Here is a 188,850-nt window from a genome sequence, read left to right on the forward strand (position 1 = left end):
ATCTTATAATACTGAAGATTTATTAAAAGTGTTACATGATATAGCAGAAACCAATCCATTTATTGATTTAAAATATACTAATGCAAATACAACTACTTTAGATTGGGTGCAAGATCCGTCTCAAGATAGTTTAGTAGAATATTTAATTAAGCAAATTCAGCTTTCAGCTTGGTCGAATAATGATAAAAAATTAGTTACCTTTTTGATTTATAAGCTGGATAATAATGGTTATTTACGTTTTACATGTAAGCAATTAGCAAATGAGATAGAGTATAGTGAAGCCGATATTCAAAATGCTAAGAATTTATTACATGAACTGAGTCCATTAGGCGTAGGAGCTTATGATTTAAATGAATGCTTATTGATTCAGGCTAAAAAATTATTGCATTTTAATCCAATTGCATTAGCTATTTTAGAAAAACATCTATTAGAACGTCTTGCAGATACCAGTAGCTGGAATTCATTGCCTTGGAAAAAAGAAAAAATTTTAGAAGCATTAAAAGAGCTACGAAAATTAGAGCCCACGCCTGGTGCTAAATTTGATAATTTCACTAATATTCAATACCTTATTCCAGATTTGATTTTTGAAATAGATAATGGTCATGTTTTAGTTAAAGATTCTAAGTTTAATTTACCAGAGGTTGTTTTTAATGAAGTAGAATATACCAACTTAAAAGGATCTTGTGCTACAAATGAGGTAGAGTATTTTAATGCACAGAAAAAGCAATTTATGGATTTACAATTATCTTTAGAGAGACGACAAAAAACTTTAATTAGATTAGGTGAATATTTAGCTAAATATCAACTTGCATATTTAAAAACTATGGATAAGAAACAATTGAAAGCTTTAAATATGAACAATGTTGCTCAATCTTTAGGACTTTCAGTTAGCACGATTAGTCGAGCAGTTAAAGATAAATATTTTGAATGTAATAATAGGATTATCAGTCTCAAAATTATGTTTATGAAGTCGTTTAAAAATAATATTACTGCCATGAAGGTGACAGATACCATTGAACGATTAATAAATGAAGAAGATAAATCACATCCATTAAGTGATCAAGATATTTGCGATCAACTATTATTACAAGGAATCAATATTAGTAGAAGAGCAGTTACTAAATATCGAACGAAAATGAATATTCAAAATAGTTATTGGCGTAAGCTAAATGATTGTAATAAATAGTATGTTATATAAAAATGGCTTAATTTGATTTTTGATCAAATTAAACCATTTTTTGTTTACCTAATATATAGATTTATTTTTGTTGAAATGAAATTGAACACTTAGTTAAATCAATTTTGTATTCTTCGCTTTCCAATGGACGTTTAGTCATAGCTTGATCAGTTGAATAAATAATTAATGCTAGTTGACTGCCAGCTGGTATACGATAATAAGTCGGTTGCAGTTGAAATTCAAAATCATACATTGTATTTTCTTTTATTTGAGAAGCTTTTTTCAAGTCTGCATAATTTTGCATATTTATGTGAGCTTTAGTGATTAACTTAGCTGGTGTAGCTTTTGTTAAGGTAAACTCTTGTAACATTTGTGAGCCAAAACGATAACCAAATTCTTGATTTTGATCTCTAAAGAAGGATGGCGTATCAGTTAAACGTTTTCTAGTTCCTATTTCTACCAAGGCAACGGAAAGTTGGCCAGTGGTCTTGGAACATGAAGCACTAAGTTTAATTGTTGGTCGACCTGTGATAGTCGTTGTATGAATAAATTCATCAGTTGTGAACCTTAGTTGCTGATCTAGCCAGCGTTCGTTACCAGCAATAAATTCATTTTGCCATTGTTGTTCTGAAATTTTTGCTTGTTTAAAAATTTTTCCGCCTTGGTCGGTGAATTTTTGCTCTTTTGCTTGAGTATCAGGTGCTTTTTGTAATTCTCCATCTTGATGTAAGAAATATGTGCTTGTTTGACCATCTACATTATTCCAGTCTTTTTCCTGATGCCATAAATCAGCTTGTAAATTATCTTGAATCATTACTGTTGGCCATTGATTGTATGCATTGTTTTGCAAATTCAATAATTCATGACAGAACCATAAATTCATTAAATCTGTAAAGTCAATAGAAACTAAATTGTTCATATTGTAATGTGGCCCTTGGTGTAAGAAGAGGTGATGTTGGATTGGTAAATTTTTAACTTTTTGCCAAATCTTATATACATTCTTGGGCTTAACATTCCAGTCATTTAAACCATGTACGCTGATCCATGAACATTTAATATTATCTGCACGATGTCTGTAGTTACGAGCATCCCAAAAATCAGAATATTGACCAGTATTACGTTCAGATTTTTTCAGAAGATCTTGTTGCATTGCTTCATATTTATCTTTTATTTTTAAATAATTGCCAGCATCCCATAGGTTAGATTGACACGTCTCAGCCAATAAGTCTAAATCTTCACCTTGGCAGGCTTCAGGTGCTACAACAAGACCATGTTCGCGATAATAATCATACCAAGAAGAAATTGCCGCTTCGCTGACTACAGTCTTTAAACCAGCAACACCTGTGGTGGCAATTGCAATTTGTAAAGTTCCTAAATATGAACGTCCTGTCATACCAATTTTATGGTTACACCAATCAGCTTTTACTTCTGAAGTTCGATTGCGATCAGTGTAGGCAATTCGATCACCATGTAGCCATTCGATAATTGCTTTGGCACTTTCTGTTTCTTCAGGAGCACCAGTAATTCGTAATCCATCACTTCCACGAGTACCAATTGCACCAGCAAAGACACTAGCAAAGCCTCTTGCTAATAAATATTCATTTAATGCATAAGAAGATTTATGGATTGCTTCTTCAGTGGCTTGATTATTATCTGAACTTGGCTTGTTGGCAAAAACATGTGGTTTTGCAACATATTTTGGATAGTTGGATAATGTTGCATCTTCTAAGTTTTCGTCGACATTATGATTTTTAGCTTCGTTGGCAATAATTCCACCAAAATAGGGGCTGGCTGTATATAAGGCTGGAACTGGGATTATATTACTTTCGTCTGGTCGAAAGATTGTTGTCTGTAATAAATCAGGTTGACCATCTTCATCAGTATCCAGATCACTTTCAACATAGACAACCTCACGGATAACTTTTGAAGTATCAAAAACTGGTAGTGATTTGCCATTAAAGAATAAAAATTCATTTTTACCCCAAAATTGTGTAAAGTAACCCTTTGCGGCCATCACATCGATTAAGATTTGACCATTTGCTGAGCGAGTATTCAATAAACGATAGAATACCTCAGGTAATTCATTAAGAGTGAATTCTTTTTTATCAATATAAGGCAAAGCATGCTTATTCAAACAATCAATCGGGTTATTTAAATCGTAATCGTAAATAACATGATAACCTAATAATTGTAACGCTACGTTATAAAATTCATTTTTAGTTATTGCTTGCGGATTTTGGGCTAAGAAAGTAGTTAGCGTTTCATTTTCGTTAATAGCAAATTCTGAAAGTTTAGCTGTTTTTGCTTCCGGTGTTTTTGCTTCTGCTAATAAATTTTTAAATAAAGTACCTAATAAATCAGAAAAATTATATTTTTCAAAGTTTACTGGTAAAAAATTGATATTTTTTAATTCTTCTATTTGTTTTTTTGGATCGATTTCAACATAAGCGTATTGATTGAACTTCATCTTATTTCTCCTTAGGTTTATTTAATATTGATTTTACTAGTTTTAGACGTTAATTAGCAATAATATCAAAAATAAGATTACAATACAGTAGCAAAATTCTGTATGAATACTTATAATTTATAACTATAACAGATAAAATACGGAGGATAAATGTATATGGGGAAAAATAAGCGACTTTTTGATGTTTTTGTTCCAGAACATTATGATATTTTTTTGGATGTAAATAGAGAACATAAAACAATATCAGGTGTATCTACTATTACAGGAGAAGCTAAAGCTAATCAAATTCAGTTAAATCAAAAATATTTAACTGTTGAAGATGTAACTGTTGACGGTAAAAAAGTAGAGTTTAATTATAATGATAAAGATGAATTAATAACAATTTCATCTGATAAAATCGGTAAAATTAAGTTAGTAGTTACTTACAATGCCAAATTAACAGATACGATGATGGGGATATATCCGTCATATTATGAAGTTGATGGTGTAAAGAAACAATTAGTAGGTACTCAATTTGAAACTACTTTTGCTAGACAAGCATTCCCATGTGTAGATGAACCAGAAGCTAAAGCAACTTTTAATTTGGCTGTTAAATATGATGAAAAAGATGGCGAAACTATAATTTCTAATGAGCCAGAATTTAAATGTGAAAATGGTATACATTATTTTAAAGAAACTGTTCGCATGTCTACTTATTTAGTTGCATTTGTATTTGGTGATATGCAGAAAAAATTAACTAAGACTAAATCAGGTGTTGAAATAGGTGTTTTTGCCACCAAAGCACATAAAGCTAACGAATTAGATTTTGCTTTAGATATTGCTAAACGTTCAATCGAATTTTATGAAGATTTCTATGGAACACCATATCCTTTAGAACATTCATATCAAGTGGCTTTACCTGATTTTTCAGCGGGAGCAATGGAAAATTGGGGATGTGTAACTTATCGTGAAGCTTATTTATTAGTTGATCCTGATAATACATCGTTAGATATTAAACAATTGGTTGCTACTGTGATAGCACATGAGTTAGCCCATCAATGGTTTGGTGATTTGGTTACTATGAAGTGGTGGGATAACTTATGGCTTAACGAAAGTTTTGCCAATATGATGGAATATGTCGCTGTTGATGCATTAGAGCCTAGTTGGAAAATATGGGAAACATTTCAGACTATGGAAACAGCTGCTGCATTGAGAAGGGATGCAACTGACGGTGTACAATCTGTACATATTATGGTTAATGATCCAGCAGAAATCGATTCTATTTTCGATAGTGCAATTGTTTATGCAAAAGGTGCCCGCTTGTTGGTAATGGTGAGAGCCTTGTTAGGTGATGATGCATTAAGACAAGGTTTAAAGAATTATTTTGCAGAATATAAGTATGGTAATGCTCAAGGCCAAGATCTATGGGAATATTTAGGTCAAGCAAGTGGATTAAATATTGGCGATATTATGGATTCATGGTTAGAACAACCTGGATATCCTGTTGTTAGAGCTGGTATTGAAGATGGTAATTTAGTTTTAAGTCAAAAACAATTCTTTATTGGTACAGGTGAAGATCAAGGCAGATTATGGCAAATACCATTAAATAGTAATTATCTGCAAGTTCCAAAAATAATGAAAGACGAAAAGATGATTATTGGCAATTATGAAGAATTGCGTGCTAAAAATGGTGTTGCATTTAGGCTTAATGTTGGAAATAATTCTCACTTTATCGTTAAGTATGATCAACAATTATTGGATGATATTTTGTCTGAAATGGATCATTTGAACAATATTGATAAATTACAATTGCTCCAAGACTTAGGATTATTGGCTGAAAGTCAAGAGATTTCATACGCTGATGTTTTACCACTATTAGTCAAAGAGGCAGAGTCTACTTCAAATATTGTAAATAGCAAATTATATGGAACATTAGCCAAGATTAAAATTTTTGCAACACCTGATAGTGCAGAAGAAACTTCAATCAAACAATTTAGTAAGCAGTTGTCTGAAAGCAATTCTGAACGCTTAGGCGTAGAGCCACATGCAGAAGAGAGTATAGATGATAATTTAACTAGACCTTTAATTTTAAGTGCATCCCTTTATGGAGATAATCCGGTAATTATAGCTAAATTACATGAATTATATCTTGCCAATAAAGATAAATTAGCAGACTTAAATTCTGATATTCGCTATTTTGTCCTCTTAAATGAAATTAAAAATTTGGAAAATGAGGATCTATTTAAGATGCTATTTGACAAATATGCTAAAGAGGTTGATCAAAATTATAAGAGAGACATATGTTTAGCATTAACTTCAGTGAAAAATCCTGATTTATTGCAATTATTGATTGATAAATTTAAGGATGCATCTGTAATTAAACCTCAGGATTTATTGAGGTGGGTTGCAGGCATTTTGCGTAATAATCATGGACAGCAAAAAGCATGGGATTGGATGCGTCAAGAATGGCAATGGCTTGATAAAACAGTTGGTGGTGATATGTCATTTACAGCGTACATTTCAGTAGTTGCATCGACATTTGATACGCCAGAGAGGTTAGCGGAATTTAAAGAATTTTTTGATCCAAAAATCAATGTATCTGGATTAACTCGTGAAATTAAGATGGATACTTTAGTAATTGAAAATAAAGTAGCATTAATTGCTAAAGATAAAGTAGCAGTAAATAAGGCTATTAAGGCTTTGTTAGGCTAATTTATCAAAAAAACCAAATTATTTATAAAAAAGCTTTGACAAAATCATCTAGTTTTTTATATAATATTATTTGGTTCGGTTCGGTAGCTCAGCTGGATAGAGCAACGGTCTTCTAAACCGTGGGTCGTGAGTTCGAATCTCACCCGAATCATTGTTAGGACACTTATCGTAGGGTGTCCTTTTTTGTTGCTTTAAATAAAAATATCATGATTATATTGATTGGATAAAAAACATAATTGTACTTTTTTGAATATTTGATTTGTAAAATTAGTTAATAAATGGTATAGTAAAACAGTTAAATAAATATTATAGGTGGTGGAACAAATGGCAGAGCATATTATCCTTGAATGCACCGAATGTGGCGATAGAAGTTACTTGTCAGAAAAGAATAAGCGTAAGCATCCTGAACGTTTATCTTTGAAGAAGTATTGCCCGGTTGAAAGAAAAACAACACTTCATCGTGAGACTAAGTAATTCGTAACAACAGGTTCGCCTGTTGTTTTTTTATGTAAATTTTTATTATTTATAAAATGTTAATAAATAAAAATGAATTTCGCAAACAACAGTTAGCAAAATTGCGTGATTTTTCGCAATCTTATCAAAAATTGCAGGAGGATCAATTTTTACAAGAAAAATTGATAGCAACGTCAGATTTTAAAAATTCTGTATCTATAGGTATTACTATTTCAATAATGGATGAAATTGATACCAAGTTAATTATTAATACTGCTTGGCAATTTAATAAGCAGGTTTTTATACCTCGTTGTCTGCCTGGACGTAGGATGGAATTTACGCAAATAACTGATTATAACCGGCTTACTAAAAATAAATTCGGTATATTAGAAAATTGGCAATCACAGTCTACCATTAATAATGAACCAGATATAATAATTGTTCCAGGGTTGGCATTTAAGTCAGATGGATATCGATTAGGCTTTGGAGGTGGTTATTATGATCGTTTCTTAGCTGAACACGATTTAATGTCTATCAGTATGGTAGGATCTTTAAGATTAATTGAACAATCATGTTGGTCAATAAATGATTATGATATACCAGTAAAAAAATTAATTACTATCGAATAGGAGTTTGGCATAATTGATACATATTGGTATAAAACGAAAATATAGAAAATATACTAGTAGAATATTTACCTGGTCTATTATTGCAATTTTAATTATTGTATATGCAATAGAACTTTTTTTTGATGTCAATAATGATATCAATAAATTATTAGATTTTGGGTGTATGAATAATATTGCTGTAGTTACAAAGTTGCAATTCTGGCGTTTATTTACGGCACAGTTTATTCATGCAGGATTCTTTCACATCATATGTAATATAGTTATGATCTACTTTTTTGGAATGTTTCTAGAACAATTTTTAGGTCATATTCGTTATTTGACAATATATTTACTTTCAGGAGTCGGTGGAAATTTACTTTCTTTTGCTCTTGGTCAAGATAATGTAATTTCCTGCGGTGCTTCTACTGCAGTATTTGGACTAATGGGTTCAGTTCTTGCACTATATTTTTTAAATAATGATAATATCATAGCGATTATAATAGGCAGACAGGCATTTTTATTGCTAATTTGTAATATCGTTGTAGACTTTTTCATGCCTAGTGTTGATATAATAGGTCATATAGGTGGTACTATTACAGGATTTTTGTTGACAATTATTCTGGGTAGCATTTTTTTCAAAGATGCACCTTCTAAAATTAGAGTACTTTTCTGTGCAATTTTTATTATTTATTTGGTATATTGTTTACGTCAGGGAATGGTGATCAACCTTTAATGAAGAATTTGTACGATGTGCAACAACTATTGAAAAAATTCAATATTCTGGTTTATGTTGGTAAAAGAAAATGGGATATTGAATTGATGGCTCTAGAATTAGATAATTTACATAAAGCAGGTGTCATTAGTAATAAAAATTATATGACTGCTAAGCTGATATTAAATCATGAACATGAAATTGAAGTTGCTAAAGAGTCTGGTCAGTGTAAAGATTGATTTGGTTAAATAAGTAAATGGAGGGATATTAAAGATGGACAAAGTTTTGATAATTCTCAATGTGTTATTGACTGTTATTATTCTAGCTCTAGCTGTTAATTGGTTATGGTTAAGGTGGCAAGCAAAAAGACTTGGTGGTAAATTAACACAAAAACAATTTGAAGAAGGAAAAAGAAAAGCACAAATTATTGATTTGCGAACTAAGGATGCCTTTAAAAATAAACATATTTTAGGTGCTCGTAGTTTACCTTTTTCGATGATTAAATATCAATATAGTGAAATTAGATCTGATTTGCCCGTTTATTTATATTCAGATTCATTAATGATCAATATTAGGGTTGCTAAATTTCTCAATAAGAAAGGTTATCATAAAGTATATTGGTTGGAAGATGCGTTTGCAAAATGGGAAGGTCAAACTAAAACTTCTAAATATTAAAAAATAGAGGATTAAGATAATCCTCTATTTTTTGTAAAATAAGCAATTAACCAATTATGACTGATGTGCAGAAAAACTTTTTCTATTAGCTTTGCGGCGGTTATCAGCAATTCTTGAATCTTCTTTATCTTCAGGATCTAATACTTTCTTTTTATAAGTAAATAGACCGACAGCTAATGCACCTAAAGTTGTTAAAATACCAGTTGCTACACCAGTCCCAAATTTTTTGGACATCTTAAATTCCTCCTTAATTGTTTCTTATACTTAAATTTTATCAAGTTTATTCTTTTTTTAAAAGGAGAATGATTATGCAAAAAATAATAGTTATTGTTGGCCCCACAGGTATTGGTAAAACTGAATTAGCAATCAAGTTGGCTCAAAAGTTAAATGCGGAAATTATATCTGGTGATTCGATGCAAATATATCAGGAAGTTAATATTGGCACGGCTAAGCCGACTTCGGCAGAGCGTGCAGCAGTTAAACACTATCTTGTTGACCAACAATCAATTTTTACGGAATATTCTGTTAAAGAGTTTGTATCCCAAGCAAGTAAAGCGATAGATGAGATTACGGCTAAGGGCAAAATTCCTTTAGTTGTCGGTGGAACAGGTTTTTATATTAATGCATTAATAAATAAATTACAATTAGGCGAACGGGAAAGCTATAACGATAGTGTAGATTCAAGATGGCTTGAATTACTTAAATCTGAGGGTGAACATGCATTATGGCAAAAATTAAATGAAAAAGATCCTATCACTGCTGCTAAAATACCGTATCAAAATCATAGACGTGTGCTTAGAGCGTTGAGTGTTATTAGTAGAACTGGCAAACTTTTTTCTGATCAGCAAGTAGATATTGAACCTAGATACGATGCTTTAATCATCGGATTAAATAGTGATCGTCAGCAAGTATATGAGCGTATCAATAATCGGATTGATAAGATGATGGCTAGTGGATTATTGACAGAAGCTGAGATGATATATCACAATCTTGATAAATGTCATCAAGTTGTACAAGCAATAGGTTATAAAGAATTTTTTCCTTACTTTAAGCATGAGGCAGATTTAAGTTATTGTGTAGATAAGTTAAAGCAGGCTTCTCGTAAATATGCCAAGAGACAAATAACGTATTTTAGACATCAATTATGCGTTAAATGGTTGGATCCTCTAAAAGATGATCATATTCTTGATTATATGTTGATATTATCAAATAATTTTATTCATAAAAAATCAAAAAAATATTGACGATACCAATTAACACTGTTATTATTTTCGTTGAGTAAACAAACGGGTTTATATGCATTTCAAGGACTATACCAATTTTTGCTTTACTCTAGATTGGATGGATTATGAAGAGAATATTGACGGCTGATGATATTAAAATGAGTGTGAAGGATAACGATGTTTGCTTTTTGCGGTTAGCATTTACGGATATTAATGGAACAATGAAGAATGTTGAAGTTCCGACAAGTCAATTGGATAAAGTGCTAGCTAATGAAATTCGTTTTGATGGTTCTTCAATTGATGGATTTGTGCGTATCGAAGAAAGTGACATGGTTTTATATCCTGATTTATCTACATGGATGGTTTTGCCATGGCAGGATGGCACTTCAGGTCGGATCGGTCGTTTGACATGTAGTGTACATAAAGTAGATGGAACACCATTTGAAGGAGATCCTCGAAACAATTTAAAACGCATTTTGAATGAAATGAAGTCAATGGGATATACTGACTTTGAAATTGGATTTGAAGCTGAATTCCATTTGTTCAAATTAGATGAGAATGGTGGCTGGACTACTAATGTTTGTGATCATGCATCATATTTTGATATGACTGACAGTGATGAAGGTGCTAAATGCCGTCGTGAAATTGTTGAAACTTTAGAAGGCATGGATTTTGAAGTTGAAGCTGCTCACCACGAAGTTGGTAATGGACAACAAGAGATTGATTTTAAATTTGATGATGCATTAACAACTGCTGATCGTGTTCAAACTTTCAAAATGGTAGTTAGGACAGTTGCTAAAAAGCATGGACTTTGTGCTACTTTCATGGCTAAACCATTAGAAGGTGAAGCAGGTAATGGTATGCATACTAACATGTCTATATTTAAAGATAAGCGTAATATCTTTTATGATGCTAATGGTAAATATGGCTTGTCCAATGAAGCTTTATATTTCTTAAATGGTATTTTAGAACATGCTCGTGCAATTACAGCAATTGGTAATCCAACAGTTAACTCATACAAGCGACTAATTCCAGGATATGAAGCACCTGTTTATATTGCTTGGGCTAACAAAAATAGATCACCACTGGTTAGAATACCTGCAGCTGAAGAAGTTACTACTCGTTTGGAATTGCGTTCTGCAGATCCAACAGCTAATCCATATCTTTTATTAGCAGCAACATTGAAGGCAGGTTTAAATGGTATTAAAGAAGCTAAAATGCCTATGGAACCTGTAACAAGTAATGTATTTGAAATGTCTGAAGAAAAGAGAAAAGAACTCGGTATTAAGCCTTTGCCGTCTACACTTCATAATGCTATTAAGGCATTTAAGGCTGATAAATTAATTCAAGAAGCATTAGGAGAACATTTGACCAAGAGTTTCATTGATTCCAAGGAATTGGAATGGGCACGATATACTCAAAGTGTTTCTGAATGGGAGCGTCAAAGGTACATTAATTACTAAATTATTATTATCTTTACTAAGGTTTGCATATAAGCGTGTGCAAGCCTTATTTTATTGATATAATTAAATTGCATTCATTGTATCAATAGTAGGAGTAGTTAATTGAAAAAAACAAAGTCAATTTATACCATGGATGTTATCTTGGTAATGGCAGCATCCTTTTTATTTATGTTTTCTGTTATGTTTGTTACGCCTTTAATTAATGGTTATGCATTAAGCTTAGGTGCAGATTCGATTTTGGCAGGCATCATAACGGGTTCTATGAGCATTGTTTCAATATTTTTGCGTCCAATTGCTGGCAATTTAGTCGACCTTTATTCCAAATATTGTCTTTCATTAATTGGTGGAATATTAATATTGATTGGCGTATCTGGTTACTGGTTAGTTAATACTAGTGGATTATTAATTTTATTTCGTTTAATAAATGGTACAGGATTTGTCTTAGCAACGATATGTATGACAACGTGGCTAGCATTTTTAGTACCACGAAGGTTTGTAGGGGAAGCAATGGGTTTTTATGGATTAATGAATGCCTTAGCTATGGCTGTTGCACCACTGATTGCCATTAATTCATATAAGGTAATCGGATATCGCTATTCGATGATGATTGCTAGTTTAGCAGCAGTAATTATGTTAATTATGATTAAGTTTGTTAAAAATCATGCTATACCACAAAATAAGTTAAGCCTTAAAAATATTAAGCACATTAGGATAATACAAAAAGATACAATCCCCGTAGCCTTATTAATGCTTTTCTTTTCGATACCATATTTTGCAACACAAGCTGATTTAGTTGAATATGTTGCTATGAGAAAGCTATCTGTTAGTGTAGGATATTTTTTCTTGATATATGCACTGTCGTTGTTAATTATTAGAATATGGCTTAAACGTTTCTTTGATACAATTGCATTTGGTTTTTGGTTTTGGCTAAGTTTAATTGCTATGATTATTTTTCTAATTTCAATGGCTTTCATGAAAAATAATTTCATCATGTTAATTGCAGCAGTGGCACTATCCATTGGCTATGGTGTAATCTATTCAATTAATCAGACTACCGCATTATTGCTTTCTCCTTTAGATCAGCAAGGCTTAGCAAGTTCAACAGTTTATTTAGGATTAGATTTAGGAATGGCTAGTGCACCGATTTTAGGTGGTATTATTGCTTCTACAATACCTCATTTTTACTTTTACCCTATTATGTTGATAATGGTTCCTTTTGTTTTAGTTATATATTTTATTTATCGTAAAAAACTAAATGGTGCTATTCAAAATCATTAATATGTTTTATTTAATATAAAATTTTGTGTGGAGAATTATATGATAGAATATCAAAATGTTTCAAAAAAAATTAATAGAAAAACATCTTTGAAAAATGGATCTTTAAATATCAATAATGGAGATTTGCTGGTTATTGTCGGTTCTAATGATAGTTGTAAAAAAATAATTATTAGACTTTTGAATCGCCTAATCGAAGCTGATGAGGGTGATATATGGTTTAATCATAAAAAAATTACCGATTACACTATTAAGGATTTGAGATCCAAAATTAGTTACGTTAGTACACAAGCTAATTTGTTTAATAATTTAAATATTTACCAAAATTTGACTATTAGTTTAGATAAAAATATTTCTGGTCAAGATAAGCAAACCATAGCCAATACATTGTTAGAATTGATTGATATGGATAACCAATGTTTGAATATGAAACCGCACGAATTGACATATTTTGAACAAAAAAAGATTAGTTTAGCACGTGCTTTTGCAATTAATCCGCAAGTAGTTTTATTAGATGATAGTTTTGATGAAATGGATAAAATCAGTCAAATCAAACTTCACGAATTGTTGGTTAGGTTAAAGAAACATTTTCATACTACTATTTTGATGACAACTGATGATATTGCTGATGCATTAAAATTGGGTAGTTCAATTGTTATTGTTAATGATTCAAAAATTGAACAAGTAGGTACTGCACGAGATATCTCACAACATCCAGCAAATCTATTTGTTAAGCAATTATTAGAGAACAATCATATTGGTGTATCATTTGATTTGGAAACATTGCTAAAGAGTGAATTAGGTGTTAATCCACGTTATTATCCTAAAACTGATATGCTAGTTAGGTATCATGTATATAATTTTAAAGATCTAGTTAAAGATTGTTCAAATCATCCAGATTCTTTATTTATTGCTGAGACGGATTTTGGTGAATTCTTAATTGAACCAAAGCGTGTTTGGAATTTTCTATTAAAGAGGTTGTCTACCAATGATTGATAATATATTAAATTTAAAACAAACATCTATAGTTTTGAACTTTTTGATGGATGAGATGACTATATTGTTTGTTTCTTTTGTTGTTTCTAGTTTATTGGCATTATTACTGCATAAATGTGCTCGCTTGACTAAGGTTATTAATTGGTTATTTAAGTTAATTTTAGTTGTACCAATCTTTTTGCTTATAGCTTGGATCTTTATCAAACATAATATAGTTTTAACTATATATCTATATTGGATTATAGGATCGGCATTTGCGACCTGTGTGTTATTTCCAGTTATAAACAATGCTTTTACCAAAATAAATCCCGAATTAAAGACCACGGCGGTTGCTTTGGGGCTTAGCAAAAAGAAAATTTTCTTTAAAATAGAGTTGCCATTAGTTATTGCTGATATTATTGGCGGTTTAAAGAAAATAGTGTTTTATTCATCCATTTGGTTGCTGATAATCAATTTGATTAGTATTAGAAATTGTAGTCAAATTAGTTTAATTCATTTTTCCAAAATTCAATGTAATATAGCTATAGTTTTGACATTATCGGTTTTATTACTAAATTTCATTTTTTGCTTAGTTAAGCTTTTTAATGCAAAATTTCAGTGGATGTTTTTAATCATAGTTCTTCTTTTCGGTATAGTAAGTTTAGGAGCATATTCATTAAATAATATTAAAACTGTTGCAAATAGTGCAAAAAGTGAGCAAATAATCATTGCTAGTAAAGATGATAGTCAATTTGATATTATTGCTAATATGTACAAGATATTGCTGGAAAAAAATAAAAAGTATCATGTTACTTTTAGTAGAAGAAAAGATGATCGTCAGATTTTAAAAGAATTAAGAAATGGAAACATTGATATTTATCCTGAAGAAACTAGAAAGGTTTTTTCATTAATTGATAATAGCGACAAAAAATTTGCTAACATTGATGAATTATATCGTTATACAAGAGATATTTTGTATAAGCAAGATTTGATATATATGACACCGATGGCTTACCATAACAATTATGTTTTAATTGCAGATAAAGAATTTGCCAAGCAAAATAAGATTACAAAAATTAGTGATTTACAGAAATATAAATCTAAATTGGTAGTAGGGATGTTTAAAGATTTTGCTTATTCTTCTAATGGATATGAGGGATTGAAAGATGTTTATAAATTGGATTTTCCAAAAATGAGCGTGACAACAGCTGATCAATGTTATGAGAAACTAAGAAAGCGTCAAGTCAATTTAATTGCTGCAACGTCTAATGATCCAGAGATTAAGAAAAATAACTTATTGATTTTAAATGATGATAAATATTATTTTGTACCTTATCAAGTAGCACCGATTATTACTAAAAGATTTGCAAAAAAACATCATCAAGTCGTTAAAATAATTGAAAAATTAGCAGGAAAAATTACAGATGATGAGATGATACAATTAGAAACCCAAGTTAAACTTGAGCATAAAAATGCTGCTAAAGTAGCTAAAGCATTTTTGCAAAGAAATAAATTAATCTAGAGTGATGACTATTTATTAAAGAGCTGAGGCTCTTTTTTTTATTATAATTAATATATTGCATGGTGTATGCATGTGTATATAATTAAAGTAAGCGTTTTAAAAACTGAAGAAGGGTTTTTGGAAAAGGTTATGGAAAAGCATGTATTGAAAAAATTTTACGGATTAACTTCTCCTGAATTTGATAGAGAAAATTACTACGGTGGGTCTGATTTAGGACTTAGTTTTGAAAAAGACAAAGTTATCTTTAAAATATGGTCGCCAATAGCTGATACAGTTACTGTTAGACTTTATCATGATTTAAATAATAATAGTATAAGTGATCGTGAAATTACCCTGGATAAGGAAAATGCTGGAGTTTGGACTTGTATGATAAGCTCAAAATACATTGGTTGGGCATATGATTATAAATTCACATTTTGTGATGGCACTGTAACCTATGCTAATGATCCATATGCAGTTGCAGCTACGATCAATGGGGTTAGAAGTGTAATTATAGATATTGCTAAGATTGAAGTAAATGATCTAGTTAAGTTGCCGTCATTTACTAATCCTACTGATGCCATAATTTATGAAACCAGTGTACGTGATATTACTGCAGATAAAAATGGTGGTTTTAAATATCCAGGATTATTTTTAGGCCTTAGTGAAAAAAATACACATACGGCACAAGGTTATGCTACAGGTTTATCATATTTAAAATCATTAGGTATAACTCATGTTCAATTACTGCCTATGTTTGATTTTGGTAGTTTAGATGAAGCTGATCCTAATCATAGTTATAATTGGGGCTATGATCCAATTAATTATAATGTACCTGAAGGAACTTATTCGACTGATCCAGCTGATCCTGTATGTAGAATTAAAGAAATGAAATATATGGTTAATGAATTGCATCGGGCAGGAATAAGAGTTGTCATGGATGTAGTTTATAATCATGTTTTTGATATACATAAACAAGCCTTTGAACAGGTTGTACCAGGATATTATTTTAAGCATGATGAAAAAGGAAATATGATTGATGATATCGGAATGGGTAATGCTATTGCCAGCCAGCGATTAATGGTAAGAAAGTATATTGTCGATTCAATTATATTTTGGATAAAGAATTATCATATAGATGGTTTTAGATTTGATACAATGGGAGTTTTAGATGTTGACACTATGAATTTAGTAGTAGAAGAGGCACATAAAATTGATCCTGGTATTTTAATTTATGGCGAAGGATGGAATATTAAGCCAATTGAACGTCCATTAGAATCAGGACATGATCATGCAAGTTTGATGCCTAACGTCGGTTTTTTTGGTGAAAATCTTCGAAATGCTGTGATTGGTGAAAGTGGGGAATATGCTGACTATCGCCCCGGCTTAGTTCAAGGTAATTTAGCTGAAGTTGGTGCAAGTGGTAAAAAATATTATGAGCAAGATGTATGCGAATTTGTTAAGGGCTTTATGGGTAGTAATGGTTTTCATACTTACATAGCACCTCACCAACTCATTAATTATTCAACATGTCATGACAATTTTACATTATACGATGCTTTAATTGCTCATTTGCCTAATGCCAGTCGTCCAGAGATTATTAAGCGAGCCGAAATGTCTTTGGCTATGATTCTGCTTGCAGAAGGTGTCCCATTAATACATTCTGGTCAAGAATGTTTACGTACCAAAAATGGCAACGTAAATTCATATAATGCACCCATCGAGGAAAATAAAATAGATTGGTTAAGAGTTGAACAAAATCAAGATCTAATCAAGTTTTTTAAGAAATTAGTTAATATACGTAAAAAATATTCGATTTTCAGAATTGATGATTACCAAGAAATAAGTCGCATTGTACGACCATATGTTCTAAAACAAAATGGAATTTTTGCGTTTGAATATACTATGCCTACATGCAAATTGTACGTTTTGTTTAATATTAAAAATGAAACTCAGCTATTTAATCAAATTGATTTGAGTGGTGCAAAAGTCATATTGAGTAATGATAATGATTTGATCTTATCTCAACATTCTTCTCTTGGTGCATTAAGTACTTCCATTGTCATTGTGAAATAATAGTTTTAGTTTTTGACAGTTATTTTTTTGTAAATTACGTCAATAATTATTGCAGCTAATAAGCTAAAAAGAATTGCTAATCCAATTTCTGATAATGCTAATTGTTGAATGCCTAGACCCATTGCTGTTATTGTTAATGTAATGACTATATTGATTAATTGTGTAATATATACATATTTTGAAGGCAAGCTTTTCCAGAAATATGTTTTGGATCTAGTAATTAAAACTAGTAGCATAGCACTAAAAACTAAATATATATATATAATAGCTCCTATTTTGGCAGGGGCTATTTGTTTTTGAGTGCAAAAGTACAATAAAGCTAGACCTGACAACATAAAACCACTAGCTAGAGAGAATGCTCGTTTAGCTAATTTTAATATATCCCAATTTTCTGGATGATAACTTACATAGGTATTATCAGTTCCAATCATCATTGTGACCATATTATTCATGATTGTATATATTACCATTGCATTTAGTGCCATCGGAATATAATTTAAGCAAATAAAACCTATGGTTAAAAGCATTGTTAATTCTGCTGTTCTTGATAATTTGGTAAGTGACCAAGTAGTCATGCGATGATAAACTCGATGACCAGCATCTAAAATTTTAATAATCGGTGATAAACCGTCTTGCAATAAAACCATTTTGCTACTTTTCTTGGCAATATCGGTTGCATTATGCATAGCAATGCCAACTTCGGCTTGTTTTAATGCAGGAGCATCATTAACGCCATCACCAGTCATCCCAACTATAAAGCCTTTTTGTTGTAACAATTTTACTATAAATAGTTTATCTTCTGGTAATACATCAGCAATCCCGGCTAGTTCATGAATATTTAGATTTTCAGTGAAATTATTAATTGAGATTACTTTCCCTTGTAATCCAACTTGAGTAGCTATACTTTGTGCAGTTTTTTGATTATCGCCAGTTAGCATAATGGCTTTGATACCACGATTTTTAATTTCTTGTAATGTTGTGATAGCATCAGGGCGAATTGTATCTTTTAGGATGAAAATCCCAGCTAATTTATTATTGATTAAGAAAGCTACGCTACGTCCATTTTCAAAACTTATTTGACCAATTTTTTCAATTGACGTTGTATCCAATTGGGAAAGTTGTTTAAAAGAACCTAATTTTAAGTCTAAATTACCAACTTGAGCCTGTGAATAGCCTTTATCAGATGTAAATGAAATATACTTATCTGCTTTAATTAATTTAATATTTTTTTGCTTGAGAAAAGTAAATATAGCATCGTCAATAATCCCACTATTTTTTTCGTCTAAGGTAGCACTAACATATGATAGAACTTCTTTGTCAGCTTTTTGGCATAAGTTGTACCATTTAAAAACAGATGTTTTATTTTCAGTAATTGTACCTGTCTTATCCAATAAAAGTAGATTTAGATTAGCTGCATCTTGAATGCCAGTTAAGTCAGCTGTTAAAACACCTTCTTGACTTAATTTAGTAGCTTCAAAAGAGTTAGAGAGTGCAAATGTTGATGGCATAGCGACAGGAATAGAAGCTATAAACATCATCGCTAAGAAAGGAAGCATATCTAAAATATTTTTACCATGAATAATTGCAAAAAAGATTAAAATTAAAGTTAAAATCCCATCTAATAGGCAAAGATAATATATTATTGTGGTTAACAGTTTTTGTAAATGACCAGGAGCTGCGGAAGTGTTGATTAAGTTGATAGTTTTACCGTTTCGTGAATTTTTTCCTGTAGCAATAATAGTTGCTAAAGCTTCGCCTTTGATAACTATACTTCCACCAAAAATGGTTTCTGTTTCTTTTTTGGCAATTAGGTTGCTTTCACCACTTATGGCACTTTGGTCTACTTGAAGATTTCCTTGTACAAGTTTGGCATCTGCACCTAATATATCACCCTTTTTTAAACTAATTAAATCGCCAATAACTAAAAACTTTGCATCAATTTGTTTCCAAATATTATCTCTCTTAACGATAACTAGGGGATTTAATTTGTGAGCAATCATATTAAGTACTTTACGTGATTTCTTTTTCTGTGTAGCTCCGTTAAATGCTGCAAATAATAGCATTAAGAGTACAAAAAATGATTGGATCCATTTACCTAAAAAACATTCTAGTATTAAAGCAGCTTCTAATATCCAAGCAGATATATTCCATAATTTAGAAGCAAATGCTTGCCAAAAATTGTATTTTGGATCTGGTACATCATTTAGACCATCAATTTTCAAACGCTTATCTGCTTCTTTTTGTGTTAAACCTTTAATTTCCATAAAAACCTCAAACTTTTTCAAATGCATGACTATTAGATAAGTTTAACGCAGATTTTAATTTTTAACAAAAATCTTTTATTGCCATTTAAATGAAAATTGATATAATTGGTAGTGTCACACGTGGTGAGTTGGCAGAGTGGTAATGCACCGGACTCGAAATCCGGCGAACCGATTTTATCGGCGCGCAGGTTCAAATCCTGTACTCACCTTAAGATTTGAGGAGGTTATCATTTTGGTGTTAACCTCTTTTAGTTTTTTTTGCTAACTTTACATAAAAAAGATTATGTGTATATGGAATTTTATCATGGAATTATTTATATTGATTTTAGTATTTTTGCATCTTGTAATGTTGAATAAGATGCAAAATATGGATGATGTAACCAAAATGACAAAAGATGTAACTGTAAAATTCAAGTTGCTATGGAAAATTATAACTTATGTATTTTCGCCTATTGATATTATGTTATTTTGTATATTTGTCAGTACGATTTTATGGATAAATGGAAATTCGAAGTTAGCATGTTGGTTTTTATTATCGCTGATTTTGACTGATGTAGTAGGGATAGCATTAAAAATTGCAATCAAGCAAAAAAGACCGACCAATAGCATATGTCATAGGAAAGGTTATAGTTTTCCTAGTGGTCATGTTTTATCAGCTATGACTTTAATATATTTGCTGATTTTTACTTTTAATCTTGAAAAAAATATAATTTGGCTTTGCATATTTAATTTGCTGTTACTGGGTATTATTTCGTCGCGAATTTTTTTAAGGCAACATCATTTACTAGACGTTATAGCTTCTTTAGTTTTAAGCAGAATTTGTTTTTTGATAGCTATTTTTATATGGCGAATTTTGTAATTAATTATTTTAGCATTTACATATTGACAATCTAGGACTAAAATATTGACTGTAAGTTAAGTGGGTGTTAATCCCAAGTGACGATAGAATAGGTTGAACTTTGTATATTTTAATCTTTTCTTCGCCTCGATTATAAGGAGGACTTTTTAAATAATGTTAAAATCAGTAATTGAAAATGTTCATGGTAGAGAAATTTTTGATTCACGTGGTAACCCAACTGTGGAAGCACAAGTTACACTTTCAAATGGTGTTGTAGCTATTGCTGAAGTTCCATCAGGTGCTTCAACTGGTGAAAATGAAGCTGTTGAATTGCGTGATGGTGATTCACGTCTTGGTGGTAAAGGTGTTATGAAGGCTGTTAATAACATTAACACTGAAATTAATGCTGCATTAAAAGGTATGGATCCATATAACCAAGCATTAATTGATCAAACTATGATTGACTTGGACGGTACTCCAAACAAGGGTCGCTTAGGTGCTAATGCTATTTTGGGCGTTTCTATGGCTGTTGCACGTGCTGCTGCTTTAGATTGTCACCAACCATTATATAGATATCTTGGTGGAACTGATCTTGAAATGCCACAAACTTTCCACAATGTTATTAATGGTGGTGAGCATGCTGATAATGGTATCGATATTCAAGAGTTTATGATTACTCCTGTTAAGAAGACATCATTCCGCGATGGTTTTGAAAAGATTGTTAATACATACCACACTTTGAAGAAAGTGCTTGAAGAAATGGGTTATGAAACTGGTTTAGGTGATGAAGGTGGTTTTGCACCTAACATGAAGAACTCTGAAGAAGCATTAAAAGCATTGCACGAAGCTATTATTAGAGCAGGTTACAAGCCTGGTGAAGATATTGCAATTGCATGTGACTGTGCTGCATCATACTTCTACAACAAGGAAGATGGTAAGTATCACTTGGAAGGTAAAGTATTAGATGATGAGGAATTAGCAGAATACTACGATAAGTTGTTAGCAGAATTCCCAGAATTAATCTCTATGGAAGATCCTTATGATGAAAATGATGTTGAAGGTATGGTTAAATTTACTCAAACTCATAAAGATCGTTTACAAATTGTTTTGGATGACTTCATTTGTACTAACCCTAAGCTTTTAAACAAAGCTATTCATGAAGGTGCTGGTAATGCATCATTAATTAAATTGAATCAAATTGGTTCTGTTACTGAAACATTGGAAACTGTTCGTCTTTCACGTAAGAATGGTTACAACACTATGATTTCTCACCGTTCAGGTGAAACTGGTGATACATTCATTGCTGACTTTGCTGTTGCAGTTAATGGTGGTCAATTAAAGACTGGTGCTCCAGCTCGTTCAGAACGTGTTGAGAAGTACAACCAATTATTAAGAATTGAAGAAGAACTTGGTGCTGGTGAAAGATTAGCATTCTTCCCTGATAATGTGGATTTGGATTAATTTATAGCTTAATTAGTAAAAAAACTTCCTACTTTTAGTGGGAAGTTTTTTTTGCAATATTATTTTTATACCAGTATAATGTTAATACGTATATTGATGTTAATTACCATTTTTAGCAAAAAGGAGCTTTAATTATATGTTATCTATAGATGAAATACAATCTCCTGAGTTTGATATGAAATATTTTTATGATTTGGATGATTTGGGAGCTACATTTTACGATGATAAAATAAAATTACGCTTATGGGCCCCAACAGCTGAGAAAGTTTGTGTTAATTTATTTGCTAATTATCAAAGTGATGCACCTAAATTAGCTTCATTGGAAATGGCAAAGTCAGAAAAGGGCACGTGGCTTATTTTTTTAGATAAAAAATATTATGGAAAAGCTTATACATATTGTTTGACATTTGACAATTTTACCACTGAAACAGTAGATCCATATATTCAAATGGTCACAATTAATGGCAAATATGGTGTCTTATCTGATGCCAATAAGATAAAACCTGAAAACTTTGATAGGATGTCACCTTTTTCTAAGGCTACAGATGCTATTATTTACGAAACTAGTGTGCGAGATTTTACAATCGATGTTAATTCGGGAGTTAAAAATAAGGGTAAATTTTTGGGGATGATAGAGTCTGACACTGAAACACCATTAGGTTTATCAAGTGGGTTAGATTATTTAAAAAAATTAGGTATCACTCATGTCCAATTTATGCCGATATATGACTTTGGAAGTATCGATGAGTCTGTTCCTGATGCATATAATTGGGGCTATGATCCTGCAAATTATAATGTCCCTGAAGGTAGCTTTGCTTCAGATCCGGCAAATCCAGCTAGTCGTATTATGGAAATGAAACAGATGATTAAGGGATTGCACGATGCTGGCTTACGAGTAAGTATGGATGTCGTATATAATCATGTTTACATTCGGAGAATGCATGCCTTAGAAAAAACTGTTCCAGGTTATTTCTTTCAATATCGTGACGGAAAACCCACTAATGGTTCAGCATGTAGAAATGATGTTGCCAGTGAGCGGTTAATGTGTAGAAAATACATATATGATTCTGTTATGTATTGGGCTAAGGAATACAAATTAGACGGCTTTCGTTTTGATTTGATGGGTATATTAGATGTAGATACTATGAATCAAATTAAGCGTGGGCTTAATGAGATAGATCCAAGCATTCTTGTTTATGGTGAAGGATGGGATATGCGTCAGACTAATCATGAAATTGGTGCAGGACAATATAATGCAAATAAATTGCCAGGAATTAGTTTCTTTAGTGATGATTTCAGAGATAGTATACGTGGTTCTGAATTTGCTGGTGTAGAGCCTGGTTTAGTATTTGATATGGATCATTATGGATATTATCGAGCTTCTAGAATGTTTATTGCTGGTTTCTTAGGTGGAAAATTTTATAGTTCTTTATCAAACCATCCTTATCAGTCACCTATGCAGACCATTAATTATGTAGAATGTCATGATAATTATACATTATTTGATAAATTGAAATTATTGATGCCTAATATTGATGAAAAGGAAATTCATCGTCGAGCAAAGTTAGCTTTAGCTATGGCGATTTTGGCTGAAGGTATTCCTTTTATTAATAGTGGTCAAGAAGCTTTTAGAACTAAACAAGGAGATCCTAATAGTTATAGTAGTGGCGATCAGATTAATAAAATTGACTGGAATAGGATGTCAAAAAATAAAGATGATGTTTTATATCTCAGTGAATTATTAAAAATACGCAAGAAATATGATGTTTTTAGGTTAGATGATTATAGTGAAATTGAAAAGCGAATCAAGTTATTAATTGCTGGGCAAAATGGCCTATTTGCATTTAGCTATGATCAGAATATTATCGTTATTTTTAATGTGTTTAATGATCAGAAAACAAATTTAGGTCTTGATATGACAGGATTTAAGAAGATATTTTCAAGTGATGCAGATCAAGATTGTCACACAGTTGCACCGTTGTCTGTAAATGTATTTGTTCGTAAGTAGTAGAAGGAGAATAATATTTGATTACAGTTAATAATTTAAGCCTTAATATGGCAGGTCATACACTATATGAAGACGTTAATTTGAAATTCACTCCTGGTAATTGTTATGGAATTATCGGAGCTAATGGTGCAGGTAAATCAACTTTTTTGAAATTACTTGAAGGAAAAATTGAGCCAACTACAGGTAGTATAACAATTGGAGCAAATGAACGTATTTCTAGTTTAAATCAGGATCACTTTGCATTTGAAGAATTTACTGTTATGGAAACAGTTATTCAAGGTCATAAGCAATTGTACGATGTTATGAAGCAAAAAGATGCATTATATGCAAAAGCTGATTTTAGTGATGCTGATGGGGTTTTGGCTGCTGAATTGGAGACTAAATTTGCAGAACTCGATGGATGGAATGCTGAAGCAGATAGTGCTAAATTGTTGCAATCATTAGGCGTTGCTGAAGAGTTGCATCAAACTATGATGTCAGAGTTACCAGAATCTGTTAAAGTTAAAGTTTTATTAGCACAGGCATTATTTGGTAATCCTGATATATTATTGCTAGATGAGCCTACTAATGGTTTGGATGTTCACACTATTGAATGGCTGGAGAATTTTTTAGCTAACTATGAAAATATTGTTATGGTAGTATCACATGATAGACACTTTCTTAATCAAGTGTGTACACAAATGTGTGATGTTGATCGAGGAAAAATCCAATTATATGTTGGAAACTATGATTTTTGGTATGAATCAAGTAAATTAGCTACTGAATTAGCAAATAATCAGAATGCTAAAAAAGAAGAGAAAATCAAAGAATTACAAACTTTTATAGCAAGATTTTCTGCCAATGCATCTAAATCAAAGCAGGCAACATCACGCAAAAAGCAATTAGAAAAGATCACTCTTGATGATATTAAACCTTCTTCACGTAAATATCCATATATCAAATTTGATATGCATAGAGAATTGGGCAATGATTTGGTTAAAGTTGAAAATGTATCGTATAGTGTAGATGGTCGTAAGATTTTGGATAATGTTACATTTTCTGTACGTCCAGGTGATAAAGTCGCATTTATATCACGTAATACAGTTGCTATTTCGATATTATTGCAGATTATTGCTGGTAAATTAGAGCCAGATACAGGTAGTGTTACTTGGGGTCAAACTACAGCTTTTAATTATTTATCTCGAGATTTAAATGCTAATTTTAATGATAGTGAATTGACTATTTTAGATTGGTTACGTCAATATGCAAGTAAGGAACAAGAAGATAATACATTTTTACGTGGATTTTTAGGTAGAATGTTATTTTCTGGTGATGAAATAGATAAAAAGATCAAAGTTTTATCTGGTGGTGAAAAAGTTAGGTGTCAATTATCTAGGTTGATGTTGCAACCATCTAATGTCCTAATTTTAGATGATCCTACCAATCATTTAGATTTGGAATCTATTACTGCTTTGAACGAGGCCTTAAAGGCTTATTCTGGTTCGATTTTATTTACATCACATGACCATGAGTTTATTCAGACGATAGCTAACCATATTGTGGAAGTTGGATCTAAAGGCATTGTATCTAGACAAGATATTACTTACGATGAATTTATAGACCATGAAATTGTTCAACAACAGATCAAAGACATTTATTAATTTATATGCTTGACAGTATATTTTAAAACATGTAAAATAAATACAATAATTATTTTTAAACATTATGTTAGCAGAGTAGAAGTGATATTTGTTCTCAGAGAGCTTACGACTGGTGAAAGTAAGTAACGATTAGCTTCGAACATGGGCTAATAGAAAGTGGCAATAACGAATTTTTAGTTATTGACGGGGTTGTTTTCGTTAATCAAACAAGGTAATTCTCATATTATTGGGAGCTACTTGCTGAGATTGATTATGTGAGTAATCAGTAAATAAAGGTGGTAACGCGAGCATTCGTCCTTTTGGATGAGTGCTCTTTTTGTTTACTCAAATAAATACGAAATAATGGATAAAAATAAGGATTGATATTAAGGGGGATTATTATGGCAAAGCAAATTTCGTTAAAAGATATATCTGTAATTTTTGATGGAAATGTTGCAGTAGATAAAGTTAGTTTACAAGTTGAAAAAGGTGATATTTATGGTGTTATCGGATTTTCTGGTGCAGGTAAATCAACTTTAGTCCGTACTATTAATTTATTGCAAAAACCTACTAGTGGTTCGATTACTGTAACAAATGACATTTTGTTTGAAGATGGAAAACAGAAGATTGATGCTAAACAATTACAGGAGAAACGTAGAAAAATTGGTATGATCTTCCAGCACTTTAATTTGCTTAATGAAGCTAAAGTAATTGATAATGTAGCCTTTGCATTAAAGCATTCGCAATTATCTGAAAAAGAAATTCATACTAAGTGTTTACATTTATTAGAATTAGTTGGATTGCAGGATAAGGCAAATTTTTATCCTGCTCAACTATCTGGCGGTCAACAACAGCGTGTTGCAATTGCAAGAGCATTAGCTAATGATCCAGATATATTGATATCTGATGAAGCAACTAGTGCTTTAGATCCTAAGACAACCAATCAGATTTTAGATTTGCTATATGAATTGAATCAAAAATTACAATTAACGATAGTTTTAATTACACATGAGATGGATGCTGTAAAAAGAATAGCTAATAAAGTTGCTGTAATGGAAGATGGTAAATTAATAGAAAATGGTAACCTGCTTGATGTATTTTTACATCCTAAACAGAAATTAACTAAACAATTTGTAGGTGGTGCGTTAGAAGTTCAACATATTTTGAATACCTATAGCTTAAATGAAATTGCACCAAATGATCAATTATACCAATTAGTTTATGGTATCGATGATGTTACAAAGTCTGTAGTAGCTGATTTAGATGAAAAAGTAGGTACTAAAGCAAGCATCTTGTATGGAAATGTTGAAGTATTAGGCGGAAAATTAATTGGTACTTTGGCAATTTTGCTCAAATTAGATGCTAATAAAGAGCAAGAAGCTTTGCAATTTTTGAGAGATAGAAATGTAATTGTAACTAAATTGGATAAGGATGTGTTAAGAAATGTTTAATATACTTGAAAAATATTTACCTAATGTTGTAGCTCAAGGATGGAGCGGCGATGCCGGTTGGCAAACAGCCATTTTACAAACCTTATATATGACTTTTTGGTCAGCATTATTTGGCGGATTACTCGGTTTAGTCTTTGGTCTTGGTTTGGTGTTAACCAGACAAAAAGGTATCTTGGAAAATAAATTGCTTTTTAGCATTATTGATAAAACTGTTTCAGTATTTAGAGCAGTCCCATTTATTATTTTATTGGCCTTTGTTGCTCCATTTACTAAGGCGTTGGTTCATACTCAAATCGGCGAAACAGCTGCATTAGTACCATTAACTTTGGGTGTTTTTCCATTTTTTGCACGTCAAGTGCAAGTTGCATTAGAAAGTGTTGATCTTGGTAAAATTGAAGCTGCTCAAGCATTAGGTGCTACGACGCTCGATTTGATATTTGATGTATATTTAAAAGAAAGTCGCAGTGAACTAATTAGAGTATCAACTGTTACTTTGATTAGTCTAGTTGGATTAACTGCTATGGCAGGTGCAGTAGGAGCTGGCGGTTTGGGAAATACTGCAATTTCCTACGGTTATAATAGATTTAATAATGATGTAACTTTTGTAGCAACTATATTGGTATTACTATTAGTATTAATTATTCAATTAGTTGGAGATTATTTAGCTGTTAAATTTAATCATCAAGAACGGTAACGAGGTCAAGCTATTTTACGTAAAATAGCTTGGCTTTTTTATGTTTTATATAATAAAGTGTTAAGTCATTTCATTAATTTTATGTTAAAATTTTAAATGTAATAATTTATGTGAGGTGGCTAATGAGTAAGAAAAATAATAATATGAAACACGAAAATTGCTCCAGTAATAAATGTCATACCTTATCACATCATCATCATATGCGTATTAGATGGCATGAGTTTTTTACCAGTAAAAGTTCAACTTTAGCTAAAGAAGCAACATTATCTGAAAGGTCTGTTATTGTTGGTCATGTAGGTATGATGTTGCTATCGTTTGGAACTGGTGCATGGAGAGTAAGATCTGCTATGAATACCATGGCTCGTAACTTAAATATGACTTGTAGTGCTGATATAGGGCTAGTATCATTAGAGTACACTTGTGTTGATGAATTTGGTCACAGTTATACGCAAGCCTTGAGTTTACCATCTACGGGAGTTAATACTGCTAAACTTAATAAAATGGAAGCATTTGTCAGTCAATTTGAAAAAGATCATGGTAATTGGACAATAGAAAAAATTCATAATACATTAGAAGAAATTACTAAACAAAAAGCTTCATATCAACCATGGCAAGTGGCACTTGCTTCTGGAATTGCTTGTGGTGGATTCACATTCTTGCTGGGTGGTGGAATTTTTGAAGTTATTTATGCTTTTTTCGGTGCTATGGCGGGAAATTATGCCCGACGTAAGATGATTGATAAGCGTATGACTGTTTTAGCAAATGTAATAGTTGGAGTTTTAGTAGCATGTTGTGTCTATGCTTTAGCTTTTTATATAAGTAATCTTTTCATGCATGTCAGTGCTAGACATTTAGATGGCTATATCGGTGCTATGTTGTTTGTGATACCAGGTTTTCCTTTCATTACTTCTGGATTAGATATCTCTAAAGTTGATATGCGTTCTGGTTTGGAAAGAATGGCATTTGCATCTATGATTATTGTAGTTGCTACAGCAGTAGGATGTATAATTGCTCTTGTCTTACATTTGCATCCACAAGATTTCTTACCTTTAAACTTAGAACCAGTTATTTTAACTATCTTACGTTTATTTGCTAGTTTTTGTGGTGTGTTTGGTTTCTCGATCATGTTTAATACTGAAGTTAAGATGGCTATGCTAGCTGCTGTATTTGGTGCTATTGCGAATACTATGCGACTAAGTTTGGTTGATTTTGTAAATTGGCCACCTGCTTTGGCAGCCTTTTTAGGAGCATTTTTAGCAGGTATCTTGGCATCGATAGTTCGAAAGAAAATTGGTTATCCTAGAATAGCGTTGACAGTTCCAGCGATTGTTATTATGGTTCCAGGATTATATATGTATCGAGCAATGTTTAATTTGACTTTAGCATCGTTTGTGCAGGGTGAAATTTGGTCTATTAAGGCATTGTTGATTGTGATCAGTTTACCTTTAGGATTAATTACTGCACGTATTTTAACAGATCCTAAGTGGCGTCATGCAGGATAAATAAATCATACTTACTAAAAAAGCCTTTTTGTGCCTTAACACAAAATAGGCTTTTTATTTATCTAATAAATCACAAAAAGTTGCATTCGTGAGTGTTGCCAAATCGGTAGGGTTTAATTTAACGCTTCTACCAACTTCACCGCTTGAAACAGCAACTAATGGTTCATTTTTCATACTATTGTCCAAAAAAATCGGATAATGAAATTTTTCATAAATTCCTATAGGAGTATTGGCACCGTGAACGTATCCTGTAGTTGATAAAAGTTTCTTTAGAGGTAATAGTTCACATTTTTTATTATTTGAGATAGTTGCCAATTTTTTCATACTTAAATGTTCAGTAACGGGAACTACTGCTATAATAGGTGAATTTTGGTTACCTTCACAAACAAGAGTTTTGTAGACCAAATGTTCATCTTCAGCTAAAATAGTAGTATCAATCTGTTTAACATCACCATGTTGAGTAACATTGAATTGAAGTTGGCTATAAGGTATTTTATGTTGATCTAAGATTTTTTCGACCAAAGTTTTCTTTAAATTTTGTTTTTTATTTTTTTTCGACATTTTTATCACCACTAGCTATAATAAAACATAAATTAAAAAAAAGTCAAAAGGAAGTATAAAATTGCAATTAAATGGTGTTCAAATTATGTGTTCTAGTGAGTTGGAAGAGCCACTCACTTATTTTTTGCAAAGCGATTTAGCAGCAAAAGGAATTGAAGTGCGTCGTAGAAGTGATTTTGATGACGTATTAACTGCTAATATCTTAGCTCAAGATGCTAATGAAATTCCTGATGATATGGAATTGACAGCTTATTTTGCAATTGGAATTGAAATAAGTGACATAATTTCTCAAATAAAAGCAAAGTTATTAGAGCTAAAAAACTATGGGTTCAAAACTGATAACGTTGAATTTAAAGTCATTCAAGTTTGTGATAAAATGTGGCAAAATCAGTGGGAAAAATTTTATCATAGAGTTGATTTCTCACGTAGTTTAGCCATAGTACCTGAATGGGAATGTCCTAAACCATTAAATCCTCATCAAATTGTTATTAAAATGAATCCTAAGCAAGCTTTTGGTACAGGTACACATATTACTACCCAATTGATGTTGATGGTTATGGAACGTGTATTACTTAGTGAGATGTCTGTGTTAGATGTAGGAACTGGATCGGGTATTTTATCTATAGTTGCGTCCAAATTTGGTGCATCTAATGTTTGTGCTACAGATATCTCTGATGATGCAATAGCTTCAGCTAAAAAAAATCTGGCTTTGAATGATATTGACAATGTTGAATTAAAACAAGCCAATTTATTAACGGGCGTAAAGGGGAAATATGATTTAATTTTGGCTAATATGTTAGCAGAGATTTTGTATCAGCTAATTCCTCATTTATCTGATCACTTGGCTCGCAATGGTAGTGTAATTATGTCTGGGATTGATTGTGAGCAGCTATCTAGAATAGAAAAGTTACTATCTGAAAATGGATTTACTGTTAATTTGAAAATACAAGAAAAAAGATGGTTTTGTATCTTAGTAAGTCAAAAATCAAATTAAGTGATAAAATTATAAAAAAGAAAAAAGGTTGAGTGTATGAAAAAAGTTTTACATAAAATATCAGAAATTATATCTGTTGAATTTTGGCACAAATTAAATCAGAAAAGTTATATGTCTATTGTATTTTTGGCAATGTTTTGTATCATTTTAAGTCTTTTGTGTTCATTGGCACATTTAAGAAAAGTATGGTTAGTAGCACTTATTTTTCTTATTTTTAATAGTTATATATCATTTCAAATAGGGTGCTTGATTGACTTTCATAAACTTAGCAAAAAATGGTTATTATTTTTTCCAATTATTTTTGCCTTAATGGTTACTATTCATTTTGCAAAATATAATTATTTCTTTTGTTTAATTTATTTATGTTTTGAACTTTTTGGTTTATGGCATAACGATCTGTATCAGGTTAGAAAATAGGGTGATAAAATGTCTAAATATGTGGAAATGACACACGATGAGGTTCTGGCAGCGTGTAAAAAATATATGAATGAAGAACATGTAGCATTTGTCGAAAAAGCATATGCTTTTGCCAAAGATGCACATGAGGGTCAATTTAGAGAATCAGGGCAACCATATATAATTCATCCAACTCAAGTTGCTGGTACTTTAGCTAGTTTGGGTTTAGATCCGGATACAGTTGCTGCGGGGTATTTGCATGATACCGTGGAAGATACACCCGTAACTAATGAAGATATCAAAAAAGAATTTGGTAAAGATGTTGCTTTTATTGTCGAAGGCGTTACTAAATTAAAAAAAATAAAATATAAATCGAAAACTCATGAAGAGTATTTAGCAGACAATCATCGAAAAATGTTAATTGCAATGGCTAAAGACTTACGTGTAATTATGGTTAAATTAGCAGATCGTTTGCACAACATGCATACTTTGGATCATTTGCGACCTGATAAACAACGACGCATTGCTGATGAAACATTAGATATTTATGCCCCACTAGCTGATAGATTAGGTATTGGAACAATTAAGTGGGAATTAGAAGATATGAGCTTGCACTATTTAAATCCCCAACAATATTATCGGATTGTTAATCTCATGCAGTCTAAACGTAGTGAACGTGAAAGATATATTTCTAGTGCTATTTCTACCTTAAAGGCTAATTTAGATGATTTAGGTATAAAGTATGAAATTTTTGGTCGACCTAAACATATATATTCAATTTATAAAAAGATGGTCAACAAACATAAAGAATTTAGTGAGATCTATGATTTGTTGGCAGTTAGAGTTATTGTAAAAACCGTTCGTGATTGTTATGCGGTTTTGGGAGCTGTGCATACCAAATGGACACCAATGCCAGGAAGATTTAAGGATTATATTGCAGTGCCTAAAGCTAATGGATATCAATCCTTGCATACTACGATTATTGGACCTGGTGGTAAACCGCTAGAAATACAAATTAGAACGGAAAAAATGCATCAGATTGCAGAATATGGTGTTGCTGCACATTGGGCATATAAAGAAGGTGTACAAACTGCAGTAGCTGAAACGCCATCAAGTAAGAAAATTGATATGTTCCGTGAGATTCTTGAATTGCAAGATGAAACTAAGGATTCTCATGAATTTATGAATAGTGTTAAGACTGATATTTTTTCTGATAGAGTTTATGTTTTTACTCCTAAAGGTGATGTTTATGAACTTCCTAAGGGATCTGTACCATTAGACTTTGGTTATATGATTCATTCGGAAGTAGGTGCCCATTCTGTAGGAGCTAAAGTTAATGACAAAATAGTTCCTTTGGATTACCAATTAAAAAATGGTGATGTAGTAGAAATGCTGACGCAAAGTAGTGCCACACCATCTAGAGATTGGATAAAATTAGTAAAAACTTCTAGTGCTCGTAATAAGATAAAACGATTTTTCAAGTCTGAAGATCGTGAGAAAAATATCGAAAAAGGTATTGAATTGGTTGAACAAGAGTTACAAACACGTGGTTTATCATCCAAAACTTATATGGATAAGTCGCACGTCAATACTGTAATTGAGCATTTTAATTATCATAATGAAGAAGAATTATTTGCAGCAGCTGGATTTGGTGAGATATCACCTGCAAGTATCGTTAATCGGTTGACACAAGATTTACGTAAACGTGAAGAAAATGAGCGTAAACGTCAATTAGAAGCAGAAATTATGAATGCCGGACAGCAGAAAATTAATCCGGTTTCTGAAAAGCACGAATCTTCTAATGGAGTTATGTATATTAAGCATAATAATGGTGTAATGATTCAAGGCGTTTCAGATTTAATGTTGCGGTTAGCAAAATGCTGCAATCCTGTTCCAGGCGATGAAATTGTCGGTTATGTTACTAAGGGGCGTGGTGTTACTGTCCATCGAGCTGATTGTCGCAATATTAATGGAGTTGCTAAATCACAAGGGCGATTAATTGAAGTTGCTTGGGAGAATATCGGTGAAAATAATACAGCAGAAAACTTTAATGCTGATATTGAAATCTACGGCTTTTCTAGATCTAAATTTTTAAGCGATGTGATTAATGCTCTAAACTCTAAGACCAAAAATATTATCAATATTTCAGGTAAAACAGATAATAATAATATGGCACATATTTATGCGACTGTTTCAGTAAGGGATACCGCACATTTAGAGGAAATCATGGGACGATTACGTGATATCGCAAATGTATACGAAGTAAAAAGGTCTGTTAATTAATGAGAGTAGTAGTTCAAAGAGTTTTACAAGCAAAAGTAGAAATTGATAAAGAAGAAATAAGTTCAATTGATAAGGGGATGTTACTTCTCGTAGGAATTGGCATGGATGATACGAGAGATATTGTTAAAAAAATGGCGGCTAAGATCTCAAAAATTCGTATTTTTGAAGATAATTGTGGTAAAACTAATTTAAACATCCACGAAGTTAATGGGAAAATCTTAAGTGTTAGCCAGTTTACTTTGTTAGCAGATACCAAGAAGGGCAATAGACCCAGCTTTGTTAATGCTATGAAGCCTCCAATGTCCTTAGATTTGTTTAATTATTTCAATGAATGTTTAGTTAATGACGGTAATGTTGTTGAAAGAGGGCAATTTGGTGCGGATATGCAAGTAAGTCTAATTAATGATGGTCCTATGACGATAGTTTTAGATTTATAAAAAATGTCTTGATGTTTGACATTAGTACATAAAAAAAGTAAGATAATTAATAATTATTAATGACGAAGAATGAGACTAGCGGTATTGCAGAGAGTACTTGTTTGGTGAAAAAGTACATAGCATGAGTCGTGACCCTTCAACAGATAATGTCGTATGGCGAGCGTTAATCGTAGCATTTTTAGAGGTGGTACCGTGCATGAAAGCACCCTTGTCTTGTAAGGGGTGCTTTTTAGTTTGGAGGTAATAATGCGAGTTCAAAAACCAAAAGGAACAGTTGATATTCTACCTGATACATCATATCAATGGGATAAAGTAGAAAATATAGCTAAAAATTTTTTTAGAAAAGCTAATTATCAAGAAATAAGAACACCTATGTTTGAAAATTATGAGATATTTTCACGTTCCAGTGGGGAATCATCTGATGTAGTAGAAAAAGAAATGTATGATTTTATGGATAAAGGTGATAGACATATTGCTTTACGACCTGAAGGTACAGCAGGTGTAGTAAGAGCGTATGTTGAAAATAAACTTTACGGACCTGAATATCCTAAACCATATAATGTTTTTTATATTGCTTCAATGTTTAGATACGAACGACCACAGGCAGGTAGGCAACGTGAATTTCATCAGATTGGTGTAGAAAGTTTTGGCTCTGATAATGCCTTAGCAGATGTTGAAACGATAGTTTTAGCACATGATTTGCTTTCTACTTTAGGTATAAAAAAGTATGAGTTACATATTAACTCTTTAGGTAATGAAGCTGTCAGAACGGCTTATCGTCAAGCCTTAGTAGATTATTTTACTCCTATTAAAGATAAGTTATCTGATGATTCACAGCGTAGATTAAAAACTAATCCATTGAGAATATTAGATTCTAAAGATGAAGAAGATATAGAATTTGTAAGTAATGCACCGCGAATTAGAGATTACTTGGATGATGAATCTAAGAAAAATTTTGAATTTATCATTAGGACATTATCTGAACTAAAAATTGATTATGTGTTGGATGATGATTTGGTGCGTGGATTAGATTATTATACAGGTGTCATTTTTGAGTTTATGGTTGAAGACACTTCATTATGGCAGTCTAAGACTACCATTTTGGGTGGTGGTAGATATAACCATTTAGTTGAGGAATTTGATGGACCTAAAACACCAGCAGTTGGTTTTGGTATTGGTGAAGAAAGGTTAATGCTTGTATTAAAGGCTCAAAATCCTGAGCTATTAACTGATAGCAATATTGATTTTTATATTACCAATATTGGTGAAGAAACAATTACTAAAACTGTTGAAATAGCTAGAGAATTGAGAAAGCAAGGTCTCAAGGTTCAATATGATGTTGAACAAAAGAAGTTAAAAGCTCAATTTAAAAAAGCAGACAAAGCTAAAGCTAAGTATGTTATTACCTTAGGCGTTCAAGAAATTGAGGAGAATACATTAAATATTAAACGTCTTAGTGATGGTAAGAGTTATGCATTTAACATGGATGAGATTGCAAATGTGAATGATCTTTTGCAAAAATTGGAGAGATAATTATGGAAATGAGAACGGATTATTGTGGTAATATTACCAGCAAGTATGAAAATCAAAATGTGACTATCTATGGATGGGTACAACGTGTTAGAAAATTAGGTAAATTAATTTTTATTGATTTGCGTGATCGAGAAGGTATTGTTCAGGTTGTTGTTAATCAAGATTCTGGTGATGCTTTAATGGATGTTGCTCAAAAGTTGGGCAATGAATATGTAGTCGAAGTACAAGGTAAAGTAGTTAAAAGATCGAATGTTAATAAGGAAATCAAAACTGGTGAAGTAGAAATTAATGCTACTAACATAGTTGTTTTGAATGAATCTAAGAATCCACCATTTGAAATTAAAGATGATGTAACAGCTGCTGAACAAACTCGTTTGAAGTATCGTTATTTAGATTTGCGTCGTCCATCTTTACAACATTCAATTATATTACGTTCAAAAATTTTGCACGCAATTCATGATTACTTTGATCAAGAGGGATTTGTTTATATTGAAACTCCTACATTAGGTAAATCAACACCTGAAGGTGCTAGGGACTATTTAGTGCCCTCTCGTGTTTATCCTGGCAGTTTCTATGCTTTACCACAGTCACCACAATTATTTAAGCAGTTATTAATGGGTGCAGGCTTTGATAAATATTATCAAATTGCTCGTTGCTATCGTGATGAAGATTTACGTGGTGATCGACAACCAGAATTTACGCAAGTAGACTTAGAAACATCATTTTTGGATGAAAAAGGTGTTCAAACATATACTGAGGGATTACTTAAAAAAGTAATGAAAGATGTAATGGGGATTGATATAGTCACTCCAATTAAACGTATTACTTGGGATGAAGCCATGAATAAATATGGTTCTGATAAGCCAGATATTCGTTACGATATGCATTTACATGATTTAAGTGACATATTTAAAGATAGTGAATTTAAAGTATTTGCTGATACATTATCAAATGGCGGTGTCATAAAAGGAATTGCTGTAAAAGGTGGAGCTGAGGCATATTCACGCAAGAAAATAGAAGAAAAGCAAGAATATATTAAACGATACCACGCTAAAGGTATAGCATGGGTTAAATATGAAAATGGAGAATTCACTGGACCTATCGTAAGATTTTTAACTGAAAATCAAAAACGTGATTTGATATCTGAATTTGAACTGACTGGTGGAGAATTGATCACTATCATAGCAGACATTTGGAAAGTAGTTACAGATTCTCTAGATTATTTACGTAGAACATTTGCAAAAGAAACAGGCATCATACCTCAACATGAGTTTAAATTTGCTTGGGTTGTAGATTGGCCACTTTTTGAATATGATGAGGGTGATCAAAGATGGATTGCTGCACACCATCCATTTACTATGCCTGATGATAAAGGAATTGAATTGTTAGAGACCGAACCACATAAGGCACATGCTCGTTCATATGATATTGTATTAAATGGTTACGAATTAGGTGGAGGTTCGATTCGTATACATAAACGAGAAATTCAAGAAAAGATGTTTAAGGCTCTAGGATTTACTAAAGAACGTGCATATGAACAATTTGGATTTTTACTAGAAGCATTAGATATGGGATTTCCACCACATGCTGGTCTTGCTATAGGTTTGGATCGGTTTGCCATGTTATTAGCAGAAAAAGATAATATTCGTGATGTTATTGCCTTTCCAAAGAATGCTTCTGCCTCTGAACCAATGATGCATTCGCCTGCACCAGTTGCTGATAAGCAATTAGCTGATTTAGGAATAAATGTTATGTCAGAGCATGTTGAAGCTAATGCTGAAATTGAAGCAAGATTGAAGAAAGAAGCTAATGATTTAGCCGACAAAAATCGTACTTGGTAAATTATCAAGCAAATCATTTGCATTTTTTAATTAAATCATTCAAAGTAAAAGTATTAGAAGAGAAGGATGGTTAATATTTAATGAAAAAAGATGTTGTTGTGTTAGTTGGTAGTTTGCGTGAACAATCTTATGCTCGAAAAATTGCTAAAAATGCTATTGATATGTTTAGCGATGAATTTTATGCAGAAATTGTTGAAATTCGTGACTTACCTTTGTATGATGCAGATTATGATGATATAAATAATATAAATAAGCCATTACCTGAGTCATATGTACAATTTAGAAAAAAGATTAAAGATGCTGCTGGAGTATTATTTGTTACTTCTGAAAATAATAGAACTATACCAGCCTGCTTAAAGAATGCAGTAGATGTTGCATCAAAACCTAAAGGCGATGTTGCGTGGACCAATACACCTGTAGCTGTAATTAGTCATTCTGTAGGTGCTATGGGAGGTTATAGTGCAAATAAAAATTTACGTTTAGCTCTTTCATATTTTACGATGCCTACAGTACAACAGCCAGAAGTATTTTTAGGACATTCTCCTGAGCTTTTAGATGAATCAGGCAAATTTAACAATGAAGCTACATTCAATTTTGTTAAAAAATATATTGAACAATTTGAAAAATTAATCAAGGATAATCCTAAGGATTAGAAAAATAAGTACTCATGTTGAGTACTTATTTTTTATGTCATCAAATTCTTTTTTAGTTAAAACTTGTTATTATAGCGTAATATCTTTAAACTAGTATTAAAAACAAAAAAGGGGTTATTTTGATATGGATCATTTCGAGCGCTTATCGAGAAGACACAATTTTATTTCCAAACTATCTGCAGCATTTTTTTATGCATTGGCTGTAGCAGTAGCCTTAAATTTCTTTTGGCATCCCGGTAAAATATACGCATCAGGAGTTACTGGATTTTCGCAAGTATTGGAATCTCTGTCTAGTCGGTATCTGCCATTTACACTAACTACATCGTCTATGTATTTTGTATTAAATATTCCACTATTTATTTTAGGTTGGTTGAAAATAGGGAAAAAATTTACTTTATTTACTATCATTGCAGTTATTTTGGCATCAATTATGATGAAATTAATTGCACCAATAAAGCTTAGTTATGATCCTATCATTTGTGCTATTTTTGGTGGTGTAGTTAATGGTGTTGGTACAGGTATTGCATTAAAATCTGGCATATCTACAGGTGGTATTGATGTTTTAGGCATAATTTTGAGAAGAAAGACTGGAAAAAGTTTTGGCCAAATAAATATCTTTTTCAATTTAATTATTGTAATATGTGCTGGATTTGTTTTTGGTTGGACACGTGCTTTATACACTGCTTTAAATATTTTTATCAATGGTCGTGTCATTGATGCAGTCTATACACAACATCAAAAAATGCAGGTAATTATTGTAACTGAGCATCCAACAGAGATTGTTGAACAGATTCAGGAAAAAATGCATAGGGGAATTACAATTCTACATGATGCAGAAGGTGCATATAGTCATAATGAAAAGACAGTGTTAATAACAATCATTGATAGGTATGATATGTATGATATTTATAATATTGTTTCCAAAAACGATCCATATGCATTTATGAGCATGAGTGAAGTATCTAAGATTTATGGTAGATTTATTGAGCAAAAACCAGTGTAAATAAAAACGGTGTATTCATTGAATATACCGTTTTTGTTATATAGATATTAACTATTTTGAAAAATTGTCAATTCCCAAATGCGACATGATTAATGCAGCTGTTTCTTCTATAGATCTATGTGCAACATTAATAACATAACATCCCAACTTATCATATAATTGTTTAGCTGAATTAAGTTCTGCATTAATAGAATCCATATTAGAATAAGTAGTATCTGGATTTAAACCATATGAAATCATTCTTTGACGTCTGATTTCATTTAAAACTTCTGGATCGTTAGTTAAACCAATAATTTTTTTAGGATCAACTTTATAAATTTCATCTGGAATATGTGTTTGTGGTACAAGTGGCAAGTTAGCAACTTTGATATTTCTATTTGCCAAGAATAGGGAAAGTGGTGTTTTAGAAGTTCTTGAAACACCAAGCAAAACAACATCAGCTTCCAAGAAACCTTTAGGATCTTTACCATCATCATACATTACAGCAAATTCCATTGCAGAAATACGATCGAAATAACGTTGTCCCATATGGTGTACAGCACCAATAACATGTTTAGGGTCTTCCTTAGTTATTTCATGTATCTTATCAATAATGCCTGATAATAAGTCAACATGTTTCATATTATGTTCACGAGCAAATTTAATTATCATTAATTGCATTTCTTCATTCAGAAGAGTGAACGCAATCAGAACATTTTTATATTGCACTATTTCATTGAGAACATTTTCTAATTTTTTAGTATCAGTTATAAAAGGATAGCGACGATAATTAAAAGTTGCATTAGGATATTGAACAGCACCAGCTTGTACCATATTAAACGCTGTATCTCCAACTGCATCAGAAATGATAATTAAATTGACTTCGACTTTATCTTTATTGCACATAATTTTCACCTCAAGTTAATTTTAGCATAGAAAAACCATAAGAAAAAATCTTTATTTACAATAATGTTAAGGCTTACATAAAAAGGCCAAAAAATGATAAAAAATAATTATTTCTATTGACCACCATAAGTGTCTTAGATATAATATATACTATATTGTTAGGCACAGTGTGTGCTAAGAAATGGAAGGAGGGATCTCACTATGGCAAAGACTATCGTTCATGAAAACGAGTCTATTGATGATGCTCTTCGTCGTTTCAAACGTTCCGTTTCTAGAAGTGGTACTTTACAAGAATACCGTAAACGTGAATTTTACGAGAAACCTAGTGTTCGTAGAAAATTGAAGTCCGAAGCTGCTCGTAAGCGTAGACATTATTAATATGATTGCTCTGGTAGGAATTTTTTCTATTCAGAGCTTTTTTTATCTAAAAAGTTTACAATGTGATTAGAATATATAAAGTTAGGAGATATAAAGATGACTTTAATTGAAAGTTTAATGAAAGATATGAAAGCTGCTATGAAAGCACAAGATAAGGAGACACTTACTACTATTAGATCTTTAAAAGCAGCTGTTATGTATTACAAGATTAAGCAAGGACATGAATTAACTCCAGAAGATGAATTAACGGTTTTGGCTAGTGCTATTAAAATGCGCAAAGAATCTTTAGAAGAATTCAAAAAAGGAGGTAGAGAAGATTTAGTTGAACAAACTGAACACGAATTAGCTATTATTGCAAAATATATGCCAAAACAATTAAGTGAAACTGAATTAGAACAGGTAATTATAGAAACTATTTCAGAAGTTGGTGCGTCTGGTAAACAAGACTTTGGTAAAGTAATGAAAGTATTGATGCCTAAAATAAAGGGTAAAGCCGATGGTAAATTAGCTTCTGAAATTTTAAAGAAGAAATTAAGTTAGAATATGAGGAAATTTTGTGGTGATATCTAACAATGTAGTTACCTTTACTCCTAGCGATCCAAAAAATATTGTTAATTTGGTAGGAATTAATGATGCAAATCTTAAATTGCTTGAAGAAACTTATGATATTAGTATCGTTGAAAATGGCAATACAATTCAATTATCAGGTGATGAATCTACAGTTGCTAGTGCAGTAGCAGTATTAAATGCTCTAGATAAAGTTATTACAGATGGTATTATGATTTCAGCTACTGATGTAATTAGTGCTAGTAAAATGGCTGAAAAAGGTACTTTAGAATATTTTGGAGAGCTATATAATCAGGTATTAATAAGAGATTCTAAAAAACGACCAATCAGAGTCAAAAATATGGGGCAAAAACGCTATATTGATGCTATTAGACAATACGATGTAGTTTTTGGAATGGGACCTGCAGGAACAGGCAAGACGTTTTTAGCGGTTGTCATGGCTATATCTGCTTTTAAAAAAGGTGAAGTATCTCGTATCATTGTTACTCGTCCTGCTGTAGAGGCAGGTGAATCATTAGGATTTTTGCCAGGAGATTTAAAAGAAAAGGTAGATCCATATTTACGCCCTATTTATGATTCGCTTTTTACGATTCTAGGCGTTGAAACAACTAGTCGCTTAATGGATCGTGGATTAATTGAAGTTGCTCCATTAGCATATATGCGAGGTAGAACATTAGATGATGCTTTTGTAATTTTGGATGAAGCACAGAATACAACACATGCACAAATGAAGATGTTTTTAACTAGATTAGGATTTAATTCTAAGATGGTTGTTAACGGTGATCAGACGCAAATTGATCTACCTGGTCGTGCTAGGAGTGGACTTTTAGAATCTGAAAAGATTTTAGCTAATGTTGATCAAGTTAAATTTATTAAATTTAGTTTTAATGATGTGGTAAGACACCCTGTTGTTGCTAAAATTGTAAAAGCATATGAAGAAGAGGAAAATCGATGACCGAGATAGATATATCTTTTAATGATGAAGTTGATTTCTTAAGTGATACTCGAAAAAATTGGAAAACTTGGATCGAGGAATTGATTTTAAGTGCCAAAAAGAATATCAAAAAAACTAATCGGCAAGAAATGAGTATAAATTTTGTTGATATTAACAAAATTCATGAGATAAATAAAAATTATCGTGGTAAAGATAGACCAACTGATGTAATTTCATTTGCCATTGAAGATGGAACAGATAATGACTTGTTTGCACAATTTATAGAAACACCAGACTTCGTTGAGGATATTGGTGATTTATTTATTTGCCCAGAAGTTGTTGAGAAGCATGCTACAGAATATGAGACGGGATTTTATAGAGAATTTGGTTATACTTTAGTTCATGGCTATTTACATTTAAATGGTTATGATCATATTAAAGATGATGAAGCTGAAGTGATGTTTGGGATTCAAAGTAAAGTGCTTGAAGAATATGGTCTGCCATTACATCCTGATCAGGAAACACATGGTAAACAAATACACTAATTAAGGGAAAATGATATGCAAAATAAAGAATATAAGTCAGGTTTCGTAGCTTTAGTTGGACGTCCAAATGTAGGAAAATCTACATTGTTGAATTATTTGGTTGGTGAGAAAGTTGCCATTATGTCTAATCAACCACAAACAACTCGTAATAAGATCTCAGGAATTTATACTAATGATAATGAGCAAATAATTTTTATAGATACTCCTGGTATCCATAAGCCGAAGAATAATTTGGATGATTTTATGGATAAATCATCTTATTCTGCATTGAATGATGTCGAAGCTGTATTATTTATGGTTGATCCTGAACCAGCAGGTAAGGGAGATATGTTTATTATTGATCTATTAAAGAATGTAGCTTGCCCCGTATTCTTAATAATTAATAAAATAGATACTGTTCACCCTGATAAATTATTACCTATAATCGATTCTTATAATAAATTAGTTAAGTTTGCGGAAATAATTCCAATATCAGCTCGTCAAGGTAATAATATCGATGATTTAATTAAAACATTAGTTAAATATTTACCACAGGGTCCTCATTATTATGATAGTGAGCAATTAACAGATAAGCCAGAATATTTTATAGTAGCTGAACTAATTAGGGAGCAGATTTTACAACTAACCCATGCAGAGGTACCTCATTCTGCGGCAGTATTAGTAGATAAGATGTCTGATTTTGATAAGGGAAAGCTACAAATATTTGCTACCATTTTTGTTGAAAAAGAAGGGCAAAAGGGCATTATTATTGGTAAAAATGGACAAATGCTCAAAAATATTGGTATGCATAGTAGAGTAGAGATTGAAAAATTATTAGGTGATAAAGTTAATTTACATCTTTGGATTAAAGTGCATAAAAATTGGCGATCTGATCCAGTATTTTTAAAGAAAATTGGTTATAATGTAAAGGATCTATAATTTGTGAGTAAAGAACTGATTGAAGTTTCAGGTTTAGTTTTTAAACAAAAAAAATATAAAGACTTTGATGTTTTATCCAAAATTATGACAGCGGAGAATGGCATCTTTACTTTATTGATAAAAGGCGGATTAAAACCAAAGTCACGTCTTTTACCTGCCACAATTAATTTTTCTTACGGAAATTATTTAATTAATACAAATTATTGCGGCTTAAGTGTTTTGAGAAATTACAAAGTTGTCCATCAATTAGAACATATCTATTTCGATTTTAAAGGAAATGCTTATGCAAATTATTTGTTGGATTTAGTGGATCATGCCTATGCGGATTATCAACCATTAGGAAAAAATTATTATTTAGTTTTTAATGCACTAATGAAGATAAATGAAGGTATAGATAATGAAATTATATGTCAAATGGTAGAATTGAAATTGCTATCTGCCTTTGGTACAATGCCAGAGTTTAGGCATTGTGTTTTTTGTGATGCTAGCCAAGGTATATTCGATTTTTCTTTACAGTTGGGTGGCATTGTTTGTAAGAATCATTTTGGGAGTGCAAACACGAGGATGTGTTTAGATGCTAAAACCATGGGTCTTATTAGGACATTAGCCTTGATTGATATTCAGCAGCTTGGTCAAATAAATATTAGTGATAACTTGAAGCAGCAGAGTAGAAAATTTATAGATATTCTTTATGGACAATATTTAGATTTACACTTAAAGACCAAAAAGTATTTAAAAGAAGTTCTTTGAGTGGATTATATCTATTTTTTTAATGATATTAGTGTTAAAATATAGCATGTATTGGCAAGTGAAGGAATAGAAAAGTACTAATTAAGCGAATGTGGTTTGGTGTGAGCACATTTAGGAAAAGGCCCTTCAAAGCCATTAATTAAGTGCAGGAATTTTTTTGTCCTGAATTAGGGTGGAACCGCGAGATCTATCGTCCCTATGCAATTTTTTTTGCATAGGCTTTTTTTATAGCCTATGTTTGAGGAGATAATGTTATGGAAGAAAAATTGAATGTTCAAAATATGATTTTTAAGCTGGAACAGTTCTGGGCTTCTAAGGGCTGTATGATAATGCCTTCTTATGATGAGCAAAAAGGTGCTGGAACTATGAGCCCTTATACATTTTTAAGAGCCGTTGGCCCTGAGCCATGGGCAGCTTGTTATGTAGAACCTTCAAGAAGGCCTGCTGATGGAAGATATGGTAATAATCCTAATCGTTTATATCAACACCATCAATTTCAGGTTGTTATTAAGCCATCTCCTAAAGAAATTCAGCAATATTATTTGGATAGTTTGCGTATTTTAGGTATTGAACCTTTAGAGCATGATATTAGATTTGTTGAAGATAACTGGGCTAATCCTTCTATGGGATGTGCTGGTGTTGGTTGGGAAGTTTGGTTAGATGGCATGGAAGTATCGCAATTTACATATTTCCAAGTTGTAGGTGAATTAGACGTAAAACCTACCATGAGTGAAATAACATATGGTGTTGAAAGATTAGCATCATATATTCAAGATGTAAATTCTGTTTTTGATTTGGAATGGGCTGATGGTGTTATATATCGTGATATTTTTAAACAACCTGAATATGAACATTCTAAATATGCTTTTGAAGCCAGCAATCAGGCTGAGTTATTAAAATTCTTTGACACATTTGAAGCTACAGCTAAGGAGTTATTAAACCAACATTTGATACATCCAGCTTATGATTATATTCTCAAATGTAGTCATACATTCAACTTATTGGATGCTAGGGGAGCTGTTTCAGTAACAGAGCGTGCAGGGTACTTAGCAAGAATTCGAACTTTAGCACATATGGCAGCTAAAGGTTTTGTGGAAGAAAGAGAAAAGCGTGGTTTTCCTCTTTTAAAACATCAAGAAGAAAGTAAGAAGGAAGATTAATATGACTAAAGATTACTTATTCGAAATTGGTACCGAAGAAATGCCTGCACATGTTGTTGCTAAAAGTGTTAAGCAATTAGCAGATCGTACAGGAAATTTTTTAAAGGACAATGGCTTATCCTTTAAAAATATCAAAACATTTTCTACTCCTAGAAGATTAACAATTTTAGTTCAAGAATTAGCAGAAAAACAAGCTGATATTGATGAAATCAAAAAAGGCCCTTCTAAAAAAATTGCATTAGATAAAGATGGTAATTGGTCCAAGGCAGCTGAAGGCTTTGTTAGAGGCCAAAATATGTCTGTAGATGATATCTATTTTCAAAAAATAAAAGATGTCGAGTATGCATATATTCATGTTAAAAAAGAGGGCAAAAAAGCTACCGAAATTTTACTAGGTATGGATCAAATAGTAAAAGAATTAGCTTTTCCTACAAAAATGCGTTGGGGAAACTATGATTTAGAATTTATTCGTCCAATTCACTGGATAGTATCATTATTTGGTAGTGAAATAATTCCAGTAAAAATTCTTGATATAGTAGCAGGTCGTAAAACATATGGACATCGCTTTTTGGGTGAAAGTCTCGTTTTAGCAACTAGTGATGATTATGAATCAGCTCTGAAAAGTCAATTTGTGATTGCGGATGCTAATCAACGTAAAAATATGATTTTATCGCAAATCAATTCGTTATGCGAAAAGAATAATTGGCAAGTTAAAATTGACAGTGGCTTATTAGAAGAAGTTACCAATTTAGTTGAATATCCAACTATTTTTTCGGGTTCATTTAATGAAAAATATTTAAATATTCCCAAAGAAGTATTAATTACATCTATGAAGGATAATCAAAGATATTTTGAAGTTTATGATCATGAGGGCACTTTAATTAATCATTTTATTGCCATCAGAAATGGAAATAGTGATTATTTAGATAATGTTATTGCTGGTAATGAAAAAGTTTTAGTAGCTAGATTAGATGATGCTCAATTTTTCTATGACGAAGATAAGAAATATCCGTTGTCACACTTTGTAGAAAAATTATCAAGCGTTTCATTCCATGATAAAATAGGTTCAATGGCTGAAAAAATGCTTCGTGTTAAGCTGATTGGTGAATATATAGGTAAAAAAATAAATCTATCCTCCAGTGAGCTAGCTGATTTTGATCGTGCAGCAGATATCTATAAATTTGACTTAGTTACTAATATGGTTGGTGAATTTGCTGAGTTGCAAGGTATTATGGGAACTCATTATGCAGAGTTAGCAGGAGAAAGAAAAGCTGTATCACAAGCTATTAAAGAAAGCTATTTACCTTCAAGTGCTGATGGTGATTTACCAACTACCAAGATTGGTTCATTACTTTCTATAGCTGATAAGTTAGATACTATCATTGCCTTTTTCGGTGCTGGCATGATACCAAATTCTTCAAATGATCCGTATGCCTTAAGAAGAAGTGCGTATGGTATTGTTCGAATTTTAATTAATCAATCATGGAATATTTCTATTGAAGATGCTTTGAAGGATATCATTGCTTTATTAAAAGGAAAGACAGTTGCAAAATTGCCTAATGATGAAGCAACGCAAGCTGAAATCTCAGACTTTATCATTAATCGTGTTAAACAATTATTACAAGTTAAAAAATATTCATATGATGTTATCGATACAGTTTTAGCATCTAATCAACAAAATGTTGCAAATATTTTGTCGATTGCCGATATTTTGCAGGAAAACCACGATGATAGCAAATTTAAGAAAGTAGTAGAAAGTTTAACAAGAATTGCAAATATCTTGAAGAAAGCTGATTTTTCAGAAGCCGAGCAAATTAATCCCGATTTATTTGAAAACAATAGCGAAAAAGCATTGTACGATAAAATTAATTTGTTGTTAGATAAATCATTAGATGTCAAAACTTTATATAGTGAATTTGTGCAGCTACAACCTGTGATTGATGAGTATTTTGACAGCAATATGATCTTAGACAAGAATGAAGCTGTCAAAATAAATCGTTTATCGCAATTAAAACTTATTGATAAGCTAGCTTTGGAATTTGGTGATTTATCTAAATTAGTTATTAAATAGTTATAAAGAAGGTTAATTATGGCAGGGCATATACCTAGTAATTTAATTGATGAAGTACGTAGTGCTGTCAATATCGTTGATATAATTAGTCAATATGTTTCTTTAACCAAAAAAGGTAAGGATTACGTTGGATTGTGCCCTTTTCATCAAGAAAAAACACCTTCATTCACCGTCAGTGAATCTAAGCAATTCTTTAAGTGCTTTGGATGTGGCAAGGGCGGTAACGTATTTAAATTTTTGATGGATAAAGAGAATATATCTTTTCCCGAAAGTGTAATATCTGTTGCCAAGATTGCACATATTACAATTCCTGGTGAATATAATAATGATGCGATCTATAAAAAAAATCCTATTAAACAAATTTATTCTGATGCAACAGAATTTTACCAACATATTTTGTTAACAACTAAATTAGGTGAAGTTGCATTAAAATATGTTCAAGAGAGGGAATTAACTAGTGAGATAATCTCTCATTTTAAGATAGGGTATGCACCAAAAGCAGATAACATTTTGTATATTTTTTTGAAACAAAAAAATTATTCTCAGGATCTATTGGAACAAAGCGGATTATTTATAAAGAATGAAAAAGGGAAATTATTGGATCGCTTTCGTGACAGATTGATGTTTCCATTGTGTGATGAATTAGGTGATCCGATTGCTTTTTCAGGTAGAAGAATTTCAAATGATAGTCAAATCGCCAAGTATGTGAATAGTCCAGAAACTCCATTATTTACCAAGTCTAAATTGCTTTATCACTTTTCAGAAGCCAAGCATGCGGTAAATGCTGAAAATCATTTGATTTTATATGAAGGATATATGGACGTAATAGCAGCATATAAGTGTGGAATCAAAACTGGTGTCGCCTCAATGGGAACTAGTTTAACTTCACAACAAGTTTATATGTTGCGACGAGTAACACCGAATATAATAATTAATTATGATGGTGATGATCCAGGTCAACATGCTATGGAACGTGCGATTAAATTATTTAACTACCCTAATATAAATCTTGGCATCGTATCTTTACCAGAACATTTAGATCCAGATGAATATGTAAAAAAATATGGTCCTGAAAAATATGTTAATGAAGTTAAAGCAGCAATTACTTCAACGGAATTTTTGTTACAAAGGATGTCCAAAAAGTATAATTTGTTTAATGATAGGGATAAACTTGATTTTATTAATGAAAGCATCGCTTTAATCGCTAAAAATGATGACCCTATAGAAATTGATATTTATATCCAAAAATTGGCACAAAAGTTACAAGTATCTGTAGAGTCATTGAAAGCTCGCCTATTACGTGAACAAAGAAAAATCCGAACTGCAATCAATCATCAAAAACAAATACAAGCCCTTTATCCAACTGATGAAGTTACACCTAAACAATTAGATAATGTTCATAGTTCTTCAGTTAGTTTTACTGAGCAAAAGCGATTATTGTTTTTATTTATACATAATGATAATGCTAGGCTTTATTTGTTGACAAAAAAATTTATTTTTCCTAATGAAAGTTATCAGCAATTAGCTGATTTATGGTTAAGTTATTTAGAAAAAAATCCGAATCCTAATATTTCCGGTTTTGCAGATTTTATTCCTAAAGACTTACAGAGTATAATTGTTAATATGGAATTAACTGATATGCCTTATACTTTTTCAGAAGGAGAAATTGATGACCAAATTGCGTCATTAATTAAACAAAAAACTATCTTGGAAATGCAACGACTATATGATCAAATCAAGGTCGCACAGCAGAAGAATGATAGTCAATTAATAATTCAATTGACACAAAAGATTATAGAATTGAAAAGAAAGATTATTTGAGGAGGCTTATCATGGCAGAAAACAATACTACCAATAATGGAAATCAGAATTTACAAGCTTCAAAGGCTTCCACCACTACCCTTAGCCAGGTAGTTAAGAATATTATAAAAGAAGTTAAAACTAGCAAAGAAATAAAAGAGGATGATTTCGTAGCAAGAATGGTTAAGCCATATCAACTGGAAGGAAAAGCCATTGATCAATTAGTTCAAGAATTTGAAGATAATGGTATCTCTATTGTTGATAATGATGGTAACCCTTCTAATTTATCTTTGAAAAAGCAAAAAGATGTTGAAAAAGCCGAATTAAACGACATGACTGCACCTTCTAGCGTCCGCATGAATGATCCCGTGAGGATGTATCTAAAAGAAATTGGTCGTGTTCCATTACTTAATGCTGATCAAGAAATCGATTTAGCTAAAAGAATCGAGAACAATGATGATGAGGCTAAGCAGGAATTAGCTGAAGCAAATCTTAGATTAGTTGTTTCTATTGCAAAACGTTATGTAGGACGTGGCATGTCATTTCTAGATTTAATCCAAGAAGGTAATATGGGTTTAATGAAGGCAGTAGATAAATTCGATTATCGTTTAGGGTTTAAATTTTCAACATATGCTACATGGTGGATAAGACAGGCAATAACTCGTGCAATTGCTGATCAAGCTAGAACCATTAGAATTCCAGTCCATATGGTTGAAACTATTAATAAATTGATCAGAATTCAAAGACAGTTATTACAAGACTTAGGTAGAGAACCTACACCAGAAGAAATTGGTGCGGAAATGGATATGTCTACAGATAAGGTTAGGGAAATACTAAAGATAGCCCAAGAACCAGTATCTTTGGAAACTCCAATTGGTGAAGAAGATGATTCTCACTTAGGTGATTTCATTGAAGATAAAGATGCAACTTCACCAGAACAACATGCTTCTTATGAATTATTAAAGGAACAACTAGAGGAAGTTCTGGACACTTTGACTGATCGGGAAGAAAATGTTTTAAGATTGCGCTTTGGATTAAATGATGGTCGTACACGGACGTTAGAAGAAGTGGGACGTGTATTTGGTGTTACTCGGGAACGTATTCGTCAAATTGAGGCTAAAGCATTACGAAAATTGCGTCATCCAAGTAGATCTAATCAGTTAAAAGACTTTTTAGATTAAACAAAAAGAACTTACTTTTATGTAAGCTCTTTTTTGGTATTTTACATTCAGGAGTTAGTAATGGAAGAACGATTAAAACAGATAGCTTCATTAGTTGATGATCAGGCAAGAATAGCCGATATTGGTACCGATCATGCATATTTACCAATAGAATTAGTAAAAGATGCCAAAATATCTTTTGCTATAGCAAGCGATATTGCACAAGGTCCGCTAAATAATGCCAAAAAAGATATCTTAGCTGCAGGTTTAGTTAATCAAATCGAGACTAGATTAGGTTCTGGTTTATTAACGATACATCCTGAAGACAAGATTGATACAATTGTAATGGCAGGGATGGGTGGCACCTTAATGGTTAACCTACTAAATGCTTCGCCAACGCAATATCCGACATTGATTTTAGAACCCAATGTAGGGGAAGCAAATGTCCGTTTATGGTTGATGAATAATAATTATCGGATTTTAGCAGAAAAAATAATTGAAACGGCTGGCCATATTTATGAAATTATAAAAGCTGTAAAGAGTACTACAGCAGTTCCATTGACAGAAATTGAGATTAATTTTGGTCCAGTTTTGATGCAAAATAAAAACAAGATTTTTTATAAAAAATGGTCAAATCAATTATTATTCCAACAAAAATTATTACATAATTTGAAAAAAGCTAAAGTTATTGATGATTTAAAAGTTAAGCAAGTTACAAAGTTAATTATGATGATTGAGGAAATGATTAAAGATGATGAAAGTTAAAGATATTATTACTATATTAAATAAAGCTTTTCCTGAAGATATTGCTAGTAAAAATGATCCTGTAGGACTACAATTAGGCTCAATTAATAATACTGTTAGTAAAATAATGACTACTCTTGATGTTAGACCTGAAGTAGTAGATGAAGCTGTCAAAAACAAAGTGGATTTAATAATCAGTCATCATCCATTAATGTTTTTCCCTGCAAAAAATTTGGATTTTGCTAATCCTCAAAATGCGATGTACGCTAAGCTAATTGCAAATGGCATAACTGTATATTCGATTCATACAAATTCAGATAAGGCTCTGCATGGCTCTAGTGAGTGGCAAGCAGATCAATTAGAATTACACGACATTCAGCCTTTTTGCTTGGATGACGATTCGATTGCTATCGGGAGAAAAGGTAAATTGCCTGAGCCGATGACTGCCTACAAATTTGCCTATTATGTAAAGCAAAAAATGAATATCAAAATGGTGAGATTAATTACAGCTAATAATGAAAAGCTAATTAATAGTGTGGCTTTCATTTGTGGAGATGGTGGTAAATATTGGAGACAAGCCTTAATTGAAGGTGTAGATGCCTTTATTACAAGCGATATTTATTATCATGTTGGTCATGATATTATTTCATCAGGATTAACCGTAGTAGATCCAGGTCATTATACTGAAGAACTATTTAAATATAAAATAGCTGAGCAATTAAAAACTTGGTTAGCAAATGCAGATAGTTCTATTTCTATTATGGTTTCAAAAACTAATACTAATCCTTTTCAGGACTTATTTTAAAAAAGTGGGGGTTTATATTATGGAATATCCAACGTTATTACCAAGATTCTTAAAATATGTGAAAATTAATTCACGTTCAGACGAAAATAGTCAACGTTTTCCATCTACTGAAATTGAAGAAAAGTTTCAAAAGATTATTTTAAATGATTTGAAAGAATTGGGGCTACAATGTTATTACAATCAAAAGAGTGGTTGTGTAATCGCAACAATTGATAGCAATGTAGATTATGATGTACCTACCTTTGGATTACTGGCACACTGTGACACTGCCGATTTTGAATCAAATAATATTAATCCGCAAATAACTCATAAATATGATGGTGTATCTAAAATTAAATTAGGTGATACTGATTTTTATTTAGATCCTGCAATTTTTCCTCATTTAAAAAAATATAAAGGGCAGACAATTATTTCAACGTCAGGTGATACACTTTTAGGCGGCGATGATAAATGTGGCGTCTCAGAATTATTAACTTTTGCAGAGTATTTAGTAAATCATCCTGAAGAAAAACATGGTGAAATAAAACTTGCATTCACTCCTGATGAAGAGATTGGAACAGGAGCTAGTCATTTTGATGTAGAAGATTTTGGTGCTAAATTTGCTTATACGGTAGATGGTGAGGGACCTGGCAAATTAGATTGGGGTACTTTCTCAGCTGCTCAATTTTCACTTGATATCCAAGGAATTGATGTTCATCCTGCTCAAGCAAAAGATAAGATGATCAATGCTATTAAACTAGCAATTGATTTTCAAAATCAGTTGCCACAAAATGAAGTGCCGGAAAAAACAGCAGGTGAAGAAGGATTTTATCACTTATTAAAGTTTGAAGGAACAGTTGATCATGCACATTTAGAGTATATCATTCGTGATTTTAAGCGTGATAATTTGGAAAAACGTAAGGAATTGGTACAAAATATTGTCAACAAAATTAATGACCAATTTGACCAAAAACGTGTAGTCCTTAAGATGGCAGACCAATATTATAATATGGCTGATGAATTAAAGAAGAATATGGAAGTCGTAGATTTAGCAAGAAATGCCTATAAAGCATTAGGATTAACTATCAATGAAGATCCTGTTAGAGGTGGTACAGATGGTTCACAATTAACGTATATGGGATTACCTTGTCCTAACTTATTCGCAGGAGAAGAAAATATGCATGGTAGATATGAATATACTGTTCTGGAATCAATGTGGTTGGCTGTGGATGTCTTAAGAAAAATAAATGAATTACATTTAAAAAAATACCAAAAATTAATTTAGTGAAACTTTTTTACCGATTTTAGGCAAACAAAAAATATTAAATTTAAATTTTGAATGAATAGAAGTACTGATATAACAATACTTCTATTTTTTTAAAATTAAAAATATTATAAATATAGTTTTGCACTAAGGTAATCAAATTACATATGATGCGTGCTTTTTACTTTTATATCAACGATTGTACATTTTTTTCTGATAGACGTAACAAATATATTTATATGTGAAACAAAAAATGATATTGACAATAGATAGTATTGTACTATACTATCAATATAGTACAAGGTAATAATAGGAGCGTGGTATATTTAATATAAAATTTGAAGATAATCTACCAATTTATTATCAAATAGAGCAACAGCTTTATTATGATATAGTTTTAGGAAAGCTACAGCCAGGTGAAAAGATGCCATCGGTGAGACAACTTGCACTAGATTTTACAGTTAATATCAATACTGCACAACATGTATTATCTAATATGCAAGATAAGGGAATTATTTATTCTAAACGTGGCTTAGGTTCATTTGTAACTGATGACGTTAATTTGATTTTAGTTTTAAAAGACGAAATTATCTCAAAAATGTTCTCTGATTTTTTGTCAAAAACTAAGAAAATAGGTTTATCAAATCAAGATACGATAGATAAATTACAGACTTTTGTTTTGAAAGAAGGTCCAAAAAATGAGTGAGATACTGAAAATCAGTAATTTGAATTATAAAAAAAACAACAAGATTCTAATCAAAAATATCAACCTTACAGTAAATAAACCCGAAATAATTGGTTTATTGGGAGAAAATGGTGCAGGTAAGACAACGCTTTTCCGACTGATTGCAGGTCTAGGAAAAGGGTACACTGGCAGCATAGCAGTAGCCGGAGAAACTTCAATTGATAAAATCAAGGAAAATATATCTTTTAATGATAAATTAGATGCTTTTAATTTATACACCAAATTAAAAGAAATCAAAGATTTTTATGCTAAGTTTTATAAAGATTTCGAACTCGAAAAGTTTGACAACATAATTTCGCTCTTGGACATAGATATGTCTAAAAGGTTAGGAGAATTATCTAAAGGTAAAAAAGAAGGCTTTATAGTAGCGTTATCCATTGCACGAACAGTCAAAATATACTTATTAGATGAACCTTTTTCTGGCATTGATCTAATGTCTCGAAAAAAAATACTACAATCTATTATCAAATGGTTGCCACAAGATGCAACAGTTTTCCTTTCTGATCATAATATAGAAGAAGTACATCAAATTATAGACAGAATTGTCCTAATTAAGGATAAAACGATTGTCGCTGATGAAACTGCAGAAAAAATCAGATCAAATGGTGAATCCATTGAAGAATTTTATCTAAAATTTTATTAATATAGGAGCTGATTATTATGTTTAACAAATTATTCTTTTACCTATTTAAGCAGAAAGCTAAAACCGTTTTATATTGCCTTTTATTGAATATCATATGTACAGTTGTTATTGCATTAACTGCAACTCATAAGATTGACTATTTAATTATTGTTTTTATCTTAACATCTTTCTTTATGAACTTAGGATTTTTAGTAAATTGTTCAGTGACTGCAAGTAAATTCCTTAAAAAACAAACTTACAGGTTGTTGCCTATGAAAGATGGTTATTTATATCTAGCTAATACAGCATCTGACTTTTTAAATGGACTATTATTAATAGCAATAGAATCAATAATTGGTATATTAATAGTACATTTTATTAGTTTTAACTTCTCAAAAGTGTTAATTGGCTCATTTAAATTATCAGTAAATACAATGTCTATTGTACTTACTACTATCTCTATTTTGTTATTAAGCTCATTTATGTTATATTGCATGCTTATCACTTGTTTATTACTAACCAAAATATGTATGGACTTTTTACCTATCGTTTTGCAAAATATCCGCAAATTTATTAGTGTAATCATTTATATAATTATGTTATTAGTGTTTAGCCGCATCATAGAGTACTTTAAATCGTTATTATATAATGAGAGTAATCAATCTACGTTAGTATTTTTTTACATCATAGGCATAATTATTATTATTGGTATTAACTACTTCATCTTTAACAAATATCATGAAGCTGATGTAAATAATTAAACAAGACCCCGAAATTCGAACAAGGATTTCGAGGTTTTTATTATGTTCAGAAATAATTTACAGCTGGTATAATGTGATTAACTATTTAATTTTTGGGGTGTAACTATGAAAAATAGTAAAAATTTCAACCTTTTTTTAATGGATGGAGAAGTTACAGGCAGAATAAAATGTACCTTATCGAATTGGACAGGTTTAGCATATAAAGTTCCAAGATCATATCTTGAAAAATGTAAGGATAGGCAAGATTTAAAGCAAAGTGGAGTATATTTTTTATTTGGCAAGAATGATGACGGAGATAATGAAGTATATATTGGCCAAGCAGGGATACGAAAAAATGGTGAGGGAGTTTTATTTAGAGTAACAGAACACCTCAAAGATGAAATTTATTTTTCAGATGCAGTTATGTTAACTACTCAAAACAATTCATTTGGCCCTACAGAAATTTCATATTTAGAGAATAAATTTACCAATATGGCAATTGAAATAGATAGGTATCAAGTAAGAAATGAAAATGATCCAAACCCTGGAAATGTAACAGAAGAAAAAGAATCGGAGTTAGAAGATTTTATAGAGTATTCTAAAATGGTTCTTGGAGTCTTAGGATACAAGATTTTCGTTCCTATAGTAAACAAAGAATGGAAAAAAGAAGATAAAACAGATGATAACGAAATACTATATCTAAGTACTAAAACAAAAAAATCAGAAAAAAAGATAAATGCCAAATGCCAAAGAACAAGTGAAGGATTTGTTGTATTAAAAGATAGTATGATAGAGCTCATAGACTCAAAAAGCTTACCAAAGAGTATAAAAGAAATGCGAGATAAGTGTAAGGCTAACAATGAAATAATCGATGGAAAAATAACAAAAAACTATTTATTCAATAGTCCATCATATGCCGCAATGTTTGTACTTGGGATGAGTAGAAATGGAAAAACTGATTGGAAAACTAAAGGTGGAACTACATTAAAAGCACTAGAAGAAAATAAAATTCAATAAAATTTTGGTCTTAAGATGATAATCTTAAATATTATTAATTCTTATCTAAAATCAGCAAATATTATAAATACGAAGCCTTGAAATAGTAATCTTATTTGTTTGTAAACTCTGTCATTCAACGATGCACGCTAAGCGTGGCTTCCCGCACAGAGTTTGTTAAGAACTTCTTTAAGCAAATAGATATCAAGACCTCGCTTTTTGATGCGTTTGTAGTCCTTACGAAACTTGGATGTCGTTTTAAGTGGAAGCATATAACCTAATCCTCTGCATTGAGTGCTTTAATGAGCTCATCTGTAGTTTTATAGGATTTTGCTTGAATCTTACCGGACATGATGTCACGTGCTTCTTGCATTGCTAATGTTTCAGCATTAAATCTTGGTTTCCTGATCTGGAAAGGGAAACCACCTTCCATAATAGATGTATGCAAGAAAATATTGATGGCATCTGTTACAGAGATACCAAAGCTACCAAAAAGATATTCAGCTTGTTGTTTAACTTCAGGTTCAATACGAATGTTAATGTTTGCAGTTTTAGCCATAATTTTGCACCTCCTACTACTTATATGGTACTTCAAAAGTGAAACAAATGAAGTCAAAATGATATATTGCACCCTGAAAAAGCAATTATCCTGATGAAATACGAGCAAGCGAAACAGTCTCTTTATGATTACTTGGAATTATACGTTGCAAAAGCAATAGAAAATAAAACTTGCTATATACAACAATTTCTTGCAATATGGGTATGACGAAGATAAGATTTATAAAGAAGTAGAAGACATCTTTAACATTATGGAAAGGCAACAGGAATATGATCAGTAGAACGGCGGTGATTGGTGGTATTGAGGTGAAGATAACTAAAAAATCAACTCTAAAAAATCTCTATATTAGGATAAATCCGCCAAAAGGAAATGTTACGATAAGTGCACCGCTGCATTATCCTGATGATGATATCAGCTTATTTGTACTGAAAAAACTACCTGAAATCAATGCAGTCCGAGCAAGAATGCGTTCACAGTTAATACAAACCAAACGAGAATTTATTTCAGGCGAGAGCCATTATTTATGGGGCAAGCCATATCGCCTTGATGTGGCAGTTGGCACTAAAAAATACAGTATTGAAAAAATGCCGAATAAGATATTATTTTCAGTTCCTAAAGGAGCAAGTACTGAGAACAAAGAAAAAGTATTCAATGAGTGGTATCGTAGCGAGTTAAAAAGAGTCATGCAAAGTTTGATTCCAATCGTCGAAAAACGCATGAATCTTAGTGCCAATGAGTATCGCATCAAGAACATGAGAACAAGGTGGGGTACGTGCAACATTGATAAAAAACGCATATGGATCAATCTGCAGCTTGCCAAAAAGCCAATTGAATGTCTTGAATATGTCTTGGTGCATGAAATGGTTCATTTGCTGGAAGCAAATCATACGCATAAGTTTCACGCTCTTGTTGGCAAATATTATCCTACATGGAAAGAAGCCAAGAAGACATTAGAAAAGATGCCTCTGGATTACTTAAAATAATAACAACCGCATACAAAAGATCCTACCTTTTTGGGTCACATCAATTTACCGATTTGACATTTCTAAAAATATCTGTTATAGTTTCAGAAAATAAATGAGGTGTCCCACTACCATTAAAGGTGGAGCATTAAAGTTAACAGAGAGGATAAAACCTCTCTGTTTTTTTAGGAGAAGGCAATGGCAGAATTCTGGAATAATTGAAACTAAAGGTGGAACTACATTAAAAGAAATAGAAGAAAAAGAAATTCAATAAAATTTTAGCCGTAAGATAATAACTCTAAATAGTATTCATTCTTATCTAAAATCAGCAAAAATTATAAATACGAAGCCTTGGAATATTAATCTTATTTGCTTGTAAACTCTGTCATTCAACTATTTACGCTAAGCGTGGAGATTTTTAACATAACAAAAATGGCCAGCTCAAGTGAGATGGTCATTTACATGTTAAATAGGTCAGCGTGGCTCCCCGCACATAGTTTGTCAAGAACTTCTTTAAGCAAATAGATATCAAGACCTCGCTTTTTGATGCGTTTATAGTCCTTACGAAACTTGGATGTCGTTTTAAGTTGAAGCATATAACCTAATCCTCTGCATTGAGTGCTTGAAGAAGCTCATTTGTAGTTTTATAGGATTTGGCTTGAATCTTACCGGACATGATGTCACATGCTTCTTGCATTGCAGCTATCGTTTCAGCATTAAATCTTGGTTGCCTGATCGTGAAAGGGAAACCACCTTCCATAATAGACGTATGCAAGAAAATATTGATGGCATCTGTTACAGAGATACCAAAGCTACTAAAAAGATCTTCCGCTTGTTGTTTAACTTCAGGTTCAATACGAACGTTAATGTTTGCAGTTTTAGCCATAATTTTGCATCTCCTACTACTTATATTGTAGTTCAAAAGTTAAACAAATGAAGCCAAAATGATGTATTGTAACCTAAAAAAGGTGGGGTACGTGCAACATAGATAACAACCGCATACAAAAAATCCTACCTATGCATGTGCATCTGGTAGGATTTTTATTTTTTAATTCTTTTCGATATATTGTAAAATACGATTCATATCATCGTCTGATATGTTATTATTGCCAGTAGTTTTCAATTGATGGATTTTTTCAACTGATATGTGACTTTTAAAGGCTAAAGTATTATCTGTTAAATTATGTTGCAACTCATAATTGATAATAAGATCTGCTATATTTTGGTTAAGCATTAATATCCACCTCACTTATTTGAATATTTGTATTCTGTTGATAGGGAAATAACGTAATTTAACTTCACCAACGATATCCTTTTTCTTAATAAATCCGATAATTCTAGAATCTTTAGATATATTTCTATGATCTCCCATAACAAAATATGAATTTTTAGGTACTCGTGAGACATTAAAAAGTTTCTTAAGGCTAAAATTGTTAGTATACAACTGACCTTTAGGTAATGAATTTTTATATTCATCTAAATATTTTTCACGTAATGGTTTACCATTGATATAAGTGATATCATTTTTGGATGATACAGTATCACCAGGCATTCCAATAATTCTTTTAATATAAAATGCTCCAGGATTATCTGGTGCTTTCAAAATAACTACATCACCACGTTGTAAATTAGTATGTCTTACAGCGATTAATCTATCATTATTTTCAAAAGTTGGTTGCATAGAAAGACCAGATACTGATTCATTTGCTAATACAAATGTAAATAATAGGTAATAGCATCCTAAAAAAATAGCTGACAAAAATATGACTTGTAAACAACTTTTGTAAAAAGGAACTGCCTTTGGCTCATCTTTTTGATTATTTGAGGCATGCTTTGCTTGATAATTATTCATTAAATGACTCCTAACTAAGTTAATATATATATTATAACTTTTTTTTAGGCAATTGAATGTTAAAATCTAACTATGGAGAAAATAAAAATGACTAGCTATTTAAATAAAATTATATCTTTAGTTGAAGAACTACATTTACCGATTGTTGATGAACAGGTGATAGAAATAAAATTTATTATTAAGTGTCTTGATGCTAAAATACCTCTACCTAGTGCACCTAATATGTTGGGAATTGAACCTGATGTGATGGATTTTTATAAGGAAAAACTTAGTGCAATAGATTATCAAAAATTAGAACTAGTTAATCAATTATTAAATAACTTTCGGAGCTATATTTCCAGAAAATATGGTGTCTGGTCATTAGCAAATTTAAATACAGCCAAAGAAATTGTCGATAAATATAATGTTCATAGTATTTTAGAGATTATGGCAGGTAATGCTTATTGGTCGGCTGCATTTAGTAAATTGGGAGTAAAAGCAATTGCTACGGATAATTTGGAGTGGGCTAAGGGATCATGTACTGGTGATTTATTATTCTTTCCAGTAAAAAAATTATCTGCTGTTGATGCTATACATAAATATAGGGATGTTGATATAATAATTGGTTGCTGGGCTCCTAATTTTGGCTCGGCTGATATGGATATTATAGAGGCTTATAATGCCATTCAGGGTAAAAAACCTAAGTTGTTATTTTTAGGGGAAAAGAATGGTGCTACCAATACAGCTAGATTTTGGAAATCTGCTAAATTTAAGAAAAGCTGCGAATTAAATAGTATCAATCATACTATTTCGTCATTTGACTTTATTGATGAGAGGTTTTTTGAAATTAAATAACATGAAAAAATTTTTATTAATCGTAACAATATTTTTAGCATTCGTAGGACTTGCATTTACTATATCGATCAAGCAATCACAAAATGCCGACATAATTTTAACTAATAATGGTCTTAGTTCATCTTATTGTGTCTATCAGCCAAATTTAAAATTAAAAATCCGCAAGCTTTTGCAATATTTGGACAAAAATTGTAAGTCGAGTAAACTCCAAGTACAATTAAAATCAAAATATGATACCGATGAAATCTTGGTTTGGGCAAACTATAATATCAAAGGACAACCTGTAATAGGTGATAATGCTAGATATTTTAATAAAGCAGAATTTCAAGGTAATGTAACATTTGCAGTTATTTCGGCACATACACCAGTGGCAAATATTGTGACGTCGCAGAATAATCGTTACTTAAAATATGAAGGGCAATACATTTCAATTATTGGACAATTAAAAGCCAATGATCAAAGTGAGATACAACAATCTGCATATTATTTAACTACTGGTATTCAGCAACAAACTGGTAATAATACCTTAAATAATTACAAAATTATTGTTGATGGCTTGAATAAAAAGCAGGCCAAAAAAGTAGGACACTTTTTGAAAGCGAAAGCAATATGGGTAAATTTTGCTCAAACATATAACTTAAAACATAGAATAAATCCTACAAAAAAATTAGTGTTTGGAATTATTTGTATACTATTTATATGGGGAATAAGTGCTATGATTGCCTATAACTGTCATTTTAATAGACGAGATCTAGCAATAACAAAAGGTAAGCATTCAATGATAGTGAATATCTTACAATTTAATATAATCAATTTTATCATGATATGTATAATCTACTTCATCGTTCCTATGGTTTGGTTTTATAGTAATTCAAGTGCAGTATTAAAATTATTTATATTCATATTTATTATTCAATCTGCTATATACGACGGTATAATATTTTTTCGCCCAAAAAGGAGACAATAATGTATAAAATTCCAACAGAATTTATTGATAAATTTACCCACCTTTTAGGTGAAAAACATGCTTCAGAATTAATGTCGGCTTATCAAGAAAATCCTAAAAAAGGGTTCAGACTAAATCCGCTAAAGTATGATTATACTAATGTTAAATACAATTTAGATCATAAAATTCCCTATATAGATAATGGCTATTATGGCGAAATAAGCGGAAATGATAGTGAATGGATTGGTGGTTATGTGTATTCACAAGATCCATCTGCGATGTATCCTGCTACCATAGCTGATATTAAGCCCGGAGAATATGTTTTAGATTTATGTGCAGCACCTGGAGGCAAATCTACAATTATTGCTAGCAAGCTAAAAAATGAAGGTGTACTTGTAGCAAATGAAATATCAAGCAAGCGGGCAAAAGAGTTGAGAGAAAATTTGGAAAAGTGGGGAACAAGTAATGTCATTATTACTAATGAATCACCCGAAAGACTAGTAAAGAAGTTCAAAAATTTATTTGATACTATCATTGTCGATGCCCCATGTTCAGGTGAGGGGATGTTTAGAAAAAGTGATGATGCTATTAAATATTGGTCACAAGAATATGTCTTAACTTGTCAAGCTCGTCAACAAAATATTCTTAATTGTGCAGTAGATATGCTTAAAAATAATGGTAAATTGGTATATTCAACTTGTACATATTCACCTGAAGAAGATGAACAAATTGTATCCTGGCTGATGAAGGAAAAAAATCTAAAAATACAAACTATACCTAAGAGCCAAGGGATTTCTGATGGTCATCCAGAATGGACAATTGAAAAATTTAATGACATAAAAAAAGCAGCTCGGTTTTGGTTACAGGATAAAATCGGTGAAGGTCAATTTGCTGCTCTTTTAAAAAAAGAGACAGCTCAATGTATTAATTCCAATTTAGATATGATAACATCACCAAGCAAAAAGATACGGTCTAATATCAAAAATCGGATCCAAGTAATTAGTAAAGATGATTTTAAACTGATTAATGATATTTTGCATCAATTTAATTTGCCACTTTATTTAAGTAAACAGTTAGATAGAGCAATCAACAAAAATAATCATATAGTGATACCAGCACTTTCTGATGAGAAATTAAAGTCACTTCACGTTATCAGCAATGGGATTGAATTGGGTATATTGAAGAAAAATAGATTTGAGCCGTCTCATCAATTAGTTTATATTTTAGCTCAAGTTAAGCAAAATAACGTATATAATATCACGAATGAATCTGATTTTAAAAAGTATTTGCATGGTGAAACTTTGCAAGTTGAGCATCACATTACGTATGGTTACGTATTAGTTGCATTTGAACACCATATTTTTAGTTTTGGCAAAATTGGAAAAGATAGTATTTTAAAGAATTATTATCCGAAAGGGCTACGCAGATAAAAAAAAGTTTGTACTTTTATATAAGTACAAACTTTTTATATTTGATTTAAAAAATTAGTTAGTTCCAGTGATAAATAATATTTAACTTTTTTTACATCGTCTAATTTATTTATCCCAAATAATGCCATTAAGATAATTAATTGGTATTTTAACTTTTGGATTTCGCTAATAAGTGCGGTACCATTTTTATCTTGCATAGATAAATGTAGAAAATGGTTAGCAATTCCAACATACTTGGCACCTAAAACCAAACTCTTGAAAATATTAATGCTACTATTGATACCACCCGAAGCAATAAAATTTACATGAGATATTTCCTGAAGGTTACTCAACAGGGATTTTACTGTCGATAAGCCTAGATCATCTAAAAACAAATTATCTTTATTAGCAGTCCGTTGATTTTCTATATGTACAAAATTTGTACCACCCATACCACCAACATCAAAATAATTGATTCCTAGTTTGGCTAATTTTTTGACACTAAAGGGATCTAAACCCATACCAACTTCCTTAATGATTAGTGGCACATTAATAAGCTGCTGGATTTCTAGAATATTATCTAGCCAGTAAAAATCACGATCTCCTTCGGTCATAGCTGCTTCTTGAACTGCATTCAAATGAATTTGCAATGCATCAGCTTGTAATTCTTTGATTATCTGTTCGGCCACTTTTGGTTTAGTTAAAGGATTAATATTAGCTAAAAGAATCCCAGTTGGATTTATCTCTCTAGCTATCACAAAACTTTTTAATTGCTCAGGTTCTTTTTCTAAAATGCTAGCAGAACCTAAAGCCATCGCAATATTTTCCTCTTTAGCACAGAACGCTAGCCGACGATTGATTTCATAACTTTCATCACTGCCGCCAGTCATGGCTTCAATAAAGAATGGTGCACTAGCAATCTTATGGAAAAAAGTAGTTTTAATCGAATCAGAAGATATTTTGCTTTCTGGTAGGGCAGGGCGTATAAGATTAATACCAGAAAAATCGGCATCAGGATGGGGTAGATAATATTTATTTGCTAAATCAATATGATCTTTCTTTCTTTGTGAACGCTGTGACATATAGTTATTACCTCACTTGATAGAATGAATTACAAAATCTAAGGGCTTAATATCATTAAGAATCCACATTTCTTTTAATTTGCTGATATTCGTAGAGCTATCTGCAATAACAATACCGCAGTCGCCATTACCAGCTCCTGACGTTTTAGCTGCTCCATTATATTTTTCTGCAATTTCAATTAAAGTTGTTAGTTTAGGGATTTCAATTGAAATATTATTCATCCTAGCAAAGTTAGCTAAAATCTTACGATTTTCTCTGATATGTTCTTGAATAGTTTTAATATCGCCTGCATTAAAGGCAGCAATCATCTCAGAAACACAAATCCTTGAATCATTAAGAAATTGGTTATATTTTTCCTTAATAAATTTTTTCTTGGCATTAGTTTGATCAACTAATTGAGCTGTAGAAGCTGGCTGTTTACTCCAACCGATTAAAAGTTTCAATTCTTTAGGTGGAGTTAAGAGCTTGATATCCAAACCAGGCCATTGTTCTTTAACTATCTTGCTAAGCTTATTATTTTTTAGTTCGTCTTTAAGCCACTGCTTATCAAATGTTTGATATGCTAACCAACCACCATAAACACTGGCAGCAATATCTCCAGCAGATCCATTTCCTTGAACAGTATAATGTGCAATAGCAGAAAGTTTAAATATCAGAGATTTATCTAACTCTATCCCATAAAAGTGCAAAATTGCCTTTACAGTTGCTACGGTTACTGCTGCAGAAGAACCCAATCCAAATTTTTTTCCGTCAGGAGAATCTAATTCAGAATTGATGTGCAAATCATAAATAGCTAATGTAATACCTTTTTCTAAACAATACATTTCAGTAAATTTAATAGCAGATAAAATGTATTCGAAAGGATTATCTCGATTATTGATAATCATCTTATTACCACGACGAGACCAATAAATGCAATTTTGAGAATACTGTTTTGAGTGGATCACTCCCGTCGAACCCTGGCTTTTATTAATAGAAACTGTTACAAATTCATTTAATGCAACTAAAATAGCGGGACAATGTTGCTCTAATACTGCATATTCACCTGCAATATACAATTTTCCAGGAGCTTTTTCTGTAATCAATAATAATTCCTCTAATCATCACAATTAATTATTTGAACACCTGGTCCAAATTTTGACTTTATTATTTTAACACTATCTAAGGTATTATGAATAGCTTTACAAATATCTTCTACACTTTTATCTTGACATAATATTTTTACATTAGGTCCAGCATCTATAGTGTAGTAGCATTCTATGCCATTCTTTCTTAAATTGCGAACTAAATTCATGATAGTAATAGTTGTAGGTTGAAAATATGAAAAACTTTGCATAGCGGTTAAATTTAAGCTATGCATTTCGTTTGCAGATAACTCACTAAGTTCACCTAAACGTGTAAAATTATTATTTTTGATAGCTGATTCCATTTCAGAAATTTCTTGTTTATTGCGATTTAGCCAAGTCTGATAAAAAGGGGAAGTCTGGGCTATTTTCATCCCACAAGTAGAAGAAATATCTTTTTGACTTACATCTAATTCGACTGCTAACATCGTAAGATCCATTTGAGGATGTTCATTTATTGGAAAAGCAAATGAAGTTTGATCATCATAACCTTTTTGCCATTCAACAAAACCACCAAAAATAGATCTAGTAGCAGAACCGGACCCAAGTCTTGCAATACGTGATAATTCCTGCCGATTCAGATTCAAGTTATAGCTAGCAGCAAAACTAGTTGCTAATGCAGCAAAACCAGATGCTGAAGATGCTAATCCAGCGGCAGTAGGAACATGATTTTCAGTTTTTATACAAAAATGATCGTTGAAACCATATATATCCTGTAATTTTTTAACATAATTAATAATTCTGTAACTGGCTTGGTCATTAACTGCTTTTCCATTCATAATGACCATATCGTTTGCTAAATCAACATTATGTGTAAATTCAGTTTCTGTATAAAAAGCATCTAGTGTCATAGATATACTTGACATCAAAGGGATCTTTAATGAACTATCAGCTTTGCCCCAGTACTTAATTAAGGCAATATTAGTATGAGCACGTGCAATTATTTTCATATAAAATATCCTAACTAAATTTCTTCAATCCAATAATTTTCATAATTATTTATAGCAAGTTGAGCAATACTAGATGCAACTTCTTGATTCGGACATAAAGCTATCACAATACCTCCTAAACCGCCACCTGATAATTTACAACCATATGCACCATTTTGGTTAGCGATGTTACATAAATTATTGATACGAGTCGTAGATAGGCCAAAGTTTGCAAGAATATGTTGAGCTTCATTAAAGATAGTTCCTACCATTGGTGCATCTTTTTTAAACCAATAATCTTTTGTTTGATCTGCTAAATAACCTAATTTATCAATAGCTTCTTTTTTAGCAATATCGTGTTCTATTTGATATTTAACAGATGATACAGCTTCTTTAGTATTACCTAATTCACCAGTATCCATAATTAAAAGGGTAGCACCTAATTTTTCAGATAAAACTTTTGGTCCCATATTTTTGTTGAAAAACACTAAATAATCAGACTGTACTGTAGCTGCATCCAGACCCGAAGCCTTACCATGATTAATAGTTTCAGCTTCATTAGTGATATCAGTAATTTCTTTAGATGTCATCTTTAGTGCAAAATATTCATTTAAAGCTCTAGCAGTACCCAATGCTACAACAGCACTTGATCCCAATCCTCTCTCCATCGGTATTTCTCCAGTATATGTAATTTTGATCGAGCAGGGCGTAGGTATTTTGGATAGTATTTTTTTGACGACATGTTTTAAGCCATTATACTCTGCAGGTGCAGTTAAATATGGTCCTTGATATCTTAATGTATCCATCCAAATTCCATCATGATAAGCTTCCACGCTAGTATCAATATTTAATGCATGAATAGGCAAAGCCATCGCATCTTTTCCATAAACTACAGAATGTTCACCAATTAAAATTACTTTTCCATGAGTTTTTACTACTACTTTTCTTTTATTCATAATTTTTATATATTCACCTTTCTATAAGCAAAGTATATGCTAAAATACCGAATGAGGAGATTAAATATATGATAAATATAATAACTAGTACACAGGCATATGATTTACAAAATGAAATTTTAAATATGGCTGTAAAGACATATCTAAATAATAAAACCAAAAAGACATTTGTTATTGTACCAAATCATGTTAAGTTTACAACAGAAATAGATACTTTGAAAAAAATAGCTAACATCAATAAGCAAGATAGCGTATCAGTAACAAATTTACAAGTATTATCCTTTTCACGACTTGCTTGGTATTTTTTGCGTAATCAAAAAATAGCTTTACCAGAAATCATTGATGATGCTACTAGCTTAATGATTTTAGAAAAGATAGTCAAAAATAAAAAAGATGAATTACTACTCTTCAATAATTCTAATAATGGTAGTTTGAAGCAAATTTATGAGTCAATTATTTTAATTCATCAAGGAAATGTAGATTTGAATTCTATTAGTCATGAAGCAGTCACTGAAGAGACGAGTAGGAAATTACATGACTTACAAATAATATATGACGAATTTATCCAGATGCTTGGTGATCATTTTACTACCAAAGATGGTATTCAATTAATATTAAAGACAGTAATGAACAAAAAGTTGTCAATTGATAATATGAATTTCTTTTTCTGCGGTTTTTCATATTTTTCATTATCAGAATTAAATATTGTCAAAATAATAGCTAAAAAAGCCCACTTGAGTGTATTTGCTTTCAAAACAAAGGATGCTCAAATTAATGATAAAGTGATGGAAGGCGATTATGATTACATCGTTCAAAGTACTATTGCTAAGTTAATTAATTTTTTTAACGTAAACTCATTAAAATTTTCTACTAAAGAATATGGTTATAATATCAATTTAAATAATAAGGAAAAACTCAATGCTATTTGGACTGGAAATATTCCGCAACAAGGATTGGATTTAACAAACTATGTGCATTTAATTAAAGCTGATTCACGTTATGCAGAAATTAATTTTGTAGCTCAGACTATTTATCAGCAAGTTGTCTTTAATCATTACCGATATAAAGACTTTTTGGTTTTAGCACCTAATTTAAGTGAATATGAAACATATTTAACGCCAATTTTTAGCCAAAACAATATTTCAATGTTTAATGACTTACAAAAGCAAATGAAATTTCATCCCTTAGTGGTTATGATTGAAAATATTGCTGATATTAATGATATGGGATTTAAAACACAAGATATAATAACTATATTGAAGACAAGGCTGTTAATTCCAGAATGGTATACAGATGATATAAAATTTATAGCTGATGTTGATTTATTAGAAAATTTTGTTTTAGCTCATAATATCAACCATCAATTATGGAAAAAGAGTTTTTATGACTTTGTTGACAATAATATCAGTCATTTAGACCAAATCAATGAAAAAGTTGAAAAGTTAGATAAATTAAGACAATTCATCATTGAAAATATAGATAATTTGATTACTCAATTACATAAACTTACCAATGTACAAGAAGCTGTGACATTATTTTGGAACTTTTTATTAAAGAACAAAATAAATAAAAAACTCGAAAAATGGCGTAATACTGCTATTAACAACGGAGATTTGCAACTTGCTCAACAGCCTGAACAAATCTGGGCACTTTTGAACAAGCTACTGAAAGACTACGTTTTGATTGCCGAAGAATTTAATACTGAGAATTTTTTTGATATTCTTATTTCAGGATTTAGTGAAGCTAACTTTTCTCAAATACCATCAGTTTTGGATGCAGTAACAGTTTCAGAAATTGGAATGGTGCAAAATAATTCATTCAAACAGGTATTTATTATTGGAGCTGTAAATAATTCATTACCTAAAATTCAAAATAAACCTGGATTTTTAAATATCGAGAATATTAATGAACTTAATAATTCAATAGCTGATGAGCAACAGTATATTGAGAATAATCAAGAAGTAAACAATTTGGATCAAACTTATCAATTTGGTGATGTATTAAGTTTAGCTAGTGATGGTGTATATATATCGTACCCAATTATCAATGTATCCAATGAAAAAATGGAAGCTTCGATTTTTTACCAAGATATTAAAAATACACTTAATCTGACAGAATATGTACAACATGATTTGCCTGAAAATCAACAACAGTTATTATCATTCATTACTACACCTCAAGCTAGTTTAGGATATATAGTTTATTTAAAAAATAAAACTAATGATGATATTAGTAACTTGCTAGCTTTGACACCATCTAATCAAGCTCTTTTATTTGACAATGTCATTCAAGCAAGTTCATTTAAAAATAAGCCTGTTAACTTAACTCCAGCGTTAGCACAAGAACTATATGGCAATAATATCAATATTTCCATTTCTCAATTAGAGACATTTTATGCTAATTCATATGAATATTTTTTAACTTACGGTCTACATTTACATAAACGTTTTGAAAATGAATTAACAAATATCCAATCAGGTAACTATTACCATGAAACCATGGATAGATTAGTTAAATATCTAAAGCAGCATAAGTTGGATTTTGCAGAGCTCACTAAAGAAAAAATATCTGTCATTTTAGCTAATATTCAGGATGAATTAAAAACAAAAGGATCTTATAGAGAATTATTAGGTGATCCCTTTAATGAATTTTTATTTAAGTGCTTAGATAGGACAACAAAAAAAGTTGTCAATTATTGGCATCAAAATATGTGTCAAACTAAATTTTCCCCATTATATTCTGAATTAAGTTTTGGAAATAAGGAGTATATTGCAGGATTATCATACCAATTTATAGACAAACAACAGAAAACACATCATATAAGCCTCAGAGGAAAAATAGATCGAGTAGATCTTTTAAAAGATTGTGATAATGAAATCTTACAATTGATTGACTATAAATCATCTGCTAAGAAATTCGATTTTAATTTATTTAAGAACGGAATTTCGATGCAAATGTTGTCATATTTATCAGTTTTGCAGGATAATAGTCATATTTTCTCAACTAATCCAGTTAATATATTTGGTGCATTTTATCAAACGATGACACAAAAAGTTGAACATCTAAATAATAAAGCAAATATTTCCAGCTCATTTGTTACAAAACGGACACCTGATGAATCAGTTAATAAGCTCAAATATAATGGTTTATTTATTTTGGATGATGATCTTAATATTAGTCAAATTGATGCTAATTTAGATACACCATCCACATATTCCAAATTATATTCGAATTTAAGAATCAATAAAGACAATAATCTAATTTCTGCGAATGGTATCAGTCGAAATGATTTCAGTTTACTAGAACGATACAATAAATTATTAATTATTAATGCTGCCAAATCTATTTTAAATGGTGATATCAAATTAAATCCGTACAAATATGCTGATACAACTCCTCTAACTTTTTCTGACTATAATGATATTTACTTTTTTGATGATATGTTACCAGAAAATAATTACCATCATATTTTAAAGGCGGATAAAAAAACAATTATCAGTGAGATCGTTGATGAGATAGAAAGGAATAAAACTAATGACTAGTTTTACAAAAGAACAAGAAAAAGCCATTTATGACAGTAATATCGATATTTTGGTATCAGCATCAGCAGGATCAGGTAAGACTACAGTTCTAGTTGAACGAGTAATTGAAAAAATATTACACCATCAATCTATAGAAAACTTATTAATCATTACATTTACTAAAGCTGCGGCTAGTGAAATGAAATTGAGAATAAAAAATGCTATCAAAAATAAAATTAAAGAACAACCAGATAATTTGTTCTTAAAACAACAATTAGCCAAAGTAGATATTGCAAATATTTCGACTATAGATTCTTTTTGCCTAGAAGTAATACGTAAATTTTATTATGTAATTAATTTAGATCCTAATTTTTCAATAATGACCGATGATACGCAATTATCCTTACTAAAAGAAAAGGCTTTATTGAATACAGAAAAATATTTTTTTGAAAATAAGGATCAAGAATTCATAGATTTTTATAATAACTTTGCAGGAGATAGAGAAGTTGAGGCGGCAAGATCAATGCTCTTAGAACTATATTATGTCACCTTAGCTCAACCAAACTATGAAGCATTTTTAAAGAGATTAGATTTTTTCTATCAAATAGATATCAATAAAAATGACATTATTTCTTCCAACTTGTGGCAAGAAAAAATTAAGCCATTGCTTTTGACAAATTTGCAAAATATTATCAATAAAATTAGCCAGTACATAACTGAGGCGGAACATAATTTTAGTGATTTGAATAAGTTAATCGAGCAATTAAATCTGTTCATGAAATCACTTAACTATTTGCTTGCAGGTATTGAGCAAAATTTAAATTATGATGAAATTAGATCAAGGTTTAGTAATTGTAATTTCGTAGGTCGTTTAAGACGAAGCTCTAACTGGGATGAATCATCTACAAATTTATATCAAGAAATTTCTGAATTCAAAGCTAAGTGTCAAGATCAATTAAAAAAACTCTTTGCTAGTTTTTTTATAACGGATGAAAAAGAACAACTAGAACTTTTAGCAAAAGCTCAAAAATTAGTTAAGACCATTTCTAAAGTAGAACTTACATTTATTAATGAATTTGGCAAATTAAAGCGAAAAAATAATATCATTGATTTCAATGATATGGAACAATTCGCGTATAAAATTTTAACTTCTAATTCAAATAATTCAGATTTAGCACGAAGTTATTACCAAAATAAATTTTCAGAAATTCTCGTTGATGAATACCAGGATGTTAACGAATTACAAGAGCAAATTATTCAAGTTATCAAAGAAAAAGGTAAAAACAATTTATTTATGGTAGGGGATGTAAAGCAATCTATTTATGGATTTAGACAAGCTCAACCTCATTTGTTTTTGCAAAAATATCATCAATTTAGCAATGAAGTACAAAGTGAACGTATCATTTTGTCTGACAATTTTCGCTCAAGTAAAAATGTTACACAAATAGTTAATAATATTTTTGATGCATTACTGACTGAGAACTTTGGTGGAATCAATTACCAAAAAGAAGGTCGCCTACAATATGGTGCTACATATTATCCTGATGATTTGGGAACATCTACAGAATTTATTTTTTCAACTTCAAATGATGATAAACCATCAATTGCTGATGAGGAGGAAGAAGTTAATGATCTTGATGAAATAAATTTAGTAATTACTAGAATCAAAAAATTATTTAAAGATGATTATCAAGTATATGATGTCCATTCCAAATTAAAGCGATCAATCAAATTTTCTGATATAGCTATATTAACAAGGACTAAGAGTGAAAATTTGAAGCTCTTTCAAGCTTTTGCCAATGCTAAATTACCACTGTTTGTTAGTGATATTCAGAATTATTTTAAAGCGTTTGAATTGGTTATAATTACTAACTATCTAAAAATAATTGATAACCCTCAGCAAGATATACCATTAGTTTCTGTGATGCGATCACCACTATATGGTTTTACAGAGCCTGAATTTGCAAAAATCAGAATTGCCTCACGATCAACTTCTTTTTATGATGCTATTATTAATTATATTCAAACCTCTGATGATGAATTAAGCATTAAGTGCAACAATTTTATCAATGAACTATCACACTTTAGAAATTTTTCGATTGATCATAGAATTTCTGAATTAATATGCGATATTTTTCAAAATACACATATTATCGAACTAGTTTCTGGGATGGTAAATGGGCCACAACGTCGGGTTAATTTGGAATCACTTTATGAAAGGGCACAAGCCTTTGAAACATCAGGCTTTAAAGGTTTATACCAATTTATTAATTTCATTAAAAGAATGCAAAAAAATAAATACGATTTTTCGCAACCTTTATCAAGCAAAGATGCTCAAGATGCCATTAAATTGATGACGATACATGGATCAAAAGGTTTGGAATTTCCAATTGTATTTTTAATAGGTCTCAATCATAAATATCAACAAGCAGATACCACTAATAATTACGTAATTACAACTAAAAGTGGCTTAGGATTAACTATAACTACAGCAGATTATAGAATTGATTCCTTAGTTAAGAGCTACTGTAATTTTGAAAAAAAATTGCAGAATTTAGAAGAAGAAATTCGAATTTTATACGTCGGATTGACCCGTGCTAAACAAAAGTTAATTATGGTATCTACAATGGCTAATGAAAATATAATACCTGATTTTCAAAATAAATTAGATGCTCATAACCAGCTACCTTTTATTGATAAAAGTAATGCTATATCACCTATGTCATTTTTAGGACCTGAATTATTTGCTAATCAAGTTAATACTTTATGCTTAAGCGATATTGATAGGGAACTTGATAAAGAAGATAAAGTACACTATATCCAAGTTATGCAATTAAAGTCACAAGCAAGTGTTAAGATATCAAATCAGTCTCGTTCTGATCTTAGTGATAAATTATTGGCTACTGTAAAAACACTTTATAATTTTAATTATCCTTTTCAAGCTGCTACTACAACTACATCATATCAAGCAGTTTCTGAAATCAAAAAAGCCTTTGAATATCCTAATGATAAAGAATCGGATAATTCCAAATTGATTAATTCTGCAAATAAATATTTAATGCCAATAAGTGATCAGCCTGCGTTTTTAAAGAAAGCCAATTTTACAGGAGCTGAAATTGGAACAGCTATGCATTTGTTATTACAGTATTATGATTATACAATAGAGTATAGCCCCACAAATGTAGATGACTTAATTGAAAATTTAGTCTTACAAAATAAATTAAATCCTGATATCATCCCTCATCTTTCTAAACATGATATTAATTGGTTCGTAACTTCAAATTTTGCTAAAGCATTTTGGGAAAAAAGCGATAATTTATATCGAGAAATAGAATTTTCTAGTTTGATATCTGCTAATAATTTATTTCATAATTTTAATGACGTTAATGATAAAATACTGGTTCATGGTACGATTGATGGATATTTTATAGATGATGATGGTATTATTTTATTCGACTATAAAACAGATTTTGTAGATAGATCCAATTTGGAACTAGCTATTAATAATCTTAAGAAAAAATATGCTGGTCAATTAAGTTTATATGCCTCAGCATTAAACAATTTATCAGATAAAAAAGTTAAAGCGAAATATTTGATTTTATTAAGTATAAACAAAATAGTGAAAGTTGATTAAGTCTTTAGGGAGGAATGGATATAATGGTGAGTAGAGCATTCGAACATGATGTTTTTGCTGTAGTGGATCTTGAAACTACTGGCACTCAAATTAAACAACACGATCGAATTATTCAATTTGGGTGTGCGATTATTAAAGATAGAAAAATAACAAAAACATATTCTTTTTTAATAAATCCTGAAAAGACCATTCCTCGAGCTGTAGAAAATTTAACTGGTATTAGTAACCAAGAAGCATCTAAAGCACAGACATTTTCTTTTTATGCAAAAAAAATTCAAGAAATATTGGAAAATACAATCTTTGTAGCTCACAATATTAACTTTGACTTACCTTTTCTAAATTATGAACTAATAAACGCAGGCTTATCACCATTTGCTGGAAAAGCTATTGATACAGTTGAATTAGCACAAATTGCTTTTCCAACAATACCATCCTATAAGTTGCAAGATATAACTAATACTTTACATATTAAACATGCTAATCCACATAGAGCTGATTCTGATGCACTAGTAACAGCCAAAATGCTATTAAAGATAATTGAGAAAATAGAAATGTTGCCCACTGCAACTTTGAATTCATTGACTTCTATGTCAAGAGGATTATTGAGAAACACATATTATATATTTTCACAAGTTAGTACTTATGCTCGTCAAGAAAAGCGACCATTAAATAATGACCTTATCCAAATAAAAAATATCGTAATTAAAAAACAAGATAAGATTTTAGGAAAAGAAAAAGTTAAAAATATAGCATTTCCTAAAAGTGATCTTGAAAAAAGAAAACTATTTAAACATTTCATCAAATTTAGGAGAGGTCAAGTGTCTCTAATTAATCGAATACATGAATTCGTTATCAATGATAGTGAAAATAACTTGATAGTAGAAGCTCCTAGTGGTAGTGGAAAAACTTTTGCGTATTTAATGGCCTTTGCATATAATCTATATTCAAGTCGAAAGTTAGTAATTGCTGTTCCAACTAAAATCTTACAAAGACAACTGATTTCGCAAGAAATTAAGCAACTACTAAAGATCACAAATTTAGATTTGAACGCTGAAGAAGTGAAGTCTAGTAGACACTATTTAGATTTAGATGGTTTTTTCAATTCTATTTATCAAACAAGTAGTGATAGACAGACATTAATATTACAAATGTCAATATTAGTTTGGCTAACTAGCACTGAAACTGGTGATTTAGATGAATTACAATTAACTAATTATGATGCTCAAATCTTTAATCAAATTACACACCCTGGGGATGCAAGAGTAGGTACCACTTTTTCTGATTACGATTTTTGGAATCTGGTACGTTCTAAACAAGAACAAGCTGATATTTTAGTGACTAATCATGCATATTTGGCCAATAATTACAGTGATTCAATCTGGGGACAAAATCCTTTTTTGGTAATTGATGAAGCACACAGATTTATTGATAATTTTAACAATTCTCGTAGCAATAGCCTCCAATTCGAATCTTTTTGGGGTGCATGTACCCATCTGCAAAATATTTTATTTTATGATAAAAATTGTATTGATAATCGTTTTAGCAATGATTCACGATATAACATTTATTTAGAAAATCTTAAATATGCAATTGTTGATTTAATCCATCAAATCAATCAAATACAGACCGAATTATTTGCTAGGATAGCTTACAGCCAATCTAGAGTAGATAAAGGTAATAATCGGGTAGATGTGATATTTAATGGTAGTGAGTTATTTTCAGATGTAGCAACATTTAAACGGTTATTTAATTTATTGCAAAACAAAATAGAAGTGGTTAGAAAAAATACTAATGAAATATTATTTTTGTTATATGAACAAGAAAATAATATTGTAAATACTGATGAAGCAAATATTTTAGAATTACAAGAATCAATTGACCGCTTTGACTATTATTCTGAACAAATATATATATTACTTGATCAATTAAATACGAAACTATCTTTGGAAGAAGAAGGCTATGTTTTACAAATTAGCAATATAAATGATCCATTAACTACTAATATCAACTGGTTAATGGTTAATTCAGTATCTGAAATCAGCTTATTGTATTCTTATTTTACAAAGAAGCTATTTATATCTGCTACGATGTCTCAAAATAATAATTTTGATTACATTAAACAAGACCTATTTTTAGCAAATGATACTAATTCTTATTTAGCAAAGAATACCTTTGATTTTAGCAAAAGGTTAAATATTATCGGATTAAAAGATTCGCAAGTAGCTAGTGATCCAAATTCAGCGGAATTTACTGATTTTATCGCTAAATTTATTGCACACTCAGTTCAAAAAATGGATCATATCCTTGTATTATTTACTAATTTAGATACAATCAAAGAAGTATTTCTGCAAATCCAAACAGCAAATGAACTTAAAGATTTTGAAATTTTAGCACAAGGATTAACAGGATCTAATGAAAGACTAGCAAAACGATTTTCTATTGCCAAACGTTCCATTCTTTTGGGTGCTAATAGTTTTTGGGAAGGGATAGATTTCAAAAATTGTAATATCAATCTAGTGGTTGTTACTAAATTGCCTTTCGAATCTCCTGATCAGGCCGATATAAAATTACGTGAGCAAAAATTAAGAAATATCATGACACCTTCTCAGATTTTCGAAAATAGTACTTTACCACGAGCTATTATCAGATTTAAACAGGGGTGTGGCAGATTAATCAGAAATGAGTATGACAAAGGCACTTTAGTTATATTGGATCAACGTTTATGGTTAAAAAATTATGGAATAAAATTTGTAGAAAACGTACCAGTTACTGTAGAATACAAGACATTTAAAGATTTACAGAAGGCTTTGAGCAAAGATAAATGATAAATAAAATCGATATTAAATTTAAAATTAAAAAAGCAATTATTATATGCATCAGTACATTGTTATTAATTAGTTTAATAACATGCTTATTCTTTTTTATTAGTGGACATTCTAAGCGAAAAGCTGCCCAAAATGCTATTAAAATAGCATTAAATAAAACACCGATTACTAAAATAGATGAAGTTTATCATTTAAGTAGAGATATTACTAGCGATAGCGTATCGGGTAGAGATAAACATAATCATCGCTATTATTTTGTATATATTCCATCGAAAAAGAAAGCATATTATTATTCAGCAAAAGAGGGGATGAATAAAGCAAAAATATCCTCATTATTTGAGTATTTACATCCTAATCAAAATACGTATAAAATAAACTTTGGCTGGTATAAGGACTTACCAGTTTGGGAAATATCATATAAAAAAAATAATGGTAATTATGGCTATGCAATATATAGCTTTAAGACTGGTAAGGAAATTTTTTTCGTTGACAATATATAAACGATATTTTTCTTAACTTTAATTAATATTTTAAGTATAATAGTTATAGTATATTCAAAAAGGTTGGTTAATGATGACAAAATTAATTTCGATTAAAGATGCACCCAAATATGTAGATCAAGAAGTTAAGATGCATGTTTGGCTTACAGATAAAAGATCAAGTGGTAAGATAATGTTCTTACAATTTAGAGATGGTACAGCATTTTTTCAAGCAGTATTGTTAAAGAAAAATGTTTCAGAAGAATTATTTGAACAAGCTAAAAACTTACGTCAAGAAGCAAGTTTATATGTAACAGGAACAATCAATAAAGATGAGCGATCACATTTTGGTTATGAATTGCAAATTTCAGATTTTCAAGTTGTAACCAATAATGATGGTTATCCAATAGGCAATAAGGAACACGGTATTGATTTCTTATTAGATCATAGACATCTATGGTTAAGATCTAAGAGACCTTTTGCTATTATGAAAATTAGAAATGTTGCATTCAAGGCAATTGTAGATTACTTTGAAGATAATGGTTTCATTAAGTTTGATGCACCTATTTTAATGCATTCAGCTCCTGAAGGAACTACCGAATTATTCCACATCGAATATTTCAATTCAGATGCTTATTTATCACAATCTGGTCAATTATATGGCGAAGTTGGTGCCCATGCATTTAGTAAAATTTTTACATTTGGTCCTACATTCAGAGCAGAAGAATCTAAAACACGTAGACATTTAACAGAATTTTGGATGATGGAACCAGAAATGGCTTGGATGCATCAGGATGAATCTTTGGAAATTCAAGAAGGTTTGTTAAAATTTGTTACTAAGAGAATTTTAGATAATTGTGAATATGAATTAAGTATTTTAGGTAGAGATCCTGAGAAATTACGTCCAACTACTGAAGGTAATTTTGCAAGATTGTCATATGATGAAGCTGTAAAAATGTTACAAGATGCTGGTCGTGACTTTAAATGGGGTGATGATTTTGGAGCACCTGATGAAGCATTTATTTCCGAACAATATGATCGTCCTGTCTTTATCTTAAATTATCCTACAGCTATTAAGCCATTTTATATGAAGAAAAATCCTGAAAATCCTTTAGAATACTTATGTGCTGATGTTTTAGCACCAGAAGGATATGGAGAAATTATTGGTGGTAGTGAACGTGAAGAAGATTACGATACTTTAAAAGCTCAGATTGAAGAAGCTGGCTTAGATCTTAAGGATTATGAATGGTACTTAGATTTACGTAAGTATGGATCTGTGCCACATTCTGGATTTGGTATTGGTTTTGAAAGATTCTTAGGTTGGATTTGTAAGTTAGATCACATTCGTGAAGCTATACCATTCCCTCGTTTGATTAATCGATTAGAACCTTAATAGTAATATTAATTAAAAGTTGAACTCACATGAGTTCAACTTTTTTAAGGAGAAAATAAATTGGTCTCATTTGCAAAATATCAAAAATTGGGCTTTACTACGGTATCAAATGCCTTACTACTTTATTATCATAAGCTTAATATTAATGAAGTAGAATTAGCTTTATTATTACACTTGGAGTCTTTTAATCAAAAAAATAATCGCTTTCCCAGTGATGAAATGATAGCTAATAGAATGAATTTTAATGCTATTCAAGTATCACAATTAATTCAGCAATTAATAGATAAAAAATTAATAGAGTTAAAGCAACAAAGAGATGAAAATAAGCGTATTACTAACTATTACGATTTATCTATGTTATACGAAAAATTAGATACAATAGTTGATAAAGCAACATATGATCAAACTATAGATTCTGTGCAATTAGATTACCAAACAACTGATAGTCCACTACAAAATATTATCAGACAGTTTGAAATTGAATTTGGAAGGTTACTTAGTCCAATAGAAAAACAGCAAATATCATCTTGGCTAGTTATTGATCATTATAAGCCTGAAATTATCAATTTAGCTTTAAGAGAATCAGTTTTATCACAGGTTTATAATTTTAAATACATTGATCGTATTTTATTAAATTGGCAACGCCATAATTTAACGGATATTAAGCAGGTAAAGGCTTTTTTAACTAGATATTAAGATAGAAAAGAGCTACATTTAAAAAATGACTTCAAATAATCTAGTAAGCATTTCAGAAGCTAGGCAAATTTTATATAAAATTATTAGTTTGTTCCCTGATGCTAAAGGAGAACTACGATGGGGTACACCTTTTCAATTACTTTGTGCAGTTTTAATGAGTGCCCAAACGACAGATAAAATGGTTAATAAAGTTACACCAATTTTATTTAAAAAATTTCCAGATTCTAAGTCATTAGCAGCTGCTAATATTTCTGATGTCGAAGCTTGTATCAAAAATATAGGTCTATATCGCACAAAAGCCAAGCATCTTAAAACTACAGCTACCTTAATTGAAAATAAATATCAGGGGATAGTTCCAAAAAATAAAAAAGCACTATTAACTCTGCCGGGTGTAGGTATTAAAACTGCTAATGTTGTACTAGCAGAAGCTTTTGGTGTACCATCTATCGCTGTAGATACACATGTTATGCGAATAGCTAAACAGTTTAAGATTGTGCCAAATAATGCAGATCCATCTCAAATAGAGACAATACTTGAAAATATAATGCCACAAAAAGATTGGATAAAACTACACCATGCTATGATTGCTTTTGGAAGATATAAAATGCCTGCTAAATATCGAAATGAAAATCCATATAATTTTTTAAAGTAAAAAAATCCTACTTGTTTTATTACAAGTAGGATTTTTACATGCAATTATTTTAATGATTTACTGATGAACTAGTAGAAGTAGAGTCGGAATGAGTGTCAGTAGTAGTACTGCTACTATCCGTTGCATTAGAATTATTTTTGTCACTATTACTGCTACTACTACTATTTTTACCTTGGTCACCATCACCTTTATTACCATCTGTTTGATTGTCATCATCTTTAACATCATTATCTTTATCTGCATCTTCATCAGCAGTATTAACTTTGTCATCAGAATCGTCTATATTATCAACATCCTCATCATTATCATCTGGTGCTGGAGCATGACCCTTCACAAATAATTGCCAAGTATAATTTTTGCTATGCTTAGGTGCAACTTTGCGTTCTGTTCCATTAACAATCCGACATCTAACCACAGTAGATGGTTTTTTCCAATTGCTATTAGCTTTATTTTTCATAAGGTAGGTCATCATTTTTTTATAAAATAGTTGAGCTGAATTTTCACCAATGCCTGAAATAGTTCCATCTTTCAAATTATCATAACCTGTCCAAATTCCTATAGAATAAGCCTTAGTATATCCAATAAACCATGAATCCTTAGGAGTATGTGCATAAGATGGGAATTTAACTAAATCTTCATCGGAATATTTAACGGTTCCTGTTTTACCAGCTTCATAAATATTATCACACTTAGCCATTGTACCTAAGCCCCGAGTCAATACTCCTTTTAACATATCAGTAATCATATAGGCAGTTGATTCTTTCATGACTTTTGTACTTGAGCTATCATAATTTCTCGTGATACCATCAGGAGTTTCTATTTTTGATACAAACTGAGGCTTGTAATAACGACCATTATTAGCAAAAGCTGCATACGCACTAGCCATCTGTAAGGTTGATGCGTTAGCACCAATACCTACAGAAAGACCAGAATCGGAAGGAATATTGATGCCCATTTTTCTAACAAAAAGTGACGCACGAGCTAAACCAACTTTTTTGAGTGTTTTAACAGCTGGAACATTACGTGATTGCTCTAATGCACGACGAATACTCATTTTTCCTTGATATACATTATCCCAATCATATAACTGTATTTTTGTACCTGGATATATATATTTACTATCATTAATAATATGTGATGTTGACCATTTCAAATATTCAATAGCTGGAGCATAGTCCAAGACTGGCTTTATAGTTGATCCTGTTGATCTAGCAGTTTGTACAGCTCGATTTAGTCCTAATTGAACTGCAGGTAATTTTCTACCACCCAAAATAGCAACTACATGACCATTATTTGGATCGATTATTGTAGCACCAATTTGCATTTTATCATTGGTAAAAGGTACCTCTCCATTATTAGCAAGATCATACAATTTCTGTTGAATATGTTGATTGATATTAATAGTAATTTTTAAATTATCATTGTAAGGATTAAATCCTTTTTCCTTAACCTCATTGATTACTTCTTTGATGTATGGATCATCAACTTTACGCAAATTAGAGTTAACTTTATCTTTTTTCGAAAGCAAGCCCTCAGTAATTGGTACTTTTACTGCAGCATTATATTGAGCAGAACTAATCTTTTTATTTTTTAGCATGGAATATAAGACAATATCACGACGATATTTTGCTTTTTTCGGATAAACATATGGATCATAGCTAATAGGAGCATTAGGCATACCAGCAATTAATGCCGTTTGAGCTAAATTCAAGTCTTTTAATGGTTTGCCATAATAAAAGTCTGCAGCCGTACCCATGCCATAATTTCCATAGTTCATATAGACTTTGTTAATATAAAATTCTAATATTTGCTTTTTGGAAAATTCTCGCTCAACTTTCATAGAGAGCCAAGCTTCTTGTGCTTTACGCTTCAAAGTTCTTTGCGACATTGCAGTAGAAAAAACACTTAGTTTAACTAATTGTTGAGTAATAGTAGAACCACCAGCTGCAACACCTTTAGCTCTAGCATTAACTAAGACTGAACCAACTATTCTAACTGGATCAAGACCAAAACCTTCACTATAAAATCTTTTATCTTCTACAGAAATAACAGCATCTTTAAGTTTTTGGGGTATATGTTTATCATCCACATATATTCTTTTTTCTGATCCGAGAGATAATAGAAACTTACCATCAGTCGTATATAAACTGGAAGTACCACCACTTTGCAGCTGTGCTTTAGAGATACTTGGAGCATCTTTTGCATAATAAGCAAAAAGTCCAACTCCTGATACAATGATTACCACTACAAATAATAAAATTAGTTTTAAAACTAACCAACCAAGATGTTTCTCCTTTTTATTTTTATGATATTTACTTGATCTAGTATTGCGTTCTGATGAATTTTTATTTTCAGACATAAAATCAAATCCTATCTATAATAAATTTATCTACACCGTCCAAATAAGAAAGGGTAGGATTATATCCACTTTTTATTTCATATGAATTATTTATAATATCTATCAAACTAAGTGACTTCTTACTATTACTGTACCACATTCTAATAAGGTAGCTAGCAGGAGTAATAAAATATCGATTTAAAGTGACAAAACGGATGATCGCAAAACAGATACCTTTTTGTTCTAAACACTTTTGTAAATGAATTATTTGATGTTCATGAAAATTTTTTAACGGAAAAGATTTTCTATTTTTTGTTTCCTTAGCTTCAAAATCTAAATAATAACCACGATATACACCATTATAATCTGTCGTAGATGCTTGTCTAAAATACGCTTCCTTGATAACTGCACGAGATCTTCTGGGATAATCAACCTTAACAATTTGGATAGGGGTTGGTTTTTTATGAATCACAGCAATATTATGATTTAAATAATATTCATTTGATTCGTTAATTTGCTGTTCCAAAGTCATTCCACGATCAGAAAAAATAATCTTATTTTGATGTGATATACTATGTTCAATTGATGAAAAAATACCTCGAGGATAATTTACCATATTTATTTAACCTCCTTGTGCACATTATACCAATAATTGTCAAAAAAATATATTATAGAAAGAAAGCTAAAAATGCACTGTATATGGATTTCTGGATATCGAAATTATGAATTAAATGTTTTTAATAATAATGATCCCAAAATAAAAGTAATCAAAATTGCAATTAAAAACTATTTACAACAGAAATTGGAAGATTGCTGTTTAGATTGGGTAATAGCTGGACCTAATCTGGGTGTAGAACAGTGGTCGCTGGAGGTTGCTAATGATTTGCGTAATTTTTATTCTGATCTACACACTGCTTTAATTTTTCCATATACTAATTTTGGAAATAATTGGACTCCATCTAAGCAAGAACATTTATCAAATTTGCGTTCAGATGTAGATTTTTATACAGAACTCTCATCGCAGAATTACCAAAATCCTAAACAATTTATCCAGTTTCAAGAATTTATGTTAAAACATACTGAAGGTGCATTATTAATTTATGATTTAGAACATAAAGGTAAAACTTCCTATGATTATCAAGCAATTCAATTTTATCAGACACAAAAAAATTATTTTTTAGATATCATTGATTTTTATGATTTACAAGATATTGCATCTGAATCTTAGTAAGATTTTAAATACTTTATATTTATTTGTAGCAATTATTTTGATAGTATATACAAGTAAAGAGAGGAAATTTTTATGACTAGCAAGCAAAATATACAATTATCAGCAGAAGACATTTTAAAAAAAGAATTTAGTACAAAATTAAAAGGGTATGATCAAGAAGAAGTTAATTCATACTTAGATATTATTATTTCCGATTATGAGCATTTTAACCAAATAATTGACGATCAACAAAAACAAATATCAGAATTACAAGAAGAAATTAAGAATTCTGAATTAAGAGACCGCCAAAATCCTTACGAAAACTTAATCAAGACTGAAACGACTAATGTATCGATGATTCAGCGAATTTCAACTTTAGAGAGAAAAGTCTATGCCCTCGAACAACGTCTTAATATGAATAATCAAACATATTAGCTTTAAAATTTTTTATAAAGTATGTTATAATAGGACACGCAAGTTTTGAGCAATCGCGATTAACTGATGTTAGTTGAGGAAAGTCCACGCCCGCACAAACTGAGATGTTTGTAGTGATTGTACTCAGCCCAATAAGCTGGGGGATTTGTTTAAATTACGGCGGAAAAAATGCTAAATTCTCTATGAACATGCATTAGTATCCTGAAAGTGCCACAGTGACGAAGCATTAGAGGAAACTCAAATGGTGGAACGAGGTAAACCCTGCAAGCGGGCAACCCAAATTTGGTAGGGGCGTTTCGTCTAAGAAAATGAACTAAAGACGAAATCATTAATATGAAGATAGATGATTGCTAATTGTTAAAAATACCATTTTAACATGAACAGAACGTGGCTTATAGAAACTTGTTGGTAGAGTTGAGCACAATTGGGCTCAACTTTTTTATTTGATGATTAGTGAGTAAAATTTAAGTTATGAAAAATTATGATTTATATGCAACAATGGGCACTGGTTTTGAAGCCGTAGTTGCCAAAGAATTACAAAATTTAGGTTATAATACTACTACCGAAAATGGACGGGTGTTTTTTAAAGGCAATATAGGGGATATTATCAAGACCAATATTAATTTAAGAACAGCAGATAGAATTAAAATTTTGCTAAAAGAATTCAAGGCCTTGGATTTTGAAACCTTATATGACCAAATATTCAATTACGATTGGGCTCAATTGCTTCCTGTAGATGCCAAATTTCCTGTTTCTGGACGCAGTGTCAAAAGTAAACTACATTCAGAACCCGACATTCAGTCTATTGTCAAAAAAGCTATAGTTGACAAGATGACACAACAGTATCATCGACGTGGTTTTTTGCCAGAGACTGGTAATTTATATCATTTGGATATTTATATAAATAAAGATATAGCTAGAATAAGTTTGGATACAACAGGAGAAAGTTTGTTCAAAAGAGGCTATCGCGTAGAACATGGTGGTGCTCCTTTAAAAGAAAATTTTGCAGCAGGGTTACTAAAATTGACCCCTTACAATGGAACGCATCCACTAATTGATCCATTTACTGGTTCTGGTACATTGGCTATTGAAGCTGCATTGATTGCACGCAACATTGCTCCTGGATTATGGCGTAATTTTGCCTTTAATAATTTCGATTGGGTAGACAATAATTTATACAAACAAGAAATAGAAAATGCGAAATCAAAGATAAGCAAAAATCACGCACCAATTATTGCTAGTGACATAGATCAATCTATTTTAGAAATTGCTAAAGTTAATGCAAATAATGCTGGAGTATTAGACGATATTCGCTTCAAACAAGTTGCAATTAAAGATTTTGCTACAGATTTAACTAATGGAATAATAATTGCTAATCCTCCTTATGGTCAAAGACTAAAAGATAAAACTTCTGCTAGAAAAATATATCAAGAGATGGGCAATGTATTAGGTAATTTATCAAGTTTCAATCAGTACTACTTGACTTCTGATGTTGAATTTGAAAAATATTTTGGTAAAGTAGCTAACAAAAAAAGAAAACTATTCAACGGAAATATTAGAACTGACTTTTATCAATATTGGCACACTAAAAAATGATAAGCAAAAATGATCTAAGCTTATAAATAGCTTTTATCATTTTTTTTGTTATAATCTAATATAGTTATTTTAATTGATAAGGATAATGATCTATGAAAAAACATTTTATTTTTTTGGGAACTAATGGATTAATATACTATTCATGGTTATTTATTATCTTGTTTATGTCGATCATATTTCAACAAGAAACCAGTAAAAATATTAGTTTAGCTTGTATTGTTTTAGGGTCAATTTTTATAATTTCTCTAATCTATACATTGCTTTTTTCATACATTGAATGTAAGAATCAGACTTATTTTTTGAAATTACCATATCTTAAAAAAAAGCGGGTGTTTAAACCAGAATTTATAAATCGGTATTTAGGTTTATCATTCTATAAAGTAAATGTTGCAAATAGTAATTATTTTATAGTGATTGTTGAAAAAAGGAGTAATGCTTAATGTATTCAGATATTGAAATTTCACAAAAAAACAAACCAATTAAAATTACAGATATTGCACATAAGTTAGGATTATCTGGTAATGATTTAGATTTATATGGAAATTATAAAGCTAAAATTCATTGGGATGCTATAAAAAAAGCTAAGCATAATTCCAAATTAGGTAAACTTATCCTCGTAACATCTATTTCTCCTACACCAGCAGGAGAAGGGAAGACAACGATTTCGATCGGATTAGGTGATGCGATAAATAATCAATTACATAAAAAGACTATCATTGCTCTTAGGGAACCATCATTAGGCCCAGTTTTTGGATTAAAAGGTGGAGCTACTGGTGGAGGATATGCACAAGTGGTTCCAATGGAAGATATTAATCTTCATTTTACTGGTGACATGCATGCACTAACATGTGCAATAGATACTCTAGCTGCATTAGTTGATAATTATATATATCAAAATAATGAATGTAATCTTGATCCTAATAGCATCCTACTAAAACGGGGAATAGATGTTAATGATAGAACTTTGCGTAAAATTATAATCGGCCAAGGTTCCAAGTTTAATGGTATCGAACGACCTGCAAGTTTTGCTATCACTGTAGCTAATGAGTTAATGGCTATTTTATGTTTATCAAAAGATATTAACGATTTGAAATACAGAATTGGTAACATCTTAGTCGGCTTTTCAACAACAAATAAACCAATATATGTACACGATCTAGGATTTGAAGGATCAATTGCAGCCTTATTAGGTGATGCTTTAAAACCTAATTTGGTACAAACTCTTGAAAAAACTCCTACCCTTATACATGGTGGACCATTTGCTAATATTGCACATGGAGCAAATTCTATAATTGCAACTAATTTGGCACTACACTTAAGTGATTACGTTTTAACTGAAGCAGGGTTTGGAGCTGATTTAGGCGGACAAAAATTTATGGATTTTGTTTCGGATCATCTAGAAAAAACTCCAGATGCAGTAGTCATTGTAGCAACTGTGCGTGCTTTAAAATATCAGCATGAAAAATCTACAACCAACTTGGCTAATGAAAATATAGAAAGTTTGACAGCAGGATTTGTTAATTTAAAGCGTCACATGCATAATATGAAGCGATATAATATTCCTGTCATTGTTTTAATAAATAAATTTGATACTGACACTGATGCCGAATTAAGAACTTTACAAGAATTAATTAGAGCAGAAGGATTTGAAAGTGAAATTGTTAATTACCATGATTTAGGCTCAAAAGGTGGAATAGTAGCTGCACAAAAAGTAATTGATCTAGCAGATAATAATACCAAGGAAATTATTAAAACTTATGATCCAACAGACAATATTAAAGCAAAAATTGAAAAAATAGCTAAAAATATTTATCATGCAACAAATGTTGTCTATTCAGAAAAAGCTGAAAAGCATCTAGAAAATATCAAAAAATTAGGAAAAGATGATCTCCCACCTATAATGGCTAAAACACAAATATCATTTACAGATGATAAAAAGCAATTGGGAGCACCCGATAATTTTACACTACATGTCAAAAATCTTTCATTAAAAAATGGAGCAGGATTTATTGTAGTATATACTGGAAATATTGTTGATATGCCAGGTTTACCTAAGAAACCAGCAGCCTTAAATATCGACATCGACAATGATGGAAAGATCTCAGGATTATTTTAAATGAAAAAATACCATATTATTGATAATTGTAAATATCTTATTATTAGCATATTAATAATTGTTTGCGATCAAATTTTAAAAAGATATATAATTGATAATTTCAAATTAGGACAAAGTCGAGAAATCATTCCTGGTTTATTATCATTTACTTATTTAAGAAATACTGGTGCAGCATGGAATTTGTTAGCAGGTAAAATGAATTTATTTTACCTAATCAGTATTTTGGCGTTAATAGTAGTAATATATTATTTATTCAGTTTGAAATACTCGCACCGAATTTTTAAATTTGGTCTCGCCATGGTATTAGGTGGCATAGTGGGTAATTTTATTGATAGATTAATATTCAAATATGTTATTGATATGTTTGACTTAGATTTTATCAATTTCAATATTTTTAATTTGGCAGATTGTGCTATTACTTTTGGAGTTATTTTTATTTTTTATTATTTTGTCTTTTTAGTAGAAAAGGAAAATTAATTAGTAGATGAATGATAATATATCATACAATTTAGTTGTCAAGTCTGAAGAAAGTGGGGTTAGACTTGATAAATATATTGCAACACATATTTCCACTATCAGTCGAACACGTGTGCAAGAATTAATTAAGCAAAAACTTATTACGACAAATGGTTTACAGACCAAATTGTCTTATAAAGTTAACACTAACGATAAAATAAATATTGAAATTCCTTCTCCGCAACCTTTATCATTAGATCCAGAAAATTTAAATTTGGATATTATCTATGAAGATGACGATGTTATTGTAGTAAATAAACCGCAAGGAATGGTAGTTCATCCATCTGCAGGTCATCCAGACCACACATTAGTTAATGGCTTGATATATCACACGAAAAATTTAGCTGAGTGTGACGAAATATTCAGACCGGGTATTGTACATAGAATTGATAAAGATACATCAGGTTTGCTGATGATTGCAAAAAATGCAACTGCTAGGATATCATTAGAAAAACAATTAGCTAATAAAATAAATAAAAGGGAATACATAGCCATAGTACATGCTAATTTTAAACATAGTAGTGGGGTAATTGATGCCCCGATTGGTAGGAATCCATATCAAAGACAACAAATGGCAGTAGTAGCATCTGGAAAGAAGGCTATTACGCATTTTACTGTATTGGAGCAATTTCCTGGTTATAGTTTAGTTAAATGCATTTTGGAAACGGGCAGAACTCATCAAATTCGCGTTCATATGTCATATATTGGTCATCCCATTGCAGGTGATCCTCTTTATGGTCCAAAGAAAACATTAAATGGAAATGGTCAATTCTTACATGCAAAAACTCTAGGTTTCTATCATCCAAAAACCAATCAATGGTTGGAATTTTCTATCTCAGAACCTCAAATTTTTGCAAAACAGTTATATTTATTGAGAAAAAAGTTAACAAATAACTTGGTATAAAAAAATGGCAAGATATTTAATTTTAGAAGATGGTACAGCATATAAAGGAACAGGTTTTGGATCATTAACAATATCTACAGGTGAGTTAGCTATCCAAACTGCTAATTTCGGTTATCAAGAGGCAATATCTGATCCTGCAAATTTTGGAAAAATACTAGCTTTCACTACTCCTATGATCGGTGGCAGTGGAATTAATGCGATTGATTACGAATCTATTGTTCCAAGTATTAAAGGCATCGTTGTTAATGACCTAGCTCCTCAAAGTTATTTTGAAGGAATTGATACTTATCAATCATTAGATAATTTCCTAAGTGAGAAAAAAATACCTGGTATTTATGGCATCGATGTAAGATCATTAGTCCATAAAATAAAAGAGCATAAAACGATTAAAGCATCTATTATGGATACTGATGATAACCATGCATTTGATCAAATTAAAGCTTTAGTATTACCTAAAAATAAAACTGCTCAAATTTCAACCAGCAATGCTTATGCAGCACCAAATGTTGGAAAAACTGTAGCAGTTATTGATTTAGGTATCAAGCATTCTTTGTTGCGTGCTTTGTCACTGAGAAAAATAAATTGTGTTGTATTACCATATAATGCATCTATTAATGATATTAATAATATCAGACCTGACGGAATTATTATTTCTAATGGCCCTGGTAAAGTTGAAGAATTAATTAACTACATTAATCCTATTTTCGATTACTTTTATAAGAAATTACCAATTCTAACAATAGGATTGGGCTATTTGCTGTTGAGTAATTATTTGGGCTTGGAATTATTTGATATCTTTCCACCTTATAATGGATCTAATTTCCCAGTTATTGATCAAAATACTCATAAAATCTGGCAAACATCCATTAATTTAAATAGTTTAGTTATGCCAGTTGATACCAAACTTTCTTTTTCCAATATATATTATGATTTAAACTCCGATTTAATCGCAGGATATTCTTTATTACAAGATAAAGCTATCGGTGTAGCGTTTAATCCTGAAGGATCTCCTGGAACCTTTGACGCTAAAAAGATTTTTGATGATTTTACAATGATGATGGAGTAGAATGACATGCCTTTATCTAGAGAAATAAATAAGATTTTAATTTTAGGTGCAGGAGCAAATATAGTCAACAAAGTTTCCGATTTTGATATTTTGTGTCATCAAGCAATTCAAGCATTATGTGAAGATAATGTACAAATTATTTTGATTAATCCTAACCCCGCCACAATTCAAACGGATACTTGCAAAAATATACATGTGTTCTTAGAACCACTTACTACAGATTTCGTTAAAAGAATTATCCGCATGGAAAAGCCTGATGCAATTTTAACAGCATTTGGAGGAACACCAGCAATCGAATTAGTAAAAAAACTACAAAAAGATGGCATCATTCAAGATATGAATATTAAGTTATTAACTATTAATGATCTCTGCTTAAAGATAAAAGATGCTCAATTTCTGTATGATTTTTTATCAGAAAACCAAATTCCAGTTGCAGATCAATGGCTATTACATAGCGTTTCTGATTTAAGTAATGTTTTAAAAAATGCTCAGTATCCACTTCTAATAACGAAATCAGTAAAGTATCGAACAGATAAAGTTTGTTCTGTTAACAATTTTGGAATGGTTAAAGACTACTTTCAGCAAGAAGCTGAATCAACTAGGTTTTACCTAAAAAATTATAGAATTAATGAAGACCTATCTTCATGGGAAGAATTGATTTTTGATGTAATAAGAGATAACACTGGAAATTGTTGCTTTATTAATTCTATGAGTAGTCTTGAGCCAGTAAGCGTGAACTCTCATGATTCTATTTTAATTGCACCAATTTTAACTCACAATAATAATCAGATACAGGAGCTAAGACATTGTTGCAATAAAATAGCTAATCTCTTAAATATCAATGGCATATTAACTATTCATTTTGCAGTCAAAAAAGAGGGAGATAGCTTTGTTTATAAAGTGCTAAGTGTCAAACCTCGATTAACACACACTAGCTTAATTTCATATAGAATTAATATTTATAGTGTAGGCTATGTAATTGCAAAAATTGCTATTGGATATAACTTAAATGAAATAATTGATCCACAATCCGGATTAAATAGTGCTATTGAGCCTATCAATGATGCATTCGCAATTAAAATGCCTTATTGGTCATTCACTGAATTGAGTAGCAATTATTATGAACTAGGAAACAAATCTACATCAAGTGGATTAGCACTAGGCATCGGTAGAAATTTTGAAACTGCACTTATGAAGGCTATTCAATCGACTACCAACATAATGCAGAACAAAAGAATTTATTTTAATACTTTAAATAATGCTTCCGATGATGAAATTATTAATAAATTACAACATGTTGATAATCATCATTTACTAATGCTAATTGTAGCTATTTCTAAAGGGATATCCTTATCAGATATTCAATTACACACTGGTATTAATTGTATTTTTCTACAAAAAATTGCACATATAGTTAATGTTGGCAAAAAGTTCAAACAAAATCCTGAACAAGTCAATAATTTAATAGCAGCTAAAAAATGCGGATTCTCAAATAAATTACTATCGATGATAGCTAATATAGATGAAAATCTTATCGATGAACTGTTAGATAAGCATAATATTAAACCATCTTATATTGGAATAGATGGTACAGCTGGATTACATGCACCTAAAATTAACGCTTATTATTCTGGATATGAGGTAGAAAATGAGATTATACCTTTATCCCAACAAGACAAATGTCTGATTATCGGCTTAAAATCATTTCAAATATCACAAACAGGTGAATTTGATTATATGATTTATCATGTCGCCCAAACATTGAAGAAACATAAGATGCAAACAGTAATTATTTCAAATAATCCAGAAAGCATAAGTAATTCTTATGATCTATGCGACAGGGTATATTTTGAACCAATTACCTTAGAAAATATTTTATATATTTGCAAAAAAGAAAATATTAAATATTTAATTACTCAATTTTCTGGCAAACAAATTAATCAGTATAGACAGCGATTATTAGCACATGGCTTAAAACTACTAGGACAAGATAATTTAAGTGACGTTTTACAACAAGATAGGAAACAACAAATAATTAATGCTAACGTTAACCCAGTACCAGCACTGATTACAACTAATCGTAATGAAGTTTTATCATTTATCGAAACATACAAATTTCCAGTATTAATAGGTGGATTTAAAAATGATAAAAAGCAAAAATCCGCTGTAGTATTTGATAAACCAGCATTAAATCGTTATATCGACGAAAATGATTTAGATAAAATTTCAATCTCGCAATTTATTGAGGGTAACAAATACGAAATTACTACCATATCTGATGGGAAAAATGTCACTATCCCAGGTATTATTGAACACTTTGAACAAACTGGCTCTCATGCATCTGATTCCATAGCTGTATTCAGACCTCAAAATCTGACCAGTAATAAGCAACGCTTGATTCGTGACGCTGTAGTTAATATTGCTCAACAAATACATTTAAGAGGTCCTATTAATTTACACATTTTACTAGCTAATGAACAAATATATGTTTTACAAATTAAAACGTATGCTGGTCATAACGTCGCATTTCTTAGCAAATCATTACAACAAGATATTTCTGCAATTTCTACTGAAGTCTTGCTAGGCAAAAATTTAGATGAACTAGGATTAGCTAATGATGTTTGGCCTTCCAACAATTTAATTTATATCAAAATGCCTGTATTTTCTCATCTAAGTTATAATAGCGTTAATACATTTGATTCAAAAATGAAAACATCAGGATCTGTAATGGGGCGTGCTAATCGCTTACCATTTGCACTATATAAAGGATATGAGGCAAGTAATTTAACGATTCCAAGTTATGGCACGGTGTTTATATCTGTTAAGGATTCCGATAAGAAATCTGCTATTTCTGTAGCTGCACGCTTTCATAAGTTAGGTTTTCAATTATTAGCGACTGAAGGTACGGCAAATATACTAGCAGAAGAGGGTATAACCACTAGTATTGTTGAGAAGTTGCAAACTGGTAATAATAGTTTATTAGAAAAAATTGCTCAACATAAAATCAATTTGGTTATTAATGTCACAAATTTATCGGACTCTGCAAGTCATGATGCCATAATGATCAAAGATCAAGCATTAAATACCCATATCCCAGTATTTTCAAGTATACAATCAGCTGAAAATATTTTAAATGTTTTAGAAACAATGGCAATGTGTACACAACCATTATAAAAGGCACATAACCATAGAAACGAAAAGTATTTCTATAGTTAAATGCCTTTTTTCTTTATTAAAATTTTTAATTATCTCGTTTACAAAGGATATTTTCTTTAATAGGAGTAACCGATATAGATTTTTGGCCAGTATAAATAACAAATCCTGGTTTAGCTCCCTTAGGTTTTTTTATTTTTTTAACGGTAATATAATCAACTACAACATTAGCAGAATACCTTGCCTTAGAAAAATATGCAGCAATTTCAGCGGCCTCTTTAATGTCTGCCATCGTAGGTTCAATATCTTGTAAAATTACATGCGATCCTGGTATGTTTTTAACATGTAACCATAAAAATCTTTTATCTGCCTTTTTGAGAGTTAACCAATCATTTTGATAATTATTTTTGCCGACCCATACTTTCTTGCCACTAGTTAATGTGAAACAAGCAATATTATCTGCTGTAATTTTCTTCTTTCTTAAGTTATTATTTTTATTATGCTGTCTAATATATCCTTGATTAATTAATTCTTCGCGAATCAAAGCAATATCCTGTGGCTCTGCATTATTAATGGCTGTTTGTATGGTATCAAAATAAGCTAAATTATCTTGCGTTAATTTGATCTGTTCTTTAATAAACTTTATGGAATTACGTAATTTTTGATATTTTACAAAATATTTTTGAGCATTTTTAGCAGGGGACAAAGCTGGATCTAATTTAATATTAATTGGTTTATTTTCATCATAATAATTTGGTAATGAGATGGTTGTTATTCCAGGCTTAACGCTAGATAAATACACATTTAAAATTTCACCTTTAATTCTAAATTCAGTTGAATTTTCGGCAGAATCTAGCTGCTTCTGCAATTTAATCAATTTTCTAGATAATTTCTTATTCTCATTATTAACGACATTTTCAACTGCTTTGGCTTTTTGGCGAACCCATTCTTTATTTGCCATATCTTGATAAAAATCATCTAGTGCCTTATTGATATCTTCGCTTTGCAATACAACATATAAATTCAAATAACGGGGACGATAGCAAAAAAATTTATTTTGATGATTTACTGTTTGTAATACATAACCTTGTGGCTTATCAAAATTACTCATAAATAGTTTTAAAGCATCGAAAGAAAAATCATTATTGAAATAACCTAATAACTCTTTCTTATCATCACTGTCTAAACCGTTAAATTTATTAACCATATCTAAAGGGGTAGTATATTTTGCCAATAATCTGCCAAATTCACTTTGTGTAATTGTTGATCCATCAATACCAGTAATAAGGGGAGGTAATTGATAATCTGCATGTGGCAAAAGTAGTCTAACACGGTTATCTTCAGGATTAATTCTTTTTAATAAATCAATTATTTTATTTGTCGCTTTGTTATACAAAATAACGTTACTATGTCTTCCCATTAATTCCACTGATAACACAAAATTAGTTTCATCACCAAATTCATTACGATTGGAAAAATATAAATTAATAATTCGTTCCATTCCAACTTGTTTTATTTCATTTAAAATAGCACCTTCAAGATATTTTCTTAATACCATAACAAAAGTTGAAGCAGTATCTGGATTAATAATATTTTTAGTGGTGATATGCATTCTAGGATGTTGGGCATTAATGGAAATTAAGAGTTTATAATTGATACCTTGATTTCTAAAAATAAGAATCAAATCATTGTCAAAGGGCTGATAAATTTTGCTTAATCTTGCCTTTTTTAAATTTGTAGTTAATGTTTTTAATAAGCTATGAATAAATAATCCGTCAAAAGGCATAAGTTATATCTCCTTTAAATTAAAAAAGCTTTTATACAAATTAGGAACATAAATAAGCATATCACATTAATTTTTATTAGTATAATATAAAATGATATTTAAGCTCTTGCAAATTAGTTTTTGTGGTATAATTTTTACATATATAAAAATCTATGCACATAGAAAAATAAGATCAATAAAGGAGTTCCTTGTAGTGAAAATTGCAATAGTTACTGATAGTACTAGTGATATCACGGTGCAAGAAGCAAGTGATAACAACATATCAATTCTACCTATTCCAGTTATAATCGATAATCATACATATTTAGATAATATAGATATATCTACCAAGCAATTATTTGATATGCAAAGAAATGGCTCGGGATTTCCTCAAACATCTCAACCTGTTTTAGGAGATACTATGGCATTGTTTGATAAATTACATAATAGTGGATATGATGCGATAATTGTGATTACTTTAGCTTCTACTATTTCTGGTTTTTTTCAAACAGTTAACACTATTTCAAGTGAGCATCCAGAATATAATATTATCCCATATGATTCAGGTATAACTGTCAGATTAATGGGATACTTAGCTCTAACTGCTGCACGGTTAGCAAAAAAGGGAAGCACTCCAAAAGAAATTATAGATCATCTAGATGCACTTTCATCAACTATTGATGAAATATTTGTAGTAGATGATCTCAAGAATTTAGTGCGTGGTGGTAGATTAAGCAATGCTAGTGCATTTGTAGGATCTATGCTACAAATTAAGCCCTTACTAACATTTGATGATCAATCACATAAAATAGTAAGTTTCGATAAAGTTAGATCCATGAAACGAGCTCTAAAGAAAACTATCTCGCTATCAGAAGATAAAATTAATCAGGTAAACAATAATCAAGATTTAAGGATAATGATTTATCATTCTAATGATATCCAAGGTGCTGAGTATTTGTTTGAATACTTTAAAGAAGCTTATCCTCAAAATAATATTGAAATCCAAGAATTTGATCCAGTTATTGCTACTCATTTAGGTGAAAAAGCTCTAGGAGTTACTTGGATAAAAGATATTGATAAAATGTAATGCAAATAAAAAATGCAATATTTTCCAATGTTGCATTTTTTATTTTAATATAACTTTACATAATATATATTATACGAAGTAATACTTTTAATTCTGTTCTTCTACTATGTTGATTATTTTGATATCTTCAAGAGGCTTATCATTAGCACGATCTCGCGGAGCCTTAGCAATTTGATCAACAACATCCATCCCTTTGATTACTTGACCAAAAACTGTATGACGATGATCTAGCCACGGAGTTCCGCCATTTTTATATGCATTAATAATTTCATTAGGATATCCAGCGGATTCCATATCCTTTAAATAACGTTTAGGCATTGTCTTATTTTGAACAATAAAGAATTGACTGCCATTAGTGTTAGGACCAGAATTAGCCATCGATAATGCACCTCGGATATTAAAAAGAACATCTGAGAATTCATCTTCAAATGAATGACCCCATATACTGGTTCCACCAGTTCCATTTCCTTTGGGATCACCACCTTGAATCATAAAGTCTGATATAACACGATGAAAAATTGTATTATTATAATAGTCTTTTTTGGCTAATTGTAAAAAATTGTCAACAGTCATAGGGGCTTCTTTTTCAAATAACTTAATTGTAATATCACCATAGCTAGTTGTAATACGAACAACAGGACCTACTTCTTGTTCTGGTGCAATTTGTGGAAATACGTTTTCTTTTGACATAAATATAAAAACCTTTCAAAAAAACACTTTGCTTATTTGCTACATAAATAATATATAAACATCAAAAGAAAAGTGTTTTTTACTTAAATTAATTTAATTCAATACTTTAACTCAAAACTTTTAATTTGCAAAAGCCTGCGTTAAAGGTGGAACAACTTGTTTTTTACGAGAAACTACTCCTGGTAAAGCTACAGAGGAATCAACCAATTTTTTATCAAAAGCCTTTTCAAATAAAAGCTTGCATTCATCTGTACCGACAACAATTGCTTCAGAATTAGAATCTAAAATATTAGTGATAACAAGCATAAACATTTCATAATTATCTGATGCACTAGCATTTTGCATTTCTTTCATAAATGCTGCTTTTCTTTCCATAGCTTCAGGTAAATCTACAGTATTAATTTGTGCAATTCTAACAATATGACCATTTAATTCAAAACTTTTAGCATCTAAATTAATTAATTCTTTTTCAGTCTTAGATGCAATATTGGTACCAGCCTTTAGTAAGCTCAAACCATACTCTTGATAATCAACACCAGCTACTTTAGCTAAAAACTCGACAGCATTTTTATCATCTTGGGTAGTTGTAGGTGATTTTAATAATAATGTATCAGAAATAATAGCAGATAACATTATACCAGCTATATTAGCAGGAATTTCTACACCATTTTCCTTATACATTTTCCATACAACTGTACTTGTACAACCTACTGGCTCAGCACGATAGTATAATGGGTTAGCAGTATTGAAATTCATAATCCTATGATGATCAACGACCCAACTAACGTTAACTTGATCAATATCAGCTACACTTTGTTGTGGTTCATTATGATCAACTAGCATAACAGAATCCACTTCATTTTTAACTGTTTTTACTACCCTAGGTGCTTTAAAGCCAAACTTATCTAAGGCACATTGCGTCTCATCATTTGGATTACCTAATGCTACAGCTTCAGTATCATAACCTAATTTATTTTGTAAATATGAAAATGCAATGGCAGTACCAATCGCATCAGTATCTGGATTTTGGTGTCCAAAAATCAATTCTTTTGTCATATTGAAATTACTCCTTTTTTTAACGATACACTATTATTTTAAAATAACATTCAACTAACGTCTAGTAGAGATAATCAGCTAATCAAATAAATCACTAACATCATGCCCAAGTTCTTCGGCTAATGGCATACCTAATTTTAGAGCAACAGGTACACCATCAGAAGTAGTATCAACTACAAATGAGCCATTAGAATACCTATCTCCTACTGGATAATCGTTAGTTCTGATCTTAATCGTACGATCACTAGATGTTTTTATATTAATATCATGATTTTGAGTATATATAAGTGCAGCTACTATTCTATGTGGTTTAGTTTTGAGTTCACGCAATATCATACTACCACGTTTAGCACGCGTAAATTTATTTACCAAATCAACTTGCAATTGCTTAAAAGCTCCTCTTTGAGTAACAATTCCTAATTTGAGTGAATTCAAACATTTGGGATCAAAAGTTATAGCACTAACAACATAATCATCATCGTTTTTTAAATTAATTGATTTTACACCAGCTGCTCTAGGACCAACTAATGGAACTTCATTAACATCAAATCTTAATGCATATGCATTGTTGGTTACTAGCAATATTTCATTATCACTATCAGATTTTAATTGCTCTACCATTAATACATTGCTATGATCATCTTTTAATTTAATCACCATAATAGCTCTTGATTTATAAGTTCTAGTAGGTTGTAAATCGCTTAAAGCAACTTGCTTAATATAGCCATCATTAGTAGTAATTAAAAATGTCAAATCACTATTTAAATTATTAATATCAAATACACTGATGATTCTCTCATCATTAGTTAAAACTATTTCTTGAGATAAATGTTGTCCTGTCTCTCGCCATTTTGTATCAACTAATTCGTATACAGGCCTATAAATTAAATTGCCTTTATTGGTAAATATGTATAAATTACTCAAAGTTGATACAGTTTTATCAAAAATAACCTCATCACCACTAGGTAACCCATTATCAGCACTATCTGTCGATTGATAAGAACGCAATGATGAGCGTTTCAAGTAACCATTGGCACTAACTAATACACGAACATCTTCTTCACTAAGCAATGCTTTTTCATCAATCTCTATTTTTGTGTATTGCTCAACTATTTGTGTTCTACGTGCTGATCCAAACTCTTTTTTTACATCTTCAAATTCTTTAACTATTACTGCTTCCAGTCGATTTTTATTATTAATAATATCTAAATAATCTAAAATATTATCTTCTAATTGCTTTTTTTCAGATAGCAATTGATTAACATCTGTATTGGTCAATCTATATAATTGTAAAGATACAATTGCTTCTGCTTGTTTTTCTGTAAAGCTATAGTTATTCATCAAATTAACTTTTGCATCTTTTTTATCTTTAGATGCTCGAATAGTTTTGATGACTTGATCTAAAATGTTTAACGCATAGATTAACCCTTCAACTATTTCTAATCGTTGTTTAGATTTTACTAAATCAAAATGTGTCCGTTTTAATACAACGCTTTTTTTATGTTCCAGATATGAAGATAAAATGCGTTTCAATCCTAATTGAACAGGTGCCATGTGATCAATAGCCACCATATTAAAATTATAAGAAATTTGTAAATCTGTAGATTTAAATAAATAATTAAGAATATTTTCGCTATCTACTTCCTTTTTCAATTCAATAACTATTGATAAACCATGACGATCAGTTTCATCTCTAACTTCAGTAATACCATCAACATCTTTATTTAAACGAATTTCATCTATTTTTTTGACTAACATAGCCTTATTAACGCCAAAAGGTATTTCGGTAATTACAATTTGTGGTTTTTGTCCTTTAGTTACTTTAATCTTAGTTTTTGCACGAACTTGTATTCTGCCTCTACCAGTTTCATAAGCATCTTTAATGCCTTGATTACCAATGATTAACCCACCTGTAGGAAAATCTGGTCCTTTTATATAAGTCATTAATTCATCAATTTTAGCATCAGGATGTTTTATCAAATAAATTAATGCATCAAGAACTTCAGATAAATTATGAGGCGGAATTTCAGTCGCATAACCAGCTGAAATTCCAGTAGATCCATTTACCAGTAAATTAGGAAAATGGGCAGGTAAAACTGTCGGTTCATACTCTGTATCATCAAAGTTTAAAACCATTTGAACAGTATCTTTATCAATATCCTTCAGTAATAAGTTAGATATTTTGCTTAAGCGTGACTCTGTATAACGCATAGCTGCCGGTCCATCACCATCCATAGAACCGTTATTTCCATGCATTTCAATTAATGTTTGTCGCATTTTCCAATCTTGAGACAAATGTACCAATGCACCATAAATTGAACTATCTCCATGCGGGTGAAAATTACCCATAACATTTCCCACTGCTTTAGCAGCTTTCTTATATGCTTTGTCAAAAGTATTGCCATCTTTGTACATAGCATATAAAATTCTCCTCTGTACCGGCTTAAGTCCATCCCTAATATCAGGAAGTGCACGCTCTTGAATAATATATTTTGAATAGCGACCAAAGCGTTCACCCATAACTTCTTCTAAAGGCATTTCTTTAATTCGTTCATTAATTTTAGTATTAGTCATTAAAAATATTTATCCTCTTAAAATATTATTGATTTTCTAAAATAGATGCATCTTCACCTAATTTAAACTTGACATTTTCATCTATCCATTTTCTTCTTGCAGCTACTTTATCACCCATTAATGTAGTAACTCTACGCTCTGCTAATGCAGCATCATCTATCTTAACTCTAATTAAAGTACGAGTATTAGGATTCATCGTTGTTTCCCATAGCTGGTCAGCATTCATTTCACCTAATCCTTTAAATCTCTGTAAAGAATAACCTTTACCAAATTCTTTAACATCCTTTTGCAACTCTTCATCTGTCCAAGAATACTTAATCTCTACATTCTTTCCTTGGCCTTTTTCTAATTTGTATAAAGGTGGCAATGCAATATATACACGTCCCGCCTCTATCATTGGTTTCATATAGCGATAAAAGAAAGTTAATAAAAGAATTTGAATATGAGCACCATCAGTATCTGCGTCAGTCATGATAATAATTTTATTGTAATTCGCATCAGCTATTTCAAAATCAGGTCCTACACCAGCACCTATGGTATGAATCATGGTGTTTATTTCTTCATTTTTAAAGATATCTTGTAACCTAGCTTTTTGCGTATTCAATACTTTTCCACGCAACGGTAAAATAGCTTGGAATTTTCGATCACGACCTTGTTTAGCCGAACCTCCAGCTGAATCCCCTTCGACCAAGAATAATTCATTTTTTTCAGGATTTCTAGATTGAGCGGGAGTCAACTTACCAGATAAAACTTCTTTCTTTTTTCTTTTCTTACCGGATCTACTCTCATCTCTAGCTTTTTTGGCTGCTTCACGTGCCTCCCGTGCTCTTTGAGCTTTTTGAACTAATTTTTGAGCAAATTCACCATTTTCCATCAAATAATATGACAGTTGCTCATAAATAATATTATCAACTACACTTCTAGCTTGAGGTGTACCTAATTTTCCTTTAGTTTGACCTTCAAATTCCAATAATTCTTCAGGTATTTTAACAGATAAAACAGCACTAAGACCTTCTCTATAATCTGATCCTTCCAAGCCCTTATCTTTTGTCTTTAACAATCCTTGCTTCTTAGCATAATCATTAAATGCTCGTGTAAAGCCACTACGTGCTCCTGCTTCATGACTGCCACCATCAATTGTTCTAACATTATTAACAAAAGATACAACATTCTCAGAATAACCATCATTATATTGACCAGAAAATTCAACTTTAATATTGTCGATCTCGCCCTCAAAATAAAAAATATCACCTATAGTATCTTTATCTTCATTTAAATAAGATACAAATGATTTGATTCCATCATCATAATAAAACTCATCTTTACGTTGAGGATCACGTTCATCAGTCAAAGTGAAACGAACACCTTTTAAAAGGAATGCAGCTTCTCTTAATCTCTCCTGAATAGTTTCATATTTATAAATTGTAGTCGAAAATATCTTGGAATCAGGTTTAAAAGTAATCAATGTACCTGTTTTATCAGAAGTTGCTCCTAATTTTTTTAATGTTCCTACAGGCTTACCACCATCAACAAATTCTTCTTCAAAAGCTTGACCATCACGAACTACTCTAACTTTTAACCATTCTGATAGAGCATTAACTACAGAAGAACCTACACCGTGTAATCCTCCTGATGTTTGATAATTCTTTTCAGTAAATTTACCACCTGCATGTAACACTGTTAAAATAACTTCAATAGTAGGTAACCCTGATGCATGCATTCCTGTAGGCATTCCACGGCCGAAATCCTGTACCGATACTGAATTATCTGGATGAATAGTCACATTTATTTCCTTGCCATAACCTGCCATAGCTTCATCAACAGAATTATCTAATATTTCATATACTAAATGATTAAGACCTTGTCGATCAGTCGAACCTATGTACATACCTGGTCTTTTTCTAACTGCTTCCAATCCATGAAGTATTTGAATTGAAGAATCATCATACGTATTATTTAAATTAGTCAAACAATTTTTCCTCCATTTCAAATCAAACTCAATTAATTCTACACAATTTGGATAATTTTATAAATTTTGATAAAATAGTTTTATGTTTAATTGAGGTTGATGATAACATTATGTCTGTATTTAATTCTAATATTATATTATTTATTTTAGCATATTTATTAGGTTCATTTCCTAGTGGACTAATCGTTGGCCTAATATTCTTTAAAAAGGATATTAGAAACTTCGGATCAGGAAATATTGGTACAACAAATACATTTCGAATCTTAGGTCCTAAAGCAGGAATAGCTGTATTATTCGCAGATGTCTTTAAGGGATGGTTAGCAGTAAATCTGTTTAAACTATGCCATATCCATGTTGTAAATTTGGTTTTACTGATAACAGGTTTATTAGCAATTTTAGGTCACACATTCTCCATATTTTTAAAATTTAAAGGTGGAAAAGCTGTAGCAACAATAGCTGGTGTTTTGTTTGCATATAACTTTAATTTTGCTTTAGTATGTGCAACTATTTTTTTACCTATGATTTTTATCACTAGTTGCATTAGCTTATCTGCTCTAATATCTATTGTAATTATTTTTATTTTATCCTTTTTATTTCATGACATTTATTTATCTATATTATTAGGATTTCTGGTTTTACTAGTCTATATTAGACATAGATCTAATATTATCAGGTTAATAAATGGAAAAGAAAATATTATCCCCTTTGGATTATTTTATTGGTATAGAAAAATAAAATAAAAAATTCTACTGTTCATCAGTAGAATTTTTTATTATTTTGTTTCATCATGAAATGCCATTGAAAATCCATTACTCCACGTTTGACCGGCAGCAACTCTATTCATACCTATTTTATCTTCTAATTTACCATTAGTATCTTTGGTATCTGCAATTCCCCACCATGGCTCTATACAAATATAATCGGCTGTAACAGGATATTGTGACCATAACCCAACATAAGGTGCATTATCGATGTGAACATTAATATGGTAATTACTTTTATCTGTCTTAATTGACACTTTTGTAGGATGATTATCTAACTGAAAAATCCAAGCGTCCTTTTCAAAAAGTTGATCATTAATTTCAAATAAAGAATTAGTAGAAACAAGTGATCTGTTCTCCCAATCTAGTAAAGGAGCTTCCAAAGGAATTCTTACATGATCAATTGAAGGATCAAATTTAAAATAATAGTCTTCCTTTTTCAAACCTTGGTTAGTTGGTAAATTAAATCCAGGATGACCACCAACACCGAAAATCATTTCTTCACTACCTGTATTAGTGACGATAAAATCTTCCTTAATCAAATTGTTAACTAAACTGTATTTAACCCTAAATTCAAAATCAAAAGGGTACTGTTTTTTAGTCTCTTCATCAGACTTTAATAACAAAGTTATTGATGTATCGTCTTGTTGATCAAGCTCAAATTCCTTTTTATGAGCGAAACCATGTTGTCCCAAATGATATGTTTTATTCTTATAGGTATATTGATCATTCTTTAATCTACCTACTATCGGGAATAAAACAGGTGCGTGCTGTGGCCAAACTTCTTTTTTAGCAGTCCAAATATATTCACATTTGCTATTATTGTCAACAACACTCTGTATCTCAGCCCCTAAAGTTGATACAGTTAAAGTTAAAAAACTGTTTTTTAATTGATATTCCATTACATTAACACCCTCTTTATAATATGAATTTCGTTAAATCCTTATTAGTAATAATATCGCCCAGTTTTTTATCAACATACTGTTCTGTAACGGTGATTTCACCCTCTGACATATCAGGACCATCAAATAAAATATCTTCAAGTAGTTTTTCTAAAATTGTAGCTAATCTACGTGCACCAACATTGTCTGTTCCTTGGTTAACATCATAAGCTATTTTAGCTAGTTTACAAATGGCTTCTTGCGTGAAAATAAGATTTATACCATCAGTCTTCAATAATGATTCATATTGCTTCAACAAAGAGTTCTTTGAATCTTTTAAAATCCTAACAAAATCAGATTCTCTTAAAGGATTTAGTTCAACTCTGATAGGGAAACGTCCTTGTAATTCAGGAATTAAATCACTTGGTTTGCTTTCAGCAAAAGCTCCAGCAGCAATAAATAATATATGTTCAGTATTAACAGGTCCATACTTTGTTGAAACTATTGAACCCTCAACAATAGGCAAAATATCTCTTTGAACACCTTCACGAGAAACTTGACCAGTAGTATTTTTATCACCTGCCACTGTTTTATCTATTTCATCTATGAAAATAATACCATTTTGCTGAGCTTGTACAACAGCCTTTTGATATAAACTATCATAATTAATAAGTTTTTTTGCTTCCTCTTGAATTAAAAGTTCGCGTGCATCTTTAACAGATAGTGTCCTTCTAACGCGTTTTTTAGGCATCAAACCACCCATTAAACTAGACATATCCATTCCCATTTGCCCTATCATGTCGTTCATTTGATTAGCTTTAGTAGCGGATTCAACATAAAGTGTAACTTCATGATTTTCCAACAAACCTTTTTTAAGCTTATCTGCAACAGATGCTCTTTTATCTATAATTTGATCATCTAATTCTTCATCGTCTTCATCGTCATCTTCATCATCCAAAGTGTCGGAAAAAAAGTCAACCCATCTCTCTGAAGGATCATCCTCTTCCTCTTCATCTCCGAAACCTGGCACTAATAATTTTATCAATCGATCATTGGCATGTTCAGTTGCTTCAATTTTAACTCGATCAAACTCTGCTTGTTCTGATATTCGGACGGATTCTTCTACCAAATCACGTACCATTGATTCAACATTACGTCCAACATATCCAACTTCTGTAAATTTTGTTGCTTCTACTTTTACAAAAGGTGCATTAACAATCTTAGCTAACCTACGAGCAATTTCTGTTTTACCAACTCCTGTGGGTCCCGCCATTAAAATATTTTTAGGTGTAATTTCTTGTTGCAAATCTTTTGGCAATTGCAATCTACGATAACGATTATATAATGCAACTGCTACAGCTTTCTTGGCAGAATCTTGTCCAATTATATAATTATCTAATAACTCTACTATTTGTTTTGGGGTTTTTACCATATAATCTCTCCTAAATTTCATCACTAGTTATTTTATCGTCTGTAAATACATCTATTCCTGCTGCAATCAAAACTGCTTCTTTAGCTATGTCACAAGCATCCATATCAGAACTATGTCTAATCATTGCTAATGCTGCAGCTTGTGCATAATTGCCACCTGAGCCTATAGCTACTACATCTTCATCTGGTTCCAATACTTCACCATTACCAGAAATTAATAGTAGATCCTTATCATTAAATGCTATCATCATAGCTTGTAATTTAGCTAAGGTAGGATCTTTTCTCCAGCCTTGAGCCATCTCAACAGTAGACCTACGTAAATCTCCAGAATAAGTCTCTAGCTTACCCTCTAGCATATCTTGTAAACTTACTGCATCAGCAACACCGCCAGCAAAACCAACTACAACTTGGTTATGATATATACGGCGTACTTTTTTAGCAGTTGATTTCGCTATAACCTTTTCACCTAAAGTTACTTGACCATCTCCAGCAATTGCTATTTTTCCTTTATGTCTAACTGCACATATAGTTGTCATTTTTTATTTCGCCTCATTTTCTTTATTATCTCTAGGAAAATACTTATGATAAATATCACATAAATGTTGTTTAGTTACATGAGTATAAATCTGTGTTGTAGAAATAGATTCATGTCCTAATAATTCTTGAACAGTTCTCAAATCTGCACCATTATTCAGCATCTGCGTAGCAAATGTATGCCTCAACATATGTGGATGAACACTAGCAGATACACCAGCATTTAAAAAGATATTTTTAATAATATATTCTAGTCCTCGACTGGTTATCCTATTGCCATTAGAATTCAAAAAAACATATCCATAATCTGTTTTATGTAATAAAAGTTTTTTTCGAGCTTCCACAAGGTAGTTATTTAGAGCAGTCTTTGCTTCTTCTCCAAATGCAACATATCGATCCTTATTTCCTTTACCATGTACCAATATTAAATTCAATTCAAAATCAATTTGATCTAGTTTCAGGTTTGAAATTTCACTAACACGCATACCAGTTGCATAAAATAACTCTAACAAAGCCATATTACGCAAACCCAATGGCGTAGTCGTCGAAATAGATTTTAAAACCTTGACCATTTCGTCACTATACAAGAATTCAGGTAATTTTTTATGCTCTCCCCTTAAACTAATTAATTCTACAGGATTAACGGGAATTATATTTCTCTTATTAAGAAATCTGTAAAACGAACGTAAAGTTGAAATTTTTCGACTTTGGGTGCTACGCTTATCTTTTTTTTGTGCTAAATATTGTATAAAAATTTCAATATCTCTTGATGATAATTTTAGCCAATCAATAAAACCACCATTTTCAACAAAAAAGGTTCGTGCCTCTGACAAATCGTCCATATACGCCTTACAAGTATTAATACTATAATTTCGCTCATTTTTCAAATAATTATAATATAATTTCAAAAAATCATCTGCTTGTTTCAACTTTATAGCCCAACTTTATTTTTAAACTCGTTTAATTCATCTAATGCTATCTTAGATTGCATTAAATGTCTTTCTTGTTTGTTACGAATCTTTTTTTCCAACTGTGGCATCAGCGAATAAGATGCATTCATTGGTTGGAAATTTTTAGCTGATGTAGATGTAATATAATTTGCCATTGATCCTATTGCTGTATTTTTTGGAAAAACAATAGGTGATTCACCGATAGCACGCAACGAAGCATTAATTCCAGCTACTAATCCAGAACCTGCACTTTCAACATATCCTTCTACACCTGTCATCTGACCCGCAAAAAATAAATTCTTACACAATTTTGTTTCATAAGTAGAATTTAAAACTTCCGGACTAGAAATATATGTATTACGATGCATCTTTCCATATCGAACAAATACTGCATTGGCTAACCCAGGTATCAATGAAAATACTCTTTTCTGCTCACCAAATTTCAAATGCGTTTGAAAACCAACAATATTATACATTGAAGCAGAAGCATTATCTTGACGTAACTGTACCACAGCATAAGGTAATTTGCCTGTTTTTGGATCTTCTAACCCTACTGGTTTCAATGGGCCAAATAACATCGTTTTTTCTCCACGCTTTGCCATTACTTCAATAGGCATGCATCCTTCAAAAACATTATTTTTTTCAAACTCATGTAATTCAGCAGTCTCTGCAGTAATTAAATTGTTATAAAAATTAACAAACTGTTCTTTATCCATTGGACAGTTTAAATATGCAGCTTCGCCTTTATCATAGCGAGATTTTTTATAAACAATGTTATAATCTATCGATTCTGCAGTAATAATAGGAGCAGCAGCATCAAAGAAATGCAATGACTCACTACCACAAAATTCTTTTATTTTCGCTGCTAGCGAATCAGATGTTAGCGGACCTGTAGCAATAATATTAATTCCTTCTTTAGGAATATCCTTAATTTCCTCATTATGCACATGTACATTAGGCAATTCATTAATTATTTGCGTAATCTTTTTACTAAAACTATCTCGATCTACTGCCAAAGCACCACCGGCTGGAACAGCAGTTTCATCTGCTACTCTCATGATCAAAGAATCTAATTGTCGCATTTCTTCTTTTAATAAACCTACCGCATTAGACAACTGATTTGATCGCATAGAATTTGTACAAACTAACTCGGATAAATTGCCAGTTTCATGAGCAGGTGTCATTTTAACAGGTCTCATTTCATATAAGTCAACTTCAATTCCACGCTTAGCCAATTGCCAGGTTGCCTCACTACCAGCTAATCCGCCTCCAATAACCGTAACCTTTTCAGGCATAAACAAATCCTTTCTACCACTAATACCATATCAATCAAAAATCTGGCAACTAGTTACTTTCTTCTTGATCTTCCCTATAATCACCATTAGGACATAAAACAAGCAAGCCTTTTTTAGTTTTCTTTTGAACGAGAAAATGACCATCATTTGGGCAAGTTCTAGCAATAGGCTGATCCCATGAAACAAAATCACAATCAGGATAATTGGAACATCCGTAAAACTTGCGATTTTTTTTGGATTTTTTCTCAATAATATCGCCCTTACCACACTTGGGACAAACAACCCCAACTTTTTTAGTAATAGCTTGTGTATTCCTACAATCAGGGAATCTTGAACAAGCATAAAATTTACCATACCTACCTAATTTGATAACCATAGGTGCACCGCAAACTTCACAATCAAACTTAGCATCTTCATCTTTTATTTGAATTTTTTCCATTTGATCATCAGCTTTAGCTAATTCTTCGGAAAAAGGTTGATAATATGCATCAACAATCTTCACCCAATCTTTTTTTCCAACTTCCACACTATCAAGATCATTTTCCAGTTGTGCCGTAAAATCGACATTAACAATATCTGGGAAAAATTTCTCAATTAATTTATTAACTATCTCTCCCAATTCTGTAGGAACAATAGATCTTCCTTCTAATTTTACATAATACCGTTTTTGAATAGTATCTATAGTTGGTGCATACGTAGATGGTCGGCCAACACCATTCTCCTCTAACGTATGAACCAAACTAGCTTCAGTATACCTTGCAGGAGGTTGCGTAAAATGCTGATCTGTTGACATTTTAACTAAATCTACTAACTCTCCTTCTACTAATTCAGGCAAATCTTTGTTTTTTTCGGAATTGGAGTCATAAACTTTAGTAAAACCTGAAAATTTCAATTTAGAACCAGTAGTTCTAAATGTAACATCATTTTGAACTATATCAGCTCTTACGGTATCATAAATTGCTGCATTCATCTGGCTAGCAATAAATCTAGACCATATCAAATTATACAAACGATACTCTTCTGGTGTAAGATAATCTTTTATAGATTCAGGTGTTCTAAAAGCAGAAGTTGGTCTAATAGCTTCATGTGCATCCTGTGCATCCCCATCATTTTTGAAATTTTTAGGATTATGTGCAGCAAAAGCATCCCCAAATTCACTTTTAATAAAATCAGCTGCTTCCTGTTTAGCAACGTTAGCAATACGTTTTGAATCAGTTCTCATATAGGTAATTAATCCTACACTACCTTTACCCAAATTAATTCCTTCATAAAGTGATTGAGCAATTCGCATAGTTCTATGTGTTCGATAACCCAATCTTTTATTTGCTTCTTGTTGCATTGTTGAAGTAGTAAATGGTGCGGCTGCTTGCCTCTTGCGTTCTTTTTTGATCACTTGAGTAACTTCAAAAGGCTGTTTTTTGTCAATTTTAGCTAAAATTTTTTTAACATCATCATTATTGTTCAAATCAATTTTTTTACCAGCTAATCCATAAAAATCACCATTGAACGTTGATTTTTGCTCAGCTTTTTTGAAAGTTGAAGAAATAGTCCAATACTCTTGAGGAACAAAATTAAGAATTTCCTTTTCTCTATCAATTACCAATTTTAATGCAATGGATTGAACTCGTCCTGCTGATAAGCCTTTTTTAACTTTTGACCATAAAATAGGAGATATAGAATACCCTACAAGTCTGTCTAAAACACGTCTAGCTTGCTGGGCATCTACAATATTCATATCAATAGCCCTGGGTTCTTTAAAAGCAGCTTTAACAGCATCTTTAGTAATTTCATTAAATGCTACACGATTCATATCCTTGGGATCTAACCCTAAAATATGTGAAATATGCCAAGCAATCGCTTCACCTTCACGATCGGGGTCAGAAGCCAGATATACATTTTTAGCTTTTTTGGCTTCAGCTTTTAATTCCTTAATTGTAGAACCTTTTCCTCTGATAGAAATATATTTGGGTTCATAATCATTATCAATATCAACGCCCATTTGAGACTTAGGTAAATCACGTACATGACCCTTAGAGGCAATAACATGATAATTACGTCCTAAATATTTTTCAATTGTCTTAGCTTTGTGCGGTGATTCAACTATCACCAAATTCTTCTTTACTTTAGCAGTAGGCATACTCCTAATTGACCTTCCCTTAATTATATTCTATAAACTATAAATTACCAGAAAACTATTTCTTGTCAACTATATAGTATCATCCAAAAAATAATCAATAACTGGTACAGCACCAGCAGCAATTAATTCGTTTGGTCCTTCAGATAAATTACTATTTATAGGTCCTGGAACAGCAAAAATATTACGATTAGCTTCTAAACCTAAATTAGCAGTTATCAAAGAGCCGGATTTCTTTCGTGCCTCTGTTACTAAAATATTTTCACTCAAACCAGCTAATATCCTATTTCTTTCTGGAAATCTAAATGGTAAAGGCGGTGTATCTGGCAAATATTCACTTAATACTAGTCCCTTTCGAAAAATTTCTTGTTGGAGACCTTCATTTTGATGAGGGTAAAAATAATTAAGTCCATTACCTATTACAGCAATAGTATCTCCGTGATTAGCTAAAGTTAATCGATGAGCTAATTCATCAACTCCTTTGGCCAATCCACTAGCAATTACCCAACCATCTTGTATTATATTTGGTATTAATCTCTGCAATACCTGATCACTATACTTAGTAGGTGTCCGAGAGCCTACTATAACAGTAATTCTCCTCTGCAATAAATCTAAATTACCTCTAGCAAATAAAACTAAAGGTGGATTATATATTTCTTTTAAGCATTCAGGATATATATCATCAAATATAGTTATAACATCACATTGACTACAAATTTTATCTATTAATTTAGAATAATTTTCATTATCAAACGCAGATAAAACAAGACCTCTTAATTCAAAATCAATATTTAATTCATTAATTAGTTGATATGTTATTTCCTTTTCTGAACTAAGTTGAAAAAGAATCTTATACATATTTTTATAGCCAATCTTTTTTTGCAACTTTAGTCGTAAACACAATTCTTTAATATTCATAAAAACCCCTTAAAATATTTACGCTAAAAAGTGGAGTTTTCATTTATATTATCTATAAGAACTAACTGGTTCAAAACTGAAACGATGGATAGGTGTAGGACCATATTGTTTTAATGCAGACAAATGTTTGGCAGTACCATAACCAGCATTATGAGCAAAATCGTATTCCGGATAAAGCTCACCATACGCATCCATCAAACGATCACGAAAAACTTTAGCTACAATACTTGCTGCTGCAATAGAATTTGACTTACTGTCTCCTCTAATCAATTTTAGTTGTGGTAAATCTATAGGGACATCCATAGCATCTACCAATAAAGCATCAGGTTTTACCTTCAATCCTTTAACTGCACGTGCCATAGCTACCCTATCCGCTTCGTATATATTGATTTTATCAATTAAATCGTTATTAGCTAGACCAACGCTCACACACACTGCCTTGTCTAAAATCATTGGAAATAATTCATTACGTTTTTTAGGTGTTAATTTTTTAGAATCATTAACATCTATCAAATCGAAATTTTTATCCAAAATAACAGCAGCTGTCACAACTGGACCAGCTAAAGGTCCTCTACCAACTTCGTCTACACCAGCAACTAATTTTTTTTGACACCAAAATTCTTTTTCATAAGAAAATCTTGTTTCAAATTCTAAAAATGCCTTTTCTTTTTTAGCCTTTTGCATTTTGTAACTTTTAACTAAACGTTGGACGCCTTTTCTGGAATCATTCTCTAATTTTATTAAAAGATCAGTAGACACATCACCAGAAGACAACAATGTTTTTATTTCATCAATTGTCATGGTAAATCAAAAGTTATCCTCCCTATTTTGCCTTTACGTAGACGTTGCAAAAAGAAAATTGAAAAACGTTCATAATCATCACGCATCCCAAATAGCTGTGTCATAGCTAGCAACAAATCAATATCATTTATTTTTTCTATTTTTTCGGCACTAGTTTTACAAAAATCAACTAATAAATTTAAATATTGTTCTCTTAAGTATTTTAAAACAAAAATTGATACATCATCAGCATGAAATACACTATCTTTAATAGCACCACAAGCAGCTAATTTTAACCCTATATTTCTATCATCAAATTTTGGCCATAAAATACCAGGAGTATCTAATATTTGAATATTTGTATCTGTCTTTAACCAATTTTGCCCCCTAGTAACACCAGGTTTATCACCTACAATAGTTGCATTTCTACCAACCAATCGATTAATAATAGTTGATTTACCGCAGTTTGGAATTCCAGCTATAGCAACTTTAATCACAGGTTCTTTAGCTCCCTTGGCTATAATTTTATCTACCTTATCTTTTGTAGCAATTTTAATCAATTTAATCAAACCAGACATATTATTACTATGCTGTGCATCCATAGGTAAAACAAGTATTCCTTGTTTCTGAAAAAACTTCACCCATGCTTTGGTCTTAATTGCATCAGCTAAATCTGCTTTATTCAAAATTATTATGTGAGCCTTATTAGCAATCAATTTGCTAATCATGGGATTTTTGGAAGACATCGGCAATCTTGCATCTAAGACTTCAATTATGACGTCAATTAAATCTAATTTATCTTCTAATTGATTTTTTGCCTTATTCATATGACCTGGATACCACTGAATATTAGCCATTATCATTCTCCTTTCATAATAAGTATAAAACTAATTTATTACACAAGATTTTATTTTATTTAAATTAAATCAAAAAATAAATGACTACCATAAAAAATAGTCGAACATTGGATATTATATCATTTATTTTTTACTTTGTCTTTTATTAAGCATTATAGCTAACGCAACTTAATTATATTATAAAAGAATCTCAAGTAAGCCCTTTACTTTAATGGAAATTAAAAATCAATTGATAACGCTTTGGATACAGTCACATCATCATTATAAAATTTATTATATGCTGCTACATAAAGAGCATATCTAATATCTTTATTCACTATTCCAGTAACTTTAAGATTATTGTCTTTTTGAAACATTTTAACTGAATTCAAGGTAGCATTGTCATACACACCAGTTAAATTATTAGATAAGTAACCTAATGCCATTAAATATTTTTGCAAAATTGCAATATCCAACCCCATCATATTGTATTTTAGCAAGGTATTAGTTTGAAATTTAGGTAGATTTTCAATATCAGAAACAGGTGTCTCATAAGTAGGCTTAATACCACGCTTATTAATCCATTTTCCTCTAGGTGTCAGCCATTTGGCGATAGTAAACTTATACTCAACATTATCATCGACTCCAACTTGTTGTACTGTACCCTTACCAAAACTATGTTGACCAACAGTAACAGCACATTGATTATCCACTAAAGCTGCAGTAAAAATCTCACTAGCACTGGCTGTATGCTGGTTAATTATAATTATCGGTTTTAATTTTGTTCTAAAGTTATTCGATAATTTTTTATTTGAACGAATAATTTGGTGCTCATTTCTACCTTCATATTTCATTATAATTTTTCCATATGGTACAAAATATGCCGCACAAGTCATAGCCTGCTCCATAATACCACCTGGATTATTACGCAAATCAATAATTAGTTTTTTTGAATGTAATACTTTTGCATTCTTAAGTGCTTCCCTTAGATCTTTAGCTGTATTAACATCAAATTGTGATATAGCAATGATTGTAGCTGAACCTTTTTGTCTAACTGATACTGTAGATTGCTTGATATTGGCTCTAACTACAGTTACATCAATTTTTTTATTATTACGTATCAAAGTTAGAGTAACTTTAGTTCCTATTTTGCCTCTAATCATTTTGGATAATTCCATGAAATTTCTAGCATCTACACTTTTACCATTGACGCCAATAAGTTCATCATTGACCTTAATATGAGCCTTAAAAGCAGGTGTATCACGTAACACTGAGCAAATAACTATTTTATTATGAAAAACTTGCATCTCTACTCCAATGCCACCAAAGCTATTACCAGTCAAAACACCATTAATTTGCTTTAAATGATTGCCTTCTAATTTTTGTGAATATGGATCACTTAAACTATTAAGCATTCCGTCAATTGCACCAGATATCAATCTTTTATCGGAGATATCACAATAGTATGTTTTCTTTAATTTTTGATAAAAATTATTTATTTTACCCAAAGGCGATTTTTGCTGATAAATAGTCATTGCACTGTATGTAGATATACATCCCAGAAAAATTCCTATTAATCCTACAATAAACAAATACTTATATTCAGATAGCTTTTTTTTCATAAAATTACATCATCTTTTCCTGATACATTTGATAAGCCCGATCAAAAATAGTCATACTAACCAGATAGGTTGCATTAAATTCCAAATATTCCGATAATTTTTCATAATCCTGCTCTTGTCTAGGAAAACTACTGTCAAATTCCGCATTATTGGCAAATTGCACTACTTCATCAGTAGAATTATGATCTCGCAAGGTCATTAAAAACCTATAAAAACTTTCCCGATATGGCATACACATACCTACTCAGTATAATAAATAATTGCAATAGCACCACTACCAGCATGCGAACTTATTATCGGACTAGTAATATTACTTAAAACATTAATATCTGAATTAATTAAATGTATCCTCTCAGCAATTTCTGCTGCAATATCAGGAGTATCAACGTAAGATATACCCACTTCAGAAATTTGATTTTTATTTGCCTCGATATCTGCTAATACCCTTTCTTCAAAATCTTTAAAGAATTTTTTTCCACGACCTTTTTTATATACAGATAATTTTCCATCTGTCATCTGCAAAACTAATTTAATATTTAACAATGTTGCAATCTTACCGGAAATAGAGCCCAATCTTCCACCCTTGATTAAATTATCTAAATTAGACACCATCATTTCCAAATGCTGATTTTTCTTAATAGTTTCAATATGCAATTTTATTTCTTGTAAATTCTTACCTGCTATAAGATCTTTAGCAGCAGCTAACACTTGTAGCCCTAATGCACGGTCAGTCAAGCCTGAATCAATAATAGTAATATTATCACCAAGATTCAGCAAATCAGCTGCTTGTTTAGCAGCGGAAATAGTGCCACTTAAACTTTGAGTTAAAAAAATACCAAGTATATGACTACCATCAGATGCTAAGTCCTTAAAGACATCTTCAAATAATCCAATAGAAGGTTGACTTGTTTTAGGTAGTTCATCCGCAGATAACATTTTCTTTACAAAGTCTTCTCTACTGATGTCAACACCATCAGTGTACGTCTTATCAGAAAAAGTTATTGATAGTGGAACTATATGGATATCATATTTATTAATTTCATCTATTGTCAATTGAGCAGAGGAATCTGTAACTATTTTTATTTTTTTCATCTAAGGTCCTTCATTTCGTAACATAAAATGTATTTATGTCAATATATTATGTTAAAATTTATCTATCGATATAACTATTAGTATATCAAAAAAAAAGATTTTAAGTGAGAAAGGTGGAATAATTTTATGACCTTCAAAAAACTATGGGAGGAACCTAAAAACGTATCAACAAAATACTTTATTTTAAATAATGTTTTTAGTGCAATAACTCACTGTATAGGTTTTGGATTAGCAATTGCAGGATTAGTCATTTTAATAATACGATCAGCAAGTACAGGTAATGCGATAAGAGTTGTCTCATTTACTATTTTTGGTACTAGTTTAGTCATCTTATATTTATTTTCTACTTTATATCACAGTCTAGTATTTACTAAAGCAAAAAGAATTTTTCAAATATTTGATCACTCTTCAATTTTCATTTTAATTGCTGGTTCTTATACACCATATGCATTAGTAATGATCGGTGGCTTTAAAGGCTGGCTTTTATTTGGAATTATCTATACGCTAGCAGTAATCGGAATTTTATTTTGTATATTTAACAAGGGTAAGCGACCATTAGGCGAGATAATTTTATATATCGCTATGGGATGGACAGCATTGACATTTGGTAATACGATTTTCCCTCTACTTGGAAAAAGTGGATTTTTACTTCTATTGTCAGGCGGTCTTGCTTATACTATAGGTGCTTTATTGTACACAATGAAAAGAATTCCATATATTCATGTCATATGGCACTTATTCGTCATATTAGGTTCGGCATTAATATATTTTTCAATCCTATTATATGTTTGATTTAAGCTATAAATGAAAAAAACTTGATCAGCTATGAGTGACTCTCCTTATAATCATAAGGTTGAGATAACATCACTACATGCTTTTCAAGCTTTTTTTATTTATTATTCAAGAAAACATCTATTGCAGAAATATTATTTTCTAATTTTCTTTCTAAAATTGCTTTCTTTATTTCAATTAATAACTCTCCTATCCTAGGTCCAGCAGGTATTCCTTTTTTCAATAAGTAATTACCATCTATTACTAATTCTGATTCATTTTTCAATGGTAATGCTTCATATCTATCTATTATAGCTTGACTATTAACGGGTTGACCTAAGATATTAGACAAATCAAGCGTTTGCATAATAGTATCTAAATTAGTACTAAATAATTCATAATTTGACGGAATACGATAACTAAGTAAATCAAAGAAAGTCACTATATCATAAACGCAGTGCTCCATGGCATTAGAATTTTTCCAAGCACGCATAAATTTAGCTATTTCATTATTAGGTAGCTTTAATAAAATAATTATAGTTGCCCAAAATGTTTCCTCCGTAACAGGAGAAAAATTCAATTTAGAAAAAACACTTAGCTGTTCTTTCTTATGTTCTAAATATGGTACTTCATTATACAATTCTGTATCTAAAAAGACTTCAAAAGCACGCTTACTAGACTTACCGACACCCATTTTAACAAATTCATCACGAATGCGTTCAATGGAAATTTTACTCAGCAATTCATGATTATCAAAAATTGCTTTTTTGGTATCCAAATCTAATTCAAAACCTAATTGGCTCATGAATCTAACAGCCCGCATCATTCTCAGTGCATCTTCATGAAATCTATTTTCGGCTTTACCTACAGCTTTAATATTATGAACAACTAAGTCATTCAAGCCATAAAAATGATCTATGATTTTGCCTTCTGCATCCATAGCTAATGCGTTAATAGTAAAGTCTCTACGCTTTAAATCTTCAGATAAATTTTGGACAAAAGTAACCTTATCAGGTCTACGATAATCTTGATAACCAGATTCAGTCCTAAAAGTAGTTATTTCATAGCTTTGACCTTCATATAAAACTGTAACTGTACCATGTTTAATACCAGTATCTATTGTTTTCTCAAAAATTTGTTTAATTTCTTCAGGATATGCACTTGTTGCTATATCAATATCATGAATATGCCGATTAAGCAAAAGATCGCGAACACATCCACCAACAAAATATGCTTCATAACCCACCTTATTTATTTTATTTAAAATAGGTAAGGCTGCTTTAAAAACATTAGGTAATTCAGTAATATTCATTATTGACTTCCTTTCATAATCACTATTAAATTTTACCAGATTTAAGGCTAAATTTGGTAAAATAAGATAATAACTATTAGTTTTAGAAAGGAAATGATATATATTCATGAATTTTTTGCAAAATAATTCAAAAACAAATTTTTCAAAATCCATTATTAAATCTATTTTAAATACTAAAACCATAAAAGATTTATTCTTCATTGCACTTGGTGCTTCTATCTATGCATTTAGCCTTGATGCGATAAATATCAAAAATCAATTAGCAGACGGTGGTATAAGTGGTGTAACATTATTACTACGATATTGGTTTAAAATCAATCCTGGCATTTCTACCCTTGTTCTCAACATTCCATTAATCATTATTGGTTATAAGTATATGGGACGAAGAATGTTGATATTAACTATCTGGGGAACATCCTGCCTATCTTTTTTCCTAAATTTTTGGCTACATACGCCTTTTATTCATCAAATAAACTTAGATCATGATCTTTTTTTAGCTGGATTATTAACAGGATTGTTATCTGGTCTAGGTATTGGAATTGTATTTAAATTTGGTGGTACTACTGGTGGAACGGATATTATTGCCAGAATATTAGAACTAAAATTAGGTATTCCAATTGGTAAAACATTATTAGGACTAGACGTTTTAGTACTTGGTATTTCATTATCATACTTAGATACCAAACATATGCTATATACATTAGTAGGTAGCTACTTCTTAGCTAAAATCGCTGATTATGTTCAAGAAGGCTCTTATGCAGCTAAAGGTGTAATCATTATTTCAGATAAATATTTAAATATAGCTAAAATGATAAATTTAAACCTAGACAGAGGTTATACATATTTATTAGCTGAAGGTGGATATCAAAATGACACCAAAAAAATTATATATTGCGTTGTCTCACCACGTGAACTTTCTAATTTAAAGTCTATAGTTCTTAATGAGGATAAAAAAGCCTTTGTTTCAATTATTGATGTTCATGAAACATTGGGAGAAGGTTTCACTTACTTACGGAAGAAAAATAATATATTTCAACAATTCAAATAAAATAAAGTAAAAAATACTAACCATGTAGGTTAGTATTTTTTTGCAATTAATGCCTTCTTATACCTTTTTATCACAATGAAACTATGTGCGTTTTTAATAATCCATGTTCTTCAAAATCTTTAGCTACTTGCAACAAACGATATTCATTACCTTTTAAAGATGAAATTTGTACTCCTATAGGTAGACCATTAATCGTTTCATAAACTGGTAAACTTATTGCAGGATCTCCAGTCAAATTCATTAATTGTGTAAAAGGCGTCCACCTATAAGTATTATCAAAAGCTTGTATAGCCACATCACGTTGTTCCCTAATAGACATGCTTTGAAGATTTGATAATAAATTTTTAAGTGTCTGAGGCAAAGCACACTCTGTTTGTTTTGGAGCAACACTTATTGTAGTAGGTGTCAAAAATAGGTCATAATTTTGATAAAATTTAGCATTTTGCTCTATCAATATATCTTGATCTTTAAGCATACCGCTATATTCATAAGCAGAAATTTGTGGTCCTATCTTATAAGATAGCCAAGCAAGATCACCTAAATCTTTGCATAATACCCTATCACTCTGATCTTTAAAATTAGCTAAGTTTCGTCCTGTTTCTACTAAACACGTTATATAGTAAAAATGAAATAGTTTTACTATATCAATAGCTGGAGCATCCTCTATTACTTCATGCCCCATCACTTTCAAATAAGAGACTATACTTTTGATGGCTTTAATAGCATCGCTTGACGTAGGCTCATCAGACAAACTTTGAACACTATAAGCAATCTTTAAAGGTTTAGTTAACGATTGGATTTTTTCTTCTTTTATAGTCGGTAAACTACACATTGCATAAGGACTATAAACTGATGCATTTTTTAACATGGTAAATACATCTCTCACAGACTTAGCTAAGGCAAACTGTGTAGATAAACTATTAAAGCCCCGATAAATACCGGGGCCTGAAGCAATGCGTCCCCTTGAAGGTTTTAAACCAATAAGGCCAGTGTATCCTGCTGGAACACGAATGGATCCTCCAGCATCACTACCCATTGCAATAGGTACTATACCTGCTTTAACTGCAGCTGCTGCCCCTCCACTTGAACCACCAGGATTACGAGTTATATCTTGAGGCAAGCAAACTGCACCAAAAGCATTAGAATCAGCAACAGTCTTTAATCCAAATTCTGAAACATTGCTACGTCCTATTGGTATAAAACCCATCTCTAAAACTTTTTGTACATAAGCATCTGTGCGTGAGCTCACTTTATCACGCATCAAGGCACAGCCATTAGACGTTACTGTCCCTTCCCAAAATTCTGTCAAATCTTTTAATAAAGTAGGAACGCCATAAAAAGGTGGCAACTTTTGTCGCTCATCCTCTGTTAAATACTGTAATTGCCGATCCATCTTTTTTGCTTGACATAAGGCCTTATCAAACCAAGTAATTGTCATACAATTTAATATAGGTTGAAGTTTAATGGCATTGTCGATAGCATATTCCACTAATTTTAAACAACTTATTTTTTTATTTTTAACAAGGTCTGCATAATATGTCGCATCTTCTGTAAATAACATATAGCCTCCCTTTAATTAATAACTCTCTTTTTTAGATTTGATATTATAATTCAGTTAACAAATCTTGCATTTCAATATCTTCAGGCACCATCTCAATATATTTTTTCAAAACTAATTTAAAGTCATGAGTATCTCCTATTTCATGGAAGAATAAAGCCAATTGACGCAAAAAGTCAGCATTATTTTTAAAATTTGGATAAGCTAACAAAAATTGCTCTTTGGCCTTTTGATAATTTTCAGTCCTTTGATATGATATAGCTAAATTCCAAATCAATTGTGGATCGTGTTGATTATCATTATCATTATCATGAGACAATAATAATATATTGTTCTTATCTTGATTGGTTATGATATATAGATTGGATAAATCTAATTTTAAATCATCATTATTAGGTAATATATCAACACCTTTTTCTAAAATTTGCTGTGCCTGATCATAATCCTTCAAAGATAAAGCTGCTTTAGACCCAATTCTATATAAAGAAATATCATATTCGTTATAACTAATGCCTGCATTAGCAACGTCAAGTGCCTTATTTAATTCACCAATATTAAAATATGCCTTTGCTAAATTTGGATATACATTAACATAATCGGGTTGACTATCAATAACTGCCTGAAACAATTTTATAGCCTGCTTCCAATTGCTAGTAGCCATCATAATTAATCCAGCATCATATTGGCTATCAATATTTAGTAAACTATCCATATTATTTTGTATGACTTCAGCTGCTTCTTCATATTTCCCCATCTTAGCTAAACATGACATAATTCTTTGAGAAATTGCAACCTCACCAAAGGTTTTGTTACCTTGATCTAATAATTCCTGATAATATTGCATAGCACTATCATATGAACCTTTTAAGTAATTAATTTCAGCACAGCCAAAAATAATAGCTGGTTCATCTTTTCGCAATGCTAATGCCTGCTTTAATTTGTCTTCAGCCACATCAAAACATCCATTTGTTTGATAATAATCTGCCTGAGCTAATAAGCTTTCAATATAACCACTACTATTAGGTTTAATATCATATAGTAATTGTAATCCTTGGTCCTCATCACCATCATTTAATAATATTTCTGCTAAATAAACCTTAAATACACCTTCATCTGGGAATGTTTTAATTAAATGCATATATACTGTTTTAGCTAAATCTGTAAAGCCAAAACCTAATAAATTTTCCGCCAAATCTATTAATACATTATTATCATCATTCTGCAAAGCTTTTTTCAATAGAATATTATTATTTGAAAAATTATGTTTCTGTATCTCATCTAATAATTTTTCTGAATATGACATATAAATTCACCCGTTTAATATATTTAAAATTAATAACAAAAACATCAGACCATAAAAGATCTGATGTTTTAAATTGAAGGAAAATCCAATTATTTAACTGCTTCCTTAAGAGCCTTACCAGGCTTAAATGCAGGAACTTTAGAAGCTGGAATTTCAATTTCAGCTCCTGTTTGAGGATTACGTCCTTTACGTGCAGCACGCTCACGTACTTCAAAAGTACCGAACCCAATCAATTGAACTTTTTCATCTTTAGATAAAGTCTCTTTTACAAAGTTAAAAACTAAATCTACAGCATCAGCTGCTTCTTTTTTACTTAACTTAGTATTTGATGCTACCAAAGAAACCAAGTCAGCTTTATTTGCCATTTGCTTTCACCTCCTGAAATTGAACTTCATTTAAAAGTTCAAAAATTCATCTCCAAACGGGATAAATGAAGAATGACGAAAAATAAACATCATGCCCCTGCATTTAAAAATAGCATATAAAGAGCATAACGACAAGCTTTTTTTCCTATTTTCTTTTTCTAGCCAATATTTTAATGGGAGTTCCTTCAAAATTAAAATTCTGTCTCATTTGATTAATCAAAAAACGTTTATATGAAAAGTGTAATAGTTCAGGATCATTAACAAAAACAACAAATGTAGGTGGAACAACAGCTACTTGCGTCATATAATATATTCTTAATCGTTTACCATTTACTAATGGCGTAGGCGTAATTCTAGTTGCATCTAATAATAAATCATTTAAAACACTGGATTGAATTCTTCTTTGTTGATTTTCTTTAACATTTTTAACTAAAGAAACAATATCTTCAATTCTTTGTCCCGTTTTAGCTGAAACAAATACAATTGGAGCATAATCTAAATATTGAAATTCTTGTCTAATAACCTTAACAAAATCTTGCATGCTTGTGGTGGTCTTAGAAGGCACATCCCATTTATTAACAGCAATAATTACGCCTTTTCCAGCATCATGTGCATATCCAGCAATATGTTTATCTTGTTCTATAATACCTACACTAGCATCTATAACGATAATTGCAACATCACTTTGTTCTATAGCAGATATAGACCTCATAACTGAATATTTTTCAACTTTTTCATATACCTTACCTTTACGTCTTATTCCGGCTGTATCAACAATGGTATACTTTTGACCATCTTTTTCAAAAATAGTATCAATAGCATCTCTCGTTGTACCTTCCATGTCAGCCACAATAACCCGATTTTCACCTAAAATAGAATTAACTATAGAAGATTTACCCACATTAGGTCGTCCAATGATGCTAAAACGTATATTATTATCATCATCAGTCGTATTATTTCCATTGAATTTTGAAACAATAGCATCCAAAAGATCACCTAATCCCGTACCATGACTACCCGATACTGGAATCGGATCGCCTAATCCTAAAGAATAAAAGTCATATATATCATTTCTTTGTTCTGGATTATCAGCTTTATTAATAGCTAGTATTATCGGTTTCTTAGCTTTATATAAAATTTTAGCAATGGTTTCATCCAAATTAGTCACATGTCCAGTAACATCACTTAACATGACAATTACATCAGCTTCATTGATCGCAATCTCTGCTTGAGTCTTAATTTGCTCTTCAATTACATTATCTTCAAAAGTAATACCACCAGTATCTACTAAGACAAATTGCTTACCCATCCATTGAGCATTAGCATAAATTCTATCTCTAGTAACACCTGGTTGATCCTCTACAATAGCTACACGTGAATTTATAATTCGATTAAAAATCGTTGATTTTCCTACATTAGGTCTACCAACCAAAGCTACTACAGGTAAAGACATATTATCTCCTCCTTTTAACAAAAAAAAGAACTGAAATACATCAGCTCTATTTTAATGGTAAATAAGACCTAATCCTTCAATTGATCTCCAATAAGATCTCCTAAAGCAAATCCATTATCACCATCACTCATATACTTTTTAGCAACATTATCCTCATGACGTGGACGAGATTCATTACTCTTATTATCTGATTCAGTTTGCTTAATTGAAAGAGAAATTCTCTTATCACTAGGATCGATACCTAATACTTTAACCTTAACAGTTTGACCAACCTTCAAGAAATCACTAGGCTTTTCAACACGCTTATTGGAAATTTCTGAAACATGTACCAATCCTTGAATTCCACTAGCAACTTCTATAAAAGCACCGAAAGAAGTCAAAGATTTAACTTCTCCATCAATAACATCGCCTTCATGTAACTCAGAAGTTGCTTCTTCAAACGGAGATGGTAAAGTTTGCTTAATTGAAAGGGAGATTCGACGTCTATCATCATCAATGCCAATAACTTTTACTTTAACTTCTTGGCCAACTTTCAAAACATCACTTGGCTTATCAATATGCTTGTATGAAATTTCTGAAATATGAACCAAACCATCTACACCACCAACATTGATGAATGCACCAAACCCTGTTAAACGTGATACTTTACCTTCTATAGTATCACCTACTACTAATTGATTAGCAACAGATTCAAAAGCCTCTTCACGTTCTTCTTCAATTAAATCTTTTCTAGAAAGAATCAATCGGTTCTTATTAGGATCAATTTCTGTAATCTTTAAGTTCATCTTCTTACCGATATATGGCTTAAGATCAGAAACATAACGATTAGAAATAAGGGATGCAGGTAAAAATCCACGAGTTCCAACATCTACCAACAAACCGCCACGTACGGCACCTGTTACAACACCTTCTACAGTGTTACCCTCAGCATAAACTTTCTCAAGTTCAGAATATGCTTCTCTTTCTTTCAATCGTGTAACAGAGAAGAAGAACTCACCATTTTCTTTATCACCGCCAGCTTTTCTAAGAACTAAAGCTTTAAACTTATCACCTGGCTTAACCAAGCTTTGCAAATTGGCATTACGATCTGCAGTGAATTCACGCTTGATGATAATACCTTCTACACCTTCATTAACAACACCAACAGTAAGTTGACCGTCTTCCACATTTAGAACTTCCACTTCTACAATGCTTCCAACTTCAACTCCTTGCATTTGCTTCAACGCATCTAAGAATTGATTACTATTATCTGACATATTTACCTCCCAATATCATCTTCCATTTTATAGGAAAACGAATGTTTTTTCTACACTTTTATTTATTTTTTTTATTTTTTTTAATTATTTGGGTCAACTTGTTAACAACTTGATCAATAGACATATCTGTCGTGTCAACCTGATATGCATCTTCAGCCTTTCTTAAAGGAGATATTTGCCTATGCATATCCTTATAATCTCTATCTGCAATATCTTTCTCAATATCAGTTAGATTTTGATTAATGCCCTTTTCTTTAAAATCCAAATATCTTCTTTTAGCTCTAGAAGCTACACTGGCAATCAAAAATATCTTAACATCAGCATTAGGCAAGACTGTAGTTCCAATATCTCTACCATCCATAATTATATTATTCTCACCAGCAATTTTTCGTTGAATTTCTACCATTTTCTTTCTAATTTCTGATAATGCTGAAACTTGCGATACATTTGCAGTTATCTCCGGAGTTCTAATATCAAAAGAGACATCTTTATCATTGATATAAACTCTTTGATCATCATTTATATTTTTAAAAGATATAATATTATTATTTAAAGCTTTCAAAATTCCACTTTGATCATCATATGCTAAGTGATTTTGTTTAGCGACTAAAGTACATGCACGATACATTGCACCTGTGTCTAAATAAATATATCCCATATTCTTAGCTATTATTTTAGCTACTGTACTTTTTCCTGCAGATGCAGGTCCATCAATTGCTACTTGCATTAACTAAAACACCTCATGTTATTATCTAGTTACTGATTTTAACATAAATATATGGAAAAATATTACAATTTTAAAAACAAGTTATCATTAACAATTTTTTTCTATAAACTTTTGCAAAGTAGGTATTATTTTGTTGGATAATATCAAAAATAATATACCATTAATAATTCCCTTTATAAGATTAAATGGAGCTATTAAAAATAATATGTAAGCCATTAAATCATTTATTCTAAAATTAACCAGTTGCATATACAAAGGAAGCAAAACATAGTAATTAATTATTGACATTGATATTGTCAACCCACATGTACCTAAAAGAATACCTATGATTTTATGCTTTAACATGTACATTTTATTTTTAGACCAACAATATATGGGAAAAATATAGCATAAACTCGCTACTAAAGCTGCTATTTGACCTAATAATGCTATTAAATTAAATCCCCCTATTATTAAACATAATATCCCCCTAACAATAGCTACTGTAGATCCTACAATAGGATTAAATACGAAAAATGAAACCATAATAATAATGTCTGAACAATCAAGTTTCAAAAATGATGCCCCAGGAATGATCGGAATAGATATTTGCATAACTATAAAGGAAAAAACTCCTAACATCATCGACAATAATAGTATTTTCAATTCATTAATATTATTAACTTTTTGATATCGCTTCATAAAAAAAACCTCCTAAATAATAAAAAGTCCGTCGTCCAAAGAACAACAGACTTTAATTACATATACTAAGTAGGTAAAAAAATGTCTGTCTTCTTTCATCTAGACTATACTATCGGTATCCTTGTGGATTCTGCTAAAAAGCTCGCGGACTGATTTACCGCCGGTCAGGAATTTCACCTTGCCCTGAAGACAACATACTTTTTTTATTATAATAATATATATTTCAACAAATGTAAATTAAAAGTGTGCAGATGTACTGCACACTTTCGATTATTTCTTATTTTCAGAAGACTTTTCTTTCGACTCTTTTTCCGTATTAGATGATTTAGCACTATCTGACTTTTTATCATTTGCATTGGATTTCTTATCATCTTTTGCTTTGTCATCTTTTTTACTACCATTATCTTTGCCTTTTTCAGATCCTTTGTCGGCTTTTTCATTAGATTTTGGTTTTTCATCCTTTTTACTACCATTATCTTTGCCTTTTTCAGATCCCTTGTCGACTTTATGCTCGACCTTGGCCTTAGAAGTTGCAGCCTTACTATGACTAGCCTTAGCACTCACACCTTTATGTTGATTTACATGAGTAGTTTTAGTAGATGCAGCTGAACTATTACTGTTATGACTACTATCTTGGGTATTATTAGATGCTGTAGTGGTTGAACTGTCATTACTTTTTTCATTAGATGAATCGTCACTAGACGAATCATCCTTATCTGCATCATCATCATCATCAGACTTTTTCTCGTGTTTTTTCTTTTTATGACTGTCTTTTGAGTCACGGTTATGCACCAATTCCGACTTTTGACTATCATTATCAGAACGTGATGTAAAATGTGCTATAACTAAAGGAACACACACCAAAAATAATAAAACTAATGTAGCTAAGACCAATATACTGCGTCTTTTACTTTTTCTCTTAGCAACTGTAGATGAAGGAACAGATCGTATTCTGCGTTTAGTATTTCCTGCCGATGAAGTTTTCTGCACACTACCTCGAGGAGTACTTGGTCTTTCATAATGTTTAATAGGTTCTTCTGAGTCTTTATTCATAATAATATCTCCTATATAGACTTAATCTCCCTTATATTTTAACACATACAAAAAATATATATGAAATTAATTTTCACTATGTTTTAATTTGTTAATTTCTTCATGTGTCAACTCTCTATATTCACCCGAAATCAATGATTTCAAAGTTAGAAAAGCATAACGTTCACGTGATAATTTATCAACCAAATGATTAACTGCTTTAAACATATTTTTTACTTGATGATAATGACCTTCATGAATAGTCAACTGAACCAACTGAATATTGCGATTCTTATCTGTTTTAATGATTTTGACTTTAGCTGGTGCTGTCTTCCTACCATCAATTGTTACACCATGTTTTAAATCATATATCTCACTAGCAGTTAAAAAGCCGCTAATTTTAGCTACATAAACTTTTTCAATTTCATTTTTAGGATGCATCAAACGGTTAGCAAGTTCACCATCATTAGTCATTAATAACAAGCCAGATGTATCATAATCCAACCGCCCTACTGGATATAATCTATAAGGTAAATCTTTAAAAAAATCGGTTACTGTTTTTCGACCCTTATTATCACTTACAGTTGATACAACATTACGTGGTTTATACAAAAGATACGTATGTAACTGTTCTTTATGGATAGGAACTCCATTAACTTCAATTTTATCGTTATCGTCCACTTTAGTTCCCAATGTCGTAACAAGATTTCCATTTACTGTAACTTGGCCCGAGGTAATAAGTATTTCAGCCTTTCTTCTTGATGCTATTCCTGCTTCAGCAATAACTTTTTGCAATCTTAATTTCATATTTACTCCTCTTATTAATTAAATATCGTCACTATTATTAAATAGTTCTACTTGTTGACTATCTATAACTGAATCTGAAAAACTTTCTATCAAAGGCAGATCGTCTAAAGATTGATAACCAAAATATTGCAAAAAATATTCAGTAGTAACATACAAATTTGGATGCCCTGCTACTTCTTTCTTGCCACTGATTTCGACTAATCCTCGCCATATTAATGTTTGAATTGCACCTGCAGAATTAACACCACGAATATCATCAATCTCAATTCTTGTGATTGGTTGTCTATATGCAACAATAGATAAAACTTCTAAAGCCGATTGACTAAGGTTTTTATTTAAATCTTTTTGGAAATATCTACCTACAATGTCTGAACACGAATTTTTTGTTACTAATTTTATAACATCATTAACCCTTAAGATACTCAACCCACAATCGTGATCATCTTCTAATTTATCTTTGGTCTTTTTTATTATCTCATGTAATTGCAAAGCAGGAATATCTAATAATTGCGATAACTGATCTTCTGTAATACCTTCATCTCCTGCTAAATACAATATTGCTTCTAATTGTGCCTCTTTACTCATTTTATGCAACTAAACTTTCTATCACTAAATCTTCAAAATCACTTTCTTGATACACTTTAATCTTTTGATTTCTACATAACTCCAAAATTGCCAAAAATAATGATATTAATTCATCAACTGTGGTTAGTTCTGCACTTAATTCAAAAAAACTTAAGTTATGTGCAGAATGTAATTTAGAAGAAAGCCATAGAACCATATCTTCAATCGATACTTCTTTAATATTAACTTCACCAACATTATTTTTGTGTTGAAACCGTTGCAAAACAACAAAAAAAGCACGAGCTAATTGCTTACTGGAAATTTCTCCAAATGGCAATAAACTAACTTTCTTTTGCGAAGCAACAGATGGCTCTTTAGCTACAGTAATAGGTGCACTTTTCTGTCTTTCATCTAAAAATTCTGATATTTTCTTAAATATCGAATATTGTACTAACTGTTCTACTAACTCTTCTCTAGGATCGTCATCTTCTATTATTTCATTATCAAAATCATTTTTAGGCAACAAATATTGCGATTTAATTTTAAGCAATGAAGAAGCCATCACAAAATACTCACCAGCAATTTTTAAATCCAAAGTTTGCCACTTACTTAAGTAAGCTAAATATTGACTTGTAATCTTAGCTATCGGAATATCATAAATATCAATCTTCTGTGATTTAATTAAATGTAGTAACAAATCTAACGGACCTGAAAAATTAGGCAGTTCAAGATTCAAATTAGTATCATCTATCATGTATCAGATTCCTCTATATATTTCATTAAATATGCATAATCAGGCATCGTACATAATAATCTATTTTGATATAATTCATGCAATTCCTTCATAATCATTTCTATTATCTTTTCACGATCATAGCTAGGATTAATAGATACATATCTAATGACAACAAACTCAGCTTCCACTTGCACACAAACTACGCCTTGAAAATCAACTGTGGGATTACTACGATATAAATAAACAGTATATATATCACTTTCATTATACAATTTTATTTCTGCAAGCAAATTTTTTAAAATCTTAAACTCATCAAAATAGGACAAATATCCCATAACTATTTTTTCATAATTGTTTTTATATTTATATAACATAGCAACTACCTTAAATACGAGGATGTGTACGTTTATAAACATCCATAATATGTTTTTGAGTTAAATTAGTATAAATCTGTGTGGTAGAAATATCACTATGGCCCAAAATTTCTTGAACAATACGCAAATCTGCACCATTTTCTAATAAATGTGTTGCAAATGTATGGCGTAATGTATGTGGAGTAACATTTTTATTGATCCCTGCTAATTGGCAATAACGTTTTATCATTTGCCAAACGGCCTGTCTAGTAATTTTTCCTCCCCTACTATTTAAAAATATTGCTTTTTCAAATTTGCCAGATTCTAAGAGCGTTTTATTTCTCACTGTAATCTGATACTTTTTTATCCATGACATGGCAACATTACTGATAGGTATGAGTCTTTGCTTTGATCCCTTACCAAATACTTTAATTAAATGCAATTCTTCATGAATACTATCCTCATTTAGATTAATAACTTCACTTACTCGCATACCAGTAGCATACAAAGTCTCTAAAATTGCACGATCTCTAATTCCTAAATCTGTTGTAGTATCAGGCATATTAATCAATTTAGTCACCTCTGTAGTACTCATAGCAGTAGGTAACCTTTTTTCTTTTTTCGGAGAATCAATTCTCAAAAGAGGATCTTGTTTAATCAAATTTTGTCTAAACAACCATTGATAAAATTTTCTCAAACTTGATAACATACGACTAATACTTGCAATAGCTTTTCCTTTATCACGCTCTTGTGCAAAAAACGAATCGATAATTAAAGCGTCTACTTCCCATGTAGTAATACCCAATGATTTTAAAAATGAGAAATACTCCAATAAATCTTGCCGATAGGATAATAAAGTATTATTACTCAATCCACGTTCAATTTGGGCAAAACGCAAATAATCTTCAAGACTATCATTCATCATTTTCAACCTTATCAAATAAACTAATAACGCCAGCGTCATTATCAACAGTAATTAATTTTGCTTTCAGCAAATGACCTAAAGCACGCTTAAAGGCTGATTTAGAAATGCCAAAATGTTGTTTAATTAAGTTAGCATCTGATCTATCACAAAATGGTAAGGACTTTGTGCTTTCACGATTTAAACTAACCAAAATCATCTGTGCATCATCATCTATTTCTTCATAATTACGTGGTAACACACTCATATTTAACCTACCATACTGACTATTACCAATTACCCGTCCAGTAACTTGTTCTCCTAGACGTAACGGTCTATATGATTGTGATTCATGAATAAACGCTAAATAAAAATCGGTTGTTATTAAAAAGGCACCAATTTCATATGTCAAATACACTGTACCAGTTAATTCTTTATTCATCAAATTATTGGGATAATTAGCAGCTAGTTGAGTAAATACATCACCATCAGCTAATTTTGCCCATATTCTATCTTTATGGTCTGTCTCTAACCTGACTAATAAACGGTCACCTTTCTTAGGCCATCTACTTTTATCTAATGGCAAATCATCTAACGAAAGTGCAACATCCTTATCTTTCAATCCTATATCTAAAAACACACCCAAATCTTTTCTAACTTCTGTAACAGTTGACCATCCATATTGATCTTCTTGAGCAAAAGGATAAAATTGCGTCATCACATGCTTATGATTTTTATTTTCATAAACAAATCCTTTAACTATGTCACCGAGTTTTAATGGTTCTTCTTGTGTAAGTTCAACATTATTCAACTCAAAGGTCACACCTGAAACCTGAACAAAAAATGCATTAGTATTTTTATCAATTACTTTACCAGAAACAATTTTTCCAAGCATATTACTCCTCATCTTTACATAATCATTATTATGATAAGTATAAATTAAAATCAAGAAAAATAAAAGAATCTAGACAACATATCTAGATTCTTTATTATTTTAAATTACTCTAAATTTAAATATTTGAGGCTTCGCCTAAGTATACTGCTCCACGACGTGCATCAACAGTGATCTTAGAACCATCTTTAACCTTGCTTACAGCATCAGTAGCACCAACAACAACAGGAATTCCCAATGAAAGTCCTACAACTGCTGCATGACTAGTTAAACCAGATGCTTCAACTACTAAAGCAGATGCTTTCTTAATAGCAGGTAAATAATCTTTGTTAGTAGTCTTAGCAACTAAAATATCGCCTTCTTGTACTTTGTTATTTGCATCTTCTGCAGAATCAACAACAACAGCACTACCTATAACTGATTGTTCACCTACACCTAAACCTTTAACAAGTTGTGTACCGATTAATTGTAATTTCATCAAGTTTGTAGTACCAGTTTGACCCAAAGGCACACCTGCTACGATGATTACTAAATCACCATCTTTAGCAAGTCCAGATTCCTTAGCCAATTCTGCAGCTTTATCAAACATTTCTTCAGTAGTCTTTGGCTTTTCAACCAACATTGGTTTAACACCCCAAACAACTCCCAATGAATGTTGTGTCTTTTCGTCAAATGTCATAGCAATAATATCTGCATTTGGACGATACTTAGAAATCATACGTGCAGTATAACCTGATTCAGTAGCAGCGATAATAGTCTTAACGCCCAATTCTTCTGCAGTTCTAACAACGGATTCACCAATTGCTTCAGTAACATTAGAACCTTGGTATTCTTCAAATCTTTGAAGAGCCAAGCTATTACGCTCTGCAAGTTGCTTTTCAGTACGCATATCAATATCAGCCATAGCTTTAACTGAGTTAACAGGGTAAAGACCATTAGCAGATTCACCTGAAAGCATAGTAGCATCAGTACCATCCAAAACAGCATTAGCAACGTCAGTAACTTCAGCACGAGTTGGACGTGGATGTTCTTGCATAGAGTCAAGCATTTGAGTAGCAGTTATAACTGGCTTACCTAATCTGTTACACTTCTTGATCAATTCTTTTTGTACAAATGGCACATTGATAAATGGAATTTCAACACCCATGTCACCACGAGCAATCATCAAACCATCTGATACTTTCAAAATTTCATCAATATTGTCAATACCTTCTTGAGATTCAATCTTAGGGAAGATCTTTACATATTCACAATGACCTTCTTCAAGTAATTGTCTGATATCCAAAACATCTTGTGCTTTACGAACAAATGAAGCAGCAATAAAGTTAATACCTTGTGTTAAACCAAATTTGATATCATCAGTATCTTTTTCAGTAATACCTGGGAGGCGGATTTCAACACCTGGTGCATTAACACCTTTCTTAGAACCAATTTTACCTGTGTTTTGAGCTTCACAAACAAGTTCTTGATTAGCTTCATCTTTTTCTAAGATAAGCAAGTCTACTAAACCGTCATCGATTAAAACATGACCGCCAACCTTAGTATCACTATATAATCCTGGATAAGTAACATGAATCTTGTCTTTGTTACCTACTTTGGTAGCATCCATTGAGATTCTAATCTTATCACCAGTATTGATAATAAACTTACCGCCTTCTTGATCAGTAGTTCTAATTTCAGCACCTTTGGTATCAAGAAGAACTCCTAATAATAAGCCTGTTTTCTTCTCAATTTCACGAACCATTCTCATACGTTCAGCATGTTCAGGGTGATCACCGTGTGAAAAATTGAAACGGAAAATGTTTGCACCAGCTTCTGCCAATTTGGTAATTGTTTCAATATCATTTGAGGCTGGTCCTAAAGTACTAACAATCTTAGTTTTCTTCATCTATAAAATCTCCTATAAAATATTTATTAATGCAAAATTACTTAGCCATATCTTTATTTAAAGAATATAACGAATAATCTCCTTGATGCTTAGCATCAAACAAGTCTAGTATACTATGTGCAATTAACTTGTTATTTTCGATACCGACAGCTAAACCGCCTTTACCATCGAGCAATAACTTAACTGCATAAGCACCCATCTTGCTTGACAATACACGATCACGAACAGTTGGATTTCCACCTCTTTGCATATGTGCTAATACATTAGCACGAGCATCGAAATCACCATACTTCAAAAGTTCATTTTTGAAGTCTTCTGCATTCATGACACCTTCTGCAACAACAACAAGACCATGTTTCTTGCCATTAGCAAAACCTTGTTTCAAAGTTTCAGCAATTTCTTTAATGTCATATTCTTCTTCTGGAACTACAATAGCATCTGCACCAGTAGCAACACCTACATGAAGTGCAATATCCCCACAATCACGACCCATAACATTTACAACAAATACACGTTGGTGACTTGTAGCAGTATCACGAATCTTATCAATAGCTTCCATTGCAGTATTACATGCAGTGTCAAAGCCAATTGTATAATCAGTGTAAGGAATATCATTATCAATTGATCCAGGAAGACCTATGGCATTATAACCATGTTCTGTTAATCTTAATGCACCATGGTATGAACCATCGCCACCGATAACAACAAGTGCTTCAATACCATGTTTCTTTAACTGCTCAATTCCCTTTAATTGCACTTCTTTTTGTGCAAATTCTGGGAAACGTGCAGAATAAAGAAAGGTACCACCACGCTCAATTTTATCTGCGACAGTTGCAGAAGTCATTTGAAATATATCACCAGCTACTAATCCTGCATAACCATAACGTATTCCAAATACCTCTACTCCATTAGCTAAAGCTGTTCTAGTAACTGCTCTAACTGCAGCATTCATACCAGGAGCATCACCACCACTAGTTAAAATACCAATTCTTTTCATGAATTCACCTCTACGATAATTCTGAATTTTACTCACATCATCTTTATATTACCATTTTTTTTGATAGTTGTCTTATACTATCTAAAAGTTGAATTTTTATGTTATCGGTATCATTATTACATTATTAAATAAATCATACTATTTAAGATCAATTTGTTTAACTGATAGCAATATAAACTTGAATTTATTAGCATTAAACTTATCAGTTTGCGTTTCAATTTTCAACAAATAAACTTTTCCAACAGACAAAATAGACTTAATAGATTCATAAACTGCTGGAAAAATAACAAAATCAACAGTTTCATGCAAATCGTTAAATTTTGCAAAAGCCATTTTCTTATTATTTTTGGTAGTAATTACTTTAATATCCATCATCTTTCCAACACTAACACCTTCATCATAAAAAGTGAAGTCTGAGAAAGGCTTAAAACCATACTTTTTAGCATATATCTGTGCAGCTAAAATAGGATCGATTTGCGGACTAAACCCCAAAACAGATGTCTCCCACTCTTCTTTTTGAGCATTAGAAGGCATTTTTATATCTAATTCCTTAGGTTCTAAAGCTTGAAATAAAACATTATTACCACCTGACATTTTAATGCAAATAAGTAAATCCTCGTAACTAGCTAACAAGGCCGAGCGATTTTTATGTAACTTATCAAAAGCACCAGATTTAATCAAATTGCCAATCATATCAGGCGATAAATATTTAGTATCAATTTTCCATAAAAAATCAGTTAAGGATTTAATAGGTCGTTGCAAGTTCATAATTTGCTCTACAAAATCCATTCGCAAGCCTATAATAGAATCCAATCCCGTAACAATTTCACCTTTATCTGATATATAGAAATTTCTTTTTGAATAATTAATATCAGGCAGGGTAATTTTAATATTATCCATTTTCAGATCCATAATATATTTTGTGACCTTCTGTTTATCATAAATATTACTATTCAGCAATGCCACATAAAATTGCTTTGGATAATGTACTTTTAAATAAGCAAGCAAATAGGACATTTTACTATAAGCAACAGAGTGCGACTTATTAAATCCATAATTTGAAAATTTCAAAATATATTCAAATATTGATGACGCTGCAGAAGCTGAATGCCCCTGCTGTACAGCTCTATTCACAAAGTCAACACCGATTTTCTTCATTTCCATAGAATCTTTACTGGAAATAGCTCTTCTTAATAAATCAGCTTCACCTAATGAAAATCCTGCATAAATTTGTGCAGTTTTCATAACTTGCTCTTGATAAATAATAATGCCATAAGTTGGCTTTAGTAAATTAATAAGTATGGGATCTGGATATACCACCTTTTCTTCCTTATTTTTTCTTCTAATGTAACTATCTATATTTTTAATAGGACCAGGTCTATATAAAGCATTCATAGCGACAATATCATCAAAACTATTAGGCTGCATCTTTTTCAAGGCATTTCTAATGCCTTGAGATTCAAATTGAAAAATATCATCTGTCTTACCTTTTTGAAAAAGTTTGATAGTGGCTGGATCGTCTAAGGGTATCTTATCCATATCTAATTTTATACCCGACATTTTTACTTCATTGAATGCATTATCCAAAATAGTTAAATTACATAATCCTAAAAAATCTATTTTTAAAAGTCCTAAGGCTTCAACATATTTTTTGGTTTGCTGCGTAACCGGAATGCCTAACGACCCATTTTGCAATCCAACCGTTTTAGCAATAGACATATCACTAATAACAAGTCCAGCTGCATGAATAGAATAATGTCGAGGCAGACCTTCAATTTTCTTTGCAACTTCAAAAAATAATTTATTACTTTCTGTAGCATTAACCAACATCCGAAAATCTTTAGATAATTTGTATGCATCAGATAAAGTGATTTTCGACTTACTTTTAGGTATAGCCTTTTGCCAGCTATTAATAGTAATTTTATTAAAAGAAAATGCATTGCCAACATCGTGTAAAACTTGTTTTGCTGCAAAAGTACTAAATGATAAAATCTGTGCAACATGATCCATACCATACTTATGGAACATATATAAAACAACTTCATTTCGCCTATTATCTGGAATATCTAAATCTATATCTGGCATTTGATGACGTGCAGGATTAAGAAATCGTTCAAAGAGCAAATCGTACCTCAAAGGATCAACTCGCGTAATATTCAAACAATATGCAACCAAACTACCAGCAGCTGATCCTCTTCCTGGACCAGTTAATATACCTATACTGTGGCAGTAATTAATAACATCCCATACAATCAAAAAATAATCATTAAATCCCATTTCATCAATAATTTTCAACTCATATTTTAATCTATTCAGATATTTGGCTGGGATATCATGCTTATTAAATTTAGCTTGTAGTCCTGTCATAGCTAGATGATGCAAGAACTCATAAGACGTATCAAATTTATGCTGAATAAACTTAGGTAATTGAGGCATAGTAAATTTAATCTCAACATTTGAATCATCAAAAACTTGTTTAGTATTTCTTAAGGCCTCTAAAATACCTAAAGAATTATAAGACTCACATAATTTATCTTTGGTTTTTAAATAATGGTTGCCCACATGTTTTAACGTCAATTCATAGCCATCTCTAATAGACTGATTATCATCTATAGACTGCAAAACTTCTTGTAAAAAAACATCATGTGGATCAATATATTGAACGTCTTCCACAGCCACTAACTTAAGATTAAACTGCTCACTCAATGACTTAACTGAATTAATATAATTTGATTCACTTTTATCAGCAAAAACACCTAGATAAAGATTACTTGATTGGGGCAATATTTTTGCTAACTTCCTGATATAATCGGGCATCAAATCAAAGTTATGGTAGAACAAATCACGCAACTCACTATGTTGGTTGGCAGTAGTGATAATATGTAAATTACCTAAATATTTTTGAAGCTTATTTAAGGTAACATCTATTTCTTTTTTTCCATTTTCTGTAATTAAATTCACCGCACTAGATAATCGCATTATATTTTGATAACCGACATTATTTTTAGCTATAACAATTAAATCAAAATTTTGGTTTTCATTAATTAAACCATTAATCCGCAATTGCATACCTAATAATGGTTTAATACCCTCAGATTTCGCTATTTTATAAAAATCTATTAAACCATAAGTAAAGTTGATATCCGTCAACGCTATAGCCTTATAGCCTCTTTTTTTAGCTGAATCTATAAGCTGTTCGATACTTATTGGACTTTTTAATAATGTGAAACTTGAAATATTTTGTAACCCAGCAATTTCCATCTGTCAGTATCTCCTTTCACATTCAATATGAATAATTCATATTACAATTATAATACACGATTTTAATTAATAATATCTGCAGATAATGAGATCTTTAAAGCGAAATAGTCCCCCACATGTATAAATTTCGAAGATATTGTTAACTTATTCTTGATAAAAAACATTATTTTTGTTAAGATACGAACGGAAGAAGGTATTTTTATGCGTTATATTATCACCACGGTATGGGCCGTAATTTTCGTCGAAATAATTGGATTTATTGGATCAAAATTAACACAAATGGCATTTAATCCCTGCGAATCAGCTTTAATAGGTGCTGCATTTGGACTATTATTTACAGCAATTATTCCTACAGTTGCAATTATCAAAAAAAATGATAGTAAAAACGCATCTAATATAGTTAAGTAAAATTTATAATATTAATAAAAACTTCGAATTAGTAGAATTTCGGAGTTTTTTTGTATACTTAAAAAAAGAAAAAAAAAAAAAAAGCACCTTAGTAAGGTGCTTTGAAAATTACTCGTTATCTTCTTTTTTTGTTTCGTTAAGAACTTGCTTACCTTTGTAGAAGCCCTTAGGTGAAACACGGTGACCCAAACGGTATTCACCAGTAGTTGCATCATAATGCATTGCAGGCACACTCAATTTAATGTGACCACGACGTGAACGTTTCTTTTGCTTAGAAGTTTTTCTTGCAGGAACTGCCATTGAATAGATCTCCTTTATTATAGAATTGAGATTTACGGACCTATGTTAAAGGTCACTTATACTCACATAATTAATATAATACATATATATACCCGATAAATCAAGCATAATATTCTATTAGTGCTATTTTTTACTTGCAAATTTAATGCTAGCCCAATCACCTAAGGTTGGACACAGCTGATATAATTTAGCTAATGCTGCTAAACTAAAGGGAAGATTTAATTCTCTAACAGAACAACCGAATAATTTTACAACACGTTTAGCAACATAATCAGAATTCAACATAAATCTATCAACGTTGCTTAAATAATTACCACTTTTATCAGCAATATTGAAAAAATTAGTTTTCACTGGACCACAATTTACTGTCAAAACTTTAACATTAAATGGCTTCAATTCTAAACGCAATACGTTAGAAAATTGAATAACGGCTGCCTTAGTTGCACTATAAACTGCTGATTTAACAGTCGGGACTTTACCTGCTAACGAGCCAAAATTTATAACTTGACCATTTCTTTGATCAATCATCATTCCCGCCAGCAAACGAGTTAAATACATCAAGCCAATTACATTAGTTCGAAACATATCTTCACACGTATTAATGTCCATATGCATAAAATCTTCAAATATGCCAAAACCTGCTGCATTAACCAAATAATCAACTCTACCAACTACATGCTTAATACGATCAACCGTCATATCTATCTGATCAACTTTACTAACATCCGTAGCATATACATATACTGGTGCCTGAGATAAGGATTGTACAGCTTTTGCTACGCTATTTAATTTTTCTACACTTCTAGACATAAGAATTAAAGTTGCTCCATTTTTCGCACATTCTAATGCAATTGATTTACCTATACCACTAGAAGCCCCAGTAATAGCAACCACCTTATTATCTAAAGTCTTTTCCATTTAATCAATCCCTCGCTTTAATTTCATAAGAATCAAAATCATTAGCCAATTTAGTATTAGAAAAAATCTTCTGTGCTTCTTTTTCAAGAATTCTTGAATTTTTACCTATGTAACGAGCTGATATATGAGTTAAAAATAATCTTCTGACATTATGTTGAAGTGCCACTGTAGCAGCATCTACACAAGTAGAGTGATAATATCGATGTGCCATCTTACTATCTATTCCACTAAATGTTGATTCATGAATTAAAACATCAGCATCTTCTGCTAATTGACCTATTACATTTGTAGGCCTAGTATCATAAATTATGGATACTATACGTCCTAACCTAGGTTTTCCTAAAAAGTCTTTGCCATTTAACACGTGACCATTATATTCGACTGTTTCACCTGCTTTAAGCCTGCCCAAAATGGGGCCATTAGGTAAATTATACTGCTTTAATTTATCCATTTGTAGCTCTCCAGGTCTAGGCTTTTCTACAACCCTAAAGCCATAACTTTCAATTCTATGATCTAACTTAGCTGTAAAAACGGCAAATTGTTTATCTTCAAAAATAATACCATCATCCTTCAAAATCACATATTTAATTGGATACGTAATTTTAGTTTTAGAAACTTTTAGCGATATTTGCACAAATTGTTCAATACCAGCTGGACCATAAATAGTAAGACTACCACTATCTCCCTGAAAAGATCTTGATGATAATAATCCTGGCAAGCCAAAAATATGATCTCCATGATTATGAGAAATAAATATCTTAGTAATCTTTCTAGGCTTAATATTTGTTTCTAAAATTTGATGTTGCGTGGCTTCACCAACGTCAAAGAGCCATATTTCATTTAATTCGTCTAAAAGCTTTAATGCTGTACTTGAAACATTTCTACCCTTAGATGGTTGTCCAGCACCTGTACCTAAAAATTGTATTTCCATAATTTATTAAAACTTTCCATGTTCAACAAGATATTTAGTAATCATTACCGAATAATACTTAGAGCCTTCCACATTCGGATGTGTATGATCAGCATATAACAATTTACTATGATTTTTTGCAAAGCCATTCCAATTAATTATATAAAGATTTTTATATTTTTTCTCTGCTTGAGATAACAACTGATTGACTGGTTGTTGCCATGAACGAGAAGGAACATACACATTAACCCAAAATACTCTGCGTTTATCACCCAAAATCCTCATCAAATTATCTACATCACTCATCTTAAATGGACCGTTGGTGCCTAAGCCGATCAATACATTTGGATATAATGCTCCATTTTGTTTATATTTTTCAAATAAATTAATAGTAGGAACTAATTGTCTAGAAACTGTAGCATCAACAAGAGAACTAGGAATCATTTTTTTGAGATTTTGGCTGGAGCCTGCCATCACTGAATCACCAATTGCAGTTACACATAATTTTTGAGCTAATTGCAAATCCAATTGTGATATACCATAACGCTCAAAATCCTTGTTAACAATATTGGCTTTCATTCTCCTTTTCGCCCAATTAACAATTTTTTCTTTACCAGCTAGTTTCACCTTATTTGCTTTCGCTTTGGCTATTATTTTTTTATTATCTTCCAATTGCTTACGTCTATTTTTCTTAATTTGTCTAGCAAGTGGTGAATTATCTGCATTTTTAGCTTTTACAGTCGGAGCGGTAAAAATTGCTATTGTGCCCAATATAAAAATAATTAAACCCACCATAGCTACTAATTTTTGGCATAAGTATCTTTTATTAATTGTCAAAATTTTTCTCGTAAAATCATGCACTTGATTCCACTTCAGACTGCCAAATGGTTTTTCAATCAAACGATATGAGAGCTCTGAGATAAGCAAAATTAATATAATTTCTGAAACTCTGTAAAAGAAAACATTATACGCTAAATTTTTGGCTTGGCTTTCAAAAAAAATCATAATAGGAAATTGATATAAATATATTCCATATGAACGCGAGCCAATCCAATTAAAAATGGGGTTAGTTAATACTAAATTCCAATGACTATGAGGGTTAGCTATAATTGCAACCATTATTGCTGTCAATATTGAAAATATAAACATACCACCCATGTATGGAAATGCCTGCATTGGGTTCATACATTGATTTGTAGCTAGGATAAACATTCCTATAAAACTAACTGCACCTAAAGAATCTAACAAAATGGTATTATTTTTCTTAATACCTATTCTTAGTCTATTTGTAGGACAAACAATTGCTAACAACGCTCCTATACCTAGAGCAAAAAATCTAGTATCTGTTCCATAATAAATTCTACTGGTATCTACGCCTGGCTTATATAATAGTGCCATTTCAATAGCAGACAATATAGTTAACACAGAAATCGTAATAAAGAGCTCTTTTTTTGTTCTCAATTTATAAACTAAAATGTACATTATAATCGGCCACAATAAATAAAACTGACCTAGAATTGACATTGTCCAAAGATGTATGAATGGCGATTCGTTAGATGCAAAACGCTCAAAGTAACTTTGACCATTAAATATCTGCCAAATATTATATACATTAAATAAATTAGCTAAAACAATCTCATTAAATTTGGATAGAATATCACGCTGAAAAATTAAAATATAGGCACCAGATATCCACAAAACTGAGATTAATTGCGGATATAATTTTTTTATTCTTTTTAAATAAAACAGTCGATTCGAATATTTACCATATGTTTGATAGGAAAATAACATATGATCAGTAACCAAATAACCAGATAAAACGAAAAAAATCAAAACACCAAGGTATCCACCAATGAATACATTAGGATTTAAATGATACAATATCACACCAATAACAGCTAAACTTCTCAATCCAGAATAACCAGTAATAAAACGATTTTTATTTTTCAAAGTAATACTCCAATATTTATTCTACAAACTCAAAAGTAAAGTTACCAATTGTAACCTCATCACCATTCTGAGCACCTTTTTCTCTTAATGCATCATCGATACCCATTCTTTTAAGTTTGCGAGCAAGCATCATAACACCATCTGTATGATCAAGATTAATTCTCTGAACAAGTCTTTCTAATTTATCTCCACTTATCACAAAATAATGTTCATCAACTTTTTCCACTACAAAACTATCATCCAATTTCTTATAAACATATTCTTGTTCACCTTTATCAGCTACAACTGGAGCAGTTTCAACTTGATCATTTGCAGCATATACAATGTCTGCTGCTTTGATCATTAAATCTCTTACGCCCTTATGAGTTATGCTAGAAATAGGGTATATAATTTTGTCATTTAATTTTTTCTTTAATTCTTGTAATTTTTCTTCACTACCTGGAATATCCATCTGACTAGCTACAACTATTTCAGTTTTCTTAGTTAAATCGTTAGTATATCCAGCCAACTCTTGACGAATAGTCAAATAATCTTCATAAGCATCCCTGCCATTATTAGGATCCATAGAAATTAGATGTAGGATAACTTTTGTTCTTTCTACATGACGCAAAAATTGAATTCCTAATCCAACACCCTGACTTGCTCCCTTAATTAGACCAGGTAAATCAGCCATAGAAAAATCTCGACCATCCTCTAAAACAACCATACCTAAGTTAGGTGTAAGTGTCGTAAATTCATATGCAGCAATTTTAGGTTTAGCTTTAGTTACAACTGATAGCAGTGTAGACTTACCAACAGAAGGAAAACCAACTAATCCAACATCAGCCAAAACCTTAAGCTCTAAACGTAATGTTCTAAATTCTCCTGGTTCACCATTTTCTGCAATCTCAGGTGCAGTCCTAGTAGAGGTAGCAAAGTGAATATTACCACGACCACCTCGACCACCACATGCTACTCTTAACTTTTGACCATTGCCAACCAAGTCACCCAACAATTCATTAGTATAAAAGTCATATACTGCAGTTCCCATAGGCACTTTTAAGAAAACATCTTTAGCTCCCCGACCATATTGTGATTTAATACGACCATTTTCACCATTGTCAGCCTTGAATTTACGTCTAAATCTAAAATCCATCAACGTACGTAATCCAGAATCTGCAACTAAATAAATACTGCCTCCGCGGCCACCATCTCCACCAGCAGGGCCACCTAGTGGGGCATATTTTTCATGACGAAATGCTACAGCACCGTCTCCACCATTTCCTGCTTGAACTTCAATCTTAGTCTGATCAACAAACATATATTACCTCCTTCATCAATAGATTTTTTTGCATAAGATACTTTACTATAATAACATATGACTATTTATATTAAATATAAATTTATCTTAGTTTTGACTATTTTCTAATACCAATTTTACGGACTGTGCTTGCGTTAAAGTTAATCCTACACCCTTCAGGTCTTCAATACTTGCTTCTCGTATTTTTTTTAATGAGCCAAAATTCTTTAACAATTTATTTCTACTTTTTGGACCAATACCTTTAATTTCATCTAATTTGCTAGCTAGAGAATTTTTATTATGAAGATTTCTATGAAATGTTATAGCAAAACGATGCACCTCATCTTGGATACGTGTAATCAAATAAAATGCTTGCGACTTGGAATCTAATGATATAGTACGCAATTCTTCACCTACAGTAGGATCACCAAAAATCAAATGATTAGTCCGATGGCAATTATCCTTAACCATACCTGCAACTGGAATATTAACATTTAATTCGTTTCTTAATACATCTAAGCATGCATCCACCTGTATTTTTCCGCCATCCATCAAAATTAAATTGGGTAGCACAAGATGCTCTTTTAACATCCGACTATACCTACGCCTTACTACCTCTCTAGTATTTTTAACTTCATCTGCACCATTTTGATGTTCTATTTCACCTTTTAATTTAAACTTACGATACTCATGTTTAGCAGGCATACCATCAATAAATACTACTAATGCAGAAACAGGATCCGTCCCTTGAATATGTGAATGATCAAAGCTCTCAATTCGGGATCCATAAGGTAACCCTAAAGCGTTAAAAATTTCTTCTTGTGCTCCCTTAGTTTTAAGATTATTCAACTCTAACAATCTTATTTTTTCATCCAACTTAATTTTGGAATTTTCATATGCCATATCTAATAAAGCCTTTTTCTGCCCTCTGCTAGGTATTTTAACTCTAACCTTTAATACAGCTGCAAGTGAACTAGCATTTACTCCCTTAGGAACTAAAATTTCATTGGGAAATAATCTATTTTTTGCATTATAAAATTGTACAATAAATGATTCAAACTCATCTTTTGCCTTATCAATATCAGTCAAATTAAAAATCTTCGTCTCACGTCGCATTAATTTAGATTGTCTAATAAAAAGAATCTGAATAGATATCCATCCTTGGCTTACATAAAAATTAAAAATATCACGTTGTAGTTTATCATTTAGCATTATTTTTTGTTTTTCTACAGTCTGTTCAATGTAAGATAATTGATCTCTATATTCACTTGCTCGTTCAAACTCCAAATTATCAGAAGCAATTTGCATTTTTTTTATTAATTCAGTTTTAGCCTTAGTAATATCACCATTCAAAAAACACTTAATCTGCTTAATTTGATGATCATACCTATCAGATGATACTTCCTTAAAACAAGATCCTAAACACTGACCCATACTATAATATAAGCATGGTCGTCCCAATTTACCACTACACCTTCTCAAAGGCCACATTTTTTGAATAAATTTCAATGTTGCTTGAGCTGCATAGACATTAGGATATGGGCCAAAATAGTATCCCTTATCTTTTTTTATTATTGATGTTAATTTGACTTCAGGGTCTCTTTCATTAGTAATTTCAATAAATGGATACCCCCCACCATTTTTTAATTGCACATTATAATATGGCTGATATTTCTTTATTAAAGTAATTTCTAAAAGAAAAGCTTCTTTATCAGATGAAACTACTATAATTTCAAAATCATTAATGTCTCTAACAAGCTCTGCTCGTCGTCCAACTTGTTTGCTTTTGAAATAAGAACGAACTCTATTTTTTAAATTTTTAGATTTACCAACGTAAATAACTTTACCATTTAAATCTTTCATCAAATAGCAACCAGGACAGTCTGGCAATAACTTTAACTTATTTTCAATATTTTGATTAGCCATTTGAAATCACCTTTCTCATCTGTTACTCAACATTATAATATTCATATAGACTTTTGTATTTTTTTATTTTACTTTTAGCTCAATTACCTTAAAATAATACTTAGATATAGAGAAGGGATAATGCATATGAAAAATATATACTTTAACCATGATGGAAATATAGACGATTTAGTATCATTACTAATTTTATTACAAGCACCCGATATTAAATTAATAGGTGTTTCAGCTATAGATGCTGACGGCTACATTGAGCCAAGTGTTGATGCATGTAGAAAAATGATTGATCTTTTCAATCTACGCAATGATAATTTAGAGGTTGCCAAATCAACATCTCGAGCTGTTCATCAATTTCCAAATGAATGGCGTATGGCTACATATTCATTTAATTATTTTCCAATGCTTAATGAATCTGGAACAATTAAAACTCCAATTGCCAAATTACCTGCACATTTAGACATGGTAGATAAAATTAAAAAAGCTGATGATATGGTAGATTTAATCATGACAGGTCCTATCACCGATTTGGCACGTGCATTAAAAGCCGATCCTTCAATACAAGAAAAAATCAATAAAGTATATTGGATGGGAGGTTCATTAAATGGGCACGGAAATGTAATGTCAGTAGATGCTGATGGCACACAAGAGTGGAATGCTTTTTGGGATTCTCAATCTGTAGCAACAGTTTTAGAGTCCGATTTAAAAATTCAGATGGTTGGACTAGAAAGCACTGAAGAATTACCTTTAACAGATGAATTAAGAATGCATTGGGCTAAAATGCGTCAATTTCCCGCTATTGATTTAATAGGTTTGGGCTATAGTTTGATTGTTTCTATACCTGGTGCAGAGTTATACCTTTGGGATGTTTTAACTACCATGTCAGCTTTATACCCTGAAGTAGTAACTTCATCAATTGAAGCAAAAGCCAAAATCATCACCTCTGGCTTAGCTGATGGACGTATGTACAAAGCTGATGACGGAAAAAAGTTAACATTAGTTACTAGTGCAAATAAAGAATTATTCTTCCAAAAAATGGATGAAATATTGAAACGTAGTTAGGAGTAATAATCATGGGATTAACTATGAAAAGCAACAATGAATTAGAAAAGTTATTTAATAAATTTGCTATCCTGCCAGATGACAAAGACAAGAAAAAAAATAGCAAAAATAAAGATAATAAGAAATAATTGTTACCATAATCTTAGTAAAAAAGGATGCTCACTCTGTTGGCATCCTTTTTTTATACTTACTTCAAATATGATAAAGCTACTTGCAATTGTGCTAATTGATTAAGTGCCAAGGGAAGTTCATCTATACTTACTTCCATAAAAAATTCCCCAGTTTCCTCATCAATTTCAAATCCAGTACCGATTATAATATCCACTGCTTGATTATAAAAATCCGAATCACTCATATCAGGATCAAGTTTAAACAAAAACCAGCCGCCGTCACTTATTAAATAGTATTCATCCTTTTTAATAATAAAACAATATATATTCTGACCGAATGAATCTATTAATGGTGTTTCAACTTCTATTGTTTGACTGTCCATTCGATAAAAATTAAGATTATTTTTTAACCAAGCTACACTTTGAGCTTTCATTTCATTTAGTTCATTATCCATAGTTTACCACTTTACATAATTTAATTTATGTTTGTACTAATGTACACCTAATATCATTTTTGCTTCTCTACTTAATCTATCTGGTGTCCATGCAGGCTCCCATATAAATCTAACGTCAACATTTTTTATTTCCGGTATATTTTTTAATTGCTTAATAACCATCTTTGCTAATACATCTGCTAGTGGGCAACCCATTGTAGTGAGCATCATTTGCACTAAGCAGATACCATCTTCATCCAAATCAATAGCATAAACTAATCCTAAATTAACAATATCTATATTCAATTCAGGATCTATTACTTTTGCTAGTTGAGCAACAATTTCATCTTTAATAATATTAATATCCCGCATTTTATACATCTTTTCCAAAAATTTTTGCCTTTATAGCTTGTCCAGTAGCAGTACTTGCTAACCCACCAAGGCCTGTCTCTCGCAATTCTTCGGGCATTAATTTACCTACATTTGACATCGCTTGAATACATTCGTCAGGTGGTATTAAACTCGTACAGCCAGCCAAGGCTAAATCTGCAGAAATTAATGCATTAGTGGTACCAATTGCATTTCTTTTAACACATGGAACTTCAACCAAACCAGCAATCGGATCGCATACCAGACCTAACAAATTAGAAATCGCTATAGCAAGTGCTTGAGCAGATTGTTCAGCACTTCCTCCTGCAACTTCTACTGCTGCTGCAGCACCCATGGCAGATGCACTGCCAACTTCGGCTTGGCATCCTCCAGTAGCCCCTGCTATACCTGAATGGTTAGCTATAACTAACCCTAATCCACCAGCTGTAAATAAAAATCTTAACATTTGTTCTTGATTTAAATTAAGTTTTTTCTTTAACAAATATAAAACACCTGGCAATGTTCCAGAAGATCCGGCTGTTGGCGTCGCACAAACAACACCCATTGCTGCATTAACTTCATTGGTTGCCATAGCTGCTTCTACTGCAATCATCATATCATCACCAGATAATGACTTATTCAATTTTCTATATTTTTTGACTTTAACAGCCTCCCCTCCCGTTAATCCTGTTTTAGAAAATACGCCCTGACCTTGAATACCACGTTCAACACTAGCCAGCATAACTTCTAAATTACACTTCATTTTTTCAAAAACTGCATCACGTGTTAATCCAGAAAGGGTACACTCTTGTTCAATTATTAATTCAGAAATTGGTTTTTTAGTGGACAAACTATTCGCTACAATTTCGCTAATACTATCATACATATTTTGTTCACCTCTATTTTTAAAGACAGATAATGCCTGGATATTTTTTATGTAATGAATTTACTATTTTAGGCGATATGTAATTAATAATATCAAACTCATACAAAACAAAACCTGTACCATTAAATGATTGTTGTTTATTATAAGGTGCAACTTTATTTAAATAATTCATTAATTCCGTCGCACAATATAACTTATTGGACGGAATTTTATAAATAATGATGGGCAAAGGACCAGCAATATCTATTTTAATTCCAGATATCTCTATACCCCTAATTTCAATTGTACCTCCACCTATAGAACAACCAATCAATTTCACCCGGTGATCATCTGTTTTAAGATCTAACAACGCTGTGTTAGGATGTCCAATTGGACTATTACCGTCTTCTTCAACAAACCTGATATCTATACCTCGTTTACGAGCTAAATTGATAGCATTAGGAACACGATAATCATCAGCAGCTAATCCCATAATTCCCGCAGCTATAGCATAATCTGTACCATGACCTCTATGTGTTTGTGCAAAAGAGCCATAATAATAAACAGTTACTTTTTTAGGAATACCACCAAAAAGTTTATTACCTGCCTGCCCTATAGCTACTGCACCAGCAGTATGCGAACTCGACGGACCAATCATAATCGGCCCAATAATATCAAATACACTACGATATTTTTGATTCACAGAATCATTCACTCCAATTTAAATTTAATTATTAATCAAACACCAATATAAGTATTATACTAAAAAATCATCTATAATCATTACAATTGATTATTATGTTTTTTCAACAAAATGACAGCAATCCAGGCAGAAATAAATGATGGTAAGATCATCACTACAAAAACGTCTGGATTTAACAAATTACCAACCTTAATGTATACGTCAATATCTTTGACTTTTTTCAAATTCTCAAAAATAACCTGATAAATAGTCACATAAATTAATGTCCATTGAATATAATATTCAATTATTGATAAAATAGTTGAATTAAGTGGAAATATCCAATTAAGCAATAGTAAATATAAATATAAAATTAGGCCAGACATGATTATCATTAATCCGAGTAAAATAAATAAATTACCAGCCTTCAATCCGTTATCAATATTGAGAAAATTATATTCTAAAAGCAAAAAAACAATAAAATTAATGGTACTACCAATTATTAAAGCTAAAAATAAAAATAGAGCCTTTAAAAAAATAAAATGATTTTTATTTCTAAATAAGGATACTAGAAATATAATAATTAAAATAGCTCCTAAAATTATATTAAATATTTTCATAAAATAAATACATCCTTTTACAATATAATAAAACGCTATCATCTGTATTATAGCAGCTGTAGCGTTTTTTACTATTTTATACTGTTTTCAATCCATTTCCAAAACTTATCAATATTAATTTTAGTTTCACTAGAAAAAGGTAGAAAAGTAACTTGACTTTGTGTTAAATCTAAAGACAAACCAATTTTTGACTCCAATTGCCCAATTGCAGACTTTTTCAATTTATCAATTTTAGTAGCAACTACCAAGATTGGAATATTTAAGCATAAAGCATAATTAAACATATTAATATCATCTACTGTTGGATCATGTCTTGCATCAACTAATAAAACCAATCCTTTTAAATCTGCTCTAGTTTCTAAATAATCTTGAATCATCTCACCAAATTTTTGCCGTTGTTCTTTAGATACCTTGGCATATCCATATCCTGGCACATCGACAAAATATAAATCCGTATTTACTAAATAGAAATTTAATGTTTGTGTTTTACCTGGTTGTTGTGAGGTTCTGGCCAAATTTCTCCTATTTAAAACAGCATTGATCAAACTTGATTTTCCAACATTAGAACGTCCAGAAAGTGCAATTTCAGGCAAATCATCTTGAGGATATTGCTTATCAGATACTGCACTAATTACAAACTTACTATTATTAACCTTCATCAATAAGTTCTCCCTCATCAGTTTCTAAATCGTTATTAGTTTGTCTATCTTCAAACACTATAATAGGATCACTAGCTTTAGTTATAACTGATTCTGTGACAATAACTTTGGATATGTTCTTCTCACTAGGGATGCCATACATAATATCCATCATTGCATTTTCCATGATTGATCTTAAGCCACGTGCTCCCATATTTTTATTTAAAGCCATTGTAGCAATTGCATTAAGAGCATCTGTAGAAAATTCTAACTCTACTCCATCAAGATTCAATAATTTCTTATATTGCTTAACAAGAGCATTTTTAGGCTCTGTTAAAATTCTAACTAGATCATCTTCAGTTAACTTATCCAAAGTTGTAATAATAGGCACACGACCAATAAATTCAGGAATAAGACCATATTTTACTAGATCATCAGTAGTAAGATGCTTTTGCCAGTTCTCAATATCAGCAATACTATTATTCTTTGAACCAAAACCTATAGTTTTCTTTCCTAGACGATCATTAACAATATTTTGAATTCCATCGAATGCTCCGCCAACAATAAAAAGTATGTTGGTAGTATCAATTTTTATCATTTCTGCTTGAGGATGTTTTCTACCACCCTGTGGTGGCACAGAAGCAACTGTTCCTTCCAATATTTTAAGTAAAGACTGTTGCACACCCTCTCCTGATACGTCACGAGTAATCGACAAGTTTTCTGATTTTTTAGATATTTTATCTATCTCATCGATATAAATTATTCCTCGTTGGGCTCTATTAATGTCATAATCTGCATTTTGAATCAATTTCAATAAAATATTCTCAACGTCTTCTCCGACATAACCAGCTTCAGTCAAGGTAGTAGCATCTGCTATAGCAAAAGGTACATTCAAAATACGAGCTAAAGATTGTGCCAAATATGTTTTTCCTGAACCAGTTGGACCAATCAATGCAATATTAGATTTTTGTAACTCAGTATCAGAATAAGCATCTGTGTCTATTTGACTAATTCTCTTATAATGATTATATACAGCTACAGACAATACTTTTTTAGCACTATCCTGACCAACCACATAATCGTCTAAATGCTTTTTAATATCAATTGGCTTAGGTATATCTTTAATTTCATTAACTGAATCGAGTTTTAACTCTTCATCAACCAATTTTTTCGAAATATCAATACATTCGTTACAAATGTACACATCCTGGCCGGCTATTATTTTACTAACTTGAGATTGTAATTTACCACAAAAAGAGCATCTAATCTCCTCGTTATCTCCTCGTCTATTAGTCGACATTTTTCCCTCCATTACAATAATGCATACGTCTTACCTAAATATGATTATATCAAACCATGCAAACAAAAAAGACGACTAAAGAGCCGTCTCTGTATCTATAAGATTTATTACTTATCAGAATCTTCTGAAGTGGCTGTCTTAGTTGAACTCTTCTTAGCAACTTCCTTAGCGTTATCAACTACTAAATTTATTGCTTTTCTAATAGAAATATCGTGCTTGAGCATATCATCAGATAGAGTACGACGAACTACTTTTTCATCCATATTATAATCTGTTGCTAAATTCTTAATCTCTTGATTAATTTCTTCTGCTGTAACTTCAATGTTTTCTGCAGATACTATTGCTTCAAGAACTAAATTAGTCTTAACACGCTCTGGTGCATCAGTTGCTAATTGTTGACGTAATTGTTCTTCAGTAGTTCCTGTTAATTTGAAATAAGTCTTAGGATCTATACCTTGACGTTGCATACCACCTAAATATTGTTTAAGTTGATTATCAACATCTTCATTAATCATTGCTTCAGGAATCTCATCTACAGAAGCATTATTAACTGCTTCTTTTACTGCAGCCTCTTGAATAGCATCTTCAGCTGCTTCTTCCTTTTGCTTCTTTAAATCGGCTTTAATCTTTTCTTTTAATTCGTCCAAAGATTCTACAGAATCATCTATATCCTTAGCAAATTCATCGTCAATCTTAGGCAAATGCTTAGATTTAACTTCATGAATTTTAGTAGCAAAGTGTGCTTCCTTACCAGCTAAATCCTTAGCACTGTAATCTTCTGGGAAGGTAACAACTACATCAACTTCATCACCAGCAGTATGATTCAATAATTGATCTTCAAATCCTGGAATAAATGTCTTAGAACCCAATTCCAATGAATAGTTCTTAGCAGATCCACCTTCGAATTTGGTACCATCAACAGTTCCTTCGTAATCAATAGTAACTGTATCACCTTCAGCTGATTTGCCATCTTTCAATACTAATTCAGCATTTTGTTCTTGACGCTTCTTAAGTTCAGCATCAACATCCTTTACCAAAACACGCTTATTTTGTTTTGGAACTTCAACACCTTTGTAATCACCAAGCTTAACTTCTGGCTTAGTAGAAACAATTGCTTTAAAAGTCCATGCCTTACCTTTTTCCATGGATACAGGCATAATTTTAGGTTGTCCAACAACTTCAGCTTTAGATTCTGCTATAGCATTAGCATAAGCTACTGGCAAAACTGCGTTAACAGCATCTTCATATAAAGCTTCTTCACCATAAAATTGATCAAAAACAACACGAGAAACATGTCCCTTACGAAAACCAGGTACACGTAAATTCTTTTTAACACGCTTAAAAGCAATGTCTAATCCCTTACTTATCTCTTCTGTTGAAATTTCAAAAGTTAATTCACCGGTAGTTTTTCCGGTTTTTTCCCATTTTGCAGACATTAATTACTACCTCCGATGTCAAATTTGGGTTTGTCTTGCACACTCAATTATCTTACCTTAAATTGACAAAAAAAACAAATTTTAAATAAAAAAAAAGCATGTCACAAAGACATACTCCTTTTTATATTAATCAACAATGTCAGTAACCTGACCAGCACCAACAGTTCTACCACCTTCACGGATAGTGAACTTAGTACCTTTTTCAATGGCAACTGGCTTGATCAACTCTACAGTAAACTCTACGTTGTCTCCAGGCATAACCATTTCGGTTCCTTCTGGTAATTCAATCTTACCAGTAACATCAGTTGTGTGGAAATAAAATTGTGGACGATAATCTGAGAAGAATGGAGTATGACGTCCACCTTCATCCTTGTTCAAGATATAAACTTGACCCTTGAATTGTTTATGGGTTTGAATTGAACCTGGTTTAGCTAAAACTTGACCACGTTCGATTTGATCACGGTCAATACCACGAAGCAATACACCAACGTTATCTCCGGCTTCACCTAAATCAAGTGTCTTACGGAACATTTCCAATCCAGTTACAGTTGATTTTTCAACTTTATCAGTCAAACCAACAATTTCAACTTCGTCACCAATCTTAACAGTACCACGATCGATACGACCAGAAGCAACAGTACCACGACCAGTAATTGTAAATACGTCTTCTACTGGCATCAAGAATGGCTTATCAGTATCACGTACAGGTGTTGGAATGTATTCATCAACAGTATCCATCAATTTCTTGATAACTGCTTCTTGTTCTGGATCGCCTTGAAGTGCCTTCAATGCTGAACCACGAATTACAGGTACATCGTCACCAGGGTAACCGTACTCTGATAACAAGTCACGTACTTCCATTTCAACCAAGTCAATCAATTCTGGATCGTCAACAAGATCTACTTTGTTCAAGAATACAACTATATAGTTAACACCAACCTGACGTGCAAGCAAGATGTGTTCACGAGTTTGTGGCATAGGACCATCAGTTGCAGCAACAACCAAAATAGCTCCATCCATTTGTGCAGCACCAGTAATCATGTTCTTAATGTAGTCTGCGTGACCTGGAGCATCCATATGTGCATAGTGACGCTTTTCAGTTTCATACTCAACGTGAGCGGTATTGATAGTAATACCACGTTCCTTTTCTTCTGGTGCAGCATCAATACCTGCATAATCCTTAGCTTCTGCTAAACCTTCTTTTGCTAAAACAGTAGTGATAGCTGCTGTTAAAGTCGTTTTACCATGGTCAACGTGGCCGATGGTACCAATGTTTACGTGCGGCTTAGTTCTAACGTAATGTTCTTTTTCTGCCATTAAAATGACCCTCCTGTATATTTGCAAGAAGTCCGTCTACAAGTAACGGATATTTCTTTCTTTTATTATTATACTACTTTCAAAGATAAAAGCATAGCAATTACCGCTTTGAAAATATCCTTAACTGATATTATCACACAGAATTTAATTGGGCAATAGTTATATCTTATTAATTATTTTTTATTTTGTAATTGTAATTAAACCGATATAATTCTGCATAAACATCATTTAATAATTTAGTATATTCATTGATATTATCAGATTCTCCATTTATATAATCTATAAAACACCTAGCAAATTTATCTGCATCGGTAATATAGAGTTCTATACACGGAAAAATAACTTCACAAAAAATTGTAATTTCATTGACTAATAAATTCAATTTACTTGGATTATTTTCATAGTGATGCTTCAAGAATGAAATTAAATATCTATAAATAGAATTTTGATAAAAAATACTAGTATCGGCAGGCACAAAAAACCGCATTTGACCCAAAATTCTAATATTAATTTTTTTGCTTACTCCAAGCTTGATAAAATCATTACACAAAGTTGCTTTAACTATAAAGTCAGTAGTGGGATCTAACAATAAACTTTTTGAAAATTCAATAAATGTTTCTTCATCTAGACTATACAATTTAATATAATCTTCTTGCGTAATTATATTAAGCTTATGAAAATCCGACATTATTTTATCTGCATCAAATCCTACAATAGGCACTATTTCAATAGCTAGAGGTTTACCCAGCAAATAGGATACCTGTTTAGCTTCAATATAAAAATGTCGTTCTTGAAGAACTTTCAAATAAAATTTAAATAGCATATCATCAGAAAAAAGATCAGATTCATCTTTTAAAAGTTTATAAGCTTCATCTGGTCTTTTTTCTTGTAAAAATATATTTCCCAATGCAATAACGCACTTTATATCATGTTGTACACTCAAGTATTGTAAATAACAATTCTTTGCACGTTCTAAATCACCTATAGTTAACGCTTTTTGTGCCAACTCAATTAATTTTTTTAGGTCTGAAACGGACATTTTTTATATCCCTTTTTATCTTAATTTTTCTATTATTAAATTTATATTTGGAAACTGCAGCTGAATTACTATATGTGCCTTTTTTAACAATCTGACTAATAACGTTTAAATTAGAATTAGCTTTAACAGCTTCAATATCATCATGATCAGCAGATACATTTGCTTGACGTCTTACCATAGCACGATGTCTATTTTGATTTACTTCCATCACTATGGGTAAAACAACGGGTCTACGTCCAGTTTCCTTATATAAAAATTTCTCTAAATTAGTATGTAAATCTTGTTTTAACTCTGTCCAATCAAATTTCTTATGATTGAAATTATTACTTATAGTCGTTTTAATTACATCCGATGCTCCATCCATCACATCATGACTTTCCTTAATATAAATGAATCCTCTGGTAGAAACTAATGGTTCAGCAACGATTTTTTTCTTTTTTCTGTCAATTGTAACAGCTGCAATAAAAATACCGTCATCAGACAATATTTCTCTATCTCTCAAAACAATATTTCCAACATCACCAACACCCGAACCATCTATCATGGTATCTTCTGCAGGTACAGGATCTGTCAAATAAAACTTATCATCATCAAGTAATAAACAATCCCCATTTTTTGTAATATATATATTTTCAGGATCCATGCCAGCCTCTACAGCTAAGTTTTTATGTATTTCCAATAAGCGATACTCACCTATTACTGGAATTAGATACTTAGGTTTTAACGTATCAATAAGCATCTGTAAATCTCTACCCGTAGCATGACCACTAGTATGCTTATCATACCCTAATTGCTTAACAATACCACCCGATCTATAAATAATATCACTAGTTTGAGCAACCATAGTTTCTACAGAATGTGATGGTGTAGTAGCTATAAAAACTAGGTCTCCATTTTTTATTTTGATCATTCGATGCCTATTAGTTGCCATTTTTTGCAATGACTTCAACGGCTCGCCCATCCTACCTGTTTCTAAAATTAATATATTTTTGTCAGGTATATTTTTTAGATCTTTACCATGAATTAAGATATCTTTTGGAACATTTAAATATCCCATTTGCATGGCAGTATAAACGATTCTACCAATATCTCTACCTGTCAAAAATACCTTTCTTTCAGTAGCTGCTGCTGCTTGAAAAATCTCTTGTACACGTACAATATTAGAGGCCTTAGATGCAACGATAATCCTACCATCATGGTTTTTAAATACATTCAAAATATATTTTTCAATATCTGGTTGTTGATCATTCTGCAGAACAGATTCAGAATTGGTTGAATCACTTAATAAGGCTAATACTCCCTTACGTGAAATATCAGCTAATCGAACAAAATCCATTCTGTAGTCTTTTTTAGCAGACGGATCAAATTTAAAATCACCAGTATAAACTATTTCACCTTTTTCAGTAGAAACGTCAATTCCTAAAGAATCTGGCAATGAATGCGTTGTTTTGAAAAATGAAATAGTAACATTATTGAAATCAATCTCAGTATCTTCATCGATAACATGAAATAAATCATCATTACATTGTTTGTTTTCATGTTGTACTGCAATCTTAGCTAATTCAATTGTTAATTTAGATCCAAAAACTGGAATATCATAATCACGCAAAATATATGGCAATGCTCCAATAGCATCTGCATGACCATGCGTAAGAAAAATACCAGCTACTCTATCTCCATAATCTGCAAAAAATTGCAAATCTGGTATAACAATATCTATCCCGAGCAAAGAACTATCTGGATACTTAAGACCTGCATCAAGTACAAAAATTTCATCATCAACTTGTACACCATACATGTTCTTACCATTTTCGCGTACTCCGCCCAGCATCATTATTTTTATTTGTTGTGTCATATAATTTTCTTCCTTTTCAGATTGATAATATATTTGGATCTAATAGATCAAATTGATTATGTTCACGACCATTTTAACATATTACACAACTATTTTAAAAGATTAATGATTTTTGATTATTTATCGCAAACAAAAAAGTCCAATAACATCAATGACGATGATTATTAGACTTATATTATTCATGTATTAACGACGTAAACCTAACTTAGTAATCAAATCACGGTAACGTTGAATATCCTTACCCTTCAAATAACGAAGTAAGTTACGACGGTGACCAATCTTCTTCAACAAACCAACATATGAATGGTGATCTTGCTTGTTCAATTTTAAATGATCATTAAGATTGTTGATATCTTCAGTCAACAATGCGATTTGCACTTCTGCTGAACCTGTATCGCCTTCATGACGTGCAAATTCTTTAACTAACTGATCTTTCTTTTCCTTTGTAATTGCCATAATAAATACCTCTCAATTATAAAATGCCATTAACAACGTTGAGCGATGGCACCGCTTAACAGCGCTAATGGTTCTAACAAATATTTATGTTACTAAATTTTTTTTAGAAATGCAAGTATATTTTTTCTTGCACCATACTTAACTATTTAGTACAATTAACAAGTAAACCTATATTTAATCGAGGTGATTTTGATGCCACAAATTAAATCAGCAATTAAACGTGTAATTACTAGTGATAAGGCTAATAAGCGTAATGCATCTGACTTAAGTAAGTTAAGAACACAAGTTAGAAAGTTTAAAGAAGCTGTTGCAGCTAATGCAGATAACGTAAATGATTTGCATATTGAAGCAGCTAGAGCTCTTGATAAAGCAGCTTCTAAAGGTCTTATTTCTAAGAATAAGGCTAATCGTGATAAGTCACGTTTAACTAAGAAAGTAGCTAAATAATTTAGATGGTACTAAAAAAACAGATAATATATTGATATTATCTGTTTTTTATATGTTTAATAGATATACTTTTAAAAAGGATTCACCTGTATAAGTACCATTTTTATATCCATAATCTAATTTTATCGCATACTTAATACTCTGCTTTAGACGAGTAATATCTAACCTGTTGTTTAAAGCATAATATATTCTATAAGGATTGGCGTCTAATTCATCAACAATTTGATCTTTAATCCATCCTCTTTTTTGTAAAATCTTAACACACAATAAAAATTCCAACTGGCTCTCAAAAATTGCTAATAATGCAATCGGTGTCAGTCCATTATTGATTTGGTCGTCTAATCTACGATTAGCTTCAACATAATTTTTATTAAAGATAGCAGTCATAATCTCAAAAACATTTTCAGATAAAGACTGATCGATATTACTTTTAACAACTTCAGGTAATATTTCTTTACCTTCAACAATATTTTTTAATTTTAAATAATTATTTAAAGCTAGCGAAAAAACATTGTCACTTCGCTTAATTAATTCCGTAAATGCATCCCCAATAAATTTTATTTTTTCTGCAGCAGCAATAGATTTCAAAATTTTAGCCACTTCTTGAGCTTTAAAATTGGTTTCGACAACATTTACATTTTTAATTAACAACTTAACAATAGCTTTACGTTTATCAATTTTTTCATAATTAGCCACAAAAACTATCAAATCATCTAAAATAGATAAATTATCAATTAACTGCTTTAATTTTTCTAATTGTTTAGAATCCTTAACTACAAATTTAGTACTCAAAAATATTGGATTTTTAACAATAATTAGCCTTTGCAAACTAAATAATGAGGACTCACTAATTGTGGCAATTAATCCATCTATCCCAGATTCTAAAACATCAACATATATAAGATCGTAATTGCTAAATTGTTTTTGTTTAACAAAATCTGTCATTATGTAATTATTAAGTAAATCATTGGTACCATAAATTAAAAGATGGTTTTTATCTTTATTAGATTGTTTAAATAATGATATTAATGTCATAACCTACCCTTGTTGAAACATGTCTTAATTGTTTTCTTATTCCATAAATAATGCCTAAATATGATTGTACCATTATCTTGCGTATTCAAATATGGAATTTTACATTCATTTAATGTTTTCAGCGTTTCCGCATGAGGATGACCAAAACGGTTATTTCTACCAGAAGAAATAATTGCTAACTTTGGTCTTATTTGCCGTAAATACTTAGGATCAGTCGCTGTTCTACTGCCATGATGGCCTAATTTAATATAATCAGCTTTAATATTAAAGTTATTAATAATTTTGACCTCACCTGCACGATCAAGATCACCAGTAAAAATCCAATTATCACCTGATAGGTTAAACATCAAACTTAAAGAATCTTCATTCTTACCAACCGATTTTTCAAAAGGGTAAAGAATATGAAATTTAATATTTGCTTCTTGAACTAAATTACCTACTAACAAATTAATTAACTTAGTATGTGCTACTTTTCCAGCTATCCTTCTTTTAAAAGAATTATTATCCAATAACCCATCACCAAAATATATTTTTTTAACTCTTATATAACTTAAAAGATCTCGCAAATTTCCAACATGGTCAGCATCTTGGTGAGACAAAAAAATACCATCTATTTTATTAATTCCTTGAGAATACAAAAATGGTAATAATATTTTTTCAGTTTGCGATATTCCGCTATTACCTTTCTTACCGAAATTAACTTTTCCTCCTACATCTATTAAATAACATTTGCGATTGAGAGGTGTAGTAATTAAAATGCTATCACCCTGCCCAACATCAATGAAAGCAACTTGCGAATAGAGCGGAAAATGTATCAAAATGAAAAATAGCAGATACCCTAAAGATAGCCAATAGTAGATACGTAATTTAAATAAAATCATTTTAGGTTTAATGATTAATATAAACGTTAATATCAACAAAAGTATAGTTTGCCACCAATTTATTTGTCCAAATATAATTATTCCAATTTTAGCACGTGCTACCGTTTCTATAACCTTAGTTATTATTTGCATTATCATTTCAAATAAAAAAGATAACTTAGGGATAATAGCAAACGTAACTAAATTTATAAAAGTTATCGGCAATAAAACAAAATTAAAAATTGGTACAATAAGGAAGTTAAATATAATCGTTAGAATATTCATCTGGAAAAAATAATGCAACAAAATTGGCAAAATAGCTAGATTAACAAAAATATTTTGCATTATCATTGAATATTTTTTGGTCGCTATTATTGCAACTACCAATAAATAAGATAAAATAGCACCGACATTTAATAACAATGAAGGTTTCAAAAACAAATGAAATATAAAAACTAATGATAATATATCTAACAAACTTAAAGGTATTTTTTTACTTTTAAAAAATGAACTTAATAAAAAAGTTAAAGTCGCTCTAAAAAAGCCTGGTTGAAAAGCAGATAAAAAAAGTTCCACGAATAATATTACTGTACATAAGATAAAGCACTCTCTTTCAGTTCGTTTTATTATAGAACAAAACTTACTAATAATCATAGTATATAGACTAACATGCAGACCTGAAATACTTAATAAATGAATAACTCCTAAATTGCGATAACTATTCAAAATATCTTTATTATTAACTTTATCTGGATTTTCAGCCAAAATTAACTCATGTGAGAAAAAAGATAGTAAACGTGACATTTTACTAAGATATTCTTTTATTTTATAACGTATCAAATAAAACAAATCATATATACTTGGTTTTCTATTTACAATTGTGAAGTGTTTTATCTGAATTTGTTGTTTTATCTCTCTACATAAGCCCCACTTTTTAAAATTAAACTGTCCTGGAACTGTATTAGGCATTAAGCTATTAATTTTACTATCATCAACTTTTATCCAAAAAGGAATACCTTTTTTAAATTTCTCAATGAATTGCTGATTAGAATTTATACTTATATATAAATTACTATTTTTATATTTTGCACAACCAAAATATAGATTTTCACTATGAGATAATTTATCTGGATACACTTTAATTGGACTATCTATCTTCTTATATTCACTTATATTTTTTCTATAAGAGCCCCATAAAAAGAAAACCAATAATATGCAAAGTATGGTTAAAAAAGCTTCTTTAAATTTAAAATAAAATACAAATAACAAATATGCTATAAAAAAAATCGAAACTAAAACTTGCCAAATATTTGTTGCCAAAAATAGTGCTATAGATTCTATAGCCAAAATCAGTGCTAATAAGAATAATTGCCCATTTTTTAAATTATAAAACGAGATGTGGTTTAAGCTTTTCAATAGTTTTTACACCTATTCCTGACACTTGTTTTAAATCATCAATAGACTTAAATCCTCCTATACGCTCACGACATTCAATAATTTGTTCAGCTCTTTTTTGACCAATACCAGATAATTTTTGTAATTCCTGTGCAGTAGCAGTATTTATATTTATTTTATCTTGCTTATCATCAGAGTTAACATTATTTGCTTCGGCAGCTGTATCAGCTACCTTCTCTGTTTTATCTGGAATATAAATCTGATCCTGATCTTTTAAAATACGTGCTCTATTAATTGCACGTAGTTGTGCATCTGATCTTAATCCACCCGCTTTTTTAATCAAGTCATTTAACCTAGAACCAGATTTCAAAGTATATACACCGCTTTTATTAATTGCACCTGAAATATCACAAGTTATAAATTTCGAACTGTGTGACGAATGCTGTTTATTATCAGAATTAGTTTTCTTTTGGTTTGCATTTTGTTGCACCAAAGGTTCATTTTCAATCATATTGTCATCTCTTACTTGAAAATAAAGAAAAATACCAAATAATATTAATCCCCCAATAACACATATCGTCTTTTTTTCATCAAAAAATTTCTTAATTTTATCAAAAAACACAATTTTCACCTCGTAACTTATATACGAAAAATTGTGTCTTTTTTATTTATTATTTTTTAAATAATTGATAGCATCCCTAAAATTATATACTGGAACAATTTTCATCTTCGTCTTTAACTTTTTAGCTGTTTTCAATGCTATTTGATAATTAGTTTGTGATTTTTTCTCACCTTGCAGGCATTCAGCTGGTACTAAGAAAATATCTGCATTTGCACGTGCAGCAGCTATCGTTTTCTGCTTAATACACCCTATTGTACCAACATGACCATCTGCTTCGATTGTACCAGTACCGACGATTTTTTTATGCATACTTAATCTTTTATGTGTAAATACTTGATAACATGCTAATGTAAACATAAGACCTGCTGAAGGTCCACCAATGTCAGGCGTACAAATTTTTAAGGGAGCCTTCGTTATAATCTCAGTATTATCGAGCAAAGTTATCCCTATACCATGTTTTTTAAGACGAGGTATATTAATTAATTTACCATCAACCTGCTTTTCTTTTTTGTTACGCAAAATGGTTAATTTTAGTTTTTTATGTAATGGATATTTTTTCAAATATTCAATCAAAGCTGCACTCGATCGGATATTCTTTTTATTGGCTTTAATAATCATGTCGCCAATTTTTAACTTAGAATAAAATCGTGACTGAGGCAAAACTTCCAAAACCTTAACACCTTGATAACGAATTTTAAACTTTATTCCTGCGGATTTAGCTGCAACATAGATAGCATTGTTTTGACTAGATTTCATATAACATTTTTGCATTTGATCATATTGATTATCATTTGTATCGCCCATGATCTCTTTAGAATAAAATCGTGATTCATCACTACGCAATAAAGATAGCAAATAATCAATCATATTAGCTTTGCGTCCATAAACAGTTACTAAATATAAATTATGGCTTACTTTATTTTCTTTTGTAACTAAATAATCACTTACTCTATCAACTTCTCCAGGTGATTCAATGTAATAATTGGTTGGCCAAATAAAAAATATCAATAAAATTACTAAACAAAACCCGATAATAAGAAATTTTACCTTTATATTAATTTTCTTTTTAAACATATTATTTATTCAATTTCTTCTTTAACGCTTCAGACACTATATCGGGTACAAGTTTGGTTATATCGCCACCAAAAGTTGCTGTCTCCTTAATCATAGTAGAAGAAATGAAACTATTTTCCGGTCCTGTTAACAATAATATTGTATTCAATTGTGGTGCTAAAGTTTTATTAATTGCTGCTATTTCCCTTTCATAATTAAAATCTGCATCATTACGTAAACCTCTTACAATCGTATTGGCACCCAATTTCATAGCGACATCGACAGCTAATTCTTGAGGTCTAGCTATAACTTCAACTTTTGAATTATCTTTAAAAACAGTTTTAGCTATTTCCAAACGTTCCTCTTCAGTAAATAAATATTTTTTATTAGTGTTGGTCATAATAACAAAAAACACTTTATCAAATATCGTTGTAGCAATATTAACTGTCTCTACATGACCATTTGTCAGTGGATCAAAGCTACCAGGAAATATCGCTTTTCTCATATTATTTTCTTTCATAAATTTTAAACTTAGTTCTTCCTAAATGATGTCTATTTATTAAACTATAACCCTCTACATCAGGTAACTCTACATTTTCATCAGTTTCTGCTACTATCAATGCCTTTTCATTCAAAATATTTGCATCAAGCATAATTTTCATTACCTTGATTATTTTTTCTTTAGCATAGGGGGGATCTAAAAACACCAAATCAAAATGATAATTTCGAGATGCAAGAATACTGATAGCTCTTAAATCACTATTTTTAAAGATTTCAAATCTTTCCTTTTCCTTAGTCAACAAAATATTTTTTTTAATGATTTCACATGCAGCATAATTTATATCTACAAAAACTGCACTATCATATCCCCTAGAAACGGCTTCTAATCCTAAAGCACCACTACCAGCATATAAATCTAGCACACGACCTCCACTAAAAAATTGACCCATTGCGTTAAATAAAGATTCTTTTACCTTATCACTCGTGGGACGCGTTGAATTGCTTTTTAATGTAAATAGGTTTCTCCTAGCATATTTTCCAGAAATAATTCGCAAAATTAAAATTCCTCACCATTCTTTAACTTGTTTTCTGCTGTTGTTTTTAAATTCTTCATTAGCTCAGTTGTATGCTCAGAAGAAAAATCTAAATCATTATATTTAGAAATTTCAACCGATTTAACAAATTTATTTTCAGTCAGCATTGTTATAATTTTTTTTGCTTTAGATTCACTTATATACATGATAGCATAATCATTTTTGGGGGAAGCGTAGATTAGATTCCCGAATTTATATAAAAAACTTTTTTCATAGTTTTTATTAAGATACACTACAATAGCAACTCGATCACTTATTTGCTCAACTTTATTTTTATCTTGAAAAACTAACCCCATTCAGTATATCCTTTCTTGCACGCATGATTTTTTCATTTGCTTCAATATTTAAAACTACAGCTACTGCAGCAGTTAATGCCATGATAGATGATCCACCATATGATATAAAAGGTAAAGTAACTCCTGTTATTGGTAACATTCCTAATACAGCACCCACATTAAAGAATGTTTCTGTAAATATAATTGTTGCAATACCAAAACATAATAATGAATTAAACTGATTTTGAGTATGTAATCCTACTTCCGTTATACGCCAAACCAAAAAGAATAAAATAGCGACAACGGCAATTCCACCAATTGATCCTAATTCCTCTGAAATAATAGACAAAATGAAGTCAGTATACGGTTCTGGCAAATATCCTCTTTTTTGCATAGAATTACCTATTCCTACGCCAAATAAACCACCATTATGAATTGCATAATAAGAATTAACTAATTGTCCTCCTGAAGTTTTCTCTAACTCAAAAGGATGTGCAAAAGCCAATAAACGTTGAAATTGATAATACTTTGTAATAAAAGCAGGTTGAAAATGTAACAAAAGAAACACAATAGCTAATACAGAGAAAAATAAAATCAATAACCCACCTACAGCATATTTAATAGGCATCCCTGAAACTGAGTACATTATACAAACAATTAAAAACAAAATAGAAGTACCACCAAAATCAGGTTCCAATATTGTTAAAAACAACATTAACCCAACTAACATAGTCGGTTTCTTTAAATTTTCAATAATTTTACCTGGTATTAAATATCCATCTTTCCTAGATAAAACAAAAGCCAAATAAAATATTAATGCTAATTTTGCAAATTCAACTGGCTGCACATTAATCGGCCCTACTTTAATCCAACCAACAGCACCATTAATTTCCGCTTGACCATGAGATATTATTTTTAAAACAATTAGAAAAAATAACATTGCTATGGAAATAACAAGAAAAAAGAATACAAAATTTAGTCGTTTTAAAAGTTCTAATTTTATAGTAAAAAATGGTACACCCAAAGCCAAAAATGCAAGTATAAAATTAATTATTTGTTTACGCATATATACCATTGGAGAAAATCCATTAACTAACAAAATATCCGAACTGGCCGAATATATCATAACAATACCAAATAAGGATAAAAGCAAATATGGTATTAGAATGCTATAATCTAAATATTTCAGTTTCTGTCTCATGCTAAATTCTCCCTAACTCATATTTATTGTATTATATCACTTAAACATAGATCATTTATATTGTAACGAATATCTTAACTCAAAAAAACACCACACAGTCAATCATTATCATGTGTGGTGTTTAATTTGTATAATATCAGATATTAATCTTTGTCACGTTTTTTATCTGCTTTTTTACGTTCATTAGTATTCAAGATTTTCTTACGTAATCTAATACTCTGAGGTGTTACTTCACAATACTCGTCATCATTTAAGAACTCAATAGCTTCTTCCAAGGTTAATGTTTTCGGTGTCTTAATTGCTGCAGCATGATCCTTACCAGCTGCACGTGTATTTGTTAGGTTTTTACCCTTAGTTACATTAACTGCTATATCACGTTCCCTTGAGGATTGACCAACAATCATTCCTTCATAAACTTCAACTCCCGCACCAATAAATAATTGGCCACGTTCTTCAACTGATTGTAGAGAATATGTAGTTGAAGGACCTTGGTTAATAGAAACTAAAGCTCCATTTCTACGACCTGGTGCCCAATTCTTAATTACAGGACCATATTTTTCAAAAGTATGGTTAAGAATACCATATCCAGCAGTTTGTGACATAAACTCGTTGTTATATCCTATTAATCCACGAGATGGTACTAAAAATTCCAATCTGGTTTGACCATTACCAGTTGATTCCATATTTTTCATTTCTCCTTTTCTTTGAGAAATTGAATCAATTACAGAACCAACATATTGGTCAGGCGTATCAACTTGCACAGCTTCAAAAGGCTCACACATCTGTCCATCAATTTCACGATAAATAACTTTTGGACGAGACAATTGCATTTCAAACCCTTCACGACGTAATTCTTCGACAAGAATAGACAAGTGTAATTCTCCACGACCAGAAACTGTCCAAGAATTAATTTGATCGGTTGATTCAACTTTCAAAGAAACATCGGTTCTTGTCTGTTTAATCAATCTATCTTCCAACTTCTTTGGAGTAACTTGTGTACCTTCCTTGCCTGCAAATGGTGAATCATTTGCTACAAAATTCATTTGCAATGTAGGTGGATCAATATGTAATGGTGGTAAAGCTTCAGCATCCTCAGCAGACGCAATTGTTTCACCAACAAAAATATCATTAATACCAGATATCGCAATAATATCCCCTGCTTTGGCCTCTTGGATTTCATTTCTATTTAACCCGAAGTAACCAAATAATTTGGTAACACGGAAATTTTGCTTAGTACCGTCAATTTTCATAACGGTAATATTATCTCCGACTTTTACTTTTCCTCGGTAAATTCTACCAACTCCAATTCTTCCTACATAATCATCCCAATCTAACATAGTAATCTGGAATTGTAATGATTCATCAGAATTATCAACTGGTGCTGGTATATTTTTACATATAGTTTCAAAAACAGGAGCCATAGTTTGTTCCTGCTTAGCTGGATCATCTTCATATGAAGATGTACCATTAAGAGCACTAGCATATACAACTGGAAATTCTAGTTGATCATCAGATGCACCTAACTCGATAAACAACTCTAATACTTCATCTAGCACTTCAGCTGGACGTGCACCAGGTCTATCAATCTTGTTAATAACAACAATAGGTTTTACGCCGGCTTCCAAAGCTTTTTTCAAAACAAAACGCGTTTGTGGCATAGTTCCTTCATAAGCATCAACTAATAGCAATGCACCATCAACCATATGCATAATACGTTCAACTTCTCCACCAAAGTCAGCGTGTCCAGGTGTGTCTAAAATATTAATTGTTGTATTTTTATACTTAACAGCTGTATTCTTGGACAAAATAGTTATACCACGTTCACGCTCTATAGCATTGGAATCCATGGCTCTATCTGCTATTTGAATATGCTCTGGTAAAGTATCTGATTGCTTTAATAATTGATTAACCAATGTCGTCTTACCATGGTCAACATGGGCTATAATAGCAATATTTCTAATGTCGTCTCTTCTTTGCAAAAGATATTCCTCCCTAAAACTAACGAAAAAGCCGTGACTCCAGTCACAGCTAATAAAAATCATGCATTTCGATGAAGCTTTACATTAACTATAGTTACGTTATGGTATTTTAAACAAAAATTTAGCAAACGTCAATATAAAATGAGCATTTACCACATAAAAATATTTTATTTATATTGCAACAGGGTTGTTGTATAATAATCATCTGATATACATATTTATTAAAATTTTTAAAAGGAGATTTTTTCATTGATACTCATGCACGATATTGTACGTGATGGCAATCATGTACTTAGACAAGTTGGTAAAGAGCTAACCTTTCCATTAAATGATAAGTATAAAAAACTAGCTGAAGATATGATGCAATATCTAATAAATTCTCAAGATCCCAAAATTGCTGAAAAGCATCAATTGAGAGCTGGTGTAGGATTAGCTGCACCACAAGTAGGTGAAAGTGTCCAAATGGCTGCCCTACTAGTTCCCGATGACCAAGGCAATATTATCTTCAAAGAAACTTTTGTTAATCCAAAAATTATTTCAGAATCAGTTAGACGTACCTGCCTATCTGAAGGAGAAGGTTGCTTAAGCGTAGATAAAGATATTCAAGGCTATGTACCTCGAGCATACAAATTAAAAATAAAATATCAGACAGTAGATGGCGAGCAAAAGCAAATATCTCTCAAAGGATATCCTGCAATCGTTGCTTCCCATGAAATTGATCATTTAAATGGTCATTTGTTCTACGATCGTATTGACAAGAAAAATCCGTTTTCATTAGATGAAGATACTGTTGTAATTTCTTAAACAAAGAGCTGCTTGAGGCAGCTCTTTGTTTAAGCTTAATTTGTATACTTATTTGTACATTTATGATAAAATTTTGTTAGCTGTTGGTTTTATCCAACATTTAGACGTTTATTAAAATTAAAAAGGAGATTACATAATGATCTACAAAGTTTTATATCAAAAAGACCAGATTGTTAATCCAAGAAGAGAAACAACACAAACTTTATATTTAAAAGCAGATAATTTAGTTGAAGCTCGCAAATTGGTTGAAGACAACACCCCCTACAACATTGAGTTTATCCAAGAATTAACGGGCAATTCCCTTGCTTATGAAAAGCAAAGTCCGGATTTTAAGCTTTCAACTTTTCCATCAAATAATTAATTAAAATCTTGAAATTAAAAAATGATGAAGTAGGCATTTTCGCCATAGGGGGATTAGGCGAAATTGGTCGAAACATGTATTGTGTACAATACCAAGATGAAATTATCATAATGGATTGCGGAATCAAATTCCCTGAAGATGGTGAAATGGGAATTAACTATATCATTTCTGACTATTCATATTTGATTAAAAATAGAGAAAAAATAAAAGCCTTAGTGGTTACACATGGACACGAAGATCATATTGGTGGGATTCCATTTTTACTCAAAAAAATACCAGAAATACCTGTATATGCCACTCCTTTCGCACTTGCATTAATAAGGGGTAAATTGGATGAACATGGTATTTTAAAAAATAGTGTGCTACATGAAGAATACGAAGATACAGTTCTACAATTTTCAAAATTGTCTGTAACCTTTTTCAGAACAACACACTCTATTCCTGATACATTAGGAATTGCTGTTCATACACCACAAGGTACTGTTATCTTCACTGGCGATTTTAAATTTGACCTTACACCAGTAATGGATCAACCAGCACCGGATTTTCAAAAAATGGCTAAACTAGGAGAAGAAGGCGTACTTGCCTTACTTTCTGATTCAACCAATGCAGAAGTAGCTACATTCACAAAATCTGAACGATTTGTTGCAAAATCCCTGCATAATATTATAACGGGTATTAAAGGACGTATTATTTTCGCTACTTTTGCTTCAAATCTGTATCGTGTATCTACTGCGATTAAAGCTGCTGTAGCTACCGGACGCAAAGTGGCTATATTTGGTCGTTCTATGGAGAATGGTATTCAAAATGGTATAGATTTGGGTTATCTTGATATACCTGAAGGTACAATTGTTGAAGCATCTGAAATTAATAAATTACCTCCTGAGAAGGCTATGATATTATGTACAGGTTCGCAAGGTGAACCCTTAGCAGCACTTTCTAGAATTGCCGACGGTTCACATAGACAGATTAGTATTAAACCAGGCGATACTGTTATCTTTTCTTCAAATCCAATACCAGGAAATACCACTAGTGTTAACCATTTGATTAACAAATTATATGAAGCTGGTGCCGATGTTGTGCACGGAAAAATACACAATGTTCATACTTCTGGACACGGTGGTCAAGAAGAACAAAAAATGATGATCGAGCTAACTAAGCCTGAGTACTTCATCCCTGTACATGGTGAATATCGTATGCAAGTAATACATACAGAAACTGCCCAAGCTACAGGAATGGCTAAGGATCATACTTTTGTACTTGAAAATGGTGATGTACTAGCGTTAACAAAGACTAGTTCTAGAATAGCTGGCAAAATACAAATACCAGATGTTTTCGTTGATACTTCTAGCACATCTGAAGTTGGTGACATAGTAGTTCATGACCGTAAAATACTTGCAGAAGAAGGCTTAGTGGTAGTGGTCGCTACGATTGATTATCAGCATCAACGAGTTCTTGCAGGTCCTGATATTTTAAGTCGTGGTTTCGTTTATATGCGTGAATCAACTGACTTAATTACCGCTGCACAAAAGCATATATATCACCTACTAAGAGTAGAAATGGCCAAAGAAACTAAATCTGATGAGCGTGAGTTAAAAAAGAATATTATTGAAACTTTACAAGATTTTCTATATTCCAGAACAGAACGTCGTCCTATGATTTTACCTATGATTATTGAAAAGAAGTAATAAAAAAGCAATTGCGAAATAACTCGCAGTTGCTTTTTTTATATATCACTCAATCGAACATCTTCCATACCAATCATTGGATCAATTTTATTAGAATATATCAAATCAGGCGTTAAAATATAATTTTCAGAATGATTATCAGCATTATCAATCTCATTTTCTTGTAACTCAATATCATTTTTATTGAATATACACTGAATTTTACTACACAAATCAGTTTGTCGATCATTGCCTTCAGTTTTTAATGCCATTTGATATGCTTGTTCTTCACCAATCATAACCAAATTTTGTTGAGCACGGGTAATCCCAGTATACAATAAATTCTTCTTTAGCATAATATAATTTTGCATCGTTAATGCTAAGATAACCAGTGGAAACTCAGAACCTTGTGATTTATGAATAGTAATAGCATATGCTCTTGTTAAATCTGATAAATCATTAGATGTAAGCATTACTTCGCGATCATCGAATCGAACAATCAATTTGGCTGATTTTTGTGAATCATCAATACCAACCACTTTACCGATTTGCCCATTATAAATTTCTTTTTCAGGATTATTTTGTAATTGTAAGACACGATCACCTATTCTAAAAAATTCATTATGCACTTCTACTTTTTTGGAATCAATCTTAGCAGGATTCATTATATTCTGTAACAAATCATTTAAGCTATTTATACCACTTACACCATTATACATAGCTGTCAAAACTTGAATATCATCAGCACAAAAGCCCTTTTCTAATGCGATATCAACTATTTTTTCTATAGCATCAGCAATACTATTAGGCTTGCAAGATATAAAGGAATAATTAGGCGTTTTAGTAAATATATTTGCTTGAGCATTATTCTGATTAATCTTATGTGCAAGATCGACAATAGATGAATCATCACTCTGTCGATGTATCATACTCAATTTTGTTGTAGGAAAAGCACTAGAAGCTATCAGATCACTAAAAATATTTCCAGGCCCTACTGAAGGTAATTGATCTTTATCACCAACAAATACAATATGTTTTAGTTGAAAAATAGAACTAACTAAATTCTTAAATAAAAACATATCAACCATAGACATTTCATCTATAATTAAAATTTCTCCATTTAGTTCATTCATATTTTCTTGATTTAAATCAGATATGCCTAATCCTAATAAGCGATGTATCGTTTTAGCATCTATACCTGTTAATTCGGACATTCTTTTTGCAGCTCGACCAGTTGGAGCTGCCAATAAAAAAGGAGGATCATCAGTATAAAGGACATCATTTGGAATCTTTTCAATTTCCTGCAAAGTAGCTAAAATACCTCTAATAATAGTTGTTTTGCCTGTACCAGGTCCACCAGTCAGAATAGAAATTGAATTATTCAATGCAGTTTTTATAGCCTTTTTCTGCGTATCATCGTAACTTATATCAAACTTTTGTTCAACGTGCTTAATAGCAGAATTTAAGTCGTCATCTAGATATGGGATATCCTTTTTATTGCTATCACTAATTCTTTTTAAATCATTAGCAATATCTTTTTCTATCGTATACATATTTGTTAAAGATACTTTATCATCAAATATGACTACTTTGTTATCTTTTTTTAAATTATTGACTTCATTAGCTAGCAGATCGAAATCATCTATATAAAGCAATTCACTAGTATTTTCTAGCCACTTATCCATCAAAAGATATGTATTTCCATCTTTTAGAGCCGAATCTAATAATACCTGCATAAGTGCACCCTTTAGACGCCTGCTATCATCCGCTTTAAAGCCTAATTTATTTGCAATACTGTCTGCAATTTTAAAACCATAGCCACGTGTTTCAGCAATTAAAGCATATGGATCTTCTTCTATCTTGGATAATGTCTCACCTTTATATTTATTATACAAATCAGTAATAATACTTTTATTAATCCCATATTGCACCGCTTGAGTTAATATCTCACCCAATTGATCCATATGCAAAATTCCATTTAACAAGCTTTGACGTTGCTTATCTGTTAATTTTAGATCTTCTACAACCTTGTTATTATCTTTAATTTTGGTAAAAAGATCTTCCCCCAATTGTGAAACTATTTTTTCAGCTGTTTTTTTTCCTATTCCTGCAAATTTATCTGAAGCTAAATAATCTACAATCGCATTATATTCCGCAGGCATTATGGCTTGATAACTTTTAGCCTTAAATTGCATACCAAATTTTGAATGCTCAATTATTTCACCTACAAACTTATATCGAATTGACAGATCCATCTCTCCGAAATTACCCATAACTCTAATAGAATCATGATCATATCCAGCTATTTTTCGAATTATATGAACATCCAATATTTTAAACAATTCTTCATTGTTTTCATAAATAATTCCCTCTACCATTCCTATTAACTGTAATTCTGCCATATTAACTCCTAAGAAATATATTAAATCTTATTTTTTAATCATATTAACAATCGAATTATATTGTTTCTTAGCTGAATAAAAATATTTTTCATCCTGCTTTTTCGAACGTTCAAAATATTTTTCTGCTTCAGCTCTATCTTCAGGAAAGTAGGTAACACCCAATAAAAAATTAATCTTAGCCGATCGTATCGAGGCCTCTATCTTTTTATACTCTAATCTTGCTTCGACTAACTTACCCTGACTTAACCAGCAATCTCCTATTAATTCATATGTACGCATACTAGGTTTTTTAATAGTAATAGCATACGCCAAAGCTTTAGCATACTGACCACTTTTTATTGCAACTAGGGCTTTTTGATAAAGAGTCGCATCATTATTAGGCATGCTATCTAAAATTTTACCAGCAGCTTGATAATCCCCTAGCATATAAAAGCAAATGGCAATATTGTAGTCCAGCGACGAGGTATCATCATTAGTACATGCTTTAGCCTTTTGCAACAATTCCAAAGCCTGTTCTGGAGAATTATTTTCTATCAAATATGCAGATAATTCTAAATAATTATTTACATCACTCGGAGCTGCATCTATTTTACAAATCAACGAATGAATGTACGCTTCTTGCTTATTTGATGGTAATACTTTTCTTATTTTCTTATTCATTATATTGAATCTCTACTAGTAATTTTTCTTCCTAAATAAGATGTCTCATTCCATCTTAATTCATTAAAATTAATACTATCTTTAGTTTCTAAAATAGTTAAACTAGTATTAATTAAACCTCCACGCTTACGCAAATCAGCTAATCGATAACCTTCCAAACTTCTAATCAATGCACATAAAGCAGCACCATGACTTACTAAAAGAACCTTATCATTATTGCCACTATACTTAGAAGTTATTTCGTCAATCAAAAGTTTTCCTCGCTTAATCATATGACTAAAACTCTCACCATGAAATTTACGAGGATCATACAAGTCAGGTTCATATCTAAATGCCTTAATTTGATCAGGATATAATCTCTCAGCTTCGGAAAATTTCATTCCCTCCAATTCTCCCAAATCAAATTCACGCAATCGATTATCTGCAATCACAGGAACATCTATATTCATATTTTCTTTAATCTTTAATGCGGTTTGCAATGCACGCTCCAAAGGACTAGCATAAAAAGCTACAAATTTCGTATCCTTTAAAAAAAGAGATAACCGTTTAATATCTTCATAACTTTCGGGTAACAAAGGAGAATTACCATGGCATCCCTGATACCTACCCTCTAAATTCCATTCTGTTTTACCATGTCTGACAAAATATAATTGCATACCTATTCCTCGATAACTAAAAATAACCTTATATTAATTGCAATTGATGATTACCTCTATATGCCTTATCAATGATAGCACCACCTAAACATTCTTCGCCATCATAAAAGACTATTGCTTGACCAGGAGTCACTGCTCTGGCCAATTCATCAAATTCAACATGAACAGTATTATTAGCCTTATTATAATTCATTGTAACTGCAACATCTGGTTGTCTATATCTGAATTTTGCAGTGCAATGAATCGTAGTATCATTAGAAGGCAACCCAGTAAAAAATGAGACTTCACTGGCATCTAAACTAGATGCATATAATAAGTCACTATCATATCCTTGTTCTACAATCAATTCGTTTTTTTGTAAATTCTTGCCCACAACAAACCATGGTGCACATGAACTTTGATTCCCGCCTAATCCTAAGCCAGAACGTTGCCCAATAGTATAATACATAAGACCACTATGTTTACCAACAATACGACCGTCTGAAGTTACAATATTACCGCCCATAGCTGGTAAAAATTCACTGAGGAAGTTTTTGAAATTTCTTTCGCCAATAAAACAAATACCTGTAGAATCTTTCTTTTTGGCTGTAGCTAAGCCAGCTTGTTCCGCTATCATTCTAACTTGCGGTTTACTTAAATCAGCTAAAGGGAAAATTGCCTTTTTCAATTGCTCTTGAGTTACCTGACTTAAAAAATATGTTTGATCTTTATTACCATCTTTTGGTCTCATCATATGGACTACACCATTTTCATCAGTAACAGTTTTCGCATAATGACCCATAGCAATATAATCAGCATCTAATTTCATTGCAAAATCTAAAAAAGATTTAAATTTTATCTCCTTATTGCACATAATATCTGGATTAGGGGTACGTCCTCTTTTATATTCACTTAAAAAATATTCAAATACCTTATTCCAATATTCCTTTTCAAAATTAATAGAATAATATGGTATCCCTATCTTATCCGCAACTCGTTTAACATCTTCAAAATCCTCTGTAGCAGTACAAACACCAGAATCATCGGTATCGTCCCAATTTTTCATGAAGACACCTACTACATCATACCCTTGTTCTTTTAATAAAAGTGCAGATACTGATGAATCAACTCCACCACTCATACCAACAACGACTCTAATATGACTGTTATCTGTCATTATGTTCCCCTTAATTTTCTACTATAATTTCTTTTTCTTCCAAATCTTTCAAAACAAATTGTAGTAATTCGACCATAGATACCAACTGCTTGTTTTTAAAAATATTTACTTTAGTTAACCCATTTATATCTGTTACTACCATAGTTAAATGATTTAACTCTTTATTAATAGTCATTTTCAATTTAGCAGTAGCATTATATGGAGAATCTTTATATAAAGGGTGCTCATAGGTATAATTACCATTCACTGTTTTTTTAAATCCTGCATCAATTAATGCATATATCTTGATATTTGAACTTAATGTATATTCTTTATTGCTACCATTAATTTTTACTGTATTAGACATAGTATCTCCTTACTTATCAAAAATACTAACTTACAACTTAACATACGTTAAAAAACTATAGTTATATTTATTTTTTGTATCTTTACAAAAATCTTCTCTATTTATTAACTTATACCTATTATAATCAATAATTGCCATTTTAGTATCAGCTTTAAACCTATTTTGAATAATCGTTTGTTCTAATCGATCTGGTATGTCTTTTAAAGCATCAAATAAAGAAAAGCCACCAATTATATATATAGTTTTTTGCTCATTTAAAAGCCATTTACGCAAATCAGTTAAACTATTAAAAATAGTTATTTGATCATTATCTTTATAATAATTAGTAAATTCTGCGTCTGTTGTTAAAATCACATGGTGTCGATTCTTAAGTAAGCCCGGAAAACTATCAAAAGTTTTTCGACCCATCACTATAGTATGATTTTCCGTCAATTTTTTAAAATGTTTTAGATCAGCTGGCAAATGCCATGGTAATTTTCCCTTATTACCAATATTGCCAGCTAAATCCTCTGCCCAAATAAAAACAATCACTAATATACTTACCTCTCACAATTAAACTGCAACTGGTGCTTTAATAGTCCCATGATGATTATAATCTATTAACTTTATATCTTTCATTTCAAAATCTAAAACTCTGTGTTTCAATGGATTAAGCCATAATGTAGGAGAATCATATGCATTCCGTGATAATTGCTTGTTAACCTGATCAAAATGATTCTTATAAATATGTGCATCACCCAAAGTATGCACAAATTCACCTAATTCCAGTCCAGTTTCTCTAGCAACCAAATTCAATAATAAAGAATAACTTGCAATATTAAATGGAACACCTAAAAACATGTCACCGGATCTCTGATACAACTGCAAACTCAATTTATTATCATTAACATAAAATTGAAATAAAACATGGCATGGTGGCAATGCAACATTAGGAATATCTTCAGGATTCCATGCACTAACTATTAAGCGACGTGAATCTGGATTAGTCTTAATTTGTTCAATAACATTACCTAACTGATCAATAGTATCACCCCTACTAGTTTGCCAACGCCTCCATTGAGCACCATAAACATTACCCAAATCACCATATTTTTTGGAAAATGTTGCATCACTTAATATTTTCTCGGTAAATATATTCATTTGTTCTTGATATTTTATATTAAACAATTCATCGGTTTGTTGTCGCAAGCCAAAATTTGTCATGTCGGGGCCATTATATTCAGTAGAACTTACCCAATTCTTAAAAGCCCACTCATCCCAAATATGATTTTTGTGTTCCAACAAAAATTTTATATTAGTATCGCCCCTTAAAAACCATAACAATTCACTTTTTATTAAACCAAAAGGAACATGTTTTGTGGTAATTATAGGAAATCCCTCGGACAGATCAAAATGCATTTGTGCACCAAAGATGCTGCGTGTGCCAACACCTGTGCGATCAGACTTATCATGCCCTTCCAACATTATTTTTTGTAATAAATCTAAATATGGCTGTTCAAGCTTAGTCAATTCAATAATCCTCCTAAAAAAAAATCTAAGCATTTATTAAACTTAGATTCTTAGAAATAATATTTATTCGCCGTGATATTTAACTAAAGAATATATATCAATATCACTAAATTTTTCTACGCCTTTTAAATCAACAAGTTCAACATAAAATGCTGCACCTACTACTTCACCACCAAGTTCTTTTACTAATTTGACAGTTGCATGCAATGTTCCCGCAGTTGCCATCAAATCATCACAAATCACAACTTTTTGACCCGGTTTAATTGCATCTATATGCATTTCCAAAGAATTAGAACCATACTCTAAGTCATATGAAGCTTTTTTAACTGCACGAGGTAATTTATGTGGTTTACGTGCTGGAACAAAGCCAATACCTAATTCATTTGCTACAGGACATCCTACAATAAAACCTCTAGCTTCAGGACCTACAATAACTTCTGCACCCTTGCTCTTAGCAAATTCTGCCAATTCATGTGTTGCAGCTCGATAAGCCGTACCATTTTGTAAAATAGGTGTTATATCTCTAAAAATTATTCCTTCATTGGGAAAATCCTTAATACTAGCTATATATTTTTTAAAATCAATTGCCATAAAATCACAAACCAACTTCCTATATGCAATAACATTTACTCACACTATATGTAAAAGTATTATAACATTCTACTTTTTGTTTTAACAAATTCATATTATAAATTACTATTATGATCCTTAATATATTTTAACAAACTATCTGAAGACATGTTTTTTAACATATCTGTAAATGTCAATCGTTGACTAATCGCCTGGAAATACTTAGAATCAGTAATTTTAGTAACTTTAGGACTAGTTATAGCCTTAATTAGCTCATTTTTAACATCATAATCAATCCAATTCAATTCCCAAAATACACGCAAAACAAATTTGATACAATCATAATTTATACCTAAGTATGTAGCAACTAGCTTATAATCAGACAATGATAAATTTGGATGATTAACAATATAGTTGAATATACTTTCAAATAATTCTCTATCTGGTAATTTTGATATTGGATATGGATCAATCAAAAAACGTAAATATATTTTGTTAAAATCATTGTTAAGCACCCTATCGAATTGTTCTTTACTTGTAGGAGTATCTAAAAAAACAACACTCTCATTATTTTGCATATAATCAGCTGCCAAAATAATTTTATCAGATGATATATTATCAATATTATTAGCTATTTCTATACTATTTTTGTCAAAAAGCAGATATCTATCTGCAAAGCCCATAATATAATTTTCATTACGTAAATCGACAATTCTAACACTCGTCAACGATGGCGGAGCAGCAAAAATAAAATCGCTGATAATTCCCTGTAATTTAGCTTTATTATTCCACTTATTTATGCCTAAAGTTACCATAATCATATGAACATATGGCAATATATTTGTATCTAAGTAGCTCCTATCAAATCCTATTAAATCAAGCTCATTGGAAAAGTTGCTCACACACATTTTAATATGATTTTTATTCTGGCCTATTTTAATTAATTTAGATATATGTGGATTAGTTATAGAAAAAACAGGCTCTGGATTATCCGTTCCAAAAGGACCTACTTTAACCATTTGACGGTAAGTATCCAATGTCAAATCGTTAAGATTTAACTCATCATCATACATTTTTACGAGTTCACTAGTAGCAACAGGCTGAAAAGAACTCTCAAAACAATTACGCAATTTTACTAAAGAATCTTTTTTTAATGAAAGACCACATGCAAACTCATGACCACCAAATTTTGTTAAAACTGTACCTTTAAGTTTTATAAGTGCATTGAATAGATTGAATCCTACAACAGACCGACCTGATCCTTTTAATTCACCATTATCGGCTTCAGTTAGAATAATAGTCGGTTTATGATATTTTTCCGCTATTTTATTAGTTACTAAGCCCAATACTCCTTCGTGAAAATTATGATCGTATAAAACTAATGTCTTTTTAGATTGCCATCCATATTGCTGAATTTGCTTTTCACATATCTCAAATATTTCCTGAGTTAATTGTTTACGTTTATCATTCAATTTTTCAACTATTGATGCCAATTTTTCAGCTTCTTCTTCGTCATCACACAGCAAAAGATTTACCGCTAAATTTGCATCTGCTAACCTACCTACAGCATTAATTCTAGGACAAATAGCAAATCCAACATCACTAGCATCAATAGATCCCAACTCTAATCCTGCATTTTTGATCAATGCACGTAATCCTGGCCTTTGAGTATTATTTAAAATTTCAAGCCCTCGCTTAACTATTATATGACCTTCACCAGATACTTTAACCATATCACCTATGGTACCTATCATAGCTAAATCCAATAACTCAGACATATTATCAGTCATTAGTGCACGACAAATAGTATATGCTACACCAGCACCACAATAATCATCAAATGGGTAATCTTGATTAGGATAATTACAATGAACTATTGCATATGCATCAGGAATTTCATCTTGAAAAATATGGTGATCAGTCACAATAGTATCTACCCCACATTTTTTGGCATAATTCACTTCTTCAATTCCTGTTACACCATTATCTACTGTAATTATCAACTTAGTACCATTATTTACCAATTCCTGATAACGTTCCAAACTAGGTCCATATCCATCATCAAACCTATTTGGAATAAAAAAATCAACATCAGCTCCTAAGATACTCAAAGTTTCGACCATAATACTTGTCGCAGTAATACCATCAGCATCATAATCGCCATATACTGTAATTTTTTCACCCTTATCGATAGCCTGATTAATTCTATTGACTGTCTTTTTCATATCATGCATTAAAAATGGATCAGCTAATTTACTTTCATCGTCATTTAACCAAAAATCTAATTGTTGATCAGTATTGATGCCTCTAATCGCAAATAATTTAGCTTGTATAGGACTTAATTTATACTTTGCAATTAAATCTTTATCTAAAGATTCTGCTTGTTTTTTCTTCCATATCATTGTCGTAACTTAAATATCCTCAATTTTTCATCAGTAGCTTTAACTGTTTTTATTAAAGACCCTCTGATAGCCCATCGATTAGCTCCCCAATCAGCACACGTTATTAATGTAACTATATTTTTTCTAGTATCATCCACTAACCATACAGCAGTAGGTGGAACTTTTTTCTTCATATATATTTTATAAATATAAACTTTTTTTAAATCTGTTAAATATATTAATTTGCCCTTTTTTACTGATTCTAATGGTGAAAAGAGGCTACCATTAGCAGTCATGTAATGACCAGCTAATGGATAATTACCATGACCCATTTTTTGATCTGGACGCATAGTGCCACCACCTGTAGATAATGAATCATTACTTAATCCTTTTAGAATTGGTAAATACATATGGACACTTGGAATTGCAATAGCACCCACTGCTTTAGCATTATTTTTGATCCGAGATTTAGTAACCTGGGCAAAATCAATACTTTTAACCTTGGAAAAATCAAATTGACCTTTAGATTTCTCATTCTCTCTAATCTTATCTTTATTAAGATTATGCAATACTTCATTTTGGGACTGTTTGGCAATAAATGATGTTATTTGTGGACTAAAAATTAAAGCTAGACCTACAATAAAACAAATAAATGCTAAAATATAACGTAAATTTATATTTCTACGTGTTTTTTTATCTGCCATCTTATTTTCCTTTTATATCGTCATCATCCATTTTCAATACAGCCATAAATGCATCTTGGGGAACTTCTACTCGTCCAATAGCTTTCATTCTTTTTTTACCTTTGCGTTGTTTTTCTAACAACTTGGCTCTTCGATCTGGATCTCCAGTATGAATCTTCCATGTAACATCTTTACGATAAGGTTTAATAGTTGCTCTGGAAATAATCTTAGCACCGATAGCACCTTGAACATCAACTTCAAAATTTTGACGAGGAATAAGTTTCTTTAACATACTCGTCATTTGTCGTGCTCTGGTTTGTGCTTCATCATTATGTGCAATAAAACTCAATGCATCTACTGGCTCATGATTTAATAACATGTCTATTTTTACTAAATTTGTAGATCGATAGCCTATAATTTCATAATCTAAGGACGCATAACCTTTTGTGAAAGATTTCAAATCATCAAAGAAATCATAAATTATATCAGCTAATGGCATTTTATAAATAACATTAACCCTAAACTTATCTAGATAATCCATAGTCTGAAACTCGCCATGTTTTTTTTGACATAATTCCATAACCGCACCTACAAAATCATTTGGAACCATAATTTCAGCTTTCACAAATGGTTCTTGAACATCTTGATATTCACCCGCATCAGGTAAATCTGAAGGATTATCTATCAACTTTACAGATCCATCATTCATAATCGCATGATAATCTACACTAGGTGCCGTCATAATCAATTGCATCCCGAATTCCTGCTCTAATCTCTCTTGAACAACATCCATATGCAATAATCCCAAAAAGCCACATCTAAAACCAAATCCCAGTGCTTGAGAAGTTTCAGGCTCAAATTCTAATGCAGCATCATTCAATTGCAATTTTTGCAATGCTTCCTTCAAATCATCATATTTTTGATTATCAACTGGATACATACCTGAATATACCATAGGTGGAATTTGTCTATAACCTGGTAATGGTGTAGCCGTAGGATTGCAACTACTAGTAATAGTATCACCTACTCGCGTTTCACGTACTGATTTAATATTGGCAGTAATATAGCCTACATCCCCAGCAACCAACATTTCCTTTTTTACAGGATATGGACTAGAAACACCGACTTCAGTAACTTCAAAATCCTTGCCAGTATTCATAATCCTAATCTTATCACCTGGCTTTACAATTCCATCTTCTATTCTTACAGATAATACAACTCCACGATAATCATCATATTTTGAATCAAAAATAAGTGCCTTTAATGGTGCCTTTAAATCACCTGAAGGAGCTGGTATATCTTGAACAATTCTTTCCAACAAATCAGGGATTCCTTTACCGGTTTTACCTGAAACTTCAACAGCTTCAGTGGCATCCAACCCCAACATTTCTTCTATTTCATCCTTACACATATCTGGATCAGCTGAGGGTAAATCAATTTTATTTATAACTGGCAAGATTTCCAAATCACTATCCATTGCTAAATATGTATTAGCTAAAGTTTGAGCCTGTACACCTTGTGATGCATCAACAATTAATAATGCACCTTCACATGCTACAAGTGATCGCGAAACTTCATATGAAAAATCTACATGTCCTGGGGTATCAATTAAATGAAAAAAATAAGTTTCTCCATCCTTAGCACAATATTTAACTTCAACAGAATTTAGCTTAATGGTAATACCACGTTGTCGCTCTAATGGCATATCGTCTAACAATTGATTTTTCATTTGGCGTTCACTAACAGTATCTGTTAGTTCTAAAATTCTATCAGCAATGGTCGATTTTCCATGATCAATATGTGCCACAATGGAAAAATTTCTAATATGCTTTTGATATTCTTTCAATTTATCAAGATCCATGTATTCACCCGTTTAATTCTTTCTATCACTAGGAAATTATTATAGCAAATAAAAACATTAATTAAAATAAATAATAGTCTTAGATAACAAACTTCACCTTTAACTACAAAAGGTCTGATTCTGATTATTTAATATCAAAATCAAACCTTAAAATCTAATACTGTATCTCAGTTACTATCTTTAAAAACTTTATGATAACTTATCTTTCAATCTTTCAAAGAAATTTTTTTCCTGAGGTGTAATACTTCCACCACCAGCTTTAACAAAATCAACAAGGGCTTCTTTTTGTTTATCATTAATTTCTTTTGGTATCACAATATTAATCAGAACTTCCTGATCACCATTACCCTTACCATTCAAGCGAGGAACACCTTCACCACGCAATTTAAATCTTGTATTTGGTTGTGTACCTGCAGGTATTTTTAAAGAAACCTTACCATGAACGGTATCAACTTGAATATAATCACCCAAAGTAGCTTGTGCAAAGGAAATCTTAGCTTCAGAATAAATTGTGGTACCTCTACGTGTAAATTCAGCACTTGGTTTTACTTTAAACACAATATATAAATCACCATACGTGCCACCATTTTTACCTGCTTCACCTTGTCCACTTAGCCTAATTTGTTGCCCATTATCAATACCAGCTGGAATATCAACCTGCAAAGTTTGTTCTTTATCTATGCATCCCTTGCCATGACAGGTATTACATGGATGTTTAATAATTAATCCTTTTCCTCCACATTGATCACAACTAGCTTGCTGGCTAATAATGCCAAATGGTGTTTGACGAGTAATATTTATAACACCCATTCCTTTACATTTTGAACAAGTAATTGGATGAGTACCTTTTTCTGCTCCATTACCGTGACAAGATGAACATATTTCACTTCTAGTATATGTAATATTTGTTTTCTTACCTTTAATAGCATCCATAAAGTCAATTGTAAGCGTATAATCCAAATCTTGACCACGTTGCGGTGCAGTAGGATCTACATGTCGTCTACCTGTACCACCAAAGAGATCACCAAAGATATCGCCAAAACCATCAAAGCCACTAAAATCACTATACTGAGTGCCACCGCCGAAACCGCTGAAACCACTTTGTCCATTAACACCAGCATGTCCAAATTGATCATATTGAGCTCTCTTTTGCTTATCATGCAAAACTTCATATGCTTCGTTAACTTCTTTATATTTTTCTTCCGCACCCTGTTCATGGTTTATATCAGGATGATATTTTTTAGCTAATTTTCGATACGCTTTATTAATTTCAGCATCACTAGCAGTTTTATCAACCCCTAAAATATCATAATAATCACGTTGTGACATTTAATTACTCCTTAACTATCAAAAGAAAAGAACTACAACATGGCAGTTCTTTTCTTTATAATCGACAACTATTTATCAGGATCAACCTTGTGGAAGTCACCATCTACCGTTGAATTACCATTACCATCCGTACCTTTATCATTACCATTACCATTTTCTTTAGTACCAGATTGACCTTGGGTATTTTGTTTTTGATACAACTTAACTGCTAAATCTTGTGCAACCTTTGACAAAGCATCTTTCTTTTCCTTCATTGCTACAAGGTCATTATCTTTTTGAGCTTTTTTCAAAGCTTCTAATGCATCTTCAACCGGTTTAATATCATTGTCACTAAGTTTACCTTTTACTTCTTCCAATGTCTTATTAGTACTAAAGATAACTTGATCTACTTCATTACGTAAATCTGCTTCTTCCTTTTTCTTTTTATCTTCTTCTGCATGTTCTTCTGCTTCTTTTTGCATGCGTTTAATTTCTTCATCAGATAATCCAGTAGAACTCTTAATAGTTATCTTTTGCTCTTTACCAGTACCCATATCTTTAGCAGACACATTAACGATACCATTCTTATCAATATCAAACGTTACTTGAATTTGTGGAACACCACGTGGTGCAGCAGGAATATCAGTTAATTGGAATCTTCCTAAAGTCTTATTATCTGCTGCCATAGGACGTTCACCTTGTAGAACATGAACATCAACGGCAGGTTGATTATCTGCAGCTGTGGAGAAGATTTGACTCTTTGAAGTTGGAATAGTAGTGTTTTTATCAATTAACTTAGTAAATACACCACCCATAGTTTCTATACCAAGAGACAAAGGCGTAACATCAAGCAACACAATATCTTTAACATCACCAGTTATTACACCACCTTGAACAGCAGCACCCAAAGCAACAGCTTCATCAGGATTAATAGAATGATCAGGATCCTTCCCAGCCCATTGCTTAACAGCTTCTTGAACTGCTGGAATACGAGTTGAACCACCATTTAAAATTACTTTATCGATATCCGAAACTGATAAGCCTGCATCCTTCAATGCATTGTCAAATGGTATCTTAGTTCTAGCAACCAAGTCATGTGTCAATTCATCAAACTTAGCTCTACTTAAATCAGCTTCTAAATGCAATGGGCCTGATTCTCCAGCTGAAATAAATGGCAATGAAATATGTGTAGATGAAATACCTGATAAATCTTTTTTAGCCTTTTCTGCAGCATCTTTCAAACGTTGTAAAGCCATCTTATCGGATGATAAATCAACACCATTTTCCTTCTTAAAGTTTTCAATTAACCAATCGATAATGGCATTATCAAAGTCATCACCACCAAGATTAGTATCACCATTTGTAGACAAAACTTGGAAAACGCCGTCGCCTAACTCTAACACAGATACGTCAAATGTACCACCACCAAGGTCATATACTAAGATCTTTTCATCTTTTTCATCTTTATCTAATCCATATGCTAATGAACTTGCAGTTGGTTCATTAATAATTCTTTGAACATTTAATCCAGCAATTTTTCCAGCATCTTTAGTAGCTTGTCTTTGAGCATCGTTAAAGTAAGCAGGAACAGTAATTACAGCATCCTTTACTGGTTCACCTAGATAATCTTCAGCAAACTTTTTGATATATTGCAAAATCATTGCTGATATTTCTTGTGGAGTATATTCCTTACCATCTACCTTAACTTTATATCCTTCTTCACCCATATGACGCTTAATTGAAGAAATAGTATTTGGATTAGTTATTGCTTGTCTTTTAGCTACTTCACCAACTTGAATTTCACCATTCTTAAAAGCAACAACTGATGGTGTAGTACGATTACCTTCAGGATTAGTAATAATCTTAGGTTCTTTTCCTTCCAACACAGCTACAGCTGAATTAGTAGTTCCTAAATCTATTCCGATAACTTTTGACATAAATTAACTTCCTCTCTTATTTTGTTACAACTACCATAGCAGGTCTTAAAGTTCTATCTTTGTACAAGTATCCTTTTTGCAATACTTGTACAACATGATCAGGTTCCTGATCTTTCACTGCATCAACAGTTTGAACAGCTTGATGTAATTTTGGATCAAATTTTTCACCATCAGCTTTAATTTCAGATATTCCATGATCATTCAACGCTTTAATCAGTGCATCTAATGTCATTTGAACTCCCTTTTTTAACTGAACAGTCACATCGCTATCACTTTTGACCATTAATGCACGTTCAAGATTATCCAATGCAGGAAGAATATCTTTAGCTATACTTTGTGACTCATACTTTATCAACTGTGCACGCTCCTTGGAATAGCGATTTTGTGCATTTTGAATTTCTGCTTCACTACGTAGATATTTATCTTCCAATTCCTGATTTTTTAACTCCAGCTCTTGGATCTTTTTAGTGTATTTGCTTACATCTTCTTTGTTAGAAGACGTTTTTGGTTTGGTATTATTTTTTTCTTTTTTACTATCCACTGAATTATCTTTATGTTCTTTCACAACTTACCTCCTCACTTAAAATCACCATAATACTCCAATAACTTATTAGCTAACTCGTTTCTAAAATATTCAAGTAAGCCTATCATCTGCGAATATGGCATATTACTTGGACCTAACAATGCTATAGTCCCTGTACCATGTTTGCCAACACTATAATCTACAGTCAATAAACTGCAATCTTCTAATAACTTTGATGGCATCTCAGAACCTAAATGGACTCTAACATTAGTATGTGAATTATGATTTATAATCTGATTAGTATCAAATCCAATAAAATCTGACATTAATTGTTTTTGATCTATCAACTGATAAAGCGATCGTAATTTATTAAGATCATTAATCCCAGAATTATTTAACAAATTTATTTGACCATTTACATACATTTGCTCACTAGCTGCATCTTTTATAACGTCTTGAAGCAGATCTAAAAATATTGTAGCAGAGCCACGAGAAACTAACTCTTTAGCAATTTGATTTAAACAGCCACTATTGACATCAGTTAATGTTTTACCAATTAACTGCTTATTAATTAAAGCAACAGCTTTTTCAACTTCGTCACCCGAAGTATGATGTGGCAAAGTATATATTTGATTTTGAACATTTCCATCATCAGTAACTAAAATGGCCATCACCCTGTTGGCAGACAATGGAACAATCCTAAACCCAGTAATATAAATATCAATATTTTCAGGACCCGCAGCAAATGCTGTATAATTAGTCAAATCAGATAAAATTTTTGTCGCCTCTTCAATAATTTCATTTACTTGATGAAAAGGTTGATCCAATTGATTAATAATTTGGTGATATACAGAATCTGAAATTTCTATAGGATCTACCAAATAATCTAAATAATATCTATATCCGGAAGCAGACGGTACCCTACCGCTAGAAGAATGTGTTTTTTCCAAAAATCCAAAATCTTCCAATACAACCATTTCATTTCTAATTGTTGCACTAGAAACCTTGATAGGTAATTGTAACATCACCGTTTTTGATCCTACTGGTTCATGCGTCTGCGTAAAATCATTAATGATAGTCTCTAAAATTAATTCTTGGCGTTCGGTTAACATCTGATCCCCCCTTTTAATTAGCACTCAAGATGTTATTGTGCTAACAATTAATATAATACTAGATTTTAGCATTTTTTCAAGTAAAGTATTCAATTTTTTCAAAAATTATTTAACAAGGATTACTAATTGCTGTTAAACTAAGTCAACATCCAAATAGTGTGTCATAAATATCAAAAGTTTTGCAATATAAAAAACTGACCGCTCAAAAAATGGCTGAAGGTCAGTTTTATTACATATATAAATAATACATAAATTATAATTATTTATTATTTTTAGTTTTACTTAAATTCATAAACAAAGCAACAATTGAAATAATGGTCAATATCAAAACGATAAATAAAAATACTCCCAACATTTTTCCACTATTTACAGCATCTGCAGCATCAGTAAAAGTAGACATTAAACTACTAAAAGAATACTTTCCACCTAATATGCTGAAATATTTATGACAAACTACGTGCATAAGTACTGTAACTACAACTGTAACTGCTGGAAAAACAAATGCTGCTTTTTTCCACTTGTTTCCATCTTTTAACTCCAAAAATTTAATTACAAGTGCAGCAATAGCACAAAATACTACAAAATTTTGAAATGCAAATGCACTACTAAGATTTGATAAACAACTTAACGCAGAACCTATACTTGCTTCGCATTGTGAACTAATATATAAAATATAAATAATATTTAAGCCCAACACTGAAAATATAGCGAGCAATATCTTGTCAAATAAATTATTGACATCGTATTTAACTATATTATCTATAAATCCTTGCACCCCTTCATCACTTGAAATTTTGTTAGTAAAGTCACTAACTTTATCTGATAAATTAGAAGTTTTAGGTGCTTTTTTAGAAAATATCTTCTTATCGCCCATTTCATACATTTCAAATTCATCACCAACATGAACAGAGCAATCAAAATCCGCAATAGGAACTTCTTTGGCTGTTCCATCAGGAAATCCTAAAATTACACTCTTCTCCGTTACTTTTATTGCTTTAATCATAATTTAACCCCTCATATTATTATAATTAATTAATATTATACGACATATTCTTTAAAAGCAAAATATAAAATAAAGATATTATATATATTTTTAAAAAAACATATATTTTGACTAAAGATACTTCTAGCCATCTTTTTTGGGTAAAAAAACTAAAAAGTAAACCCCCCTTATATAATTATTTTACCTAATATTTATGTTTAGTGAAACTATATATTCATGTACACAGTAGAATGTTTGAAAAACCATTTTTTAATTTTATATAATGTCTAACTACTTAATTTTGTGCAAAATAAAACCACCTTATTTAGGTTGGTGGTTAGTTATCTTGCTCTTGTAATATTTTAAGAACTTCTTTTAATTTTCTTCTTCGTTCTTCTGCTAGCTTTCGTTGTTCTTCGGTTTCTGGTTGCCGCATTTCAGAATCATATCTTGCCTGAATAATAGCACCAACCTCTTTGGCTGTGAGTTTATTAACATCTTCTGCCATCTCTATCTCTTCCTTCTTACAATATACAAACTATCATCTTCTAATTTTGCTAACTCTAGCCCTGTATTCATCATGAATTCTCGCTGGCTTTTAAACTTCCCGTGACTTAACAATTCAACGTGAGCTCCTAATGTGCCTTTAGGAACAATAATTGCAATATTATGGTTACTACCAAACACTCCCTTAGTAGTAACTGAGGTACTAAGAAATTTATCAATAGCCTTTCTAGG

The 188,850-nt window shown here is 31.3% G+C and carries 170 protein-coding genes, 2 tRNA genes, 1 other RNA gene, 1 pseudogene and 1 riboswitch (1 of these 175 cut by a window edge); of the genes and pseudogenes, 79 read left to right on the forward strand and 95 right to left on the reverse strand.

All coding sequences use genetic code 11. The features are described from left to right. Nucleotides 1-1,186, forward strand: partial view of an RNA polymerase factor sigma-54 gene (rpoN, locus tag HMPREF0520_RS05295; protein ID WP_006729875.1) — the 3' portion only. Its footprint begins 95 nt before the window's first position; 1,186 of the gene's 1,281 nt are visible here — the last part of the coding sequence; its start codon lies off the left edge, out of view; it ends in the stop codon at nt 1,184-1,186. Nucleotides 1,187-1,259: 73 nt separating this feature from the next. Here rpoN and HMPREF0520_RS05300 read toward each other — a convergent pair whose 3' ends face one another. Then, nucleotides 1,260-3,644: a Xaa-Pro dipeptidyl-peptidase gene (locus HMPREF0520_RS05300; RefSeq protein WP_006729876.1), complete on the reverse strand. Its 2,385-nt coding sequence runs from the start codon at nt 3,642-3,644 to the stop codon at nt 1,260-1,262. A 156-nt stretch (nt 3,645-3,800) separates the two neighbouring features. On the opposite strand from HMPREF0520_RS05300, the gene HMPREF0520_RS05305 reads away from it, so the two are divergent. The 7 genes from HMPREF0520_RS05305 to HMPREF0520_RS05335 all read left to right on the forward strand — a co-directional run bounded on the left by HMPREF0520_RS05305 (nt 3,801) and on the right by HMPREF0520_RS05335 (nt 8,783). Then, entirely contained in the window at nt 3,801-6,335 is a 2,535-nt protein-coding gene (locus HMPREF0520_RS05305) for a M1 family metallopeptidase (RefSeq protein ID WP_009310321.1), read from the forward strand. A gap of 77 nt (nt 6,336-6,412) precedes the next feature. Then, nucleotides 6,413-6,486, forward strand: a tRNA-Arg gene (locus HMPREF0520_RS05310). Between the two features lie 173 nt (nt 6,487-6,659). Beyond that, nucleotides 6,660-6,809 (forward strand): 50S ribosomal protein L33, encoded by a 150-nt coding sequence (rpmG, locus tag HMPREF0520_RS05315; protein ID WP_006729878.1) that lies wholly within the window; start codon nt 6,660-6,662, stop codon nt 6,807-6,809. A 56-nt stretch (nt 6,810-6,865) separates the two neighbouring features. Beyond that, nucleotides 6,866-7,417 (forward strand): 5-formyltetrahydrofolate cyclo-ligase, encoded by a 552-nt coding sequence (locus HMPREF0520_RS05320; protein WP_006729879.1) that lies wholly within the window; start codon nt 6,866-6,868, stop codon nt 7,415-7,417. Nucleotides 7,418-7,430: 13 nt separating this feature from the next. Further along, on the forward strand, nt 7,431-8,129 hold the full coding sequence (locus HMPREF0520_RS05325; protein WP_006729880.1) for a rhomboid family intramembrane serine protease: 699 nt from the start codon (nt 7,431-7,433) through the stop codon (nt 8,127-8,129). After that, nucleotides 8,129-8,347, forward strand: a complete 219-nt coding sequence (locus tag HMPREF0520_RS05330; protein WP_006729881.1) for a YqgQ family protein — start codon at nt 8,129-8,131, stop codon at nt 8,345-8,347. Before HMPREF0520_RS05325 ends, HMPREF0520_RS05330 begins: the two co-directional genes overlap by 1 nt. 34 nt (nt 8,348-8,381) lie before the next feature. Further along, the gene (locus HMPREF0520_RS05335; protein WP_006729882.1) at nt 8,382-8,783 is read left to right on the forward strand and encodes a rhodanese-like domain-containing protein; all 402 of its coding nucleotides are present in this window, start codon (nt 8,382-8,384) and stop codon (nt 8,781-8,783) included. 54 nt (nt 8,784-8,837) lie between these two features. On the opposite strand, the gene HMPREF0520_RS05340 is transcribed toward HMPREF0520_RS05335, so the two are convergent. Further along, entirely contained in the window at nt 8,838-9,017 is a 180-nt protein-coding gene (locus HMPREF0520_RS05340) for a DUF3042 family protein (RefSeq protein WP_006729883.1), read from the reverse strand. Nucleotides 9,018-9,091: 74 nt separating this feature from the next. Here HMPREF0520_RS05340 and miaA point away from each other — a divergent pair, with 74 nt between their 5' ends. From miaA to pulA (HMPREF0520_RS05370), 6 genes are all read left to right on the forward strand, one after another. Further along, nucleotides 9,092-10,027: a tRNA (adenosine(37)-N6)-dimethylallyltransferase MiaA gene (gene miaA / locus HMPREF0520_RS05345; RefSeq protein WP_010222474.1), complete on the forward strand. Its 936-nt coding sequence runs from the start codon at nt 9,092-9,094 to the stop codon at nt 10,025-10,027. A 104-nt stretch (nt 10,028-10,131) separates the two neighbouring features. Further along, nucleotides 10,132-11,469, forward strand: a complete 1,338-nt coding sequence (gene glnA, locus HMPREF0520_RS05350) for a type I glutamate--ammonia ligase (RefSeq protein WP_006729885.1) — start codon at nt 10,132-10,134, stop codon at nt 11,467-11,469. A 102-nt stretch (nt 11,470-11,571) separates the two neighbouring features. Beyond that, nucleotides 11,572-12,747 (forward strand): MFS transporter, encoded by a 1,176-nt coding sequence (locus HMPREF0520_RS05355; RefSeq protein ID WP_006731629.1) that lies wholly within the window; start codon nt 11,572-11,574, stop codon nt 12,745-12,747. Nucleotides 12,748-12,786: 39 nt separating this feature from the next. Then, nucleotides 12,787-13,740 carry an ATP-binding cassette domain-containing protein gene (locus tag HMPREF0520_RS05360; RefSeq protein WP_006729887.1) on the forward strand — a complete coding sequence of 318 codons (954 nt, stop codon included), beginning with the start codon at nt 12,787-12,789 and terminating at the stop codon, nt 13,738-13,740. Next, entirely contained in the window at nt 13,733-15,241 is a 1,509-nt protein-coding gene (locus HMPREF0520_RS05365) for a glycine betaine ABC transporter substrate-binding protein (protein WP_006729888.1), read from the forward strand. The genes HMPREF0520_RS05360 and HMPREF0520_RS05365 overlap by 8 nt, the downstream gene beginning before the upstream one ends. A 66-nt stretch (nt 15,242-15,307) precedes the next feature. Then, nucleotides 15,308-17,296 (forward strand): type I pullulanase, encoded by a 1,989-nt coding sequence (pulA, locus tag HMPREF0520_RS05370; RefSeq protein ID WP_006729889.1) that lies wholly within the window; start codon nt 15,308-15,310, stop codon nt 17,294-17,296. A 5-nt stretch (nt 17,297-17,301) separates the two neighbouring features. Here the strand turns inward: pulA (HMPREF0520_RS05370) and HMPREF0520_RS05375 are convergent, their stop codons facing one another. Further along, nucleotides 17,302-19,560 carry an HAD-IC family P-type ATPase gene (locus tag HMPREF0520_RS05375; protein WP_035514909.1) on the reverse strand — a complete coding sequence of 753 codons (2,259 nt, stop codon included), beginning with the start codon at nt 19,558-19,560 and terminating at the stop codon, nt 17,302-17,304. Between the two features lie 122 nt (nt 19,561-19,682). Here HMPREF0520_RS05375 and HMPREF0520_RS05380 point away from each other — a divergent pair. The 8 genes from HMPREF0520_RS05380 to HMPREF0520_RS05415 all read left to right on the forward strand — a co-directional run bounded on the left by HMPREF0520_RS05380 (nt 19,683) and on the right by HMPREF0520_RS05415 (nt 29,133). Beyond that, nucleotides 19,683-19,769: transfer RNA gene (locus HMPREF0520_RS05380), tRNA-Ser, on the forward strand. A gap of 95 nt (nt 19,770-19,864) precedes the next feature. Next, the gene (locus HMPREF0520_RS05385) at nt 19,865-20,419 is read left to right on the forward strand and encodes a phosphatase PAP2 family protein (protein ID WP_006735685.1); all 555 of its coding nucleotides are present in this window, start codon (nt 19,865-19,867) and stop codon (nt 20,417-20,419) included. A 153-nt stretch (nt 20,420-20,572) separates the two neighbouring features. After that, complete coding sequence (gene eno, locus HMPREF0520_RS05390; RefSeq protein ID WP_006729892.1) at nt 20,573-21,859, forward strand: phosphopyruvate hydratase; 1,287 nt, start codon at nt 20,573-20,575, stop codon at nt 21,857-21,859. A gap of 136 nt (nt 21,860-21,995) precedes the next feature. Beyond that, nucleotides 21,996-23,867, forward strand: a complete 1,872-nt coding sequence (gene pulA, locus HMPREF0520_RS05395) for a type I pullulanase (protein ID WP_006729893.1) — start codon at nt 21,996-21,998, stop codon at nt 23,865-23,867. A 17-nt stretch (nt 23,868-23,884) separates the two neighbouring features. Further along, nucleotides 23,885-25,507 carry an ABC-F family ATP-binding cassette domain-containing protein gene (locus HMPREF0520_RS05400; protein WP_006730225.1) on the forward strand — a complete coding sequence of 541 codons (1,623 nt, stop codon included), beginning with the start codon at nt 23,885-23,887 and terminating at the stop codon, nt 25,505-25,507. Nucleotides 25,508-25,887: 380 nt separating this feature from the next. Beyond that, on the forward strand, nt 25,888-26,937 hold the full coding sequence (locus HMPREF0520_RS05405; RefSeq protein WP_006729895.1) for a methionine ABC transporter ATP-binding protein: 1,050 nt from the start codon (nt 25,888-25,890) through the stop codon (nt 26,935-26,937). After that, nucleotides 26,930-27,631, forward strand: coding sequence for a methionine ABC transporter permease (locus tag HMPREF0520_RS05410; RefSeq protein ID WP_006729896.1), 702 nt, complete (start codon nt 26,930-26,932; stop codon nt 27,629-27,631). Before HMPREF0520_RS05405 ends, HMPREF0520_RS05410 begins: the two co-directional genes overlap by 8 nt. Nucleotides 27,632-27,753: 122 nt before the next feature. Continuing rightward, nucleotides 27,754-29,133: a threonine/serine exporter family protein gene (locus tag HMPREF0520_RS05415; protein WP_010222488.1), complete on the forward strand. Its 1,380-nt coding sequence runs from the start codon at nt 27,754-27,756 to the stop codon at nt 29,131-29,133. A gap of 54 nt (nt 29,134-29,187) precedes the next feature. Here HMPREF0520_RS05415 and HMPREF0520_RS05420 read toward each other — a convergent pair whose 3' ends face one another. After that, nucleotides 29,188-29,694, reverse strand: coding sequence for an aminoacyl-tRNA deacylase (locus tag HMPREF0520_RS05420; protein WP_006729898.1), 507 nt, complete (start codon nt 29,692-29,694; stop codon nt 29,188-29,190). Between the two features lie 61 nt (nt 29,695-29,755). On the opposite strand from HMPREF0520_RS05420, the gene HMPREF0520_RS05425 reads away from it, so the two are divergent. The 8 genes from HMPREF0520_RS05425 to HMPREF0520_RS05460 all read left to right on the forward strand — a co-directional run bounded on the left by HMPREF0520_RS05425 (nt 29,756) and on the right by HMPREF0520_RS05460 (nt 38,834). Continuing rightward, nucleotides 29,756-30,688: a 50S ribosomal protein L11 methyltransferase gene (locus HMPREF0520_RS05425; RefSeq protein WP_006730184.1), complete on the forward strand. Its 933-nt coding sequence runs from the start codon at nt 29,756-29,758 to the stop codon at nt 30,686-30,688. A gap of 36 nt (nt 30,689-30,724) precedes the next feature. Next, entirely contained in the window at nt 30,725-31,105 is a 381-nt protein-coding gene (locus tag HMPREF0520_RS05430; protein WP_006729900.1) for a hypothetical protein, read from the forward strand. A gap of 9 nt (nt 31,106-31,114) precedes the next feature. Then, nucleotides 31,115-33,367, forward strand: a complete 2,253-nt coding sequence (locus HMPREF0520_RS05435; protein ID WP_006729901.1) for a RelA/SpoT family protein — start codon at nt 31,115-31,117, stop codon at nt 33,365-33,367. Continuing rightward, the gene (gene dtd, locus HMPREF0520_RS05440) at nt 33,367-33,804 is read left to right on the forward strand and encodes a D-aminoacyl-tRNA deacylase (protein WP_006729902.1); all 438 of its coding nucleotides are present in this window, start codon (nt 33,367-33,369) and stop codon (nt 33,802-33,804) included. Before HMPREF0520_RS05435 ends, dtd begins: the two co-directional genes overlap by 1 nt. Before the next feature lie 246 nt (nt 33,805-34,050). After that, nucleotides 34,051-35,337, forward strand: a complete 1,287-nt coding sequence (hisS, locus tag HMPREF0520_RS05445) for a histidine--tRNA ligase (protein WP_006729903.1) — start codon at nt 34,051-34,053, stop codon at nt 35,335-35,337. 2 nt (nt 35,338-35,339) lie between these two features. Next, complete coding sequence (gene aspS, locus HMPREF0520_RS05450; protein ID WP_006729904.1) at nt 35,340-37,178, forward strand: aspartate--tRNA ligase; 1,839 nt, start codon at nt 35,340-35,342, stop codon at nt 37,176-37,178. 80 nt (nt 37,179-37,258) lie between these two features. Continuing rightward, nucleotides 37,259-37,831 (forward strand): NADPH-dependent FMN reductase, encoded by a 573-nt coding sequence (locus HMPREF0520_RS05455; RefSeq protein WP_006729905.1) that lies wholly within the window; start codon nt 37,259-37,261, stop codon nt 37,829-37,831. Between the two features lie 124 nt (nt 37,832-37,955). Then, nucleotides 37,956-38,834 (forward strand): YitT family protein, encoded by an 879-nt coding sequence (locus tag HMPREF0520_RS05460; protein ID WP_006729906.1) that lies wholly within the window; start codon nt 37,956-37,958, stop codon nt 38,832-38,834. A gap of 51 nt (nt 38,835-38,885) precedes the next feature. On the opposite strand, the gene HMPREF0520_RS05465 is transcribed toward HMPREF0520_RS05460, so the two are convergent. After that, the gene (locus tag HMPREF0520_RS05465) at nt 38,886-39,719 is read right to left on the reverse strand and encodes a pyruvate, water dikinase regulatory protein (RefSeq protein WP_006729907.1); all 834 of its coding nucleotides are present in this window, start codon (nt 39,717-39,719) and stop codon (nt 38,886-38,888) included. A 201-nt stretch (nt 39,720-39,920) separates the two neighbouring features. Between HMPREF0520_RS05465 and rpsU the strand changes: the two genes are divergently transcribed. The 17 genes from rpsU to HMPREF0520_RS05550 all read left to right on the forward strand — a co-directional run bounded on the left by rpsU (nt 39,921) and on the right by HMPREF0520_RS05550 (nt 55,918). Then, nucleotides 39,921-40,097 (forward strand): 30S ribosomal protein S21, encoded by a 177-nt coding sequence (gene rpsU / locus HMPREF0520_RS05470; RefSeq protein WP_002880182.1) that lies wholly within the window; start codon nt 39,921-39,923, stop codon nt 40,095-40,097. 96 nt (nt 40,098-40,193) lie between these two features. Beyond that, nucleotides 40,194-40,637, forward strand: a complete 444-nt coding sequence (locus HMPREF0520_RS05475; RefSeq protein WP_006729908.1) for a GatB/YqeY domain-containing protein — start codon at nt 40,194-40,196, stop codon at nt 40,635-40,637. 19 nt (nt 40,638-40,656) lie between these two features. Then, nucleotides 40,657-41,619 carry a PhoH family protein gene (locus tag HMPREF0520_RS05480; protein WP_029327261.1) on the forward strand — a complete coding sequence of 321 codons (963 nt, stop codon included), beginning with the start codon at nt 40,657-40,659 and terminating at the stop codon, nt 41,617-41,619. Beyond that, on the forward strand, nt 41,616-42,143 hold the full coding sequence (gene ybeY / locus HMPREF0520_RS05485; RefSeq protein ID WP_006729910.1) for an rRNA maturation RNase YbeY: 528 nt from the start codon (nt 41,616-41,618) through the stop codon (nt 42,141-42,143). The genes HMPREF0520_RS05480 and ybeY overlap by 4 nt, the downstream gene beginning before the upstream one ends. A gap of 15 nt (nt 42,144-42,158) precedes the next feature. Then, nucleotides 42,159-43,061, forward strand: a complete 903-nt coding sequence (gene era / locus HMPREF0520_RS05490) for a GTPase Era (RefSeq protein ID WP_006729911.1) — start codon at nt 42,159-42,161, stop codon at nt 43,059-43,061. Nucleotides 43,062-43,064: 3 nt separating this feature from the next. Further along, nucleotides 43,065-43,811 (forward strand): DNA repair protein RecO, encoded by a 747-nt coding sequence (recO, locus tag HMPREF0520_RS05495; protein ID WP_006729912.1) that lies wholly within the window; start codon nt 43,065-43,067, stop codon nt 43,809-43,811. A gap of 254 nt (nt 43,812-44,065) precedes the next feature. Further along, a complete protein-coding gene (gene glyQ / locus HMPREF0520_RS05500; RefSeq protein ID WP_006729913.1) occupies nt 44,066-44,971 on the forward strand; it encodes a glycine--tRNA ligase subunit alpha in 906 nt (301 codons plus the stop codon). Between the two features lies 1 nt (nt 44,972). Continuing rightward, on the forward strand, nt 44,973-47,042 hold the full coding sequence (gene glyS / locus HMPREF0520_RS05505; protein ID WP_006729914.1) for a glycine--tRNA ligase subunit beta: 2,070 nt from the start codon (nt 44,973-44,975) through the stop codon (nt 47,040-47,042). Nucleotides 47,043-47,060: 18 nt separating this feature from the next. Further along, entirely contained in the window at nt 47,061-48,863 is a 1,803-nt protein-coding gene (dnaG, locus tag HMPREF0520_RS05510) for a DNA primase (RefSeq protein ID WP_006729915.1), read from the forward strand. Between the two features lie 11 nt (nt 48,864-48,874). Next, nucleotides 48,875-50,023, forward strand: coding sequence for an RNA polymerase sigma factor RpoD (rpoD, locus tag HMPREF0520_RS05515; RefSeq protein WP_006729916.1), 1,149 nt, complete (start codon nt 48,875-48,877; stop codon nt 50,021-50,023). A gap of 60 nt (nt 50,024-50,083) precedes the next feature. Next, the gene (locus tag HMPREF0520_RS05520) at nt 50,084-50,767 is read left to right on the forward strand and encodes a tRNA (adenine(22)-N(1))-methyltransferase (protein WP_006729917.1); all 684 of its coding nucleotides are present in this window, start codon (nt 50,084-50,086) and stop codon (nt 50,765-50,767) included. Continuing rightward, nucleotides 50,754-51,551: a Nif3-like dinuclear metal center hexameric protein gene (locus HMPREF0520_RS05525; protein WP_006729918.1), complete on the forward strand. Its 798-nt coding sequence runs from the start codon at nt 50,754-50,756 to the stop codon at nt 51,549-51,551. Before HMPREF0520_RS05520 ends, HMPREF0520_RS05525 begins: the two co-directional genes overlap by 14 nt. A 19-nt stretch (nt 51,552-51,570) precedes the next feature. Then, on the forward strand, nt 51,571-52,815 hold the full coding sequence (gene pepT, locus HMPREF0520_RS05530) for a peptidase T (RefSeq protein WP_010222577.1): 1,245 nt from the start codon (nt 51,571-51,573) through the stop codon (nt 52,813-52,815). A 310-nt stretch (nt 52,816-53,125) separates the two neighbouring features. Further along, on the forward strand, nt 53,126-53,500 hold the full coding sequence (locus HMPREF0520_RS05535; RefSeq protein ID WP_006731653.1) for a GntR family transcriptional regulator: 375 nt from the start codon (nt 53,126-53,128) through the stop codon (nt 53,498-53,500). Then, nucleotides 53,493-54,182: an ATP-binding cassette domain-containing protein gene (locus HMPREF0520_RS05540; RefSeq protein ID WP_006729921.1), complete on the forward strand. Its 690-nt coding sequence runs from the start codon at nt 53,493-53,495 to the stop codon at nt 54,180-54,182. Before HMPREF0520_RS05535 ends, HMPREF0520_RS05540 begins: the two co-directional genes overlap by 8 nt. A gap of 17 nt (nt 54,183-54,199) precedes the next feature. After that, entirely contained in the window at nt 54,200-54,922 is a 723-nt protein-coding gene (locus HMPREF0520_RS05545; protein WP_006729922.1) for a hypothetical protein, read from the forward strand. 105 nt (nt 54,923-55,027) lie between these two features. Beyond that, nucleotides 55,028-55,918 carry a GIY-YIG nuclease family protein gene (locus tag HMPREF0520_RS05550; protein ID WP_006729923.1) on the forward strand — a complete coding sequence of 297 codons (891 nt, stop codon included), beginning with the start codon at nt 55,028-55,030 and terminating at the stop codon, nt 55,916-55,918. 256 nt (nt 55,919-56,174) lie between these two features. Here HMPREF0520_RS05550 and HMPREF0520_RS05555 read toward each other — a convergent pair whose 3' ends face one another. Beyond that, the gene (locus HMPREF0520_RS05555) at nt 56,175-56,456 is read right to left on the reverse strand and encodes a type II toxin-antitoxin system RelB/DinJ family antitoxin (RefSeq protein ID WP_006729924.1); all 282 of its coding nucleotides are present in this window, start codon (nt 56,454-56,456) and stop codon (nt 56,175-56,177) included. A 269-nt stretch (nt 56,457-56,725) separates the two neighbouring features. Between HMPREF0520_RS05555 and HMPREF0520_RS05560 the strand changes: the two genes are divergently transcribed. Then, nucleotides 56,726-57,439 carry a M48 family metallopeptidase gene (locus HMPREF0520_RS05560; RefSeq protein WP_006729926.1) on the forward strand — a complete coding sequence of 238 codons (714 nt, stop codon included), beginning with the start codon at nt 56,726-56,728 and terminating at the stop codon, nt 57,437-57,439. 580 nt (nt 57,440-58,019) lie between these two features. Here HMPREF0520_RS05560 and HMPREF0520_RS05565 read toward each other — a convergent pair. The 3 genes from HMPREF0520_RS05565 to lepB all read right to left on the reverse strand — a co-directional run bounded on the left by HMPREF0520_RS05565 (nt 58,020) and on the right by lepB (nt 59,270). Continuing rightward, complete coding sequence (locus HMPREF0520_RS05565) at nt 58,020-58,304, reverse strand: type II toxin-antitoxin system RelB/DinJ family antitoxin (RefSeq protein WP_006729928.1); 285 nt, start codon at nt 58,302-58,304, stop codon at nt 58,020-58,022. 162 nt (nt 58,305-58,466) lie between these two features. After that, nucleotides 58,467-58,652: an LBP_cg2779 family protein gene (locus tag HMPREF0520_RS05570; RefSeq protein ID WP_006732263.1), complete on the reverse strand. Its 186-nt coding sequence runs from the start codon at nt 58,650-58,652 to the stop codon at nt 58,467-58,469. 15 nt (nt 58,653-58,667) lie between these two features. Next, nucleotides 58,668-59,270 carry a signal peptidase I gene (gene lepB / locus HMPREF0520_RS05575; protein ID WP_006729930.1) on the reverse strand — a complete coding sequence of 201 codons (603 nt, stop codon included), beginning with the start codon at nt 59,268-59,270 and terminating at the stop codon, nt 58,668-58,670. An 87-nt stretch (nt 59,271-59,357) separates the two neighbouring features. On the opposite strand from lepB, the gene HMPREF0520_RS05580 reads away from it, so the two are divergent. From HMPREF0520_RS05580 to HMPREF0520_RS05590, 3 genes are read left to right on the forward strand one after another with little or no spacing between them, the layout of a single operon-like run. Beyond that, nucleotides 59,358-60,104 (forward strand): hypothetical protein, encoded by a 747-nt coding sequence (locus HMPREF0520_RS05580; protein ID WP_010222579.1) that lies wholly within the window; start codon nt 59,358-59,360, stop codon nt 60,102-60,104. Further along, nucleotides 60,091-61,071, forward strand: coding sequence for a hypothetical protein (locus tag HMPREF0520_RS05585; RefSeq protein WP_010222581.1), 981 nt, complete (start codon nt 60,091-60,093; stop codon nt 61,069-61,071). Before HMPREF0520_RS05580 ends, HMPREF0520_RS05585 begins: the two co-directional genes overlap by 14 nt. After that, nucleotides 61,071-62,480 (forward strand): RsmB/NOP family class I SAM-dependent RNA methyltransferase, encoded by a 1,410-nt coding sequence (locus HMPREF0520_RS05590; protein ID WP_006729933.1) that lies wholly within the window; start codon nt 61,071-61,073, stop codon nt 62,478-62,480. The genes HMPREF0520_RS05585 and HMPREF0520_RS05590 overlap by 1 nt, the downstream gene beginning before the upstream one ends. Nucleotides 62,481-62,515: 35 nt before the next feature. On the opposite strand, the gene fni is transcribed toward HMPREF0520_RS05590, so the two are convergent. The 4 genes from fni to mvk are packed head-to-tail and all read right to left on the reverse strand — an operon-like array spanning nt 62,516 to nt 66,551. Further along, nucleotides 62,516-63,541 (reverse strand): type 2 isopentenyl-diphosphate Delta-isomerase, encoded by a 1,026-nt coding sequence (gene fni / locus HMPREF0520_RS05595; protein WP_006729934.1) that lies wholly within the window; start codon nt 63,539-63,541, stop codon nt 62,516-62,518. 12 nt (nt 63,542-63,553) lie between these two features. Beyond that, nucleotides 63,554-64,627, reverse strand: coding sequence for a phosphomevalonate kinase (locus HMPREF0520_RS05600; protein ID WP_006729935.1), 1,074 nt, complete (start codon nt 64,625-64,627; stop codon nt 63,554-63,556). A gap of 11 nt (nt 64,628-64,638) precedes the next feature. Next, the gene (mvaD, locus tag HMPREF0520_RS05605; protein ID WP_006729936.1) at nt 64,639-65,616 is read right to left on the reverse strand and encodes a diphosphomevalonate decarboxylase; all 978 of its coding nucleotides are present in this window, start codon (nt 65,614-65,616) and stop codon (nt 64,639-64,641) included. Nucleotides 65,617-65,630: 14 nt separating this feature from the next. Beyond that, complete coding sequence (mvk, locus tag HMPREF0520_RS05610) at nt 65,631-66,551, reverse strand: mevalonate kinase (protein ID WP_006729937.1); 921 nt, start codon at nt 66,549-66,551, stop codon at nt 65,631-65,633. 68 nt (nt 66,552-66,619) lie between these two features. On the opposite strand from mvk, the gene HMPREF0520_RS05615 reads away from it, so the two are divergent. The 7 genes from HMPREF0520_RS05615 to nth all read left to right on the forward strand — a co-directional run bounded on the left by HMPREF0520_RS05615 (nt 66,620) and on the right by nth (nt 79,751). Then, nucleotides 66,620-70,093 carry a PD-(D/E)XK nuclease family protein gene (locus tag HMPREF0520_RS05615; RefSeq protein WP_006729938.1) on the forward strand — a complete coding sequence of 1,158 codons (3,474 nt, stop codon included), beginning with the start codon at nt 66,620-66,622 and terminating at the stop codon, nt 70,091-70,093. After that, on the forward strand, nt 70,086-73,706 hold the full coding sequence (addA, locus tag HMPREF0520_RS05620; protein ID WP_006729939.1) for a helicase-exonuclease AddAB subunit AddA: 3,621 nt from the start codon (nt 70,086-70,088) through the stop codon (nt 73,704-73,706). Before HMPREF0520_RS05615 ends, addA begins: the two co-directional genes overlap by 8 nt. 23 nt (nt 73,707-73,729) lie before the next feature. Then, nucleotides 73,730-76,531, forward strand: a complete 2,802-nt coding sequence (locus tag HMPREF0520_RS05625; protein WP_010222586.1) for a helicase C-terminal domain-containing protein — start codon at nt 73,730-73,732, stop codon at nt 76,529-76,531. Next, nucleotides 76,528-77,031, forward strand: coding sequence for a DUF5590 domain-containing protein (locus HMPREF0520_RS05630; RefSeq protein ID WP_006729941.1), 504 nt, complete (start codon nt 76,528-76,530; stop codon nt 77,029-77,031). The genes HMPREF0520_RS05625 and HMPREF0520_RS05630 overlap by 4 nt, the downstream gene beginning before the upstream one ends. Nucleotides 77,032-77,104: 73 nt before the next feature. Further along, the gene (asnS, locus tag HMPREF0520_RS05635; RefSeq protein ID WP_010222589.1) at nt 77,105-78,403 is read left to right on the forward strand and encodes an asparagine--tRNA ligase; all 1,299 of its coding nucleotides are present in this window, start codon (nt 77,105-77,107) and stop codon (nt 78,401-78,403) included. Nucleotides 78,404-78,463: 60 nt separating this feature from the next. After that, complete coding sequence (locus HMPREF0520_RS05640; RefSeq protein WP_006729943.1) at nt 78,464-79,099, forward strand: DnaD domain protein; 636 nt, start codon at nt 78,464-78,466, stop codon at nt 79,097-79,099. Between the two features lie 25 nt (nt 79,100-79,124). Continuing rightward, entirely contained in the window at nt 79,125-79,751 is a 627-nt protein-coding gene (gene nth / locus HMPREF0520_RS05645; RefSeq protein WP_006729944.1) for an endonuclease III, read from the forward strand. Nucleotides 79,752-79,800: 49 nt separating this feature from the next. Here the strand turns inward: nth and HMPREF0520_RS05650 are convergent, their stop codons facing one another. Then, nucleotides 79,801-82,110, reverse strand: coding sequence for a PBP1A family penicillin-binding protein (locus tag HMPREF0520_RS05650; RefSeq protein ID WP_006729945.1), 2,310 nt, complete (start codon nt 82,108-82,110; stop codon nt 79,801-79,803). A gap of 4 nt (nt 82,111-82,114) precedes the next feature. Continuing rightward, nucleotides 82,115-82,705, reverse strand: coding sequence for a Holliday junction resolvase RecU (gene recU / locus HMPREF0520_RS05655; RefSeq protein ID WP_006729946.1), 591 nt, complete (start codon nt 82,703-82,705; stop codon nt 82,115-82,117). 72 nt (nt 82,706-82,777) lie between these two features. Between recU and HMPREF0520_RS05660 the strand changes: the two genes are divergently transcribed. From HMPREF0520_RS05660 to carB, 10 genes are all read left to right on the forward strand, one after another. Beyond that, a complete protein-coding gene (locus HMPREF0520_RS05660; RefSeq protein ID WP_006729947.1) occupies nt 82,778-83,317 on the forward strand; it encodes an SLOG family protein in 540 nt (179 codons plus the stop codon). Between the two features lie 75 nt (nt 83,318-83,392). Next, nucleotides 83,393-83,734 (forward strand): DivIVA domain-containing protein, encoded by a 342-nt coding sequence (locus tag HMPREF0520_RS05665; protein WP_006729948.1) that lies wholly within the window; start codon nt 83,393-83,395, stop codon nt 83,732-83,734. Nucleotides 83,735-83,775: 41 nt separating this feature from the next. Further along, an RNA gene (gene rnpB, locus HMPREF0520_RS06300) (RNase P RNA component class B) lies at nt 83,776-84,134 on the forward strand. A 71-nt stretch (nt 84,135-84,205) separates the two neighbouring features. Further along, complete coding sequence (locus HMPREF0520_RS05670; RefSeq protein WP_006729949.1) at nt 84,206-85,330, forward strand: THUMP domain-containing class I SAM-dependent RNA methyltransferase; 1,125 nt, start codon at nt 84,206-84,208, stop codon at nt 85,328-85,330. A 92-nt stretch (nt 85,331-85,422) separates the two neighbouring features. Further along, nucleotides 85,423-85,770: a hypothetical protein gene (locus HMPREF0520_RS06550; RefSeq protein ID WP_006729950.1), complete on the forward strand. Its 348-nt coding sequence runs from the start codon at nt 85,423-85,425 to the stop codon at nt 85,768-85,770. Beyond that, nucleotides 85,770-87,446, forward strand: coding sequence for a formate--tetrahydrofolate ligase (locus tag HMPREF0520_RS05680; RefSeq protein ID WP_006729951.1), 1,677 nt, complete (start codon nt 85,770-85,772; stop codon nt 87,444-87,446). Before HMPREF0520_RS06550 ends, HMPREF0520_RS05680 begins: the two co-directional genes overlap by 1 nt. After that, nucleotides 87,447-87,923: a signal peptidase II gene (lspA, locus tag HMPREF0520_RS05685; protein ID WP_006729952.1), complete on the forward strand. Its 477-nt coding sequence runs from the start codon at nt 87,447-87,449 to the stop codon at nt 87,921-87,923. It begins immediately after the preceding gene. A gap of 7 nt (nt 87,924-87,930) precedes the next feature. Then, complete coding sequence (locus tag HMPREF0520_RS05690; protein ID WP_006729953.1) at nt 87,931-88,866, forward strand: RluA family pseudouridine synthase; 936 nt, start codon at nt 87,931-87,933, stop codon at nt 88,864-88,866. Between the two features lie 4 nt (nt 88,867-88,870). Then, on the forward strand, nt 88,871-89,932 hold the full coding sequence (locus HMPREF0520_RS05695) for a carbamoyl phosphate synthase small subunit (RefSeq protein ID WP_006729954.1): 1,062 nt from the start codon (nt 88,871-88,873) through the stop codon (nt 89,930-89,932). A gap of 6 nt (nt 89,933-89,938) precedes the next feature. Further along, the gene (gene carB / locus HMPREF0520_RS05700) at nt 89,939-93,106 is read left to right on the forward strand and encodes a carbamoyl-phosphate synthase large subunit (protein ID WP_006729955.1); all 3,168 of its coding nucleotides are present in this window, start codon (nt 89,939-89,941) and stop codon (nt 93,104-93,106) included. Between the two features lie 67 nt (nt 93,107-93,173). On the opposite strand, the gene HMPREF0520_RS05705 is transcribed toward carB, so the two are convergent. After that, a complete protein-coding gene (locus tag HMPREF0520_RS05705; protein ID WP_006729956.1) occupies nt 93,174-94,871 on the reverse strand; it encodes an Rqc2 family fibronectin-binding protein in 1,698 nt (565 codons plus the stop codon). Between the two features lie 193 nt (nt 94,872-95,064). On the opposite strand from HMPREF0520_RS05705, the gene HMPREF0520_RS05710 reads away from it, so the two are divergent. Then, nucleotides 95,065-95,937 carry a DegV family protein gene (locus tag HMPREF0520_RS05710; RefSeq protein WP_010222599.1) on the forward strand — a complete coding sequence of 291 codons (873 nt, stop codon included), beginning with the start codon at nt 95,065-95,067 and terminating at the stop codon, nt 95,935-95,937. A gap of 87 nt (nt 95,938-96,024) precedes the next feature. On the opposite strand, the gene HMPREF0520_RS05715 is transcribed toward HMPREF0520_RS05710, so the two are convergent. The 4 genes from HMPREF0520_RS05715 to parE form a co-directional block, all read right to left on the reverse strand. Beyond that, nucleotides 96,025-96,627 (reverse strand): peptidylprolyl isomerase, encoded by a 603-nt coding sequence (locus tag HMPREF0520_RS05715; protein WP_006729958.1) that lies wholly within the window; start codon nt 96,625-96,627, stop codon nt 96,025-96,027. A gap of 120 nt (nt 96,628-96,747) precedes the next feature. Further along, nucleotides 96,748-97,683, reverse strand: coding sequence for a manganese-dependent inorganic pyrophosphatase (locus HMPREF0520_RS05720; RefSeq protein WP_006729959.1), 936 nt, complete (start codon nt 97,681-97,683; stop codon nt 96,748-96,750). Nucleotides 97,684-97,761: 78 nt separating this feature from the next. Continuing rightward, nucleotides 97,762-100,257, reverse strand: a complete 2,496-nt coding sequence (gene parC, locus HMPREF0520_RS05725; RefSeq protein WP_006729960.1) for a DNA topoisomerase IV subunit A — start codon at nt 100,255-100,257, stop codon at nt 97,762-97,764. Nucleotides 100,258-100,282: 25 nt separating this feature from the next. Continuing rightward, nucleotides 100,283-102,226 carry a DNA topoisomerase IV subunit B gene (parE, locus tag HMPREF0520_RS05730; RefSeq protein ID WP_006735129.1) on the reverse strand — a complete coding sequence of 648 codons (1,944 nt, stop codon included), beginning with the start codon at nt 102,224-102,226 and terminating at the stop codon, nt 100,283-100,285. 110 nt (nt 102,227-102,336) lie between these two features. Between parE and plsY the strand changes: the two genes are divergently transcribed. Beyond that, nucleotides 102,337-102,966, forward strand: a complete 630-nt coding sequence (gene plsY, locus HMPREF0520_RS05735) for a glycerol-3-phosphate 1-O-acyltransferase PlsY (protein ID WP_010222604.1) — start codon at nt 102,337-102,339, stop codon at nt 102,964-102,966. Between the two features lie 32 nt (nt 102,967-102,998). Here the strand turns inward: plsY and HMPREF0520_RS05740 are convergent, their stop codons facing one another. The 12 genes from HMPREF0520_RS05740 to HMPREF0520_RS05795 all read right to left on the reverse strand — a co-directional run bounded on the left by HMPREF0520_RS05740 (nt 102,999) and on the right by HMPREF0520_RS05795 (nt 115,460). Next, nucleotides 102,999-103,889, reverse strand: a complete 891-nt coding sequence (locus tag HMPREF0520_RS05740) for an aldose 1-epimerase family protein (protein ID WP_006729963.1) — start codon at nt 103,887-103,889, stop codon at nt 102,999-103,001. Nucleotides 103,890-103,905: 16 nt separating this feature from the next. Next, nucleotides 103,906-105,321, reverse strand: coding sequence for an ATP-dependent protease ATPase subunit HslU (hslU, locus tag HMPREF0520_RS05745; protein ID WP_006729964.1), 1,416 nt, complete (start codon nt 105,319-105,321; stop codon nt 103,906-103,908). Continuing rightward, nucleotides 105,311-105,835, reverse strand: coding sequence for an HslVU peptidase proteolytic subunit (hslV, locus tag HMPREF0520_RS05750; protein ID WP_006729965.1), 525 nt, complete (start codon nt 105,833-105,835; stop codon nt 105,311-105,313). Before hslV ends, hslU begins: the two co-directional genes overlap by 11 nt. A gap of 3 nt (nt 105,836-105,838) precedes the next feature. Then, the gene (gene xerC, locus HMPREF0520_RS05755) at nt 105,839-106,762 is read right to left on the reverse strand and encodes a tyrosine recombinase XerC (RefSeq protein ID WP_006729966.1); all 924 of its coding nucleotides are present in this window, start codon (nt 106,760-106,762) and stop codon (nt 105,839-105,841) included. A 2-nt stretch (nt 106,763-106,764) separates the two neighbouring features. Further along, nucleotides 106,765-108,078, reverse strand: a complete 1,314-nt coding sequence (trmFO, locus tag HMPREF0520_RS05760) for a methylenetetrahydrofolate--tRNA-(uracil(54)-C(5))-methyltransferase (FADH(2)-oxidizing) TrmFO (RefSeq protein WP_006729967.1) — start codon at nt 108,076-108,078, stop codon at nt 106,765-106,767. A 49-nt stretch (nt 108,079-108,127) separates the two neighbouring features. Then, nucleotides 108,128-110,215, reverse strand: a complete 2,088-nt coding sequence (topA, locus tag HMPREF0520_RS05765; RefSeq protein ID WP_006729968.1) for a type I DNA topoisomerase — start codon at nt 110,213-110,215, stop codon at nt 108,128-108,130. 69 nt (nt 110,216-110,284) lie between these two features. After that, nucleotides 110,285-111,130, reverse strand: coding sequence for a DNA-processing protein DprA (dprA, locus tag HMPREF0520_RS05770; protein WP_006729969.1), 846 nt, complete (start codon nt 111,128-111,130; stop codon nt 110,285-110,287). A gap of 48 nt (nt 111,131-111,178) precedes the next feature. Beyond that, entirely contained in the window at nt 111,179-111,931 is a 753-nt protein-coding gene (locus HMPREF0520_RS05775) for a ribonuclease HII (protein WP_006729970.1), read from the reverse strand. Continuing rightward, on the reverse strand, nt 111,928-112,767 hold the full coding sequence (gene ylqF, locus HMPREF0520_RS05780) for a ribosome biogenesis GTPase YlqF (RefSeq protein ID WP_006730880.1): 840 nt from the start codon (nt 112,765-112,767) through the stop codon (nt 111,928-111,930). Before ylqF ends, HMPREF0520_RS05775 begins: the two co-directional genes overlap by 4 nt. A 218-nt stretch (nt 112,768-112,985) precedes the next feature. Further along, nucleotides 112,986-114,368, reverse strand: coding sequence for a S41 family peptidase (locus HMPREF0520_RS05785; protein WP_006729972.1), 1,383 nt, complete (start codon nt 114,366-114,368; stop codon nt 112,986-112,988). A gap of 4 nt (nt 114,369-114,372) precedes the next feature. Next, nucleotides 114,373-114,600, reverse strand: coding sequence for a YozE family protein (locus HMPREF0520_RS05790; RefSeq protein WP_006730873.1), 228 nt, complete (start codon nt 114,598-114,600; stop codon nt 114,373-114,375). Between the two features lie 8 nt (nt 114,601-114,608). Further along, the gene (locus tag HMPREF0520_RS05795) at nt 114,609-115,460 is read right to left on the reverse strand and encodes a DegV family protein (protein WP_006729974.1); all 852 of its coding nucleotides are present in this window, start codon (nt 115,458-115,460) and stop codon (nt 114,609-114,611) included. A 126-nt stretch (nt 115,461-115,586) separates the two neighbouring features. Between HMPREF0520_RS05795 and trhA the strand changes: the two genes are divergently transcribed. Continuing rightward, entirely contained in the window at nt 115,587-116,252 is a 666-nt protein-coding gene (trhA, locus tag HMPREF0520_RS05800; RefSeq protein WP_006729975.1) for a PAQR family membrane homeostasis protein TrhA, read from the forward strand. Nucleotides 116,253-116,349: 97 nt separating this feature from the next. Here trhA and HMPREF0520_RS05805 read toward each other — a convergent pair whose 3' ends face one another. Continuing rightward, entirely contained in the window at nt 116,350-117,543 is a 1,194-nt protein-coding gene (locus HMPREF0520_RS05805) for a CCA tRNA nucleotidyltransferase (RefSeq protein WP_006734094.1), read from the reverse strand. A 106-nt stretch (nt 117,544-117,649) separates the two neighbouring features. On the opposite strand from HMPREF0520_RS05805, the gene HMPREF0520_RS05810 reads away from it, so the two are divergent. Then, nucleotides 117,650-118,591 (forward strand): YitT family protein, encoded by a 942-nt coding sequence (locus tag HMPREF0520_RS05810; protein WP_006729977.1) that lies wholly within the window; start codon nt 117,650-117,652, stop codon nt 118,589-118,591. 70 nt (nt 118,592-118,661) lie between these two features. Here HMPREF0520_RS05810 and HMPREF0520_RS05815 read toward each other — a convergent pair whose 3' ends face one another. The 17 genes from HMPREF0520_RS05815 to HMPREF0520_RS05895 form a co-directional block, all read right to left on the reverse strand. Further along, nucleotides 118,662-120,152 carry an amidase family protein gene (locus HMPREF0520_RS05815; RefSeq protein ID WP_006729978.1) on the reverse strand — a complete coding sequence of 497 codons (1,491 nt, stop codon included), beginning with the start codon at nt 120,150-120,152 and terminating at the stop codon, nt 118,662-118,664. A 43-nt stretch (nt 120,153-120,195) separates the two neighbouring features. Then, nucleotides 120,196-121,452: a tetratricopeptide repeat protein gene (locus tag HMPREF0520_RS05820; protein ID WP_006729979.1), complete on the reverse strand. Its 1,257-nt coding sequence runs from the start codon at nt 121,450-121,452 to the stop codon at nt 120,196-120,198. Between the two features lie 89 nt (nt 121,453-121,541). Then, nucleotides 121,542-121,817 (reverse strand): HU family DNA-binding protein, encoded by a 276-nt coding sequence (locus HMPREF0520_RS05825; protein ID WP_006729980.1) that lies wholly within the window; start codon nt 121,815-121,817, stop codon nt 121,542-121,544. A gap of 145 nt (nt 121,818-121,962) precedes the next feature. Beyond that, nucleotides 121,963-123,270 carry a ribosome biogenesis GTPase Der gene (gene der, locus HMPREF0520_RS05830; protein WP_006730871.1) on the reverse strand — a complete coding sequence of 436 codons (1,308 nt, stop codon included), beginning with the start codon at nt 123,268-123,270 and terminating at the stop codon, nt 121,963-121,965. 68 nt (nt 123,271-123,338) lie between these two features. Then, nucleotides 123,339-124,526: a 30S ribosomal protein S1 gene (rpsA, locus tag HMPREF0520_RS05835; RefSeq protein ID WP_006729982.1), complete on the reverse strand. Its 1,188-nt coding sequence runs from the start codon at nt 124,524-124,526 to the stop codon at nt 123,339-123,341. A 58-nt stretch (nt 124,527-124,584) separates the two neighbouring features. Then, on the reverse strand, nt 124,585-125,253 hold the full coding sequence (gene cmk, locus HMPREF0520_RS05840) for a (d)CMP kinase (protein WP_006729983.1): 669 nt from the start codon (nt 125,251-125,253) through the stop codon (nt 124,585-124,587). Between the two features lie 87 nt (nt 125,254-125,340). Then, nucleotides 125,341-125,934, reverse strand: coding sequence for an ECF transporter S component (locus HMPREF0520_RS05845; protein WP_006729984.1), 594 nt, complete (start codon nt 125,932-125,934; stop codon nt 125,341-125,343). Between the two features lie 83 nt (nt 125,935-126,017). Beyond that, a riboswitch (FMN riboswitch) is annotated at nt 126,018-126,129 on the reverse strand. 75 nt (nt 126,130-126,204) lie between these two features. Then, entirely contained in the window at nt 126,205-126,987 is a 783-nt protein-coding gene (locus HMPREF0520_RS05850; protein ID WP_006729985.1) for a hypothetical protein, read from the reverse strand. Nucleotides 126,988-127,053: 66 nt separating this feature from the next. Then, complete coding sequence (locus HMPREF0520_RS05855; protein ID WP_006729986.1) at nt 127,054-127,773, reverse strand: pseudouridine synthase; 720 nt, start codon at nt 127,771-127,773, stop codon at nt 127,054-127,056. Between the two features lie 18 nt (nt 127,774-127,791). Continuing rightward, complete coding sequence (gene scpB / locus HMPREF0520_RS05860) at nt 127,792-128,358, reverse strand: SMC-Scp complex subunit ScpB (protein WP_006729987.1); 567 nt, start codon at nt 128,356-128,358, stop codon at nt 127,792-127,794. Between the two features lies 1 nt (nt 128,359). Next, complete coding sequence (locus HMPREF0520_RS05865) at nt 128,360-129,091, reverse strand: segregation and condensation protein A (protein WP_006729988.1); 732 nt, start codon at nt 129,089-129,091, stop codon at nt 128,360-128,362. Beyond that, a complete protein-coding gene (locus HMPREF0520_RS05870; protein ID WP_006733169.1) occupies nt 129,088-129,447 on the reverse strand; it encodes a hypothetical protein in 360 nt (119 codons plus the stop codon). Before HMPREF0520_RS05870 ends, HMPREF0520_RS05865 begins: the two co-directional genes overlap by 4 nt. A 10-nt stretch (nt 129,448-129,457) precedes the next feature. Next, nucleotides 129,458-130,348 (reverse strand): site-specific tyrosine recombinase XerD, encoded by an 891-nt coding sequence (xerD, locus tag HMPREF0520_RS05875; RefSeq protein ID WP_006736512.1) that lies wholly within the window; start codon nt 130,346-130,348, stop codon nt 129,458-129,460. Then, nucleotides 130,341-131,222, reverse strand: a complete 882-nt coding sequence (locus HMPREF0520_RS05880; protein WP_006732799.1) for a CvfB family protein — start codon at nt 131,220-131,222, stop codon at nt 130,341-130,343. The genes xerD and HMPREF0520_RS05880 overlap by 8 nt, the downstream gene beginning before the upstream one ends. Nucleotides 131,223-131,337: 115 nt before the next feature. After that, entirely contained in the window at nt 131,338-133,107 is a 1,770-nt protein-coding gene (gene pyk, locus HMPREF0520_RS05885; RefSeq protein ID WP_006729992.1) for a pyruvate kinase, read from the reverse strand. 37 nt (nt 133,108-133,144) lie between these two features. Next, nucleotides 133,145-134,104 (reverse strand): 6-phosphofructokinase, encoded by a 960-nt coding sequence (gene pfkA, locus HMPREF0520_RS05890; protein ID WP_006730888.1) that lies wholly within the window; start codon nt 134,102-134,104, stop codon nt 133,145-133,147. 138 nt (nt 134,105-134,242) lie between these two features. Further along, complete coding sequence (locus HMPREF0520_RS05895) at nt 134,243-137,365, reverse strand: DNA polymerase III subunit alpha (RefSeq protein ID WP_006729994.1); 3,123 nt, start codon at nt 137,363-137,365, stop codon at nt 134,243-134,245. 201 nt (nt 137,366-137,566) lie between these two features. On the opposite strand from HMPREF0520_RS05895, the gene HMPREF0520_RS05900 reads away from it, so the two are divergent. Then, nucleotides 137,567-137,773, forward strand: a complete 207-nt coding sequence (locus HMPREF0520_RS05900) for a YjzD family protein (RefSeq protein WP_006736006.1) — start codon at nt 137,567-137,569, stop codon at nt 137,771-137,773. 108 nt (nt 137,774-137,881) lie between these two features. On the opposite strand, the gene rpmF is transcribed toward HMPREF0520_RS05900, so the two are convergent. From rpmF to uvrC, 6 genes are all read right to left on the reverse strand, one after another. Next, entirely contained in the window at nt 137,882-138,073 is a 192-nt protein-coding gene (rpmF, locus tag HMPREF0520_RS05905) for a 50S ribosomal protein L32 (RefSeq protein WP_006729996.1), read from the reverse strand. Between the two features lie 123 nt (nt 138,074-138,196). Next, nucleotides 138,197-138,991 (reverse strand): SDR family NAD(P)-dependent oxidoreductase, encoded by a 795-nt coding sequence (locus HMPREF0520_RS05910; RefSeq protein WP_006729997.1) that lies wholly within the window; start codon nt 138,989-138,991, stop codon nt 138,197-138,199. 4 nt (nt 138,992-138,995) lie between these two features. Beyond that, nucleotides 138,996-139,922, reverse strand: coding sequence for a ribonuclease Z (gene rnz, locus HMPREF0520_RS05915; RefSeq protein WP_006729998.1), 927 nt, complete (start codon nt 139,920-139,922; stop codon nt 138,996-138,998). Nucleotides 139,923-139,928: 6 nt separating this feature from the next. Then, entirely contained in the window at nt 139,929-141,851 is a 1,923-nt protein-coding gene (locus HMPREF0520_RS05920) for an acyltransferase family protein (protein WP_006729999.1), read from the reverse strand. A gap of 16 nt (nt 141,852-141,867) precedes the next feature. Then, nucleotides 141,868-143,151, reverse strand: coding sequence for a GTPase ObgE (gene obgE, locus HMPREF0520_RS05925; protein WP_006730000.1), 1,284 nt, complete (start codon nt 143,149-143,151; stop codon nt 141,868-141,870). Nucleotides 143,152-143,238: 87 nt separating this feature from the next. Further along, entirely contained in the window at nt 143,239-145,056 is a 1,818-nt protein-coding gene (gene uvrC, locus HMPREF0520_RS05930; RefSeq protein WP_006730001.1) for an excinuclease ABC subunit UvrC, read from the reverse strand. A 126-nt stretch (nt 145,057-145,182) separates the two neighbouring features. Between uvrC and HMPREF0520_RS05935 the strand changes: the two genes are divergently transcribed. After that, nucleotides 145,183-146,112, forward strand: a complete 930-nt coding sequence (locus tag HMPREF0520_RS05935; protein WP_010222640.1) for a nucleoside hydrolase — start codon at nt 145,183-145,185, stop codon at nt 146,110-146,112. Between the two features lie 11 nt (nt 146,113-146,123). Next, nucleotides 146,124-146,240, forward strand: a complete 117-nt coding sequence (locus HMPREF0520_RS06525; RefSeq protein WP_006730860.1) for an SPJ_0845 family protein — start codon at nt 146,124-146,126, stop codon at nt 146,238-146,240. 59 nt (nt 146,241-146,299) lie between these two features. On the opposite strand, the gene HMPREF0520_RS05940 is transcribed toward HMPREF0520_RS06525, so the two are convergent. The 12 genes from HMPREF0520_RS05940 to rpsO form a co-directional block, all read right to left on the reverse strand. Continuing rightward, nucleotides 146,300-146,677, reverse strand: a complete 378-nt coding sequence (locus HMPREF0520_RS05940) for a DUF1828 domain-containing protein (protein ID WP_006730003.1) — start codon at nt 146,675-146,677, stop codon at nt 146,300-146,302. A gap of 36 nt (nt 146,678-146,713) precedes the next feature. Beyond that, nucleotides 146,714-147,028 carry a metal-sulfur cluster assembly factor gene (locus HMPREF0520_RS05945; protein ID WP_006735016.1) on the reverse strand — a complete coding sequence of 105 codons (315 nt, stop codon included), beginning with the start codon at nt 147,026-147,028 and terminating at the stop codon, nt 146,714-146,716. Between the two features lies 1 nt (nt 147,029). Then, on the reverse strand, nt 147,030-147,911 hold the full coding sequence (gene sdaAA / locus HMPREF0520_RS05950) for an L-serine ammonia-lyase, iron-sulfur-dependent, subunit alpha (RefSeq protein ID WP_006730005.1): 882 nt from the start codon (nt 147,909-147,911) through the stop codon (nt 147,030-147,032). A 19-nt stretch (nt 147,912-147,930) separates the two neighbouring features. After that, on the reverse strand, nt 147,931-148,593 hold the full coding sequence (locus HMPREF0520_RS05955) for a serine dehydratase beta chain (protein WP_010222646.1): 663 nt from the start codon (nt 148,591-148,593) through the stop codon (nt 147,931-147,933). An 80-nt stretch (nt 148,594-148,673) separates the two neighbouring features. Continuing rightward, nucleotides 148,674-149,192, reverse strand: a complete 519-nt coding sequence (locus tag HMPREF0520_RS05960; protein WP_010222648.1) for an SA1002 family membrane protein — start codon at nt 149,190-149,192, stop codon at nt 148,674-148,676. Between the two features lie 71 nt (nt 149,193-149,263). Then, nucleotides 149,264-149,851, reverse strand: coding sequence for a ribosome biogenesis GTP-binding protein YihA/YsxC (yihA, locus tag HMPREF0520_RS05965; RefSeq protein WP_006730008.1), 588 nt, complete (start codon nt 149,849-149,851; stop codon nt 149,264-149,266). Next, nucleotides 149,841-151,130, reverse strand: coding sequence for an ATP-dependent Clp protease ATP-binding subunit ClpX (gene clpX, locus HMPREF0520_RS05970; RefSeq protein ID WP_010222651.1), 1,290 nt, complete (start codon nt 151,128-151,130; stop codon nt 149,841-149,843). The genes yihA and clpX overlap by 11 nt, the downstream gene beginning before the upstream one ends. 107 nt (nt 151,131-151,237) lie before the next feature. Beyond that, complete coding sequence (gene tig, locus HMPREF0520_RS05975) at nt 151,238-152,566, reverse strand: trigger factor (protein ID WP_006730010.1); 1,329 nt, start codon at nt 152,564-152,566, stop codon at nt 151,238-151,240. A 126-nt stretch (nt 152,567-152,692) separates the two neighbouring features. Then, nucleotides 152,693-153,883: an elongation factor Tu gene (gene tuf, locus HMPREF0520_RS05980; RefSeq protein ID WP_006730011.1), complete on the reverse strand. Its 1,191-nt coding sequence runs from the start codon at nt 153,881-153,883 to the stop codon at nt 152,693-152,695. Between the two features lie 169 nt (nt 153,884-154,052). Beyond that, nucleotides 154,053-154,922: a tetratricopeptide repeat protein gene (locus HMPREF0520_RS05985; RefSeq protein WP_006730012.1), complete on the reverse strand. Its 870-nt coding sequence runs from the start codon at nt 154,920-154,922 to the stop codon at nt 154,053-154,055. Further along, nucleotides 154,891-156,777 carry a ribonuclease J gene (locus HMPREF0520_RS05990; protein WP_006730013.1) on the reverse strand — a complete coding sequence of 629 codons (1,887 nt, stop codon included), beginning with the start codon at nt 156,775-156,777 and terminating at the stop codon, nt 154,891-154,893. The genes HMPREF0520_RS05985 and HMPREF0520_RS05990 overlap by 32 nt, the downstream gene beginning before the upstream one ends. A gap of 186 nt (nt 156,778-156,963) precedes the next feature. Beyond that, nucleotides 156,964-157,233 (reverse strand): 30S ribosomal protein S15, encoded by a 270-nt coding sequence (gene rpsO / locus HMPREF0520_RS05995; protein WP_006730014.1) that lies wholly within the window; start codon nt 157,231-157,233, stop codon nt 156,964-156,966. Between the two features lie 192 nt (nt 157,234-157,425). Here rpsO and rpsT point away from each other — a divergent pair, with 192 nt between their 5' ends. Further along, a complete protein-coding gene (gene rpsT, locus HMPREF0520_RS06000; RefSeq protein WP_006730015.1) occupies nt 157,426-157,680 on the forward strand; it encodes a 30S ribosomal protein S20 in 255 nt (84 codons plus the stop codon). 48 nt (nt 157,681-157,728) lie between these two features. Here rpsT and holA read toward each other — a convergent pair whose 3' ends face one another. From holA to typA, 9 genes are all read right to left on the reverse strand, one after another. Next, on the reverse strand, nt 157,729-158,715 hold the full coding sequence (holA, locus tag HMPREF0520_RS06005) for a DNA polymerase III subunit delta (RefSeq protein ID WP_006730016.1): 987 nt from the start codon (nt 158,713-158,715) through the stop codon (nt 157,729-157,731). Further along, entirely contained in the window at nt 158,712-160,991 is a 2,280-nt protein-coding gene (locus tag HMPREF0520_RS06010; RefSeq protein WP_006730017.1) for a DNA internalization-related competence protein ComEC/Rec2, read from the reverse strand. The genes holA and HMPREF0520_RS06010 overlap by 4 nt, the downstream gene beginning before the upstream one ends. Further along, complete coding sequence (locus HMPREF0520_RS06015; protein WP_006735962.1) at nt 160,960-161,592, reverse strand: helix-hairpin-helix domain-containing protein; 633 nt, start codon at nt 161,590-161,592, stop codon at nt 160,960-160,962. The genes HMPREF0520_RS06010 and HMPREF0520_RS06015 overlap by 32 nt, the downstream gene beginning before the upstream one ends. A gap of 42 nt (nt 161,593-161,634) precedes the next feature. Further along, a complete protein-coding gene (locus HMPREF0520_RS06020; protein WP_006730019.1) occupies nt 161,635-162,666 on the reverse strand; it encodes a SepM family pheromone-processing serine protease in 1,032 nt (343 codons plus the stop codon). Between the two features lies 1 nt (nt 162,667). After that, complete coding sequence (gene coaD, locus HMPREF0520_RS06025; RefSeq protein ID WP_006730720.1) at nt 162,668-163,150, reverse strand: pantetheine-phosphate adenylyltransferase; 483 nt, start codon at nt 163,148-163,150, stop codon at nt 162,668-162,670. Between the two features lies 1 nt (nt 163,151). Then, complete coding sequence (gene rsmD / locus HMPREF0520_RS06030; protein ID WP_006730709.1) at nt 163,152-163,700, reverse strand: 16S rRNA (guanine(966)-N(2))-methyltransferase RsmD; 549 nt, start codon at nt 163,698-163,700, stop codon at nt 163,152-163,154. Between the two features lie 2 nt (nt 163,701-163,702). Further along, nucleotides 163,703-164,035: a DUF2129 domain-containing protein gene (locus HMPREF0520_RS06035; RefSeq protein WP_006730022.1), complete on the reverse strand. Its 333-nt coding sequence runs from the start codon at nt 164,033-164,035 to the stop codon at nt 163,703-163,705. Then, a complete protein-coding gene (locus HMPREF0520_RS06040; RefSeq protein WP_006730023.1) occupies nt 164,013-165,215 on the reverse strand; it encodes an FtsW/RodA/SpoVE family cell cycle protein in 1,203 nt (400 codons plus the stop codon). Before HMPREF0520_RS06040 ends, HMPREF0520_RS06035 begins: the two co-directional genes overlap by 23 nt. Nucleotides 165,216-165,358: 143 nt before the next feature. After that, entirely contained in the window at nt 165,359-167,194 is a 1,836-nt protein-coding gene (gene typA, locus HMPREF0520_RS06045) for a translational GTPase TypA (RefSeq protein ID WP_006731691.1), read from the reverse strand. Between the two features lie 249 nt (nt 167,195-167,443). On the opposite strand from typA, the gene def reads away from it, so the two are divergent. From def to rnjA, 3 genes are all read left to right on the forward strand, one after another. After that, nucleotides 167,444-167,998, forward strand: coding sequence for a peptide deformylase (def, locus tag HMPREF0520_RS06050; protein WP_006734105.1), 555 nt, complete (start codon nt 167,444-167,446; stop codon nt 167,996-167,998). A gap of 136 nt (nt 167,999-168,134) precedes the next feature. Next, nucleotides 168,135-168,359, forward strand: coding sequence for a DNA-dependent RNA polymerase subunit epsilon (locus tag HMPREF0520_RS06055; protein ID WP_006730026.1), 225 nt, complete (start codon nt 168,135-168,137; stop codon nt 168,357-168,359). 8 nt (nt 168,360-168,367) lie between these two features. Further along, entirely contained in the window at nt 168,368-170,047 is a 1,680-nt protein-coding gene (gene rnjA / locus HMPREF0520_RS06060) for a ribonuclease J1 (RefSeq protein ID WP_006730027.1), read from the forward strand. Nucleotides 170,048-170,085: 38 nt separating this feature from the next. Here the strand turns inward: rnjA and recD2 are convergent, their stop codons facing one another. The 18 genes and pseudogenes from recD2 to HMPREF0520_RS06145 form a co-directional block, all read right to left on the reverse strand. Continuing rightward, the gene (gene recD2, locus HMPREF0520_RS06065) at nt 170,086-172,428 is read right to left on the reverse strand and encodes an SF1B family DNA helicase RecD2 (protein WP_006730028.1); all 2,343 of its coding nucleotides are present in this window, start codon (nt 172,426-172,428) and stop codon (nt 170,086-170,088) included. 27 nt (nt 172,429-172,455) lie between these two features. Beyond that, nucleotides 172,456-173,088 (reverse strand): tetratricopeptide repeat protein, encoded by a 633-nt coding sequence (locus HMPREF0520_RS06070; protein WP_006730029.1) that lies wholly within the window; start codon nt 173,086-173,088, stop codon nt 172,456-172,458. Beyond that, a complete protein-coding gene (locus HMPREF0520_RS06075) occupies nt 173,088-173,744 on the reverse strand; it encodes a histidine phosphatase family protein (protein WP_006730030.1) in 657 nt (218 codons plus the stop codon). The genes HMPREF0520_RS06070 and HMPREF0520_RS06075 overlap by 1 nt, the downstream gene beginning before the upstream one ends. Nucleotides 173,745-173,772: 28 nt before the next feature. Then, the gene (mnmA, locus tag HMPREF0520_RS06080) at nt 173,773-174,900 is read right to left on the reverse strand and encodes a tRNA 2-thiouridine(34) synthase MnmA (protein ID WP_006730031.1); all 1,128 of its coding nucleotides are present in this window, start codon (nt 174,898-174,900) and stop codon (nt 173,773-173,775) included. A gap of 10 nt (nt 174,901-174,910) precedes the next feature. Beyond that, nucleotides 174,911-175,246, reverse strand: a complete 336-nt coding sequence (locus tag HMPREF0520_RS06085) for a hypothetical protein (RefSeq protein ID WP_006730032.1) — start codon at nt 175,244-175,246, stop codon at nt 174,911-174,913. A gap of 30 nt (nt 175,247-175,276) precedes the next feature. Then, entirely contained in the window at nt 175,277-175,777 is a 501-nt protein-coding gene (locus HMPREF0520_RS06090; RefSeq protein WP_006730033.1) for a dihydrofolate reductase, read from the reverse strand. Between the two features lie 21 nt (nt 175,778-175,798). Beyond that, nucleotides 175,799-176,755, reverse strand: coding sequence for a thymidylate synthase (locus HMPREF0520_RS06095; protein WP_006731701.1), 957 nt, complete (start codon nt 176,753-176,755; stop codon nt 175,799-175,801). Nucleotides 176,756-176,818: 63 nt separating this feature from the next. Continuing rightward, entirely contained in the window at nt 176,819-177,346 is a 528-nt protein-coding gene (locus HMPREF0520_RS06100; RefSeq protein ID WP_006730035.1) for an adenine phosphoribosyltransferase, read from the reverse strand. Nucleotides 177,347-177,441: 95 nt separating this feature from the next. After that, nucleotides 177,442-179,727, reverse strand: a complete 2,286-nt coding sequence (recJ, locus tag HMPREF0520_RS06105; protein WP_006730036.1) for a single-stranded-DNA-specific exonuclease RecJ — start codon at nt 179,725-179,727, stop codon at nt 177,442-177,444. After that, nucleotides 179,724-180,410, reverse strand: a complete 687-nt coding sequence (locus tag HMPREF0520_RS06110) for a class A sortase (RefSeq protein WP_006730037.1) — start codon at nt 180,408-180,410, stop codon at nt 179,724-179,726. Before HMPREF0520_RS06110 ends, recJ begins: the two co-directional genes overlap by 4 nt. Nucleotide 180,411: 1 nt before the next feature. After that, nucleotides 180,412-182,250, reverse strand: a complete 1,839-nt coding sequence (lepA, locus tag HMPREF0520_RS06115) for a translation elongation factor 4 (RefSeq protein WP_006730038.1) — start codon at nt 182,248-182,250, stop codon at nt 180,412-180,414. Nucleotides 182,251-182,439: 189 nt separating this feature from the next. Continuing rightward, nucleotides 182,440-183,579, reverse strand: coding sequence for a molecular chaperone DnaJ (gene dnaJ, locus HMPREF0520_RS06120; RefSeq protein WP_006730039.1), 1,140 nt, complete (start codon nt 183,577-183,579; stop codon nt 182,440-182,442). Between the two features lie 68 nt (nt 183,580-183,647). Beyond that, the gene (dnaK, locus tag HMPREF0520_RS06125) at nt 183,648-185,495 is read right to left on the reverse strand and encodes a molecular chaperone DnaK (RefSeq protein ID WP_006730040.1); all 1,848 of its coding nucleotides are present in this window, start codon (nt 185,493-185,495) and stop codon (nt 183,648-183,650) included. A 16-nt stretch (nt 185,496-185,511) separates the two neighbouring features. Beyond that, nucleotides 185,512-186,060: a nucleotide exchange factor GrpE gene (gene grpE / locus HMPREF0520_RS06130; RefSeq protein WP_006730041.1), complete on the reverse strand. Its 549-nt coding sequence runs from the start codon at nt 186,058-186,060 to the stop codon at nt 185,512-185,514. 11 nt (nt 186,061-186,071) lie between these two features. Beyond that, nucleotides 186,072-187,130 (reverse strand): heat-inducible transcriptional repressor HrcA, encoded by a 1,059-nt coding sequence (hrcA, locus tag HMPREF0520_RS06135; RefSeq protein WP_010222676.1) that lies wholly within the window; start codon nt 187,128-187,130, stop codon nt 186,072-186,074. Nucleotides 187,131-187,389: 259 nt separating this feature from the next. Continuing rightward, nucleotides 187,390-188,133: a hypothetical protein gene (locus tag HMPREF0520_RS06140; RefSeq protein ID WP_006730043.1), complete on the reverse strand. Its 744-nt coding sequence runs from the start codon at nt 188,131-188,133 to the stop codon at nt 187,390-187,392. A 316-nt stretch (nt 188,134-188,449) separates the two neighbouring features. After that, nucleotides 188,450-188,620 (reverse strand): hypothetical protein, encoded by a 171-nt coding sequence (locus HMPREF0520_RS06445; protein ID WP_006730044.1) that lies wholly within the window; start codon nt 188,618-188,620, stop codon nt 188,450-188,452. A 2-nt stretch (nt 188,621-188,622) separates the two neighbouring features. Beyond that, nucleotides 188,623-188,850: pseudogene (locus tag HMPREF0520_RS06145) on the reverse strand (ADP-ribosyltransferase); the annotation flags it as partial.

Source organism: Lactobacillus iners DSM 13335 (assembly GCF_000160875.1).
In the GTDB taxonomy this organism is placed as follows: Bacteria; Bacillota; Bacilli; order Lactobacillales; family Lactobacillaceae; genus Lactobacillus; species Lactobacillus iners.

Bases quoted from the DNA above. Each gene is read 5' to 3' on its own strand.
- HMPREF0520_RS05300 (WP_006729876.1), bottom strand. From the start codon at position 3,644: ATGAAGTTCAATCAATACGCTTATGTTGAAATCGATCCAAAAAAACAA.
- HMPREF0520_RS05305 (WP_009310321.1), top strand. From the start codon at position 3,801: ATGGGGAAAAATAAGCGACTTTTTGATGTTTTTGTTCCAGAACATTAT.
- rpmG (WP_006729878.1), top strand. From the start codon at position 6,660: ATGGCAGAGCATATTATCCTTGAATGCACCGAATGTGGCGATAGAAGT.
- HMPREF0520_RS05320 (WP_006729879.1), top strand. From the start codon at position 6,866: ATGTTAATAAATAAAAATGAATTTCGCAAACAACAGTTAGCAAAATTG.
- HMPREF0520_RS05330 (WP_006729881.1), top strand. From the start codon at position 8,129: ATGAAGAATTTGTACGATGTGCAACAACTATTGAAAAAATTCAATATT.
- HMPREF0520_RS05335 (WP_006729882.1), top strand. From the start codon at position 8,382: ATGGACAAAGTTTTGATAATTCTCAATGTGTTATTGACTGTTATTATT.
- HMPREF0520_RS05340 (WP_006729883.1), bottom strand. From the start codon at position 9,017: ATGTCCAAAAAATTTGGGACTGGTGTAGCAACTGGTATTTTAACAACT.
- miaA (WP_010222474.1), top strand. From the start codon at position 9,092: ATGCAAAAAATAATAGTTATTGTTGGCCCCACAGGTATTGGTAAAACT.
- glnA (WP_006729885.1), top strand. From the start codon at position 10,132: ATGAAGAGAATATTGACGGCTGATGATATTAAAATGAGTGTGAAGGAT.
- HMPREF0520_RS05360 (WP_006729887.1), top strand. From the start codon at position 12,787: ATGATAGAATATCAAAATGTTTCAAAAAAAATTAATAGAAAAACATCT.
- HMPREF0520_RS05365 (WP_006729888.1), top strand. From the start codon at position 13,733: ATGATTGATAATATATTAAATTTAAAACAAACATCTATAGTTTTGAAC.
- pulA (WP_006729889.1), top strand. From the start codon at position 15,308: ATGCATGTGTATATAATTAAAGTAAGCGTTTTAAAAACTGAAGAAGGG.
- HMPREF0520_RS05375 (WP_035514909.1), bottom strand. From the start codon at position 19,560: ATGGAAATTAAAGGTTTAACACAAAAAGAAGCAGATAAGCGTTTGAAA.
- HMPREF0520_RS05385 (WP_006735685.1), top strand. From the start codon at position 19,865: ATGGAATTATTTATATTGATTTTAGTATTTTTGCATCTTGTAATGTTG.
- eno (WP_006729892.1), top strand. From the start codon at position 20,573: ATGTTAAAATCAGTAATTGAAAATGTTCATGGTAGAGAAATTTTTGAT.
- pulA (WP_006729893.1), top strand. From the start codon at position 21,996: ATGTTATCTATAGATGAAATACAATCTCCTGAGTTTGATATGAAATAT.
- HMPREF0520_RS05405 (WP_006729895.1), top strand. From the start codon at position 25,888: ATGGCAAAGCAAATTTCGTTAAAAGATATATCTGTAATTTTTGATGGA.
- HMPREF0520_RS05410 (WP_006729896.1), top strand. From the start codon at position 26,930: ATGTTTAATATACTTGAAAAATATTTACCTAATGTTGTAGCTCAAGGA.
- HMPREF0520_RS05415 (WP_010222488.1), top strand. From the start codon at position 27,754: ATGAGTAAGAAAAATAATAATATGAAACACGAAAATTGCTCCAGTAAT.
- HMPREF0520_RS05420 (WP_006729898.1), bottom strand. From the start codon at position 29,694: ATGTCGAAAAAAAATAAAAAACAAAATTTAAAGAAAACTTTGGTCGAA.
- HMPREF0520_RS05430 (WP_006729900.1), top strand. From the start codon at position 30,725: ATGAAAAAAGTTTTACATAAAATATCAGAAATTATATCTGTTGAATTT.
- HMPREF0520_RS05435 (WP_006729901.1), top strand. From the start codon at position 31,115: ATGTCTAAATATGTGGAAATGACACACGATGAGGTTCTGGCAGCGTGT.
- dtd (WP_006729902.1), top strand. From the start codon at position 33,367: ATGAGAGTAGTAGTTCAAAGAGTTTTACAAGCAAAAGTAGAAATTGAT.
- hisS (WP_006729903.1), top strand. From the start codon at position 34,051: ATGCGAGTTCAAAAACCAAAAGGAACAGTTGATATTCTACCTGATACA.
- aspS (WP_006729904.1), top strand. From the start codon at position 35,340: ATGGAAATGAGAACGGATTATTGTGGTAATATTACCAGCAAGTATGAA.
- HMPREF0520_RS05455 (WP_006729905.1), top strand. From the start codon at position 37,259: ATGAAAAAAGATGTTGTTGTGTTAGTTGGTAGTTTGCGTGAACAATCT.
- HMPREF0520_RS05460 (WP_006729906.1), top strand. From the start codon at position 37,956: ATGGATCATTTCGAGCGCTTATCGAGAAGACACAATTTTATTTCCAAA.
- HMPREF0520_RS05465 (WP_006729907.1), bottom strand. From the start codon at position 39,719: ATGTGCAATAAAGATAAAGTCGAAGTCAATTTAATTATCATTTCTGAT.
- rpsU (WP_002880182.1), top strand. From the start codon at position 39,921: ATGGCAAAGACTATCGTTCATGAAAACGAGTCTATTGATGATGCTCTT.
- HMPREF0520_RS05475 (WP_006729908.1), top strand. From the start codon at position 40,194: ATGACTTTAATTGAAAGTTTAATGAAAGATATGAAAGCTGCTATGAAA.
- ybeY (WP_006729910.1), top strand. From the start codon at position 41,616: ATGACCGAGATAGATATATCTTTTAATGATGAAGTTGATTTCTTAAGT.
- era (WP_006729911.1), top strand. From the start codon at position 42,159: ATGCAAAATAAAGAATATAAGTCAGGTTTCGTAGCTTTAGTTGGACGT.
- glyQ (WP_006729913.1), top strand. From the start codon at position 44,066: ATGGAAGAAAAATTGAATGTTCAAAATATGATTTTTAAGCTGGAACAG.
- glyS (WP_006729914.1), top strand. From the start codon at position 44,973: ATGACTAAAGATTACTTATTCGAAATTGGTACCGAAGAAATGCCTGCA.
- dnaG (WP_006729915.1), top strand. From the start codon at position 47,061: ATGGCAGGGCATATACCTAGTAATTTAATTGATGAAGTACGTAGTGCT.
- rpoD (WP_006729916.1), top strand. From the start codon at position 48,875: ATGGCAGAAAACAATACTACCAATAATGGAAATCAGAATTTACAAGCT.
- HMPREF0520_RS05520 (WP_006729917.1), top strand. From the start codon at position 50,084: ATGGAAGAACGATTAAAACAGATAGCTTCATTAGTTGATGATCAGGCA.
- HMPREF0520_RS05525 (WP_006729918.1), top strand. From the start codon at position 50,754: ATGATGAAAGTTAAAGATATTATTACTATATTAAATAAAGCTTTTCCT.
- pepT (WP_010222577.1), top strand. From the start codon at position 51,571: ATGGAATATCCAACGTTATTACCAAGATTCTTAAAATATGTGAAAATT.
- HMPREF0520_RS05540 (WP_006729921.1), top strand. From the start codon at position 53,493: ATGAGTGAGATACTGAAAATCAGTAATTTGAATTATAAAAAAAACAAC.
- HMPREF0520_RS05545 (WP_006729922.1), top strand. From the start codon at position 54,200: ATGTTTAACAAATTATTCTTTTACCTATTTAAGCAGAAAGCTAAAACC.
- HMPREF0520_RS05550 (WP_006729923.1), top strand. From the start codon at position 55,028: ATGAAAAATAGTAAAAATTTCAACCTTTTTTTAATGGATGGAGAAGTT.
- HMPREF0520_RS05555 (WP_006729924.1), bottom strand. From the start codon at position 56,456: ATGGCTAAAACTGCAAACATTAACATTCGTATTGAACCTGAAGTTAAA.
- HMPREF0520_RS05560 (WP_006729926.1), top strand. From the start codon at position 56,726: ATGATCAGTAGAACGGCGGTGATTGGTGGTATTGAGGTGAAGATAACT.
- HMPREF0520_RS05565 (WP_006729928.1), bottom strand. From the start codon at position 58,304: ATGGCTAAAACTGCAAACATTAACGTTCGTATTGAACCTGAAGTTAAA.
- HMPREF0520_RS05570 (WP_006732263.1), bottom strand. From the start codon at position 58,652: ATGCTTAACCAAAATATAGCAGATCTTATTATCAATTATGAGTTGCAA.
- lepB (WP_006729930.1), bottom strand. From the start codon at position 59,270: ATGAATAATTATCAAGCAAAGCATGCCTCAAATAATCAAAAAGATGAG.
- HMPREF0520_RS05580 (WP_010222579.1), top strand. From the start codon at position 59,358: ATGACTAGCTATTTAAATAAAATTATATCTTTAGTTGAAGAACTACAT.
- HMPREF0520_RS05590 (WP_006729933.1), top strand. From the start codon at position 61,071: ATGTATAAAATTCCAACAGAATTTATTGATAAATTTACCCACCTTTTA.
- fni (WP_006729934.1), bottom strand. From the start codon at position 63,541: ATGTCACAGCGTTCACAAAGAAAGAAAGATCATATTGATTTAGCAAAT.
- mvaD (WP_006729936.1), bottom strand. From the start codon at position 65,616: ATGAAAATAATTGCACGTGCTCATACTAATATTGCCTTAATTAAGTAC.
- mvk (WP_006729937.1), bottom strand. From the start codon at position 66,551: ATGAATAAAAGAAAAGTAGTAGTAAAAACTCATGGAAAAGTAATTTTA.
- HMPREF0520_RS05615 (WP_006729938.1), top strand. From the start codon at position 66,620: ATGATAAATATAATAACTAGTACACAGGCATATGATTTACAAAATGAA.
- addA (WP_006729939.1), top strand. From the start codon at position 70,086: ATGACTAGTTTTACAAAAGAACAAGAAAAAGCCATTTATGACAGTAAT.
- HMPREF0520_RS05625 (WP_010222586.1), top strand. From the start codon at position 73,730: ATGGTGAGTAGAGCATTCGAACATGATGTTTTTGCTGTAGTGGATCTT.
- HMPREF0520_RS05630 (WP_006729941.1), top strand. From the start codon at position 76,528: ATGATAAATAAAATCGATATTAAATTTAAAATTAAAAAAGCAATTATT.
- asnS (WP_010222589.1), top strand. From the start codon at position 77,105: ATGACAAAATTAATTTCGATTAAAGATGCACCCAAATATGTAGATCAA.
- nth (WP_006729944.1), top strand. From the start codon at position 79,125: ATGACTTCAAATAATCTAGTAAGCATTTCAGAAGCTAGGCAAATTTTA.
- HMPREF0520_RS05650 (WP_006729945.1), bottom strand. From the start codon at position 82,110: ATGTCTGAAAATAAAAATTCATCAGAACGCAATACTAGATCAAGTAAA.
- recU (WP_006729946.1), bottom strand. From the start codon at position 82,705: ATGGTAAATTATCCTCGAGGTATTTTTTCATCAATTGAACATAGTATA.
- HMPREF0520_RS05660 (WP_006729947.1), top strand. From the start codon at position 82,778: ATGCACTGTATATGGATTTCTGGATATCGAAATTATGAATTAAATGTT.
- HMPREF0520_RS05665 (WP_006729948.1), top strand. From the start codon at position 83,393: ATGACTAGCAAGCAAAATATACAATTATCAGCAGAAGACATTTTAAAA.
- HMPREF0520_RS05670 (WP_006729949.1), top strand. From the start codon at position 84,206: ATGAAAAATTATGATTTATATGCAACAATGGGCACTGGTTTTGAAGCC.
- HMPREF0520_RS06550 (WP_006729950.1), top strand. From the start codon at position 85,423: ATGAAAAAACATTTTATTTTTTTGGGAACTAATGGATTAATATACTAT.
- HMPREF0520_RS05680 (WP_006729951.1), top strand. From the start codon at position 85,770: ATGTATTCAGATATTGAAATTTCACAAAAAAACAAACCAATTAAAATT.
- lspA (WP_006729952.1), top strand. From the start codon at position 87,447: ATGAAAAAATACCATATTATTGATAATTGTAAATATCTTATTATTAGC.
- HMPREF0520_RS05690 (WP_006729953.1), top strand. From the start codon at position 87,931: ATGAATGATAATATATCATACAATTTAGTTGTCAAGTCTGAAGAAAGT.
- HMPREF0520_RS05695 (WP_006729954.1), top strand. From the start codon at position 88,871: ATGGCAAGATATTTAATTTTAGAAGATGGTACAGCATATAAAGGAACA.
- carB (WP_006729955.1), top strand. From the start codon at position 89,939: ATGCCTTTATCTAGAGAAATAAATAAGATTTTAATTTTAGGTGCAGGA.
- HMPREF0520_RS05705 (WP_006729956.1), bottom strand. From the start codon at position 94,871: ATGCCTTTTGACGGATTATTTATTCATAGCTTATTAAAAACATTAACT.
- HMPREF0520_RS05715 (WP_006729958.1), bottom strand. From the start codon at position 96,627: ATGTCAAAAGAAAACGTATTTCCACAAATTGCACCAGAACAAGAAGTA.
- HMPREF0520_RS05720 (WP_006729959.1), bottom strand. From the start codon at position 97,683: ATGACAAAAGAATTGATTTTTGGACACCAAAATCCAGATACTGATGCG.
- parC (WP_006729960.1), bottom strand. From the start codon at position 100,257: ATGACTAATACTAAAATTAATGAACGAATTAAAGAAATGCCTTTAGAA.
- plsY (WP_010222604.1), top strand. From the start codon at position 102,337: ATGTCTGTATTTAATTCTAATATTATATTATTTATTTTAGCATATTTA.
- HMPREF0520_RS05740 (WP_006729963.1), bottom strand. From the start codon at position 103,889: ATGGAATATCAATTAAAAAACAGTTTTTTAACTTTAACTGTATCAACT.
- hslU (WP_006729964.1), bottom strand. From the start codon at position 105,321: ATGAAATTTAGGAGAGATTATATGGTAAAAACCCCAAAACAAATAGTA.
- hslV (WP_006729965.1), bottom strand. From the start codon at position 105,835: ATGACAACTATATGTGCAGTTAGACATAAAGGAAAAATAGCAATTGCT.
- trmFO (WP_006729967.1), bottom strand. From the start codon at position 108,078: ATGCCTGAAAAGGTTACGGTTATTGGAGGCGGATTAGCTGGTAGTGAG.
- topA (WP_006729968.1), bottom strand. From the start codon at position 110,215: ATGCCTACTGCTAAAGTAAAGAAGAATTTGGTGATAGTTGAATCACCG.
- dprA (WP_006729969.1), bottom strand. From the start codon at position 111,130: ATGAATATTAAAGAATTGTGTTTACGACTAAAGTTGCAAAAAAAGATT.
- HMPREF0520_RS05775 (WP_006729970.1), bottom strand. From the start codon at position 111,931: ATGACAATTGATGAAATAAAAACATTGTTGTCTTCTGGTGATGTGTCT.
- ylqF (WP_006730880.1), bottom strand. From the start codon at position 112,767: ATGGCTAATATTCAGTGGTATCCAGGTCATATGAATAAGGCAAAAAAT.
- HMPREF0520_RS05785 (WP_006729972.1), bottom strand. From the start codon at position 114,368: ATGAAAAAAAAGCTATCTGAATATAAGTATTTGTTTATTGTAGGATTA.
- HMPREF0520_RS05790 (WP_006730873.1), bottom strand. From the start codon at position 114,600: ATGCCATATCGGGAAAGTTTTTATAGGTTTTTAATGACCTTGCGAGAT.
- HMPREF0520_RS05795 (WP_006729974.1), bottom strand. From the start codon at position 115,460: ATGAAAAAAATAAAAATAGTTACAGATTCCTCTGCTCAATTGACAATA.
- trhA (WP_006729975.1), top strand. From the start codon at position 115,587: ATGACCTTCAAAAAACTATGGGAGGAACCTAAAAACGTATCAACAAAA.
- HMPREF0520_RS05805 (WP_006734094.1), bottom strand. From the start codon at position 117,543: ATGAATATTACTGAATTACCTAATGTTTTTAAAGCAGCCTTACCTATT.
- HMPREF0520_RS05810 (WP_006729977.1), top strand. From the start codon at position 117,650: ATGAATTTTTTGCAAAATAATTCAAAAACAAATTTTTCAAAATCCATT.
- HMPREF0520_RS05815 (WP_006729978.1), bottom strand. From the start codon at position 120,152: ATGTTATTTACAGAAGATGCGACATATTATGCAGACCTTGTTAAAAAT.
- HMPREF0520_RS05820 (WP_006729979.1), bottom strand. From the start codon at position 121,452: ATGTCATATTCAGAAAAATTATTAGATGAGATACAGAAACATAATTTT.
- HMPREF0520_RS05825 (WP_006729980.1), bottom strand. From the start codon at position 121,817: ATGGCAAATAAAGCTGACTTGGTTTCTTTGGTAGCATCAAATACTAAG.
- der (WP_006730871.1), bottom strand. From the start codon at position 123,270: ATGTCTTTACCTGTAGTAGCTTTGGTTGGTAGACCTAATGTAGGAAAA.
- rpsA (WP_006729982.1), bottom strand. From the start codon at position 124,526: ATGTCAGATAATAGTAATCAATTCTTAGATGCGTTGAAGCAAATGCAA.
- cmk (WP_006729983.1), bottom strand. From the start codon at position 125,253: ATGCAAGTAGCAATTGATGGACCTGCATCTGCAGGAAAAAGTACAGTA.
- HMPREF0520_RS05845 (WP_006729984.1), bottom strand. From the start codon at position 125,934: ATGAAGCGATATCAAAAAGTTAATAATATTAATGAATTGAAAATACTA.
- HMPREF0520_RS05850 (WP_006729985.1), bottom strand. From the start codon at position 126,987: ATGAATAAAGACTCAGAAGAACCTATTAAACATTATGAAAGACCAAGT.
- HMPREF0520_RS05855 (WP_006729986.1), bottom strand. From the start codon at position 127,773: ATGAAATTAAGATTGCAAAAAGTTATTGCTGAAGCAGGAATAGCATCA.
- scpB (WP_006729987.1), bottom strand. From the start codon at position 128,358: ATGAGTAAAGAGGCACAATTAGAAGCAATATTGTATTTAGCAGGAGAT.
- HMPREF0520_RS05865 (WP_006729988.1), bottom strand. From the start codon at position 129,091: ATGATAGATGATACTAATTTGAATCTTGAACTGCCTAATTTTTCAGGT.
- HMPREF0520_RS05870 (WP_006733169.1), bottom strand. From the start codon at position 129,447: ATGTTATATAAATATAAAAACAATTATGAAAAAATAGTTATGGGATAT.
- xerD (WP_006736512.1), bottom strand. From the start codon at position 130,348: ATGAATGATAGTCTTGAAGATTATTTGCGTTTTGCCCAAATTGAACGT.
- HMPREF0520_RS05880 (WP_006732799.1), bottom strand. From the start codon at position 131,222: ATGCTTGGAAAAATTGTTTCTGGTAAAGTAATTGATAAAAATACTAAT.
- pyk (WP_006729992.1), bottom strand. From the start codon at position 133,107: ATGAAGAAAACTAAGATTGTTAGTACTTTAGGACCAGCCTCAAATGAT.
- pfkA (WP_006730888.1), bottom strand. From the start codon at position 134,104: ATGAAAAGAATTGGTATTTTAACTAGTGGTGGTGATGCTCCTGGTATG.
- HMPREF0520_RS05895 (WP_006729994.1), bottom strand. From the start codon at position 137,365: ATGGAAATTGCTGGGTTACAAAATATTTCAAGTTTCACATTATTAAAA.
- HMPREF0520_RS05900 (WP_006736006.1), top strand. From the start codon at position 137,567: ATGCGTTATATTATCACCACGGTATGGGCCGTAATTTTCGTCGAAATA.
- rpmF (WP_006729996.1), bottom strand. From the start codon at position 138,073: ATGGCAGTTCCTGCAAGAAAAACTTCTAAGCAAAAGAAACGTTCACGT.
- HMPREF0520_RS05910 (WP_006729997.1), bottom strand. From the start codon at position 138,991: ATGGAAAAGACTTTAGATAATAAGGTGGTTGCTATTACTGGGGCTTCT.
- rnz (WP_006729998.1), bottom strand. From the start codon at position 139,922: ATGGAAATACAATTTTTAGGTACAGGTGCTGGACAACCATCTAAGGGT.
- obgE (WP_006730000.1), bottom strand. From the start codon at position 143,151: ATGTTTGTTGATCAGACTAAGATTGAAGTTCAAGCAGGAAATGGTGGA.
- uvrC (WP_006730001.1), bottom strand. From the start codon at position 145,056: ATGGCTAATCAAAATATTGAAAATAAGTTAAAGTTATTGCCAGACTGT.
- HMPREF0520_RS05935 (WP_010222640.1), top strand. From the start codon at position 145,183: ATGAAAAATATATACTTTAACCATGATGGAAATATAGACGATTTAGTA.
- HMPREF0520_RS06525 (WP_006730860.1), top strand. From the start codon at position 146,124: ATGGGATTAACTATGAAAAGCAACAATGAATTAGAAAAGTTATTTAAT.
- HMPREF0520_RS05940 (WP_006730003.1), bottom strand. From the start codon at position 146,677: ATGGATAATGAACTAAATGAAATGAAAGCTCAAAGTGTAGCTTGGTTA.
- HMPREF0520_RS05945 (WP_006735016.1), bottom strand. From the start codon at position 147,028: ATGCGGGATATTAATATTATTAAAGATGAAATTGTTGCTCAACTAGCA.
- sdaAA (WP_006730005.1), bottom strand. From the start codon at position 147,911: ATGTATGATAGTATTAGCGAAATTGTAGCGAATAGTTTGTCCACTAAA.
- HMPREF0520_RS05960 (WP_010222648.1), bottom strand. From the start codon at position 149,192: ATGAAAATATTTAATATAATTTTAGGAGCTATTTTAATTATTATATTT.
- yihA (WP_006730008.1), bottom strand. From the start codon at position 149,851: ATGAAGGTTAATAATAGTAAGTTTGTAATTAGTGCAGTATCTGATAAG.
- clpX (WP_010222651.1), bottom strand. From the start codon at position 151,130: ATGTCGACTAATAGACGAGGAGATAACGAGGAGATTAGATGCTCTTTT.
- tig (WP_006730010.1), bottom strand. From the start codon at position 152,566: ATGTCTGCAAAATGGGAAAAAACCGGAAAAACTACCGGTGAATTAACT.
- tuf (WP_006730011.1), bottom strand. From the start codon at position 153,883: ATGGCAGAAAAAGAACATTACGTTAGAACTAAGCCGCACGTAAACATT.
- HMPREF0520_RS05985 (WP_006730012.1), bottom strand. From the start codon at position 154,922: ATGTCCGTTTCAGACCTAAAAAAATTAATTGAGTTGGCACAAAAAGCG.
- HMPREF0520_RS05990 (WP_006730013.1), bottom strand. From the start codon at position 156,777: ATGACACAACAAATAAAAATAATGATGCTGGGCGGAGTACGCGAAAAT.
- rpsO (WP_006730014.1), bottom strand. From the start codon at position 157,233: ATGGCAATTACAAAGGAAAAGAAAGATCAGTTAGTTAAAGAATTTGCA.
- rpsT (WP_006730015.1), top strand. From the start codon at position 157,426: ATGCCACAAATTAAATCAGCAATTAAACGTGTAATTACTAGTGATAAG.
- holA (WP_006730016.1), bottom strand. From the start codon at position 158,715: ATGACATTAATATCATTATTTAAACAATCTAATAAAGATAAAAACCAT.
- HMPREF0520_RS06020 (WP_006730019.1), bottom strand. From the start codon at position 162,666: ATGTTTAAAAAGAAAATTAATATAAAGGTAAAATTTCTTATTATCGGG.
- coaD (WP_006730720.1), bottom strand. From the start codon at position 163,150: ATGAGAAAAGCGATATTTCCTGGTAGCTTTGATCCACTGACAAATGGT.
- HMPREF0520_RS06035 (WP_006730022.1), bottom strand. From the start codon at position 164,035: ATGGGGTTAGTTTTTCAAGATAAAAATAAAGTTGAGCAAATAAGTGAT.
- HMPREF0520_RS06040 (WP_006730023.1), bottom strand. From the start codon at position 165,215: ATGAGACAGAAACTGAAATATTTAGATTATAGCATTCTAATACCATAT.
- HMPREF0520_RS06055 (WP_006730026.1), top strand. From the start codon at position 168,135: ATGATCTACAAAGTTTTATATCAAAAAGACCAGATTGTTAATCCAAGA.
- recD2 (WP_006730028.1), bottom strand. From the start codon at position 172,428: ATGGCAGAATTACAGTTAATAGGAATGGTAGAGGGAATTATTTATGAA.
- HMPREF0520_RS06070 (WP_006730029.1), bottom strand. From the start codon at position 173,088: ATGAATAAGAAAATAAGAAAAGTATTACCATCAAATAAGCAAGAAGCG.
- HMPREF0520_RS06075 (WP_006730030.1), bottom strand. From the start codon at position 173,744: ATGCAATTATATTTTGTCAGACATGGTAAAACAGAATGGAATTTAGAG.
- mnmA (WP_006730031.1), bottom strand. From the start codon at position 174,900: ATGACAGATAACAGTCATATTAGAGTCGTTGTTGGTATGAGTGGTGGA.
- HMPREF0520_RS06085 (WP_006730032.1), bottom strand. From the start codon at position 175,246: ATGTCTAATACAGTAAAAATTAATGGTAGCAATAAAGAATATACATTA.
- HMPREF0520_RS06100 (WP_006730035.1), bottom strand. From the start codon at position 177,346: ATGGCAATTGATTTTAAAAAATATATAGCTAGTATTAAGGATTTTCCC.
- recJ (WP_006730036.1), bottom strand. From the start codon at position 179,727: ATGATATGGAAGAAAAAACAAGCAGAATCTTTAGATAAAGATTTAATT.
- HMPREF0520_RS06110 (WP_006730037.1), bottom strand. From the start codon at position 180,410: ATGGCAGATAAAAAAACACGTAGAAATATAAATTTACGTTATATTTTA.
- lepA (WP_006730038.1), bottom strand. From the start codon at position 182,250: ATGGATCTTGATAAATTGAAAGAATATCAAAAGCATATTAGAAATTTT.
- dnaJ (WP_006730039.1), bottom strand. From the start codon at position 183,579: ATGTCACAACGTGATTATTATGATATTTTAGGGGTTGATAAAACTGCT.
- dnaK (WP_006730040.1), bottom strand. From the start codon at position 185,495: ATGTCAAAAGTTATCGGAATAGATTTAGGAACTACTAATTCAGCTGTA.
- hrcA (WP_010222676.1), bottom strand. From the start codon at position 187,130: ATGTTAACCGAACGCCAAGAATTAATTTTAGAGACTATCATTAATGAT.
- HMPREF0520_RS06140 (WP_006730043.1), bottom strand. From the start codon at position 188,133: ATGATTAAAGCAATAAAAGTAACGGAGAAGAGTGTAATTTTAGGATTT.
- HMPREF0520_RS06445 (WP_006730044.1), bottom strand. From the start codon at position 188,620: ATGGCAGAAGATGTTAATAAACTCACAGCCAAAGAGGTTGGTGCTATT.